Genomic DNA, 219,954 nt, shown 5'->3' with positions numbered 1-219,954 from the left:
GGCCCCATCTCGCTTCTGCCTCCCGCGCGGCCCCGCTCACCCCCGCGGCCCCAGCCCGGTTCGACCCACCCGCGCAGCCCTTCTGGCCCCCGCCGCCCCATCCCGCTTCAGCGCTCCCGCGCGGCCCTTGTTCGCACCATCACCCCCTCTGGGCATGCGCTCAGGCAGGGTTCTCGTATTGGCGGCGGTCTGCTCGTCGCTCCGCCGCGCCCGCGTCGGCCGCGGTTCTCTGACCGCCCTCCACGGCCCCGCCCCGGCTCGCACAGTCCACCCCAGCCGCTTTCCCTCAAGCGCCCGCCGTCGGCCATCGCCCACTGAGCCCGCCGGCCGCGCCCTTCTTGCAACGAGCCGGCTCGCCCATGGGGACACCCCGCCCGGCCAGTCCCTCCAACGCTGAACGAGCCAGCTCGCCCGCGGAGACACCCCGCCCGGCCAGCCCCTTCCACACTGAACGAGCCAGCTCGCCCGCGCAGGCACCCGGCCCGGCCAGTCCCTCCCCACACTGAACGAGCCAGCTCGCCCGCCCGCCCGCCCGGCCTCCCACGCTGCCCGCCCTCCCGGCCCCGCCTTCCGACAGCACCCCGACCCGGCCGCCCACCCGCCCAGCCAGCTCGATCTCCCCTGCAATCCCTCCCGGCCATCGCAGCCACCCCGCCGCACCCGCCCGGAAGCGCGTAGGTGAGCCCTCAGCCCGCGTGCCCCACCGAGTCGTGCCCCCAGCCGGCGCCCCCAGCGCCCCATCCCGTCGTCCGAGAATTTGTCGCGCGCCGTTCTTGATCGATTCGCTCGGTTATTACGGCATTGCCCTCCGTTAAAAACTCACCCCAACGCATTGCGCTGATTGGGCGATGGTTGCTCTGTTTGGGGAAATTCAAGGGCGTGTCGTGGCTCACAGTGGTTTGCGGGGCGAGACCTAACCGTTATCGTGACTGGCGTGCCTCTTCCCTCCCTTGGCCGCTTGAGCAGCCGCACGAACCTCAAAGCCGCGTCCTCCGGGCGCCATCGTGGTGCCGCGAAGCCTGCGGACGACGGTGTCGTCGAGGACAAGGAACTCACCTCCTACCTCGCCGCGCTGGCGCCCGATGCCGACAACGAGAGCACCGGGACCGGCAAGCGCTTCGGCGAGGCGCAGGTCATCCAGCTCCGGATGAGCCTCATCGCCAACCAGCAGCTGAAGGACATCGCCGCCGAGCGGGACATCTCGCCCCAGGCGCTCGCTCAGGAGTGGATCCTCGAGCGGCTCAACTGGGAAGGCCAGGCGGCCTCGCTGCAGGACCAGCGCCAGCAGACCGGTGACCTCACCGACCTCACCGACGAGTTCCACTTCCCCGCCGACGCCTTCGAAGCGCCGGCCCTCGGACGGCGCTGAACCGGCCAGAACCCATGAGAAAGGGCCCCCGGCGATCGGAATCGCCGGGGGCCCTTCGCTCAGGCCTTGAGAAACGCAGAGGGCCTGGTTGTCAGATCGCGCGGACCTTCTGGGCCTGCGGACCCTTCTGACCCTGGCCGACCTCGAACTCCACTCGCTGGTTCTCCTCGAGAGTGCGGAAGCCGCGGCCCTCGATCTCCGAGTAGTGAACGAAAACGTCGCCTTCGCCGCCGTCCTGCGCGATGAAGCCGAAGCCCTTCTCCGCGTTGAACCACTTCACAGTGCCTTGCGCCACCGCTGTACTCCTCGTTACACAGATCCGCTTCGAATGCCACCGAAGCGGCACCCCGACCGTCCCGGGCGGTTCCAACGAGACGAGTCAAGAGCGGGTCGGCTCCATGGCTCGCGTCAGAAGTTCCGCGAGTGTGAAGCCACGAACACGCAAAACGACGGCCTGAGAGCAGACTACCGGGATCTGGCCAAAGTTGAACCCCGTGATCGAGGCGAAAACCGGCTCTGCGCACCAAGGTCACCGGAACGTCGTAGGGCTCCCACCCGGTTCTGTCGGACCCACCGGCTAGTCTGGCGCAGCACAGCGACACCGTGATCACCGGATACGGCTCGGAGTCGCCCGTGCCCCCTCAGTGAAAGCCCGCAGCGATCATTGTGACCTTCGTCACGCGACTCTTGCTCAACGTCGATGGTCCGCGAGGCGTCTCGAAGAGGGGAGGCACCAAATGGGGCAAAGGGGAATGGGTGTGACGGTGAGGACTTCCACGCGGCGCCGGGGCGCGGCAGTGGTACTGGGCTTGGTCGCGGTGCTCGCGCTGGGGGCGTGCAGCAGCGAACCGACGGTCTCGGCGAGCGGCACTTCGGGCGGGGGCCCGACGGCTTCTCCCGCGCCGAGCGCACAGCCCGCGAAGCTGACGGTGACGCCGGCGGGCGGCGCGCAGGACGTGGCGCCGGGCGAACCGGTGGGTGTCCAGGTCGCCGACGGCACCATCGTGTCGGTCACGCTGACCAACCCGGAGGGCAAGCAGGTCCAGGGCCAGGCGTCGGCGGACAAGAAGAGCTGGAGCACCACCGAGCAGCTCGGCTACGGCAAGACCTACACCTGGGCCGGGCAGGCGCAGGGCGCGGACGGCAAGAACGTCGCCATCGGGGGCGCGTTCACCACCGTCAAGCCGCGGCGCCAGCTGTCGGCGAGCCTGAACGTCGGTGACGGCCAGACGTACGGCATCGCGATGCCGATCGCGCTGACCTTCCCGAGCCGCGTCACCGACAAGGCCTCCGTCGAGAAGGCGCTTTCGGTCGAGACGACGCCGAAGGCCGAGGGCTCGTGGGCCTGGCTGAACGGCGACACCACGGTGCACTGGCGACCGAAGGAGTACTTCAAGCCCGGCACGCAGGTGAAGGTCAACGCCAAGATCTACGGCGTCAAGATCGGCGACGGCGTGTACGGCAAGCAGGACGTGTCGGCCAGCTTCGCGATCGGCCGCTCGCAGATCGTCAAGGGCAACACCACGCAGCACACGATGCAGGTGATCCGCGACGGCCAGCAGATCGCCGACTACCCGGTGAGCTACGGCCTCGACTCCGACCCGGGCCGCGTGACGCACAGCGGCGTGCACGTCGTGATGGGCAAGCAGGCCACGTACGCGATGAGCAACCCGAAGTACCACTACGAGAACGTCGTGGTGCCGTGGGCGGTCCGGATCTCCAACAACGGCGAGTTCATCCACGGGCTGGCGGCGTCGGTCTGGGCGCAGGGCAAGAAGAACGTCTCGCACGGCTGCCTGAACCTCTCGCCGGCGCGGGCGAAGGAGTACTACGACGGCGTGCTCACCGGTGACCCGGTGGAGATCACCGGCAGCACGCAGACGCTGACCGCCAAGGACGGCGACTACAGCGACTGGACCTACGACTGGGCGAGCTGGCAGAAGCTGTCGGCCCTCGCCGGCTGAAGCCACTGAGGAGGACCGGGCGGCCGGGAAGTCCATCACGGACTTCCCGGCCGTTCGTGTTTTCCGCGTGGCTCGGTTTCCCGAAAAGCCGATGCAACCCCGATGACCACCCGCCGCATGACTACGGGCAGAGGCGCGACGATCCCGGTCGCGTCCGCGAGAAGAGGAGCTGTCTTGCGTATCCGCATCGCCCTGACCCTCGGCGCGCTCGTGCTCGCCGGTGGTGCCCTGTCCGGTGGCATCGCGCTGGCTTCGGACGCGCAGCCGCCGGCCCCGTCGGCGACGACCCGCCCGAACGAGCCGACCCTGGCCCCGGCGCCGACGGCCAGCCAGCGGCCGCAGCAGGCGCCGTCCGCCGCCCCCGCGCCGCGCGAGACTCGCGCGCCGCGCACCGGTCCGGCGCCACGCGTTCCGCGTGCCGTGTCGGCCGGCCCGACCGGTGACCTGCACCTGCCGGCCATCGGGGTGGCCCGGTAGCCAGGTGATCTCCCGCTCCCGTCCGTCGACCGGGCCGGGCTCGCCGTGGGACGGCGAGTTCGCCCGGTACTTCGGCGAGCGCGCGCACAGCCTGCGCTCGACCGCCTTCCTGCTCTGCGGGGACTGGCACCAGGCCGAGGACATCACACAGGCCGCGTTGCTCAAGCTGTACCTCGCCTGGCCGAGGCTGTCGCGCCACGACGCCTTGGACGCCTACGCCCGGAAGGTCGTGCTGCGCACGTTCCTCGCCGAGCACCGGCGCAGCAGGTGGAAGCGGGAGCGGCTCACCGACACCCCGCCGGAGCTCCCGGCGGAACCGGCCGCGAGCGACCAGGACGCCCTCGTCCGGCAAGCTCTGGCCGTACTGGCTCCGAAGCAGCGCGCCGTGCTGGTGCTGCGGTACTTCGAGGACCTGAGCGTCGAGGAGACGGCGAAGGCACTCGGCTGCAGCACCGGCACGGTGAAGAGCCAGGCCTCACGGGGCCTGGCGACGCTGCGCAACCGGCTCGGCCCGCACTACGCGCTGACCTTCAGCGCGAACACGGAGGGGAGGTGACGAACATGGACCCCGAAGACGACGTCCGCGCGTACCTGACCGGCGCGGCCGGTGGCGCGCAGCCGCCGATGCGCCTCGAAGCCGCCGACGTGATCGAGCGCGGTGGCCGGGTCCGGCGACGGCGCAAGCGCCTCGCCGTGGCGAGCACCTCGGCCGCGACGGCGGTCGTCCTGGCGGTGGCCGGTTTCCTGGCCGGTCACCGCGCCGGACCGCTGGAGCCGGTGCAGCCCGCCGGGCCGGGACTGTCCACGATCGGCACCAGCTCCCCCGCACCGTCGCCGCCCATGGAGGTCCCGGCGACGTCGATCGCGCCGCCGTCGGCCGAGCCGGACCGCATGCCCTCCCGGGCCACGAGGGCTCCGCAGGCGCCGTCGGCGGGCCGTCCGACGCAGCGGTCGGCACCGACCACCAGCCGGTCCTCCCCGCAACTCACGGAGACGGTCCCGGAACCGCCGGTCGCCACCTCCCGCTGACATTTCCGCAGGTCAGTACACGTGGTGCAGATCACCGTTTCGACGTGGGTTTCCGACGAAATACGCGCGCCCCTCGTGGCGATATGCCCTGTGGTGTTCCGATCGGACGCCGGACAACTGCTCAGCCGGACGCTTCGCCGCCGGCCCGAGAAACCGAGGAGGAAGCACATGGTGCTCGCCGCGCTCATCGTCGAAACCGGAATCGCTGTCGTGGTCGCGGGCTCGCTCGCCGCTTGGTCCCGCAAGCGCTTCACTCCTCGGAGCGAAGCGAACTGACCCCTGACGCACGTGTGCCCCGCCCGGTGATCCGGGCGGGGCACACGTCTGTCCGACGGCTGCTCAGCGCCGAGCAGCCGCTCAGCGCTGGGCGGACGCGGAGGCCAGTTTTCCGCTGTTGTCCTCGGTGTCGATCTGTTCCATCGGCACCTGCGACGTCTCCGGGATCTTGATGATCGGGATGATTGCGATCAGCGCCGCCGCCATCAGGTAGTACGCCGGCCAGTCTTCGTTTCCGGTGCTCTTGATCAGCGCCGTCACGATGACCCCGCACGTACCACCGAACAGCGACGTCGAGATGTTGTAGCCGATCGCGAAGGAGCCGTAGCGCACCCGCGTCGGGAACATCGCCGGGAACGTCGAGCCGATCACCGCCAGCATGAGCACCAGCAGCAGCGCCACGATGAGGAAGCCGACGAAGAGCCAGAAGATGCTGCCGGACTGCATCAGCTTCAGGCTCGGCCAGCTCAGCACCAGGAACCCGATGGCCGCGGTGAGCAGCAGGGGTTTTCGCCCGATCCGGTCGGACAGCGCGCCGAGCGGGATGATGATCGCCATCTGGATGACTTCGACGGCGATGATGATCAGCGTCGACGTGTTGTCGTTGATCTTCAGCGTGTCCGTGAAGTACGTCGGCATCGTGGTCAGCAGCAGGTAGTCCGCGACGTTCAGCAGCAGCACGATGCCGATCAGGTTGAGGATCATCCGCCAGTTGCGGACGAAGATCTCCTTGAGCGGCGCCTTCTTCGGGGCCTCGCCCGCGGCCTCCATCCGGCGGAACTCGGGGGTGTCCTCGAGCTTGTTCCGCAGGTAGAGCCCGATCAGGCCGAGCGGCAGCGCGACGAAGAACGGGATCCGCCAGCCCCAGGCGTCGACCTGCTCGGCCGACAGGGACAGCGTCACCGAGAGCACGACGAGGTTGCCGAGCACGTACCCGGCCAGCGTGCCGAGTTCGAGGAAGCTGCCGAAGAAGCCACGGCGTTTGGTGGGCGAGTACTCGGCGATGAACGTCGCCGCTCCGCCGTACTCACCGCCGGTCGAGAAGCCCTGGATGATCCGGAGCAGCAGGATCGCGATCGGCGCCGCGATACCCATGCTGTAGCCGCCGGAGTACGTCGGCAGCACGCCGACCAGGAACGTGCAGCCGGACATCAGCAGGATCGTGATGGCGAGGACCCGCTTGCGGCCGAGCTTGTCGCCGAGCGGGCCGAAGAACGCCCCGCCGAACGGCCGCACGATGAACCCGACCGCGAGCAGTGCCAGCGACTTGAGGACCGCGTTGCCTTCCCCGGGGAAGAACAGCGTGCCGATGCTGGTGGCGATCGCGCCCGAGGTGAAGACGCCGTAGTCGTACCACTCGGTCGCGTTGCCCATGGCCGAAGCCCAGACAGCGCGTTTGACGGTTCTCTCGTCCGCTGCGGGTTTACCCGTAGTTGCTGCTGGTTCGCTCATGCCGGCGACGACCTCCTCCGCGCAGTGCCCATTGGGCCGTTCGAGCTCATCCGCCCAGTCTTGACCGGTCGTCGCAGGTCGGCAGTCTGAGCCGTCAATCTTCTACGGTGGGGAACTTTCCGGCTACTGAGAGATGTAGGCCCCCGGTACCCGGCCCGGGTCGGGTACGGCGCCGGCCTACCCGCCGGTTAACGTCAGCGCATGAGTCGTGTTTCTCAATCGTGGCCGCCGGTGGCCGTGGAGCCCGCGGTCCCGCACCCGAAGGCGCCGGCGCCGGGCACAGAGCTCGGCGTGCACTTCGCGGAGTGCTTCGGGTGCGGCGACGAGGCCGACGCCGGGCTGCACCTGCGCTCGACGGTCGGCGAGGGCCAGGTCGTGCGCTCGCGGTTCACCGTCACCGCGGCCCACCAGGGCGCGCCCGGGCTCGCCCACGGCGGCCTGCTGGCCTGCGCGTTCGACGAGGCGCTCGGCTCGGCGGTCGGCAACCTGATGCGCCGCCCGGCGGTGACCGGCAAGCTCGAGACGGACTTCCGCCGCCCGGTGCCGGTCGGGACGACGCTGTTCATCGAGACCCGGCTGGACGGTGTCGCCGGCCGCAAGATCTACGTCAGCGCGGACGGCCGCCTCGACGCCGAAGACGGCCAGATCGCGGTCAGCGCCCGCGCGCTGTTCGTCGTCGTCGGCTTCGAGCACTTCAGCACCCACGGCGACCCGCAGGCGCTGGAGAAGCTGGCCGAGCAGCACGCGAAGAACCAGCGCGCCCGCGAAGAGGGCGACTGGGAGATCAACCCCTGACGTCACTTTCCCTATGAAAGTTCCGGCCAGGTCCGGGGCCGGCGCAGCTTTCCCTACGAAAGCTGCGGTCAGGTGAGGGTCCGGGGCCGGATCGCGTTGGCGCGGTCGACCAGCTCGACGCGCTGCTCGACCGTGCTCGCCAGCCGCGCCAGCGCCCGGTAGCAGCGCTCGAGGCCGAACCGCAGCTCGCGCTCCTCCATCGCGCACCCGAGCACCCGCGCCCCCGGCGTCGGCCGCCCGTTCTTGAGCCATTCGTACGCGGCTTCGAGCACGTCCGCGCTGAGCCGGGTGCGGCGCTCGACGTCCAGGCGGAGCCGTTCGAGCCTGCTCGACGCGTCGAGCAGGTCGTGCTCGGTGACCGGGGTCTCGCGACCCTTGGCCTTGGTCACCGACGTCTTGATCTTGATCGCCGCGACCTGCGCGTCGACGTAGTGGGTGGACGACGGCGGCACGGTCTCGAGCACCTCGACCGCGCTCGAGCGCGCCCCCTGCGCCAGGTACACGCGGGCGAGGCCGAAGGCGGCGCTGACGTAGGTGCGGTCGGTGCGCCAGACCAGTTCGTAGAACCGCGCGGCGGCGAAGTAGTCGCCGACGCCCTCGGCGCTGACGCCCAGCGCGAGCTTCGGCGCGGCCTCGCCGGGCAGGTCGTCGTACACCGCTTCGAACGCGACGTGCGCGACCCGCGAGCGGCCGCCGGCCAGCTCGATCAGGCCGCGGTACCAGTCGATGCGCCAGTCGTGCGGCAAGCCGTTCTTGATCGCCAGGTACTGCGCGGCCTGCAGCTGCCGCTGCGCCTCGGCGAGCTCGCCCAGCTCGATCCGGGCCCGCACGATCCGCAGCCGGACCTCGATCGACTCGCGCGGCGCGCCGGAGAGGGCCTCGATGGCCCCGCGCGGCTCGAGCGTGGTGGTCGTGGCGAGCACGCCGGCGGCCGGGTCGTCCGTGTCGACCTGCGGGATCGGCAGGCCGGCGACGACCTCGTCGGCCCCGGGCAGCGGCACGCTGGCGCCGGCCTCCGGGACGACCAGCTGGACGCCGAACGTGCGGATCTCCGGGCCGAACACGGTGGACGCGCCGGGCCGCGGCTTGCCGGTGCCGAGCGCCATGATCTCGCGCAGCACGCCGGTGAGCTGGTCGGCCATCTCCTCGGCGGAGAGGAACCGCCGGTCCGGGTCGGCGTGCGTCGCGCGGCGCAGGAACCGGTGGTAGGAACCGAAGAGCGCGAACAGCGGGACCGCGTCCGGGCCGGGCAGCGTCGTCTTGAACTTGGTGGTGTAGCCGGTGAACTCGAAGCTCAGCACGGCGAGCGTGCGCCCGACGGTGAACAGGTCCGACGCGATCGACGCGCCCTGCGTAGGCAGTTCCGGCGCGCTGTAGCCGGTGGTGAAGAACAGCGGGCTCTCGTAGTCGTCGGTGCGGCGGACCGCGCCCAGGTCGATCAGCTTGAGCTGCTCGTTGGTCTGGATGACGTTGTCCGGCTTGAGGTCGCAGTAGAGCAGGCCCTGGCTGTGCAAGTACCCCATGGCAGGCAGGATCTCGAGCCCATACGCGAGGACCTGGCCGATCGGCAGCGGCTCCGGGCGCCGGCTTTCGCGGTGGTGCGCCAGCGCGAGCTGGCGCAGCGACTGGCCGCCGATGTACTCCATCACGATGTAGCCGACGGTCGTGCCGCTGTGCGCGTCCGGGTGCTGCACGAAGTTGTGGATCTTGACGATGTTCGGGTGCTCGACCTCGGCGAGGAACCGCTGCTCGTTGGCCGCGGCCGCCATCGCCGTCGCGTCACCGGTGTCGATCAGTCCTTTGAGGACGACCCAGCGGTCGCTGACGTTGTGGTCCTGCGCCAGGTAGATCCAGCCGAGCCCGCCGTAGGCGATCGCGCCGAGCACTTCGTACTGGCCGCCGACGAGTTCGTGCGGCTGCAGCTTCGGCAGGAAGGAGAACGGCGTCGCGCAGTTCTCGCACTTCCCTTCCGGGGCACCGGGTTGGCCGTCCTTGCCGCGGCCGACCTTCGCGCTGCAGTTGCCGCAGAAGCGCTTTTCCTCCGACACCACCGGGTTCGTCAGCACCGCCGACGCGGGGTCGCGCGCGGGCACCGGCGGGACTTCGACCAGCCCGGCGCCGAGCCGGCCGCGGCGCGACCGCGACGTCCGCGAAGACGTCCGCCGCGAAGTGCCGGGGAACGAGCCGGACCGGGAGTCCGAGCCGCTGCCCGTACCGGTTCCGGTGCCGGTGTGCCGTCCTTCGCTGCTGCGTTCGGGCAGCACGCTTTCGGTGCCCGGGTCCGGCAGCGGCGTGCCGGGACCGGTGTCCGGCCGCGGCACCGGCGGCATGATGCTCTGGGTTTCCGGCGCCGGGGCCGCGAGCACGCTCGTCAGCTGCGGCTCGTCGGGCTGCGGCGGGCGGACGGCCTGCGTCGCGACCGGCTGGACCGGTGGCAGGACGGGGTTCATGCTGCCGGGCGGCTTGGTCGGGTCGTCCGCGCCCGGGATCGGCGCGCCGCGCGGCGGCGTCGGCGGACGGCGCACGGGGGCGTGGAAGACGGTCTCTTCCCCCCGCGACGGCGCACCGCGTGACGGCACGCCCCGGGGTGGCTCGCCGTCGTCGAGGCGGCCGGAGATGGACGGCTCCGGTGTCTCCCACCGCACGGGTGGCGGCGGTTGCCAGCTGCTGCCCGGCGTGGCCGGCTGCGGCTCGTCGTCCGGTGCGGCGTGCCGAGGACGGCGCGGCTCCTCCGACACTGCTACCTCCCAGATCCCCGGCGACGTGCGGGAACCGATCCTAGTCGCGGTCCGCTCACTGGTACTGCGCCTGCGGCGGCGAAGCCGGCCCCAGCGACGACTCGACCCAGTGGCGGTAGCTGTTCTGCCAGGCGCCGCTGTTGCGGATGTTCTCGAGCACGGCGTTGACGAACTTGACCATGTCCTCGTTGTCCTTCGGCACGCCGATGCCGTAGTTCTCCTGCGTGAACTGGTCGCCGACGACCTGCAGCGTCGGGTCCTGCGCGGCCATCCCGGCGAGGATGGTGTCGTCGGTCGACACCGCGTCGACCTGCCCCTGCTGGAGCATCACCAGGCAGTCCGACCAGTTGTCGACCGAGACCGCCTGCGGCTTGGCCGGGTCCGTCGCGATCTTCGCCAGCGACGTCGACTTCTTCGCCGCGCAGACCTTCTTGCCGCTCAGGTCGGCCAGCTTGGTCGCCTTCGACTCCTTCGTCACCAGCAGCCGCTGCCCGGCGACGTAGTAGACGGACGAGAACTGGACGTCCTTCTTGCGCGCGCAGGTGATGCTGTAGGTGCGGACGACGATGTCGACCTGGTGCTTCGTCAGGACGTCCTGGCGCTGCGACGACGTGATCGCGCGGAACTGGACGCGGCCTTCGGGCGCGCCGAAGATCGAGCGGGCGATCTCGTTGACGAGGTCGATGTCGAAGCCCTCGAGGTTGCCCGAGGTGGGGTTGCGGAAACCGAACAGGTAGGTGGTCTGGTCGACGCCGGCGATGAGCTTGCCGCGTTCCTTGATCTTCGCCATGGTCGAGCCGTCGAAGACCGACGTGCCCTTGTCCGGCTGCAGGCTGGCCAGCGGGTTGCAGCTGGTGTCGCTGCCCCCGCCGGCGGCCGCGTCCGGCCCGCCCACGTGCGCGGGCTGCGGCCAGGCCGCGTTGCCGACCGGGGCCGGGTCGACCGGTTTCCCGGGGCTGCCGCAGGACGCCGCCAGCAACGCGACGACCGCCAGCACACCCGCTCGGATCGTGTTCCCCCGCCTGCTCACCGGTACTCCCTCAGTCGCTCCCGGATTCCCATGGTGACACCCGCCGCGGCGACGACCGCGAGCACGGCCAGGCCGGGGGCCAGCAGCGTCAGCGCGCGGTCGCCGTTGTGGGTGTCGTCGAGGAATTCCTGCCTGCCGACGTCGATGGCGGCCTGGAGGCTGTCGTCGAGCCGCCGGAACGCCGGGGCCGAGCCGTCGGTCTTGTCCTCCAGTACGGCGAAGTCGACGGCTTCCTGGTACTGGCCGGCGTCGTCCTGGGCGCGGACTTCCTTGTGCGCCTTCAGCCAGTCGTTCGCGGCCTTCGTCGCGTCGGCGACCTTCGTCGCTCCTTCGCCGTCCTGGATGAGGCCGCGGGCTTCGCCGAGCAGGCCGCCCTGGCCGTCCGGGCCGACCAGCTGGGCCGCGTTGGTGCCGAAGTCGTTCTCGTACGCGGCGCCGTCGCCGCGCGCGACCAGGGTGAGCGTTTCGTCGGCGCGGGCCTGCAGCGCGGCGATGCGCGCGCGGACCAGCACGTCGACGCGGTGCGAGCCGTCGGCCTGACCGCTGCCGACCAGGCTGCCCTGCACGACCAGCGCGACCGCGCCCCACAACAGCGAGACCACGACGGCGGCCGTCGCGACGACGAGCCCGACGTTGAGCAGCCGGTTGGTGCGCTTGGTCAGGTAGACCTGCGCGGCGATGAGCGCGGCCAGCAACGCGATCACCAGGATCGTGGCGAGCCACGGGAACCCGGTCGCGCTGTCCTGCTCGTCGATCAGGCGCTCGGTGTCGACGCGGTAGAGGTCCTGGGCGGCGGGCAGGATCTTCGCCCGCATCAGCTCGGAGGCTTCACGCAGGTAGGACGCGCCGACCGGGTAGCCGAGGCGGTTGTTCGTGCGGGCCGTCTCGACGAGCCCGGTGTAGGCGGGCAGCGACTGGTTGAGGACGTCGACCGGGGCGGCCGCGTCGGCGACGTCGGCGGCGTCGGAGGCGGCCTTCGCGAGCGCGGCGCCGGCTTCGGCGATGTCGCGCTCGTAGCGCTGGCGGAGCTCCGGCGGTTCGGTGCCGATGGAGAGGAACGCGCTGGCGGCGGTCGCGTCGGCGTCCGAAAGCGAGCGGTAGACCTGCTGCGCCGCGGCGGCGAGGGGCTCGCGGTGCTCGATGACGCCGGTGATGGTGTCGTCGCGGTCCTGCACCGACAGCGTCGCGACCAGCCCGGCGAGCAGCGACAGCAGCACCAGCCCGACGGCGATGACGGTGAGGCGGCCGGGGGTCGTCGCGGCGGACCGGATGATCGCGCGGACGCCCTGTCCCGGCAGGTCCAGGAGTCCCAGCAGGCCGCTGCGGCTGCCTGCGCGGTCACCGCCGTCCGGTGGCGGCGGCGGGGGTCCCGGCGCGGGCGCCGTCGGACCCGGGGCCGTCGCAGTGCTGGTCATCCCCGATTCCTCCCCTGTGATCCGGGTGCTTCGCCCCCAGCCGGGGGCTTCGCCACCCGGAACCCCCCGAAAAGCGCTGTGACCGTTACTCGCAGAAGGTAGCCGGTCCGCCGGGCGCGCGGGTATCGGCACCGCCCGCTGTCATCAGCACGTGATCTCGGCGGTCACCCGCCAGTCACCGCCTTCCGGACCCGACGTCACCGTGCCACCGGCGAGGGCGACGCGCTCCCGCATGCCCGCCAACCCGAAACCTTCACCTGTTCGAGTGATGCCGAGAGTGTTGCGGACGTCCAGCCGGACGGCGTCGGGCGCGTAGCTCAGCCGCACCCGGACGTCCTCGCCCGGCGCGTGCTTGCCCGCGTTCGTCAGCGCTTCCCGCGCGGTGCCGGCGAGCGCGACGACCACCGCGGACGGCAGCGGCCGCGGGTCACCGTCGGCATCGAAAGCGACGCTGACGCCGTGGTCGCGGGCGTGCGCGGCGGCGGCCGCGGCGAGCACGTCGGCGAGCGGTGGGACGTCTCTTCTGAGCGCGGCGACGGCGTCCCGCGCTTCGGCGAGCCCGTCGGCGGCGAGCCGTCGCGACCGCTTGACCGACCGCAGTGCACCGTCCACATCGGACTTTTCTTCGAGCAGCGCCTCGGCGAGTTCGAGCTGGACTCCCAGTGCCCCCAGCGAATGCGCGAGGACGTCGTGGAGTTCGCGGGCGATCCGGGTGCGTTCGTCGAGCGCGGCGGCGCGCGCGTGTTCGGCCTGCGCGAGCCGGGTCTGCTCGAGCAGCGCCTCGGCCTGCGTCGCCTGGATCTCGTACTGGCGGCGGTTGAGCCCGACGAGGACGAGCAGCACCAGCACGGCCGCGTCGGCGACGCTCTGCCCGCCGAGGAGGTGCGACGTCACGGCGAGAGCGAGGTCCAGCAGGCCGATCCCGACGATCACGCCGACGCCGACCGCGGTCAGCGTCGCGAGCCTGCCGAGCGCGATGGCGGACAGCAGGATCGCCGAAGAGTCCGCGGCCCGGCCGACGAGCGCCGCCGGCAGCGCGCTCGCGACGGCGAGCAGTGCGGCGGCCGTCCTCGGCAGCCGCGACGCGAGGACGACGAAGCCGAGCCAGCAGGCGCTCGCGACGCCGTAAGCGGCCCAGATCAGCGGGTCCGGCTCCCGGGCGGTGAGCAGCGTCGCGGCGAAGAAGAGCGTGCCGAGCAGCTGCACCACGAGCCAGCTCGGCGCGATGGTGTCGGGCAGCAGGGGACGTTTCGGCACGCCCCCATCTTTCCCGGGTCAGCCGCGGATCGCCGGGGCCAGGGAGTGCGGGAGCACGGCTTCGGGGCTGGGCGGGCGCTGGACCAGCACCTCGACGTCGTCGGCGAAGCGGTAGGGCTTCGCGCCGAGGATGCCGCCGAAGTGGCGTCGCAGCCGGGACATCTCGGCGCGGACGGTGACCGTGCGGCCGGCGTCGCCGAAGAGGTCGGCCGACAGCTCGGAGGCCGACCGGCCGTCGCGGTGGCTGGCCAGCACGTACAGCATCTCGGCGTGGCGCGGGCTGAGCCGGTGCGTCCAGGTGCCGGCCGCGCCGGCCACGGTCAGCTCGGGCTCGCGCGGCGACCGGACGTCGAGCACGACCCGCGTGGGCGGTGCGGCCTCGTCGTCGGCCGGGCGGATCAGCCAGCCGCCGGGCACCGGCTCGACGACGCAGTTGCCGTACGCGGGCAGCCAGACGCGGCCGGGCTTGAGGCCGGCGGGCAACGCGATCCGGTCGACCGGCGCGAGGCCGGCGGCCGCGGCGACCCAGCCGTGCTCGTCGGCCACCACGGCCGGCCCGCCGACCTTGCCGAGCACCGGGACGGCGAAGCCGCGAAGCCGTTCCAGCTCGGTGAGGTGGGTGGTGCGCAGCTGCGCCTGCGCGAGCCGCGTCACGGCGTCCACCAGCGCCAACGTCGTGGCGTGGACGGTCGAGGCCGGGCCGGAGAGGTCGACGATGCCGAGCAGCTTGCCGTCGCGCGGGTCGTGCAGCGGCGCGGCGGCGCACGTCCAGGAGTGCTGGGCGCGGACGTAGTGCTCGGCGGAGTAGACCTGCACCGGGCGGCGCGCGACCAGCGCGGTGCCGATCGCGTTGGTGCCGACGGACTCTTCCTGCCAGTCGACGCCTTCGACGAACCCGAGCGCGTCGGCGTGGCGGCGGACCGCGGCGCTGCCGTCGCGCCAGAGCACCGTGCCGACCGCGTCGACGATCACCATGATGTGCGCGGCCTGTTCGGCGAGGGTGAGCAGGCCGCCGCGCAGGGTCGGCAGCGCTTCGGCCAGCCCGCTCGCGCGGCGCCGGGTTTCGAGCTGTCCGGCGGTCAGGACGGGCGCGGGGGCGCGGCCGTCCGGGTCGACGCCGAGCCGGCGCATCCGCTGCCAGGACGCGCCGATGACCGCGCGCGGGCGGCTGGGCAGGGCTTTTCCGGCCAGGGCCGCCTCGTGCACCTGCGAGAGGACACGCGCGTGCCGCCGGGGGTCCGCCCCGGCCGGCAACGCTGCCTCGAGGTCTCGCTGACCCAACCGCCACTCCTTGCGCTCTGCCTCCTCAGTCTGCCTTTTCGATCCGGTGATCGGAAGGTGGCGACAATCTCGCCTTTTCGGGCACGGAGCTCCCAGCGCGCCCGGCTCAGCGCCGGTACCCGACGACCGCCTTCGCCGCGTTGAGGACCTTCTGCGCGTCCGGGATGTAGAGGTCCTCGAGCGCGTCGGAGAACGGCACGGGCGTGTGCGGCGGCGTCACCATCTCGATCGGCGCCCGCAGCGAGCCGAACGCCTCCTTCGCGACGAGCGCGGAGATGTCCGTGGCGAGGTTGCACCGCGGCGACGCCTCGTCGACGACGACCAGCCGTCCGGTCTTCTCGACGCTCGTCAGGATCGTCCGGGTGTCGAGCGGGCTGGTCGTGCGCGGGTCGATGACCTCGGCTTCGATCCCGGAGGCTGCGAGCTCCTTCGCCGCCCCTTCGGCCATGGCGACCATGCGGCCGATCGCGACGATGGTGACGTCGCCGCCGCCGCGGACGACGTTCGCCTCGCCGAACGGGATCGTGTAGCTCGCCTCCGGGACGTCGCCGCTGGTGTCGTGGAGCGCCTTGTGCTCGCAGAAGACCACCGGGTCGTCGTCCCGGATCGACTGGACCAGCAGGCCCTTCGCCTCGTACGGGCTCGACGGCACGACGACCTTCAGCCCGGGGATGTGCGTGAAGATCGGGTACAGGCACTGCGAATGCTGCGCGCCGGCCCGCAGTCCGGCGCCGTACACCGTGCGGATGACGACCGGCGTGCGGGCGGCGCCGCCGAACATGTAGCGGAACTTGGCGGCCTGGTTGGAGATCTGGTCGAAGCAGACGCCGGTGAAGTCGATGAACACGAGTTCCGCGACCGGCCGCTGCCCGCGCGTCGCGGCGCCGATCGCCGCGCCCACGAACGCCGACTCGGAGCTCGGCGTGTCGAGCACCCGGCCGGGGAACCTGCGGGCCAGGTCGGCCGTGCCGCCGCGGGCCCCGCCCCAGGCGTCGTCCGCGCCGCCTTGGCCCAGCACGATCACCGACTCGTCCCGGGCCATCTCCTGCGCGAGCGCCTCGTCGATCGCCTCGCGGTAGCTGATCGTGCGCACGAGGGCTCCTTCAGTACGAGACGTAGACGTCGGTTTCGAGGTCTTCCCGGGTGGGTTTCGGTGCGGACCTGGCCGCGGCGACGGCGTCCTCGATGAGCTTCGCGACCGCGGCGTCGATGGCGTCGAGGACCGGTTCGCCCAGCTCACCGCGGTCGGTGACGGCGGCGCGGAACCGCTCGAGGCAGTCGAGGCCCGCGCCGGGGTTCGGCCCGGTGAACCTGACCTCGATCAGCGTCGGGCCGCCGCCCTCACGGGCGCGCTCGACGGCCTCACCCGCGGCTTCGTGGACGGCGAAGAAGTCGAGCCCGTCGACGATCACCCCCGGCACGCCGAACCCGGCGGCCCGGTCGGCGATGTTGTCCGACGCGACGGACCAGGCGCTCGACGTCGCTTCGGCGTAACCGTCGTGCTCCGCGACGAAGATCGCGGGGAGGTTCCAGGCGGACGCGAGGTTCAGCGCCTCCAGCGTCGTCCCCCGGTTGCCGGCGCCGTCGCCGAAGAACGCGACGCCGACGCCGCCGGTGTTCTGCTGTTTCGCCGCGAGCGCGGTGCCGCAGATGAGCTGCGGGCCACCGCCGACGACGCCGTTCGCGCCGAGCAGGCCCTTGGCCAGGTCGGCGATGTGCCTCGAGCCGCCCTTGCCGTGGCAGGACCCGGTCGTGCGGCCGTAGATCTCGGCCATCATGGCGTGGACGTCGACGCCCTTGGCGATGCAGTGGCCGTACCCGCGGTGGGTGCCGGTGACCGCGTCCCGGTCGTCGAGGTGGAGGCAGACCCCGGCGGCCGAGGCCTCGTCACCGGCGCAACCGGGCACGAACCCGGGGATTTCGCCGGTCGCGAACTCCTCGTGCACCCGCTCCTCGAAGGTCCGGATGGTGCGCATCACGCGGTAGGCCTCCCGCAGGGTGTCCGTCATCTTCGACGCTCCTTCCCCGGCTCGGTCTCCGCGCGCAACAACCCTTTCCGCGCCGCTTCCGCCATCGCCGCCCGGACGTCGACGCACCACGGCCCGTCCGGCTTGAGCTCGACGAACGCGCTCTCGCCGTTCTTCAGTTCGAGTTCACGCTCGCCGTCGAGCGCGATGACACCGCCGGCCGCGGCCAGCTCCACGCGCACGCCGGGCCGCAAGACGCCCCACCCGCGCACCCCGACGGGCCGCACGAGCCCGGGCGCGATCGGCGCCTGCACGACGTATGGCGTCTCCCCGACCGGCCCGAGCTGGAGCGCGACGCCGTCCGGGCTGGACCGCGGACTCGGACAGAGCTGCCCGGCAACGCTCGAGAGGCCGATGCCGTCCGGCTCGGCGAAGGTGCAGTACAGCTCGGTGAGCGTCGACGGGTCCCACAGCGCCCGCGCTCCGATGTGCTTGCTCAGCGACACGCAGACGTCGACGAGCGCGATCTCGCGCCGTGCCTTCGTGACGACCTCCAGCACGCTGACCCGGTGCGTGACGAGGTCGGGATCGATCTGCCCGGTCGCGATCAGCCCGGCGGCCAGGCCGGCGACGGTCGCTTCCCGCATCTGCGGGAACGCGTTGTTGGTCCCGGTCGAGAGCGCGAGGATCGGCACGTCTTCGCAGGCCGCGGCGGCTACCCGGGCGGTCCCGTCCCCGCCGAGGACGACGATGACCCCGGCCCCGGCTTCGACCATCCGCCGCACGGCGTTGGTCGTGTCGGCCGCGGTGCCGGTGAGCGGGTCGTCTTCGCAAAAGTCGACCTCGGGCCAGGCCCCGTTCCGGGTCCCGCCCCTGTTCCCGCCCCGGCCGAGCGCCCGCAGGACCGCGGCGGAGATCCCGCCGAGATCGGTCGAGACGAGGGCGCGGTCGAGCCCGGTCGCGGCGAACGCCGCCAGCAGCCGCTGGACCATGTTCGCCTTCTCCGCGGTGGGGAACACCGAAGCTTGCGCGACCAGCCGGCGGATGTCCCGCCCCGAAGCCGGATTCGCGACGATCCCCGCCACCGTTTCGCCCACCTGACCTCCAGACACTTCACCGGAGAACAGCAGACTCCGCGGATGGCGCGGAAGGAAGGGTTGCAGGGCGTTGCAGTGCCGAGCGGTGGCCTGGAGGCGTCGAACGACACCCGGGCGCCTCGATGATCTCCAGTGGACAGTCCACCCTGGAGAAATCCCACCGTGCGCGGGGCGCTACCCGACGAGGCTGACGACGCCCTGGTAGGTGTAGCCGGCCTCTTCGACCGCACCCCGGACGTCGGCTTCGGCCAGCGCGGCTTCAGCGCGCACGATGACGCGGCCGCTGGAGACGTCTACGTCCACTTCGGTCACTCCGGGCAGGCCGGTGAGTTCTTCGGTGACCGACTGCGCGCAGTGGCCGCAGCTCATGCCGGAGACGGTGTAGCCGTGCTCGATCATGGTGCGCAGCTTACGAAAAGGGCCGCCACCCCGAACGGGTGACGGCCCTTCCCCAAGATCAAAGTCAGATCACGGTGACCGACGTGGCCTGCGGGCCCTTCTGGCCCTGGCCGATCTCGAACTCGACGCGAGCGTTCTCTTCCAGGCTCTTGAAGCCGTTACCCTGGATCTCGCTGTAGTGAACGAAGACGTCGCCGCCACCGTTGTCGGGGGTGATGAAGCCGAACCCCTTCTCGGAGTTGAACCACTTCACAGTGCCCTGAGTCATCAAAAATCTCCATGTGTAACACCAAAAAACAGGAAGCCACTTCGGCGCCCCGGGTCATCACCCGGACGGTTTGCTTCCTCGGCGAGGAGACACTACGCCCGCTGAGTTCTGCGAGCGTGACTCAACACGAACACAAAAATCGAGACCTTCAGCAGTAAAGCACACCTCGACGTGGGCGGACAAGCTGTCTTCACCCGGGAGAGGTGAGCTATTCGCCACTCGCCGGGCGCAGCCCCTCCGTGGTGAACGGCGAACGCCAGGCCGTGTCGTGCTCACCCGCGACCACGGCGTCGTCGTGGGCCTCGGCGGAGGCGCTGAACAGCACCGGTACGACGCCGGAGGACTTCCGCGCTGCTTCGGATGCGTGCTGGTGATCGGTCACGTCGAAACTCCCCTCGTTCCCTGCCCGCTTCGGCGCGGGTCATGACCGTGATGGTGCCGTGCGGCACCGACAGAAACCGGTTGTCTCCCGCCGGGACCCGGCCGGGAAGGTTCAGCGGCGAACCACCACCGGAACACCGTCAGGCTACCTGAGCCTTCGTCGTGCTACCACACAACTTTCCCGGCGTTTCCCGTAATGAAACCGAGTGAAACCGTTACTGGGCGGGAGGTTGCGGACGAGCCTGCCCCAGCAACGACGAAAGCCGCACGTCCGGAGTCACCACATCGGGGTCCGTCCGCACGTCGATGACGCACGGCCGCTGCCGCACCAGCGCACTGGCGATGATCGGTTCGAGCTCTTCCCGATCGTCCACGGTGTACCCCGCCGCGCCCAGTCCACGCGCCCAAGAGGCGAAGTCGGTCAGCGGGATCGACACCCCGGACAGCCGCCCGTGCATCCGCGCCTGGTGCATGGCGAGCGCGCCGTGAACGCCGTTCTGGAAGACGACGACCATCACCGGCGCCCGGTACCGCACGGCGGTTTCGATCTCCTGCCCGGTCATCAGCGTCCCGGCGTCCCCCACCATGGCCACGACGGTCCGCCGCGGCTCGGTGAGCTTCGCCGCCACGGCGGCCGGCACGGCGTAGCCCATCGCGGCGTTGCTCGGCCCGAGCTGGCTGCGCGGCGCGGTGAAGCACCAGTAGCGGTGCATGAACTGCGCGAAGTTGCCGGCATCGCTGGTCACGATGGTGTCCTCGGGCGCCAGCTTCCGCAACGCCCGGACGACGTCCACCGGGTGCACCCGTGTGTTCCCGCTGGTGTCGGGCGGGGTCATGAACGTGTGCACGGCCGCGTTCGCCGCCGAAGCCCGCCGCGTCCGCGGCGACGCCACCGCCCGCAGCTCCCGCAGGAACGGCTCGACCTCCGAGTCGACGCGGAACGTGAGCCCCCGCCGCTTCGGGCTGACATCGATGCCGGTCCCGACCATGACCAGCGTCTGCTGCGGCGTCGGGTAGCGGTACGCCTGCGTGGTCACCTCGTCGAGCTGGGTGCCGAGCGCGACCACGAGGTCGGCCCGCTCGAGCGCGTCCAGCTGCCGGGCCGGGATGCCGAGCCCGAGGTGCCCGGCGTAGCGGGCGTGGTTTTCGGGGAAGGCGTCCTGCCGCCGGAAGGCGTTGTAGACGGGCAGCGCGAGCTCGTCGGCCACGGCGATCAGCTCGTCCCGCGCCGACCGCGCCCGCCCGCCGACGATGACGACGGGGTACTTGGCCTCGTCCACCAGTTGCGCGACGGCATCCGCCGAACGGCCCAGCGTCCCGGACGCCGGCGGCCGCACCCGCGCCATCGGCTTCGCCGCGTCGTAGGGCATCCCCCAGACGTCACAGGGCACACCGAGCACGACCGGCCCCGGCCGTCCCTCCTGCGACGTCGTCAGCGCGTGCGCGAGCAGGCTGGGCAGGCTGTCCGGGTCGGTCACCCGCAACGTCGACTTGGCGATCGATTCGAACATCGCCGTCAGGTCGGAAGTCGGGAGTTCCCCGGACGACGACGGCACCGGTTCGGTCGACGGCGTCTCCAGCAGCACGACCATCGGGGTCTCGTCCTGGTACGCCGTTTGGACGCCGATCGCCAGGCTCGCCGCACTCGGCCCCCGGCTGGCGAGCAGCACGGCGGGACGCTCGGTGAGCTTGCCTTCGGCCTCCGCCATGAACGCCGCACCCGCGTCGTGGCGGGCCGAGACCAGCGTGATCTCCCGCTCGCGTTGCAGCGCGTCGAGCAGTTCCAGAAAGGACTCACCGACCACCGCGTAAACGCGGCGGACACGCGCCTCGGTCAGGATCCGCACGGCCGTCTGGGCGACGGTCGCTCCCAGTTGGTATCTAATGAGGAGAGCTTAGGCGGGCACCGTTCAGTGCAGTCAAGTGATCTTCGCCGAAACCCGGCAAGGATAGGCCGAATGTCCGCTTTGACCGACTGTCAGCCGATCAAGGGAGCGAGGACCGCAGTCTTGGCCGCAACCGAACATGAAACCGTTTTTACCTATGGCGCACCGGCGTTGAAGTACGGAACCGGCGCCAGCGACGAGATCGGCTACGACCTGACGCAGTACGGCGCCCACCGCGTGCTCGTCCTGACCGACCCGCAAGTCGCCGCGACCGGCTGGCCCCGCCGCATCGCCGACGGCATCGCCGGCTACGGCATCGAGACCGAGATCTTCGACGGCGTACACGTCGAGCCCACCGATGTCAGCATGCAGAAGGCGGTTGACTTCGCCCGCGGAACCGGCCCGTACGACGCCTTCGTCGCCGTAGGTGGCGGATCCGCGATCGACACCGCCAAAGCGGCGAACCTGCTCACCAGCAACGACGGCGACCTGATGGACTACGTCAACGCCCCCGTCGGCGGCGGCCGCGCACCGGAACGCCCGCTGAAGCCCCTGGTCGCGGTACCGACCACGACCGGCACAGGCTCCGAGAGCACCACGGTCTGCGTCCTCGACGTGCTGTCCCTGCGCGTCAAGAGCGGGATCAGCCACCTGCGGCTGCGCCCCACCCTCGCCGTCGTCGACCCGCGCCTGACGGTCAGCCAGCCCGCGGGAGTGACCGCCGCCAGCGGCATGGACATCCTCTGCCACGCCGCGGAGAGCTACACCGCGAAGCCGTACACCGAGTTCGAGCGCAAGCGCCCGGAACAGCGGGTGCCGTACTGCGGGGCGAACCCGCTGGCCGACATGTTCGCCGAGCAGTCCCTCCGGCTGCTGTCCTGGGCCCTCCCGGCTGCGGTCCGCGACGGTTCCGACCTCAAGGCCCGCGAAGCCATGGCCCTGGCCGCAACATTCGCCGGACTCGGCTTCGGCAACGCCGGCGTGCACATCCCCCACGCCAACGCGTACCCGATCGCCGGCCAGGTCAGGAACTTCCACCCGGACGGCTATCCAGGCGAAGAACCCATGGTGCCCCACGGCATGGCCGTGTCCCTGACAGCGCCCGCGGCGTTCCGCTTCACCTTCGACGCGGCCCCGGACCGCCACCTGCGCGTCGCGCGTCTGCTGGCACCCGACTTCGAGTGGCCCGGCGACTTCGCCGACCACCTGCCCGCGGTGCTGATCGACCTGATGCGCCAGATCGGCATCCCGGACGGCATCGGCGCGGTCGGCTACGAGGAGTCCGATGTGGACTCGCTGGTAGAGGGAACGCTGAAGCAGCAACGGCTGCTGGCCACCGCACCCCGCGAGGCCTCCGCGGAAGACCTGTCGAACATCCTGCGAGAGTCGGTGTCCCTGTGGTGAACGGGTACCCCCACTGGCAGACGGTTCCGCTGCGCTGGAAGGACAACGACGTCTACGGACACGTCAACAACGTCGTCCACTACTCCCTGATGGACACCGTGATCAACACCTGGCTGATCGAGCAGGGCGGCCTCGACATCGAGACCGGGGAGGTGATCGGCCTGTGCGTCGAGTCGCACTGCGGCTATCACTCATCGGTTTCCTTTCCTGGTTCGCTACGGGTGGGTTTGCGGGTGGCGCACCTCGGGAAGTCCAGCGTCCGCTACGAGATCGGCATGTACGCCGCCGACGAGACCCTGGTCGCGGAAGGCCATTTCGTGCACGTCTTCGTGGACCGCGAGTCGCGCCGGCCGACACCGCTCGCGGGCAAGCTGCGTGAGGCGCTGGAAGCACTGCAACCCGGCTGACACGCACCGCACGCTGGCCACTCCTCTCTCTGCCGGTTCTCTGTCGGTGCCGCTCCGGGCTGTGTTCTCTTGGCATTTCCGATCATGCCCGACGGCACCGACAGAACCGGCGAATCAGCCCGAGTTGTCCACAGGCAGCTCGAGCATCGGCGAGTTGTCCACAGATTTCCCACAGGGGCTTGCCCAGCCTCCCGACGGCGATAATCTGAGAAAGCACATGAGATCAGTCCACAGTGGACAAGCCCTCAGTTGACACGTGCGGCTCGCGACACGGATGGCGACCTAGGCGTCGATCCGGTGGCACCGGGAATCGTGTCCGGCTGACGGCCCACGGTGGCCGCGGAACCGCCGCCGGCAGGCGCCCCGCCGGCGGGAGCGGATCCACCGTCCACGATGGGACTCAGTGTGGTGTGACCGTTGCCGGTAGGCGCCCCGCCAACGGTCACACCACCGCCCCCAGGCGAACCGGTCGAGGCATCCACCGGTTCACCACCTGCACCAGCAGGCGGGCGGGCACCGGTGGCCGCATGGTCGGGCACCGGTGTCGTCCAGGCCTGCATGAGCTCCGCATACCTGGCCGACCTGGCCACCAGCTCGGCGTGGCTGCCCACCGCGGTTTCGCGCCCGTCCACGACGAGCACACGATCCGCGCGCAGAGCCGAAGAAAGCCGGTGCGCGATCACCACCAGAACACCACCCCGCGCGGCGAAGGCCCGCTCCGCGCGCGCTTCCGCCACCGGGTCGAGATGGGAGGTCGCTTCATCGAGGATCACCAACTGCGCCGCACTGGCGTACACCCTGGCCAACGCGAGCAGCTGCGCTTCGCCCGCGGAGACGCCTTCGCCGCCGTGACCGATCTCGGCGTCGAGGCCGCCCAAGCGCCGCAGTAGCGCGCCCGCGCCCACCGCGTCCGCGGCGGACGACAGCTCGTCGTCCGAAGCCGACGGGGCGAACAGGCTCACGTTGTCCCGCACCGTTCCCGCGAAGACGTACGCCTCCTGCGGGATCAGCGCCACGAGTTCGTGCCGCACAGCCGCGAGCACGTCCCGGATCGGCACGCCGCCCAGCAGCACCCGGCCTTCCTGCGGCGCGAGCATCCCGGTGAGCAAGCCGGCCAATGTCGACTTGCCGATGCCGCTCGGCCCGACGACGGCGAGGTGCTCCCCCGGCCGCAGCCCCAGGTCCAGGTCACGGACCACGGGTTCGGCCGACGCACCCCAGCTGAACGTCAGGACGCGCACCTGGACGTCGGTTCCGCGCGGGGTCGCCGTGCCGTCGACGACGTCGGGCAATTCGGCAGTCTCCGCCAACCGGCGAAGGGCCACGAGCAGGCGCAGGACTACGGTGCCGGCCGTGGCTGCCAGGCCGCGCAGGGCCGGTTGCATCGTCGTGGCCAGGTAGACGAGCGCGCCCAAAGCCGCGCCCGCGGTCAGCTCGCCGCTGACGACCAGGCCCGGGGCCAGGGCGAGCGCGAGGAGCAGCGGAACAAAGCCGCCGAGCGAGATCACCAGAGCTCGGAGGGCGCTCGAGCGCGCCACGCGGATTGCGGCTCGGGCTTGGGCGTCGACCGCGTCGTACATCGCCAGCGCGGCGATCGGCTGCGCGCCGCAAGCCACGATGTCGCGCATGCCGGACAGCGAGGCGCCGGCCGTTGCTGCCGTGTGCTCGTCGGCCAGTGCCAACGCGCGCTGGCGGCGAGCCAGCGATGGCAGGAGGCAGGCGAAGACGACCAGCGCGCACACCGCCGGGACCGCGACCGGCAGCACGAGCGCCCCGGCGACGGTCGCGAGGCCGGCGAGGGCGGACGCCGTCGTCACCAGCATGCCGCGGGCCTGGACGAGCAGGCCGGCAGTTGCGTCGCGGACGACCTCGACGTGTTGGGTGATCCGCGCGACGCCGCTGGAGTCAGGTCGGTTGCGCGGTGGGGAATCGTCGTGCAGAACGCCGCGGACGACCGCCGTCACGAGAGCGTCGCGGAGGGGTTCGATGACCGTGCCGAGCTGGTGCCAGACCATCCGGGCGCCGAACGCGCCGAGCACGGCGGCCACGCCGAACAACGCCAGCCAGCCGAGGCCGGCCGCTGGGGACCCGGCTGCGAAACCGCGGTCCACGGACAGCTCGACCAGCCGGCCCGAAAAGAACGCCGGGATGCCTTCCAGCAGCGAACACACCAGCAGCACCACACCGCCGCGCCATTGCGCGGCGAGGGCGGACCAGTACAACCGGCGCAGGCTCACTCGTCGTCCTCCGTGAAGACGCCGCGATAACCCGGCTCTCGCCACAGGGCGGCGTGCGGGGCGACCGCGCGGATGCGGCCCTCCTCCAGCCAGACCACCAGGTCGGCGCGGGCAGCTGTGCCGGCTCGATGGGTCACGACGACGCGCGTGCGTCCCGGCAGCGCGTCGGCCAAGGCGCGCTCGACCGCTGCCTCCGTGACCGTGTCGAGGCTGGCGGTGGCGTCGTCGAAGATCAGGACGCGCGGGTGGTGGACGATCGCCCGCGCGAGCCCGAGCCGCTGGGCCTCGCCGCCGGACAGGGGTGTCTCGGTCAGGGGTGTCCGGTAGCCCTCGGGGAGCCGGACGACCACCTCTTCGACCTGCGCTGTCCGGCAGGCGCTGCGGATCGCGGACTCGCCGGCCCACGAGCCGTAGCCGACCGCGTCCGCGACCGTCGTGCCGAGCAGGGTGGGGCGTTCGAAGGCGTAGCCGATGACGGCGCGCAGCTCCTCCGGGCGGATGCGCTCGAGCGGGCGGCCGTCGAGGACGACTTGGCCCTCGTCCGGCGTGATCAGGCCGCCGAGCACCTCGGCCAGCACCGACTTGCCCGAGCCCGAGCGGCCGACGACCGCGAGGTACGTGCCGCCGTCGATGTGCAGGTCGATCTCCGCCAGGGCGCCCGTGACCCCGACGTGGCGGAGCTGCACCGTGCCGTCGCCGGGGAGGAGGGGGAGCTTGCCGGGTGCGGGTTCGGGCTCCTCGAGGACCTCGACGAGCCGTTCGGCGCAGCCGCGCGCCCGGGACAGCATCGTGAGCAGGGGGATCTGGGTGACCAGGCCGAGGGCTAGGGCGACGTAGCCGAGCGTGGCCACGACGTCGCCGACGCTCAACCGGCCTTCCAGCACCCCGAAGCCGGCGGCGGCCAGCACCGAAAGCTCGACCGCCGGGGTCAGCAGGCCGGCGCGCCAGACCATCCGGGCCTGGGTGCGCCACAGGCCCTGGCCGGCGAGCGTCAGCTTCGGCAGCGGGCGCAGGACTCGCGAGGCCTCACGATCGGCCGTGCCGGACGCGGCGATCGTTCTGAGGCCGGCGACCGCGTCGACCATCCGGGCCGCGAGCTCGCCGGAAACCTGCTGGTACGTCAAGACGTCGTCGGCCGTGCGGCGGAGGTGGCTGCGGGCGAGCACCAGCGCGAACGGGATGCTGCCGAGGAAGACCAGCGCCAGCCGCCAGTCCAGCAGGGCGAGCAGAACGACGGCGCCCGACGAGATGACCAGCATCGAGCCGCACTGGACGACGATCGTGACGATGCCGCCCGCTCCCGTGCAATCTCCCGTGAGGCGGCTGATCGCGTCGCCCTCCGCGAAGCGGGTTCGGGCGCCCAGTGCGAACAGCTTGTCGGAGAGGGTGCGGCGCAGCCAGGCGGAGGCCGTCGCGGTCAGGCGGGTCGTCAGGATTCCGCCTACGACGTCGGCGGCGATCTCCGCTCCGCCGACCACCAACAGCCAGAAGACCTCGGGGCCGGAAGGGCGGCCGGCGAGCACGGCGTCCACCGCCGCCGCGAGTGCGCCGGGCAAAAGCAGGCCCGCCGCGGTCGCGACCAGCGCGGTGACCACGACGGCCGCCAGGCGGAGGCGGTCGAGGCCGGCCACCTTGAGCAGCAGCCGATCGGCGGGGCCGCGCATCTCACTCCTTCGGACAGGTACCGCCGTGGCGGAACCGGAGCCACAATGAACGTGCGGGAGCGGCGCACTTGGCCTGTGCCGCTCCCGCACCGTTCACCTCGGCACTACTCGCCGGCGAACCGCCCGATCAGCAGGAGATCAGCCGAGATCAGTAGCAGGTCAGCAGGCTGAGCGTGCTGTGGGCGCACGCCGCGAGCAGGCTCAGGTTCGACGTGCCGCCGCCGTGACCGCCGTGGCCGCCGTCGAGCACCTCGGGGGTCTCCATGGCCTGCAGCTCCAGAACGAGTTCCATCGATGTTCCTTCCTTCGGGTTTCCTTCGGGGTCCGCCGGTCAGCGACCGGAGGTCTGGGGGGACGGCGTGCCGCCCAGGAGGGGCAGCACCTCCTTGCCGTCCAGGAGGGCGGCGAGCGCGAGGAGGATTCCCGCGCCGCCGGTCTTGACGTCCATCGACAGGCGCAGCAGCTGGTTGCCGGGGAACGCGAGGCCGCCCTTGAACGGGACCGCGTACCAGGCCAGGCGCGCCAGGTGCAGGTCGATCGCCGCGCGGATCGACGGCGACGGGTCCGGGTCCATGCCCAGCGCGACCGCCAGCCCGCACCGGCCGTAGAGCAGGCCCGGGTGGATGACGAACTCGCCGCGGCACGATTCGCGCAGGGCGGGGAGGCTCTCGCAGGCTTCGGCGTCCGGGCGGTGCCGGGCCAGCTGCTCGGCGACCAGGAGGATGCCGGCGCTGCCGATGCCCGCGTACGGCAGTGTGCGGGCCGCGCCGTCGCGGACCTGCAGTGAGCCGTCGTCGGTCTCGACGCACTCCTCGAGGTCGCGCGTCAGCGCCTGGTCGGCGAAGGACAGCCAGGCCGGCTCGCCGGTGCGCTCGAAGAGGCGGATGAACAGCAGCGCGGGCCCGGACCAGCCGGACAGCAGGCCCGCGCGGGCGAAGTTCCCCGGCGCCGCCGCCGTCTCCAGCGCCTCGGCCAGCCGGACGGCCGTGGTCAGCGCCTGGCGGCCGAACTCGTTGTCCTGGCGGACCGCCGCGAAGTGCAGCATCGCGAGCCCGATGCCGGCGAGGCCGCTTTCGAGGGCGTGGTCGGTCGTCTGCTCGACCAGCCGCGCGGACGACGCCAGCAGCCTCGTGGCCTCCTCGCGGTGGCCGAAGTTCTCCAGCACGTACGCGATGCCGTAGCTGCCGTCGTAGAAGCCGGGCCGGGTCGGCGGGTCGCGGCGGACCGCATCGATCAGCCAGCGCTCGTGCTCCGGGAACCGGCCGGCGCCGATGACGTCGAGGGCGTGCAGGACGCCCGCGGCGCCGACGCCGAAGCAGGCGCCGCCGACGCGGAACTGCTCGATGTCGCCGGGGAAGAGCCGGTCCTTGCGGGCCGGGGTCGCGCTGGCCAGGATCGCCTCGGCGATCTGCTTGCGGACCAGCGGCCAGTCCGGTTTCCGCTGGTCGAGCTCGGTGTGGACCGGCGACGGCGCCGCGGGGGCGGTGCGCGGGGCCAGCACCGCGACCGCGGCGTCGGCGTACCCCTCGGCGAGGCCGAACCGGCGTTCGACGAACTCCGCGATCCCGGGCAGCTTCGGCGGGGCGAGTTCCGTCAGCTGGGAGAGCGGCAGGAACAGCCACAGCCGCAACGCGGCGATCGCGTGCTCGTCGATCTCGAAGCCGGTGCGGTCGGCCGGGGCGCGGAAGCCGGGTGCGCCCAGTGCCGGGCGGTCGCCGGACTCGACGTCGAAGGCCAGTTCGAAGTCGATCAGGGAGATCCGGCCGTCGTCGTCGACCAGGATGTTCAGCGGGTGCAGGTCGCCGAAGACGACGCCGCGGGCGTGGATGGCCTCGATCGCCCTCTCGACGCCGTCAACGATGTCGAGCGCGCGCCGGGCGTAGTCGGCGAGGTCGGCGTCGGTGATGTCTCGCCTGGTCAGCGGGTAGTTGCGAGCGAGCCAGTTGCCCAGCGAGGTGCCCGGCATGTACTCCATGGCCAGGTAGTGGTGCTCCCAGACGGTGAACCGCTCGACGGCCCGCGGCACCCCGGGCACGCCGGCCAGCCGGTCGAGGACGTCGTGCTCGCGGCGGAGGCGTTCGACGGCGTCGGTCCCCGCCTTGTCGAGGCCGGCGTGCGGGCGGGCTTCCTTGAGGACGACCTGCTCGCCGCCCGCCTTGGGCTCGGCGAGGTAGACGCCGCCGCCGTTCGAGAAGTGCAGGGACCTCGACACCCGGTAGTGGAATTGAGCCGGGTCGCCGGCCTTGCGCGCGGCGACACTGCTCCGCAAACACGCCGGAATTTTCACCCAATCGGGGACGGAGAACGTCGGCTCCCGCTTGTCGGGAACGAGGCGGCCGTCCGGCTTGCGGATCGCCAGGACGCGGTTGCCGTCGTGTTCGACCCACTGTTCGGCGAATCCGCCGTAACGCACGTAGAGCGGCCCGTCGCCGTATCGCAGGTCGCTCAGGACATAGGCACCGTGCTCGCCCTCGAGCCGGGCCGAGAGGTCTTCGAGAACCCGTTCGAGCTGCCTGTCGTCCGCCGGGTAAATCGTCACCAGCTTGGCGCTGCCGTCCCGCGGCGCGTATTTCGAATTTCGGGCGAGCAGGGTCAGCATCGAGCGGAGGTGCTTGTACGAGACGCGGTGCTCGAGGCAGTACTCGTGCACCTGCTCGAGGACCCGGCGAGCGTTGTCCAGACCCGCGGAGACGTGGATTTTCCAGCCCTGAGCGGGAAGAACCTGCCCCCGGGGGTGCAGCGCGCGCCAGACGCCGCGCTCGGCGCTCACCCAGCCGGCCGGCGCCGGCAGCGCCGAAGCGAAATCGTCGACCGGCGCGCCGATTTCCGGTTGTTCGTCGTAGAACAACGGGTCGGCGAAGCAATAAGCTTCGTAACGCAGGTCCATCCGGGATACCCCTCCGTGCGATCCCCCGGGGCGCCGCGGCCCCGGGACGAGGAATATTCCCCCATGCCGAACAGCCCTGGGCCAATCCGCCAACACGGGGGTTCAACTGGGCTATCCGAGGTAGGCAAAAAGGTCGCCTACCAGCCGGTATCGGAACTGAGGGTGATTTTTACGAGGCAACCCACCACTCCGTAGTGGTGTAACACGAAGCTTTTTACGACATTCACCCAGGTCCACCTCAGTACCGGGCGGGAATGCGCCGCCGAATTGGCAGAATGCCATCAAGGCGCCGCGGTGATCAAATAACCCGATGGCCGCGATTCGCGTGACCACCGGATCGTCCACAGTGGAGCACGACGTGGCCCGCGCCACGCCGCGGCACCTCGGCGGGCGGGCCGGCCGGTACCACGGAGTAAGTTGGCGCCCGGCGGAGCGGAAGGAGGAACGGGTGATCTTCGGATTCGCCGTGACGGTCGCCGTGGCGGCCGCGCTCGTCGCGCTCTGGAGCTTCCTCCAGTCCGCGCGCAACCGGCTGCCGGACAACCCGCTCCTGATCGCGCTCGCGGTCCTCGAGCTGCTGCTGGTCGCCCAGCTGGTGATCGGCATCGTGCTGCTCGCGGGCGGTGACCGCCCCGGCAGCCTGGCGACCTACCTGGCCTACCTGATCGGCAGCCTGGTCGTGCTGCCGGTCGGCGCCGCCTGGGCGCTGGCCGAGCGGAGCCGCTCGAGCACGGCGGTGCTGGGCATCGCCTGCCTGGCCATCCCGGTGATGGTGCTGCGACTGAACGAGGTGTGGAGTGGAGCAACGGCGTAGGACGGCCACCGGCCCCGGACGCGTGCTCGTCGCCGTGTACGCGATCTTCGCGCTGGCCGCGACGTCGCGAGCCGGCGTCCAGATCGGCACCAAGTTCCACGAAGCCCCGCTCGCGTACCTGCTCTCGGCGTTCGCCGCGGTCGTCTACATCGTCGCGACGATCGCGCTGGCCCGCCGCGGCGACGGCTGGTGGCGCGTGGCCCTCGTGGCCTGCTCGATCGAGCTGCTGGGCGTGCTGACCATCGGCACGCTGAGCCTGGTCGACGCGGCCGCCTTCCGGCACCCGACCGTCTGGTCGGTCTACGGCGAGGGCTACCTGTTCATCCCGCTCGTCCTGCCGGTCATCGGCCTCTACTGGCTGCGCAAGTCCGCGCCCGCCAAGGTCGCGGCGTAACAGTACGGGTAACTGCACGTAGCCCCCGCGGGGAAATAAATACGGATTCCACCGGCGACTTTCGTCGGTTCCGGACATTCCCCTTCAACTCGGACACTCTTGTCGTTCGGTCCCCACCGGCTTTCCCCCACGCGGCTCTCCCCCGCGTGAAAAGGAGTCAGCGTGAAATTCGGCAAGTTCGTCCTGCTGGCCGCGAGCACCGCACTGACCGTCGTCGGCCTCGGCGGTCCCGCATCCGCCCAGACCACCCCGCAGGCCCAGCCGTCGATCATCGGCGGCAGCACCGCCACGAGCGGCCCCTGGGCGGCCCGGCTGTTCGTGAACGGCCAGCAGAACTGCACCGCGACGATCATCGCGCCGCAGTACATCCTCACCGCCAAGCACTGCGTCAGCAGCTCCGGCACCTACACGTTCCGGATCGGCAGCCTCGACCAGTCCAGCGGCGGCACGATGGCCACCGGTTCGACGATCACCCGCTACAACGGCAGCGCCGACCTGGCGATCGTCAAGCTCACGACCTCGGTCAGCGCGACGTACTCGCCGCTCGGCAACGTCGGTGACGTCGCGGTCGGGCAGAACGTCTCGGTCTACGGCTGGGGCGCGACCAGCCAGTGCGGCTCCGAGATCAACTGCCAGTCGCGGTACCTGAAGGTCGCGACGGTCCGGGTCAACTCGATCGGCTGCAGCGACTACACCGGCGGCGTCGCGGTCTGCGCGAACCGCGTCAACGGCATCACCGCCGGCGGCGACTCGGGCGGCCCGATGTTCGCTTCCGGCCGCCAGGTCGGGGTCGCCTCGACCAGCGACCGGTCGAACAACACCGCGTACACGAACATCACGCGTTATCGCAGCTGGATTTCCCAGGTGGCCGGGGTCTGATTCCCGGGGAAAGGGGCCCGGTCACGCGACCGGGCCCCTTTCGCCGTCAGGAAGTGGAAATGTCGTCGAGCTGTTCGGCGGCGGGCCGGACCGGGTAGAGGTCGCCGCCCGGTTGGACCGGCACCTTCGGCACCGCCGTGCGCGCCGCGCGATCACCCGCGTCGGCCGCCGCGTGCAGGACGTCGAGCGCCGCGTACGGCCGGAAGTCCAGCTCGGGGTACGGCCACGTGGACGGCCCTTGCGTGGCGCCCGGGATCAGGAAGTCGACCGCCTTGAACAGCGTCGCACCGCTGGGTGCGGTGTAGTGCCACAGGTCGACGCCGACGTGCTCGCCGATCTGGGCGAGCCGCGTCAGCGCGACGAGGTTGAAGTTCGAGTAGTGCCAGCTCCGGGTCCGGCTCGCCTCCTGCGGCTGGTAGCCGTCCGCCTGGATCTGCGGCGCGATCCGCCCCGGGCCGGCGTTCTGCGCGATGGTCTTGGCCAGGTCGCGCTGCCCGGTGCCGAGGGCGAGCGCGGCGGCGAGCATGTCGTAGAAGCTGCCGTGGTTGTTCTGGGCCTTGGCTTCGTCGGCGCCGTTCTTGCTGGTGCGCAGCCAGTCGAGGAACTGCGAGTACCAGCCGGTCATGCCGGACTGGTCGGTCTTCGTCCAGCCCGGGGCGCCGGTGGCCAGGATCGCGGTGGCGTCGACGACCTGCGTCAGCGTGTAGGAGAACTCGATGATGCCGATGCCGCGCCCGTCGACCTTGCACGGGATGCCCTGCGCGTAGTTCATGTTCGGGTTCATCTTCGTGGCCGCGTCGAGGAACCACGTGCGCAGGTCGAGCGCCGCGCGCCGGGCGTACCGCGCGTCCCCGGTGTAGTACCAGGCCAGCGCGAGCCGGTAGATCGCGGCGAACGCGTCGCCGCGGTAGGCGTGGTCGGTGATCTCGTCGACGATGGGGTTGCGCTGGCCGTCCTTCTGCACGAACGGGCAGCCCCACGGGTTTTCCGCGGTCGGCTCGGTGGTCGGCCACCAGTAGGGCGCGAGGCTCAGGTAGTCGTGCTTGTCCCCGCTGGGTGGGACCTGCTTCTTCGAGGTGACGCTCCACGGCCCGGCCGTGAGGTCGGTCTTCGCCGCGGCGAGGAGGTTGCTCAACGCCGTGCGGGACGTCTTCTCGCCGGCGAGCGCCGCGAACTTCGTCCGGAGCAGCCGGCCGCCGTCGAGGACGGCGGTGTCGGGAGCGCAGACCGGCCCGATCACCGGGATGCTGCAGCTCCGTGGCGTGGCCTCGGCCGCCGGGGCGGCGAAGGACGTGGCGACGAGGCCGAGCGCGGCGAGCGCGGCCACGACGGTGTGGCGGAAAACCATGTCCGCTCCATTCACAAATATGAACACTAAACCTGTGAGTGAATGGAGGGTACGCATGTGAAAGCGGCGTGGGCAATGCCCCGAAGTCAGTCGCGGGGCCGGAAGAAGGCGACGAGCTTCGCGGTGGCGAGTGCGTCCCAGGGGTCGGACGTCGTGAGCACGGCGGCGGCGCCGGTCGGGAACTTGACCTGGACGGCGCGGGTGTCTTCGCCGCGCCCGGCGAGGTGCAGCGTCAGATCGCTGACGCCGGGCTCGTGCGCGACCAGCGCGATCGTGGTGACGTCGGCCGGCGCCCGGCTCGCCGCGCGCAGCAGTTCGGGGACGTCGGCGCCGTAGAGGTCTTCGTCGTACGTCACCGGCGGCGCGGCGGGCAACTCCCCGGCGAGGTGCTGCCAGGTCTCCCGGGTGCGGCGGGCGGTGGAGCAGAAGACGAGTTCGGGGACGTACCCCTGCTCGGTGAGCCAGCGGCCGAGCCTGGGCGCGGCTTCGAGCCCGCGCGGCGCCAGCGGGCGTTCGTGGTCGGGGAGCTCGCCCGACCAATCAGACTTGGCGTGGCGGACGACGATGAGCCGCCGGGTCGCGTCCATCGGCCGAGCCTAGCGAGCCCGTGGTCGCGAGGACCACGGGCTCGCGGGGTCAGGACCCGGTCTGCTGCCGGATCCAGGTGAGGTGCTGGGCGATTCCGGTGTAGAGGGTGCTCGTCGCGCACTCGCCGTTGTCGTCGCCGGGGCCGTGCGTTTCGCCGACCAGCGTCCAGTTGCCGGTCGTGCCGACGACCGCCGGGCCGCCGGAGTCGCCGTGGCACGCGGAATGCGTGCGGTCGCCGGAAACGCAGACGTCACCCGAGCCGCCACCGCCGGCGTAGCAGGAACTGCTGGGCAGTACCCGCAGGTCGATCTGCCGCAGCGTGGTCGGGGTGCTGCAGCCCGGCCAGCTCGTGCAGCCCCAGCCCAGCAGCCGGGCGGTGGTGTTCGCGGCCGGATTGCTCGTCGCCATCGGCACCGGGGTGGCGCGCGCCGCCGCGGACAGGTGCATCAGCGTGAGATCGGTGCCGGGCCTGGTGATCCGGCGGTCGATGCGGCCCACCTCGCCACCGGAGTTCTTGCTGGTCGTGCCGATGCGGCCCTGCGACGCGCTGCCGCAGTGGTCCGCGGTCACGATCCACTGGGGCGCGACGAGACTGCCGCCGCACCCGTTGCTCAGCGAGACCATGAAACTGTAAGTCTCCGTCGCCGTGGTGCCGCCGATGATTTCCGGGCTCTGCTGTGCCTGCGCGATTCCGGGTACGGCCATCGCGAGAACCGCGAATGCGGCCGAAAGCATTTTTCGCATGGGTCAGACCCCGCTGACCTGGCGGATCCAGCTGCGACCCGCCGCGACGCTGCCGTAGGTGGTGGTGCTGGACCGGTCGCTGGTCGAGCACACGCCGACCTGGACACCGCCGTCGAGCATCGGGCCGCCCGAGTCGCCGCCGGCGACCGCGCCGTTCGGGGTGGCCGCTTCGATCGCCGGCCCGCCGAAGTAGTCGCTGGCACCGGTGTCGGAGATCTCCACCGACGCCTGCTTCAGCACGCTCGACTGGTGGCTGCCCTCGTCGGTGGACTGGGTCGCGCCCCAGCCGTAGACGCGGGCGGCGTCACCCTCGCTCGCGTCCGAAGAGCTCGACGCGAGCTTCGCGAAAGTGCTGCCCCCGTTGGTGTTCAGCTTGATCAGGGCCAGGTCGCCGCCCGAGTACAGGTAGGTCGACGACGCTTTCGCGTGCACGCCACCGGAAGCGCTGTTCGATCCGACGTAAAGGTCGATGTCGGACAGGCGCTGCCCGTTGTTGTCGTACATGCAGTGCTTGGCGGTCAGGACCCAGCGCGCGCCGATCAGCGTGCTGGTGCAGAAGAACGTGTAACCGTTGGCGTGGCCGTTGAACCGGGTGATGTAGCCGGGGTTCTGCGCGGTGCTGCCGCCGATGATCGACGGCTGCGCGTCGGGCGAGAGCGGCGCGACCGGGGCGGCCGACGCGGGGGCGGCGGCGAGCGTCGCGAACACGGTGCAGGAACCGGCGAGCACAGCGGCGGCGCGGACGAAGCGGCCGGGGTTTTCACGCATTTCGGGACTCCTTGGGGAACCGGTGGGGACTCACCGAACGTAAGCGGGCGGTGCGTTTCCGGTAATCCGCTGGAAGTCCCGAGCCGATCAACGGAAAAGGACGGTTCCTTCGGCGGGTTGCGCTTTCCCGCGGAATCCGCTTGATCGACAAGGCCGACGTTCGTCGGGTGACAGGGACGGCCGCGGCTGTTAAACCCGGGGGACGCCCGTCGCCGGCTCGGCGCGATCCGCCGTGACCCGCCGGGTGGACTCTCCGGCTCGACCGACGCTTGAGGAACCTGGATGCCGTTGTTCGCGGTACCCGCACCCGAGCCCGCCGGGCGGGAGCTGGCGCACGCGCTCGCCACCGGTCCGTTCAGCCGGGCGCTGACGCTGGCCATCGACCACAGCGGGCTCGGCCTGGCCCGCCTCAAGGGCCGCCTCGCCGCCGCCGGCGTCCCCGTCAGCACGACGACGCTGAGCTACTGGCGCACCGGCCGCACCCGCCCCGAACGCCCGGAGTCGCTACGCGCGGTCGCGGTGCTCGAAGGCGTCCTCGGCCTGCCCACTCGCGCGTTGACCGACCTGCTCGCGCTGCCCGGCGAGGGCCCCGCGACGCCGGGCCCGGTGTGCTGGGAGCGGCTGTGGGAACCCCGCGCCCGCGTGGTGGCGGTCCTGCACTCCTTCGAAGCGGCGGACGAGACGTCGCTGGTCGTGCTCAGCCTCCACGAAGTGCTGCACGTCGACGCGACCCGCGCGTTGACCCGCCTGCACGTGCGCGAAATCGTCCGCGCGGTCACCGAACCGGTCCAGTCCAAGGTCGTGGTCCTGCGCGGCTGCACCCCGGGCCACCCACCCCGGCTGGTGTCGACGCGGTATTGCCGGCCGGTGCGCACGGAAGTGCTGACCGAGCCGGGGTTCGTGGTCAGCGAGCTGGTCCCGCACCGGTCGTTGGCCGTCGGCGAGACGGCGATCCTGGAGTACGAATTCGAGTACTGCGACGGCGTGCCGGACACCAGCTACGACCGCCGCTTCCGCCACCGGGGGACCGAGCACCTGCTCGAGGTCCACTTCGCCCCCGGTGCGCTACCGGCGTCCTGCCATTCTTACCGGCTGGATTCGCCGGGTGGTCCGGAGCGGGACGTGACCGCGGTTTCGCCGGGTTCACCCGCGCACGTGTTCAGCTCCGGCGGACCGCCGGGGATCCGGGGGATGCGGTGGAGCTGGCCGTGACGGGGTGGTGTCTGGTGGGCCGCCTGGGGCTCGAACCCAGAACCTACGGATTAAAAGTCCGCAGCTCTACCAATTGAGCTAACGGCCCGCGCCCCCAGTTTAGCCAGGCCCTGCTCCGGTACCTCCACACCGGGGTGGGGCTGAGGCCGGGTGGAAGGTCAAGACTGGTTCTCGGCCGGTCGGCCGCCCATGATGCGGGGATGCTTGGTTCGCTGCTGATCCTCACCGGGCCGCCCGGTGCCGGGAAGTCGACCGTTGCCCGGCTCGTCACCGTGGACGCGCCGCGGGCCACCGTGCACCTGCACACCGACAGCTTCTACGTCTGGATCCGGACCGGGTTCGTGGCGCCCTACCTGCCCGAGGCCGCGAGGCAGAACGAGGTCGTGCTCGGGGTGATCGCCGAGGCCGCCTGCGGGTACGCGCGCGGGGGCTACGACGTCGTTCTGGACGGCATCGTCGGGCCGTGGGCGCTGGAGCCGTTCCTCGACGCCGCGAAGCGGGGCGGTCTGGACCTCTTCTACGTCGTTCTGCGGCCGGACCTCGAGGCCACCCTCGCGCGCGGGACCGCTCGGAGTGCGCCGGAACTCACCGACGTCGAGCCGCTCACCGGCATGCACGGGGCGTTCGCCGCGCTGGGTGAGCTCGAACGGAACGTCATGGACACGACCGACCAGACCATCGAGGAAACCGCCGAGGCGGTGCGGCAACGCGCCCGCTCGGCGGCCTTCCGGTTGTGATGCTCCTCAGTGGACTGACGCGCGGGGCCCGGCCGGACCCCGCGCGTCACGCCGTCAGCACTGCACGAACAGGCCGGTGTAGGCCGTGCACTTCTTCGACGCCTTGTCGTTGGCCGCTTCCGGGTCGGCCGGGGCGCTCGCCGCGCGCTGGGCCGTGGCCGTGAACGCGCCCCAGGCGAAGAAGCCGCCCTCGGAGCTGAACTTCGCCGTCGCCGAGGCGCCCGGCGCGAGGTTACCGACCGCGCAGGTCAGGGCCGTGCCCGAGCGGGTGCAGCCGGTCAGGGAGGTGACCGTGCGGCCCGATCCCGCGTTGGCCGTCACGCGGACGCCGGTCGCGGTGGCGGGGCCGGTGTTCGAGACCGTGATCACGTAGTCGACGCGGGCGGCCAGGCCGGCGCGTGCGGTCCCGGCCAGCGCGACCTTGACGTCGGCCTCGTTCGGTGCGGCGATCGTGACGGCCGGGCCGTCCTCGACGCCGAACGCGTAGTTGTCGCCGGCGAACTGGTGCTGCAGCGTGAACTGCCCGGGCTGGGCGTCCTCCTTCACGCGGAAGGTGAACGTCACCGTCTTGCTCTCGCCGGCACCGAGGTCGCCGACGCCGCCGCGGAAGCTGCTGAGGTACGGCGAGCACGCGATCGCGCCGGTGCAGGAGACCAGGTCCACCAGGTCGACGACCGGCTTCTCCTTGGCGTAGAGCGCCGCCTTCGCGCCGGTGACCGTGAAGTCCGCCGGGTTGTACAGCTGCTCCGTGACCGTGAACGTGTCGCCCGCGTGCACGGTGGTTTCGCTGACGTCGATCGAGCTGGGGGCGGGGGCCGCGGACGCGACGGCGGGGGCCGCGATCAGGGCGGCGGTCGTGAGCGCGGCCAGAACTGCGGTTCTTCGTCCGGTTCGCTGCATCGTCTTGATCTCCTGGTTCCGAACCGAGGGGTGCCGCTTCGACCGTGGGGACCGGCGTGCGCAGCAGGGGTGACGAAGATCAGATCGGCGGTCCCCGAAATTCGTTACCTCGTTCTCGAAACCGTGTCTGAACTGGGGTTTTCAGCCCGTTGCCCGGTCACCGGACAGCCCGGCGCCCCGAAAATTGTCGGACCCCCGTGGCACGCTCCGCACATGACCGAACACAGCACTCCGGTCGCGGCCCCGGCCCGCTTGACCGGGCCCCGCGAAGATCCGACACCGATCGCCGACGAGCGGCAGGCGCTCACCGAGAGCCTCGACTACTACCGGCGCACATTCGAACTCAAGTGCGCCGGTCTGGACCCCGGCCGCCTGGCCGAGCGCTCGGTGTCGCCGTCGACGCTGACCCTGCACGGGCTGTTGCGGCACCTCACGGGTGTCGAACGCTGGTGGTTCCGGATCCAGTTCGCCGGGGAGGACCTGCCGAACCTGTACTACTCCGACGACGACCCGGAGCAGGACTTCACCTCGCTCGACGGGGACGTGGACGAGGCCTTTTCGTTGTGGCACGCGGAATGCGCGCGCTCCCGGGAGATCGTCGCGGCGAGCTCGCTGGAGCAGACCGGCGTCCGGCGCAGCACGGGCGAGCCGTTCGCCCTGCGCTGGTTGATGCTGCGGATGATCGGCGAGTACGCGCGGCACTGCGGCCAGGCCGACCTGGTCCGCGAGCGGATCGACGGGGTGACGGGCGAATAGCGGCTCAACCGGCGCGGTGGCGCAGGCGGAAGAGGAGGTTGACCACGAACGGGACGACGATCCAGCAGGCGTAGGCCCAGTGCGTGAAGAAGGCGACCGGGATCGAGACGACGAAGGCGGCGGCCATCGTGCCGATCCCGCGGTAGACCTTGCCGAAGAGCTCAGGCGGGGTGTCCGCGCGGTAGTGGTGGCTGCCCTGGATGCGCCGGGCCATGAGGAGGAACAGCGTCAGCGCGACGACCTGCACGAGCGCGTAGAAGACGAAGCGGAATTCGAACCCGCCGTCTTCGGCGATCACCTTCGTGGCGAACGGCATGATCACCTGCGTCAGCAGCCAGCCGAAGCTGAGCCGGATGAGGCCGCCGTCGAGGGTGGTGACGTGGTCGAACAGCCGGTGGTGGGCGCGCCAGTGGCCGCCGATCACGACGAAACTGATCAGGAAGGAGACGTATTCGGACTGGTGATGGCCGAGTGAACGCAGCAGTTCGGCGCTGGTGGCGCCCTCCGGCAGCGGCAGCTCGAGCGCGAGCAGCGTGATCGCGATGGCTACGACGGCGTCCGAGAAGAAGGTCAGCCGCTCGGCGGCGAAACCCCGGGGTTCGACGTCGGCGGTGTCCTCCGTGGACGGAACGCTGCTCATGGCCGATGAGCGTGCCAGACGCGGCAGCGTGGCCTTCGGCGAGGCCGGGCGCGTGCGATGCTGAGGCCATGAGCGTCGACCCCGATTCCGGACTGCTGTCCCCGGTACGGGCCGGTACGCCGGCCGAAGCGTCGACCGGTGACGAGGCTTGGCTGCGCGCGATGCTCGACGCGGAGGCAGCGCTGGCGAGAGCGCAGGCGCGGCTCGGGACGGTACCGCCCGAAGCCGCGGACGCGATCACGGCGGCCGCCGGCAGCGCGCGGATCGACGTCGTCGAGCTGGCACGGGAGTCGCGGGCGACCGCGAACCCGGTCGTCGGCCTGGTGAAGGCGCTGACGTCGGCGGTCGGCGGGAGCGCGGCCGAGTACGTGCACCGCGGCTCGACGAGCCAGGACATCTTCGACACCGCGATGATGCTGGTCGCCGACCGGACGCTGCGGCCGCTCGCGGCCGATCTCGACGCCACCGCCGAGGCACTGGCCGAGCTGGCGCGCACGCACCGGGACACGACCATGGCCGGGCGCACGCTGACGGCGCACGCGGTGCCGACGACGTTCGGCCTCAAGGCCGCGGGCTGGCGGCAGCTGGTGCTGGACGCGGCCACCCGGATCCGCCGCCTGCTCGACGGCGGACTGCCGGTCTCACTCGGCGGGGCAGCGGGGACGCTGGCGGCGTACGTGGAGTACGCCCGCTTGGCCGAGGGCACGGGGAAGAGGCAAGCGGGACGGGGTGGGGCGGGGGGCGGGGGCGGGGGCCCGGAAGCCGACACCGACACCGCCGACGGCGGCGCGGCCGGCGCGGGCGCGGGCGCGGGCGCGGGCGCGGGCGCGGGCGCGGGCGCGGGCGCGGGCGCGGGTAACGACGGTACGGCCAGCGAAGGCGCGGGCAGCGAAGGCGCGGCCGACACCAGAACCCACGACGGTGACAGCGCGGCCGTCGACAGCGCGGCCGCCGACGGCACGACGCACCCCAGCGCGGCTAGCGACGACGCGGCCAACACCAGCGCGGCCGGCGACAACCCGCGCGACCCGGCGCGGGTCGACGAGGGTTACGCCGAGCGGCTCGTCGCCGCCTTCGCCGAGGAGACCGGGCTGGCCGCGCCCGTGCTGCCGTGGCACTCGCTGCGGACGCCCGTTGCCGACCTTGCCGCCGCGCTCGCGTTCACCGCGGGTGCGCTGGGGAAGCTGGCCGTCGACGTCGCGACGCTGACGCGGACCGAGCTGGGTGAAGTCGTCGAACCGGCCGCCGGTGGGCGGGGTGGGTCGTCGGCGATGCCGCACAAGCGGAACCCCGTGCTCGCGACGCTGATCCGCTCGGCCGCGCTGCAGGTGCCGGTGCTGGCTGCCGGGGTCACGCAGTCGATGCTGGCCGAAGACGAACGGTCGGCTGGGGTGTGGCACGCCGAGTGGCAGCTCGTCCGGGAGTGCCTGCGGCTGACCGGTGGGGCCGCGCACACCGCCGTCGAGCTGGCGCGGGGGCTCGCGGCTCAGCCCGAGCGGATGCGGGCGAACCTGGCGTCGACGCACGGGCTGATCGTCTCCGAACGGCTGTCCGCTGTGCTCGCGCCGCTGCTCGGGAAGGCAAAGGCCAAGGAACTGCTGGGTGCGGCGTCGCGACAAGCAGTGGAGCAGGACCGGCCGCTGCGGGATGTGCTGGACGAGCTGCCCGCCGTCACCGGGGTGCTGACCCCGGCCGCGCTGGACGAGCTGCTCGATCCCGCCGGGTACACCGGGGCTGCGGCTGTGCTGGTCGACCGCGCGCTCGAGGCGGGCGTGGACGCGTAGGAGCAGCTCGGCGGCGGCGGGAAAAAAACTTTGAACCGCCTTCGCCGAGGGTCCGTGTAGTGGGTATCAGGCAGCCGCACCGAGCGGCGGGAAACCCCACGGACACAAGGAGAACTTCCATGCTTCGCACGCGCATCGCCGTCTCCGTCGCCGCTGCGGCAGCCGGGCTGGCAGTGCTCACCGCTTGCTCGGGTGCCGAAACTGCTCAGCCGGTCATCGCCCCCGCGGCGGCGGGCGGCACCGGCGGCGGCCAGATCGCCAACGGCCAGGTGGGCAACGCAGCTCCGGCGTCGAACGAATCGAAACTCGTCGTCGCGGACGTCGCGAGCGTCGGGCAGGTGCTCACCGACCAGAACGGCATGACGCTCTACCGGTTCGACAAGGACACGGCGAAGCCGCCGAAGTCCAATTGCGACGGTGACTGCGCCAAGGCTTGGCCGCCGATGCTGGCGACCGGGGACGTTCAGGTGCAGGGAGTCGACAAGAACCTCGTCGGGAAGGTGACGCGGTCCGACGGGACCGAGCAGATCACCGTCGGCGGGTGGGCGCTCTACCGCTACGCCAAGGACACCAAGGCCGGTGACGCGACCGGGCAGGGCGTCGGTGGCGCCTGGTACGCCTCGAACGCCAAGGGCGGGAAGGCCGGGCAGGCCGCGGCCGAAGCCGGCGTCGTCAAGCTCAGCGCGAGCAAGATCGACGGGCTCGGGGACGCGATCGTCGACCAGAACGGGATGACGCTCTACCTGTTCACCAAGGACACCAAGAAGGCCAAGACGTCCGCCTGCAACGGCGACTGCGCCAAGACGTGGCCCGCGGTCCTCTCGAACAACGGCAAGGTCGAACTGCAGGGCATCGACTCGAAGCTGCTCGGCAGCATCAAGCGCGCGGACGGCACCGAGCAGGTCACCATCGGCGGCTGGCCCGTCTACACCTTCTCGAAGGACCTGAAGCCGGGCGACGCGAACGGCATGGGCGTCAACGGCACCTGGTTCGTCATCGAGCCCAACGGCTGCAAGGTCGGCACCACCCCCAGCTCCACCGCCAACCAGGCTCCGGCTGACAGTGGCGCTGGGAGCAGCAACTCCGGCGCTGGTGGCACCACCTACTGAGCCACCTAGAACTTCCTTTAGTGGGCGAGGCCCGGCGGACGCTCTTCGCGAGCGACCTCCGGGCCTCGCTCGTCGTGGTGGCGGCGCAGGAACGAGCGGCGACGCGGCTGGGCGGCGACGTCGTCGGTGCGGTCCGTGCGGTCGTGGTCGATGCGGTCGCGGTCGATCACTTCGGTGTGCTGCTCGGCGATCGCCGGCTCGTCGGCCGTCTCGTCCTCGGGCAGGAGGATGGTGCGGCGGGCCGGGAGGACGGCGATCAGCAGACCGAGCGCCGCGACGCCGAGGTGCAGCCACGTGTCGGCGGGACCCATGTCCATCGGGTTGCCGGCGGTGGCGAAGGGGTTGTTCGAGATGAGGCCGTCGATCATCAGGCCCCAGACGAACAGCAGGCCGTAACCGATGAACAGCAGCCAGCCGAACGTGCGGGCGCGGCCCGAACCGAACGCCAGCAGCAGGCCGACCACGCCGGTCCCGATGCGGACCAGGCTCATGAGCGGGTTGGCGGAGAACCGCCAGAACCCCGCGTCGTGGTGGCCGGCGAAGTTGCCGAAGCCCGTCCTGGTCAATCCGATGATGCCGACGACGAGGAACGCGATCCCGGCCAGTCCGGCCAGCACCTGCGCCGGCTGCAGGCCGCGAACCCGGATGCGTGCGCCTTTCGCGTGAGTCATGACTCCAGTCCTTCCCAGCGGGTGGTGACGACCGTCACCGCCCTCAGGTACCCCGCGAACACGGTGAGCGAAACGACTGTGCTTGCCCGCGGGCCACCTGCGCGTTCGCGGTTTCGGTGCGTCGCGAGAGCTATCCCACAAAACCACCCGTTTCAGCGAACAGCGCGCGGCGTTCCCGGCAATCCAGGGCATGCGCAAGCTGAGCGGGATCTTCCTGGTGGGGCTGTGCCTGGGGGCGATCGGCGCGGTGGTGCTCACCGCGAGTCACAGCGGCCCCCCGGCCGCCGAAGCGGTCGCGGTCGCGGAACCGCTGACAACGATGTCGGATTCACCACCGAGCACGCCGACGCCGACACCCACGCCGAGTGCGAGCAAGAGCGCCACCCCGACGCCGAAGAGCGCGCCGAAGGTGGACGCCGCCGAGGTGGACCGGCTGATGGCGAGCGGGACCGTCAGCGCCGTCGTGTTCGACCGGGAGCGCGCGGCGGCGACCGTCTCCGTGCGGGCGGACCGCGGGTACACGTCGGCGTCGCTGGTGAAGCTGCTGATCGCGCTCACCGTGCTGGAGCGGGGTGGTCCGACGGCGTCGGTGCAGCGGATGCTGTCCCGCAGCGACGACGACCTCGCGAGCCGGTTCTGGGCGGCGTACGGCGGGCCGGCGATCGTCACGCGCTGGGCCGGGAAGCTCGGTCTCACCGGGACGCGGGCGCCCGAAGATCCCGGGCGCTGGGGCGACACGCGGATCACCGCGCGGGACGTCGTGCGGATCTACCAGTACGTGCTGGAGCACGCGCCGGGCGCGATCATGGCCGCGCTGCGGGCCGCGAACGAGCGGGGGTCCGACGGGTTCCGGCAGTACTTCGGGATCCCGGACGCCGCCGCGGGACGGCCGTGGGCGGTCAAGCAGGGCTGGTCGTGCTGCCGGCCGACGCGGATGCTGCACACCTCGGGCGTGGTCGGCGACGGGGACCGGTACATCGTGGTGGTGCTGAGCGAGCACCCTGCTTCGGTCGACTACGCGACCGGGTCGAAGCGGGTGACGGCGATCGTCTCCGCGCTGCTCGGCTGAGGCCTACTGGTCGGTGTCCGCCAGCGCCCCGTGCGCGCCGGACTTCGGCAGCGGCCACGGGAGGACTCCCCCCGTCGTGTCCGCCACGCGGCCGGCCGGGGCCGGACTCGTCGTGTGGGCACCGATCCAGGCCAGGACGTCCGGGATCTGGGACTTGAAGGTGTTCATGTTGTGGCCCGCGTCCGGGATGCGCCACGACGTGAACTGCAGCGGCGGCCGGGCCGCGGCGCGGATCTGGTCGATCGCGTAGCTCTCGTAGCTCTCCTTCTCACCCGAGATCGCCAGGATCTGGACCGGCGACGGGTGGAGGCGGACGTTGACCCGGACGTTGTTGGCGTCGTTGATGTCCTGGCGGCCGTGGAACAGGTCTTCGGTCTCGGCGTCGATCTGGGCCTTGTCGTAGCCGCTGACGCTGACCGCCTGGCCGTACCACTGCGGGTGGCGGGTCACCAGGTTCATCGCGCAGTAGCCGCCCGACGACCAGCCCGCGATCGTCCAGCCCTGGCGGTTCGGGGAGACGCCCAGCTTCTGCAGGGCCCAGTCGCGCAGGTCGGCCGTCAGGTACGTGTCGTTGGCCGTTCCGTTGACCTCGTCGACGCATTCGGTGTCGTGGCCGACCTTCGGGACGCCCGTCGGGTCGGGGACGATCACCACGGTCGGCGGCAGGGCCTTGCGCGCGATCGCCGCGTCGAGTTGCTGGGGCATGCCGTAGACGGCGAAGACCTCGGGACCGGACGGGTAGTTCGGGATCCACTCGATCGCCGGGAAGCGGAGTTCCTTGTACGCCGCGTCGAAGTACTGCGGGGGCAGGTACACGGTGACGTCGCGGGTCAACTTGGTGCGGCGGCCGGTCACCTTCATGTGGACGACCGTGCCCTTGCCCTCGCGCGCGTGCGCCACCCCCGTGTCGCGCAGCTTCTCGAGGTCCTCGCCGTTCTGCGCCGCCTCGGCGTCGGTGCCCTGGCCCGAGTACACGCCGGTGCCGATCAGGGAGCCGACCGTCGGGAAGAAGCCGCCGATCATGTTGCCCGCCATGCCGGTGGTCACCACCAGCAGGACGACGGCGAGCAGGATCGTGGCGCTGCGCCAAAGGCGCTTGCGCTTCCAGCGGTCCCAGAACCACGGGACCGCGATGATCGCGAGCAGCGTCAGCACGACCACCACGATCATGTTGACCGGCGAATCCAGCCGGATGCTGCTGAAGCTCATGGGTCGGTCCTTCCGGGGCGGGCAGTGAACGCGCACCCGGAACCCCCCCGGGACTCGCGTATATATCACGTTTCAGCCCCCGGACAAGTTGCGGCCCTGTGGCTTCTGTCACAGGGCCGCAACGCACGCCGAACTCAGCGTTTTCTCAGTTATTTCCCCAAAGCCCGGGTCAGGACGGTGATGGCCTGGGTGATCGCCGCCTCGGCGGCGTGGGTCTCACGCAGCGCGTTGACCATCACGAAGTCGTGGATGATCCCCTGGTACCGGACGGCCGTGACGGGCACGCCCGCCTGACGCAGCTTCGCCGCGTACGCCTCGCCTTCGTCGCGCAGGACGTCGGCCTCGCCGGTGATCACGAGGGCCGGGGGCAGGCCGGCGAGCTCGTCGAGCGACGCGCGCAGCGGGGACGCGGTGATCTCCGCGCGCTGGGCGGGGTCGGTCGTGTACTGGTCCCAGAACCACTTCATGCCTTCACGGCCGAGGAAGTAGCCCTCGGCGAACTCCAGGTACGACCCGGTGTCGAAGTTCGCGTCGGTGACCGGGTAGAAGAGCACCTGCTGCTTGAAGGTCACGTCGCCGCGCTGCTTGGCCAGGATCGTCAGCGCCGCCGTCATGTTGCCGCCGACGGAGTCGCCCGCGATCGCGATGCGCGAGGTGTCCAGACCCTGCGAAGCACCGTGCTCGGCGACCCACTTCGCCACGGCGTAGCTCTGCTCGATGGCGACCGGGTAGCGCGCCTCCGGCGAGCGGTCGTACTCGGGGAAGACGACGGCGGCACCGACGCCGGCCGCGAGCTCGCGCACCAGGCGCTCGTGGGTGTGGAAGTCGCCGAACACCCAGCCGGCGCCGTGGATGTAGACGATCACCGGCAGCGGGCCCTCGACGCCCTCGGGGCGGACGATCCGGGTCTCGACCTCGCCGGTCGGTCCACCGGGCACCCGGACGTCCTCGATCGACGCGGGGGCCATGGCGACGTCGCCGTCCTGGACGCCGTCGACGGCCTTGCGTCCCTCCACCGGCGGCAGCTGGAACAGGTACGGCGGCTGGTCGGTGGCCTCGGCGAACGCCTGCGCGGCCGGTTCGAGCGCCAGGTTGTGCGGGTTGGCGGTCATGTCGTCCTCCTCGGGGTGAAGCAAGCTGATGCCATCAAGGTAGCTCTCAACTGAGTTGCGCACAACTTAATGACGTCCAATGAGATGCAGGGCACTTAAGTTGCCGCGCAGTTCGATCTCGGGGAGCATGGAGAGTTACGAGAGAGGAGGACGCCATGGCATCGCTGCGGCTGGACGACCAGCTCTGCTTCGGGCTGTACTCGGCGTCGCGCGCGGTGACGTCGCTGTACCGGGTCGTCCTGGACGACCTCGACCTGACCTACCCCCAGTACCTGGTCATGCTGGCGCTCTGGGAGACCGACCACCGCCTGGTGAAGGAACTCGGCGCCGAGCTGAACCTCGACTCGGGCACGCTCTCGCCGCTGCTCAAGCGGCTGCAGACCGCGGGGCTGGTGAGCCGGAACCGGCAGGCCGACGACGAGCGGTCGGTCCGCGTCAGCCTGAGCGAAACCGGGAAGGCGCTGCGCGAGAAGGCGCAGGGCATCCCCGACGTGATCGGCACGGCGATGAGCCTGGACGACGCCGGGGTGGCCCGGCTGCGCGCCGAGCTCGACCGCCTGACAGAGTCGGTGAACGCCTATCGGGAGGCTCGGGCACCGGCATGATCAACCACGATGACGCGCTGAAGGCCGTCGAAAGCAGCCTGGACCGCCCCTCGGCGGCCCGGATCTACGACTACTTCATCGGCGGCGACACGCACTACGCGATCGACCGCGACTTCGCCGAGAAGGTCCGCGCCCGGCTGCCGCTCATGGGCGACTACTGCCTGACGAGCCGGCAGTTCCTCGGCCGCGCGGTCCGCCAGTGCGTCCACGAGGGCATCCGGCAGTTCGTCGACATCGGCTCCGGCCTGCCGACCGCGGGCAACGTCCACGAGGTCGCCGACGATGAGCGCGAAGAACTCGACACGCGCGTGCTCTACATCGACAACGAGCCGATCGCGCTCGCGCACTCGACGCTGCTGCTCGCCGACACCGCCGACCCCGAGCGCCACCACGCCATCGCCGCGGACTTCCTGCAGCCGGAAGACCTCTGGGACCGCGTGACCGCGTCCGACGTCATCGACGTGCGGGAGCCGATGGCGCTGGTGATCAACGCCGTCATGCACTTCGTCAAGGACGAGCAGAACCCGGACTACCTGCTGGACTTCTACCGCGACCGGCTGCCGTCCGGTTCGCTGCTGGTGCTGTCGCAGATGACCAACGAGAACCCGGTCAACGACGACGAGCGGCAGGCGCTGATCGACCTGCTCGAGTACTACGAGACCACGACGAACCCCGGTTTCCTGCGGCCGATGGCCGAGTTCGAACGCTTCTTCGGCGGCTGGCCGATGCTCGAACCGGGGCTCGTCTACGCGCCGGCGTGGCACCCCGACGAGCGGACCGTGTTCGCCGCCTCGCCGTCGGAATCCCGCGTGATCGGTGGCGTCGCCCGCAAGCCTTAAGAAGCTTCGCGCAGGCTTTCCAGCACTTCGAGGACCGCGCTCTTGCCCAGCTCGACGGCCTTGCGCAGCACCGCGGGGTCCCGCTCCAGCGTGGCCACGTCCGGGGCCCCCACCGGCGGCCGGATGCTCAGGATGCGCGGATCGGACGCCAGGACTTCTTCGTCCTCGACGTCCCGGCGGTAGGTGTCGCGCCACGCCGGGATCGCGCCCGGCGCCTGGCGGCGCAGGAACCGCGGCACCACGACGTCGTACGCGCGGGGCGGCGGCAGCGGCAGTTCGTCGGCACGGCGGGTGCGCAGCACGAGGACGTCGGTCGCGTCCTGGGCCAGCGCCGTCCGGTACGGGATCGGTTCGGCGACACCCGCGTCGACGAACCGGCGGCCGGCCATCGGGATCGGCGGCCCGGCCAGCACCGGCATGCAGGACGACGCCGCGAGCGAGACCTTGATCGCGTCGACGTCGTCGAGGAAGGGGTGCAGGTCGGTCGACTCCCCCGTGTCGGCGTCGGTGGCGAGCGGGTGGAACGTCACCGGGTTGGCCAGGATCGCCGGGAAGTCCATCGGCTCCAGCACCGAATAGACCTGGTGGACGAGGTATTCGAGGTCGATCACCGCGCGGCCGCGCAGGGTGTGCAGCGGGTTGATGATCCGGCGCATGACGACCGGGTTCCACCAGGTCCGCACGCCCGTCGACGAGCAGCCGCTGAGCAGCCAGGCGCCGTTCAGCGCGCCGGCCGACGAGCCGTAGACGGCGTCGAACACCGGGACGGCGCCGAGTTCGTCGAGCGCCAGAGCCATGCCGCTGGAGTACGTCCCGCGGCTGCTGCCGCCTTCGACGGCGAGCGCGAGGCGCCTGCCGTCGGTGCGTGCGCCCGGGACGCTGCCCGTCGCCAGCCGTTCGGAGATCAGTTCGAGTACCGGGTGCACTCCTCCCATCCTGGTCGTTTCGCGCGGAGAGTCGACCCGATTTATCCCACCCAGGGGGGTGAAGTGATGCGCGCCTCGTTGCACTGCAACTCGTTGCATAGGACCCTCGGGCCATGGCACTGGAGCACGCGATCCTCGTCTCGCTGTCCGAGCGCGCCGGCTCGGGCTACGAGCTCACGCGCCGCTTCGAGAAGTCGATCGGGCTCTTCTGGAGCGCCACCCACCAGCAGATCTACCGCGTGCTGAAGCGGATGGAAGAGGCCGGCTGGGTGGCCGTCGACGTCGTCGCGCAGTCGGGGCGGCCGGACAAGAAGGTCTACACGGTCGGCGACGGCGGGCGCGCCGAACTCGTCCGCTGGCTGGCCGAGCCCGACCCGACGGCCGGGCCCGTGGAACTCGCCGTGAAGATCCGCGGCGCCACCTTCGGCGATCCGGCGAAGGTCGCCGAAGAGATCGTCCGGCACCGGTCGGCCCACGCCGAACGCCTCGACGTCTACCGCCAGATCGAAAAGCGCGACTTCCCCTCGCCCGCGGGCCTCCAGGGCCAGCACCTGCACCAGTACCTGGTCCTGCGCGGCGGCATCCGCGTCGAAGAGGGCCAGGTCGAGTGGTTCGACGAAGTCCTCGCCGCCCTCCACCACCCCAAGGACGCCTGATGACCCCGTACCCGAACTTGCTGTCGCCGCTCGACCTCGGCTTCACGACGCTGCGCAACCGCGTCCTGATGGGGTCGATGCACACCGGTCTCGAGGACAAGGCCGCGCACTTCCCCGAGCTGGCCGAGTACTACGCCGAACGCGCCCGCGGCGGCGTCGGGCTGATCGTCACCGGCGGGTTCGCGCCGAACAGGACCGGCTGGCTGCTGCCGCTCGCGTCCAAGCTGACGACGTCCGCCGAAGCGAAGCAGCACCGGCAGCTCACGGCTCCCGTGCACGAAGCCGGCGGCAAGATCGCGCTGCAGGTCCTGCACGCGGGCCGGTACGCCTACCACCCGCTGAGCGTGTCCGCGTCGAGCATCAAGGCGCCGATCAACCCGTTCCGGCCGCGCGCGCTGACCGGCCACGGCGTCCGCAAGCAGATCGACGCCTTCGCCGAATGCGCCGCTCTCGCCCGCGAAGCGGGTTACGACGGCGTCGAGATCATGGGCTCCGAGGGCTACCTGATCAACCAGTTCCTGGCCGAGCGCACCAACAAGCGCGCCGACGCCTGGGGCGGCACGCCGGAGAAGCGCCGCCGGTTCGCCGTCGAGATCGTCAAGCGCACCAGGGAAAAGGCCGGCGCCGACTTCATCATCGTCTACCGGCTGTCGATGCTCGACCTCGTCGCGGGCGGCCAGCGCTGGGAAGACGTCGTCGCGCTCGCGAAGGAGGTCGAAGCCGCCGGGGCGACGATCATCAACACCGGCATCGGCTGGCACGAGGCCCGGGTGCCGACGATCGTCACGTCGGTGCCGCGCGCCGCGTTCACCTGGGTGACCGGGAAGCTCAAGCCGCACGTGGGCATCCCGGTCGTGACGTCGAACCGGATCAACATGCCGCAGGTCGCCGAGGAGGCGCTGAGCAGCGGCGACGCCGATCTCGTGTCGATGGCGCGGCCGTTCCTCGCCGACCCGGAGTGGATCCGGAAGGCCGAGACCGGCCGCGAGGACGAGATCAACACCTGCATCGCCTGCAACCAGGCCTGCCTCGACCACGCCTTCAAGCGCAAGCTCGTGTCCTGCATGGTCAACCCGCGGGCCGGCCACGAAACCACGCTGACCTTGTCGCCGACGCGGCGGCAGAAGCACGTCGCCGTCGTCGGCGCCGGGCCCGCCGGGCTCTCGGCCGCGACCGCGCTGGCCGACCGCGGGCACCGCGTCGAGCTGTTCGAAGCCGACGACGAGATCGGCGGCCAGTTCGGCATCGCGCGGAAGATCCCCGGCAAGGAGGAGTTCGCCGAGACCATCCGCTACTACCAGCGGCGCCTCGAAGTCACCGGCGTGAAGCTGCACCTCGGAACGCGCGCGAAAGCCGCCGACCTCGCCGGCTTCGACGAGGTCGTGCTGGCCACCGGCGTCGCCCCGCGTGTGCCGTCGCTGCCCGGGATCGACCACCCGAAGGTGCTGTCCTACGTCGACGTCGTGAAGCACGGCAAGCCGGTCGGCGCGCGGGTCGCGGTGATCGGGGCCGGCGGCATCGGCGTCGACGTCAGCGAATTCCTCACGCACACGGACTCGCCCGCGCTCGACCTCGACGCGTGGATGGCCGAGTGGGGTGTAACAGATCCGGAGACCGCGCCGGGCGGGCTCACCGAACGGAAGCCCGAGCCGTCGCCGCGGCAGGTTTACCTGCTGCAGCGCAAGAAGTCCGGGATCGGTTCCGGGCTCGGCAAGACCTCGGGCTGGGTGCACCGGGCCGCGCTCAAGGCGAAGAAGGTCGAACAGCTCCCCGGCGTCAGCTACGACCGGGTCGACGACGAGGGCCTGCACATCACCGTCGACGGCACCCCGCGGCTCCTGGAGGTCGACACGGTCGTCGTCTGCGCCGGTCAGGAGCCCGTGCGGGACCTCGCGGACGAGCTGCGCGCGGCCGGGCTCCCGGTGCACCTGATCGGTGGGGCCGACGTCGCCGCGGAACTCGACGCGAAACGCGCGATCGACCAGGGAACGAGGCTCGCCGCCGCGCTGTAGCCCTGAATGCGTCCGGCACTGGCAGGATGGGCCCCGTGCGAGACGTATGCGTGATCGGGCTCGGGCTGATCGGCGGTTCGCTGCTGCGCGCGGCCGCCGCCAGCGGCCGCACGGCGTTCGGCGCCGCGGTTTCCGAAGGGGACGCCGACGCGGCCAGCAGAGCGGGTTACGACGTCACGACCGACGTCGAAGCCGCGCTGCACCGGGCCGCCGCCGACGACGCGCTGGTCGTGCTCGCGGTGCCGCTCCCGGCCGTCGAAGACCTGCTGCGGCTGGTCAACCAGCACGCGTCGCACTGCCTGCTCACCGACGTGACCAGCGTGAAAGCGCCGGTCCTGGACGCGGTCCGCCGCCGGGTGCCCTACACGCGGTACGTCGGCGGGCACCCGATGGCGGGGACGTCGAACTCGGGCTGGCTGGCCGGGGACGCGACGCTGTTCCAGGGCGCGGCCTGGGTCGTCGCCGTCGAAGAGGACACCGACCTCGACGCCTGGGCCGAAGTGACGGCGCTCGTGCTCGACATCGGCGCGCACGTCGTCCCGCTGCCGGCGGAGTCGCACGACGAGGCCGTCGCCCGGATTTCGCACCTGCCGCACCTGTTCGCGGCCATCCTCGCCACGATCGGCGGCGAGGGCGGCCCGCTCGCGATGTCGCTGGCCGCCGGGTCCTACCGGGACGGGACGCGGGTCGCGGGCTCGAACCCGCACCTCGTGCGCGCGATGACCGAAGGCAACCGGGACGCGCTGCTGCCGATCGTCGACGAAGCCCTCGGCCGGCTCGGCGCCGCGCGCGGCTCTCTGGCGTCGACCGGCGGCCTGGCGGCGACGATCAACGCGGGTTACGAAGGCGCGCAGGCACTGGCCGCCAACCTGGACGCCGAACGCGCGGGCGTCCGGATCAGCCTGGCGGCGCCGGACGCCCGGCAGGGCCTGATCGCACTCGGCGAGCGCGGCGGCCGGATCACCGGGCTGTCCGACGGCATCGCCACCGGCGAGGTGCAGTAGCCGGCCGCTACCGCGCGGGCGGGGTGTCCGGCGTGTCGTCGAACTTGTTGAGGAAGTCCTTGGCCTTCTCGACGCCGCCGTCGATCTGCGAGTCGTGGCCGGAGAACTTGGACTTCGCGAAGTCCGCCGCCTTGTCCAGGCCCTCCTCGATCTTGTCGTTGTGCTCGCGCAGGGCCTCTTCGGCCTTGCCCTTCAACGCGTCGAAGTCGATTCCCATGGGGCAATTGAACAGCACGGACCTCACGTGCGCCGGTGGTAGGGCAGGAACCGCCGGACGAGCCGCGGCGGGGTGCGTTCCACCAGGTCGGGACCGCGGACGGCGTCGAACGCCGACTCGAGCTGGTCGACCACGCCGGAGAGCTGCTCGCGGTCCGGCAGCGGCACCGACCGCGGCTCGCGCTGCTCGCGGATCGAGGACGCCAGCTCGTCCAGCGCGGCCGTGAGCAGCTCGACGTCGGCCGCGTCCGGCGGCGCGACCCCGCGCCCGATCGTCACGCCGACCTCGGTGACCGCGTCCGCGACGCGTTCCTGCGCCGCGATCACCGGCCACCACGCCACCGCCTGGCGGCCGTTCGCCGACGGCTCGACGACGACCTGCTGGAACGCCGTCCGCAGGTCCGCCAGCGCCCGGTAGGCACCCCGCCGGGCCCGCGACCGCGCCAGCCGCGCCTCCCCCGAAGACGCCTCGACCAGCGCGCACGAGACGTACTTCGCGACCGCGTCCAGCCCGTCGGCCAGCCGGCCGCCGACCTGGGGACGGCGGCTGCCCGGCCACAGCAGGTAGCCGAAGACCAGCACGATCACGCAGCCGAGCGCGGTGTCGATCAGCCGCGCCACGACGACGTTCCAGCTGCCGGTGTTGGCCAGGTCCATCTGCAGGATGATCAACGGCGTCACGAACGCGCTGAGGATGCCGTAGTTGCGCACCTTCCCGACCGCGACGCCGCCGGCGAAGATCGCGATCAGCGCGACGAGCACCCAGCCGCGGCCGCCGGCGGCGAGCACCAGCGCCCCGATCCCGACGCCCGCGAGCGTGCCGATCCCGCGCAGCACCGCGCGGCCGAACACCGAGCCGAAGTCCGGCTTGAGCACGATCCCGACGGTCAGCGTGATCCAGTAGGACCGCTCGAACGGCACCAGCAGGCCGACGACCTCGGCGATCGCGACGCAGAGGGTCAGCCGCAGCGCGGCGATCCAGGTCAGCGGGCCGGAGGCGAGCGAGCCCGCCCACGTCCGCAAGCGCCGGTACCAGGGCGTCGGCTCGCGGCGCTTGCGGTCGTCGCCCTTGCCGATCCGGACCAGGCCCGCGTACAGCGCGGCGAGCCGCGGATCGCTTTCGTCCACGGGCACCGGCGGCGGTTCCGGCAGCGGCTGGCTGGCCAGCACCGACGCCGAGAGCGCGACGAAGTGGTCGACGACGTCCTTCGGCGGGCGGCGGCCGGCGTGGACCAGCGCCACCGACGCCTCGACCGCGGGGGTCGTGGCCGAGAGCAGGTTGAGCAGCTGGCGGTAGGCGGCGTCGCGGCCCGACAGCCACGAGCGCGCGGTGAGCAGCTGGTCGTAGGCGGTGTTCATGGCCGTGGTCAGCCGGTGCCGGGCCACGCGCGAGACGGCTTCGTCGGTCGCGGAGAGCATCGCGGCCAGCTCGACGTAGACGTGCGCGACGGCGGTGCGTTCCGGGCTGGTCGCCCGGAAGGTCCAGCTGACCAGCGCGACCAGGAAGCTCCAGGCGGCGCCGATGCAGAAGAAGCCGAAGAGGACTTCGACGCGCACGCCGGTCGCGTGCTGGCCGGTGCCGAGCACGCAGAACACGAACAGCTGCAGCCCGGCGACGGAGGCGTTGCTGCCGGCCGCGCTGATCAGCGCGGACACCGCGGCGACCAGGATCACCGCGGGCACGGACAGCGCCGGGACACCGCCGGTGAGCAGCCCGACGAGGTAGCCGGCGGTCGCCGCGAGCGTCGCCCCGCCCAGACGTCGAGCCCGGTAGCGGTAGGGCCCGGCCGACTCGGACAGCACGGCGGGCAGCGCGCCGGTCGAGATCAGCGCGCCGACGGCGATGTCGCCCGCCGCGTACCCCACCGCGAGCGGGACGGCCAGCGCGATGACCGCCCGGGCCACCATGTTCCACGGCACCGGGACCGGCTTGCTGCGCAGGAGCTGGGTCAGCCAGTGCGGCGCGGCGAGGTCGGGACGCGGCGTGCTCACGCCCCCATCTTGACCTACGCTGCCCGAGACGATTAATTATCAACCTGTCAACAACGTGGGAGGTTCCGGTGGGCCGCAAGTACTCCTTCGAGGTCAACCGCACGAGCAGCGCGCCGCCGGAGGCGCTGTTCGCGCGTGAAGCCGAGGGCCCGCGCTGGGCGGAGTGGGGGAAGCCACTCATCGTGCAGGCCCGCTGGAAGCGGCCCGGCCCCGGCGTCGGCGCCGTCCGCGAGGTCGGGCTGTGGCCGGTGCTGATCCGCGAAGAGACCGTCGAATACGAGCCCGGCCGCAAGCACGTCTACACGTTCTTCGGCGCCAACCCGATCAAGGACTACCGGGCCGAGGTGCTCCTCACCCCCACCGCCGACGGTGGCACGCACCTGCGGTGGACGGGGTCGTTCACCGAGCCGGTCAAGGGCAGCGGCCCGGCGCTGGCCGCCGGACTGCGCGCGGTGATCCGGCTGTTCTCGGGCAAGCTCGTCAAGGCGGCCGAAACCGGGCGCTGACCTGGGTGCGCCGGGCCACACCAAGATCGCCCGGCGCAACTTTTCCGCTCCGTCCCACGTCACTCTTTCGGGTGGTCTTTTATGGCCACCTCGGAAGGGGGACGCGAGATGAAACGACTGACGGCGATCGTCGTCGTGGCGGCACTGGCGCTGACGGCCTGCTCGGCGGCGGAGCCGGACCGGCGGGAGTTCGGCACCAGCCAGCCCAACCCGGCACCGGGCGGGGGCCCGGGCGCGACGACACCGGGTCCGTACCCGTTCGGCACGGTCCAGCAGAAGGCACCCGCGGTCGAGAACGGCCAGGTCCCGGTCGTCCGGCGGATCACCACCGACAAGCCGTACGTCTTCCTCACCATGGACGACGGCGCGGTGAAGGACCCGGACGCGGTCAAGCTGATGCAGCAGAACGGTACCCACCCGGTGCTGTTCCTGAACCAGAAGTACGTGAAGGGCCACGAGGCCTACTTCAAGCAGATCCTCGACGCCACCGGCGCGACGCTCGGCGACCACACGGTCGACCACCCGAACCTCAAGGGCAAGCCGTACGAGTTCCAGCGCAAGGAGATCTGCGACGACGCCGACGACTTCCAGGCGTCGCTCGGCGTCCGGCCGTCGCTGTTCCGGCCGCCGTTCGGCAACTACGACCAGAACACGCTGCGCGCGGCGGCCGCGTGCGGGATGCGCGCCGCGGTGCTGTGGACGGCCGCGGTCAACGACGGGCACGTCCAGTTCCAGGCCGGCGACAAGCTCAAGCCCGGTGACGTCGTGCTGATGCACTTCCGCAAGACGTTCAAAGAGGACTACACGGCGTTCGTCGAGCAGGCGAAGAAGGACGGGCTCACCCCCGTCCCCTTGGCCGACTTCCTCGGTTAGAGCACCACGGTCGGCGTCACGACCGTCCGGCGGCACGTGACGTCCCCGAGGTGCACGAGGATCTGCGTCGTCCCGCGCGGCACGTTGTCGAGCACGAACCGGCCGCCTTCGTCGGCGGTCGTCGACGACGTGCCGTGCTCGGCGACGCGCACCTCGACCCCGTACTGCCCGGCCGGCACCAGCCACCCGTCGATCCGGTGCAGCTTGCCCATCTTCGTCAGGTTGATCATCACCGTCAGGTCGCTGACGGTGAACGTGATCGTGCCCGTGCCACCGCCGCGCACACCGGCGAGGTCGTCGAGCCGCTCCCAGCGGGCGACCTCGACGTCGAGGTCGCCGAGTGCGAGCGCGAACTGGACCCGCTGCACCAGATCACCCGGTGGCGGGTCGAACTCGTCGAGGAAGCTGCTGATCCCGGCCAGGATCAGCTCATCGGAAAAGGCCTCACCCGGCGCCCCGAGGTCATTCATCGGCTTCCCCCTTCACTGGCGAGGAGATCGCGCATCTGGTCGAGGCAGCGCCCCCTGGTCGGTCCGACACTGCCGCGTGGCATGCGCAGCGCCTCGGCGACGAGCTGGTACTCCGCCCGACCCGCGAGCACGGTCAGCCGGAGCAGTTCCTGACAGCGTTGGGGCAGCCGGACGAAGGCGCGCCAGACCCGGCGGTCGCGGTCGGCGCGGACGGCTTCGTCTTCGGGGGCCGGTTGGGTGCTCGGCATCGCGTCGGCGACTTCGTCGCTCAACGGCACGGGCTGGATGCGGCGGCCGAACGGGTGGGTGGCCTCGCGGCGGGTGGTGGTGATCAACCAGGCGGCGAGGGCCTTGGGATCACGGAGCTTGCCGAGCTGGCTGAAGAGGGCGAGCCACACGGTCTGGACGACGTCTTCGGCGACCGAGCGGTCGAGGCCGTTGGCGCGGGCGACGTGCCACACGAGCGGGGTGAGCTCGGCGACGAGGCGGTCCATCGCCCGGCGGTCACCGTCACGGGCGGCCTGCATGCACGCAGCGTGCAGCTCGGCGCCGGTGAGGCCCTCCCAAGGCGGGTCCACCTCTGTGGTTTGCACGTCGGTCACGGTATCTGCCCCTCTTCGGAAGAGTCTTCGAGTCGGCTTTGGCAGTATCGCGGGTTCTTCGGGGGGAAGGAGCGTGCAGGTGGATCTCGGATACATCAAGTCACTTACTTCGTGCGCTGGCGGTCAATGGTCGCTGCGGGAGGCACCGGCCGGCGCGGATGCGCCCGCACCGGCCGGTGCTCCCCTCCCTCTGGGACCCGCTCCCCAACGGGTCCCGCCAGGTGTCCCCTCCCCCGAAGGGCACCCGGCCGACGGTGTCCGGCAGCCCCCTCGGCTCCCGGCCACCGCGTTTCCGTCGAACTCGACACCCCCTGTCGCGTTCTTCGTCCTCGGCTGCTCCACAGGACGCAGTGGCGGGAGGGCCAGATACACGAACCGGCGAAGTTTTTTGAAGATCGACGGAATGCCGTCAGGCGCTCACCGAATGTGCGCGGCAAGCGTTTGCGCCCACCGCGCGTAGCCCGCCGGCCCGGGGTGGAAGCGGTCCGAGGCGAAGGCCGCGGGGTCGAGCAGCGCGGGGTCCATCGGGAGGTGGGTGACGCCGGGGACGCGGGCGAGGGCCGCCGCGGCGGCGTCGAGCGCCGTCGACCGCGCCGAGAGGACGTCACGCAGGGGCCGCGGCAGCGCCGGGAAGCGGGCCATCGGCGGCACCCCGGCCAGGACGACTTCGACCGGGCCGAGCCGCCGCCGGAGCTCGACGACGAGGGCCAGGAGGTCGCGCCGGTAGGCCGGGGCGGACCGGAGCTCGATGGTGTCGTTGACGCCGAGGGCGACCACGACCAGGTCGGCCGGGGCCACGAGCGGGACCAGCTCGGCGCGGACGGTCCGGGCGTTGGCGCCGGTCCGGCCGACCGCCTGCCAGCGCACGGCCCGGCCGTCGCGGGCGAGCTCGCGGGCGAGGCAGCCGGTGAGCGCTTCCCCGTGGTGCGCCGCGCCGACGCCGTCCACTGTGGACTCGCCCAGGACGGCCAGGCGGAACGGCTCGCCGTCGCCGGGGACGAGCCCTTCGGTGGGGCCCGCGGCGCCGGGGAGCCGCGGCGTAGTCCGCTTGACGTAGACGGCTTGAGCGAGGATCACCATGGCCGAATTAGACCAGCGGCGCGAAGCGCCTCCGTTGAGGGCGGCGGCGGGGAGGAAAGCGGAGGCTAGCCGTGGGCGATGGAAACCTTCGCCCTGATCAGCGTGGGGTCCGCCACGGCGTCGAGCAGGTACGCGGCGACGTCGGCGCGCCGGATGGTGAAGGTGCGGACGTTCCCGTCGAGCCTGCTCGCGACCTTCCCCGTGCGCGGGCCGTTCAGCAGCATCGGCGGGCGGACCACGGTCCAGTCCACGTCGGACGCCGTGACCACGGCCTCCATCGCGAGCATGTCCGCCCAGCCGTGCTTGAGGAAGGTGTTCAGCAGCGGCTTCACGAGCGTGCGGGTGAAGAAGCCGTCCCCCTCGGTGTGCATGCCGCTGGCGCTGACCACCAGCAGCCGCTTCGCCCCGGCCGCGAGCTCCGCGCGAGCCCCGTCCACGCAGACCGTCGTCGGCCCGCGGTCACGCGAACCCACCGCGGAGAGCACCGCGTCACGGCCTTCGACGGCGGCCGCCAGCTTCTCGTGCTCGTGCAGCCCGGCGACGACGACCTCGGCCGGCAGCGTCAGCTTGGCGGCGTCGCGCACGACGGCCGTGACGTGCCAGCCGCGTTCCAGCGCCTGCTTGACGACCTCGCCGCCGACGCCGCCGGTCGCGCCCAGAACGGTGATCCGCATGGTGTCTCCTCCTCGGTTAGTGAACACTCACCAGGTAGGGTGAGTGTTCACTAACCCCGCTGAGAACGCACTCAGGAGCCGCCATGGGAAGCCGCGAAGAGATCGTCGCCGCGGCCGCGAAGGTGATGCGCGAGCAGGGCTACGCCCGTGCGACGACCAAGGTCATCGCGCAGACCGCGGGCTACTCGGAGGCGATGCTCTACAAGCACTTCCGCGACAAGACCGACCTCTTCCTCAGCGTGCTGGGCGAGCAGCTGCCGGCACTGGGCGCGACGCTGGGCGAGCTGACCGCGAACCCGGGACGGGCACCGCTGCGGGACAACCTGACCCGGATCGCCCGGCTCGGGCTGGCGTTCTACGTCGAGGGCTTCCCGATCGCGGTGTCGGTGTTTTCCTCGCGCGAGCTGCTGCGGTCACACCGCGAACGCCTGGGCGCGCACGGCCCGCACGTGCTGCTCCGCGGCGTGGCGGACTACCTGCGGGCCGAGGTGGCGCTGGGCCGGGTCCAGGAGGGCACCGACGTCGAGGCAGCCGCGTCCCTGCTGCTCGGCGCGTGTTTCCAGCAGGCGTTCCTGGCGACGTTCGAGGAGCGCGAGCCGGCCGACCTCGCCGGGCGGCTCGCGGACACACTGCTCGCCGCGCTTTAGGAGCCGGGCCGGGCACCCGCATGCGCCCGAGGGTCGCGCGGTCTCGAGGAAGGCCGAAACCCTAGGCGTTCTTCTCCTCGCGCAGCTTGTGCCAGCGCTCGTACATGGCGTTGAGCTCGACCAGCATGAAGGACAGGAAGTCCCGCATCTCCGCGAGCCGCTTCCCCGCCGGGGAGTCCTCGCCGAGGGCGCCGATGCCGTTCTCGGCCGCGTCGCGCCACATGATGATCATGCGGTCGCGCTTGAGGAAGGTGGCGTACCAGAGGTCGTCGTAGAGGCGGTAGTGGTCGCGGCGCTCGCCGGGCTCGCGTTCTTTGGCGACCAGGCCGATCTGCTCGAGGTAGCGGACCGCGCCCGAGACCGCGGCCGGGCTGACCGAGAGCTGCGACGCCAGGTCGGCGGCGGTCAGGCGGGCGTCGTCGGTGGTCATCAGTGCGGCGAACACCCGGGCGGGCATGCGTTGCATGCCGATCTGCGAAAGCACCAGCCCGAGGCTCTCGACGTACCGGCGGACGGCGTCCTCATCTCGCTTGGTGTCAGGCGTCGTCATCGGCCCATCCTCCCGTACAGCCCCAGCAAGATCACTCCATCTAGACATTTTCTTAACTTCACAACTTTGTGAAACCAGTGTAGCTTCCGAAGCATGGAAAACGCCATCGCGATCTCCGGCCTCCACAAGTCGTTCGGCCGGACGAAGGCCCTCGACGGCCTCGATCTGCAGGTACCTACTGGGGAAGTACACGGTTTCCTCGGCCCGAACGGCGCCGGGAAGTCGACCACCGTCCGGGTGCTGCTCGGCCTGCTCCACGCGGACTCGGGGGACGTCCGGCTGCTCGGCGGCGACCCGTGGAAGGACGCCGCGAGCCTGCACCGTCGCCTGGCCTACGTGCCCGGCGACGTCAACCTCTGGCCCAACCTCTCCGGCGGCGAGGTGATCGACCTGCTCGGCCGCCTGCGCGGCGGGCTCGACGAGAAGCGGCGCGCCGACCTCGTCGAGCGGTTCGACCTCGACCCGAAGAAGAAGGGGCGGACGTACTCGAAGGGCAACCGGCAGAAGGTCGCCATCGTCGCCGCCCTCGCCTCGCGGGTCGACCTGCTGATCCTCGACGAACCGACGTCCGGGCTCGATCCGCTGATGGAGGCGACGTTCCAGTACGCCATCCAGGAGGAGCGCGAGCAGGGCCGGACCGTGCTGCTCTCCAGCCACATCCTCGCCGAGGTCGAGGCGCTGTGCGACAAGGTCAGCATCATCCGCAACGGCCGGACGGTCGAGTCCGGCACGCTCGCCGAACTGCGCCACCTGACCCGGACGTCGATCACCGCCGAGCTGGCCGGCCCGCCGAACGGGCTCACGAAGCTGGCGAACATCCACGACCTCAAGGTCGAGGGCAACCGCGTCCGGTTCGACGTCGAGACGCGCTCGCTCGACGAAGCCCTGCGCCGGCTCACCGAGGTCGGCGTGCGCAGCCTGGTCAGCCAGCCACCGACGCTCGAAGAGCTGTTCCTTCGGCACTACACCACCGAAGCGAGCGCGAAATGACCGCGACCCTTTCGCGCGCCGAAGCCGGCGTCGCCCCGGCCCACGAGCTCGCCGGCACCTGGCACCTCACCCGGCTCGCGCTGCGCCGCGACCGCGTGGTCCTGCCGATCTGGATCGTGCTGCTCAGCGTTGTCCCGGCCAGCACGGTCAACACGTTCACGCAGTTCTACCCGACGGTGGCCGACCGGCTCGCCCTCCAGGCCGGCGCCAACGCCAACCCGTCGTACGCGCTGCTCTACGGGCCGCCGTTCGACCTGACCACGGCCGGCGGGTTCATCGCCTGGCGCATGTGCGGGTTCCTGGCGCTGCTCACCGGGCTGATGGCGGTCTTCACCGTGACCCGGCACACCCGCGCCGAGGAGGACACCGGGCGCGCGGAGCTGCTCGCGTCCGCGGTCGTCGGCCGGTACGCGGCGCTGACGTCGGCGCTGCTGGTGGCCGGCGGGGCGAGCGTGCTGATCGGACTGGTCCAGGCGGTCAGCCTGATCGGCGCCGGGCTGCCCGCGGCCGGCTCGGTCGCCTTCGGCGCGTCGGAAGCGTTGGCGGGACTGGGGTTCACGGCCGTCGCCGCGGTCGCCGTCCAGCTCGCCGAGTACTCGCGCACGGCCAACGGGATCGGCACCGCCGTGGTCGGCGCCGCCTTCCTGCTGCGCGGCGCCGGGGACTCCACTGTGGACGCCCGCTGGCTGTCGTGGCTGTCGCCGATCGGCTGGGTGCAGCAGGTCCGGGCGTTCGCCGTCGAACGCTGGTGGGTGCTCCTGCTGCCGGCGGCCTTCGCGCTCGTCGTCGGCGGGATCGGGTACTGGCTGCTCCCCCGCCGTGACGTCGGCGTCGGCATCCTGCCGCCGCGACCCGGTCCCGCGCGGGCTGCAGCGGGCCTGCGCTCGCCGCTCGCGCTCGCCTGGCGGCTGCACCGCGGCCCGCTGCTCGGCTGGCTGATCGGGGTGGCCGTCGTCGGCGCGGTCTTCGGGTCGATCGCCAGCGGCATCGGCGACCTCGTCGGGTCGAGCCCGCAGGCGCAGCAGATCTTCGAGCGGCTCGGCGGCAGCCACGCGCTGACGCAGGCGTTCCTCGCCGCGATGGCCGGGATGTTCGCCATGGTCGCGTCGCTCTACGGCGTCCAGGCGGCGCTGCGGATGCGCGGCGAGGAGACCGCGATCCGGCTCGAACCGGTGCTGGCCACCAGCGTCGGCAAGCTGCGCTGGGCGGGCGGCCACCTGGTGTTCGCCTTCTTCGGCACGGCGGCGCTGCTGCTGGTCGGCGGCCTCTTCATGGGCCTGGCCAACGGCTTGCGCACCGGCGACGTCGGCGGCTCGATCGGCGACACCCTCGCCGGGATGCTCGTCCAGCTGCCCGCGGCCTGGGTGGTGGTCGCGGTCGCGGTGGCGATCTTCGGCCTGCTGCCGGCGTACTCGGCCGCGGCGTGGGCGGTGGGCGCGCTGGCGTTGCTGCTCAGCCTGTTCGGCCCGGTGGTGAACCTGCCGCAGGCGGCGCTGGACGTCTCGCCGTTCCAGCACCCGCCGAAGCTCCCGGGCCAGGAGTTCGCCGCGACGCCGATCGTCTGGCTGCTGGTGGTCGCGGCCGTCGCGCTGGCCGCCGGCCTGGTCGGCTGGCGGCGCCGGGACGTCGGTTAACGCGCCCGCAGTTCGCCGCCCGCGCCCACCAGGAGCTGGGCTTGCGGCCCCGCCTTCCCGCAGGCGGGGCCGTTCGGCTCGCTGAACGACGGCGTCACCTCGACGCCGTGCGGCTTGCCGTCGTCGAACCGGACGGTGACCCGCACCGGCCCGGCGGGCAGGCCCGGGACGTCGGCGAAGCCGCGGAGGCCGCCGGTCGGGACCGCCGACGCGCCGCACACGCCGCCCGAGCACGTCGTCGCCCCCGCCGCGGACTCGGGGAAGAGGCCGACCTGGCGCGTGACGCACCGGCCGCCCCAGCAGGCGTCGAGCGTCGCGCGGGTGATGCCCGCCGGCTGCGGGATCGACAGGCCGATGCCGACCGGGGTGCCGATCATCGTGCAGGGGACCGCCGAATCCGCCCCGCACCCGGCCGCGGCGAGCAGGACCACGGCGATCCACGGAATCCTTCGCATGACGGCCAGACGGGATCGGCGGCCGGTCGGTTGCACCGTCAGTCGCGCCGGCCGCTGGTCAGCGGCAGCACCGGCGACGTCGAGCTCGGCGTGACCGAGGTCGGCGTCGAAGTCACGGTGACCTCGACGCGGCTCGTCGTGGTCGTCGGCGGCGGTGTGTCGACCGAGGTGACGATGGACGGGGGCACCGACGCGGTCACCGTGACGGGCACGGCGGGCACGGTGCTGGTCGGCGGCGGTGTCGTGACTTCGACCGGCCGGGGAGTCGCGCGTCCGGCGATGAGCAGCGCGGCGACGAGCAGTCCGGAGGCGAATCCCGCCAGTCCGGTGACCGCGGCGGAGCTCCAGGTAGGTCGGCCACTCATCCGGGCACCCCCTCGCCACGCGCAGCGCAGGTACGAGGACTAACTCGCGTCGATCTTACTTCGTGTTACCGGATGTGCCAGGTTGGAATGGTGGGGGCACTGGGGAACCGCGACTTCCGACGGCTGTGGATCGCCGATCTCGCCAGCCAGTTCGGCAGCCGGATCGACGTGCTGGCGGTGCCGCTGCTGGCCGTCTCCGCCCTCGGCGCGTCGGTCTTCGAGGTCTCGCTGCTGCGCACCGCGGAGACGCTCCCCTACCTGGTGCTCGGCCTCCAGGTCGGCGCCTGGTGCGACCGGATCCGCCAGCGACCGCTGCTGATCGCCGCCGACGTGGGGCGCGCGGCGCTGATCGCGACGATCCCGGTCGCTGCCCTGTTCGGCGTGCTCGGCCTGCCCCAGCTGCTGCTCGTGGTCCTCGGGGCCGGGCTGCTCGGCGTGTTCTTCGACATCGCGCACCAGACGTACGTCCCCCGGCTGGTGCCGCGCGAGCAGCTGCCGGAGGCGAACGCGCGGCTCCAGACGAACCTGTCGATGGCGGCGGTCGCGGGCCCCGGCCTGGCCGGGCTGATCGTCCAGGCGCTCGGCGCCGCGGCCGCGCTCGCCGCCGACGCCGTGAGCTACCTGTGGTCGGCGCTGTGGTTGCGCCGCATCGAAACGCCGGACGTGCGCCCGGCCCCTCGGCCGCGGCGGCTGCTGCGCGAGATCGGCGAAGGACTGCGCGTGGTGCGCGGCAACCGCGTCCTGCTGGCGATCAGCGCGCACGGCGCGGTGTCGAGCCTCTTCCAGTCGGCGCACCTCGCGATCGTGATCGTTTTCCTGTCCCGCGACGTCGGGCTCTCCGCGTGGGCGATCGGGCTGCTCGGCACGGCGTCGCTGACCGGCGCGCTGACCGCCGGGCTCACCGCGCGGCGGCTCGGCGCGCGGATCGGCCAGGCGCGGGCCCTCTGGGGTGCCGGGGTGCTGTTCGGCCTGGCCTACCAGCTCTACCCGCTCACCGGGCCCGGCTGGGGACTCACCTGCTACGTCGCCGCCGGGTTCTTCGCGAGCTACGGCGTCATCGTGCTGAACGTGTTCGGGATGAGCTTCCAGCAGGCGGTCGCGCCGCCGGAGCTGCTGGGCCGGGTCAACTCGATCACCCACACGCTGGTCCTCGGGATGGTCCCGCTGGGCAGCCTGCTGGGCGGCGCCCTCGCGACCGCGTTCGGCACGCGGGCGACGATGCGGATCGCGGCCGCCGGCGTGCTCGCGGCGGTGGCGATCCTGGTGTGCTCGCCGCTGCGGAAACTGCGTGACCTGAACGACGCCCCGGCGGGCCGCCCCTAGGCCCGCAGCCCGTCGACGACGACGCGGACGAGGTGCGCGCTGCCCGGCGCGTACCGCTCGACGGCGAGGCAGCCGACGATGAGCGCGCGCAGGTCGTCCCCGTCGATGTCCCGCCGGACGGCGCCGGCCTGCTGCGCCCGTTCGAGCAGCCGAGCGAAGCCCGCGCGGAAGTCTTCGCCCGCACCGGCTTTGAAGGCGTGCCCGCCGGACTCGGCGAGCGCGTCGCAGATGGCCCGGTTGAGGGACGCCTGGCCGATGACGCGGACGAAGTAGTCGAAGAAGACCGCACCGGGCTCGTCCGCGTCGGCGAGCGCGCGGGCTTCTTCGGCGAACTGCTGGATGCGCTCGAGCACGACGGCCTGGAAGAGCGCTTCCTTGCTGGGGAAGTGCCGGTAGACGGTGCCGGCCCCGACCCCGGCCAGCCGCGCGATGTCGTCGAGCGGCACGGCCAGCCCATCGACGGCGAACGCCTCCTCGGCGGCGGCCAGGACCTTGGCCCGGTTGCGCCGCGCGTCCGCGCGCATCTTCTCCATCAAGCTCTCCTCGTTGACAACCGGAGCGGTGGCTCCGTATCGTCGTAAGCGGGTGCACCGTTCCGATTCAACGCCCAGTCTTCCAGGAGAATTCCGATGACTCGTACCGTGCCGGGCGCGCGCGAGGTCTTCGACCGCTTCCTCGCCGCCTCGGTCGAGAACCGGTGGGACGACCTCGCCGATCTCTACGCCGAAGACGTCATCCTCGAAATGCCCTTCACCCTCCCCGGCGTGCCCCGCGTGACCCAGGGCCGCGAGGAACTCCGGCGCCGCTTCCACGCGGCCGCCGGTGCCCGGCGGGTCACCAAGGCGGACAACGTGGTCGTCCACGAAACGGCGAACCCGGCCGTGCTCGTCGCCGAATTCGATCTGCACCAGGAGATGCGCGGCGAAGTCTTCGCCGTCTCCTACGTCATGGTCGTCACCGTCGAGGACGGGCTGATCAAGCACACCCGCGACTACACCGACACCGCCGCGGCGGCGGAACGGATCAAGGCGTGGTCGCCTGCTGGGACGTCGGCGGGATGAACAGGCGCTCGAACGTGCTGACCGACCAGTCCCACACCCCCGGCACCAGCAGCACGCCGAGCACCACGAACACCGGGAAGATCAGCCGCTTCTCGACCTTCTTGCCGGTCTTGAACCGGAGCGCCTTCGGGGGACCCAGCTCGTACCAGGTCTCGCCGGCGATCGGGATCGGGAAGAGGAACGGGCACCCGGACTCGGTGAGCGCGTCGCCCAGGCAATGGGTCAGGCACCCGGCCGCGACCGCGATGCCGAGCCAGCCCGAGATCGACGCCAGTTCGCCCGCGCGATCCGGTGGGGCGGTGAAGAACCACCACGCCACCGCGGATCCGCTCACCGGGAGCAGCCAGTCGCCCAGTGCGCCTTCGGCCAGCATCAGCCCGAAGATCACCACACCGACGACCGCCCAGGGGCCGCCGGTGGTGGTGCCCCACGAAGTCAGCGCGCCGAGGCCGGCGGCGAAGAGGACCGTGTGCGAAAGGTGGCGGTGCTGGCCGGTGACCTTCTCGTCGCGCGGGCCCTTCGTCAGCGCGTAGAACGCCGCCGAAACACGCCTCAGCAGCCACGAAAGGGCGCCGGTCAACCAGCCGAGGAGGCGCGAAGCGCTCGCTCCGGGGTGGTCGAGGTCGGGCAGCAGGGCGAAACCCGCCGTGGTGGCCGCGAAGACCACCGCCTGGTGCACCGACCCCGCCCCGACCGCGGGCGCCAGGGCCAAGCCCGCGCACCAGCCGGTCAGGGCATGCGTCCGCCCCATCATCGTGCCGCCCCCAAGGTCCACGCACAGAAATCAGTCCGCGGAACCGTAGCGGGCGGTCAGGCTTGGGGGTCCTCCGACACGCTCAGGTGTTCGGCCACGCCGGTGAGCTCGATCACGCGGCTCACCGCGGGGCTCGGGACGACCTCGAGCTCGACATCCTGCTCGCCGGCCTGGCGTTGTGCGCGGAGCACCACGTTCAGCGCGGAGGAATCGAAGAAGGTCACCCCGGTCAGATCGGCCACGACCCGCTGCGCGCGCTTGTCCGCGATCAGCCCCGCCAGGGCCTCCTGCAGCTGCGGGCTGGTGAGCAGATCGAGCTCGCCGGTGACCACCACCCGGGGCTCCGTCGCGTCGGTGTCCAGCGTGATGCCGAACCCGGGCGGGGTGGCGTTCTGGTCGGCTGCGGGCATGCAGTTTCTCCTCGTCAGGCGCTGCTCCTGCGCCGGGTACGCGCCTGCTGTCTCAAGCGGCAACCGTGTCACCGTGCCTTCCACAGCCCGGGGCATAACCCCGCGCCGGGCACGGTCAAGGCAACTCCGGGGCCAACCCTAACCCAGGGAGCGACCGAGCCCGCCACGGCCGCCGCCCTTTCGCGTGAGCTGTTCACGTGCGTTCGAATCCTGCCTGGTCAGTGGGCGCCGACGGCCTTCCGGGCCGCTCGCCGCTGGCGGAGGAACAGCTGCCGCCGTTCGATCTCGCCGAGGCCGCCCCAGATGCCGTACGGCTCCTGCACGGTCATCGCGTGCTGGCGGCACTGCGCCAGGACCGGGCAGGTCTGGCAGATGGCCTTGGCGCGCGACTCGCGCCGCTCGCGCGCGGAACCGCGCTCGTTGTCGGTGTGGAAGAACAGACTGCTGTCGGCACCGCGGCACGAGCCGTTCAGCTGCCATTCCCACTCTTCAGCAACCACGTTGGGCAGCCGGCTCACGTCAGCCACGTCGTCCCCGCCTTTCCCAGGATCAGCATGTCGACGGCTACATGCCCGCCGGTGGAGCGGATCAAACGCGGGTTTGGTTTGCTCACCCCACGGGCATCTCGCTGACCGGGCGTGAGAGGACACCGCCGACCCCCCGCAGCGCGAGCCGGAGAAAGGAACAAACGTGGAGGACAACGCCCCGCTCGTGCCGGAAGGCGCGCAGGTCATCGAGGTGCGGACGGCCGCGATCCCGCACGTCGTGCCCACGCTGCGAACCATCGTGGCCGACATCGCGATGCGCCAGGACTTCGACCTCGACGCCGTCGAGGACCTCCGGATGGCGGTGGACGAAGCCTGCTCGCTGCTGCTCCCCGCCAGCTCGGACGGCAAGCTCACGTGCGTCTTCTCGTGGAACGGGCCGCGCATCGAGGTTTCCGTCTCGGTCTTTTCGGACAGCCCGGACCACGAGGACGACACCGGGCTTTCCTGGCAGCTTCTGACCGCGCTCGCGACGACGGCCGAGCGCACCATCACGCCGAAGGACGGCCGCTACCTGTCCCGGGTCGACCTGGTCCGGGAAAGCCAGGTGGCGGACTCGTGAGCGGTCCCGCCCAGGGCAGCGGGGACGGACCGGACGTCGGCGCGCTGTTCGCGCAGCTCGCCGCGCTGCCGCCCGACTCGCCGGAACGCGACCGCGTCCGCGACACCCTCGTGCGCGCGCACCTGGAACTGGCGCGCAACCTGGCCCGGAAGTTCCGCAACCGCGACGAGGCGATGGAGGACCTGGTCCAGATCGCCACGGTCGGGCTCATCCACGCCGTCGACCGGTTCGACCCCGACCAGGGGACGGACTTCCTGGCGTTCGCGGTGCCGACCATCTCCGGCGAGCTGCGGCACCACTTCCGGGACAACAGCTGGTCGGTGCGGGTGCCGCGGCGGCTCAAGGAGCTGAACGCGAACATCTCGGCCGCCCGCGAAGAGCTCACCGTGCAGCTCTCCCGCGCGCCCAAGCCGAGTGAGATCGCCGGCCGCCTGGGCGTGCCCATCGAAGACGTCTACGAAGGCCTTCGGGCCGGTCAGGGCCGCTACGGCGCTTCGCTGGACCACCTGCTGGAGAACGCGGCGCACACCCGGTTCGGGGCGCCGGACGCCGAGCTGGGCCAGGCCGAGCTGCGGGAGGCGCTGCGCCCGATGCTGGAGAGCCTGCCGGAGCGGGAGCGCAAGATCGTCGCGCTGCGGTTCGGCTCCGGGATGAGCCAGTCGGACATCGCCCGCCGTGTCGGGGTGTCCCAGATGCAGGTGTCGCGGTTGCTGGCTGCGACGCTCAAGAAACTGCGTTCGGGCCTGGACGAATCCGAGCTGGCCGAAGGCACCTGATTAGCCGCTCACCCGCTTGGGTACTTCGCGGGCGGTACCGAACTCACTGGGAGGGGGACCGGATGACGACGTCGAAGATGCCGCAGCACACCTTTGCTGCCGCGGCCCCCCTGAGGGTCTTCCTCCCGGCCGATGTCACCGCTCCGGCGCTGGCCCGGCACGAAATCCGGACGGCGCTGCTCGCGCGGGGCGTGTGCGAGCGCCGGCTGGACGACGTCCTGCTGGCCGCGTCGGAGCTGGTCACGAACGCCTTCGAGCACGGCGAGCGGCCGCAGCGGATGGAGCTGGAGTACTCCGGCGGGCACCTGACGCTGCGCGTCTACGACACCGGCCCGCTGCTGCCCGAGCTGCGGGCGCCGTCCCCGGCCGAGGCGCGCAGCCGCGGGCTGGTGCTGGTCCAGGCGCTGTCGGTGGACTGGGGCTTCGAGCGCTGCCCCGGCGGCAAGTACGTCTGGGCGGTCTTCCGGGTCGCGGACGCCTGATCAGCGCAGCTCGCGCGCGGCTTCGGTCTCCCCGATCCGCTCCCGGAACGGCTTCCGGTCGAGGGCTTCGACGATCGCGTCCAGCAGCGCGCGCAGGGAGTACGGCAGTTCGGCCTCCAGCGCTTCCGACGCCTCCGTCGTCGCCGCCCACTCCGCTTCGATCAGCGGGAGCAGGTCGCGCGCCTTCGCGGTGAGCGACACGATCCGCTGCCGGGCGTCGGCGCCCGGTTCGAGCGCGACGAGGCCGTCCCGGTTCATCTGCGCGACGGTCTGGCTGGCCGCCGAGTGCGTCACGCGCATCTCCGCGGCGAGGTCGCGGATGGCCAGCGGGCCGCGCGCCAGCAGCGCCCGCACCACCGGGGAGTAGCGCGGCCGGTAGCCGTCGAGGCCGATGTCGGCGAGGAACCGCGCGACGTCGCCGTCGAGCACCTCGAGGACGTGCCGCAGCCGGGTCCCCAGCCCGTCCGGACCCGATGTCATGGCCATGACCGGCGATCATAGGCGGCGGCCGTGTGCTTGGATCGCGGCATGGAGAACCGGAAGATCGCCCGGCTGGGCCGTGAGGTGTCCGTCGTGGGGCTCGGCTGCTGGCAGCTCGGCGCCGACTGGGGCGAGGTCGACGAGAACGACGCGCTGGCCGTGCTGCACGCCGCCGCGGACGCCGGGGTCACGTTCTTCGACACCGCCGACGTCTACGGCGACGGCCGCAGCGAGCGGCTGGTCGGCCGGTTCCTCGCCGAGCGCGGCGACGTCTTCGTGGCGACCAAGATGGGCCGGCGGGTCGAGCAGGAGCCGGAGAACTACGTCGCCGCGAACTTCCGCGAGTGGAACGACCGGTCGCGCCGCAACCTCGGCGTCGACACGCTCGACCTGGTGCAGCTGCACTGCCCGCCGACGCCGGTGTACTCCTCCGGCGCGGTGTACGACGCCCTCGACGAGATGGTCGCCGAAGGCCGGATCAAGGCGTACGGCGTGAGCGTCGAGACGTGCGAAGAGGCGCTGACGGCGTTGGCGCGCCCGAACGTGGCGTCGGTGCAGATCATCCTGAACTGCCTGCGGCTCAAGCCGCTGGAGCGCGTGCTGCCGGCGGCGGCCGAGGCGGGCGCGGGGATCATCGCGCGGGTGCCGCTGGCGTCGGGCCTGCTGTCGGGGCGGTACACGGCGTCGACGACATTCGCCGAGAACGACCACCGCAACTTCAACCGCCACGGCGAGGCGTTCGACGTCGGCGAGACGTTCTCCGGCGTGCCGTACGAGGCCGGGCTGGCGGCCGTCGAGCGGCTGCGCGGGCTCGTGCCCGAGGGTCAGGCGCTGGCGCAGTTCGCGCTGCGCTGGATCATCGACCAGCCGGGCGTGAGCACGGTGATCCCGGGCGCGCGCAACGCGGCGCAGGCCACGGCGAACACCGCGGCGGCGGCCCTGCCCGCGTTGTCCGCCGAGGCGCTGGCGGGCGTCCGCGAAACGTACGACGAGCTGATCCGGCCGCTGGTGCACGATCGCTGGTGAGCCCGGCATGATGGGCCGATGATGACGCCCGAAGAGCTCCTGACGACCACCAGGACCGTGCGCAAGCGGCTGGACCTGGATCGCCCCGTGCCGCTCGACCTGGTGAAGCACTGCGTGCAGGTGGCGCTGCAGGCGCCGAGCGGCTCGAACACGCAGCGGTGGCAGTGGCTGGTGGTCACCGACGAGGACCAGCGGGCGGCGCTCGGCCGGATCTACCGCAAGGCGTGCCTGGAGTACCTCGACTCCGACCGGGCGGCGGGCAAGCTGTTCGCGGACGACCCCGCGCGTGCCGCGGTGCAGCAGCGCGTCGGCGACAGCGTGGCGTACCTGGCCGACCGGATGGGCGACGTCCCGGTGCTGGTGATCCCGTGCCTGGAGACACCGTCGGCCGAGCTGCCGCCCGGCAACCAGGCGGGCCTGTGGGCGTCGCTGCTGCCTGCGGTGTGGAGCTTCATGCTCGCGGCCCGTTCGGTGACGCTGGGCACGGCGTGGACGACGCTGCACCTGAAGTACGAGCAGGAGGCGGCGAAGGTGCTGGAGCTGCCGGACAACGTCCACCAGGCGGCGTTGATCCCGACCGCGTTCTACACGGGCGAGACGTTCAAGCCGGCGGCGCGGCAGCCGTTGGAAGAGGTGCTGCACCTCGACCGCTGGTGAGCTTGACCTCCACCCCGGGGACGGCCGCACGGTGAGTGGTGACCCGGGCGGCTGCCCGGGGCGAGCCGCCCCGGATCCGGACGCTCCTCGAGCTGCCTGCCGACGCGGCGGCGGAGCACCTCACCGCCGGCCGTTCCTGCGCTACCACGGCGAACCCGACTTCAACGACGACGGGTTCGTCGAGTTCTGCTGCCCCGTCGACGGCGATCCGGCTGCGGTGAGCACTCGTGAAGGCCTCCTTGCCGGGGCGGAGGGGGGACGTCGGCAAGGAGGCCTTCACGGCCTTTCGGCGGGCGGGAGGCTCAGCCGGTGTAGGCCTTGAAGATGTTCGTGAACTCGTACAGCGACTGGGAAATCCCCGAGCAGGTCGCCACCGCGCCGCCGCCGGGGCAGCCGCCGTTGTCGCGGCCCGCCGACCAGAAGCCGATGCTCGCCACGTGGTTGGCCTGCGCGTAGGACAGCAGCCGGCGGGCCGCCGCCTGGTCGGTGATCGAGCCCGTGTCGTTGCGGCCGATCATCGGGGTCAGGCCGAGCAGGCCCTTGAGCTCCGCGTCGGACTTGGCCGGCCAGATCGTCTTCAGCTGCCCCAAGGTCGCGTTGGCCGCCGAGATCAGCGCGTCGCCCCACGAGCCGCTGTAGCCGAAGTCCATCAGCATCGGGTTGACCACGACGTTCAGCCCGCGCGACGCCGCGTCCTGCAGGATCTGCACCGAGAACGGGTCCATCCCGTAGTCCTGGCCCTGGATCCGCATGGTGTAGCTGATGTGCGTGCCACGCTGCTGCTGCAGCCGCAGCAACGCCTGGTTCACCGTCGCCGTCGGGATGGACGCCTCCACGTCGACGTCGAGGCTGTTGCTGCCCACCGCGTCCAGCGTCTTCACGTACGCGTTGTAGAGCGCGTCCACCGAACCGCAGACGTTCTCCAGGTACGGCCCGAGCGCGCCGCCCGAAGCCACCGTGACGCCGCCGCCCAGGCCGCGCAACGCGTTGACGTCGTTGATGATCCGCGCATCCAGCAGCGGGACCGTGCCGCCCCACTGCGGGTCGCAGCCGAGGCTGCTGCCGAGCGCGAAGGCGAGCGTGAAGTTCTTCTGGCCGGTCGCGTTCGCCACCGAGACCAGCGACGGCGTCGCCATCGTGATGTCGATGTACGGCGAGACGCGCGCGCTGCCCCCGGTCGGCGGGGGCGTGGTGGTGGTCGGCGGGGGCGTCGTCGGCGGAGTGGTGGGAATCGTCGTCCCGGCGCACGGCTGACCGTTCAGCTTGCAGTTGGCGGGCAGACCGCCCCCGCTGACCAGGAAGCCGAAGCTCGTCGACGCCCCCGCCGCGACGCTGCCGTTGTACTCGCGGTTGGCGAACGAGTGGTGCGCACCGGAAGGGGTGTCGAGCGCGTCCCAATAGGAGCCGAGCGTCGAACCCGCCGGCAAGTCGAACTCCAGCTTCCAGCTCGTCACCGCCGACGTGCCCGCGCTGATCGTGTACTTGGCCTGGTAGCCGGAGCCCCAGTTCGAGTCGGTCGAGAACACCGCCGACGGTGCGGTGGCGGCCGTCGCCGGCGAGACGACGAGCACCGTCGCCGCCGAGAGGATCGTCGCGGCGAGCGCGAGCTTGGCTTTCATCGTCCCTCCTCAGTGGACGGTCAGGGTGAGCCGTTGGATGCCCCACGCGTCGGCCTGGGAGCCGGGCAGCCAGACGTCGACGATGTCGTCCTTGATCCAGCTGCCGATGTCGGCCGCGTAGCACTCGCCGTAGCCGGGGACCGAGAACCGGGTGCCCCACGGGATGATCCGGGCGTCGACCGCGCAGAAGCCCGGGCCCGCGCTGTAGCCCAGCGCCGTCTGGGCGACGTCGTTGTAGGACGTGACGCGGTAGTTGAGCGTGGTGCCGGCCGGGATCCGGTAGGTCGCGAGCCGGTTCGCCGTGTCGAGGCGGTAGGCGGTGGAGATCTGGCCGAGCGAGCCGGGCGAGTTGTCCTCCGCCGTCATCGCGTAGAGCTGGTAGTTCGCGTCCTGGCACGGGCTCGTGTCGGTGACGGTGAGCGTCGGCTGGCCCCAGTCGCTGATCCACTGCAGGGCCTGGCCGTTGCGGAACGCGCGGTACGCCTTCGCGCCGGGGACGCGGGCGAAGGTGAAGGTGACCTTGCCGTCGGCGCCGAGCCCGCCGCTGACGGAACCGGGCGCGGGCAGGCGGTTCGCGACGTCGACGGCGCCGACGAGCGTGCCGGGCCCGTGCCCGCCGGTGACCGGGCGGTCGGGGATGGTGCCCGGGTAGAAGTGCCGGCAGGCGGGCAGAACCGCGGCCGACGCGGGTGCGGCGGGAGCGACGAGCAGACCGCCGGCGGCGACCGCCGCCAGCGCGAGGACCCTGGCTGAGCGCATGACGGGAAACCTCCATGGTGGGGACCGGGGTGGAGGTGACGCAAGCGGGTTCACCGCTGGAAAACGACGTTAAGTGGCCTGGACCACACAGTCAATAGGTCTAGACCTTTAAGTTTCCCGGTACCCGATCGGCGCAGCGGCTACAGGTAGGACACCAGGCGGTCGGCCAGCTGGGCCGGGTGGCTGAGGGTCACGCAGTGCGGGCCGTCGATCTCGTCCGGTGTCACGCCCAGGCGTTCCCGGGCGACCCGGCGCTGGAAGTCCGGCACGAAGAACCGGTCGTCGCGGCAGAGCAGCACCCGCGTCGGGACGTCCGGGTGGGCCGGCAGCGGCCACGGCTCGTCCCACTCCTTGCTCGCCTGCTCGCGCCCGTGCGCCTGGCACTCCTTCGCCAGCTCGGCCGGGACGCCGTTGAAGAACTGCTCCTCCTCGGAGAGCCCGGTCGGCGAGGCGAAACCGGTGTTGCCCCACCACTGCCCCGGCGGCTCGGCCGGCGCCGGGATCATCCCGGCCAGGTAGACGAGCAGCCGCGCGCGCACCTTCGAAGCGACCAGCGGCGCCGTGAACCCGCCGTAGGAGTGGCCGACCACCGCGACGTCCGCGCGGTCGCCCAGCGCGTCCAGCACCGCGCCGGTGAACTCCGCCAGCCCGGCCGCGGGATCGGTGATCGGCAGGTCCGGCGCGACGAAGTCGTGGCCGCGGGCGACCAGCTCCGGCCCGAGCAGGTGGAAGTCCCAGCCGCTGCCGCCGCCCCCGTGGACCAGCGCGAAAGTCGTCATGCCGGCCAGCTCAGCAGCGGCGCAGCATGTCCGTCAAGGCGGTCTTCTCCCCCTGCGTGATCGTCAGGCCGTAGTGGTGCTTCACCACGATCCAGTCGGTCGCGTAGGTGCACCAGAAGGACACGAGCGGCGGCTTCCACTGGTCGGGCGCCTTGTCGCTCTTCTGCTGGTTGACGTTGTCGGTGACGGCGAACAGCTGCGGCCGGGTCAGGTCGTTGGCGAACTGCTCGCGCTTCTCGGCCGTCCACGCCTTCGCGCCGCTGGCCCACGCCTGGCCGAGCGGGACCATGTGGTCGATGTCGACGTCGGTCGGCTTCGTCCACGTCTCGCCGTCGTAGATGCTGGTCCACGTCCCGGCGGTGGCCCGGCAGTCCTTGTCCGTCTGCACGTCCTTGCCGTCGCGCTTGAGGACGACCTCGCGGGTGTCGCAGCCGGCGCCCTGGCTGTCCCAGTGCTTGAACTTCTCGCGCGAGTAGCCGTCCATGGACGTCCGCGCGGCGATGCTGAGCTCGTCGAGCTGCTTCTGCGCGTCCGCGGCGCTGACCGGCACGGGGCCGGCCGAAGGCGGCGGGGTCGCGCCCGCGCCCCTGCTCGTGGCCCAGTAGCCGAAGAGCGCGACCGCGAGGATCGCGACTACCAGCAGGATCCGTTGCGTCACGCTGAGCCGAAAGCTGCGGGCCGCCAAGATTTTCTCCTCTCACCTGCGGGTGCGCGCGGCGTAGTCTCACCCGTGCCGACGTGGGACAACCGCGTCGACACGACGACCTGGCGCGAATGTGATCTCGCCCACCCATGGCGGGGTATGTCACACCGGGCCCCTGAACTGCGACTACCGGAGCAGGACCCATCCGGAGGGAGCAGCCGATGCCCGGTCGGCTCAAGAAGTTCGACGAGTTCTTCCAGCGCAAAGCCGCTGAAGGCGGCAACGTCGTCGCCATGGCCAGGATGGGCTCGGCCCTGCGCGAACGCGGGGAGCTCGCCGAGGCCGAGACCTGGTTCCGCAAGGCGGCCATGGGCGGCGACCGCGTCTCCATGACGTCGCTGGCCCACCTGCTGGCCGAGCGCGGCGCCCAGGAAGAGGCCGAACGCTGGTACCACGAAGCGGCGCTGGCCGGCGATCCCCACGGGATGCTGAACCTCGCCCGCTCCTACGAGCGGGCGGGCAAGCGCGCCGAGGCCCAGCACTGGTACGGCGAGGCCGCCCGCACCGGCGACCTGCCCTCGATCACCGCGCTCGGCCACCTGCTCCGTGAGCAGGGCCGGGGCGAGGAGGCCGAGTCGTGGCTGCGGCAGGCCGCCGACGCCGGCGCCACCAGCGCGATGATCGACCTGGGCATCGTGCTGCGCGACCGCGGCCAGGCCGCGGAGGCCGCCCGCTGGTGGCGCTCGGCCGTGCTGGCCGGCGACCTCGCGGCCACCTGCCAGCTCGGCAGGCAGGCCGAACGGCTCGGCCGGCCCGGCGACGCCGAAGCGTGGTACCGCCAGGGCGCGACCGGCGGCAACGGCGAAGCGATCGTCCGGCTCGGCCTGCTCCTGCACCGCCGCGGCGACCTCGAGGAGGCGGAGAGCTGGTACCTCGACGCCGCCGAGCGCGGCGACCCGGCGGCGATGACGAACCTCGGCGTGCTGGCCCGCAACCGCGGCGACGAGGGCGAAGCCGCGGCCTGGTACCGCAAGGCGGCCGAGCACGGCAGCGTCCCGGCGCTCACCAACCTCGGCCACCTCGCCGAGCACCGCGAAGACTTCGCCGACGCCGAGCAGTGGTTCCGCCGCGCGGCCCAGACCGGCGACGTCCAGGGCATGCTGAGCCTGGCCCGGATGCTGCGCTCGCGCGGCGCCGCCAACGAGGCCGAGCAGTGGCTCGCCCGCGCGGAGAACGTCCAGGACGACCGGGAGCACCGCGTCTGACTATTGTGTGAGCCAATTCACAGTTCTAGCCTGGAGCGATGAGGCCACGAGTCCTGGTCGCGAGCATCGGCAACATCTTCCTGAGTGATGACGGCTTCGGCGTCGAAGTGCTGAAGGAGCTCGACCGGGCGGGCCTGCCACCGTGGGTGCAGATCGCGGACTACGACATCGCGACCGTCCACCTGGCCTACGACCTGACCGGCGGCTACGACACGACGATCCTCCTGGACGCCACCCCGCACGGCCGGCCACCGGGCACGCTGTCCCTCACCGAGGACATCGACGCCCACGCCCTCCGTGGCGACGCGATCGTCCAGCTGCTCCGCCTCCTGGGCGGCGACGCGGGCCGCGTCCTGGTGCTGGGCTGCGAACCGGCGTGCGTCGACGGCGGCCTCGGCCTGTCCCCGGCGGTCGAAGCCGCGGTCCCGGCCGCGGTGCGCGCGGTGACCGAGCTGGCGTGGGGCGCGAGCCCGGAGCTGCCGGTGCGGACCGAGGTCTGATCACTTCCCGGCCCATTCCGCCAGGTCCGGCAGGTCCGGCGGCTGCCGGAGCGCGTCGAGGACGACGTTCACCCCCGCGCGCAACGGTGTTCCGCGCCGGACCACCGCCGCGATCGTGCGGGTGACCGGGGTCGAGAGCTCGCGGGTCGCCACCCGGTAGCGGCGGTCCACCGCCAGGCCCGGCAGGAGCGCGATCGACAGCCCGGCCTCGACGTGCTGCAGCGTCATCAGGTAGTTGCTGAAGCGGCACACCACCCGCGGCTCGAAACCCGATTCGCGGCACAGGCGCAGGGTCAGGTTCGCCATGTACGACTGCGGCACGTCCAGCGCCCACGCCGCGTCCGCGTAGGCCGACAGCACCGCCGGGCCGCGGGGTGCTTCCGGCGGCGTGACCAGCACGATCGGGTCCGTCGCCAGCGGCACGATGTCGAGGTCCGGGCCCAGCGGCTGCTCGACGAAGTCGGTCGTGGTGATGATGACGTCGGCGTCGCCGCCGCGCAGGGCCGGGATGCTCTCGTGCGGCTCCAGCTCCAGCAGCTGGACCTCGAGGTGCGGGTGCGCCAGCCGGGTCACCGCCGGCACGGCGAGGGTGTGGATCGCGCTCTGGAACGCGCCGAGCCGGACCAGGCCCGCGGGTTCGCCGCCGAGGCTGCGCAGCTCCGCTTCGACCGTGTCCATGTGGTCGAGGATCGCCCGCGCGCGGCGGGCCAGCACCAGCCCGGCGGGCGTGAGCCGGACCCGGCGGCCGGTGCGTTCCAGCAGCTGGGTGCGGGTTTCCGCTTCGAGCACGGCGAGCTGCTGCGACACGCTCGACGCGCTCAGGTTGGCGTCCTGCGCCACCGCGCGGACCGTGCCCAGGGTGTCGAGCCTGCTCAGCAGCTTCAGGCGCCACGGGTTCAGCATGCCGCCATTGTTGTGCGGGAAAACCGAACACCCAAGCCGGAATCGTGAGATGGACGTGACGCTCGGCGCGGACCTACCGTCGAAGCCATGGCCGCACCCTTCTGGGACGACGCCGACCGGCACCTCGTGCGGTACGGCGGCACGTTCACCCGCGAAATCATCGACCACGCCGAGGGCAGCTTCGTCTTCACCGAAGACGGCCGCCGCCTCCTCGACTTCACGTCCGGCCAGATGAGCGCGATCCTCGGGCACTCGCACCCGGAGATCGTCGAGACCGTCCGGCGGCAGGTCGCGAAGCTGGACCACCTGTTCAGCGGCATGCTGAGCCGCCCGGTCGTCGACCTCGCGCGGCGCCTCGCCGAGACGTTGCCGGCGCCGCTGGAGAAGGCGTTGCTGCTGACCACCGGCGCCGAGTCGAACGAGGCCGCCGTCCGGATGGCGAAGCTCGTCACCGGCAAGCACGAGATCGTCTCGTTCGCGCGTTCGTGGCACGGCATGACCCAGGCCGCGGCGAGCGCGACGTACAGCGCCGGCCGTCGCGGGTACGGCCCCGCCGCCCCCGGCAACTTCGCCATCCCCGCGCCCGACTCCTACCGCCCGGACTTCACCGACGCCGACGGCAACCTGGACTGGCGGCGGCAGCTGGACTTCGGCTTCGAGCTGATCGACGCGCAGTCGGTCGGCAGCCTGGCCGCGTTCCTGGCCGAGCCGATCCTGAGCTCCGGCGGCATCATCGAGCCGCCGCCCGGCTACTTCGCCGCGCTGGCCGGGAAGTGCCGTGAACGCGGCATGCTGCTGATCCTCGACGAAGCCCAGACGGGCCTCTGCCGCACCGGCGACTGGTACGCGTTCGAGCGCGACGGCGTCGTCCCCGACATCCTGACGCTGTCCAAGACCCTCGGCGCGGGCCTGCCGCTGGCCGCGGTGCTGACGAGCGCGGAGATCGAGCGGGAGGCGCACGACCGCGGCTTCCTCTTCTTCACCACGCACGTCTCGGACCCGCTCCCGGCGGCGGTCGGCAACACGGTCTTGGACGTGCTGGCCCGCGACCGCCTCGACGCACGGGCGCTCGAGCTGGGCGGGGTGCTGCGCCGGGGACTCGAGGAGCTCGCGTCCCGCCACGAGGTGATCGGCGACATCCGCGGCCGCGGCCTGCTGGCCGGGCTGGAACTGGTGGTGGACCGGGAAACCAAGCGGAGTTCGGACGAGCTGGGCGCCCGCGTCACGAGCCGGTGCCTCGAACTCGGGCTGCACATGAACATCGTGCAGCTGCCGGGGATGGGCGGGGTGTTCCGGATCGCCCCGCCGCTGACGGCGTCCGAAGAGGAGATTTCCCTGGGGGTGTCGATCCTCGACCAGGCGATCGGGGACGCCGTCAAGACCCTCTGAACGGCGAAGGCCTCCTTGCCGGCCCGGGGAGCCGGCAAGGAGGCCTCGTTCACGACGGCGTCAGAAGCCCGCCGTCACCTTCGTGAAGTCCCAGTCGTTCTGGGCGATGCCGCTGCACGCCGCCTGGACGCCGCCGCCCGGGCAGCCGCGGTCGCGGTTGACCGACCAGAACGCCAGGCGCCCGATCTTGTTCGTCTTGGCCCAGTTCGTGATCTGGGTCCAGGTCGGGAGATCGGTGAGCTCCTGCTGGTCCGACAGGCCGTTCATGCCCGAGATGCCGAGGTGGCCGTACGCCGTGGCGTCGCTCCACCCGAACGTCGACTTCAGCTTGTCGCGCAAGCCGTTCGCCGCGTTCACCGTGCTCTGGTACATGTTCGAGCCGCCGCCGAAGTCGAACGGCATGATCGTGTAGACGTCCACGTTCGCGCCGAGGGCCTTCGACTGGTCGATGAGCCGGTTCCCGTAGAAGTTGGGGCCGGTCGTCGACGTGCCGAACGTCAGGATGGTCTGCACGCCCGGGTTGTTCTGCTTGACGATCTTCAGCGCGCCCAGGATCCGGTCCTGCACGGCCTCGTTCTCGAACTCGTCGGAGTTCTCGATGTCGATGTCGATCGCCTTCAGCCCGTACGCGTTGATCACCTGCTGGTACGCACCCGCCAGCGCGGCCGGCGTCGAGCAGTTCGGGCCCAGCTTGTTGCCGCTCCAGCCGCCGAACGACGGGACGACCTGGCCGCCCGCTGCCTTGATCTGCGCGATCGCGTTCGCGTCCGCGCTGCCCGAAAGCGGACGGCTGCTGTCCCACGCCGGGTTGCAGCCACCGGAGGCGTTGATGAACGCCATGGTGAACCACTTGACCCCGGTCGCGTTCATCACCGTCTGCGGGTTCGGCGGGTTGCCCCAGCCCATGTACAGGTAGGGCGCGCCCTTGCCACCGGTGCCCGGCGGCGGCGTGGTCGTGGGCGGGGTCGTCGTCACAGGCGGCGTTGTCGGCGGGGTCGTGGTCGGGGGTGTGCCCCCGGCGGAGCACGAACCGCCGTTCAGCTTGCAGTTCGACGGCGCCGTGTACGAACCCGCGTACGTCACGTTGAAGCCGAAGCTCGCGCTACCGCCGTTGCCGACGTTGCCGTTCCACGAGTTCTTCACCGTGACGTGCTGGCCGGACGCGGTGTAGCTGCCGTCCCACAGCGACGCGATCTTCGCGCCGCTCGGGAGGTCGAACTCGACGGTCCAGCCCGGCAACGCCGAGCCCGAGCCGTTGGCGATCGTGTACTTGCCTTCGTACCCGGTACCCCAGTCGGAGCCCTTGGTGAAGGTCGCGGACACCCCGCCCGCCGCGTTCGCCGGGGCGATCACGAACATCGCGCCGATCGTGGCGGCCGCGGCCGCCAGCCCGAGCGCGGGCAACCACCGGCGGGTCACGACAGGCCGTTCTTCATCGCGGTGATGAGCTCGCCGCCCGTGGTGTCCCCGGTCAGCTCCCAGAAGAAGGCGCCGCCGAGACCCTGCTGCTTGGCGTAGGACATCTTCCCGCCGATGGTCGCGGGGGTGTCGTAGCTCCACCAGTTGCTGCCGCACTTCGCGTACGCGGTGCCGGCGAAGGTGCCGGTCGACGGGCAAGTGTTCTTGAGGACCTTGTAGTCCTCGATGCCGGCCTCGTACGTCCCGGGCGCGGCGCCGGTCGCGGTGCCACCCGGGGCGTCCTGCGTGACGCCGGTCCAGCCGCGGCCGTAGAAGCCGATGCCCAGCAGCAGCTTGCTCGACGGGACGCCCTTGCTCTTCAGCTTCTGGATCGCCGCGTCGGAGTAGAAGCCCTGCGTGGGGATGCCGTTGAAGTTGGTCAGCGGCGAGTGCGGGGCCGTCGGGCCCTGCGCCGCCCACGCGCCGAAGTAGTCGTAGGTCATCACGTTGTACCAGTCGACGTACTGCGCGGCGCCGCCGTAGTCGGCGACGTCGAGCTTGCCGCCGTTGCTGCCGTCGGCGGTGATCGCCGAGGTGATGAGGAACGACGAGCCGAACTTCGTCCGCAGCGCGCCCATCAGGTTCTTGTAGGCCGCGGCACCGCTGGTGTCACAGGAGAGGCCGCACGCGTTGGGGTACTCCCAGTCGATGTCGATGCCGTCCCAGATGTCCGCCCAGCGCGGGTCCTTGAGCAGGTTGTAGCAGGACTGCGCGAACGCGGCCGCGTTCTGCGAGGCCTGGCCGAAGCCGCCGGAGTAGGTCCAGCCGCCGAACGACCAGATGATCTTGAGGCCCGGGTGCAGCTTCTTCAGCTTGCGCAGCTGGTTGAAGTTGCCCGCGACCGGCTGGTCCCAGGTGTCGGCGACGCCGTCCACGCTGCCCGCGGCGTCGTAGGTCTTCTGGTAGTCGGCGTACGGGTCGTCGTTGGCGGTGCACTGCCCGTTCTTGACGTTGCCGAACGCGTAGTTGATGTGGGTCAGCTTGTTCGCCGAACCCGAAGTCTCGATGTTCTTGACGTGGTAGTTGCGCCCGTAGACGCCCCACTGCACGAAGTAGCCGACGTTCTTCAGCCCGCCCGGCTGCGGCGGCGTGGTCGTCGTCGGCGGGGTGGTGGGCGTGGTCGGGGTGGTGGGGTTGGTGGTCGGCTGCGTCGGGGTCGTCGGCGTGGTGGTCGGGTTGCCACCGCCGGCGTCGCAGGAACCGCCGTTGAGCTTGCAGCCGGTGGGCGCCGAGTAGGTGCCGGAGTAGCTGACGTTGAAGCCGAAGCTGGCGGTCGAGCCGTTGCCGACGTTGCCGTTCCAGCCGTTCTTGACGGTGACGTGCTGGCCGGACGCGGTGTAGCTGCCGTCCCAGAGGGAGGCGATCTTCGCACCGGACGGGAGGTCGAACTCGACCGTCCAGCTGGGCAGCGTCGCGCCGGAGCCGTTGCTGATCGTGTACTTGCCTTCGTACCCGGAGCCCCAGTCGGACCCCTTGGTGAAGCTCGCGCCCACGCCACCGGCGGCGCTCGCCGGCACGGTGACGAGACCGACCGCGATCGCGCCGACCGCGGTGAACAGACCGAGGAGGTGCCATCTCTTTCTGGACATTGCTCTCCCTTGAGCCAGGTGCTTCGGCGGCGGACACCAACACCGACGGCGGGGACCAGGCCGGTGTTTTGCGCCGTTTGCGAAGACGGTACGTGGTCCAGACCAATTATGGAAGAACAACTACGTACCGTGCTCGACGGAGGGTGACCAGTCGAGTCATCGGCGTGTTCAGTGGTCCAGTCCAGTTACGGATAGTCGACGTGCACGCGACACGAACGCGGTCCGTCAACACGGAGGGCACGAAGAGTGAGAGGGGCCTTCCAGGCCGTAGGCGGTACGCGCCGCCGCTGCAACAGCCACGCGCACCGCCTGGATCCGGTCGCTCGCCTAGGCCAGACGCCGTCCCGGGGTGACCCGCGGCGCGGCCGTCCTCGCGGGACGATCTTCGCCGCCTACCGGGTCAAGCACCACTATCAGTCAAAACCCCAGCTCAGGGCAAGTTTGTGCACGCGTTGTGCATCTCACTCGCACAACGGTGCACCAGCTCCCGGCGGCAGAACCGCAGGCCGGGGGATCCGGGGATCGTCGCCGCGGCTCCTTGTGCACCCGCGGCCGCCGGGGGTGGACGGCGCCCTGTGCACCCCGTTCCCGGCGGTGGAAACTGCACATTCGTGCACGCCGGCGGCCGCGGCCCGCGCGGCCGGAAACGGCGTGGATCAAGCCGGTGCACAATGTGGCACGCTGAGTAGCTCCCATCGGAGCGCACGGCGTCATAGAGTGACCGCAATCCCGCTTCGGCCGGCTTTTCCCCAGTGGCTGCAACCACGCGTTGGGCACTTCGGCCGAAGCGGTTGTCATTGCTCGCCTAGGCCACGCCGAAAGGAAGCTGATGCACTTCACCCACCCCTCCACGTTCGACTTGCTGTCACGCAAAGGCGGGCCGGCCCCGGGGAGAATCTGGCCGGGTGCCCTGTTCCTGGTGCTGCTGATGGTGTTCAGCGTCGTGATGACGATGCTGGGCAATCCCGGTGGCGCGAGCGTGGGTTACGCGGTCGCGCTCGGCACGACCGCCGCCCGCCTCGCCAAGTGAGGCGGACCGATGGACGAACTCACCTCCACGACCGATTTCCCCGACGAAGAGGAATTCAGCACTGCGAGAACCGAAGCCGACTACATGCGGGTCCTGCGGAAACTGCAGATCCACGCCGCCCTCAACCACAACCAGACGGCGCAGAACTGGGCCAAGCGCTACCCCCGGACCGCCGTTTCCCGCACCCGCGCCTACCAGTTGCTGCGCGGGGAGAAACTGCCGAAGGTCAACCAGCTCAAGGAGCTGCTGACCGTCATCGTCAGCGCCTACGAAACGCGGCCCAGCGCGGTGCAGCGCACGGTGACGCTGTACCACGAGCCGGGGGTCCGGCTCCTGCAGCAACGGGAACAGCAGCGCGCCGAGGAGCGGAAACGGAAGCAGCGGGCCGTCGAACCGCCCGTCTCCGCCGATGAGGACGACCAGCCGCTCACCGGTCCCCCGGCACGCGTGCGCGGCGACGCGGTGCCGGAGCTCCTGAAGGGGTTCGGCCCGGTCCGGTCCCCGGGCGACGACACGCCGACCGTCATCGACGCCGACGGCGTCTTCCGGACCGCGTCCTGGATCGACGAGTTCGAAGCCGCGCCCGGATTCCCGGACCAGCGGAGCGACTACACGGAGGAGCTCGCAGCCGGCACCCGCGCCGAGCCGGAGCGGGCCGGACCCGCCCGCCGGCGTCCCCGGTGGCTCTTCGTCCCCGTCGGACTCGTCGTGGCCGCTTGCGTTGCGGTCGCCGCGATCCTGCTCCTTAACTCGGGCACCGGGTGGACCGGACAGTCGCTGAAGCCGGTGACCGGCACCCCGGTGACCGAAAACTGCACGATCACGCCGGTGTGCGGCGCGGGCCAGCACTCCGGGTGGACGTGGAGCAAGCTGGGCCGCACCGCCGACGTCACCACGACGTTCACCGGCGACGCGCTGGGCGGCCGCGTGCTCGGCAAGAAGCTGACCCGCGGCCCGGGCTGCCTCGGCGCGATCGTGTCCTGGTCCGTCGTGGCCGCCGGCACCGTCGTCACCCGCGGCTACCTGGGCTCGACGGCCGACAGCACGACGTTCGGCATCCAGCTCGACCCCGCGGTCACCATGGTCGCCGTCAAGCTCACCCGCGTCGACGCCGGGAACGACTGCGCGGTCGACGTCACGTGGGAGGACAGCATCGGCGATCAGTGAACGGGTTCAAAGGCCGCGCGCGGTGATGTCGCCGACCGCGGTGGTCGCGTGGATCGTCAGCCGGGGTGCCCCATCGCCGTTCTTCAGGGAGTTGTGGATGCGGCCCTGGGACGTGCCCGCGTCCAACGCGGCCGGCACCCCCGCCGCGGCGCCGATCTCGACGTCGCCCGCCTCGGTGCGCAGGACCACCGTGCCGCTGGTGGCTTCGATGACGCGGATGTCGCCCTTGCTCGTGCGGAGCCGCGCGTCGCCGGTCAGGCGGCCGAGCGAGATGTCGCCGTCGCGGGTGGTGAGGTGCGCCGTGGTGGCTTCGTCGAGGTCGATCGAGCCCTGCTCGGTCTTGACGACGACGTCGCCGAGGCGGCCGACCGCCAGGAACTCGGTGCCGGCGGCCGTCAGCTCGACGCGGGAACCCGCGGGCAGGCCGACCGTCACGTCGATCGCGCCGGACGGGCCGAAGTATTGGTTCTTCGCCGGGACCGCGATCCGCAGGACGCCGTCGCCGTAGTCGACGGTGGTCTGCTCCGCGGCCTTCGCGTCGCGGCTCTTGGCCGCGTCCGCGGGGCGGATCTCGACCGTGGTGTCGGCCCGGTCGGCGGCGACGAACCGGATGCGTCCGGCGGGGACGGTCAGGACGGCGGAAATCGGGGCGGGGGTGGGGAACGTGGTCATGGCGGTGGTCTCCTGAGCGATCGGGTTCTCTTCGGTGTGAGAACCACGATCGCCGGTGGCGCTGACACCGCGTGGCCACCGCGCTGACGCGGCTCAGTCAGCGGGCCGCGCATCGAGGAGGGCCGAGGCGACGAGGGCGACCGTCGGGTCCTCGTCGCCGGCCAGCCGCCCGAGGAGGTCCCGCGCGCCGGCGCCCGGCAGCTCGGCGAGGGCCTGCGCCAGGCGGATCCGGACGGCGGGCGCCGCGGCGAGCTCGACGGCCAGCGCGGCCAGGATCCGTTCGCCGCAGGCGGGGTCCAGCGACAGCGTTCCGAGCACCTCGGACGCCTCGACGTCGTTCGTGCCCTCGGCCACCATGCCGACGAGCACCGGCACGGCGGCCGTCACGCCGCGCCGCCCGGCGGCCAGGGCCGCGCGCCGGCGCACGTCCGGGTCCGGGTCGTCGAGCGCGCCGGTGAGCACCGCGGTCGCTTCGTCGCCGGGCAGCGAAGCGACCGCCAGCACCGCGCGGCGCCGGACGTCGGCGTCGGGCGAACGGGCCCCGGCCGCCACGCCCGCCAAGCCGTCACCGCCCGCCCGCGCCAGCGCCCACCGCAGGGCGCCGGCGACGTTCGGGTCGCGTTCGGCGAGGACGGCCTTGACCAGCAGCTCGGCGGGCAGCGGCTCGTCGTCGGCCGGCGCCAGGACAGCCTGCTGCCGGCTCGCGGGACTGGGCGAATCCAGGCCGTGCAGGAGTTCGACGACGCGCAGGACGCCCTCCCAGCCGAAGGGCGCCGACGCGTCGATCGCCCGGAGCCGGTCGAGGAGTTCCTGGTCCCGCTTCAGCCGTTCTTCGGTCCGCCGGACCAGGTCACCGACCAAAGTGGACGGTGTGAAGGCGGGGTCCGCGAGCGCGCGGCCGACCTGCCGCAGCGACAACCCCAGCGAGCGCAGGCCTTCCACGTGGAAGATCCGGCGGATGTCCGCTTCGGAGTATTCGCGGTAACCGCCGACCGTGCGCCCGGTCGGCCGCACCAGCCCGAGGGAGTCGTAGTGCCGCAGCATCCGCGAACTCACCCCGGACCGGCGGGCCACCTCACCGATCAGCACGCCGTTTCCCCGGCGCGTTCCGGCCCGAGCGCGACGATCCGCTTCGCCTCGTCGACACCGAGGTCGAACCCGGCGTCCGGGTCGCGCAGCAGCCGCCGCGTGGCCCGGGCGTGCGCCCGCACCGCCGGGTCCAGGCTGGCCAGTCCGGGCCCGAGCGCCGCCTCGTCCCCGAGCTCGGCGAGCGCCCGGCTGAGGCTCAGCCGCATGGCCCGGTCCCCGCGGCCGAGCTGCGCGGCCAGGTCCACCGCGAGTTCCTCCCGCTCATCGGCGGGCACGAGCACGACGGCGGCCCGCCACGCACTCCGCGCGACCTCTTCGTCGGCGTCGTGCAACAACGCCCGCGTGATCGACGGCCACGCCGAGCGGTCGCCGATCTTGGAAAGCGTGTGCAGCGCCTGGCTCCGGGCCTGCGGCACACCGGACCGCAGCTCCCCGAGCAGCTTCGGCACGGTGACGCCGACCGGGAGGCGGGTGAGCGCCCAGGTGAGCATGTCCCGCACGAAGAAGTCCGGCTCGACGGCGCACCGGGCGACGAGCGCGCCGGCCAGTGCCGGGTCCGCCTGCGTGCCGGCGACGAGCGCGGCCTGCAGCCGCGCCGACGAGTTCGCGGCGCTCAGCTGTTTCGGGTCCATGGTGACCACCTCCTCCCCGCAGTGAAGAGGTTGTCACAGTGTGAAGGTCAAGCAAGTTCGCGGAAATAGAAAAAAGACCCCCTCTTGCGAGGGGGCCTTTTCGCTGTCTCAACCAGACGTGCGCCCGAAGGGATTCGAACCCCTGACCTTCTGATCCGTAGTCAGATGCTCTATCCAGCTGAGCTACGGGCGCGTGTTCAGTTGTTCTCTAACCTAGCACCCGGCGAACCGGGTGCCAGCGGAGGCTCCGGGATTTGAACCCGGGAGGGGGGGTTACCCCCAACCGCATTAGCAGTGCGGCGCCATAGACCAGACTAGGCGAAGCCTCCTGGGCCCAACGACCACTGCTCAGATAGGTTACACACCCCCCGATCACCCCGGAAAGGCACCCCCCTCAGGCGCGACGCAGCAGCCTGAGCAGGCGCGGAGAGCGTCCGCCGAGGCCTTCCGCCTCGAACGTCGCGATGCCGACGCGCGGCAGTTCGCGGACGCCTGGGTAGACCAGGTACCGCGGGACCCAGCGCGGCTGGAACTTCGCGTTGAAGCGGTACAGCGTTTCGATCTGGATCCAGCGCGAGAAGAAGTGCAGGACCTTCGCCGCCGTCTTCGCGGCCGGGCCCGCGCCGATGCGCTGGCCCTGTTCCATCAGGGCGCGGAACGCCGCGAAGTTCAGGGACACCTGCGTGACGCCGTGGCGGCCGGCGGCCAGGAGGAGTTCCGAGATCATCAGCTCGTTGACGCCGTTGTCGGCCGTGCGGTCGCGGCGCATCACGTCGAGCGACAAGCCCGTCGCGCCCCACGGGACGAACTGGAGGACGCCGCGGACCCGGCCGCCCTGTTCAGCCGTCACCAGGACCGACGTCGGGTCGCCCATGCGGCCCAAGGCCATCGAGAAGCCGCGCTCGGTGTCCGTGCCGCGCCAGTTCGCGGCCAGCGTCGCCAGCTCGTCCAGTTCGCCGAAGCGCAGGTCTTCGGCTCGCCGCACCAGCACCTTGTAGCCCGCGCGCTTCGTGCGGGCCGCCGCCTGGCGGACGCCGCGCATGGTGCGGCCGTCCAGGGTGAAGCCGTCGACGTCGACGACGGCTTCGTCGCCGATCTCCAGCACCTCCAGGCCAAAGCGGGCCCAGACGGTCGCGCCCAGCTCCGAAACGCCCATCGCCGCCGGGACCCAGCCGCCCGTGCGGCACACCTCGAGGTACTCCTCGATCGCGCCCGGCCAGGCCTCGTGGTCGCCCAGCGGGTCCGCCGAACACAGCGCGACCCCGGCGATCACGCGGTAGGTGACCGCCGCCTTGCCCGTGCGCGAGAACACCGCGAACTTGTCCCGCCGCAACGCGAAGTAGCCCAGGGAGTCCCGTTCGCCGTGCTCGTCCAGCAGCTTGCGCAGGCGGGCGACCTCCTCGTCGCTCAGCCTCGGCGCGGGCTCGGCCGAGCGCAGCAGGAAGTACGCCGAGACCAGGACCGCGGCCAGGCCGAACAGCAGGCCGACGGCGGCGGTCAGGTCCTCCAGCCACATCTGGTGGAACACCGCGGGCCCGCTGGCGCCGACGAGCGCGAGCGCGGCCTCCGCCAGCCGGTCCGGGAAGCTCATCGGCTCCAGCACCGCGTGCGAGGCCACCGACAGCAGGATGACGTTGATCACGAACCCGGCCAGCACCAGCTGCAGGAACACGCGCACCGCGCGCCAGCGCCCGACCACCGGGTCCGGCTTCGCCACGAAGTAGCGCCGGCTCGCGATCAGGCCCACCAGCAGCACGACCGACACCAGCCCGGCGCCGAAGACGTGCCGCAGCCCGAGGTGCGACACCGTGAGCAGCACCGTCGCGCCGACCGCGAGCTGCCAGGCCCGGCGCTTGCGCCGCCGCAGTCCGGCGGCCAGCAGCACCAGCAGCACGCCCGTGACCAACGCCACGGTCGCCGCCGCGACCGTCGCCTCCTGCGGCAGCTCCAGCCATTCCGACAGCCGCCCGCGCAGGTTCCGGCGCCCGGCCGGGACCAGGACCGACACGAGCGTCATCAGTCCGGCCAGCCGGGTCACCCAGGTGATCACCCCCACGGTGGTGGCCCCCGCCACCCGCCAGGTGGTCTGCGCGCGTGTCCCCGTCACCACCTGTGCAACCCGTTGCGGCCGATCATGCTTCCCCCATCTACCCCCCGGCGAGCTCCACGAACGGCGTCAGCGCCGCCGGGTTGGCCAGCGCATCGCGGCTGACGGCCCGGTCGGGAGCCACACCGGCGAGGATCTTCTTCACCGGTACCTCGCACTTCTTACCGTTCAAGGTACGAGGTATCTCGGAAACCACCACGAACCGATCGGGTACATGGCGTGGTGACAGTGCGCTGCGGAGCTCCTTCTTGAGCCGTGGCTCGATCGCTTCGAGTTCGACACCGTCGGCGAGGACGACGAAGCAGATCAGCTGCCCGTCCTCGTTGCCGGCCGCCGAGGTGTCCACGACCAGGGAATCCGCGATCTCGTCGTAGCCCTCGACGACCCGGTAGAACTCCGCCGTGCCCATCCGGACGCCGCCGCGGTTGAGCGTCGAGTCGCTGCGGCCGTAGATGACCGCCGAGCCGCGGTTCGTCATCCGGATCCAGTCGCCGTGGCGCCACAACCCCGGGTACATCTCGAAGTACGCCTCATGCAGGCGCGAGCCGTCCGGGTCGTTCCAGAAGAACACCGGCATCGACGGCATCGGCTTCGTGATGACCAGCTCGCCGACCTCCTCGACGACGGCGTTGCCGGCCTCGTCGAACGCGTTGACCGCGGCACCCAGCGCCGGGCAGGACAGCTCGCCCAGCCAGACCGGGACGTCGGGAGCGGACGCGACGAACGCCGCGCACAGGTCGGTGCCGCCGGAGACCGAGCAGATCTGGACCTTGTTCCCGACCTCGTCCACGATCCACCGGAAGCCCTCGACGCTCAGCGGCGCGCCGGTGGAGCCCAGCGCGCGCAACGCCGTCAGGTCGTAGCGCCCGGCCGGTTTGACGCCCGCCTTCAGGCAGCTCTGGATGAACGGCGCCGACGTCCCGAAGTACGTGACGCGGTGCTGCTCGGCCAGGTGCCAGAGCGCGTTCAGGTCCGGGTAGCCCGGGCTGCCGTCGTAGAGCACGATCGTCGTGCCGACCAGCAGGCCGGAGACGAGGAAGTTCCACATCATCCAGCCGGTGGTGCTGAACCAGAAGAACCGGTCGCCCGGCCCGAGGTCCGTCTGCAGCGCGAGGGCCTTGAGGTGCTCGAGGGTGATGCCGCCGTGGCCGTGCACGATCCCCTTCGGCAGGCCCGTGGTGCCCGAGGAGTAGAGCACCCACAGCGGGTGCGCGAACTCGACCGGCTCGAACAGCAGCGGCGCGCCCTCGTGCTTCGCGAGCAGCTCCGCCCAGTCGTGGGTGCCGTCCAGCCGGCCTTCGCCGACGTACTCGACGAGCACGGTCGCGGCCAGCGACGGCAGCTTCGCCCTCAGGTCGGCGACCGTCGTGCGGATGTCGAACTGGCGGCCGTTGTACGCGTAGGCGTTGACGGCGAAGAACAGCTTCGGCTCGATCTGCACGAACCGGTCCGCGACCGCGCGGACGCCGAAGTCCGGCGAGCACGACGACCAGATCGCGCCGATGCTCGCCGCGGCGAGGAACGCGACCAGCGTCTGCGGGCAGTTCGGCGCCAGCGCGACGACCCGGTCGCCCTTGCCGACGCCGAGCTCGAGGAACGCCGCACGGGCCGCCGCGACCTGCGCGCGCAGCTCGCCGTAGGTCAGCTGGCTCGCGAAGCCGTCCTCGCGGTGGAAGATCACCGCCGTCTCGGCGTCGCCCTTGGCCGCGCCCGCGACCCCCGGGGTCAGCGCGTGTTCGGCGTAGTTCAGCGTGCCGCCCTCGAACCAGACGGCGTCCGGCATCCCGCCCGAGAGCACGTCACCCGGCTGGTCGTGCCAGCGCACGCCGAGGAAGTCCGCGACCGCCGCCCAGAAGTCCGGGCCGCGCTCCACGGAGTACTCGTGCAGCGAGCGGTAGTCGTCCACCTCGACCGCGCGCTCGGCGCGCAGCCACTGGCGGAAGGCTTCGATCTTGGTGTCGGCAACGTGGCCCGGCTCGGGGCGCCAGAGGACCTCGGGGGCGTCGGCGGTGTGCGTCACGACCCGAGCCTAATCCCTCGGATCGGGAAGTCACTGTGGTCGAAACCGACACTCGGCGTGCTGCGAGGGTGTCGGCCGCCCACACCTACCGCAGGTGCGCGTCGAACCAGTTGAGCGTGCGCTGCCAGGCTTCCGCGGCCGCACCCGGATCGGCGTCGAAGCGGTGGTTCGCGCCCGGGTAGTGCACGACGTTCGTGGCGACCTTCGCCGACGCGGCGGCGTCGCGCAGCCGCTCGACCTCGGCGCCGCCCGCCTCGTCGCCGGCGTCGCCGTACATGCCGAGCCACGGGCTGGTGAGCTTCCCGGCGATCTCGACCAGCGCGGGCAGTTCGGCGGACTGCTGCCCGCCGACGCTGACGGCCGCGCCCAGCTTGCGGTGCGAGGCCACGACCAGTGCCGCGGTGCCGCCGAGGTCGAAGCCCATCACGCCGAGGAGGTCGCCCTGGACGCCGCGCTCGACGAGCCAGGCGAGGGTCAGGTCGGTCGCGTCGAGCAGGTCCTGCTGGGTGAGGCGGTCGTTCTCCAGGTGCGGGGTGACGGTCAGCCACCCCTCCGTGGCCAGGCTCGCGAGCAGCAGCTTCACGCCGTCGGTGACGCCGTCCGCTTCGTGCAGCACCACCAAGCCACCGCGTAGCGCCCCCTCGGGTTCCGAGAAGGTCAGGCGCAGGGTGGGGCCGTCGGTGCGCTGGTAGTCCACGGTGCTGGTCGACGTCATTGCGTCACTCAATCACTTCGAGGTGAACGGGAGGAACCCAGTGTGGCAGGAGAGCACGGCACCGACCGTCTGAAGGGACTCGCGGGGCGGCGGGCGGAAAAGATACGGTGGCCGGGTCGTCCCGTCGAATTCCAGGAGCGCCGAAGATGCCGTCCGTGTCCCCGCGTGCCGATCTCGAATCGTTGCCGAAATACGTCCCCGGCCGGACGATCGAAGGCGCGATCAAGCTGGCGAGCAACGAGGTGCCCGGCGGCGCGCTGCCGAGCGTCGCCCAGGCGATCGCCGAGGCCGCGGCCGGGATCAACCGCTACCCCGACACCGGCTCGCAGGCGCTGCGCGAGCGGCTGGCCCGCGAGCTGGACGTCCCGGTGGCGCAGGTGGCGATCGGCTGCGGCTCGGTGTCGCTGTGCCAGCAGACGATCCAGGCCGTGTGCGCGCCCGGTGAAGAGGTCATCTTCGCTTGGCGCTCCTTCGAGGCATACCCGATCGTCACGCAGGTCGCGAACGCCGTCTCGGTGAAGGTGCCGATCACCGAGAGCCAGGAGCTCGACCTCCACGCGATGCTCGCGGCGATCACCGACAAGACGCGGATCGTCTTCGTCTGCAACCCGAACAACCCGACCGGCACGGCGATCCGCCGCGCGGAGCTCGAGCGGTTCCTGGACGCCGTCCCGGAGCGCGTGCTGGTCGTGCTCGACGAGGCGTACAAGGAGTTCGTGACCGACCCGGAGGTGCCCGACGGCGTCGAGTACACGCGGACGCGCTCGAACGTCATGGTGCTGCGCACGTTCTCGAAGGCATACGGCCTCGCGGGCCTGCGCGTGGGCTACGCGGTCGCGCCGGAACCGATCGCGGACGCGCTTCGCCAGGTGTACGTCGCCTTCTCGGTGAACATGCTCGCCCAGGTCGCGGCGCTGGCATCGCTGGACGCGGCCGACGAACTGCTGGCGCGCTGCCAGGAGATCGTCGTCGAACGCGGGCGGGTCCGGGACGCGCTGCTCGAAGCCGGCTACCAGGTGCCCGAGACGCAGGCGAACTTCGTCTGGCTGCCGCTCGGTGACCAGGCGGTGCCGTTCGCGGAGCACGCGCTGGACCGCAAGCTGGTGGTGCGCCCGTTCGCCGGCGACGGCGTGCGCGTGACCATCGGGACCCGCGACGAGAACGACCTGTTCCTGGCTGCCGCTCGGGAATTCAGCTCGCGAACTGCTTGACCACCAGCTGGATGACGGCGGCGACGCCGATCACCACGATCACGCCGCGCAGCACCGCCGGCGGCAGCTTCCGGCCGATCTTCGCGCCGAGGAAGCCGCCGGCGGTCGAGCCGACCGCCAGCCACAGCACGACGGGCCAGCTGATCGGCGCGACGAACGCGTAGATCACCCCGGCGACGACGTTGACGACGGCGGCGAGCACGTTCTTGACGCCGTTGAGCTTCTGCAGCGGCTCGGACAGCAGCATCCCCATGACGGCCATCAGCATCACGCCCTGCGCGGCGGTGAAGTACCCGCCGTAGATGCCGATGAGGAAGATGAAGAACATCAGCAGCGGCCCGGCTTTGTGCTCTTCGCCGTTGCCTTCGCGGCGCTTCGCGACCCACTTCGAGACCTTCGGCTGCACGATCACGAGGATCACGGCGAGGCCGACCAGCACGGGCACGACGGCTTCGAAGGCGTCCTTCGGCAGCGAAAGCAGCAGGATCGTGCCGCCGATGGCCCCGAGGAACGACGCGACGGCGAACTTCGCAGTCTGCCGCCAGTAGCCCTCGAGCTCGTGGCGGTAACCCCAGGCCCCGCTGAGCGTCCCGGGCGCGAGCCCGATGGCGTTCGACGTCGTCGCCGTCACCGGCGGGTACCCGAGCGCGACGAGCACGGGGAACGTCACGAGCGTCCCCGACCCGACGACGGCGTTGATGGTGCCCGCCCAGATCCCGGCGACCACGATGATCGCCGCGTGCCACCACGTCATGAAGCATTCACGTGCGGAGCCTAAGCATGGTGGGCCGGTGCCGCGACGCGCACGGGGTCAGATGTGTCTGGTCAGACACTCGGGGCGAACACGCAGAACTCGTTGCCCTCCGGGTCGGCCAGCTGGTCCCAGTCGACATCACCTCCTCGCTCGCGGATCAGGGTCGCGCCCAGTGCCAGCAGCCTTCCCCGGCCGGGTCGACGATCGGCACCACCAGTCCGCCAGGGCCTGGTGGTCGTTCGCGTCCAACGCGAGGTCCTTGAACTTCGCCGTCATACCGCTCCTTCGGGTACGTGCGCCGGCACCACTTCGGCCGCGACCCGCCAGCCGAGCGAGGCGTACAGCCCGCGGCCGGCCTCCGTGGCCAGCAACGCGCTCGTCTCGGCCCCGGCCACCGCACTCAGCTGGTGCATCACCACCCGGCCCAGGCCGCGGCGGCGGTGGTCCGGCTCCGTTTCGATCTTGTCGAACACCGCCACTCCGGAGGCCACCGCGACCCGGCCGCGCGCCGCCGGAGCACCGTCGAAAGACACCGCCACGTCCCAGGCCGGAGCTGAACCCGTCACCGCCACCGCGTAGCCCGGTGGGGCGACCGCGGCAGGCACCGCTCCCTCGAACGTCATCAAGTACTCCGTCTCCCCCGCCTTCCACTCCGCCGTCAGCCCCGCCAAAACCGCAGGCCGCGATCCGCACGTCTTCAGCCACGTACCCGGCGAAGCCACCGTCCGGGCCCGCGCCGCCACCGTCGACGGCGAGCGCAGCAAGTACCGCACCCGGTGGCCGGGCAAGCCGACGTCCAAGCGGTGCCCGTCCGGCTCCTCGACCGGCTCCGGCACCGCCCGAGACACCGCCCAGCCCGCGGCCCACGCCCCCAAGATCTCCACGTCGCCGATCATGACAGGCACCCCCGACAATTCCCGGAGCTGACAGGATGGGCGGCGTGGACACCGAGCAGGTCTGGAGCGCGACCGTCGACCGGCTGCGGTCGCGGATCGACGCCGGCGACCTGCCGCCGGGGTCGCGGCTGCCCGCCGAGCGCGTGCTGTGCGAGGAGCTCGGCATCAGCCGCGGGTCGCTGCGGCAGGCACTGCGCGTGCTCGCCTCCATCGGGTACGTGCAGATCCGCGCCGGCTCCGGTACCTACGTGGCCGAGCAGCGGGAGCAGCCCCTGCGGACCTGGTTCACCGAGCACGACCAGCTCGTCGAAAAGCTCTTCGACCTGCGCGCGACCGTCGAGCCGACGCTCGCCGAGCGCCTCGCTCGGCACGCCACCGCGAAGACCCTGAGCCGCCTCGAGGACAACGTCGCCGAGATGGCGAAAGCCGCCGAGGACGGGGACATGCTGCGCGTCATCGCCACCGACGCCGAGTTCCACCGGGTGATCGCGCAGAACGCGGGCAACGACGACGTCGCCGGGCTGCTGCGCTCGGTCCTCGCGCTGGTCGGCGAGGAGCGGCGGGCGGCGTTGCGGCTGCCCGGCCAGATCCGCAAGGCCGTCGACGACCACCGCGCCATCCTCGACGCCGTCCGCCGCTCCGACCCGGCCGCGGCCCGCGAGCTGACCCTCAAGCACCTGCTCGACGCCAAGACCTACGCCCACGACTTCGCCGCGGAGGAGCCCTGATGGAAAAGGTGCACTTCACCGAGGAAAAGGCCACCATGCTGGCCACCCTCTACGGCCGCGCGCTCGACAGCCGCGAGGCGGACCCGGTGCTCGGCGACCACGCCGCCGACGAGGCCGTCCGGCAGATCGACTACGACTTCGCCCAGCTCGGCATCACCCGCGACAGCGCCGTGAGCATCGTCCTGCGCGCGAAGCCGATCGACGGCTGGGCCGCCGAGTACCTCGCGCAGCACCCGGACGCCGTCGTGCTGCACCTCGGCTGCGGCATGGACACCCGGTTCCAGCGCCTCGCCCCGCCGGAAACCGTCCACTGGTACGACGTCGACTACCCCGAGGTCGTCGAGCTGCGCGAGAAGCTCTACGCGCCGGCGCCGAACCAGACGAACATCGGCACGTCGGTGACCGACTTCGGCTGGCTCGACCAGGTGCCGTCCGACCGGCCCGCGCTGATCGTCGCCGAGGGCCTGACCATGTACCTGACCCCCGAGGACGGCACCGAGCTGATCCGGCGGCTGGTCGCGAAGTTCCCGTCCGGCGAGCTCGTCTGCGACGTCTTCAGCAAGCTCGGCATCAAGGCGCAGAAGCTCAACACCCCGGTCCGGCGCGCGAAAGCGACGCTGCGCTGGGGCGTCGACGACCCGCACGAGCTGGAGCGCTACGGCCTGACGCTGGTGTCCTCTTTGGACGCCGCGCACTGGTCCACCCCGGACGTCCTGGCCCGGCTGCGGCCGTTCACGCGGTTCCAGCTGCGGACCCTCAAGTACTTCCCGCCGCTCGCGCGGATGGCGCACCTCGTGCGGTACCGCTTCTAACGGGACTCCAGCACCCGCGCCACGAACTTGTGCAGCTTCTCCTCGAGCCGCGCGGTGCGGTCCGCCTCCGTGAGCGTCTCGAACGGCTGGGGCACGTCGGACTTCAGCTCACCGCGGACGTACTGGCAGCAGGCGAGGTTGCCGCAGGCGTAGATGCCCAGCGTGTTGCCGTCGCGCCCGGCCTTCCCGGCGCGCTTGCCGGAGAACAGCGTGATGTCCGCGAGCCCGTGGGTCGTGGTGCAGAAGCCGCAGATGTTGCTCCGCAGGCGGGTTTTCGGCGCGGGCGCCGCTCGCAGGGCGAGCCCGACCACCTCACCGCCGTAGGGCAGCACGAGGTAGGCGCGCCCCGGTGCCTTGGGGTCGCGCCAGCCGAGGAATTCCCGCTTGTCCCACGGGATGTCTTCGGGCCGGGCGGGCAGCGTCACGCCCTTGGCTTCGCCGCGGGTGCAGTTGACGAACGAGGCCCGGATCTCGTCCTGGCCGAGTGGGTCCATGCTCGGCACGGTAACCAGCGGGCACCGCGGGTGGCCACGCATTTTCGGCCGTACGATCAACGCCGTGCGCAAGATCGCCGTCAAGAACTTCCGCGTGGTGTTGCGCACCAGCCTGGGCTTCGCCGGGCTGGGCATCGGCTCCAGCGTCGCCGGGTCCGGGGTGGTCGCCCTGCTGCTGGTGCTGCAGGGCCTGCCCAGCGACGTCGGCGACCACGGGTGGGTGCTCGGCCTGACCGCCGCCCTCATCGTCGCGGCGTCGCTGCTCGCCGGCACGGCGTGGACGGCGTGGCTGCAGCGGCGCACCGCGATCTGGTTCGTGCTCGGCCGGCCGCCGTCGGAGAGCGAGGCCAGGCGGGCGTTACGGCTGCCCGTCGACATGGCCGTGGTCAGCGGAACGCTCTGGCTGATCGGCACCGCCGTGCTCACCGCGCTCGCGGGCGCGCTCGGCTCGTCCGACGACGCCGTCGGCATGGCGACGGTGATCGGCCTCGGCGGGCTGACCACCGTCGGGCTCACCTACCTCGCGGCCGAGTGGGTGGCGCGGCCGGTGATGACGATCGCGCTCGGCGTCCTGCCGCCGCGCGGCTCGCTGCCCGTCACCGTGCTCACCCGGCTGGTCGTCACCTGGGCGCTGGCCAGCGGCGTCCCGTTCGTGGGCGTGCTCCTCGTTGCCACGCCGCCGGACCTCGGCTCGGGCAACCCCACCGCCAGCCTGGTCATGCTGTCGGTGATCGGGTTGAGCGTCGGCGCGATCGGCACCGCGCTGCTGGCCAGGGCGGTCGCGGCGCCGCTGCACCGGCTGCGCGTGGCGCTCGACGAGATCGCGCGCGGCGACACCGACGTGGTGGTCGACGTCGACGACTCCAGCGAGATCGGCCTGCTCCAGACGTCGGTGAACCAGCTCGCCGCCGGCCTGCGCGAGCAGGCGCGGATGCGGGACCTCTTCGGCAGGCACGTCGGCGCCGACGTCGCCCGGCACGCGCTGGAGTACGGCGCATCGCTGTCCGGGGACGTCCGCGAGGTGACGGCGTTGTTCGTCGACGTCGTCGACTCGACCGCGCTCGCCTACCGGACGCCGCCGGAGGAGCTGGTCGGGAAGCTGAACCGGCTGTTCGCCGCCGTCGTCTCCGCGGTCGGCGCCCGCGGCGGGCTGGTCAACAAGTTCCAGGGCGACGCCGCGCTGTGCATCTTCGGCGCCCCGACGCGGCTCGCGGACGCGCCCACCGCCGCGCTGGCCGCGGCCCGCGCGATCCGGGACGCGGTCCGCGAGACGGGTGAGCTCGACCTCGGCATCGGCGTCTCGAGCGGCCCGGTGTTCGCCGGGCAGCTCGGCAGCAGCAGCCGGCTCGAGTACACCGTGATCGGCGACGCGGTCAACGAGGCCGCGCGGCTGACCGAGCTGGCGAAGGCGACGCCGTCACGCATCCTGGCCAGCGACGCCGTCGTCTCCGCGGCGTTGCCGAGCGAAGCCGCGTACTGGGCGAAGCACGGCGAGCTGGAGCTGCGCGGCCGCCAGGAAGCGACGCCGACTTGGACAGCCGTCCCGGACCCTCAGGACAACTGACCCAGATCCGGCCAGCGCAGCACGGTCGAGCCCCAGGTCAGGCCCGCGCCGAACGCGCTGAGCAGGACGCGGTGGCCGGGCGCGAGGGTGCCGTCGGCGCGGGCGTCGGCCAGCGCGAGCGGGATCGACGCGGCGCTGGTGTTGCCGACGCGGTCGATGTTGGCGACGACGGCGTCCGCCGGCATGCCCAGCTGCTTCGCCGTCGCCTGGAGGATCCGGATGTTGGCCTGGTGCCCGACGAAGCGGTCGACGTCGCCGACCATCCAGCCGGCGGCGTTCAGCACCGTCCGGGACGACTCCGCCATCCGCGCGCAGGCGTGGCGGAAGACCGCGGTGCCCTGCATGGCGAGGAACCGGTCGGCCGGGGTGTCGGACAGCCGCTTCCGGGCGCCGCCCGCTTCGACCCAGAGCAGGTCGGCGAGCTCGCCCTCGCTGTGCAGGTCGAACGGCCCGAACGCGCCGGGCTCGCCGGCGTCGCCCGCCCGGAGCAGGACCGCGCCGGCACCGTCGCCGAAGATCGGCACGGTCGTGCGGTCGGCCGGGTCGATGAGCGTGGTGAAGGTGTCTGCGCCGATCACGAGCACGCGCTCGGCGATCCCGCCGGCGATGAACCCGGCCGCGGTGGCCAGCGCGTAGACGAAGCCGCTGCAGACGGCGTTGACGTCGAACGCCGCGGCCGTACCGAGCCCGAGCCGGGCGGCGACCTGCGGCGCGCTCGCCGGGCACGGCTGGTCGGGCGTCGAGGTGGCGAGCACGACGACGTCGGCGCTCCCGCCGCCCAGCGCTTCGCGGCCCGCCCCGACCGCGAGGTCCACAGTGGACTCGTCCGGTCCGGCGACGCGGCGCTCGCGGATCCCGGTGCGGGTCCGGATCCACTCGTCCGAGGTGTCCAGCCGGGTGGCGATCTCGTGGTTGTCCAGGACTTTCGTCGGCAACCACGAGCCGAGGCCGGTCAGCACGGCGGCAGGTGCGGGCACGGGAGAGCCTCCCCACGCCGGTGGGTAGGCGAACGACCGGCTGGTTCTCTCCACTTGTATGGGCTACCCCCTGGTAGACCGGTGAGTTGTGTTCCAGGTCACTCAAAAAGTTGTTTCATCTTCGCCTCGTCCGGAGTAGTGAGCGACGTCACGGAGGAGTGAGCCCCGAAGTAACTCCAGGCGGATTGTCGGGGGTGCCGGTTAGCCTGCTGGAGTGCAGACACCCGACCTCGACCAGCTGGACACCGCCATCCTCGCCTGCCTCCAGGCGGACGCCCGCACCATCGCCGAGACGATCGGCGCGAAGGTCGGCCTGTCGGCCGCGGCGGTCCAGCGGCGGATCAAGCGGCTGCGCGAGGCGGGCGTCATCGAGCGCGAGGTGGCGGTGCTTTCGCCGGAGGCGCTCGGGCTGGCCATGACGTTCGTGGTGATGGTCGAGATGGAGCGCGAGAACCTCGCGGTCCTCGACGCGTTCCGCCGCCAGGTGCTCACCGACGACTGCGTCCAGCAGTGTTATTACGTGACCGGCAACGCGGACTTCGTGCTGATCGTGACGTGCCCGGACATGGCGGGCTTCGAGGCCTTCACCCGGCGGATGTTCTTCGAGAACCCGAACGTCCGCCACTTCACGACGAGCGTGGCGATGGACCGGGTGAAGGTGGGCCTCGACCTCCCGCTCGGCCCCTAGGCGGCGCGAGCCTTGGCGGCGCCGTCGGCCAGGACCGGGTTGAGCGCGGCTTCGCAGACGGGCTGCTTCCCGCAGAGCGCGAAGGCCGTGACGACGTAGGTGCCGACCTGGGCGACGTAGGTCAGCTTGACCAGGTCACCGCCGGTCGTCGTCTTGATCGCGAGCACCTGGGCGGGGTCCGCCTTCGGGTTCGGCGGGAGAGCGAACCGGACGTCGAGGGCGTCGCCGTCGCCGACCCGGCCACACCGGTCGGCCTGCGCCCGGACGGCCCCGACGTCGACGCTCCCGCGCGCGACGGTCGCCCCGACCGCGATCGCCTGGTCCGGCCCGATCACGTGGGCCTGGTCCTCGAAGGTGTAGGCGTCGAGCGCAAAGCGCGTGCCGGCAGGAACCCGGCCGGGACGAGCGGGACCAACACGTTCCAGACCGTGCTCCCGGCGATCCCCGCCGGGGTGAACACCATGCGCGAGGACGTCGCTGCGGGTGAGGTGCGGCAGGAACCCGGCCGGGTCGGGGGCGCGAGAGGAGATCCGGCTCGGCCTTCACGGTAGCCGAAGCGGCTGGCCCGTCGGTCTGCCCCGCGCAGGCCGTGACGCACATCGTCAGCAGCACCGGCACCAGCCGGCTCCCCGGCTCCATGACATCCCCTCGCCGCGGCCGGCGGTCGGGTGGTGCGCCGTCGCGGGCAAATAGGTGGGACCGCGGGCCGCCCGCCGATATCCTGGCCCGCTGTCCACCTGGGGGAAGGACTCCGCGCCATGGTTCGGGACCGACGGCTCTTCCTGGCCGCCACGGTGATCGACGCGCTCGGGAGCGGGCTCTGGGTGCCGTTCGCCCTGCTCTTCCTCGTGCACGGCCAGGGCCTGGGCCTGGTCGACGCCGGGACGTCGCTGAGCACCGGTGCGGTGCTCGCGCTCGTCAGCGGGCCGGCCACCGGGGCCGCGATGGATCGGTTCGGGCCGCGGGCGTTGCTCGTCGGCGGGAACCTCGTGCGGGTCGGGGCCTTCTGCGCCTACCCGTTCGTGCACAGCAGCTGGCAGGTGGTCGTCGTCTCGGCCGTGGCCGGGTTCGGGGATCGGCTGTTCTGGACCTGCAACGCGCCGATGGCCGCTCGGCTCGCCGGTGGGCGGGACACCGATCGCGTGCTCGCGACGCAGACGGTGGGGCGGTTCGCCGGGGCGGGGGTCGGCGCCGCCGCGATGGCGGTGCTGCCGACCCTCACCAGTCCGTGGGCCTTCCACCTGCTCGCCTACGTCAACGCGGCGAGCTTCGCCGTGGCGGCGGTGCTGATCCGCCTGCTCCCCCGTGCCGAAGCCCGCACGGACCGGCCGGCCGGGAGCTGGCGGGCCGTGCTCGGGGATCGGCCGTTCACCGGGTTTTGCCTCACCCACCTGGCTTTCACGCTCGCCAGCGCGAGCAAGTTCGCCGTGCTGCCGATCGTCGTGCGGGATCTGCTGCACGGTCCACAGTGGATCGCCGGGACCGCGATCGCGGTGGGGACCGTGGTCGTCGTCACCACCCAGCGGCCGATCATCGCCGTGCTGGCCCGCCGGAGCCGGACGGCCGGGCTGCTCGGGTCCGCGGTGCTGTTCGCGGTTTGCTTCGCGCTGCTGGTCCCGCTGGAAGCCGTTCCGCTGGACGTCGCCGCCGGGCTGATCTTCGTGGCCAGCGTGGGCTTCTCGGTCGCGGAAGCGATGTTCGGCCCGACCGCCACCGCGGCGGCCGCCGAAGCCGCGCCGCCCGGGGCCGAAGGGCGGGCCAGCTCGATCTTCCAGCTCTCCTGGGGGCTCCCGGTGGCGCTCGCGCCCGGGCTGCTGGCCCTGCTGCTCACCGCGGGCAACGCCCTGACCTGGTCGGTGCTGGCGCTGACCTGCGCTTCCGCCGTCCCGGCCCTGCTCGCGCTGCGGAAACGGCTGCCCGGCGCCTTGCGGGAGCCGTCACCACCCGTGGCCGCCTGAGCGCAAGGGGTATGTGCCCGGCGTTACACCACAATGGACCGATGCAACCGATCAAGTGAACGTGAAGCTTTCTCCGTCATGACCGCAGGCCCTGGTCATCTCCTTGCCGAACAGTTCGCGCCGCGCGAACCGACCGCGAGACTCCAGGAGGGGCCGTGCACACCGACGCCGTACACCAGAGCCAGTTCGTGCTGCTGAACGAGAGCACCACACCCGTCCTGTCGCGCCTGTCCTACCACTCCACCGAGCCGTTCGCGGTGACCGTGGCCTTCCGGACCGAGCGCGGCCGGTGGATCGAGTGGACCTTCGCGCGTGACCTCCTCGTGTCCGGGCTCGACGAGCCCACCGGTCTCGGCGACGTCCGGATCCGACCGGATCTGTCGGAAGACGAAGACTTCCTGACCCTGGAAATCGAGTCACCGGACGGCTATGCGTCGTTCGAGCTGGAGCGCGAAGACATCCGGACGTTCCTCGAGGCGTCCTTCGAACTGGTGCCGCACGGCGAAGAGAGCGCGCACTTCGACGTCGACGGGCTGATCGAGGAGATCAGCAACGTCTGACCCCTGAACCTCCCAATCCCGCGGCGAGGAACGAAGGGCGGGGTTTCGAGTGCTCCACCGATGCCCCCACCGCCTCCCTCAACGGAGGCGCTGGGCGCCCGGTGCCCCCTCCAGGCACTCGAAACCCCGCCCTTTCGCGTATCCGCCGATCAGCTGGTCTTGAGGGTGGTGCCGGTGCCGGACAGCGCGCCGGCGATCGGGTAGAAGTACGTCACGGTGGTGTTGCCGCCGGACAGCACGCCCTGCGCGGAGTTGCCGCTGATGAAGCCGCCGCCCGAGTCACCCGCGGCCGAGCGGACGTTGGTCGCCGTCATGCCGTTGACCGTGCCCTCGGAGTAGCGGACGCTCTGGTTCTTGGCGCCGATCGTGCCGCAGGTCCAGCCGGTGGTCGAGCCGGCCTTGCAGACCGACGTGCCGGTCGCGGCGTTCGACTGCCCGCGCACCGCGGTGCCGTTGTTCATCTGCGCGACCGGGGTCCAGCTGCTGTTGGTCCGGACCGCCGCGTAGTCGACACCCGGGAACCGGTAGGTGATCCAGCTGCCGAGCGCCGCGCCGTTCGACCCGGTCAGCGAGCCGCCGCCGGTGAGCGCCCCGCAGTGGCCGGCGGTGACGAAGCCGGTCGTGGTCGCGAAACCGACCGAGCAGCGCGACGAACCGCCGATGTAGTAGGCGTCACCGCCGCGGATGTTGGCGTGCAGCGTCGGTTTCGCCGCGGCGTCGAGGATCGTGACCGACGACTTGTCCACACCGGACTGGGTGAGGAAGGCGTCGGCCGCGGCCCGCTGGCCTTGCAGCACGGAGAGCGTGACGCGGTTGGTGGTGGAGTCGACGCCCCAGCCGGTGATCGCGTACGGCGCCGACTTGTCGAGTGCGGTGAACTTGTCCACAGTGGAGTCGAGCTGGCGGGCGCTGAACTTCACGACCTCCGCCTCGGCCCCGGCTTCGCGGATCTTGGCGACCGAAGCGGCGTTCGTCGTCTGGATGTGCGCCTTGCCGGTGGCGGCGTTGTAGGTCGCGCCGCCGAACGCGTCGCCGAGCGTCGCGCTGACCGCTTCGGTGACCTTGTTCGCGACGTCCTCGCTCTTCAGCCGCGACAGCACCTGGTCGTGGCTCAGGCCGAGGTCGCGCTGCATGGCGGGCACGATGTCCGGGTTCAGCAGGTCCTGGCCCGACGCGGGGACGGCGATCGCGGCGAGCGCGCCCGTCGTCATCACCACGGCGGCAGCGGCACCGAAGAGTCTGGCGATCTTCATGCTTCTCCCTAGTTGGTTACGCGCGGCTCCGCACCGGCCACGCAGCGGTACTCCCCCGGCTGAGCGTCCCCGCAGTGGGCGTTACGGTGCAATCCGGGCGCCCGGCGAATGGGTATACGCATTCACCCCGGACGAATCCCCTGCTCCAAGCGGTCCTGCACCCGCGATGTCACCCGGTCGGACAGGTCCTTAAGTAGGGTTTCCGTGAACTACTTTCGGTAGCCGGGACACTTCCCGGAACGCGTTAAGCACCCCCGGAGCGGGGGAAACGCAGACGTTTCGCACGCGCAGTGACCCGGAACCGGGGGATCCCACGGCAAACCGGTGACAGCGGGTAGGCGGACGAGTGGCGCCGGTACCGACCACCTATTCGGTTAATGGTTTACGGGACGATCAGCTCTGCTTAGGCTCCCGCGCACAGTGCCGGAGCGCCGAGGAGGTCATATGTGGTTGACCGCTCCCCGCCCCACCTCGGTTTCCGTCCGGTCCGGACCCGCCCGGCTGACCGGCCGCGACCCCGAACTGGACGCCATCGTCGACGTGCTCCGGCACCGTCCCGCGGCGGTGCTGATCGAGGGTGAACCCGGCATGGGCCGGACCCGGCTGCTCGCGGAGATCGGGCGGCGCAAGGAGTTCGACGGCGGCCGCGTGCTCACCGGCGCCTGCCAGCCGCTGCGGGAACCCTTTCCCTACGGGCCCGTCCTGGAAGCGCTTCGCGCGGTCGGCGACACGCCGCTCGGCCCGCTGAGCCCGGTCGCCGGCGTGCTGCGGCCGTTGCTGCCGGAGCTCGCGGAAGCGCTTCCCCCGCGCCCCGAGCCGCTCGACGACCCCGTCGCCGAGCGGCACCGCGTCTTCCGGGCGGTGCGGGAACTCCTGGCCGCCTGCGGGCCGGCACTCGTGCTGATCGACGACCTCCAGTGGGCCGACGAGGACACCCGCGACCTCATGCGGTTCCTCGCCGGCGCGATGCCGCCGGAGCTGGCGGTCGTCGCCACCTACCGGTCCGCCACCGACGTCCGGCCCGGCCCGCTGGGTGCGCCGTTCCGGACCGACCCCGCCGTGTACTCCGCCCGGGTGGCGCTGGGCGCGCTCGACGTCGCCGCCGTGCGCTCGCTGGCCGTCGAAATCCTCGAACTGCCGCGCGTCACCGACGAGTTCGCCGCGAAGCTGCACGAGTGCACCGCCGGAATCCCGTTCGTGGTCGAAGAAACCTTGCGGGCGCTCAAGGAAGCGGCCGAACGGCTGCCCGTCGGCGAAGTGCTTTCCGACCGGTTGCTGGAGAACCTCGAGGTGCCGGTGCTGCTGCGGGAGGCCGTCACCGAACGGCTCGCCGCGCTGCCCGACCCGGCCGTCCGGCTGGCCGGCGCGGCCGCGGTGCTCGGCGTCGGCGCCGAAGCCGCTGTGCTGGGCGAGCTGGCCGGGCTCGCCGACGACCTGCTCCGGACCGCGCTGCTCGCCGCGTTGTCGGGCGGCGTGCTCGGCGAAGTCGGCGACGGCAAGTACGGCTTCCGGCACCCGCTGGCGCGCAAGGCCGTCTACGACACGGTCAGCGGACCCGAACGCGCTTTGCTGCACGCGCAGGCGATCCGCGTGCTCGCCGCGCAGCCGTCCCCGCCGCTCACGCTGCTGGCCCGGCACTCCCGCGCGGCCGGCCGCGTCGACCAGTGGCGGCACTACGCGGAAGCGGCCGCGGACGAGGCCATCGCCCGCGGTGAGACGTCCCGGGCGATCGACCTGCTGCAGTCGGTGCTCGCCGAACCCGGCCCGGCGCAGGCGGACGCCGGGCGCGTGGCCGGCAAGCTGAGCCAGGTCGCACTGCGAGGTTTCCGCCCCGACGTGATCGGCACGCTCGAGCGCGTCCTGGAAGAGGTGGCGCTGCCGCCGTCGGTCCGCGGCTCGATCCGGCTGAGCCTGGGCATGCTGCTGGTCCGGACCATCGGCGGGCTCGGCCGCGGCCGCCTCGAAGTCGAGCGCGCGATCGGCGAGCTGACCGACCGGCCCGACCTCGCCGCGCGCGGGATCACGCTGCTGGCCCAGCCGATCGACGGGCTGACGCCGTTGTCGTGGCACGAATCCTGGCGCGCCCGCGCGGGCGAGGTGTACGAGCGGCTCGACGACCCCGAGCTGCGGCTCGCCCTGACCGCCGACCGCATCGCGGCCGCGTCGCACGTCGGCGACGGCTCGGCGTGGGCGGAGTTCGAAGCGCTGTCGGACACCGTCGGCACGGTCGCCGAGCGCGTCCAGCTGGCCCGGCTGTGGTGCAACCTCGCCGACGGCCAGTCGTGGGCCGGGCACCTCGAGCGCGCGGACCGGCTGGTCACCGAGGGCGTCCGGCGCGCGACCGACGCCGGCGCGCTGTACGCGATCGGCCTGATCCAGGGCACCCGCGTCCGGCTCGACTGGGTGCGCGGGCGCTGGAACGGGCTCGCCGAAGCGGCCGAGCAGCTGCGGGACAGCTACCCGGAACTCGGCCCGATCGTCATGGAGTCGTCCCTGGTGCTCGGCGGGCTCGCGGCCGTGCGCGGGGAGTTCGCCGCGGCGCAACGGCACCTGGCCGCGGCGAGCGTGCACGCGCCCGACCGCGGGCCGATCCCGGTGGTGCTCTCCGCCGCCGGCGTGCTGATCTCGGTCCTGCTGGCGACCGACGACGTCGACGGCGCCTGCGCGGCGGCCGACACGGCGGTGGCCGCGGCCGGGCGCAAGGGCGTCTGGATCTGGGCGGCGGCGCTGGTCCCGGCGGCGGCGCAGGCGTACGCGCGGGCCGGGCGCTGGCCCGAGGCGGACAGCGTGGTCGAGGCGTTCGCGCGCGGCATCGAGGACCGTGACGCCCCGGTGGCCGCGGCCGCCCTGGTGGCCGGACGCGCGGTGCTGCTGGAGGCGCGGGGCAAGCACCTGGCCGCGGCGGCGCTGTTCGACGAAGCCGCGGCGGGCTACACGGCCCTGCCGATGCCCTACCCGGCGACGGGGATGCGGGAGCGGGCCGCGCTGTGCCGCCTGGCGGCGGGCAACCGGGACGCCGTCGAGGAGCTGACGGCGGCCGCGGAGGCGTACGAGCAGCTGGGCGCGACCCGCGACGCCGGCCGCTGCCGTCACCAGCTGCGCGAGCACGGCGCTTGGGCGCCATCGCAACGCGGGCGGCGGGGGTACGGGAGCGAGCTGTCGCCGCGTGAACGCGAAGTCGCGCGGATGCTCGCGGAGGGGCGGACGAACCGCGAGATCGCGGACGGGCTGTTCCTTTCGCCGCGCACGGTGGAACAGCACGTGGCGAAGGTGCTGCGCAAACTCGGCGCGCGCTCTCGCACGGACGTGGCCCGCAAACTGCCCGGAGACTTCGCCACCGCCCCCGCCGGCTGACCCGAGGCCGCACTTTCACGTGAAAGTGCCGACCTGGGAGCGTCACTTTCACGTGAAAGTGCGGGGGAAGGCCTAGCGTGAGCCGGTGACAGAAGAGGCACTTCCCGCGTGGCGCCGGCGGACGTCCGGCGAGACCCGCTGGCCCGCGATGGGCGTCGTCGTGGCCACGCTCGTGCTGCAGGTCGCCCTGCCCGACGACATGGCCCTGCACCCGCAGTGGCTGCTGCCCGCCGTGTCCGCGCTGCTCGTGGTGGCGCTGCTGCTGGTCAACCCGGGCCGGATGTCGCAGTTCAGCGCGGTCGAGCGGGTCATCTCGCTGCTGCTGGTCGCCGCCGTGACGGCGGTGAACGCCGGCTCCGCGGTGACCCTCGTCTACCGCATCGCGGCCGGCACGATCGGCGACCACGCCGGCGCCGTGCTGGTCACCGGCGGCATCGTCTACTGGACGAACATCGTCGCTTTCTCCCTCTGGTACTGGGAGTTCGACCGCGGCGGCCCCGGCCGGCGGGCCGCAGGCCGGGCGGAGTTCCCCGACCTGCAGTTCCCGCAGATGGCCGACCCGGACCTGGCGCACCAGGACTGGGAACCGTCCTATTTGGACTACCTGTACTTTTCGTTCACCAACGCGGCCGCCTTCAGCCCGACGGACGTCATGCCGCTGCGCATCTGGGCGAAGCTGACGATGATGCTGCAGGCGGTCATCTCGCTGATCCTCGCGGTGATGGTGGTCGCGTGGGCGATCAACAACCTGAAGTAGGGGCTCAGTGGCGCGAGATCGTGAAGCTCTGCCCGTCCGAGCCGATCGCGCCCGGGATCCACGTGTTCGTGCCGCGGTCGTCGGCGTTCAGCGCGGACGGGCTGGTCGAGGCCAGGTTCGTGCCGTTGAACTTGACGCCGGTGAACTTGATGCCGCCGGAGATCGTCGGGTAGGAGTCGGTCGGGGACTCGATGATCGCCTCCGCCGAGGCGTGCTTCGACGTCAGGGACTTCGTCGTCGTCTTGGTCCAGCCCTTGGTCGTGTCGGACAGGTCCAGGCGGTAGGTGTTGGTCGCCGTGCGGGTCACCGTCGCGGTGATGTGGTCGCCCGCGCCGACCGACACGTTGTAGTACACCGGGGCCGCCGGGTACATCTCGTACCAGGCCGAATACACCGGGTGCCCGCTGGAGCAGTCCGTCTCGACGCCGGTCTGTTCCACTGTGGACGATCCGTCGCCGTCGATGCCGACCCAGGGCGCGAAGAGGTCGTTGCTCGACCGGCACGTCACGGTCGGCTCGGTCCAGCTCGCCGTCGCCGTGGTGAAGCTGCCGAAGCTGACGTAGCCGCCCCAGTTGCCGCCGGAGAACTGGTGCCCGTGGAAGTGCGAACCGTACTCGACCGCGGCGTGCGCGGTGCCGGAGACGGCGAGGCCGGCAGCGGCGGCCGCGACCGCCGTGAGGACTCGGGCAGCGCGCGACGAAAGGATTCTGGACATGCGGGGACTCCGTTCACCGATGGGGACCGGGAAAACCGTTCCCCAAGTGTTGGAGCCGCACGAAAAAGAGGGTAGCTACTTTCGCATGGTCTTCCCATTGCCCGAAAAAGACCCGTAAAGGCCTCCGCGGGGGAAAGAGGCCTTTACGGGTCGATATCGCTCACCAACCGCCCGGTCAGGTGAGCGGGGCTCCTACTGCTGTGCCGCCGCGTGCGCGGCGTCCACGAACTTCGTCGTGTACGTCTGCGAAAGGTCGATCTTGTCCTTCTTCGGCTTGACGTTGCTCGACGACTCGCCCAGCACCTTCAGCACGTTCTGCGCGCCCGCGGGGTCCATCCGGCCGTCCTTCGTGAACATCGGCAAGCTGTCTTTGAGCGACTTCACGTACAGCGCCTTGTCCCCGCCGGCGAACGACGGCGGCATGGTGTCGGCGACTTGTTCCGGTGTGTGCGTCGAAATCCACTTCAGGGTCTCGACGTACGCGTTGGCCAGTTTCTGCACGATGTCCGGATAGCGCTTCACGATTTCGCAGCCCATGTACAGCGAACTCGCCGGGTACAAACCACCCAAAGCGGCCTTCGTGCCTTCGACCGTGCGCATCTCGTAGAGCACCTTGGCCTGCCCGGTGTTCGTCAGCTGCGCGATCGTCGGGTCGGTGGTCATCCCGGCGTCGATCGAACCCTGGTTCATCGCCGAGATGAACGTCTGCCCGGCGCCGACCTTGACCGGCGTGTAGTCCTTCGAGCTGACGCCGCCACGCGCGGCCAGCGCCTTCGTCAGGAAGTCCGTCGACGAGCCCAGCGACGTGACGCCGAGGTTGCGGCCCTTGAAGTCCTTGCCGGACTTGATGTCGCCGGCCTTGCCGGTCGCGACCATCTCGGCCTCGCCCGGCACGTTCGCGAACTGCACGACGCTCTGGATGCACTGCTCCTTGGCCTGCAGGTCGATCGTGTGGTCGTAGAACCCGACCACCCCCTGCACCTCGCCGGCCAGCAGCGACGTCTCGGCGTTCGCGCCCGAGGGCTGGTCGAACAGCTCGACGTCGAGCCCCTGCCGCTGGTACGCGCCGATCTGCTGGGCGAGCTGACCCGGCAGGTAGATGACCTTCGAGATGCCGCCGATCATGATCTTGATGTGCGGCTGGCCGGTGGTACCGAGAGAGATCTCCCGCGAGTCGCGACACGCCGTGACCCCGGCCAGGGTGACCGTGAGCGCGGCCGCCACGGCAACTGCCCGCTTCAGGCGCATGTCAGACCACCCCGTGCGCGGCGTCGGCGGCGGACGGCGGGCGCCAGCGCAGCAGCCTGCCCTCCAGCGAGCTGATACCCCACTCCGCGAGCAGCGCCACCACGGTGATGATCAGCATCCCGGCGTACACGCCGGCCGTGTCGAACGTGCCCTGCGCGTTGGCGATCAGGAAGCCCATGCCGGCCTTCGCGCCGGTGTACTCACCGACGACCGCGCCGATCAGCGCGAACCCGAAGGCGACGTGCAGCGACGACAGGATCCACGACGTCGCGCTCGGCAGCACGATCGACTTGAGCACCTGACCGCGCGTCGCGCCGAGGATGCGGGCGTTGTCGATCAGGTTGCGGTCCACCTCACGGGCGCCGGTGAAGGCGTTGAAGAACACCGCGAAGAACACGAGCACGACGACAGTCGCGACCTTCGACGACAGCCCGAGCCCGAACCAGATCACGAACAACGCGGCGAGCACGATGCGCGGCAACGCGTTGGCGGCCTTGATGAACGGCGCCAGCACCTGCGCGAGATAGGAGCTGCGGCCGAGGATCACGCCGAACACGACACCGAAGATGGCGCCGATGACGAAGCCGATCGCGGCCTCTTCGACGGTCACCAGCACCTGGTACCAGATCGAGCCGAAGTCGGTGCCCGCCGAGAACCACTCGACCAGCCGCTCCCAGATCTTCGACGGCTTCGAGTAGAAGAACGGGTCGATCCAGTACGTGGCGGTCAGCTCCCAGCTGCCCAGCCAGACGACGACGATCGCCAGGCGCAGCAGCCAGATGTTGCGCTTGCGCTTCGCCGACGCCTGCTTGGCGCGGGCGAGGATGTCCTGCTCGGTCTCGAGGACCGGGAGGGGCGCGGACGGGGCCGCGGGGGTCTCAAGCGACATTGCTCGCTCCCTTCTCACGGGCCTTGTCGACCTCGCTGCGCAGTGATTCCCAGATGTCGGCGTAGAGCTTGCGGAACTCTTCGGTGAGCCGCAGCTCCTCGACCTTCCGCGGCCGCTCCAGCGGGATTTCGAAGACGTCCTTAACGGTGGCCGGCGACGTCGTCAGCACGACCACCTTGTCCGCCAGCGCGATGGCCTCGTCGAGGTCGTGCGTCACGAAGATCACCGCGGCCCCCGAACCCGACCACAGCCGCAGCAGCTCGTCCTGCATCAGCGCCCGCGTCTGCACGTCCAGCGCCGAGAACGGCTCGTCCATCAGCAGGATCTTCGGCTTGGTGACCAGCGTCTGAGCCAGCGCGACGCGCTTGCGCATGCCGCCGGAAAGCTGGTGCGGGTAGTACTTCTCGAAGCCCGCGAGCCCGACGCGGGCGATCCAGTCGACGGCCTGCGCCCGGGCCTCCGCCTTCGGCGCACCGCGGAAGCGCGGGCCGGAAGCGACGTTCTCCAGCACCGACCGCCACGGCATCACGGCGTCGGTCTGGAACATGTAGCCGACCCCGTCCGGGATCGACTTCACGTCCTCGCCGTTCACCCGCACCCGGCCGGCGGACGGCGGCTGCAGCCCGGAGACCAGCGAGAGCGTCGTCGACTTGCCGCAGCCCGTCGGGCCGACCACGGCGACGAACTCGCCGGGCTGCACGGTCATGGTCAGATCGCGGACGGCCGTGTGCACGGACCCGGACCCGCTCGGGAACCGTTTCGTGGCTCCGGTGAGTTCGATCAGTGGGGGAACCATGGGGAGGTGACTCCTTCGTCACGTGGTGGGGCTCACGTTGGGAAGGGACGTTAAGCAGCCGTTGCTTCGAGGTGAAGCTTGTCGACGTTCTCCGCGCGTGCTGCGCGTTCTGAATGTTTTGCTCGTTTAGCGCACTGCCGTGACCTGGGGGTATGTTCCCAGCCATGCCAAAGTGGGCGCTCTTCCCGCGGATGCGGTTCAGCAGGCAGGTGCTGCTGCTGCAGATCGGCGTGGTGCTCCTCGTCGTCGGGATCGGCGTCGCGCTGGTCAGCGTGCTCCTCTCGCGCACGCTGACCGAGCAGTACAGCGAGCGAGCGCTGGCCATCGCGAAGTCGGTGGCGGTGGATCCGGTCGTCGTGGCCGACACCGCGGCGAAGATCCCCGGTGGTGCACTCCAGGAACGCGCGCTGGCCGTGCGGGAGCGGACCGACGCGTTGTTCGTCGTGATCACCGACGACAACAGCATCCGGCTGGCGCACCCGACGCCGAGCGAGATCGGGAGGCGGGTGAGCACCCCCGCCGACCGGGCGCTCGCGGGGTTCGACGACGTCAACACCGTGGCGAGCGGAACCCTCGGACTGTCCGTCCGCAGCAAAACTCCCATCCGGCAAGGGCAACGCGTGGTCGGCGAGGTCAGCGTCGGCTTCGACGTGGCCGATCCGACCGGCGACTTCAATAAGCTCTTGGCGATCACGCTCGTGTTCGCCGGCGGCGCGCTGCTGCTCGGCGCGGGCGCGTCCGCGCTGCTCAACCGGCGCCTGCGGCGCGTCACGCACGGGCTCGAACCGCACGAACTCACCGAGCTGCTCTACGAACGCGAAGCCGTGCTGCACGGGATCGGCGAAGGCGTGCTCGCCGTCGACGAGGCGAACCGCGTCTCGGTGCGCAACGACGAGGCCGAACGCCTGCTCGGCACCGAGCTCCCGATCGGCGCGGCGCTGGCGGAACTCGAGCTCAGCCCGCGCGTGCACAAGGCCGTCGCCGAAGGGCTGCCGGTCGACAACCTCCTGGCGGTGGCCGGGAACCGGGTGCTCGTCATCAACAGCCGGGCGGTGCGGCTCGACGAGCGGGACATCGGCACGGTGCTGACCTTCCGCGACCGCACCGACCTCGACGCGCTCACCCGCGAGCTCGACGGCATCCGCGCGCTGTCCGACGGCCTGCGCGCCCAGCGGCACGAGTTCGCGAACCGGCTGCACACGCTCTACGGGCTGCTCCAGCTCGGCCACCACACCGAGGCCGTCGAATACCTGCAGACGCTGACGAACTCGCCGTCGGCCCGGCCGAGCGAGCTGGGTGACGCCGTCGCCGACCCGTACCTGCAGGCGCTGCTGGTCGCGAAAACCGAGCAGGCGCAGGAAAAGGGCCTCACGCTCAAGCTCGCCGACGACACCTGGGTGCCCACGGCGGTGACCGACCCGATCGCCGCGAACACCGTGATCGGCAACCTCGTCGACAACGCGCTGCACGCCGCCCGGATGGGCCCGCGCCGGCCGGCGACGGTGGAGATCAGCCTGCTGGCCGAAGGCGGCACGCTGCACGTGTCCGTTGTGGACAGTGGCCCCGGCGTGCCTGCCGACCTGCGGCGCACGTTGTTCGACGAAGGCGTCTCGACGAAGATCGCGCCCGGCCACGGACTCGGCCTCGCGCTGGCCCGGCAGGCCGCGCGCGCCCACGGCGGCGACGTCTGGCTGGCCGACCCCGGCGCGGGCGAGTCGGGTGCCCTGTTCGTCGCCAAGCTGCCCGGAACGCTGACGGAGGACAGATGATCCGCACGCTCATCGTCGACGACGACTTCCGGGTCGCCGGCGTGCACGCCGGGTTCGTCGAGGAGGTCGACGGCTTCGCGGTCGTCGGCACCGCGCACACCGCCGCCGAAGCGCGCGCCCGCGTCCGCGAGCTCTCGCCGGACCTCGTCCTGCTCGACGTCTACCTGCCCGACGAGTCCGGCCTCGCCGTGCTCCCGGAGCTGCAGACGGACACGATCGTGCTGTCCGCGGCGACCGACAGCGCGTCGGTGGCCGCGGCGATCCGGGCCGGGGCGCTGAACTACCTGATCAAGCCGTTCACCACCCGCCAGCTCGCGGAACGGCTGACGTCCTACGCGCGCTTCCGCGGCCTGCTCGCCGAGGACCGGTCCTTCGCGCAGGACGACGTCGACCGAGCGTACCGGGTGCTGCACGACCAGGACCGGACGTCCGCGCCGAAGGGCCAGTCGACGGCGACGTCCCGGCTGGTTTCGGAGCAGCTGCGGCGGGCGGGCCGTCCGCTGTCGGCCGCGGAAGTCGCCGGTGAGCTGGGGATGGCGCGGGCGACGGCGCAGCGGTACCTGACCGCGCTGGCGGAGTCGGGAACGGTCCAGATGCGGCTGCGCTACGGCGCCACCGGGCGCCCGGAGCACGAGTACCGCTGGAGCGGCGCCTGAGTCAGCGACGGGTCGTCGTGTCGAAGCGGTATTGCTGAGCCATGCTCTCCGCCACGCCGACCCAGGACTGGACCAGGTTGGCCGTCGGCGTCGGCGAAGGCAGGTCGACGCGGGCTTCGTCCTCTTCCGGCGCGGACTTCTTCGGCTGCGGTTTCGCCTGCGCCTGAACGCGCTTCCGGTCGGGCTTGGCCGGCGCCGGCACGAAGACCGTCTTCGGGGCCGGGGTGGCCACCGGCGCCTGCGGGGCCTGCGGCTGCGGCGCGGGCGCTTCGGCGACGGCCGGGCGCGGGTCGAGCTGGGCCACGTCGGCCGGGTTCGGACCGAACAGGCCACCGGAAAGCATCCCGCCGCCCAGCCAGCCGACGGCGACGAGCAGCACCGCGGCGCCGCTGCCCAGCCACGTGCGGGCGCGGCGCCGGATCACCACGGACTTCGGCCGCAGGTCCTGGTCGCACACCGGCGGCCGGGTGTAGATCGGCTCGCTCGCGGTGACGTCGTCGTCGGTGCGGCGGCGCCGGGGCAGGCTCGCCGCGACGATTCCGGTGCGGTCCAGCAGTTCGACGGCGGCGCGGTCGCTGGACGGACGGGTCGCACTGCGCGGTGCGGTGCGAAGCATCGGGACCTCCGGTGCGGGGGGCTCGCGGACCCCACGCATTCTGGACCATTTCGGACGACGCTGTCAGAAACGCAACCCCAATGAGTGAACCTAATTCTGGTTAGGCTGGCGCTACGGGTCGGGACCGTGCGGCCTCCGGCGACCTCGCGCCGGCCGACGGCTGAATAAGGTTCATCGAACGTCATTCCATCTGCTTCAAGCCCAGCCGCGCCAGCACCGCCAGCGGACGCTGGTAAGCCGAGCCGAGGACGCGCGGGATGGCGTCGATGACGTAGGCGTCCGGTCCGATGAGGATCCGCGCGGACTTCCGTTCCACGCCGCGGAGGATGGTCTCCGCCGCCTTCTCCGGGGTGGTGTGGGCGATCCGCTCGAAGCCCCGCGCGGCCTTCTCCTGGTCGCCGGCGTCGCTGCGCGCGTTGCGCACGATGTTGGTCTTGATCCCGCCGGGGTGCACGCAGCTGACCGCGACCGGGTGCCGCGCGATCAGCATTTCTTCGCGCAGGGCTTCGGTGAACCCGCGGACCGCGAACTTCGCCGCGTTGTACGCGCTCTGCGTCGGCACGCCGACGAACCCGAACACGCTGGAAACGTTGACTACGTGCCCCTCGCCGGAAGCGATCAGGTGCGGCAGGAACGCCTTCGTGCCGTTCACGACACCGCCGAGGTTGACGCCCATCAGCCAGTCGTAGTCCTCGAAGGACATTTCCTCGACGGTCGCGCCAAGCGCCACACCCGCGTTGTTCACGATGACGTTCGCCCCGCCGAAGTCGCTGACGACCTCTTCGGCGTGGGCGAGCACGGCGGCCCGGTCGGCGACGTCGAGGGTGTACGCGCGGGCGTTGTCGCCGGCCAGCTTCGCCGTCTCGGCCACATTGCCGGCGTTGACGTCGGAAAGCGCGAGGTGCGCACCTCGGCGGGAGAACTCCAGCGCCAGCGCGCGACCGATCCCCGAGCCCGCTCCGGTGATCACCACGACCTTGTCCCCGAACCGCTTCATGGTCCCTCCCTGGGTGTTACTCGTGAGTTACGGATACTAGCGGCTGTGAGGTTGCTGTGGGTGCGCTGATTGTGTCGGTGCGACGCCTTATGGTGATCTGGTCGGAGCGCCGGGACGAGACGGGAGGCGATGCGGGTGCGGCGGACGGCCGTCTTGCTCAGCGTGGCCGCGATCCTGCTGCTCGGCGCGGCGTTCGTGATCTTCGTGGACCATCAGCCGAGGTCCGCGGACGCCACGACGTCCGGCACCGTCGAGGCCGCGCCGGCGTCGACGCCCGACCTGCCCGCGGTGTCGAGCCCCGCGGTCGGCGCGCTGTTCGTCGAGGGCATGCACTACTGCACCGCGAGCGTCGTGCACAGCGACCAGGGCGACGTGCTGCTGACCGCGGCCCACTGCATCCACGACGGCGAGGGCGGCGGCTACCTCACCGGCGTCACGTTCGCGCCCGGCTACCACGACGGCGTCGCGCCGTTCGGCTTCTGGACGGTGGCCGACGAGCTCGTCGCGAGGGGGTGGAGCGAGTCGTCGGACCCGGACCTCGACGTCGGCTTCGCGACCGCGCACCAGGCGGGCGCGACGCGGACGCTGGAAAGCCTGGTCGGCGCCAACACCCTCGCCACCGGCACCGGGTTCGAGCACGCCATCACGCTCACCGGCTACCCGGACGACACCGAGGTGCCCGCCGTCTGCCAGAACACCACCAGCCAGCAGGACACCTACCAGCTGAAGGTGGCCTGCGCGGGCTTCCCCACCGGCACCAGCGGCGGCCCGTGGGTCACCGCCCAGGACCCGAAGACCCGGCTCGGCACGGTCATCGGCGTCATCGGCGGGTTCGAGTACGGCGGCGACGACCCCGACACGTCGTATTCGAGCTACTTCGACACGGACGTCCAGGCCCTCTACCGGCAGACGACCGCCCGGGCATGATGCGGGTATGAGCGATCCCGTCGACGTACCCATCACCGGAGAACCGATCCGGCTCGGCCAGTTCCTCAAGCTGGCCGGCCTCGCCGAGGACGGCTCGCACGCCAAGGACCTGATCGACGCCGAAGAGGTCACGGTCAACGGCGAGGTGGAGACCCGCCGCGGCCGCCAGCTGACCGATGGCGACGTCGTGGCGGTGGGCCCGGCCCGCGGCAAGGTCATCCTGGTCCACTGAGCCCCCCGGGCGCCCCGAGGCGGCTGACGCATCGGGGCGCCCGGGGTCAGCCGACGCTGGTGAGGGGCGGGAGGCCGAGCGAAGCGGCGAGGGCGTCCAGCTCGCGGCGGACCGGACCGGCGAGCGGGACGCCGAGCGCGCGGCACTGCTCCAGGTGCTGGGCCTCGCGCCAGCCCGGGTAGCGGATCGGCGCGCCGCCGTCCCAGCCGAGCATGCTGCCGAACAACGCGCTCGCCGCGCGGTAGAAGCCGTCCGCGCTGCGCAGGGTCGTCGGCGCGATGGCCATGACCAGCAGGCCGGTGTCGTGCTCGTGGTCGGCGACGCCGGAGAGCACCCCGGCGAGCACCTCGACCAGCAGCGTCAGCCCGGCTGCTTCGGAACCCGGCTTGTCCATGTCGAAGACGAACTCGGGGTACGCCCCGCCCGGCGCGGCCATGCCGAGCGGGTTCATCGGCTGGTCCGGCTCGCCGCCCGCGGCGAGCACCAGCCCGATCATCGCGTGCGGCAGCGCCCGCGCGGCGTGGTGCCCGGCCCGGCCGAACGGCCCGATCCCGCGCAGTGAAACCAGTCCGACGCCGAAGCGCCCGGCCCGGGTGACCGCGCGGTCCATCGCGTCGCCGACGGCCCAGAGCCCGGACGCGCGGCGGTAGTCGATCAGCGCGGCGGCCCCGCGGTCGGCGATCATCAGCGGCTGGGCGTGCGGCACGACCAGCCCGTTTTCCAGCAGCGGCAGGTGGACGCGGGTCAGGTCGGCGACCCCGGTGTCCGGCGAGCCGGTCAGGTCGCCGTGGCAGAGGGCCTCGGCCGCGATGCGCGCTCGCGCTTCGGGGAAACCGTGGGCGGCGAAGACGTGCGCCACGAGGGTGACCAGCTCGTCGGCCCGCACGCGGGGCCACGCCTGTTCCGGGATCGGGGTTTCCGGCCGCTCGGCTTCGAGGACCGGGGGTTCGGGGCGGGCGGAGCGGAAGGGTCTGAGGGGCACTGCTCCGACCTTGCCCAAACGGCGGTTCGGGCGTCAACGACGTGGGCCCAGGCCTAACCGACCGTGTGATCGAAGCGCCCGCAGAGTCGTACCCTGAGCGGCATGTGCCGAAACATCACCACCCTCCGGGGGCTCCAGCCGGCCGCGACCGGCGAGGAGATCGAGGCCGCGGCCCGCCAGTACGTCCGCAAGGTGACCGGCGTGCAGTCGCTTTCGGACGCCACGCGCGAGCCGTTCGAAGCCGCGGTCGCCGAGATCACCGCGATCACCACGCGCCTGCTGGAACAGCTGCCCGAACGCCGTCAGCCGCCGGCGACCGTGCCGCCGCTGCGCCGTCCCGAAGTCCAGGCGCGGATCGCCGCGAAAGCCTTGCGACAGCCCTGATCCGGCGCCGATAGGGTGTCGGCATGGGTGGACAGGCTTTGGTGCTGGGTGGCGGCGGGGTCGCCGGGATCGCGTGGACGACGGGGGTGCTGGCGGGGCTCGCCGAGCACGGGCAGGACCTCACGGGGGCCGACCTGATCGTCGGGACGTCGGCGGGTTCGGCGGTCGCCGCGCAGGTGACCAGCGGGCTGCCGCTGGCCGAGCTGTTCGCCCGCCAGGCCGATCCGGCGCGCCAGACCCCGGAGATCCCGGCCGACATCGACTTCGAGAAGTTCGCCGCCGACTTCGGCGGCGCCGTCACCGGCTCGACGGACCCGGCCGAAGTCCGGCGCGCGGTCGGGCGGCTGGCCCTGTCGGCCGAAACGGTGCCGGAGGCGGACCGCCGCGCGGTGATCGAGGCGCGGCTGCCGTCGCACGAGTGGCCGGAGCAGCGCCTCGTGATCGTGGCGGTGGACGCGGAAACCGGCGAACCCCGCCGCTTCGACCGCGCGTCCGGCGTCTCCCTGGTCGACGCGGTGGCGGCGAGCTGCGCGGTCCCGGGCGTCTGGCCCGCGGTGACGATCGACGGCCGCCGCTACGTCGACGGCGGCGTCCGGTCCGCCGAGAACGCCGACTACGCGACGGGCCACACGCGCGTCACGGTCGTTTCGCCGCTGGGCGTGGACGCCCCGCTGCCGATGGAGAAACCGCTGCTCACGGTGCTCGACGACCTGCGCGCGGCGGGCGCGGCGGTCACGCTGATCACCCCGGACGAGGCCTCGATCGCGGCGATCGGCGAGAACCCGCTGGACCCGGCGACGCGGACCCCGGCCGCCGAAGCGGGCCGTGCCCAGGGCGCGTCGCTCACGCTGAACTGGACCTAGTCGAGGAAGCCCAGCACCACGAGCCCCGTCACCAGGACCCACAACGCAAGCGCCGGCGCGGTTGCCCCGGCGGGCCGGGTGACTCCGTCGGCTACCCTCGTGGGCAGGGGTAGCGTGTCCGAGCGGCCGAAGGAACATGTCTTGAAAACATGCGAGGGGGCAACCTCTCCGTGGGTTCGAATCCCACCGCTACCGCACTGAGCGAACCCGGGCGCCGGCCGCGCCCGGGTTCAGCTTTCGGTTTCCGAGAGGTGCTCCAGCACGCGCTCGAACGCCCCCGCGATCGTCGCTTGCTCGTGCGGGCTCAGCAGGTCGATCAAGTGCTCGCGGACGCCTTCCACGTGCGTCGGCGCGGCCGTCTTCAGCAGGGCCATGCCGTCCTCGGTCAGCTCCGTGATGACACCGCGCTTGTCCTCGGGGTCGCGGGCCCGGCGGACCAGGCCGATGTCCTCGAGCCGGCCGACCTGGTGGGAGAGCCTGCTCTTCGTCGACCCCATCACCGACGCCAGTTCGGACATGCGCATCCGGTGCCCGGCCTGGGTTTCGAGGCAGACGAGCACCTCGTAGTCGGTCAACGACACCTCGTGGCGCTCGGTCAGTTCGCGGTGCAGGCGCTGCCGCAACCGCAGTGTCGCGACGATGTAGGAGCGCCACGCCGCCATCTCGGCATCGTCCAACCACCGCACAGGTCGCTCCTCGGTCATAAGGCAGCGTAGAACGCTGATCAAGCGACCGCGCGGTCCGAGTCCGATCCGTCGGCCGGTGAACACACCACTGAAACATCGCCCGAAGGTGGGGTTACGAAAAGGTTGAGACTCGGCCCGGAAAGGCGCATTCTGCTTGTCGGCGGACGGTTGGCCAGGTATGCGGCACGGCGACGGCGACGTGCCGGCCCGGTGCCCCGCCAGGAGAGGTCAGGTGGTTGCGTGACGGGTGATCCTCGCGGTTGACCGCTTGTTGCGTCCCCGCGATCGGAACGGAGTTCCACCGGGCCGGTCGCGATTGCGAGCAGCACGAGCGCGGGCTTCTACGGTGCGTTCAGCATTCGGCGTCGATCGGGCCTGTTTCCGGTCACGGCCTCGGAAGTCGTGACGGCAGCGCCTGAACGCCGGCCCGGATGCGGCCAACCGCTCGACGAACAGAAATCTCGGTACAACGCCCGGGTGCGGCCGTCAGCGCGACGACCGCGCCCGGGCTCGTTAATATCTGCGGGTGAGGTTCGACGACGACGCCGGCTTGGACGCTTCCGAAGTCCAGGACCTGCGCGGTAGCGGCGGTGGTGGCGGCGGCGGGATCGGCGGCCGGGTGGCACTGGGCGGTGGCGGGCTCGGCGTGGTGGGCCTGATCATCTACTTCGTGCTCTCCCAGCTCGGCGGGGTCAGCCTCGGCGGCGGCAGCGGGAGCGGCTTGAGCGGCGGGCTCGGCAGCGTCGGGTCCGGCCAGCAGGTCGACAACACGAAGCTGTCCAGCGAGTGCAAGACGGGCGCGGACGCGAACAAGAACCACGATTGCGCCATCGTCGCGATCGTCAACTCCGTCCAGGACTACTGGACGCAGCAGTTCGCGCGTTCCGGCTCGACCTACCAGAAGGCGCCCACCAAGTTCTTCAACGGCGGCGTGCGCACCGGCTGCGGCAGCGCCACCTCCGACACCGGCCCGTTCTACTGCCCGGCCGACTCCGACGTCTACATCGACCTGTCGTTCTTCGACGAGCTCAAGACGCGCTTCGGCGCGCAGGGCGGCCTCTTCACCGAGGCGTACGTGCTGGCCCACGAGTACGGCCACCACGTGCAGAACCTGCTCGGGACGTCGAAGAAGGGCACCGGCACCGGCCCGACGTCCGGTTCGGTGCGGCTCGAGCTGCAGGCCGACTGCTACGCCGGCGTCTGGGCCAACCACGCCTCGACGACGCCGACCGAGAGCGGCAAGCCGCTGATCACCGACGTCACCCAGGACGACGTCGCCTCCGCGCTGGACACCGCGTCCCGCATCGGCGACGACTACATCCAGGAGAAGCTCGGCGGCGGCCAGGTCGACCGCTCGAAGTTCACCCACGGCACGTCGGCGCAGCGCAAGAAGTGGTTCACCACCGGCTTCCAGACCGGCGAGCCCGCCCGCTGCGACACGTTCGGCACCAACAACCTGGGCTAAGACACGACGAAGGGGCCGTCCCGCGCTGGGACGGCCCCTTCGTCGTGTCTTACGCGGTCAGCGCGTGCGGGTCGCCGGCGACGGCGCGGGCGGAGAAGTTCCGCTGCGCACCGCGGTCGGCGGCCTTCTGCTTGGCCGTCTTGCTCTTGCCCGGCTGCACGCCGTTGATGCTCTCGGTGCTCGTCGCGTAGACGCCGAGGGCCCAGGCGAGGCCGTCCGCGTTGCGGTCCAGCGCGACCCGGTCGATGTTGCCCAGGTTGTCGCACGCCTGGTGGTAGCACGGGTCGAACGCGATGCCGGCCGTGCCGCCCCACTTCGCCGCCTGCGCCGGGGTCTTCAGCACCTCGGCGCCGGTGTCCAGGCCGCCGGCCGGGATGCCGACGGCGATGAACTCGCCGTAGTCCGAGCGGCCGGTGAAGTCGGTGCCCTCGAGGGACACGCCCCGCGCGGCCTGCATGAAGTCGACGAAGGTCTTCTCGATCTGCGCCGAGCCGTACGGGCCGGCACCCGCGCCGACGCCGTCGGAGTTGTCACCGTCGTAGGCGAAGTAGCCGGCGTTCGGCGAGCCGATCATGTCGAAGTTCAGGTACAGCGCGATGTCCAGCTGCTGCTCGAACGTCAGCTGGTCGACGTAGTAGGTCGAGCCGATCAGGCCGAACTCCTCCGCGCTCCAGAAGCCGAAGCGCACGCCGTTGCTGACCTTCGGGCTGCTCCCCAGCTGCAGCGCGGTCTCGAGCAGGGCCGCCGAGCCGCTGCCGTTGTCGTTGATGCCCGGGCCGGCCGGGACGCTGTCGAGGTGCGACCCCAGCATCACGACGTTGTCCTTGCGGCCGGTCTTGGTCTCGGCGATGACGTTGTAGCTGGTCCGCGCCTCCTGGAAGGTGCGCAGCTCCAGGGTCACCGGCTGCCCGGCGAGCGTCGTCAGCTGCGCGCCCGCGGCGGCCGTGACGCCCCCGGTCGGGATCTTCGCGTTCTCCGGGCCACCGAGCGTCCCGTTCAGGGCGCCGTCGGTGTTGTTGTAGACGATGGCGCCGATCGCGCCCGCCGCGGCGGCGGTCTGCTGCTTCTGCGCGAACGAGCAGCCGCCGCGCTTGATCAGCGCGATCTTGCCCGCGACGTCGGCGGGGTAGTCGGTGGCCTCGCAGCCGCTGGTGTCGTCGACCGAGATCACGGCGAGCGGCGCGGTGATGCCGCCGACGGGCGTCGAGACGGTGTACTCCATCGCGATGACCGAGACGTCCTGGCCACCCGCGGTCAGCTTCTCGGCCAGGGTTTCCGAGTAGGTGAACGGGAACTCCTGGCGGGTCACCTGGAAGCCGGCCGCCTCGAGCTTGGTGGCGATGTACTCGGCGGACTTCTTGTGGCCGTCGGTGCTCGCCGCCCGCGTGCCGCCGTTGGTGTCGGCGATCCGCTGAAGGGCGATCAGGTGCCGGTTGACACCGTTGACGTCGACCTTCTTGACGAGCTGCTTGGCGAGAGCGGGACCTTCGGGGACCGTGTTCGCGGCGGCGGCCGGGGTGAGGCCGAGCACCAGTGTCGCGCCGGCGGCCAGGGCCATCGGCGGGACGAATCTCTTTCGGAAGAGTGACATGGTTGCTCACCTTTGTTCCGAATGAGTAGTACGTCAATGCGTCATTCGGCGGGAAGTTCGGCGGCCGGTATACAGTCGACACATGTACGCGATCACCATCCGTGAACCAGGTGACCCGGACGTTCTCGAGTGGGCGGAGGTCGCGGACCCGCGTCCCGGCCCCGGCGAGGTGCTGCTGGACGTGGCCGCGAGCGCGGTGAACCGCGCCGACCTGCTGCAGCGCCAGGGCCACTACCCGCCGCCGCCCGGCGCGAGCGAAACCCTCGGCCTCGAGTGCTCGGGCACGATCGCGGAACTCGGCGAAGGCGTGACCGGCTGGAACGTCGGCGACGAGGTCTGCGCTCTGCTCTCCGGAGGCGGTTACGCGGAGAAGGCCGTCGTCCCGGCGGGGCAGCTGCTGCCGGTGCCGGGCGAGATCGACCTGCTCACCGCGGCCGCGTTGCCCGAGGTGGCCTGCACGGTGTGGGCGAACGTCGTCATGCACGCGAAGCTCCGCGAGGGCGAGACGTTCCTGGTCCACGGCGGCGCCGGCGGCATCGGCACGCACGCCATCCAGGTCGGCAAGGCGCTGGGCGCGACCGTCGCCGTCACCGCGGGTTCGGCCGAGCGGCTCGAGCGCTGCCGCCAGCTCGGCGCCGACATCACGATCAACTACAAGGAAGACGACTTCGTCGAGGTGCTCCACAAGGAGACCGGCGGCGCGGACGTCATCCTCGACAACATGGGCGCGTCCTACCTCAAGCGCAACGTCGACGCGCTGGCCGCCGACGGCCGCCTGGTGGTCATCGGCATGCAGGGCGGGGTCAAGGGCGAGCTGAACGTCGGCACGCTGCTCGGCAAGCGGGCTTCGGTGTTCGCGGCCGGCCTGCGGTTCCGCCCGCTGGACCAGAAGGCGGCGATCGTCGCCGACGTCCGTGAACGGCTGTGGCCGCTGGTTTCCGAGGGTGCGGTGAAGCCGATCGTCGGCCAGGTCGTGCCGATGGCCGAAGCCGCGTCCGCGCACCGCGCACTGGAAGAGGGCAGCGTGTTCGGGAAGATCCTGCTGGCGGCAAAATGACCAGCGGCGCGAAGCGCCTCCGTTGAGGGTGGTGGCGGGGAGGAAGGCGGAGCTAGCGGAGTTCTTCCAGCACGCGCACGAGCTGGTTGATCTCGAAGACGTTGGAGTAGTGGGCGAGCCCGATCCGCACGGCGCCGCCCACTTCCCCGACGCCGAGTGACGCGAAGACACCGGCCGCGCCGTCGTCGGCGAAGGCGCACAACCCCTGCGAGGCCAGGTACTCGGCGACCTCGGGCGCCTTCTTGCCGGCGACGGCGAAGGCGAGCGCGGGGATGCGGCGCATGGCGTTGCCGATGACCATGATGTGCCGCAGCGAAAGCAGTTCCGTGGACAGCTGGGCGAGCAGCCCGGCGTGGTACGACTTCGCGGAGCCGAGCGAGGTGACCAGCCGTTCGCGGCGCGAGCCGGACGCGGCGTCGTCGAGGCCGGCGAGGTAGTCGATCGACGCGATCAGCCCGGCCAGCAGCGGGTACGCATGCGGGCCGAGCTCGAGCCGGGCGGCGCCGCGCGCCGTCGGGTCGAGCGAGACGGACGCGATCCGCTCGATCAGTTCGGGGTCGCGGAAGACGAGCGCGCCCACCGACGGGCCGCCCCACGCCTGCGCGGAGACGACCATGACGTCGGCGCCGAGCGCGTTGATGTCCAGCGGCAGGAACGGTGCGGCGTAGGTGGCGTCGACGACGACGAGCGCGCCGACCCGCTTGGCGAACTCGATGATCGTCGGCACGTCCGGCCGCGTCCCGACGGACCCGGACGCGAGCGTGACCGCGACGGCCTTGGTGCGCGCCGACACGAGCTGCTCGTACTGCCACGCGGGGAGTTCGCACGTCTCGATGTCGATCTCGCCCCAGCGCACCACGGCGCCGACGCGCTTCGCGGCGCGCTGCCACGGCGCGAGGTTGGCTTGTTCGTCGAGCCTCGACACGACGACTTCGTCGCCGATCGTCCAGCGCTCGGCGAGCGAGTCGCAGAGCCGGCGCAGCATCACCGGTGCGCTGGGTCCGAGCACGACGGCGGCCGGGTCGGCCCCGACCAGGTCGGCCACGGCCCGGCGGGCCGCGGTCACGATGCTTTCCGCGCGTTGTGAGGCCGGAAACGCTCCGCCCGGCCCCGACACCGGGGCGCGCATCGCCGTGGAAACCGCCGAAGCGACCTGTTCCGGTACCAGCATTCCGGCGGCGCCGTCGAAGTGAATCCAGCCGTCACCCAGCGCGGGAAAGAGCCCACGGATACGAGCGACGTCGAACGCCATGGGGACACCGTACGGACGTGCGGTTTCGCCGTGCGCCCGGGGTTGGGTGGAGAGCCACCGCGAACCCCCGGAGCGGCTACGCTCGGAGACGGACACCCCGCGGGTGTCGCGGAGCGTGTCGAACGCAAGCCAGGATGGAGCACATGACCGAGCCGAACTTCACAGCCGGTGACGCTGACCAGGAATCTTCACCCCACGTGGTGGTCGTGGGCTCGGACGGCTCACCGCTGGAAGGCGCGGAGCACGCCGAGGCCGTGGGCGAGCTCATCGAAGAGCCGGCGAAGGTGATGCGGATCGGCACGATGATCAAGCAGCTCCTCGAAGAGGTCCGCGTGGCCCCGCTGGACGACGCGTCCCGCAACCGGGTGCGCGAGATCCACGAGACGTCGGTGAAGGAACTGGCGGCGTCGCTGGCGCCGGAGCTCCAGGACGAGCTGGAGCGGTTGGTGCGGCCGTTCACGGACGACCAGACGCCTTCGGACGCCGAGCTGCGGATCGCGCAGGCGCAGCTGGTGGGGTGGCTCGAGGGGCTGTTCAGCGGGATACAGACCGCGCTGTTCGCCCAGCAGATGGCGGCCCGGGTACAACTGGAGCAGATGCGGCGCGGGTTGCCGGCCGGCCCTTCGGCTGCGGGCGGGCCGGGGCACGAGGGTCATGGGCCGGGGATCTCGGGGACCGGTCAGTACCTCTGAGGTTTGTCGCGGGGTTGTCCACAGACCGGAGGGCCTGTGGACAACCCCTGTGGACAACTCGCTCAGGGCCGGTTTTGTCCGGGGCGCCGATAGACTGGACATGGGCACGCCCCCCTGGGGAGGGCGGGGGCTCGGTCGTGGGTTCCTGGGGCGGCCAGCAGCCGCGGGGCTGATCGAGGACCGCAGTCGTGGCCGCTGCACCCGAATGCGGGCAGACCCGTGCGGGAGCTCGGGCGGGGCCGAGGGCGGACAGCGCAGACGACGTCGCCAATGGGTCATTCGGGAACGTCCGGGGCCGCGAATGAGTCATTCGCGGTGGTCGTCACCGGCAGCTGCGGGGTTCGGATCGCGTGAACGACTCGTTCAGGTCGTCGGACGAGCTGAACGAGTCGTTCACTTCATCAAGCCGGCCATGAAGAGGTCGCGCCCGAATGCGGCGATCCCCGCGGGCGACCCGCGCGGGGCCGAGGCCGGGCGGCAGGCGCGAAGCCGCGAATGGGTCATTCGCGACCCGCACAGCCGGCGGCAGCGGGGCCCGGAGTCAGCGCAGTGAGCGCAAGAACGTCCGCAAGTCGCCGATCAGCGCGTCCGGTTCCTCCAACGCCGCGAAGTGCCCCCCACTCGGGAACTCCGTCCAGCGGACGATCTTGTCCGTTCGCTCCGCCAGTTCCCGGATCGGCAGCCCGATGTCGTCCGGGAACACCGCCACCGCCGTCGGGACCGTGTTCGCCGGCGGCGGGGCTCCCCAGCCGCCCGTCAAAGCCGCGTACAGCCGGGCCGACGAGTTCGCCGTCTCCGTGAACCAATAAATCGACACATCAGCCAGCAGGTCGTCGCGGTCGATCAAGTCCGCCGTCGTGTTCGAAAAGGAGCGGAACTTCTCCGCGATCCACGCCAGCTGGCCCGCCGGGGAGTCGTGCAGGCCGTACGCCAGGGTCTGCGGCTTCGTCGCCTGGATCATCGCGTAGCCCGTGCCCGACATCGAGAACGCCTGGCCCTTCTCCAGCGAACGCCGCCCCAGCGCCTGATCCGCCAGGCCCTCCAGATCGGCCGGAGTCCGGACCACCGCCGACGCCAGCATCGTCACGTGGATGCCCAGCAGGCGCGAAGGGAACTGGACCGCCAGCTCGCGCGAGATGATCGCGCCCCAGTCGCCGCCGTGGGCGGCGAAGCGCTCGTAACCCAGGGACGTCATCAGCGAAGCGAACGCCCTCGCCACGCGGTCCGGGCCCCAGTCCGGGGTCGGGGTCGGGCCCGAGAAGCCGTAGCCCGGGATCGACGGGACCACCACCGTCAGCGCGTCCACCGGGTCGCCGCCGTACGCGCGCGGGTCCGTCAGCGGCCCGATCACGTCCAGGAACTCCACGATCGAGCCCGGCCAGCCGTGCGTCAGCAGCACCGGCGTCGCCGACGGCTCCGGGGACACCACGTGCAGGAAGTGCACGTTCGTCCCGTCGATCGTCGTCGTGAACTGCGGGAACGCGTTCAGTCGCGCCTCCTGCGCCCGCCAGTCGAAGCCCGTCCGCCAGTACTCCGCCAGCTCGCGCACGTAGTCCACCGGCGCCCCGAGCCGCCAGCCGGTGTCGGCGGGCTGGTCGGGCCAGCGGGTGTTCGCCAGGCGGTTGCGGAGGTCGTCGAGGGCGGCCTGGGGGACGTCGATGCGGAACGGGGTGATCGTCATGCCTCAACGGTAGGAAGCACCGCGGACAGAACCGGTCCGCGATTCCACCGAATCCAGCACCCGATCCACGCCGAGGCCGTCCACTGTGGACGACGCCGTGGCCGACAGCGAGCGGCGGAGCGAGTCGTCCGAAAGCAGCGAGCGCACCACCTCCGTCACCGCGGGCAGGCGCGAAGCGAGGGACTCCGCCGGGCCGAGCCCGGCCGCCAGGCCCAGTTCGAGCGCCGCCCGGTAGCCCGGCTCCTGGTTGTCCACCAGCCGGACCGCCGCCGTCGGGACGCCGAGGCAGCACAGCTCCACGAACGTCACCCCGGACGCGCTCACCGCGACGTCGGTCGTCGCCAGGATGTCCAGCAGCGCCGGGCTCGGCGGGGACACCCGGATCGACTGCCCGGGGAGCAGCGAAGGCAGCGAAGGCTCTCCGCGCACCAAGGCGTCCGCCACGAACGGCAGCTCGGTATCGCGAAGCGCGCGAAGCAGCAACCCGACCGTCGCGGACCACTCCGCGCCGCCGCCCAGGACCACCGTGACGTGCAGCGGCGGCCCGGAAGGCGCCCGGCGCGTCTCCCGCACGACGTCCCGGAGCGGCGCGTACTCGATGCCGCGCAGCAGGACGTCCGAGCCGTCGTCGGGCCGGGGCGAAGGCGCGAAGCTCGAGTCCACGACGATGTCGGCGGGACGGCGGCCGAAGACGTCGTCCTCGATCGACACCAGCAGGGCGCCGGCCGCGTTGACCTCGGGCCGCACGTCGCCGAGGCCGTAGTGGTCGACGACGACCGCGTCGAACCCGGTCGCGTCGAACGCCACCCGCGGGACGCCCAGCTCGTCGAAGCGCGAGGCGAGCCATTCGGCGTTGTCGGCCCGGCCCGCGAAGGCGACCGAAAAGCCCCGCGCCACCGCCCGCTCGGCGTAGGCGACCATCCGTGCGATGTGGCCGGCGCCGATCGACGCCGACGCGTCCGCGCGCAGCAGCAGCCTCACGAACCGACCTTCTTCTGCTCGACGTGCGCGTTCAGCGCCACCAGGTCCGGCCGCGAACGCAGCAGCGCGACCACCGCCCGCCAGTCCCCGACGCCGTCACCCAGCGACGCCACCAAAGCGGACAGCAGCTCCCAGTCCTCGGCGGTGTCGAGCGTCACGCGCAGGTCGTCGGCGGCCGGGCTCACCACGACCCCGGCGCACGAATACCGCGTCGGCCGCGAGTAGATGCCCGAAGTCACGTGTTCGCGGTCCGCGCCGGAAGCGGTAGCGACCTGCTCCAGGAGCACGGACGCCCGCACCAGCTCGGCGTCGAAACCGCGAGGCAGCGTCCGGACCAGCGTCGTGCTGACGTAGTCGAGCGACGGCTGGGCGCGCCACAGGGTCGCGAGCTGGCCGATCAGCGCCGGGTCCAGCAGCGGGCAGTCCGCGGTGAGCCTGATCACGGCGTCCGCAGAGTGCTCGCGCAGCGCGACGGCGAACCGCTCGAGGACGTCGTCGAGCGGGCCACGCACGACAAGAGCTCCGCAGCGGGCGGCCTCGGCGGCGACGTCGTCGTCGGAGGCGTCCGAGGAGGTCGCGACCACCACCTGGTCGACGCCGGGAGCGGCCGCCGCGGCCCGGACGACCCAGCCCAGCACGCTGCGGCCGGCCAGCGGGCGCAGCACCTTGCCGGGCAGCCGGGTCGAGCTCGACCGGGCCTGGATGACGGCGTTGACCACGGGCGCTTCACGCATGGGTGACATGATGGCCGACGGCCACAGTCACCGAAACGCGGAGGTCAACGATGTCCGAGCTGGATGGCTCCAGCATCCTGCTCACCGGCGGGACCGGTTCCTTCGGCAAGGCGTTCATCGCGCACGCCCTCGCCGAACTGAACCCGAGCCGGCTGGTCGTGCTCTCCCGCGACGAGCTGAAGCAGTACGAGGCCCGGCAGTTGTTCGACGACGACCCGCGGCTGCGCTGGTTCATCGGCGACATCCGCGACCGCCGCCGGCTCGAGCGCGCCATGCACGGCGTCGACTACGTCGTGCACGCCGCCGCGCTCAAGCAGGTCGACACCGGTGAGTACAACCCGTTCGAATTCGTCCAGACCAACGTCGTGGGCTCGCAGAACGTGATCGAGGCCGCGATCGACACCGGCGTCAAGAAGGTCGTCGCGCTCTCGACCGACAAGGCGTCCAGCCCGATCAACCTCTACGGCGCCACGAAGCTGTGCGCCGACCGGATGTTCATCAGCGGCAACCACTACGCGGCCGCGCACGTGACGCGCTTCTCCGTGGTCCGCTACGGCAACGTGATGGGCTCGCGCGGCAGCGTCATCCCGTTCTTCCGGAAGCTGGCCGAAAAGGGCGAGTCGCTGCCGATCACGCACAAGGAGATGACCCGCTTCTGGATCACGCTCCCCCAGGCCGTGCGGTTCGTCGTCGACTCCTTCGACCAGATGCACGGCGGCGAGCTGTACGTGCCGCGGATCCCGAGCATGCGGCTGGTCGACCTGGCCCAGGCGATCGCGCCGGGCAGCGAGATGCACGAGGTCGGCATCCGCCCGGGCGAGAAGCTGCACGAGGAGATGATCGCCCCCGACGACGCGCGCCGGACGGTCAAGCTCGAGGACCGCTACGTCGTGCAGCCGCACCTCGCGGGCTGGGGCTACCAGGAGCCGGAAGGCGGGACGCCGATGCCGGAGGGCTTCGCCTACCGCTCGGACACCAACGACCTCTGGCTGAACCCCGAAGAGCTGCGCGACCTGGTCGAACAGCATGGCTGATTTCCTACCCTACGGCCGCCAGTCCATCAGCGACGAGGACATCCAAGCCGTCGTCGACGTCCTGCGCGGCGACTGGCTGACCACCGGGCCCGCGGTCCAGCAGTTCGAGAACGACCTCGCGGCGCACACCGGCGGGGCGCCCGCGGTCGCCGTGACGTCGGGGACCGCGGCCCTGCACGTGGCCTACGCGGCCGCCGCGATCAAGCCGGGCGACGAGGTCGTCACGAGCCCGATGACGTTCGTCGCGACCGCCGCGACGGCCGCGCTGCACGGCGCGAAGGTGGTCTTCGCCGACGTCGAACCGGACACCGGGAACCTCGACGTCGAGGCAGCGCGAGCCGCGGTGACCGAGCGCACGAAGGTCGTCGCCGCCGTCGACTACGCCGGCCACCCGGCCGAGCTGGACGCGCTCGGCGCACTCGCCCACGACGCGGGCGCGCTGCTCCTGGAAGACGCGGCGCACTCGGTCGGCGGGGCCTGGCAGGGCCGTCCGGTGGGCTCGATCGCCGACCTGACGACGTTCTCGTTCTTCCCGACCAAGAACCTCACCACGGCCGAAGGCGGCGCCGTCGTCACGACCGACGCGGCGCTGCTGGACCGGGCGCGGAAGTTCCGCAACCACGGCCTGGTCCGCGACCGCGCCGAGCAGCGCTACCCGGACGAGGGCGGCTGGCACCAGGAAGTCCACGAGTTCGGGCTGAACTACCGCCTGCCGGACGTCCTCTGCGCGCTCGGGTCCAGCCAGCTCACCCGGCTCGCGGAGTTCAAGAAGCGCCGCGCCGAGATCCACGCCCGGTACTCCGCGGCCCTGGCCGACGTCGACGGCGTGGCGACGCCGCCGAGCCGCCCCGGCGCCGACCCGGTGTGGCACCTGTACCCGCTGCGGGTCCTCGAAGGCCGCCGGAAGGCGCTGTTCGAGCACCTGCGCGGCGCCGGCATCGGCGTCCAGGTGAACTACATCCCGGCGTACTGGCACCCCGTGTTCGAGGACCTCGGCTACCGGCGGGGCCTCTGCCCGAACGCCGAGGCGTACTACGAGCAGGAGCTCTCGCTGCCGCTGTTCCCGGCGCTGACGGACGCCGACGTCGACCGCGTCGTCGACGCCGTGCGCGCGTTCTTCTAGAGCAGGTCCCAGGTCAGGGGCGTGCCCTTCGCGGCGTCGACGCGGAAGGTGCGCCCCACGACCTTGGTGATCTCGGCCGGGGCCAGGCCGCCCGCGGGCCGGATCGACCGGACGTTCGCCGCGGTGACCTCGTCCCCGGCGCGGACGTCCTCGACGACGTAGAGGGACCGGCGCAGCCGCAGCCCCTCTTTCTCGCTCTCCCGCGGGCCCAGGACGGGCTCGCCGAGGGCTTCCCACGCCCGGTGCGTCTCGGTCACCAGCGCGGCCAGCTCCGCCGGCTCCAGCGAGAACTCCGAGTCGACGCCGCCGTCGGCCCGCGCCAGCGTGACGTGCTTCTCGATGGCGACCGCGCCGAGCGCGACGGCAGCGACCGGCGCCCCGATGCCCGGCGTGTGGTCCGACAGCCCCACCAGCGTCTGCGTGAGGCCCGCCAGCAGCGGCAGCCCGCGCAGGTTGCTCTCCCGCGGGGACGCCGGGTAGCTCGCCGTGCAGCCGAGCACGATCAGCTGGTCGTTGCCGGCCTCTCGCGCGGTGCGCACGGCGGCGTCGATTTCGGCGACGTTCGCCATCCCGGTCGAGATGACCAGCGGCTTCCCGGTGCGCGCGCACAGCTCGATCAGCGGCAGGTCCACGATCTCCGACGACGCGATCTTGTACGCCGGCGCGTCCAGGGACTCCAGCAGCTCGACCGCCGTCGGGTCGAAGGGGCTGGAGAAGATTTCCAGGCCACGGGCGCGGGCGCGTTCGAACAGCGGCGCGTGCCACTCCCACGGCGTGTGGGCCTTTTCGTACAGTTTGTACAGGTTTTCCCCGCCCCACAGGGAGTGCGAGTCCCCGATCCGGAACGCCGGGGTGTCGACGTCGATGGTGATCGTGTCGGGGCGGTAGGTCTGCAGCTTGACCGCCTGCGCGCCGGTCTCGGCGATGGCGTCGATGATCGACAGCGCGCGGTCCAGGTCGCCGTTGTGGTTGCCGGACATCTCGGCGATGACGAACGGCGCGTGGCCGGGGCCGATCGTGTGCGCGCCGAACCGGATGTCGTGCATGGTGCCTCCCCGGGGTGGACTGCGGGTCAGCTCAGAGTCTTGCGCAGCTGCCGGAAGCCGCTGACGGCAGGCGCGGCTTCGGCGTACCCGGCGCGTTCGAAGAGCTTCCCCGAAGCCGCGTTGTCCTGGTGGACGGCGGCGAACACGGTCCGGACGCCGAGGCGGTCGCGGGCGGCCCGCTCGCCCTCGGCGAGCACGACCCCGGACAAGCCCCGGCCGCGGCTCTCGGGGGCGAGCGTGATGCTGACCTCCCAGCCGTCGCCGTCGCGCCGGTCGAACCGGACGGTGCCGACCGGCGCCTCTTCGTGCTCGACGACGAGCAGCAGCCGCGCCGGGTCGGCGAGCACCCCGCGCAGCCACGCGAGGTGCTCGGCCAGGGCCACCACGGCCGTCGAGCGCGACGACCGCCGTGTGCGCGGGTCGTTGCGCCAGCCCAGCAGCAGCTCGGCGTCCGCTTCGGTGGCTTCCCGGGCGTGCAAGCTACTGGGCGACGGGCTCTTCGACCCGGTCCTCGAGGCGGCGCAGCCGGTCCTCGTAGCGCGAGATGCCGGCCAGCCGGACGCGGATCTGGGCGTGCTGGCGCTGGATCTCCTCGATCAGCGTGCGGGCCTCGGCGACCTGGGGCGCGTCGCCGGTGGGCACGAGCGAAATCGACTCGCGGAGCGTCTCCAGGCGGCCCTCCTGCGCGGCCACGTGCGGGATCAGGCGGTCGAGCTCGGCACGGGCCCAGCGCAGGTCACCACGGGCCTGCTCCAGGTTGTGCTCGGCGCTGTCGAGCCGGCGCCGGTGGTCGGCGGTCGCGTGCTCGAGGTTGTTGACGCGGTCGGCGAGCGCGCGGGTGCGTTCGTCGACGCGGAAGTCGATCAGCCGGGCGATCCGGTCGACGAAGCCTCTGCCCAGTTTCTGCACAGCCATGGGTGGGTCCTTACGTGGAGGTGGGGACGCGCGTTCAGCGCAGGAGGGTGGTGTCGCCGGTCTTGGTCCAGGAGTCCAGCAGCCGCCCTTCGGCGGCGATCTGGTGCTCCGGCCCGACGATGCAGGAGTCGCCGGCGGCGTGCTCCCACGAGGTCTGGTCCGGGTTGTCGATGAACGAGAACCCGGTGAGCACGAGCTGCGCGGTCGGGAACGACGTCCGCGCGATCCACGCCGCGAGCGTGCCGGTGGTCGACCACGTCGGCTCGTCGCGCGTCGGCAGGCCCAGCGCGTCCGACAGCGGCAGCACGACCTCGCGGTTCGACACCGGGACCGCGCCGAGGTCGGCGGGCCACCAGCCCGGCAGGTCCTCCGGCTCCCAGTGCATGCGCCCGGGCTCCACCAGCAGGTAGAGGCGCCTGCGGTAGTCCTGGAAGACGTACGGGGTGGCCCGGATCGCCCGGTTGAACACCACGACGTGCGTCCGGGAGCCGACGACCTCCTCACCGGGCTTGTCGACGACGAAGCCGTTGACCCGGATGACCAGGTCGCACGCGTCGATCGCCTTCGCACGCTGGGGGTCGGGCGGGAGCGGCTGGTTGCCGACGACGGCCACCGAACGCGGGTCGGGCCGGTCGGCGTACGCCGCGAGCAGGTTGACCATCAGGCTCGCCGCGCCGAGAGCAGCAGTCATAAGCCGAGAAAGTACCAGCACAAAGGTCACCGGCCCCCGCGTATCGGCCACTCGGCTCTACCACAGCGGCGGGGTGGGCCGGACGCCGCTCATCCCATCGGTACCCTCGTCCACGTGCATGCCACCAGCACGGTTCAGGCCGCGAACTCATCCGTAGCGACGCCGGTGCCCCCGACGTCGGACAGCAAGACGTTCGCGCGCGCCTTCGCCGACATCAAGGCCGGTTTCTCCGCCCGCGAGCTGTGGGGTCACCTCGGCTGGCAGGACATCAAGCAGCGGTACCGCCGGTCGGTGATCGGGCCCTTCTGGATCACGATCAGCCAGGCGGTCCTCGCGCTCGGGCTCGGGCTGCTCTACTCGCAGCTGTTCAAGCTGCCCGTCGAGGTGTTCCTGCCCTACATCTCCACCGGCTTCATCATCTGGGGCTTCATCAGCGGCTGCCTGTCCGAGGGCATGGAAACGTTCATCACGAACGAGGGGCTGATCAAGCAGCTCCCGGCACCGCTGAGCGTCTACATGCTGCGCACGGTGTGGCGGCAGACGCTGATGCTGGCCCACAACATGATCGTCTACGTGGTCGTACTGGTGATCTTCTTCGGCGCCCTCAGCAAGCAGTACTCGCTGCTGGGCAACGGCCTGTGCATCCCCGACCACATCTGTCACCCCGGCCTCAGCTGGAACATCCTGCTGGCCATCCCCGGTTTCCTGCTCCTGGCGGTCAACGCCGCCTGGGTGACCCTGCTGTTCGGCATCATCTCGACCCGCTTCCGCGACATCCCGCAGGTGATCAACTCGCTGATCCAGCTGCTGTTCTACGGCACGCCGATCGTCTGGCCGGTGGACCAGCTGATGAGCGGCGGATCCCGGGAAGGCGTTTCGTGGATCCTGCCGATCGTGAAGGCGAACCCGCTCTACCACTTCATGCAGGTGGTCCGCGCGCCGTTGCTGGGCCAGGAGTTCTCCGTGGAGAACTGGATCGTGGTCGGTGCCATCACCGTCGTCGGGTGGGCGCTCGCGCTCGTCGCGATGCGCAATTACCGTGCCCGCGTCTCCTATTGGGTGTGACACATGGTTTCCATTGACGTTCACAACGCGTACGTCGACTTCCCGATCTTCGATGCGAAGACGCGGTCGATGAAGAAGCAGGTCCTCGGCAAGGTCGGCGGCAAGATCGGCACCGACACCAAGGTCCCGATCATCGAAGCCCTGCACGACGTGACACTCAACCTGCGGGAAGGCGACCGCGTCGGGCTGGTCGGGCACAACGGCGCCGGCAAGTCCACGCTGCTGCGGCTGCTCGCCGGGATCTACGAGCCGACCCGCGGCTCGTCGCGGATCAAGGGCAAGATCGCACCGGTCTTCGACCTCGGCATCGGCATGGACCCGGAGATCTCCGGCGTCGAGAACATCATCATCCGCGGCCTCTTCCTCGGCATGACCGCCAAGGAGATGGAGAAGCGGGTCGACGACATCGCGGAGTTCACCGAACTCGGCGACTACCTCCAGATGCCGCTGCGGACGTACTCCACGGGCATGCGCGTGCGGCTCGCACTGGGCGTCGTCACGTCGATCGACCCGGAGATCCTGATCCTCGACGAGGGCATCGGCGCGGTCGACGCGGCGTTCCTCAACAAGGCGCGCGACCGCCTCAAGGACCTCGTGAAGCGCTCGGGCATCCTGGTGTTCGCCAGCCACTCCGACGAGTTCCTGTTCGAGCTGTGCGACTCGGCGATCTGGATGGACGAAGGTCACCTCAAGCAGCAGGGCTCGCTGCGCGACGTCCTCACCGGGTACAAGGGCCGCGACCCGTTCGCGGACATGAGCAAGGAAACGCTGCAGCGCCTCGGCATCGAGCCGGTGGCGACGACGAACGGCGGCGAATGATGGTCAGCGAGACCCGGCAGCTGCCCGACGGCGCGGTCGTCGGCGTGGTCGTCACGCGGCACCGGCGCGAGCTGCTCGCGGACTCGCTGAAGGTCATCGCGGCCCAGACGCGGCCGGTCGACCACCTCGTGGTGGTCGACAACGGGCCGGACGACTCGGCCCGCGAAGTCGTCGAGAACTACCCGCTGCCGAGCACGTACCTGCCGTCGCACCGCAACCTCGGCGGCGCCGGCGGGTTCGCGCTGGGCATGCTGCACGCGCTTTCGCTGGGCGCGGAGTGGGTCTGGCTGGCCGACGACGACGGGCGCCCGGCCGACGAGAACGTGCTCGCGATCCTGCTGGAGGAAGCGGAAAAGCGCGGGCTGGCCGAGATTTCGCCGGTGGTGTCCAACATCGACGCCCCGGACAAGCTCGCGTTCCCGCTGCGCCGCGGCCTGACGTGGAAGCGGTCGCAGTCCGAGCTGGGCGTGGACTTCCTGCCCGGCATTGCTTCCCTGATGAACGGCGCGCTCTTCCGGGCGTCCACTTTGGACGTCGTCGGCGTGCCGGACCTGCGCCTGTTCTTCCGCGGCGACGAGGTCGAGCTGCACCGGCGGCTGGCCCGCTCGGGGCTGCCGTTCGGCACGTCGCTGAAGACGAAGTACCTGCACCCGGACGGCTCGGACGAGTTCAAGCCGATGCTGGGCGGCAAGTTCCACGCGCAGGACCCGGAGAACGAGGTCAAGCGGTACTACACCTACCGCAACCGCGGGTACCTGTTGTCCCAGCCGGGGATGCGCAAGATCGGCGCGCTGGAGATCGTCCGGTTCGGACTGTACTTCGTGGGCGTGAAGCGGGACCCGAAGGCGTTCCTGCAGTGGCTGAAGCTGGTCCGCCAGGGCCGCGCGGAGAAGTTCTTCCGCTACTGAGTTCTATCCGACGAAAAAGGGCCCCCTCGCGGGGGCCCTTTTTCGTGCGTCTCTATTCGCCGATGACGGGCGGCGCGGTACGCAGGTCGGTGCCGAAGACCTCGTCGGGGTCACCCTCGACCAGGTACGTCGGGCGCGAGTGCTCGGTGTCCTCGTCACCCTCGCCCTTCTGGCCACGGCCCATGGCACCGCCGGCGCCCATCCCGCCACGACCGGCCGCGCCACCCGAGCCGAGCCCGCCCATGCCGCGTCCGGCAGCGGCTTCGGCCGCCCCGATCCCACCGGGCCGCGCGGCCCCCGAGGCGGCACCCGCGCCGGTCGCGCTGCCGGCCCCCGAGCCACCGGGCCCGAACCCACCGGCCCCGCGGCCGCCACCGCCGCCGACCTTGGAGTTGTAGGCCTCGTCCCCGCCGAAGTTCATCCCGCCGCCCATCGGCATCGGGCTCATCGGCGGCATGCCCCCGAACTGCTGGTTCGGGTTCCCCGTCGACCCGCCGGGGACCGAACCGGGCGTGAAGCCCGACGGCGTGGTCGTACCGGCCGGCAGCAGCCCGGCGCCGGTGGTCGAGCCGGGCCCGGAGAACTGCGGCGTCCCGGTGGTGCCGGGGATGTTGCCGGTGGTGCCGGGGATGTTGCCGGTGGTGAAGTTGTTGGTGCCGCCACCCGGCATGTTCACCGAGTGCCCACCCGGCGTGTTCACGCCCGACGGGGTGTTGATGCCGTTCTTGTCCCCGGTCCCGTTGGGGTCGTCGCTGCCCCCACCGGTGCTGAAGCTGGGCGGAGGCGCGAAGGCGGGCTGCTTCGACGCGGCCTCGTAGAGGTTCTTGTCGTAGGTCGCCATGACCCCGGCGGCCTGGTCGTGCGCCGCCTGGCTGTCCTTCTGCTTCTGGATCGACTTGTCGACGTTGTCGGCCAGGTTGAAGGGGTTCGAGGTCGCCCAGGAGCCGAACTCGTCCTTCCAGCTGAACGGAATGGGCGCCGGCATGGAGTTCTTCGCCGTCGACGCGGCCTGCCCCTGGTCGTAGATGGTCTCCGAGGCGAGCTTCGCGTTCTGCGAGTTGGCATCGGACCACTTGGCAAGGCTGGTGAAGTACTGCTGCGCGTTCTCGGCCGCGGCGCCTTCCCAGGTGCCCTTGGAGGCGTTGACGGCGGTGTTCATCGACTGGGCGAACTTGTCGAAGACCTGGTGGACCTCGTGGTAGGCGGTCGAAACGCCGGAGACCTGCTCGACGTCGAGGTTGCTCTCCAGGTACTCCTTGAGCAGCTCGTGCTTGCTGCCCTTGTAGTCCGCGTTCGGCGCGTGCAGCCCCTGGACGTATTCGACCTTGCGGCCGTCGGTGGCGGCCTTGATGTTCTTTTGGCTGATCTGCTTTTCCTGGTTCTCCGCGTCGATCTGCGCGAAGAATCTCTGGATGTAGCCGAACAACCCACTGCCGGGGCCGTAGCCCTCCTCATTCACCTTGTGCATGAGGTACTCGTGGCGCTCCTGCGGTGGCATGGCCTCGATTTTTGCCACCGGCAGATCGGGAGTCCGCGGGAACTTTCCTGTTGTCGTCATCTGAACTCCCCTTACGCCTTGGGCAGTTTCGGCTCGACGGTCTTTTCGGCCAGGTCTTTGGCGATCTGGCAGGCCTTTTCGACGGTGTTGAGGGCGGTCGCGTTCACGTCGACCCGCGCGTTGTCGCCCACCCCGAGGGCGACGGTGCAGCCCAGCGGCGCGTCGCTCGACGCCTCCTTCGCCGCGCGGCCGTTCACCTGGAGGTCCTGCACCCCGTTGCCCGTGTCGTTGACCGAGGCGAGCGGAGCGGTGTCGCGGATGGCGACGCTGAGAATCATGCCCTCTTCGCTCGGATCGGTGATCTTGTGCTGGTAGCTGCAGACCCGGGCACCCCCGAGCTTCTTTTCGGTGGCGGGCTCGAAAGACGAGGCGTAGCCGCTGACATCAGCCGCGGTGAGCAAGGTGCACGGTTGCAGGGAATCGGTGGAAGCACCACCCGGGGCGGCCGAGCTCGAGTTCTCGCTCGACGGCGCGGCAGACTCCGAACCGGCCGGCGAAGCGGTTCCCGGCTGGACAGTCGTGCAACCGGCCAGCAGCAAGGCACCGGCGGCGAGGGGCAGGGTGACCCGGGCGAGGAGTTTCATCATTCCCTAGTGCTTGGGCTTCAGTGCGTCGAAAGCGGAGTTCTCGGACTCGTTGTACTTGGCGACGGCGAGGTCGAGCGCTTCGCTCGCCTGCTGGGCCACCTTCTTGAGCTCTTCGATTGCCGTGCTCGCGGATTCCTCGGCCTGCGCCGCACCCTTGTGGTCGTGCGCCGCGACGGTGTGCCCGTACGGGTGATTCCCCAGCTGGGGCGACTGGTTGAGCAGGTAGATGGATTCGCTCTTGGCGTTGAGGTCGTTGATCAGGTCTTTCAGCGCGTCTTTGATCGGCTTGACGCCCTCGGGCGAGATCTTGAAACCGCCGCTGCCGGCCGCGGCCAGCAGCTTCTGCGTCTCGGCCGTAGCCGCCTGCACCGCGGCGCTCATGGCGCCCGAGGAGAAGGGGTTGAGGAGGTCCGAAAGGAAGGCACTGCCTCCGCCGTCAGCTATCTGCATCGCAGTCCACCCCGAATTCGCTTCGCCCGTGCGTGTGCACCCGGAAGTCTACTAGCCGGGCACCCAGCGCAACCGTGCTTCACCGATCTTCCTCTCGGACGCGCCGGCCGACCCAGTGGTTCCCGAAGCTCAGAACTGCCCTTCGAGCTGGGCGTACAGCTGCTGGGCCAGGCGGGCGTTGTCGGCCGGGGCGTACGTGAGCCAGCGCTGGCCGTCCGCTGCTGTCCTCGACGACATCAGCCAGCGGCCCGCCGGGGTGTCGAACCAGGCCAGGGGTGGGTACGTGCCGCCGCGGGTCTGGGCCGTGAACTGGCCGACCCGCTTCTTCGGTTCCTGGAAGACGCGCTCGATCATGCGGACCTGGGGGCCGCTGCCGCCGCTGTGGGCGCGGGGGGCGCTGACGCCCGCGAACGGGTCGTACGCCTCGTCGCGACGCTGGGTGCGGGGCTGCTGGGCCGGCCTCGAAATGGTCACCGACTGGCCGGGGGCGGCCGGGGTGAGCGGGAGGAGGTCGACGATCGCCGGGACGATGCCGGTCGGGCGGACCTCCTCGAAGACGATGAGGTTCTCCTCCTGCTTCGCGAGCACCGCGAACTGGCCGTCGGAGGCGACCTTCGCGAACAGCTGGCGGTCGCCCAGCTCGGCGGCCGCGGTGATGGTCACGGTGCCGCGGACGAACGTCGTCAGGGCCAGCTCGGCGTCCGGGTCGAGGCGGCCGCGGCTCCACAGCCCGCGGCCGGTCAGGTCGCGGACGACGGCGTCGCGGATCATCGCGCGCTGCTCGACGGTCGTGCCGACGTACGGCACCTCGAACGGCGTCGGCGCGCGGCCCAGCCCGAGCTGTTCGAGCAGGATGTCCACCGCTGCCAGCGACAGCGAGAACGAGTGCGGCATCGCTTCCATCCCCCCGAGGGTTCTTCCGATCTCGGGGAACGGTACCGCCACCGGGTGCTCCGCCCTCAGCGAACCCGCTTGCCGCGTGAAGATCGCCGCTGGTCCGATGGACGCATGGCCGACCCGAAACCCGCACTCGTGCTGCACCTCGCCACCGGCGGGCAACCGCTGCTGTTCGCGCTGACGACCGAAGAATCCGGGAAGCTGGCGGGCAAGCTCGCCCAGCTCGTGAAGACCGGCGCCGTCGAGACGGTGACCACCAAGGACCACTCCGAAGTCGCGATCAACTTCGCCCACGTGGCCGCCGCGTACGTCGACGACCTCACCCGCAAGAACACCGTCTTCGGCATCCACGGCTGAAACGGCGAAGGCCGCCTCACGAGTGTGAGACGGCCTTCGCCGAAGTAAGCGGACTCAGAGCTTGTACAGGCGCTTCCAGTTCTCGCGCGAGGTCAGCTCGGGCATGGCGCGCTTGTACTGCTCCTGCACCGCCGCGCCTTCCTTGCGGAGCCGCTGGACGACCTTCGCGCCGCGCTTGGCCAGGTCGAACATCTTGACCTTGTCGTAGGACCGGACGCGGACGCCTTCCTGGTTCGCGTCCGTCACGACCGCCGTGTCGAACAGGGCGATGTGCCACCAGTTCGCCTCGTCGATCGGCACCGCGCCGAGGCCGAAGCGGCTGCGGCCGAGCACCCGGTCGAGCACGCGCTTGATCAGCACCAGGCGCTGCATGCTGGGCCGCGGCGCGCTGTTGATGATGCCGATGTCGTTGGACGCGATGCCCGGGACGTCGGTCGCCTTGTGGCGCTTGGTCTCCGGGTACTGGTCGCGGATCCGGCGGATCTCCTTCATCGCCTCGACGCCGCCGTCACGCAGGACCTCCGGGCCCTCGAGGAAGTCCTCGACGGCCTTGATCAGCGTGGCCGACAGGCCGTACTGCATGCCGAGCAGGTAGCGCACCAGCTGCGCGAGCAGCACCCGCGAGAGCAGGTTCAGGTTGAACGGCGAGTGCAGCGCGGCGGTGATGATCGAGTTGCGCAGGTTGAAGTACCGGTGCCACTCGTCCCAGTCCTTCATGTGGAAGTCCGCGTGCCACACGCCCGCACCCGGCAGGGTGACGGTCGGGAAGCCGTGCGCGCGGGCCCGGTAGGAGTACTCGGCGTCGTCCCACTGGAAGAAGAACGGCAGCGGGTAGCCGGTCGCCTGGACGACCTCGTAGGGGATCAGGCACGACCACCAGCCGTTGTAGCCGGCGTCGAGGCGGCGCTCCTGGCGGTTCGGCTTCAGCGTCTCCTCGTCCACGCCGAGCAGGTCCGCCGTCGACAGCGAGTGCTCGACCGGCTGGCCGGGCTCGAGGGTGTTGAGCCGGGCGTACTCGGCGCCGACGTGCAGCTGGTTCGGGTGGAACAGGTTGAGCATCTGGCCGCCGACGATGATCGGGTTGGCGGCGCGGTTCGAGAACGCCGTCATCCGGATCACCAGGTCCGGCTCGAGCAGGACGTCGTCGTCCATGAACAGGACGTTCGCGTGCTCGGTCGCGGTGTGCCCGGCGACCTCGAAGAGGCCGCGGGTGAAGCCGCCGGCGCCGCCGAGGTTCGGCTGCTTGATGTAGTGCAGCTTGTCGGCGAGGTCCTTCGCGACCTGCTCGAAGCCTTCGCGGGACTCGACGAGGTCGGTGCCCTGGTCGGCGACGTAGATGGCGTCCAGGGTCTCCAGCGAGGAGACGTCCGCGGCGAGCGCCTGGAGGTTCTTCAGGCAGTCGTCGGCGCGGTTCATCGTGCAGATGGTCACCGCGGTCGGGCGGATCTTCTCCGGGGCCTCGACCGTCCAGCGGACCTGCTCGACGCGCAGCGTCTGGCCGCCCTCGGTTTCGAGGTCGAGCCAGAGCGCGCCGCCGTCGTAGAACTTGTCGAGCTTGCCGGTCAGCGTCACCTTCGCCTGCTTGGCGTCGGCGACCTGCTCGGCCTCGATCACGCGGGGTTCGCCCTCGACGTCGGACGCGCCCATGGACAGCAGGCCGGTGCCGGTCACGACGGCCTCGACGGAGACCTCGGACACGTCCGTCCAGCGCTGCCAGTAGCTGGCCGGGAACCGGCCGAAGTACGTGTTGCCCGACACCTTGGAGGCGGGCTCGAGCGAGATGGCCGCACGTTCCCGCACGGCCGAGCCCCACTCGAGCTCGGCGTACAGGTCCTTGCTGACGATCGGCGCGGGGCCGGCGTAGAGCCCGCGCTGCGCCGTCAGGCGACCCTGCGGAGTGTGCTCGGTGAACCGCGTCTCGGCGGCCGCGCCGGCTTGGGTGGTCGGCGCCGGGGTGGCTGTTTTACCGGGCATTGAGTTCCTCAGTTCTCCTCGGTCGACGGCTCGCGGAAGACGACCCACTTGAGCATCACGAAATTGATCACCGTGGCGGTTGCCTGCGACACGGCCCAGCACAGTGTGTGCTGCCACGCGGACTCCGGCAGAACCTGCAGCATCAGCTGGTTCACCCCGACCGCGACGAAGAACGTCACGGTGTAGAGCAGGACGAACGAGCCGACCTGCGCCTTCCCGTCACGGCGCCCGCCGGAGAAGGTGAACTTCCGGTTCAGGAAGAACGCCGTGGTCGTGCCCACGATGAAAGAGATAGCGCGGGCGACGTCGACCCACGGTGAAGTGGCCATGCCTGCCACCTGGGTCAGCAGCGTGTACGTGCCCAGGTCGACCAGGGCGCAGAAGCCACCGATCAGGGCGAAGCGAATGAGCTGCCCGAGCAGTCCGATACTGGACGGCTGAGCAGCTGCGATGTCGGCTTGCGGATCGGTCGCCACCACTGCTTTACCTCGTTGCCTGAGTCATGGTCACCCGCGCGGGCGCTTGTGCCTTGATGCGCAAAGTGTAGAAGCGAGCACTTCAGGGTCACGTTCCGGGCGTCCTTCGGCGTGGCTACTCCATCCATGCCCCCGCCACCACCCTCATCGGAGGCGCTTCGCGCCGCTGGTTTACTGAACGGGTGACCCACGTACCCGAGACACAGCGACGCACGCTCACGGGCTGGGCGCGGACGGCCCCGACCACCGCCGACGTCCTGAGCACCGCGGACGTCGAAGCCATCGCCCGCGCCGTGACGCGGGCCGGCGAGCGCGGTGTCATCGCGCGCGGCCTCGGCCGCTCCTACGGCGACCCGGCGCAGAACGCGGGCGGCCTGGTCGTCGACATGACCGCGCTGAACCGCATCCACTCGATCGACCCGGACACCGCGCTGGTCGACCTCGACGCCGGTGTCAGCCTCGACCAGCTGATGCGCGAGGCGCTGCCGCACGGTCTGTGGGTCCCGGTGCTCCCGGGCACCCGCCAGGTGACGATCGGCGGCGCGATCGCCAACGACATCCACGGCAAGAACCACCACAGCGCGGGCAGCTTCGGCAACCACGTCGTGTCGATGGACCTGATCACCGCCGACGGCCGGATCCGCACGCTGACGCCGGAGGGCCCGGAAGCCGAGCTGTTCTGGGCGACCGTCGCCGGCATCGGCCTGACCGGGATCATCGTCCGGGCGAAGATCCGGATGACCAAGACGGAGACCGCGTACTTCCTCGCGGACAACGAGCGCACGAACAACCTCGACGAGACGCTCGAGCTGGTCAGCAACGGCTCCGACGACAAGTACACGTACTCGTCGGCGTGGTTCGACACGATCTCGACCGGCTCGAAGCTGGGCCGCGCCGCCTTCGGCCGCGGGTCGCTGGCCAAACTGGACGAACTGCCCCCCAAGCTGCGCGCGAACCCGCTCAAGTTCGACGCCCCGCAGCTGGCGACCCTGCCGGACATCTTCCCGAACGGCCTGGCCAACAAGCTGACCTTCGGCGGGATCGGCGAGCTGTACTACCGGAAGACGCCGAAGGAAGCCCGCGGCGTCATCCAGAACCTCACGGCCTTCTACCACCCGCTGGACATGTTCGGCGAGTGGAACCGCGCCTACGGCTCCAAGGGTTTCCTGCAGTACCAGTTCTCGACGCCGCTGAACGCGCACGAGCCGCTGCGCAAGATCGTCCGGAAGATCGCCGAGTCGGGGCACGTGTCCTTCCTCAACGTCTTCAAGCGGATGGGCGAGGGCAACGCGGCGCCGCTGTCGTTCCCGCACCCGGGCTGGATGGTCTGCGTCGACTTCCCGATCAAGCAGGGCCTCGGCCGCTTCTGCCAGGAGCTCGACGAAGACGTCCTGGAGCTGGGCGGGCGGCTGTACACCGCGAAGGACTCGCGCACCACGCCCGAGACGTTCGCGAAGATGTACCCGCGGCTCGAAGAATGGCGCAAGATCCGCGCTTCCGTTGACCCCGAAGGCGTTTTCGCCTCTGACATGAGCCGGAGGCTCGAACTGTGATCGACGCGGTGGGCAACCCCCAATCCCTGCTCCTGCTCGGCGGCACCTCCGACATCGCGCTGGCGATCGCCGAGAAGTACCTGGCCGAGAAGCCCCTGCGGGTCGTGCTGGCCGCGCGCCCGTCGCCCCGGCTGGACGCGGCCGCGCAGCGCCTGAAGGACCGCGGCGCCGAGGTGTCCACTGTGGACTTCGACGCCAAGGACACGGCGTCGCACCCGGGCGTGCTGGCCAAGGCGTTCGAGGGCGGCGACATCGACGTGGCCGTCGTGGCGTTCGGCCTGCTCGGCGACCCGGAAGAGGTCTGGCAGGACCACGCGAAGGCCGTCGAGCTGGCGACCGTGAACTACACAGCCGCGGTGTCGGTCGGCGTCGCGCTGTCGGAGAAGCTCAAGGCGCAGGGCCACGGCACGGTGATCGCGCTGTCGTCGGTGGCCGGCGAGCGCGTCCGGCGGTCCAACTTCGTCTACGGCTCCACGAAGGCCGGTTTCGACGGCTTCTACCTGGGTCTGGGCGAGGCGCTGGCGCCGTCCGGCGTGCAGGTGACGGTCGTCCGGCCGGGCCACGTCAAGACGAAGATGACCGAGGGCCTGAAGGACGCTCCCCTGGCGCAGACCGCCGAGCAGGTGGCGGAGACCGCCGTCTCGGCCGCGCGGGCGGGCAAGGACCTCGTGTGGGCGCCGGCGCAGTTCCGCCTGGTGATGTCGGCGCTGCGGCACGTGCCGCGGCCGATCTTCCGCAAGCTCCCGATCTAGCGCGTCCACCCGGGGGTTGACCCGGAACTCCATCCGGGCCCGGTCCGGACGCCGATGTGCCGTCGTGGTCGTCGAAACAGACTGTCACCATGACGACCACGAACAGCAAACGCGCCGGGCTCACGATGCTCCTCCGCGACGTCGCGCTCCCGATGGCCCTGTACTACGTCCTGCGTTTCTTCGGCGTCGACGCGTTGTGGGCGCTGCTGGTCGGTGCGGTGCCACCGGTGCTGCGCACCGGGTACGTCCTGGCCCGGCACCGGCGGATCGACCCGGTCAGCGCGTTCGTGCTGACCGTGCTGCTGATCAACTGCGCGGTGGCGGTGTTCTCCGGTGACGCCCGGCTGCTGCTCGTCCGCAGCGCGTGGATCACGCTGCCACTCGGCGTGGCGCTGCTGGGGAGCCTGCTCGTCGGGCGGCGCCCGCTGCTGTTCCGGGTCGCCTGCACCTTCCGGCCCGAGCGCGCCGGCGAGCTCGAACAGCTGTGGGGCCGCTCCTCCGCGTTCCGGCAGCGGTGGCGTTCGGCGACGCTGTGGTGGGGCGCCGGGTGCGTCCTGCTGGCCTGCGCCGTCGTCGTGATGGCGTTCACGCTGCCGGTGGACGTCGTGCCGTTCCTCGAGACCGCGCTGACCGTCGTGGCCGTGGTGCTCGGGGTGAAGTTCACGAGGCAGCGGATGGGCGTCAACCGGACGGTGAACGCGTAAGCGCCACCGCGTGGGCGGGCACCAGGTACAGGTTCTGGCTGCCCACCCACGGCGAGTCGATCCGCCAGCTCGCCAACGCGGCCGGCGGGGGCGCGCGGCGGGTCGTGGCCAGGACCAGGTCCGGGCTGATCGGCGCGACGCTGTGGTCGAAGTTGTGGAAGTTGGCTTCCAGCAGCGCCCGCCCGACCTCGCCGCTGCGGCGCTTCGTCTCGGTGATCGCCGGGTCGACCGCGCCGCGGTCGGAGAACTCGTCGACGAGCTCACAGTCGCACGCGTAGGCCAGCGCGCCCACCTCGCCCGCGGTCTCCACCTTGCGGCCGTGCGCGATCGCCGCGAGCTCCTGGCCGATCTCGCGGTACTCCGTCGTCGACGCGTGGTTGCTGGCGATGGGCGCGAACTGGCGCGGCAGGCCCGGCACCGCGTACACCGCGACGCCGGCCGCGACCACCGCGGCGGCGGCCGTCCACGTCCCGCGGCGCACGTGCTCCGGCACCGCCGAGGCGACGGCGGCCAGGAAGACAGTCGCGCCGATGATGCTGGGCGCGTAGTACCAGTGGTACGGCGGAACGCCCAGCCGGCTGTACGCGACGTAGTGCAGCGCTCCCGCGACGGCGAGCGCGGCGAACGGCGTCAGCCGGCGGGCGGTCCGGGAGCCGCGGCGGTACAGGACGATCCAGCCGGCCCCGGCCGCCGCGGCGAGCAGCAGTGGCAGGAACGACAGCGCGGCCGCCGCCGGGAAGTTGCGCAAGTAGAGCAGCGGGCCGTTCGTGAAGCTGAACGGTCCCCACGACTGCTGGCTGATCTTGATGACGAGCGTGTCCGGCACGGCCGAGCCGAGCACGAGCCAGCTGAAGCCGAACCACGGGAGCATCACGGCGAGCGCCGAGAACGTCGTGCGCCAGATGCCCACCCAGAAGTCGCGGCGGGCGGCGAACAGCACCGCCGCGATCAGCAGCAGGTCGATCCGGACGAGCGCGAGCAGTCCGATCACGACGCCCAGCCGTCCCGCGTGGCGCTCGCCCGCGTGGACGAGAGCCCAGACGACGCCGGTGGCGCCGAGCGCGACCTCCAGCCCGATCGACGACAGCAGCAGCGGGTTGACCAGCAGCAACGCGAAGGTCAGCGGCGCGAAGGCGGGCGGCAGCCCGGTGCGCTCGCCGAGCCGGCGCAGGCCCAGCACGAGCAGGACCTGCGCGACGACGAAGACGATCCCGGCGGCGAGGATGGCGTCGCGGACGACGAACGTGACCGCGCCGAGGGCCAGGACGTTCAGCGGGGACGTCGCGGTGTTCGCCGTCCCCTGCTCGATCAGGCCCCAGTGCGCGTGGAAGGCGAGGTTCTTCGCGTAGGACAGCGTGATGTAGGTGTCATCGATCAGGTGGTGGCTGACCAGGGCGAACACGAGGGCCGAAGCCGCGGCGGCGCCCACCGGGAGAGCCCACGAACGGGCGACGGGCACGGCCGACGGCAGCGCACCGGCGGCTTTGGCGAGTTCTGCGGAGGCGCTTCGCATCCGGGATACCGTACCCCGCCCGTGATACTTCCGTGATCTGAGTGGGAGGCCGGTGGTGCAGGCCACATTCCCAGGTGATCAGATGCCGTCGCCGCTGCCCTGGCCTTGGTTGCCGCCCTGGTTGCCGCCTTGGTTGCCGCCTTGGTTGCCGCCTTGGCCTTGGCCGCCGCGGAAGCCCGGGCGGCCGTCGTGGTTGCCGCCGCCGGGGCCGTTGTACTGGCGGTGGATGCCGGGACGGCCGTCGCGGGGGCCGTGGTGGCTCGCGGCGGCGATCCCGCCGACGATGCCGCCGCCGACCAGCAGCCCGAGCACGCCGACCGCGACGAGCTGCGTGGCGCGGTGCCCGACGAACCGCCGGAAGCCACCGGACTGGCGGGGAGCGGCCTGGGGCGGGCCCCAGGCGCCGTAGGACTGGCCGGGGCCGGGCTGGGAGAGCTGAGGGGTGGGCGGCGCCTGCTGGGTGGATCCGGCGGGCGGAGCCTGCTGGCCGGCGGCCGGAGCCTACTGGCCGAGGACCGCGGTCTGCTCGGCAGCGGGGGCTTGCGGGCCGGGCGCCGGGGCTGCGGCGGCGGGCTGAGCCGGCGCTGTGCCGCCATCGGCCGCCGGGGTCGCGGGCTGGCCGGACGCCGGAGCGGCGGGCGGGGCCGGCGCCATGCCGCTTTCGGCCGCTGGAGCGGCGGGCGGGACCTGCGCCGTGCCACCTTCGGCCGCTGGGGGCTCGCTGGGTGCGGCCGGGGTCGTCGTCGTGGGCTGGTCGGCCGCCGCCGGGGTCGTCGGCTGCTCGACGGTGGGCTGGTCGGCTCCCTGCGGGGCCTTCTCCTCGCGCGGCTGGTCGTTCATCGTCGCTCCTGTGGTCACGGGGACGGGCGCAGTGCCCGCCCCCACCACCTCAGGGTGCGCCGGTCAGCTGTGCGTCAGCTGAAACGAACCTGTCGATCCGCCATGAGAAGTCACAGGTAGAACGCCAGGAACAGCGTGATCACCCAGGTCGCGCCGAGGACCTGCAGGATGCGGTCCTTGAGCGCGATCTCCTCGGGCTCGCCCGCGATGCCGCCGTCGACGTCCACCGCGTACCGCAGCACCGCCACCACGAACGGGACCATCGAGATCAGCGCCCACACCGAGTTGTGCTCGGTCTGGCGGATCTCGAACGCCCACAGGCAGTACGACATGATCAGGATCGCCGCCGACGTCGCCCAGACGAACCGCAGGTAGCTGGCCGAATACTTCTTCAGCGACGAGCGGATCTTCGCGCCCGTGCGCTCGAACAGCATGATCTCCGCGTAGCGCTTGCCCGCGACCATGAACAGCGAGCCGAACGCCGTGACCAGCAGGAACCACTGGGACAACGCGATGCCGCCCGCCACACCACCGGCGATCGAGCGCATCAGGAAGCCCGAGCCGACGATGGCCAGGTCGACCACCGGCTGGTGCTTGAGGCCGAAGCAGTAGCCGAGCTGGACGGCTTCGTAGACCGCCAGCACGACCGCCAGCTGCCAGCTCGCGAAGAACGACACGCCGAGGCCGGCCAGGAAGAACACGACCGCGGCCCCGTACGCGACGGGGACCGGCACGAGGCCGGCCGCGATCGGCCGGTTGCGCTTGGTCGGGTGGGCCCGGTCGGCCTCGACGTCGATGGCGTCGTTGATCAGGTAGACCGAGCTCGCCGTCAGGGAGAAGGCCACGAAGGCGATGAGCGCGTCGATCAGGAGACCGGTGCGGTCGGTCGACTTCGAGAACGCGAAGAACGGGGCCGCGAAGACCAGGACGTTCTTCACCCACTGGCGCGGCCGCGCCGTCTTGATGACGCCGCCGACCAGGCCGAACCGGCCGCGGGACGCGGTGGTCTCCGGAGCCTCCGGAGTCACGGCCGTTTCTTCACTGGAGCGCTGCTCGGTCGTTTCGCTCATGGATTCTTCTTCAGCTTCCGTCGTATCAGACCACCGACGAGCCCCCCGAGAGCTGCACCGGCCAAAACGTCTGTCGGATAGTGAACGCCGAGCACGAGCCGCGAGGCGAGCATCGGCGGTACCAGGGCGGGCACCAGGTTACGCCCGGTCAATCCGGAGTAGAGCACCGCCGCCGCCGTAGTGGACGTCGCGTGCGACGACGGGAAGCTCAGCTTGCTGGGCGTGCCGACCAGTACCTCGACGCTCGGGTGGTCCGGTCGCGGGCGCCTGACCACGCGTTTCACCGCGATGGACGCGGCGTGCGCGCCGACGACACCCGCCGCCGCGACCAGCCAGTCCTTGCGGCGCTCCTTGTCGACCGCGGCACCGATCAGGCCGATGCTGAACCAGCCGATGGCGTGCTCACCGAAGTGGGACATGCCGCGCGCGGCTTTCACCGAAACGTCACTCTTCAGAAAGCCCTGCGCCTTCGAAAGGACAGCGACCTCGCCCGTCGGGGCGCCCTTCTCAAGCATCGAGGGACCCGTCGAGCGGCGCGCCGTCGGTCAGGTGCGGGGCGATCTTGTTGTCGAACGCCGACAGCGCCGAGCCGATGGCCATGTGCATGTCGAGGTACTTGTAGGTGCCCAGCCGGCCGCCGAACAGGACGTTGCGCTCGCGCGCCTCGGTCTTGGCCAGCTCGCGGTAGGCCTCGAGCTTCTCGCGGTTCTCCGGCGTGTTGATCGGGTAGTACGGCTCGTCTTCCTCGGTCGCGAAGCGCGAGTACTCGCGGAAGATGACCGTCTTGTCCTTCGGGTAGTCCCGCTCCGGGTGGAAGTGGCGGAACTCGATGATGCGGGTGTAGGGCACTTCCTGGTCGTTGTAGTTGACGACCGAGGTGCCCTGGAAGTCGCCGGTCTCCGCGACCTCGGACTCGAAGTCGACGGTGCGCCAGGTGAACCGGCCCGCCGAGTAGCCGAAGTAGCGGTCCAGCGGACCGGTGTAGACGGTCGGCGTGCCGGCCGGGATGTGCTCGCGGACGTCGAAGTAGTCGACGTTCAGCCGGATCTCGATGTTCTCGTGCTCGGCCATCTTCTCGAGCCACGCGGTGTACCCGTTGACGGGCAGGCCCTCGTAGGTGTCGTTGAAGTACCGGTTGTCGAAGTTGTAGCGGACCGGCAGGCGCGTGATGATGTTCTCGCCCAGGTTCTTGGGGTCGTTCTCCCACTGCTTCGCGGTGTACCCGCGGATGAAGGCCTCGTAGAGGGGGCGGCCGACCAGCGAGATCGCCTTCTCCTCGAGGTTCTGCGCGGAGGCGGTCTCGAACTCGGACGACTGCTTGGCGATCAGCTCGCGCGCCTCGTCCGGCGTGTGGGACTTGCCGAAGAACTGGTTGATCAGGGCCAGGTTCATCGGGAACGAGTAGACCTGGTCCTTGACCCGCGCGAACACGCGGTGCTGGTAGTTGGTGAACTCGGTGAACCGGTTCACGTACTCCCAGACGCGCTTGTTCGAGGTGTGGAACAGGTGCGCGCCGTACTTGTGCACCTCGATCCCGGTCTCGGGCTCGGCCTCGGAGTAGGCGTTGCCGCCGAGGTGGCTCCGGCGCTCCAGGATGAGGACCTTCTTGCCCAGCTCGGCCGCGGCCCGTTCGGCGACGGTCAGGCCGAAGAAACCGGACCCGACGACGACGAGGTCGTAGCCTGCGAAATCGGCTTCAGTAATCTGTGCGGGGTTCGTGTGCGCGCTCACGGGCGTCGAGGGTACGCAGGTCGCTGACCCGGCCCGCACCCGACTATCACATTTCGGCCTACGACACACCTGGAAAGCAGTGCCTGCACCCGAGGACTTCTGGAGTTACTTCGCCGCGGTGGTCACCTACCTGGCCGTGCTGGCGGTCCCCGGCGGGGTCGTCGGGTGGGCCGCCGGCCTGCGCGGCTGGGCCTTGGCCGGGCTCGCGCCGCTGCTCAGCTACGCCATCACCGGCCTCGCCGGTCCGTGGCTCGCCATCGCGCACGTCCCCTACGGCCCGCCGAGCGTCGCCGCCGTCACCCTGCTGCTCGCCGCCGTGCTCTTCGGCCTGCGCCGGCTGTTCGCCGCGCGCGGCTGGTCGACGCCGGGCGCGGAGGAGCCGCCGGTGCCGTGGACGCGCCGCGCGCACCTGGCCGTCGGCGCCTGCGTCGCGATCGCGACCGCCGTCTCGATCGCCGTCGTGGTCTCCGGCCGCGGCGGGACGACCGCGGTGTTCCAGCGCTGGGACACCGTGTTCCACGCGAACGGCATCCGCTACATCGCCGAGACCGGCGACGGCTCGCTGACCGGCATGGGAACCGTCAACTGGTACCCCGACGGCTCCTTCTACCCGAACGCGTACCACCTGGTCGGGGCGCTGGTCTACCAGCTGTCCGGGACGTCGATCCCGGTCACGCTCAACGCCGTGACGATGCCGATCGCCGGGCTGTTCGCGCTGGCCATGGTCGCGCTGGTGCGCCAGCTCGGCGGCCGCGCGGTGTTCGCCGGCAGCGCGGCGCTGGTCGCGGGCGGCGCGACGACCGGGGCGTACGAGTCGGTGTCGAGCGGGCTGCTGCCGTTCGCGCTCGGCATCGTGCTGACGCCGCTGGCGGTGGTCGCGCTGCAGCGGTTCGTCGTGCGGCCGGGCGTCGACACCGGCGCCGTGCTGGCGCTGAGCGCGACCGGCCTGCTCGCCGCGCACTCGAGCGCGTTGTTCGGCGCGATCCTGTTCGCGTTCCCGCTGGTGGTGCAGCGCTGGTACCGGTCGCTGCGCGGCCGGCGCGTCGACGGCGTCGCCGAGGGACGGCGGGCCTGGCGGGTGGTCGGCGGCGACGTCCTGCGGATGCTGCCGGTGATGGTCGCGGCCGGGCTGCTGGCCGCGCCGATGATCCTCGGCGCGATCGGCTTCACGTCGGGGTCGTACCCGTACCACGCCTGGGGCTCGCACATGCCGGTGTGGAAGGCGCTGGCCATGCTGGCGACGTTCAAGCAGGTGCTGCCGGTCCCCCAGATCTGGCTGACGGTGTTCCTCGCGATCGGCGTCCTGACGCTGGGTGCGCTGCGGCGGATGCGCTGGCTGCTGCTTTCGACGTTGGGGCTGTCCGCGCTGTTCGTGGTCGTCGCCTGCTTCGGCGGCGAGGACTGGGTGATCAGCCTGTCGCGGCCCTGGTGGAACGACCGATTCCGGCTGATGGCGCTGGCCGCGATCCCGCTGTGCCTGCTCGCGGCGCACGGCATGAGCGAGGCGCAGCGGTGGCTGGCGAAGGCCGCCGGGAGCCGCGCGTGGGTGCGGGCGCGGCCGTGGCTGACCGGCCGGGTCGGGCTGGCGTCGGCGGTGCTGCTGGTCGTCGCGATGGGCGTGCTGACCGGCGGGTTCTACCGGGCGGCCAACGCCAAGACGGTGTCGCTGCTCTACTACAACGGCCTGCCCGGCGAGGTGGTCCCGCCGGTGAGCGCGGACGAGATCGAGGCGATGGAGAAGCTGGGCACGCTCGGCATCCCCGCCGACCAGAAGGTGCTCAACGACCGGCTCGACGGCACGGCCTGGATGTACGCGCTGACCGGCGTGCACCCGGTGGCCGGCCACTACGACGCCGGTGTTGCGCCCAAGGACGCGGTGTACCTGGCCGAGCACTTCGCGGACTACGACACCGACCCCGAAGCGCGCGCGGCGATCCGGCGGCTGAACATCCACTACGTACTGGTGGGCAGCGGCACGATCCGCCGCGACACCCCGATCGCCCGGGGCCTGCAGCACCTGGACGGGCACGACTTCGTGCAGCCGGTGTACCGGAACGCGGGCGCCGTGATCTACCGGATCGTGAAGTAGAACGCCCTCGTGGCCGCGGCCCCCCAGCCGCGGCCACGAGGGCCCCCGAACCCCCGGGGTGATCTCGGACGTCTGCAAACAAGGACGCCTGAGGGGCGGCAATCGGTTTCCCGATCACCCGGAAGTCACCCGGACGGCCTAGTGCAGCTCCGGCAGGACGTCGCTCGCCACCTGTTCCAGCACGGCCTCGCGGCCCTCGTACGGGGTCGACGAGCGCGGCCAGTGCGAGATCACGTCGGTGAAGCCCAGCTCGCCCGCGCGGCCCACCGCGTCGCGGAACGCCTCCACGCTGCTCAGCGAGAACACCGGGGACGAGTCCAGGCTCAGGTGCCGCTGGATGCTCGCCCGGTCGCGGCCCACCGCGTCCAAGCGCCGGTCGAAGAGCTCGGTGAGTTCCTTGATGCCCGCCCACCACTCGTCGACCGTCGCGCCGCCCTTGCCCGTCGTCACCCAGCCGGCGCCGAAGCGCGCCGCCAGCGTCATCGTGCGCGGGCCGTTCGCCGCCACCACGAACGGGAGGCGGGGGCGCTGGACCGGGCCCGGCAGGTTGCGGGCCTCGCGGGCGCGGTAGTACTCGCCGTCGAAGTCGAACTTGTCGGTCATGAGCAGCCCGTCGAGCGCTTCGACGAACTCGGTGAAGCGGTCCGCACGCTGCTTCGTGGTCAGCTCGGGGGCGCCGAGGACCGCGCCGTCGTAGTGCAGGTGGTCGACGCCCGCGCCGACGCCGAGGACGAACCGGCCGTCGGAAACGTCGTCGAGGGTGATCAGTTCGCGGGTGAACGGCACGGGGTGCCGGGCGACCGGCGACGCCACGAACGTGCCGAGCCGGATGCGGGACGTCACCATCGCCGCCGCGGTCAGGGTCGGGACCGCGGCGAACCACGGGCCGTCGACCAGGTTGCGCCAGCCCAGGTGGTCGTACGTCCACGCGTGGTCGAAGCCGTACTCCTCGGCCGCGCGCCACTTCGGCTCGGCGGCCCACCAACGATCTTCCGGAAGAATGACGATGCCTACTCGCACAGTTCCGAAAAGTAACAGTGAAGCGAAGCTTCCCCATTGAGGGTGGCGGTGGGGAGGAAGGCGGAGGCTAGCGGTAACCACCGACAGTCGCACGGACGGGCGGGGCCCCACCCGAACGTGTCAGGGACAATGGCGGGGTGGAGAGACCCCAGTTGATCGCGTCCGACGTCGACGGCACCCTGCTCGGCCCCTCCGAAACGCTCAGCGCCCGCACCATCGCGACCGTCCGGCGGGCGATCGAGGCGGGCGTGCCGTTCGTGCTGGCCAGCGGCCGGCCGCCGCGGTGGATCGCCCCGGTCGCGAAACCGCTCGAGCTGACCGGCTACGCCGTGTGCGCGAACGGCGCCGTGCTCTACGACTGCGGCCGCGAGGAGATCCTCGAGGTGCACGGCCTGCTCGCGCCCACGCTGCTGCACGACATCGCGCACGCCCTCGACAAGGCGCTGCCCGGCTGCCGGCTGGCCAGCGAGCGCGTCGCCACCGGCGCCGTCGACCACGACATGCGCAACTTCGTGATCGAGCCGGACTACCACAACCCGTGGGGCGACGGTGAGGGCCGGACCGCGCCGCGGGCCGAGGTGCTCGGGCACCCGGCGATCAAGCTGCTGGTCAGCCACCGCGGGATGGCGTCCGAGGAGATGGCCGACGCGGTGAACGCGCTGTTCGACCGCGAGGTCGACGTCACGTACTCGTCGTCCGGCGGCCTGGTCGAGCTGTCGGCGCACGGCATCACGAAGGCGACCGGGCTGGCCGACCTCGCGCGCCGCCTGGACGTCGACCCGGAGCGGGTGATCGCGTTCGGCGACATGCCGAACGACGTCGAGATGCTGCGCTGGGCCGGCCACGGCGTCGCGATGGAGAACGGGCACCCGCAGGTGCTCGCGGTGGCCGACGAGGTCACCGGCCCGGCCGGCGAAGACGGCGTCGCGCAGGTGCTCGAGCGCTGGTTCTGACCCGTCTGGCGGGGGTCCGGTGTCAGCGGCGGTCGAGCTCGGCCGCTTCGGCCGGGGTCGGTGCCGTGCCGCCCAGGTGGGCGGGCAGCCACCAGCGTTCCTCGTCGGACGCGGGCTGGTCCGGGTAGTCGGCCTGGGCCCGTTCGAGCAGCGCGCTCATCCGGGTGCGCAGCTCCTTCGTGACGACGTCCCAGTCGTCGCCCTTGGCCGGGTGCATCGGCTCGCCGATGAGGATCGAGACCGGCACGTGCCGCCGGGTCAGGTCCTTGGGGCGGCCCTTCGTCCAGAGCCGCTGGGTGCCCCACAGCGCCATCGGGATGACCGGGACGTTCGCCGCCGCGGCCATCCGGACGGCGCCCGACTTGATCTCCTTGACGGTGAACGACCGGCTGATCGTCGCTTCCGGGAAGACGCCGACGACCTCGCCGGCCTGCAGCTTTTCGAGCGCCTCGCGGTAGGAGGCGAGACCGGCGGAGCGGTCCACCGAGATGTGGTGCATCCCGCGCATCAGCGGCCCGGCGATCTTGTTGTCGAAGATCTCCTTCTTCGCCATGAACCGCGTCAGCCGCTTGGCCGGGCGCGCGCCGAGGCCGCAGAAGATGAAGTCCAGGTAGCTGACGTGGTTGCACGCGATGACCGCGCCGCCGCGGCGCGGGATGTGCTCCGCGCCCTCGACCCGGATGCGGTTGTCGAGCACGCGGAACATCGTCCGGGCCGCGGCGATCACGGGCGGGTACACGAAGTCGGCCATCGCGCCAGGTTACGCGACCGTAGGTTACGCGCGGCTGTTCAGCGGTGAAGGACACACGGCCAGTACCACGGCCAGCAGGAGCGTGAACAGCGCGACCGACTGGTGCTTGACGCCTTCGATGCCGTCGCCCAGCGCCGCGGTCCCGAACTGCGTCAGCGACACGGCGAGCAGGAAAGCCAGCACCACACCGAGCGGACTTCGTCGGTGGAACCAGGCCCGGAGCAGCACGAACAGCCAGATCGGCGCCAGCGCGAACAGCCCGAGCGGGGCGAGCAGGCCGGTCAGCCACGACACGACCGGCACCCGGTGCTCCTGCGCGTGCGGCGCGAAGCCGGCGTCCTGGTCGAAGCTGCCGAGGTAGTCCGGCCGGGCGGTCAGCTGGTCGGTCGCGGCCCGGTTCAGGACTTCGAGGGTCCGGCCCGGGTGGCTCGCGAAGTAGCCGAGGACGTTCGGCCGGCTCATCAGCTCGCGGTAGCGCGGGTAGAGCGGGTCGATCCGGGCCGGGTGCGGGTGCCACCAGCCGTTGCCCGCGTACTGCGCGAACGACGGCGGCAGGCCGAGCGCGGCCAGGTCGGCCTGGGTGTCGTGTTCGCCGTCGACGATGTTGAGGAAGATCGAGTTGAACATGTTGATCTCGCGCGAATCGTCCCCGGGGAACTCGGTGTACGTGCCGTCGGGGGCGAGCGCGGGTTCGACGCTCCGCTGCGCCGAGAGCGTCACGACGCCGACGGCGCCGATGACGAGCACGGCGGCCGCCCACCGCTTGGCCCCGCGCAGCGTCCCCGGCCGGACCAGCAGCACCGCGAGCGCGAGGATCGGCAGGATGATCAGCGTCTGCACCTTGGCGTTGACCGCCAGGACGCCGCCGGCGAACGTGACCGCCATGCCCGCGTAGCTCCACCAGCCTTCGCGCGCGGTCAGCAGGAGACCGCCGACGGCGAGCAGCAGGCCGAGGAAGGCCGCGCCCTCACCGAGGATCGCGGCGAAGTACCCGAAGAACGCCGAGTCGGCGACGACCAGCAGGAGCCCGGCCGCGACCGTCAGCCGGACGCGCCGGGCGTAGGGCAGGCCGAGCACGATCGCGGTCACGGCGGCCGCGGCGATGACGCTGCTCAGCAGGCCCAGCACGACCAGGCTCAGCGTCCCGTGCAGGCCGGTCAGCCGGCCGATCCGGACGGCCAGCTCCGCGAGCCAGCTCTGCGTCAGCAGGTACGTCGGCCGGCACGGCGGCGTCCCCGGCGCGGGCGTGTAGGCGAGGTGGACGAACGGCTCGGGCAGGCCCTTCCAGGTGATCCCGGCGCCGCAGAGCACGCGGCCACCGTCGCCGTTGTTGGACATCGCGATCGGCCTCGGCACCAGGAACCGCAGCACGAACAGGGCGAGCGACGCGCCGAACACCCCGGCCCCGAGCCTCGCTTCGGCGGGCAGCCGCCGCTCCGGGGCCTCGAGCTTCACGTAGGACAGGGTACGTAGCGGAAGTCCGGGCCCTTGTCGAGGTCGGCGACCACGGACTTCGCCTGTTCGGCGCGCGGGTACACGGCGACCCAGTACGGCGTGCCGACGCGGCGGAACGTCGCAACCTGGTACTGGCCCGCGTAGACCGGGTCGATGGCGCAGTGCTGGCGGTCGGCGTAGCCGCCGTCGCCCGGCACGGCGACGGTCGGGCGGCGGCCGTTGACGACGTAGTCGTAGTCGGTCGAGACGCCGTCTTCGTGGCGCCCTTCGCGGGCGATGTGGTCGTCGGTGCGGCCGAGGACGTCGATGATGAGCAGCTGGCTGCCGTGTTCGGCGAGCGCGCCGGGCGCGGCGCCGCTGACCACGGACCCGGGCGGCAGGTACTCGCCGAGCCAGCCGCCGATCTCGGCGAGCTGGGTGCCGTTCGCGCGCCAGTCGCGCACGCGGTCGAGCATTTCGGGGCTGAACACCGACACAAGTACCGCGATCCCGGCCAGCCCGCACGCGGTCACCGGGACCAGCCGGGTCGCGACGGGCCACGACTTCGGCGACGGCGCCGGCCTGGCCTCGACGTCCGCGGTGAGCACGCCGTAGGTGGCGACGGACGCGACAGCGAGCAGCGGTGGCACCGGGGCGAGCAGCCGCCACGACGGGCCGGGGTCCCCGCCGATCAGCACCGCCGCGGCCGCGAGCGCGAGCGCCGTCGCGAACAGGAGCCAGATCAGGGCCCGCGCCTCGCCGGCCGAGCCGCGCCGCAGCAGGAGCGCGACCGCGGCGACCAGCCCGAGCAGCAGGAAGCCCTGGTGGGCCAGCGCGAACCCGGACAGGTACGGCCAGCCGGTGCCGACCGTCGCGTCGAACCCGGCACCGAGCTTCGCGGCCAGCGGCGCGGGCAGGTAGTGCTGGTAGAACGTCATCCGCCAGGCCAGCCGCGGGATCAGGAACACCAGCGCGCCGAGCAGGTAGCCGGCCGGCGCCCACCAGCTGTGCTGCTTCTTCGCGGCGGCACCGGCCAGCCAGAGCCCGGCCAGCACGGCCACGACGAGCCCTTCCGGGCTGGTCATCACAGCGAACGCGACCAGCACCCCGGCCACGACCGGGCGGCGCGCGGCGAGCGAGTAGCCGACGGCGAGGACGATCAGCACGAAGAGCGGGACCTCGGAGCCGGACGGCCCGTAGACGGCCAGGCCGCCCGCGCTCGCCGTGAGCACCGCGGCGGCGACGCCGAGCGCGGCGCGCGGCTCGGTGCCCGCCGGCGTGGCCGCGGCGACGATCCGGTTGACCAGGAAGTACGCGAGCAGCACGCAGCCGAGCGCCGAGACGACCCCGAACACGACGGCGGCGGTGTGGACGTCCGCGCCGAACGCCGCGCGCGGCAGGGCGATCAGCACCAGCCAGAAGAAGTTCGTGTAGCCCTCGACGCGTTCGCCGGGGTTGAAGACGGGGCCGTTGCCGTCGGCGATGTTCTGCGCGTACCGGAAGGACACCAGCGCGTCCTCGGTGACGGTCGCGAACAGCAGCTGGTGCAGCAGCGAGAGCCCGAGGGTGAGCGCGAGGACCGTGCCGCGCCAGCCGCGCTCGGCGTCGAGGCGGGCCCAGGAGAGGACCACGATCGCGGCGAGGACGAGCCACGCCACCACGACCGCGTAGACCACCCGTCCCCCTCACGTCGTCTCCGCGTTTTCCCCGAGTTGTCCCGTGCACCCGAAAAAACCGAAGATCGCTTACTGCGCGTTAGTCAATCAGGAAATTACCTCCGCCAATATAACCCGATCGAGTGGCGATCACGACAGTCCAAGTAACGTCGTGAAATTGGCTGATCAGCGGCCTCACCCCGCGCCCGCCGCCCGATCTTCGGCGGCTTACTCTCACGCGTGCTTTCCGTCAGTACCGCCATTGTCGTCATCGCCGTCCCGGGACTGGTGATCGGTCTCGCCGTCGGTTTGCGCGGCTGGGCCCTGGCCGGGCTGGCGCCCTTGCTGAGCTACGCGATCGGCGGGCTGACCGGACCCTGGACCGCGGCGCTGGGATTGCCCTTCAACCCGTTGACCTACGCGCTTTCCACCGTCGTTTTCGCCGCGGTCGCGTTCGGGATCAGGAAGCTGGCGGTGCAGCGCCGGCCGCCGGAGCCCGAGCCCGGCCTGTGGGCGCGCAGCGGGCACTTCGCGGTCGTGGCGTGCCTGCTCGTCGCGGCCGCCACCGGCCTGTCCGCCGCATTGCTCGGGATGGGCGCGCTGGGCGCGCTGCCGCAGGGGTTCGACGCGGTTTACCACGGCAACGCGGTCCGCTACATCGCCGACACCGGCGACGGCGGCCTGTTCGGCACCGGCCACGTGAACTGGTACGGCGACGCGGCGCCGGTGTTCTACCCGAACGCCTACCACCTGCTGGCGTCGGTGACCCACCGGCTGAGCGAGGCGTCGATCCCGGAGACGCTGGACGCGAACACCGTGCTGCTGCCGGGCCTGCTCGCACTGTCGCTGGTGACGCTGGTGCGGCAGTTCCGCGGCCGCGCGGTGCTGGCCGGCGCGGTGGCGCTGACGGCGGTGGCGCCGGTGATGGGCGTCTACGAGTCGATGGACCGCGGCCCGCTGCTGCCGTTCGCGCTGGGGGTGGCGCTGACGCCGCTGGGCGCGGTGGCGCTGCACCGGTACCTGGAGCGGGCCGCGCTCGACACGGGGTTCGTGCTGGTGCTGGCCGCGGTGGGCCTGCTGTGCGTCCACTCGTCGACGCTGTTCGGCGGGATCCTGTTCGCCGGGCCGCTGCTGGTGCAGCGCTGGCTCACGGGGTGGCGCCGGATCGGCCGCGACCTGCTCGCGCTGCTGCCGATCGCGCTGGTGTCGCTGGTGGTGGCGTGGCTGCAGCTGTCCGGCGCGCTGGGCCTGGCGAGGGGCGCGGTGCCGTACTACGGCTGGCCGAGCGAGTACCGCGCGTCGACGGCGCTGGGGGCGCTGCTGGGGTTCCAGCACTTCGAGCCGCACCCGCAGGTGTGGCTGTCGGTGGCGCTGTTCCTGGGGATCGTGTTCTTCGCGCGGGCGGGCGCGCTGCGCTGGATCGGCCTGACGGCGGCGGTGACGGGCCTGGCGTACATCGCGGTCGCGTCGTCGAACGCCCCGATCGTGATGGCCCTGTCCCGGCCCTGGTGGGACGACCCGTACCGCTTCTTCTCGATGGCGGCGATCCCCTTGTCCGTGCTGGCCGCGCACGGTCTGGCGTCGACGCAGGCGTGGCTGCGCGACCGGCTGCCCGCCCGGATCCCGGCGGCCGCCGTGGCGGTGGTGGTGCTGCTCGGGTTCGCGGGGCTGTCGAACGGGCTGTACGTCCGCTCCAACGGCGCCCGCGTGTACACCGGTTACCAGGCGGCGGACCCGGCGAAGCTGCGCACGACGCCCGGCGAGGTGGCCGCGATGGAGAAGCTCGGCGAACTGGCCGCGCCCGGTGAATGGGCGATGAACGACCGCTTCGACGGAACAGCGTGGACTTATGCGTTGTCGGGTATTCGCACGGTCGCCGGGCATTTCGACGAAACTTTGCCACCGGCGGACGCGCGGTTGCTCGCGGACCGCTTTCGCGATTACGAGAGCGACCCCGGCGTGCGGGCCGCGGTCCGGCGGTTGAACATCCATTGGGTGATTCTCGGCAAACCCTCGACCGAGCCCGGAAAGCCTTATCAGGCCGGGCTGATCGGATTGGCGGGCGAGCCGTTCCTGAAGGAGGCTTTCCACAACCCGGACGCGGTGATCTACCGGCTCGTGGGGTGATGCGGGCCGAGTTGTCCACATGTGCGTAAGCCCTGTGGACAACCTGTGGGCAACCCCGGCCAGGCCGGCAGCGGCGGCGCCGCGGGGAGGTCAGGCGGGGTGGTGCGGGCCGCGGCCGGGCGGGTCCGGGGGTGGGGGCCCTGGTCAGGCGGTGGCCGTCGCCGGGCGGGTCGAGCGGGCCGCTACCGCGGCGATGCCCGCCGTCAGGAGGTCGGCCACCGTGAACATCACCCGGGAGGCCACCGCGAACGCCGTGGCCTGGCCGACCGTCAGGCCGCTTGCCGTCAGGACCGCTACCTGGGCCACCTCGCGGACGCCCACTCCGCTGGGGAGGATGAACGCGAACGTGCCCACCGTCATCGCCACGGCCATCGCGCCCACGCAGAGGACGAAGCCGCTGAAGCCCGGGGTGCCCACCGAGTTGGCCAGGAGCCACAGGTGGATGCCCTGGAGGCACCAGGCGGCCGTCGAGGCGCCGAAGACCTTGCCGACCACCTTCCAGCCCAGGGGGTGGGCCAACGGGGGACGGCGGAGGATGCGGAGCACCAGCGACGTGCCCCACGTGAGGATCTTCGGGTGCAGCATCGCCAGGCCGACCGGGATCAGCACGAACAGCCACAGCGCGCGCGGGCTGTTGCTGAACACCGCCGGCGCCGCCAGGAGCGACACCACCAGCGCCGACACCACGCCCACGCCCAGCTGGATCAGCGAGCCCGTGAAGATCCGGGCGCGCGCCAGGCCGGCCTTGCGGCCCAGCTCCATCTGCAGCAGGTACGCCCAGACCGAGCCCGGGACGTACTTGCCCAGCGAGCCGACCAGGCAGATCTGCGCTCCCCTGGCGTAGCCGATCGGCTTGCCCAGGTCGTCGACCATCGCCTGCCAGCCCCAGGTCGACACCATGATCGCCGCGACCAGGGCGAGCAGGCTCAGCAGCGACGACTGCCAGGCGACGTCGTGCAGGGTGTGCCAGAACTCGCCCCAGTTCGAGGCGAGCTGCTTGGCCGCGAAGCCGATGACCAGCAGGATCGCGACCCATCTGACGACGTCGAGGACCTTCGCCTTGGCGGACTTCGGCGGCTTGCCGGCGGCCGGCAGGTCCTCAACGGTCGTCATCGACGCAACTCCTCAGGCCTGGACCGTGACCAGGCGGCTGAACTCGGAGAGCAGATCGTAACCGTCCCAGACCGCCGAGAACGTCAGGGCGCTGCCGAACGGCACGATCCGGTCGACTCCGCGGCCGGCCAGCTCGTGCGCGAACGCCGTGAGCTCCTCGGCGCTGAAGCCGAATTGGCTGACCGTCTGGTCCTTGCGGAGGACGATCGGCACCAGGTCGGACAAAGTGGACACCCGCGCGTTCGCGAAGGTGCCCGCGCCGAGCCACTCGCGCGGCAGCACCGCCGGGTCGGCCAGCTCGAGGGTCGCCAGGCCGTTGCCCTGGAACGCGATCTCCTTGACCACGCCGTCGACCGCCGCGCCGTACGCCGAGACGCGCTTCTGGACAGCCATCGCCGGCTCGGTGACGTGCTGCTTCGTCTCCAGCACCGCGGCCAGCAGCGTCCGGAACTCGCTCCCCGCGGCCCGGGCACCGGCCTCGTCGCCGACCCAGAACACCGCGCGCGGTGACGAGCAGGCGGCCTGGTCGAACCAGTACGAGTCGTTGTAGAAGCCCTCGGCGGCCGCGCGGCGCTCCGCTTCGGACGCCCGCTGCCAGCCGGCCACCGACGCGACGGCGAACGACGAGCGGTCCGGGAACGTCAGGTCACGCGCGTGCGGCGCGAGCGGGTACTTGCGCAGGGCCGCGACCGAGCCGTCGCCGCCCCAGATGACGCGCAGGTCGGCGGCCAGCGACAGGGCGCCGCTCACCTCGTCGCTGCGGTCGTAGGTCACCATCCGCTGGGTCGCCCGGACCACGTCCGCCACCGATGGGTCCACTTCGGACAACGCCGCGTTCAGCGCGTCCAGCACCGCCTCCGCGGCACCCGCCGAGCGGGACGAGACCCGCACGACGTTGTGGTTGCCCGCCAGCGCCGAGAGCGCCCACGAGTAGACGAAGATCGTGTCGACGTTGGCCGGCGGCACGTGGAACACCAGGCCGCGCGGGAACCGCAGCGCGTGGCCCGAAGTGTCCAGTGTGGACAGCGCCTTCGCGATTTCACCCTTGCGCAGGAAGAAGCCGAGCGACGCCAGCTCCGGGAACCGGCGCGCGGTGGCCGGGGCCAGCAGCTTGCGGGCGAACTTCGTGACGAACTCGACGATCCGCGGGTCACCGACGCGCAGCCGGCCGCCGGGCGGCGACGCGCGCAGCTCGTCGACCAGGTCGGTCGCGGAAACGGAAGGAGCAGCGGGAAAACGCTGGGTCAGGGTGGTCACGCCGCCGCTCCCGAGAAGGTGTCCGAACAGCCGCGAGCCTCGGCCTTGGGCAGCCGGCCCAAAACGGAGAAGTGCTTGCCGGGCCAGTCGCCGTCGTCGATCCCGTTGTAGACGCCGAGGTCCTCGGTCAGCAGCACGTGCCCCGGGTACGACCGCGGCAGCGTCGAGACGACCTCGATCACGCCCGGCTCCCCGACCGGCTGCTCTTCCCACGTCTCCGGGTTCCGGATCACGACGTCGGCGAAGTCCGGGCAGTACAGCGAGTTGCCGGACGGGCCTTCGAGGAACACGGTGCCGATCTGCTCGATCATCCCGTAGTAGTTGTGGATCCGCGTCAATCCGGTGTCTTCCTTGAACCGGCGCCGGAACTCGGTGTTGTCGACCGCGCGGTCGATCAGCTTCTTCCAGCCACCGGAGTGGACGAGGATGCCGTTCGACAGGTCCAGGCCGTGGTCGCGGGCGACCTCGTAGAGGAACTGCCACACCATGAACGTGAAGCCGAAGATCAGGAAGGGCTTGTCGCCGTACTCGGCCAGGAACTCCTTGACCGCCTCGACGTCCGGCTGGTCGTTCTCGTCGAGCACGTACGTGTGCTTGCGGCCGAAGTTCGCCATGCCCAGCACGCCCGCGCCGCGCGCGGAGAACGAGCGGCGGTTCTTGATGATGCCGATGGTGTCGACCATCAGCATCGGCAGCCGCTCGCCGCCGAGGACCTCCTGCAGGGTCGCGCCGAGCTGCTTGGTCTGCGCGCCCGCCGCCTCCTTGTCCAGGTAGATCCGCGACGCGCCGGCGCCGGTGGTGCCCGACGACGTCAGCGTCTTGAAGACCTCGCTGTCCGGCACGGACTTGAGGTCGTGCGTCTTGAACATCCGCACCGGCAGCCACGGCAGGTCCGCGATCGACGCAAAAGCAGCGTCCGGCGCGATTCCCAGCGACGACAGGATCCGTTCGTAGCCTTCGGAGTTCGCCCGGTGGTGTGCGGTGAGCGCAGTGAGCTCGGGCAGCAGCAAGGCTTCCCGGTCGGCCTGCGACCGAGTGAACACACTCATACCCGCCCCTCCAAGGTCCGGTAGTCGATCTTGCCGCTGGCCAGTAGCGGCACGGTTTCGATCGGGCGCACGTCGAACCCGCTCGTGTGCAGGTGCAGCCGCTCGGACAGCGCCCGTGACGCGTCCTTGCAGATGTCGGAGTCGACGCCCTCGGCGAACAGCACCACCTTGTCGCCGGCGGGCACCGCCGCCACCACGTCGATCCCGACCGCCGCCGTGCGCACGGCTTGCTCGAGGTCGTCGAGGCTGACGCGGTTGCCGAACACCTTGCCGATGCGCTTGAGCCGGCCGGTGATGAACAGGTACCCCTCTTCGTCGAGGTACCCGAGGTCACCGGTGGCGAGCACACCGCCGAATTCGTCGCCCTTGGCCAGGCCGGACTCGTCGTCCGCGTAACCCAGCATCACATTGGGCCCACGGTAGACGACCTCACCGACAATTTTCGGGTGCGTGGTCTCCGACCCGTCGTCCCGGCGGACCGCGAACTTCCCGCCCGGCAGCGCCGGCCCGGCGGAACCGAGCTTTTCGGCCAGCCGTTCCGCGGGCACGGTCGTCATCCGCGGCGAGGCCTCGGTCTGGCCGTACATGACGTACATCCGGCCGCCGACGGCGAGCATCTTCTCGTTGAACTCGGTGATCAGCTCGTCGCGCAGCTTCCCGCCGGCCTGCGTCAGCGTGCGCAGCGTCGGGTACTTCGCGGGGTCGAACTTGAGCCGCCGCAGCATTTCGTAGTGGTACGGGACACCCGAAAGCGACGTGACGCCGTAGGTGTTCACCGCGTCCCAGAACCCGCGGCCGAGCACGCCGGAGGGCTCGATGACGATCGTCGCGTCGCGCACCAGGTGCGAGTTCAGCACCGAGAGGCCGTAGCTGTAGTGCAGCGGCAGGCAGGTGGGCGCGACCTCGTCGGAGTCGATGTGCAGCACCTGCGCGATGGCGTCGGCGTTGGCCAGGATCGCCTGCCGCGAGAGCCGCACGAGCTTCGGGTTGCCGGTGGACCCGCTGGTCGGCAGCAGGACGGCGAGATCGGGGTGCGGCCGGACACCGTCGGCGGAGTCGCGGACCCAGTCGTCGCCGCGCACCGAATACCCGTCGGGCGCGTCGCCCGAGGCCGACAGCACCGCCGCCGGCCGGAAGCGCGAGACCAGCCCGGCCAGCACGTCGACGTCCAGCGCCGGGTCGATCAGCGCGATCGCCCGGCCGGATTCGAACGCGCCGAGGTAGGTCAGCACGCTGGGCAGGTCGATCGACATCCGCGCGAAGACGACGCCGACCGGCAGCGCGGCCAGCTCGTCCATCCGCCGGCCGACCTCGGCCGACAGTTCCGCGCCCGCCAGCGTGCGGCCCCCGGCCACATCGACCAGCCGGGCTCCCGCACCCAACAGCGTCACAACACCAAGCCTCCGTCGACGCCCAGCACCTGACCGGTGATGAAGGACGCTTCATCACTCACCAGGAACCGGATCGCGTTCGCCACTTCTTCCGCGCGGCCGAGGCGCCCGAGCGGCGTCTTGCCGGCGTTTTCCGCCTTCGCGTCCTCGCTGAGGCCCGCGGTCAGGTCGGTTTCGATCACGCCCGGCGCGACCGCGTTGACGCGGATGCCGGACCGGCCGAGCTCCTTCGCCGCCGACTTCGCGATGTTCGCCACCGCCGCCTTCGACGCCGCGTACACCGTCTGGCCGGCGCTCCCCTGCTCGCCGACGATCGACGCGAGCACCACGATCGACCCGGTCTTCTTCCGCATCATCGCCCGGGCCGCGGCCTGGACGGTGTGCAGCGTGCCGGCGACGTTCGTGCTCAGCGTCGCGTCGACCAGCTCCTCGCGGATCATGCCGAGGAGCGCGTCTTCCATGATCCCGGCGTTCGCGACGACGACGTCGAGCTTGCCGTGCTCCTTCGCGACGCCCCTGACCAGCGACGACACCGCTTTGGCGTCGGTGACGTCGAGGGCGAGCCCGGAGGCCGCGCCCACCGAAGCGGCCGCCTCCTTGGCGCGGGCCTCGTCGCGGCCGGTCAGGACCACCGTCGCGCCCGCCTCGGCGAGCGCGCGGGCGGTGGCCAGGCCGATCCCCCGTGTGCCGCCGGTGACGAGCGCGACGCGACCGGAAAGATCAGTCATTCTTCGACTGGAGCTCGGTGACCATGTCCACGGCGACCTTGAAGCTCGACATGTCGATGACCTGGTCGGTGTCGAACTCGACGTCGAACTCGTCCTCGATGGCCGCGACCAGCGCCATGTGGCCGACCGAGTCCCACGCCTCGAGGTCGCGGTACTTCAGGTTCTCGACGTCCACGGTGTCTTCGAGGTCGAGCGCCTCGACGAAGACCTCGCGCAGCTTGGGGGCGACATCCGCCATGTTCGTGACTCCTAGTGCTCTTCGCGCGGGCGGGCGTCCCACGCCTTTACCAAGGTAGAGAGGTCTTCGGGCAGCGTGACGTCCGGGAGACCTTCCTTGCCCTTCAGCCACGGCCCGAGCGCCTCGACGGTCGCCTCGTCGAGCCCGCGGCGCGACAGGCCCACCACGTTGACGCCGGTGACGCGGGCCGGGTTGCCGACGGCGATGGTGAACGCGCCGATCTCGCGGCGCACCGCGGAGCCCATGCCGATCATCGCGCCCGGGCCGATCACGACCTTCTGGTGCAGGACCGCGCCCATGCCGAGGTTCGCGCCGTCCCAGATGTGGCAGTGGCCACCCGTGACGGCGTTGGAGGCGATCGTCACGGCGTCGCCGACCAGGCAGTCGTGCGCGATGTGGGAGTTGCGGAGGTAGTAGCCGTCGCTGCCGAGCGTCGTCGTCCGCCAGGTCCCTTGGTGGACACTCACGTACTCGCGGATCCGGTTGCGGCTGCCGATGACGACACCGTGTCCGTCGTGATCCGGATCACCGGTCGGGGCTTCTTCCCAGCCCGCGGGGTGGGGACGGCTGCGGTCCTCGCCGGGCGTGCCGATCGTCACGTGCGGGCCGATCCAGTTGCCGTCGCCGACGCGGAGGGGACCCACCAGCACCGCGAACGGCCCGATGACGTTGTCCTCGCCGAGTTCGACGCCTTCGCCGATGACGGCGGTCGGGTGGATGCGGTTGGCCACGGGTGGTCGTCCGTTCGTCGGCGGCTGGGTACTGGGCGTGCTACCGCGCCCGGTAACGTGTGGCCCGCGTTGCTGCAGGGCGGCCGGGCGCAGAACCGGCGGCCCACTGTACCGGACGCGCCGAAATCGCCTGCCGAGAGAGACTGCCCATGATCCCCATCACCGTGGTCGACGTTCGCGACGCGGAGGACCTCGTCGTCGAGGTGCTGCGCTCCGGCGCCATCGCACAGGGACCGATGGTCAAGCGCTTCGAAGACGCCTTCGCGGCCGTCTCCGGGACCAAGCACGCGATCGCGGTCAACAACGGGACCACCGCGCTGGTCGCCGCCATCCAGGTCCTCGACCTGAAGCCGGGCGACGAGGTCATCACCTCGCCGTTCACCTTCGTCGCGACGCTGAACGCGATCCTGGAAGCCGGCGCGACCGTGCGGTTCGCCGACATCCGGCGCGACGACTTCGCGATCGACCCCGACGCCGTCGCGGCCGCCGTCACCGACCGCACCAAGGTGCTCATGCCGGTGCACCTCTACGGCCAGACCGCGGACATGGGCAAGCTCGCCCCGCTGGCCGCCGAGCACGGCCTCCAGGTGATCGAGGACTCGGCGCAGGCCGTCGGGGCGTCGTTCGAGGGCAAGCAGGCCGGCTCGTTCGGCATCGGCTGCTTCTCGCTGTACGCGACGAAGAACATCACCACCGCCGAGGGCGGCGTCATCACGACGGACGACGACGCGCTGGCCGACAAGCTGCGCGTGCTGCGCAACCAGGGCATGCGCGCCCGCTACCAGTACGAGGTCGCCGGGCACAACTACCGGATGACCGACCTGCACGCCGCCGTCGGCATCCCGCAGCTGGCGAAGCTCGACCAGCTGACCGCCGCCCGCCAGGCCAACGCGAAGCGGCTCTCGGAGGGCCTCGCGGGCACGCCGGGCCTCGACGTCCCGAAGGTGCTGCCGGGCCGCGAGCACGTGTGGCACCAGTACACCGTGCTGGTCGGGCCGCACGCGTTCCTCTCGCGCGACGAGCTGGCCGCGGCGCTCACCGAGCGCGGTATCGGCAACGGCATCTACTACCCCAAGATCGTCTTCGACTACGACTGCTACGCGGGTCACGACCTGATCCCGGGCGCGCGCGTCGAAGACTTCCCGGTCGCGAAGGCCGTTTCGGAGCAGGCCCTTTCGCTGCCGGTGCACCCGCACCTGACCGAGTCCGACCTGGACACCATCATCGAAACCGTTCGCGAGGTACTGGGCGCATGACGCATCGGATCGCTCTTGTCGGTACCGGGAACATGGGTTCCCTCCACGCTCGCGTGCTCGCCGGGAACGAGCGCGTCGACCTGGTCCGCGTGATCGATCCGCGCGAGGAAGCGGGCAAGGCCGTCGCCGACCGCTACGAAACCCGGTGGACGCCGGAGATCGGCTCGCTGTCCGATGTGGACGCCGTCGTGCTGGCTTCGGCCACCGAGGCGCACCACGACCTGGCGCAGGAGATCCTCGGCCAGGGCAAGCCACTGCTGGTGGAAAAGCCGGTCTGCAACAGCTTCGAGAAGTCCCAGGAGATCGTCGGGCTGTCGGCGAAGAAGGACGTCCCGCTGATGTGCGGGCTCCTGGAGCGCTACAACCCGGCGGTGATGACCGCGCGGGCGCTGGTGCAGGAGCCGGTGCACCTGATGGCCCGCCGCCACGGCCCGTACGCGCCGCGCATCAAGACCGGCGTCGCCTGGGACCTCCTGGTGCACGACGTCGACCTGGCGATCCAGTTCTTCGGCGGCGCGACGCCTTCGCGCGTGACGTCCGGCGCGGGGTACTTCCACCCGTCGTCGGTCGACGGCGCCGAGGACACCATCGAGACGGTGCTGTCGTTCCCGACCGGCCTGGCCACGGTGTCGGCTTCGCGGCTGGGCCAGAAGAAGGTCCGCTCGCTGGTGGTCTCGGAGCTGGACCGGCTGATCGAGATCGACCTGCTGCGCCGCGACGTCACGATCTACCGGCACATCTCGCACGACTCGGTCACCCCGGACGGCCTCGGCTACCGGCAGCAGACGGTGATCGAGATCCCGGAGCTGGTCACCGCCCGCGAGCCGCTGGCGACGCAGCTGGACCGGTTCTGCGATCTGCTGGAGGGCAAGGTCGACGCGGATACCGAGCGCGACTTGATCCTGCCTTCGCACCACGTGGTGGAGCAGGTGCTCACGCAGGCCGCCGCCTAGCTCACCGGGGACGGGAACGCGGCCGGGCTTCGGCTGCCGTCGGGGCCCACCGCGCGGACGCCGAAGAAGACGTTGTCCTTGGACAGGTCGATCTTCGCCGTGCGGGCCGGGCCGACGTCGAGTGCGTGGGTCCAGTCCGGGGCCGTCGTCTCGCGCCAGAGGACCTCGTAGCCCGCCGCGCCCGGAGTCGCGTCCCAGAGCAGTTCCGAGTCGTTCGTCAGCGCCGCCGTGCGGATCTTCACGCCCTTCGGGGTGCCCGGGGCCGTCGCGAGGGACCACAACGCCGCGCCGTTGACCCGCGCGACCCGGGCGGTGAACGGGAAGTCGCAGAACTCCGGCAGGTCGCCGTACTGGACGCCGTTCTCCACGCGGACGTCCTGGTGCTGGTGCGCGAAGTCCTCGTTCGGCTCGGTGAAGCGCGCGGCCGGGTAGCCCTGCTCCAGGAAGCCGATGTGGTCGCCGCCGCGCAGGTAGCGGTCGCGGCGGTAGATCACCCGGACCGTCATGCCGGTCGCGTCGTTCTCCGCCACCGACTTCACGAACCGGGCCAGCTGCCGCGGCGGGGAGTCGTTCTCGCCGCCGATGCTGCGGCGCAGGTTCGCCTCGGCCGGCGTCTCCGCGGTCGGGACGCCCTCGGCGAACAGGCGGATCGTCGTCGGGTCGCGCGTGCCGTCGTCGGCGCGGCTCGACCCGACGATGTCGTCGGTGAACATCGCCTGGACGTCGGTGCCCGCCGCCTTGAACTGCTGCGCCATGAACCGCGAGCCGTACAGGCCCTGTTCCTCGCCCGCGACGGCGGCGAAGACGATCGTCGCCGCCGGTTGCCGCGTCGAGAGCACCCGCGCCAGCTCCAGCGCGACCGCCACGCCCGACGCGTCGTCGTCCGCGCCCGGCGCGTCCCCGGTGAAGTCCATGACGTCGGTGCGGCGCGAGTCGTAGTGCCCCGAAACGACGTACACGCGGCCCGGATCGCTCGAGCCGTGCAGCGTCGCGACGACGTTGGTGATCGTCGTCGGCACCGGGATCCGGTCGGCGGGCGGCTGGACGTAGGACTGCAGCTCGACGGTCAGCCGGCCGCCGGACGCGGCCGCGATCTGCTGGAACTGCGCGAACAGCCAGTCGCGCGCGGCGCCGATGCCGCGGACCGGGTCGTCCTGCGCCGACAGCGTGTGCCGGGTGCCGAACGCGGCCAGCCGCCGGACGGTCGCTTCGATCCGCCGTTCGTCGACCTGGCGGAGCAGGGCCCGCAGCTGGGGACCGGGACGCTGCGGGCGGACCGGGACGCCGGGCCCGCGGTCTCCAGGTTCGGCGGCACCGGCCGGGGCCGCGGACGCCGCCAGGCCGAGTGCGGCCGTCGCGGTGAGGAACGCTCGTCGAGAGGTCACGGTCGGGTTCTTACGCCCGCTCCGCCCCCGCGGGTACCGCCTACTTGGTGAGCCGCTTCCCGTCGGCGTCGTAGGCGATCAGCGGCGTCAGGACGGCGGAGTCCGGGACGGCGGCGGGGTCGAACCAGAAGACGACCACGGCCGGGTCCCCGCTCCACCTCGCCAGGCTCGCTTCGACGGTCTTGCCGTGCACCGTGGTCGTGATCCGCGCCGCCTGGCCGGCGAAGTAGCCGAAGACGGGGATGACCTCGTCGCCGGAAAGCTCGCCGCCGTCGGTCGCGTGGAAGCCGAACGACCGGTCGGAGCCGCGGAACTCGTTCGTCATGAGCACCGGCTGCAACGTCTCGCCGGAGCGGAACCCGGCCACCAGGCCGAAGTGGATGTCCGGCAGCTGCGGCAGGTCGACCGCGCGCGCGAAGAAGACGATCTCGCCGCGGGCGGTCTTGATCCCGGTCCCGATGACGTCCCCGATCGGCGGCGCCTCGGCCGGTGCCGCGGTCGTCGGCGCGGTCGTCGGCGCGGTCGTCAGCGTGGACGACACGGGGGCCGGCGGCTGCGCGACCGGCGCGGGCGCGGGCTGCCGCACCTGGATGGCGAAGACGAACACGAGCACGACGGCGGCCGCGGCGGCGATCCCGGCGGTGCCCGTGAGCACCCGGCGGCGACGGCGCAGGCGCGCACCGCCGGCCATGATCGCGGCGAGGTCGGGCTCGGAGAACGGCTCTTCGGGCGGCTGCCGGAGCGCGGCGCGGAAGTCGTCGAGGTCGTTCATCGCCCGCTCCCCCCGATCAGCGTGTCTTCGGTGCCCGCTTCGATCCGCAGCTTGGCCAGCGCCCGCGAATTCGTGCTCTTCACGGTACCCACCGAAACCCCGAGCTCACGGGCTACGTCGGCTTCCGGCAGGTCGAAGAAGTGCCGCAGCACGACGACGGCGCGTTCGCGGTCGGTGAGCGTCTTGAGCACGGCGGTGAGCCACGCGCGCTGGGTGACGGCCTTGTCGACGTCGAGGCGGTCCTGCCGCTCGGGCATCGCCTCGGTGGCGTACTCGCGGATCGGGCGCCGCCAGCCGTCGATGACGTGGTTCACCAGGACGGTGCGCGCGTAGCCGTAGGCGTCCTTGTGCCGCACGCGCGACCAGGCGGCGTAGGTGCGGGTGAACGCGGTCTGGGCGGCGTCCTCGGCCTGGTGGCGGTCGCCGGTGAGCAGGAACGCGGCGTGGGTGAGCCGGGCCGAGGACGCGCGGACGAACTCCGCGAACTCGTCGTCGCCGCGAGCCATGCGCCACCCCCTGTTCCTCACCCAGCGACGGGCGGGCCGCGGAAAGGTTGCTCGTCGATCTTCCGAGCGTACGCGCGGGCTAGATTGACCCCATGCGTTCATTGAGGGGGATCCTCGCCGCCGCATGCCTGCTGACCTGCGTCGCAGCGTGTTCGGGCGGCTCCACCACGACAGCGGCGGCGCCGTCCGCACCGCCGTCGTCCACCACGGCGAGCAAGCCGAAGCCGACGCCCACACCGGTACCGCCGACGTTCACGCCGGTGGTATCGCCGGCCAAGCTGACCGGGGCCTGCCCGCTCCTGGGCAACGTCGAGCTGGCGCAGGTCCTCGGCGTCGCCTGGAACACCCGGGAGCCGAGCGAGATGCCGCCCGAGCAGATCGGCCCGGGCAAGGCGTTCCGGTGCTCCTACCCGGTCGGCGAGCTCTACGTGCTCGCGGTTTCGGGTGGCAAGTCGCCGGCCGCGATGGTCAAGCAGCTGGAGTCGGAGTGCTCGGACCCCCCGAAGCCGGTCGCGGGCGCGGGTGAAGTGGCGAGCTACTGCTACGGGACGGGCTACAGCTCGCTGGTCGTGGTCGCCAAGCACGCGCACGGACAGCTGCGGGTCGCCGAGGTCGAGATGGACCGCAGCCGGGCCGACGTCTGCGAATCGCTCGCGAAACTGCTCGGCGAACGCCTTTAAACGTTGTGTAACCGATATCTCGCGCTCGGTCACGGAGGACTAGATTGTCGGACGTGCGCCTACGTGCGCGAGCTTCGCCGCCGGGGGACGCTGACCTGCTGCAGCGTCCACCCGGGCGGTTTCACGACGGCGGCGCCGGCGGTCGGCGCCGGCGCTGCCGTCATCCAGCTAGGGCCGCTGGGCGCGCCTGGTGGTGAGGGCGTTCAGGTCGAGGGTGAGCGGAGTACCGGCGAAGTCGAGTTCGGCGACGCCGGAGAACTCGCCGAAGTTTTCGTAGTCCCCTTCGATCAGCCGATAGGTGATGAGGGTGACCGGGGAGTCGAGGTCGACGATCCAGTAGTGCTCGATGCCGGCTTCGGCGTACTCGGAGAACTTGGTGACCTGGTCGGTCCGCCGGGTGCCCTCGGACAGCACCTCGACCACCAGCCGGACGTCACCGGTGTGGAATCGCGGCGGATTGGTTTCCACGAGGGAGCTGGGTACCACGACCACGTCGGGCGAACGAACCGTCAACGGCGCTTCGGAGAGGACGATCTCGACTTCGCTCAAAGCCCAGTATTCGTCCGCGAGCTTCTCGTTGATCAGGTAGCCGAGCCGCGTCACAGCGGACTGGTGGAATGGCATCGGACGCGGTGCCACGACGAGAACCCCTTCGACCACTTCGACCTGGTGCTCCGGCGTCTCCGGCAGGTTGATCCAGTCGTCGAGGGACAGAAGATCGTGAGGCCATTCCATGACGCTCATCCGCCTTCTCCCCACCACCGGTTACTGGACGTCATCTTCTCACGCCATCCTGCCGCAGTGCTACTCCTCCGTGTAGTCGCCCGATGGGGCTCCCCAGCCCGAAGTGTTCTGCCCGTGTGACTCCGCGATCTCGCGGCGGCGCGCGTTCTCCGCCCGCACCCGGTCCACTTCGGACTGGATGTACTCCTCGTCGTACCGCTGGAACACCCGCGCCGGGTTGCCCGCCACCAGCGTTCGCGGCGGCACGTCCTTGGCCACCACCGAATTGGGCTGCACCGTGGCGAAGTCGCCGATCGTCACGCCCGCCATGATGACCACCAGGCCGCCGATGAAGCAGCCCTTGCCGATCTTCACCGGTTTGCGTTCGATCAGGTCGCTGCCCGAGTGGTTCTGCAGCGTCATGTTCGCCAGCCAGCTCGAGTGCGTGAAGATCAGCGTGTTCAGGCCGATGCTGGTGTGCTCGCCGATCTCCAGGCCGCCGCTCGCGTCGAGGGCCGCGCCCTCGCCCACCCAGCAGTGGTCACCCATCTTGAGGTTCTCGGGACTGATGATCTTCACGCGCTCGCGCACGCGGCACGTCGAAGGCAGCCCGTAGAACTGAGCCCGCTCGGCGTCGTTCATGTACTGCGAGACGAGCTCGGTCAGGATCTGCGGGCGCAGCCGGTGGCTGCGCTCGTCATCGAAGAACATCGGCTTCCGACACCAGCTTCTCGAAGGTGCGCAGGTGCTCCTCCGCTACGACGTCGAGGCCGAAGTTCGAGCGCACCATCTCGCTCTCGCGCTGCGCGATCCGGGCCCGGCGCTCCGGGTCGTCGAGCAGCTCGACCACCGTGCGGGCCACGGCTTCCGCGTCGTCCGGGCGGACCAGCAGGACGTTCTCGCCGTTGCGCAGTTCGATGCCCGGGTAGTTGTCCTCGGTGACCGACGCGATCGTCGCCGTGCCCGAGAGCATCGCCTCCAGGGACGCCGTGCCGCAGCCACCGTTGAGGTCGTGCGTCACGATGTCCGCCGCCGCGAAGTACGCCGGGACGTCTTCCTTCGGGACCGCGCCCGTGACGACCAGTGCGTCCGAGACGCCCAGTTCCGCCGCCCGCTTCAGGAAGGCGTCGTGGTAGACGCGGCCGACCACGACCACCCGGACGCCGGGGTGCTTGTCCAAAATGGACGGCAGGGCCTCGATCAGCGGCAGCCGGTTGCGCAGCGGGATGACGTGGCCCAGCGAGACGATCAGCGGGGCGTCGCCGATTTCGTGCTCCGCGCGGACGTCCTTCGTCACCGGTTTCGCGAAGTGCCCGGTGTCGACCGCGATCGGGAAGTACTCCGAGTTCGCGTCGCTCGTGCCGTAGCGGTCGACGCAGTAGTCGACGCCCAGCTTGTCGAGGATCACGTACCGCGGCTTGATGTAGGCCAGCATCGGCCGGACCAGCACCGCGTCCAGCAGCCGGAACACACTGCCGTACAGCTTGTTGTCGCTGATCAGGAGCGTGTGGATGGTCAGCAGCGTCGGGACGCCGTGCCGCCGCGCGTAGATGCCGGCCAGCCACGACAGGTCGAAGAACTGGCCGTGCAGGTGGATCGCGTCCGGCTTGAACTCGTCGAGCAGCTTCCACAGCCGCCGCCAGTTGCCCGGCCGCGGCGACGCGAAGCTCATGTCGAAGTCGATCGACAGGCCGATCTGCGGCATCTTCACCGCCGGGAGGCGCACGACGCGGTAGCCGTCGCGCTCCTCCTCGGCCGGGGCCTCGCCGTAGGCGGCCGTGATCGCCAGTACCTCGTGCCCTTCCTCGACGAACTGCGCCGCCAGCGACGCCGACATGTGCGCGCTGCCGCCGACGCGGGGCGGGAAGAAGTTGTTCACCACCGCGATGCGCATCGCACGTCCCTGGGCCGGCCCCGCGGTGGCAGTCACTCGGATTCCTCGACCAGTTGCCGCATGCCCTCTTCGACGGTGATCCGCGGCTCCCAGCCGAGCACGTCGCGGGCGCGGGTGATGTCGGCGGCGCGCCGCGAGACCAGCACGTCACGCTCGTTGAACAGCGGCTCGACGTCGACCCCGACGGCCTCGATGAGGATCTTCGCCAGCGCGGCGATCGAGGTGTCGATGCCGGTGCCGATGTTGATCGGCAGGTTCGCCCGCTCCGACTCGAGCGCCGCGACGACGGCCCGTGCCAGGTCGGTGACGTGCACGAAGTCCATCGACTGGTCGCCGCGGCCGTCGATGATCGGCGGCTGGCCGGCGCGCAGGCGCTGGATGAAGTGGTTGATCACCGAGGTGTAGTACGCCTCGATCTTCTGGCCGGGGCCGTACACGTTGAAGAACCGCAGCGCGTTCCAGGACAGGCCCTTCTGGCGCTCGTAGAAGCCGAGCATGTCCTCGCCCGCGCGCTTCGAGATGCAGTACGGCGTGAGCGGCTTGAGCTCGTCGTCCTCGTGCATCGGCAGCCGCTTCGGCTCGCCGTAGACCGACGCGGTCGACGCGAACACCAGGCGCTCGACACCTTCGTCGGCGGCCGCGGCGAACACGTTGTGGTTGCCGGTCATGTTGATGTCGAACGACTCGTGCGGGTCGGCGATCGACTTGTTGATCGAGACCGTGGCGAAGTGGATGACGTGCGTGCAGCCGCGCATGGCCTCGCGCACCGCACCGCCGTAGCGGACGTCCTTCTCGACGAGCTCGACCTTGCCGGTGGCGACGAACTCGTTGACCCGCGCGCGGTCGCCGCGGGTCATGTTGTCGAAGATCCGCACGGTGTAGCCGCCCTCGATGAGCAGCGGGATGACGTGCGCGGCGATGAACCCACCCGCCCCGGTGAAGAGCACCTTCTTGTCGGACACCAATTTCTCCTCGGTCGGCGGGTTCAAGACAGGGACTGCACGGCTTCGCGCACGACCTCGCCGACGCGCGCCACTTCGGCGTCCGTCAGGTTGGCGTGCATGGGGACCGCGAGCTGGCGCGCGAACGCGTCGGCGGAGACGGGCAGCGGGGTCTGGGGCCCGTAGATCGGCTGGAGGTGCGAGGCGTAGGTGCCGAAGTTGCACTGGACACCCTGCTCGCGGATGCGCAGGGCGAGGGTGTCGCGGCTGACCTCCGGCGCGACCGTGAGCAGGTAGGCCTGCCACGGGTGTTCGCGATCGGACAGTTCGACCGGGACGGTCAGCGCGGCGACGTCTTCGAAGGCCTCGTGGTAGCGCTTCGCGACGGATCGGCGGGCGGCGAGGAGGTCCGGCAGCCGGTCGAGCTGGACGTTCATGATCGCGGCCTGCACGTCCGACATGCGGAAGTTGTAGCCGAGCTCGTGGAACTCCGGGATCGGGAGCGTGTTCGAGCCTTCGCGGCTGATCGCCGGCTCGATGCCGTAGGTGTGCAGCTTGCGCGCGTGCGCGATGAGGTCTTCGCGGTCGGAGACGAGCGCGCCGCCCTCCCCGGCGGTGATGCCCTTGCGGCCGTGGAAGGAGAACGCGGCGAGGTCGGCGAGGCTGCCCGCGGGCCGCGTCTTGTACGTCGCACCGGCGGCGCACGCGGCGTCCTCGAACAGCCAGAGGCCGTGCTTGTCGGCGATCGCCCGGTACTCGTCGAAGTCACCGGGCTGGCCGGCGACGTCGACGGCGAGGATGCCGACGGTGTTCGGGGTGATCAGCGACTCGACGTGGGCCGGGTCCGCGCTGAAGACGTCCGGGCGGATGTCGGCGAAGACCGGCTTCGCGCCCGCCTGGACGACGGCGTGGCCGGTGGCCGGGAACGTGTAGTCGCCGACGATCACCTCGTCACCCGGCCGCACGCCGAGGACCTTGAGCCCCAGGAAGAGCGCCGAACCGCAGTTCGCGGTCGCCAACGCGTGCGCGGTGCCGGTGACCTGCGCGAACCGCTCCTCGAACCGGCGGCACGCCGGACCGGCACCGGCCAGCCAGCCGGATCGGAAGACCTCGGCGACGGCGGCGAGTTCCTCTTCGCCGACGGTCGGCTGACCAAGGGCAATGCTCTCGGACGACATACCTCTCCCATTGCGTGGGGACCCGGCGAAGTGTATAGACGTACGCTCAGCTGATTCACAGGCCCACGCCGTACTCCACTTTCGAGTGACGCCCGCCGCGGCCCGATGGACGTCCTACGCTGGGCACATGCGATTCGGGGTACTGGGGGCCGTCGCCGCGTGGACCCCGGACGGCACGCAGGTGGCGGTGGGCGGACCGCGCTCGCGGACGCTGCTGGCGTTGCTCGCGCTGGCGGCCGGGCGGTTCGTCCCGGCCGAACGGCTGATCGACGGCATGTACGGCGAACACCCGCCGGACGGCGCCGCGAACGCCCTGCAGTCCCAGGTGTCCCGGCTGCGGACGGCGTTGAAGGAACTGGCCCCGGTCGAGTTCACCGCGGCCGGGTACCGGCTGGCCGTCGGACCGGACGAAGTGGACGCTCACGCCTTCGAACGCCTGGCGCGCGAAGGGCGTGCGCTGCTGAAGAACGGCGAAGCCGGCCGCGCCGCGCAGCTGCTGGGCGACGCGCTCGCGCTGTGGCGGGGGCCGGCGTTCAGCGATCTGCCGGAGGCGCCCTTCGCCGCCGCCCAGGCCGCGCGGCTCGAGGAGCTGCGGGCGGACGCGGTGGACGACCACGTCGAGGCCCGGCTTGCGCTGGGGCGGGCCGAGGACGTCCTCATCGGACTCCGGGAGACCGTCGCCGCGCAGCCGCTGCGGGAACGGCCGCGGGCGCAGCTCGTGCGGGCGCTGGCCGCCGCGGGCCGGTCCGCCGACGCGCTGGGCGCGTTCGAGGACGCCCGCCGGACGCTGGCCGGCGAGCTGGGCGCCGACCCGGGCCCGGAGCTGGCCGCAGCCCACCTCGCGGTGCTGCGCGGCGAGCCCGGGAAGCCGGTGCTCCCGGCGCTGCCCGCCCAGCTGACCAGCTTCGTCGGCCGGGCCGCCGAGCTGCGGCAGGTGGTGGAGCTGCTCGGACGCAGCAGGCTCGTCACGCTGACCGGCCCGGGCGGCACCGGCAAGACCCGGCTGGCCATCGAGGTCACGGCCGCCGGCGCCGGGCCGGTCGCGTTCGTCGAGCTGGCCCCGCACGAGGGCGGCGTCGTCCACGCGGTGCTGGGCGCGCTCGGCCTGCGGGAGAGCTCGCGCGGCGGCCCCCAGGACCCCGTCGAGCGGCTGATCGGCGCGCTGCGCGACCGCTCGACGCTGCTGGTGCTCGACAACTGCGAACACGTCGTCGACGAAGCGGCCCGGCTGACCGCGCGGCTGCTCGCCGCGTGCCCGGGGCTGCGCGTGCTGGCGACCAGCCGGGAACCGCTCGGCATCACCGGCGAGCAGCTGGCGCCGGTGCCGCGGCTGGCCGTCCCGCCGCCCGGGACTTCCGCCGGGCAGGCCGGCGAGTTCGCGGCGATCCGGCTGTTCGCCGACCGCGCCGCCGCGAGCGACCCGGCGTTCGTGCTCGACGAGACGACGATCGGCGACGTCCAGCACATCTGCGCGGCCCTCGACGGCCTGCCGCTGGCGCTGGAGCTGGCCGCGGCCCGCGTCCGCGCGCTGCCCGCCGGCGAGATCGCGGCCCGGCTCGACGACCGGTTCCGGCTGCTGGCCCGCGGCAGCCGGACGGCCGAAGCGCGGCACCGCTCGCTGCGCGGCGTCGTCGAGTGGAGCTGGGACCTGCTCGACGACGAAGAGCGCGAGCTGGCGCGGCGGCTCACGGTGTTCGCCGGCGGCGCGACCGCCGCGGCCGCCGCCGAGGTGTGCGGCGCCGACGTCGACCTGCTGCCGGAGCTGGCCGGCAAGTCCCTCGTCGAGGCGGCAGGCGGCCGGTTCCGGATGTTGGAGACGATCCGCGCGTTCGGCGCCGAGAAGCTCGCCGAAGCGGGCGAAACCGAGCGGGTGCACCGCGCGCACGCCGAGTACTTCCTGCGGTTCGCCGAGGAAGCGGATCCGATGCTGCGGACCCCGGCGCAGCTCGAGTGGCTCGACCGGGTCGACGCCGAGTACGAAAACGTCCTGGCCGCCCTGCGCTGGGCCACCGAGCACGATGTCGTGCTCGCCCTGCGGCTGGTGCCGCTGCTGGCGATGTACTGGTGGATGCGCGGACGGCGGTTCGAGGGCGCCGGGCTGTCGATGGAGGTGGTTTCACGCTGCTCCCCGGAGGTCCAGGAGCGCTACCCCGAGGAGTTCCTGGTGTGCGTGCTCGGGGCGCTGTCCGGGCACCCCCGCGAGGCGCTGGAGCAGTACCTGCCGCTGGTCCGCCGGTACGCCGTGGACGGCGACTGGACGCCGCGGAACCCGATGCTGGTGATGCTGATGGGCGTCGTCGCGGGGCCGCCCGGCGACGACGCGCAGGTGCTCGGCCGCGGCGAGGGGCTGCTCGCCGGCGGCGACGCGTGGGGCTGGGCGCTGCTGCCGATGGGCCTCGGCCTGCGGGCGATGATGGCGGGTGAGCTGGCCGAGGCCGAGGAAGGGCTGCGCGAAGGCGTGACGCAGTTCCGCGCGCTGGGCGAGCGGTGGGGCCTGTCGATGGCGCTGGACCACCTGTCGCAGCTGCTGACCTGGCGGGGCGAGCACGAGGCCGCCCTGCCGCTGATGGACGAAGCACTGGGCCTGATGCACGAGATCGGCGCGACCGACGACGTGGCCGACCTGATCTGCCGCCGCGCGTGGACGCGCCTGCTCTCGGGCGACCGCGCGGGCGCCCGGGCCGACTACGAACTCGCGGCCGCCACCGCGCGGCGGACGGGCATGCCGGAGTCCCGCGCGGCCGCGTACGTCGGCCTGGCGAACCTCGCGCGGCACGAGGGCGACCTGACCGCGGCCCGGGCGCTGAACGAGCGCGCGCTGGCCGAGTGCCCCGGCGGCTCGTTCTCGGCGGAGACCGCCCGCGCGGGCGTGCTGATCTCGCTGGGCTGGCTGGCGCTGGCGGAGGGCCACCCGGCCGACGCGGGCCGGCTGCACCGGGAGGCGCTGCTGACGGGGCACCGGTGGCACGCGGGGGACGTCGTGGCGTTCGCCCTGGAGGGACTGGCCGGAGCCGCCCGGCCGGAGCACGCGGCGGTCCTGCTGGGCGCCGCGGCCGGCGTGCGCGGGACGGCGATCGCGGGCGATCCGGACGCCGGTTCGGTGCGGGCCCGGGTGCGGGAGTCGCTGGGGCCGGACGGCTTCGAGCGGGCGTACGCGGCCGGCGCGGGGATGAGCGCGCAGAAGGCGCTGACCACGGCGGGCATGGCGGGCTGACCGCGCCGCGGTCCTCGCGTAGCCTGGTCGATCGTGCGCAACGTGGTGGTCGTCGGGGGCGGGATCGTCGGTCTGGCCGTGGCCTGGGAACTCACCAGGCGAGGGCTGGACGTCACCGTGCTGGAGAAGGAATCCCGGTGGGCGGCCCACCAGACCGGGCACAACTCGAACGTCGTGCACGCCGGGCTCTACTACAAGCCCGGGTCCTTCAAGGCGCGGATGTCCGTCGCCGGGAACCGGTCCATCGTGGACTTCGCGCGCCAGTACGGCGTGCCGGTCGAGGTGTGCGGGAAGCTCGTCGTCGCCACCGACGAACGCGAGATCCCGGCGCTGAACACGCTCGCCGAGCGGGCCGAGGCCAACGGCGTCCCGGCCAAGAAGATCTCGCCCGCGGAAGCCCGCGAGTACGAGCCCGAGGTCGCCTGCGTCGCCGCGCTGCGGGTCGAGTCCACCGGGATCATCGACTTCCCCGCCGTCTGCCACGCGCTCGTCCGGCTGCTCGACGAAGCCGGCGTCGACCTGCGGCTGGACTCGCCCGCGCTGGCCATCCGCGCCCACCGCGAGGGCGGGGTCGAGGTCGCGACCGGCAACGACGTCGTCGTCGCGGACGCCCTCGTCAACTGCGCCGGCCTGCACTCCGACCGCGTCGCGCGCCTGGCCGGGCTGACGCCGTCGGCGAAGATCGTGCCGTTCCGCGGCGAGTACTACGAGCTCAAGCCGGAGCGCCGCGGCCTGGTCAAGGGCCTGATCTACCCGGTGCCGGACCCGACGCTGCCGTTCCTGGGCGTGCACCTCACGCGGATGCTCGACGGCAGCGTGCACGCCGGCCCCAACGCCGTGCTGGCGCTGCGGCGCGAGGGCTACCGCTGGGGCGACTTCTCCGCGAAGGACGTCGCCGAGGTCGCGGCCTTCCCCGGTGTCTGGCGGCTGGCGAAGACGTACGCGTTCCCGACCGGGCTCGACGAGGTCCGCCGCTCGTTCTCGAAGAAGCGCTTCGCCGCCAGCCTCGCCCGGCTCGTCCCGGCCGTCACCGAGGACGACATCGTCCGCCACGGCTCCGGCGTCCGCGCCCAGGCCATGCGCCGCGACGGCTCGCTCGTCGACGACTTCCTCATCGAGACCGCGCGCGACCAGGTGCACGTCCTGAACGCGCCGTCACCGGCCGCGACGAGCGCGCTCGAAATCGCGCGCCACATCGCCGACCAGGTTTCCGAGGGTTAGCCCGGCAGGTTCGCGGTCACCAGCGGCAGGCCCTGCTTGACGACGTCGCAGGTCTTGGTGTCGTCGCCGATGAACCCGCTGACCACCTGCACCGAAGACGTGTCGGTGATCGGCAGGAACGCGCCGCAGGTGACCCGCAGGCCGCCCAGGTTCGGGTAGACGCCCCACTTCTTGCCGCCGACGTCGACGGTCTCGGCCGGGGCGACGCCGTTGACGCCCGGCCACTGGGCCACCGGCGTGCTCGGGCCGTACCAGACTTCGAACGCCTTCTGGCCCTCGCTGCCGTCGGTGTCGTCCCACAGGCAGTAGGACGCGTTCGGCACGACGTTCGAGACGGTCTTCTCCCCGTTCGGCGAGATGTTCTTCAGCTGCGCCACCTGGTCGGGCTTGAGCGCCGCGCAGGGGTCGGCCGAGAGCAGCGGCCCGCCCGGCTCCGGCTTCGCCGAGGTCTGCGGCGTGACCGGCGGCGCGTCCTGCCCGCCGGGCAGGTGGGCCGCGGCCTGCGGGATCACCTGCTTCACCAGTTCGCACGACTTCTCGAGCTTGCTGGTCGAGACGCCGACGAAGGCGAACGACTTGTCGCCGAGCGAGGCGTAGAACGTGCAGTCGTCGGGGAGGATCGAGCCGTACTGCGTCCAGCTGAGCCCGCCGATCTCCTGCGGCGAGGACTTCGGGACGGCACCGGCGATGTACTCGTTGAAGTCCATGTCCGTCGCCAGGCCGACGGTGAGCACGGCCGACGGGTCGATGTCGTCCTTCGAGTTCCACAGGCACATCGGCGGCTGGAGCCGGTCCTTGTTCTCGGCCACCGAATTGCCGGGCGACCGGTAGCCGAGCGCGTCGACCTGGGCTTCGTCGAGCAGGTCACAGGCGTTGACGGCCTTGGCGACCGGGCCCTGCCCCGGCACCGGCGACGCCGCACCGCCGACCGTCACCGTGCACCCGGTCACCACGGCCGCGGCGGCCACCGCCGCCGCGACCTGCCACTTGTTGCGCATGAATCCTCCCGTTCGGCCCGGACTGTACTGGGACGAACGGAGGAGCACCGCGGATCCGCCCGATTCAGCGAGGGGTGAGGACTTCCTTGCCGCCGACGAACGGGCGCAGCGCCTCCGGCACGCGGACGGAGCCGTCTTCCTGCTGGTGGTTCTCGACGATCGCGACGATCCAGCGGGTGGTCGCCAGCGTGCCGTTGAGCGTCGCGGCGATCTGCGGCTTGCCGTTCTCACCGCGGTAGCGGACCGAGAGGCGGCGGGCCTGGAACGTCGTGCAGTTCGACGTCGAGGTCAGCTCGCGGTAGGTGTCCTGGGTCGGGATCCACGCCTCGCAGTCGAACTTGCGGTGCGCGGACGTGCCGAGGTCGCCGGTCGCGGTGTCGATCACCCGGTAGGGCACCTCGATCTTCGCGAGCATCTGCTCTTCCCAGCCGAGCAGCCGCTCGTGCTCGGCTTCGGCGTCCTCCGGCTTGGTGTAGACGAACATCTCCACCTTGTCGAACTGGTGGACGCGGATGATGCCGCGGGTGTCCTTGCCGTACGAGCCGGCCTCGCGCCGGTAGCAGGACGACCAGCCCGCGTAGCGGTTCGGACCGTCGTTCAGGTCGAGGATCTCGTCGGCGTGGAAGCCCGCGAGCGGCACCTCCGACGTCCCGACGAGGTACAGGTCGTCGTCCTCGAGGTGGTAGATCTCGCTCGAGTGCTGGCCGAGGAAGCCGGTGCCGGCCATGATCTCCGGGCGGACCAGCGACGGCGTGATCATCGGCGTGAAGCCGTTTTCGAGCGCCTGCGCGATGGCCATGTTGAGCAGGCCGAGCTGCAGCTGCGCGCCGACGCCGGTGAGGAAGTAGAACCGCGAGCCCGACACCTTCGCGCCGCGCTCCATGTCGACGCCGCCGAGCGCTTCGAGCAGCTCGAGGTGGTCCTTCGGGGTGAAGCCGAGCTTGGTCGGCTCGCCGACGTGCTTGAGCACGGTGAAGTCGTCTTCGCCGCCGACCGGGGCGTCCGGGTGGACGAGGTTCGGCACGGTGCGGAAGAGCTGGTCGAACTCCTCCGACGACGTGTTCTGCTCCGCCTCGGCCGCTTTGACCTGCGCGGCGAGCTCCTTGGCCGTGGCCAGCAGCCGCTGCTTCTCCTCGGGCGGCGCCTTCGGGATCTGCTTGCCCAGGAGCTTCTGCTCGTTGCGCAGCTTGTCCGCGGCCGCGATCGAAGAGCGGCGCCGGGTGTCGAGGGAGAGCAGCTTGTCGACCACTCCCTCGTCTTCACCACGAGCGCGCTGCGACGCGCGCACGGCTTCCGGGTCATCGCGCAGAGTCCTGGGGTCAATCACGAAGACAGAGGGTAGTCCGTACAGACTGTGCGGCCCTACTGGGTTATCCCGACAGTCTGATCGTTGAAGCGCTGTTCACGGCGTCCCCATACTCCAGGGAAACCCCGGAGGAGGCGCCCCGATGACCGACGAGCTGCTCGCCCGGCACCGCGCAGTGATGCCGTCCTGGATGTCGCTGCTCTACGAAGAGCCGATCGAGATCGTGCACGCCCACGACCGGCGCATGACGGATTCCCAGGGCCGCACCTACCTCGACTTCTTCGCCGGGGTGCTGACCAACTCGATGGGCTACGACGTCGCGGAGATCGGCGACGCGGTCCGCAAGCAGCTCGACACCGGCATCCTGCACACCTCGACGCTGTACCTGATCCGCTCCCAGGTCGAGCTGGCCGAACGGATCGCGAAGCTGTCGAACATCCCGGACGCGAAGGTGTTCTTCACCAACTCCGGCAGCGAGGCCAACGACACGGCGCTGATGCTGGCGACGCAGTTCCGGCGCAGCAACCAGGTGCTGGCGATGCGCAACTCCTACCACGGCCGGTCCTTCGGGACGGTCGCGATCACGGGCAACCGCGGCTGGTCGGCGTCGGCCCTGAGCCCGGTGAAGGTCAACTACGTCCACGGCGGCTACCGCTACCGCAGCCCGTTCCGGGACATGCCGGACGCGGACTACATCAAGGCGTGCGTCGCGGACCTGGTGGACGTGCTGGACACGGCGACCGCGGGCGACGTCGCGTGCCTGATCGCCGAGCCGATCCAGGGCGTCGGCGGCTTCAGCCTGCCCCCGGACGGGCTGTTCCGGGCGATGAAGGAAGTCCTGGACGAGTACGGGGTGCTGTTCATTTCGGACGAGGTCCAGACCGGCTGGGGCCGCACGGGCGAGCACTTCTGGGGCATCGACGCACACGGCGTGACGCCGGACATGATGACCTTCGCGAAGGGCCTGGGCAACGGCCTGGCGGTCGGCGGCGTGGTGGCCCGCGGCGACGTCCTGGACTGCTTCCAGGCCCAGTCGTTCTCGACGTTCGGCGGCAACCCGGTGTCGATGGCCGGCGCGACGGCGGTCCTGGACTACATCAAGGACCACGACCTCCAGGCCAACTGCGCGGCCCGCGGCTCACAGCTCATCTCCGGCCTGCGCGCCGCCGAGTCACCGATCGTCGCCGAGGTACGAGGCAAGGGCCTGATGATCGGCGTGGAGCTGATCAAGCCGGGCACGACCGAGCCCAACGTCCCGGCAGCAGCAAGGATGCTGGAGGAGACGAAGAAGCGCGGCCTCCTGATCGGCAAGGGCGGCCTGCACGGCAACGTCCTGCGCCTGGGCCCCCCGATGACCCTGACCGCCGAGGAGGCCCAGGAGGGCCTGAACATCCTGGTGGACGCCCTGTCAGCAACCCACGCAGCGCTTTGACCCGAAGAGCTGGGTGGTCCTCCCGTCGCCTGAGGCCGTCAAAATCACTTTGAGCCGGGCCCGCAACCCAGAGTCCAACGCGAGTAGACGACGCAAGCTTGCGGGCCCGGCTCAAAGTGATAGGCCTCGCTCAGGCGACGGGATGACCACCCAGCGACCCCCTCGAGAAGGTGAGGGGACAGCGGGGCTGGTGGTCATCCCGGAGCCTGCCCGTCCGGCGAGGACAGCTTTTGCTTGTTCTCCCGGCCAGAGACTCCCGCGAGAGAGGAGGTCTGGTGACCTCGTGGTCGGCTTGCGTTGCCGGCCGCCGGTTAGCAGGTGAGCTGGAACCTGGCGACTGGGCCGGGAACTGCTAGCCCCGTACGAAGCGCACCACGTGCTCGGCCAGCTCCTCGCCCGCGTCCTCCTGCAGGAAATGTCCCGCGCCGGCGATCACCGGGTGGTCGATCCCCTGGGCGCCCTTCATCGAGCGCTGCAGGATCGGGGACATCCCGCCGGTGATCGGGTCGCTGTCGGAGAACGCCACCAGGAACGGCAGGTCCAGTTCCGTCAGCGTTCGCCAGGCCGTGCGGTTCGCCGCCGAAGCCGGGTCGTCGGGGCGGTACGGGACCAGGGACGGCATCGCCCGCGGGCCTGCCTTGTACATCTCGTTCGGGAACGGTGCGTCGTACGCCGCCCGCTCCTGCTCCGTCAGGGGAGACCGGCAGCCCGACTGGACGAACCGGGCGACGTCCAGCACCTGGGCCTTGTCCACGGCCTCGCGGAACGCGTGCCACTGCGGTGGCATGTCGACGTCGCCGGTGGGCAGGCCGGTGTTGGCCGCGACGACCCGGGCGAAGCGCGAAGGGTGCTCAGCGACCAGGCGCAGGCCGATCAGGCCGCCCCAGTCCTGGCCGACGAGCGTCACGTCGTGCAGGTCCAGCGCGTCGAACGCGAAGCCGCGCATCCACTCGACGTGCCGGGCGTAGGTGTGGTCGACCAGGTCGCCCGGCTTGTCCGAGCGGCCGAAGCCGACCAGGTCCGGGGCGATCGCGCGCAGGCCCGCGGACGCGAGCACCGGGAGCATCTTGCGGTACAGGTACGACCAGCTGGGTTCGCCGTGGAGCAGGAGCACGACCGGGCCGTCGGCCGGGCCCGCCTCCACGTAACCCACTCTGATCACGCCGCCGTGCGGGTCGTCGAGCTCCGCGTACTTCGGCTCGAAGGGGAAGTCGGGCAGGTCCGTGAACCGGTCTTCCGGTGTCCTCAGCAGGCGCACCAGACCCACGCTAGTGCGAATGGCAGAGCCGGGCCACGCACTGCGTGACCCGGCTCACGTCGTTCGGAGGGTCCGGCGTCAGGAGATGCCGACCGCCACCACGAGGCCCAGGCCGATGTGCGCGGCCGCGACCACGATGCTGACCGGGGCGAACTTCTCGCTCTCGATGGTCGAGGCCACGTCGATGCGGGTCGCCCACTCCAGGAGCCGGACCGCGATCACCTGCACGATGATCCCGAGCAGGCCGTAGACCAGCGACGTGATCAGGCCCTCGGTCAGGTCGCTGGCCGAGTTGAAGATCGCCACGACGACGATGAACGCCATCGAGAGCATCCCGGACGCGGTCACGATCACCGCGTTCGGCAGGCCCTGCGTGACCAGCTTCGACAGCTTGCCCGGCGTGGTCCAGTCGATCGCGTAGAAGCCGGCGAACATCAGAATCAGGCCGATGACGCCGTACAGCAGGATCGCGCCGATCCCCCGCACGAGGTCGGAGCCGAACGTGTCGGACAGCGCAAGGGTCGTGTTCACGGTGTGTCTCCCAGGGGAAAAGAGCTGATCAGCGACGGTGTTCTATCACGACTCGACGATGCGATGTGGGACAAATGCCGCACCGTCGTCGGTGACCAGGCCGCCGGTCTCCCGGATGCCGAGGCCGGCGGAGCTGTCGCCGACGATCCACGCGCCCAGCGCCGGCCGGTAGCCGTCGAACTCGGGCAGCGGGTCGAACGCCTGGTAGACGAAGCCTTCGGCGCCGTAGACGCCGTCGGTCTGGGTCTCGTAGCCGGTCGCGACGATCTGCACGTTCGCGCCCTCGCGGCCCAGCTTCGGCTTGCGGACGTACTCGGTGAGCAGACCGGGGTCGTCGGCGAACGCGGGCAGCAGGTTCGGGTGGCCCGGGTAGTTCTCCCACAGGATCGCCAGCAGCGTCTTGTTGGAGAGGATCATCTTCCAGAGCGGCTCGATCCACAGCGTCCGCGGCAGCGACTCGACGGCGTTGCGGCCGAACTCCTCGTCGACCACCCACTCCCACGGGTACAGCTTCAGCACGGTCGCCATCTGCGACTCTTCGAGGTCGACGAACCGCTTGAGCACCGGGTCCCAGCCGATCTCCTCGATCGCCAGCCCCACCGTGTCCAGCCCCGCCTCGGCCGCCGTCTCCTGGAGGTACGCCGTGGTGACGTTGTCCTCGCCGCTCGGATCGGCCGCCGACCAGGTGAAGTGCAGTTCGTTCGACGGCAGCTTGTCCTGCAGGAACGCCCAGCGCTCGACGAGCTTCTCGTGGATCGAGTTCCACTGGTCGTCGTCCGGGAAGACGTCGGTCTTCCAGTGCCACTGCAGCAGCGACGCCTCCAGCAGCGTGGTCGGCGTGTCCGCGTTGTACTCCAGCAGCTTCGCCGGCGACTTGCCGTCGTAGCGCAGGTCGAACCGGCCGTAGACGTGCGGGTCCTGCCGCTTCCACGACTCGGCGATGTGCGGCCAGACCCACTCGGGGATGCCGAACCGCTGGTAGCCCTCGGTCGTCACGACGTTGTCGACGGCCTCGAGGCACATCGAGTGCAGCAGTTCGACGTCGGCTTCGAGCGAGAGCACCTCGTCCATGTCGAAGACGTAGTGCACGGACTCGTCCCAGTACGGCCGCATCCGGCCGCTGCTGTCGCGGGCCGGCGTGCCGTAGACGAGTCCCTGCTCCTCGACGATCCGCTGCCAGTCGCGCCGCGGCTCACGCCGGTCCCGGTACACCTACGATCCCCCGCTCTTGCCGCTGCCGCCGGTGCCCCCGGTGCTGCCGCTCTTCCCGCTGATGCCGAAGCCGCCGCGCTGGACGGACTTGCCGGACTTCGTGTTGACGCTGGTCCGCGACGACGGCGCGTCGTACGAGCCACCGCTCACGCGCTGGCCGATGGTGCCGGTGCCGCCGTAGTTGTAGCGGTAGCTCTGGTAGCCGCCACCGCCGATCGGCAGGAACAGGAAGCCACCGCTGTGGTAGCCGCCGTGGCTGGTGACGTAGTTGTCGTCGCAGTAGTCGTCGTTCTGGACGACGCCGTCCTTGTCGGTGCAGACGGCCGTGACCTCGCCGGCCGGCTTCGCGACCGAGTAGAACGTCGCGACCAGGCCGACGAGCCCGACCGTGACCCCGCTGCCGATGAGGATCTTGCGCCGGGTCGCCGCCTTGGCGTCGGCCTGGCGGGCCAGCTCCTCGTCGCGTTCTTCCTGCGCGAGCGCCTGCTGCCGCGCCCGCTGTTCGGCGACCGACGGCTGCTTGGGCTGCGTGTTCGAGTCCTGGAACCTCATCGAACCGCGCTTCGGCGGCTCGGGGGGCGGCTGGTCCCCAGTGTTGCTGTCCTGCGTCATGTGCGCTCCGTAATCCCGGCCACCACGAAACCGTGACCCACCCTAACCACCCGGATCGCGCACGTCGCGCGCGGCGCGGGCATCATGGACTGCGATGTCTCCCAGCGCCGATCGGTTCCCCACCGCCACGCAGACGCTGCGCACCCGCGTCGTGATGGGCGGGATCTTCGCGGGCGCGCTCATCGCGCTCGCCCTCAGTGTCGTCTTTTCCTGGAGCGACGGCATCACCGGCGGCTCCGGCGGTGGCGCCGGCAAGCTGTCCGCGGCCGCCCAGGAGGCGTTCCACTCGCCCCCGGGCAGCTGCCTGACCTGGGACAACCCGGACGCGAGCGACGCGCGGAAGGTGGCCTGCACCGAACCGCACCTGTTCGAGGTGACCGCGCTGGCGGACATCGGCGCCCAGTTCCCGGAGGGTGCGCCGGTGCCGTCGCTGGAGCAGTGGCAGCAGATCGCGCAGCAGAAGTGCACCGCCGACGTGAAGCCCTACCTCGGCCACAACCTCGATCCTTACGGAAAGCTGACGACGAACCTGCTGCGCCCGACGCCGTCGCAGTGGGACGACGGCGACCGCCAGCTGCGGTGCGGCCTGCAGTGGGCGGGCCCCGGCGGCAAGCTGCTGCCGACGACCGGGCCGGCCAAGACGCAGGACCAGTCGCTGGTCTTCGAGCCCGGCACCTGCCTCGCGCTGCAGGGCAAGGGCGTCGGCGACCCGCTCGACTGCGCCAAGCCGCACTCCTACGAGATCATCGCGACCCTCGACCTCAAGACGAAGTTCAAGGACGGCTACCCGAAGCAGGACGACCAGAAGGCCTGGCTCGACACCGAGTGCACCAAGGCCGCGGCGGACTACACCGGCGGCGCCGACCTCGACCAGAAGAAGCTGATCCTGACCTGGGACCTGCGCGAGCAGGAGAGCTGGGACGCGGGGTCGGCCAAGGTCAACTGCAAGGTGGCGGCGCTCCTGCCGGACAAGAGCGGCCTGCAGGCGGTCACCGGCAGCGTCAAGGCCGCGCCGGCCGGTCCCGACGGCGGCCAGCCCCAGGACGGCGGCCCGCCGTCGGACGGGGGCGGCGGCCCGGCCACGTCGAACTCGGCCCCGCCGTCGACGAAGACGAACGGCTGATGCCGGTCGAGATGAGCCGGGAGCGGTTCGAAGAACTGGTCTCGGCGGCGCTGGACGAGGTACCACCCGAGTTCGCGCGCGCGATGGACAACGTCGTCGTGCTGGTCGAGGAGTTCAACGACGAGGCGCCGGACATCCTCGGGCTCTACCACGGCGTCGCGCTGACCGAGCGGACGTCGTCGTACGGCGGGGTGCTGCCCGACCGGATCTCGATCTACCGGCAGCCGATCCTCTCGATGTGCGAAGACGAGGAAGAGGTCGTCGAAGAGGTGCTGATCACCGTGGTGCACGAGCTGGGTCACCACTTCGGCATCGACGACGCCCGGTTGCACGAGCTGGGCTGGGGCTGAGCCCGCACTGTAACCCCGATCGGGTGACCGCGCGCTTATCCTGTTACCCGAAGTCATTGGGTGACTGCGATACGTGCTGGGGGCCCCGATGGACAACGCGCGAAGACTCCCGTGGCTGCTGACGTCGAGCGCGGCCTCCCACCTGGGGGACGGCATCGGCAAGGTGGCCCTGCCCCTGCTGGCCACGACCCTCACCCACGACCCGGTGCTCATCGCCGGGTTGTCCGCCACCCAGTTCCTGCCGTGGCTGCTGTTCGCCGCCGTCGCCGGCGCGCTGGTCGACCGGATCGACCGGCGGCGCGCGATGGTCGTCGCGAACACCGCCCGCGCGGCCGCGGTGGGCGTGCTGGCCGTGCTGGTCGCCACCGGCGGGATGACGATCTGGCTGGTCTACCTGACCGCGCTGGTCATCGGGACGGCCGAGACGATCGCCGACAGCGCGGCGAACGCGCTGGTCCCGGCGGTCGTCGGCGACGGCTCGCTCGACGCCGCCAACAGCAAGCTGCAGGCCTGCGAGATCGTCGGCCAGACGTTCCTCGGCGGGCCGATCGGGAGCCTGGCCTTCGCGCTCTTCGCCGCGTTCCCGTTCGTCCTCAACTCCGCGGGGTTCGCGATCGCGGCCGCGGTGCTGCTCGGGCTGACCGGCACCTACCGCGGACGCGGCGAGGCGCGGCCGGCTCGGTTGCGCACCGAGCTGGCCGACGGCCTGCGCTGGCTGCGCGGGCACCCGCTGCTGCTCCGGCTGGTCGTCGTCGCCGGGCTGCTCAGCCTGGTCAGCGAGCTCGCGCAGGCGCAGCTGGTGCTCTACGCGCTCGACGACCTCCACCTGTCCGACGCGGCCTTCGGGCTCTTCGCGTTCGTCGGCGGCATCGGCGGGCTCGCCGGCGCGGGCGTCGCGCCGCGGCTGGTGCGCGCGGCGGGCCGGCGCGCGGTCGTCGTCGGCGGGATCCTCGGCTGCGGCCTCGGCTTCGGCGGGATGGGCCTGGTGCGCTCGCCGGTCACGGGTGCGGTGCTGTTCGGCCTGTTCGCGGCCTCCGTGGTCGCGGTGAACGTCGTGCTCGCGACCGCCCGGCACATGCTCGTGCCGGGCGAGCTGCTCGGCCGGGTGCTCGGCGTCTGGCGCACGGTGGTCTGGGGCGCGATCCCGATCGGCGCCCTGCTCGGCGGGGTGCTGACCGGCGCGCTCGGCTCGGCCGCGCGGACGTTCGCCGCGTCCGGGGTGGCCATGCTGGTGATCGCCGCGTTCGCCTTCGGGGCGCTGCGGCGGTTCCCGCTCGGTGACGAATCGGACTCAGCCGCGGCGCTGATGCACCAGGATCCGTGATTGTGAGCTGAAATAGCTCCTCACCCAGGTGGTGAGGAGGCGACCATGCGCACCGTGGACCCGGGCACCGGCACCGACGCCGTTCCCGACTTCGAGGAGTCCCCGGCCGAGACCGGCGAGCCCGCCGCACCGCAGCCGTCACGCCGGCTGCTGGTGCTCTGCGCGGTCGCCGGGTTCGTGCTCGGCGGCAGCGTGCTCGGGCTGCTCTGGGGGCTGTCGGGGGTGCACGCCGGCGCGCTCGACGACGCCGTCGCGGCGTGCCAGGCGCTCGACCGGGTGGGCGAGCTACCCGACACGAGCCGGGACGCGCAGCCGTCGCTGACGCCCGGCCTCAGCGCGGAACGGCTGCAGCGGATGACGGCGGCCCGCGCCCTGTCCGCGGCCGCCGCCCAGGTCAACGCCAACTACCAGCCGCTCGCCGACCACATCGACGGCGTCAGCCGGATGGTGCTGAGCCTGCACTTCAACGACATCTCCGGGCAGCGGCACCTGACCGAGGCCAAGGAGATCTGCGGCCGCATTTAGGCCGGGTGAACCGTCTTCACCGCGAGCTGGTTGCCGGGGATCTTCGTGCTGGCGCAGCCCGTGCCCTCGGACGGCAGGAAGTTCGACGCGGTCTCCTGCGGCAGGTAGATCCGCAGGCCCTTCACCGCGGTCGGCTGGCACGTGTTCGAGTCGAAGTTCTGCACGTTCACGAACTGGAGGTCGGCGGCCGCGGTCTGGCCCGGGTTCAGCTTGACGGCGTTGCCCTTGCTGCCTTCGCGGAAGGCGTCCTTGCCGACCTGGTGCCCGTCCGCGCCCGCGACGTAGGACACGCCGGGGAAGCCCTGGATGAGGCACGGCTTCGAACTCGAGTTGGTGATCAGCAGCGGCCGGTACGTCGAGCCGGCGCCGGCGTCGCCCTGGCCGAGCGCGAGCTTGACGTCGCCGGCCTTGCAGAGCCCGTTGTCCGCGGGCTGGGCGGGCGGCGACGAGGCCGGCGTCGAGCTGCTGGGGCTGGACGTGGCCGTGGTGACGGTGGTGGAGCTCGGCGACGCCGAGGTCGACGGCGTCGAGCTGCTGGCCGCGGGCGTGGCCCCGCCGCCCCCGCAGGCGGAAAGCGCGAAAACGCCTGCCGAAGCCGCGACCACCGGGAACAACCGTGAAAGCTTCGTCCGAACCATGTCAATCGCCTCCCTGATGTCTTGCTACTGGGTAGACGTACGGATCTCCGGCAGGTTGGTTCGCACCGTTAATTCCCCACCAAACGTTTCTCAAACGTGACGAGATCACACTTTCGTGACGTTCAGAGCGGGGTGTCGACCCAGGTCAGGCAGTGCCACACCCCGTCCGGCCGGGCCGTCAGCTCGACGAGACCGGTGTTCGGGATCAGCGCCGCGTTGGCGACGTCGGCGTGGACGTTCGGCGCCAGCCACTCGCCGGCCAGCCGGATCGCGCCGCCGTGGCTGACCAGCGCGACCACGCCGTCCGGGTCGGCCTGCTCGTGCTTGGCCCGCAGCGCGCCGACCGCGTCGAGCATCCGGCTGCGCACGCTGGTGCCGCTCTCACCGCCGGGCAGCGACGGCTCCAGCTCGCCGAGCGTCCAGCGCCGGACCGTGTCCATGTAGACCCGGATCGACTCGTGGTCGGTCGCGCCCTCCAGATCGCCCGCGACGACCTCGTGCACGCCGTCGACGACCTGCACGTCCATGGCGAACCGCGCGGCCAGCGGCGCCGCGGTCTGCTGGGCGCGGGTCGCCTGCGAGGCGTAGACCGCGACCAGCGGTTCGCCCGCGAGCCGCACGGCGAGCTGCTCGGCCTGCCGCCGGCCGAGGTCGGTCAGCGGCGGCCCGGGCAGGGCGGTGTCGAGCGCGCCGCGGACGTTCCCGTCGGTCTGCCCGTGGCGGATGAGCAGCAGCCTCACGCGAGCTCCCCCTTGCGGACCGCTTCGGCCCACACCGCTGCTTCGACGAAGTCGTCGTTGCCGGCGCCGGGTTCGATCGTGGTGCGGGTGCCGTCGGCGCGCGGGTGCGAGCCGAGGAACCGCAGGTTGCGGCAGTGCCGGCGCAGCGCGGTCAGCGCGTCGAGGATGCGCGGCTCGGCCACGTGCCCCTCGAAGTCGATGAAGAAGCGGTACTCGCCGAAGTTGTTGCGCGTCGGCCGCGCGTCGAGCCGGGTCAGGTTGATCCCCCGGTCGGCCAGCGCGGTGAGCAGCTCGGCGAGCGTGCCGGTGCGGTTGACGGCCGCGGCGACCACCGACGTCCGGTCCGCGCCCGTCGGCTCCGGCAGCTCGCCCGGCGGGCGGACCAGCAGGAACCGCGTCGCCGCGTCGGTCACGTCGGCGACCTCGGTGGCCAGCACGTCGAGATCGTAGTGCTCGACCGCGACCGGCGCGCAGACCGCCGCGTCGAACTCGCCGTCCAGCACGCCGACGGCGGCGGCGGACGTCGACGACGACGCCACCGGGTGCGCGCCCGGGAGGTTCGCTTCGAGCCACTCGCGGACCTGGGCCAGCGCGTGCGGGTGGCTGGCGACGGTCCGGATCTCGCCGCCCCCGCGCCGGGTCAGCACGCTGAAGTGGATCGGCAGGATGGCCTCGGCGACGGCGACCAGCGGCGTCGCCTCGCTGAACGCGTCGAGCGTCGTCGGCACCACGCCTTCGACCGAGTTCTCGATCGGCACGCAGGCGGCGTCGGCCCCGCCCTCGCGGACGGTCGTCATCGCCTGCCGCACGGTCTCGACCGGAATCAGTTCGTCGCCGGGGGCGAGCGCCCGCGCGGCCTGTTCGGTGAAGGTCCCCCGGGGGCCGAAGTATGCGATCCGTGACACAGCGCCCAGGTTACGGGGGTGCCGCGTGGCGACTTTCACTCGGACAGCCGGTACGTGAACCGGTTACGCCGGGTGGCGTTTTTTGCGATGCTGGGGACTGTGACCGCCGACTCGGGCACGCACACCGGCCGCGGGGACGCACATCCCCCGGTCTCCCCTCGGACCCCCGAGCTGGTGCTGTGCGCCGTCGATGAACCACTCGCCACCGCCTGGACCGCCGCCGTGGGAAAACTGGCCGGCCGGGTCCGGGTGCACCGCGGGTCGGTCCTCGACGTCGTCGCGCAGGCCGTGGTCAGCCCGGCCAACTCCTACGGCTGGATGCGCGGCGGGATCGACGCGGTCTACGCGCGGGCGTTCCCCGACGTCGAGCAGAGCGTTCGCAGCGCTGTGCTGGCGTTCCACGGCGGCGAGCTGCCGATCGGCGAGGCCGTGATCGTCCCGACCGGCGAGCCCGAGCCGGCCTGGCTGATCAGCGCGCCGACCATGCGCGAGCCCGGCGAGCTGCTGCCCGCCGACACCGTCCACCCCTACCTCGCCGCCCGCGCGGTGTTCCTCCAGTGGCGTGACGGGCAGCTCGACCACGGGCCGGTGCGCGAGCACGTCGACACCATCGCGATGCCGGGACTGGGCACCGGCGTCGGCGGCGTCGACCCGGCGACGTGCGCCCGTCAGGTCGCGGCCGCGTGGGACGAGGTCTTCGGGAACCGTTACCCGCGGTAACCCCTGAAAATCAGGGGGTGGACTACATCACAGCGCGTTCCCCCGTCGCAAGCCCTACCGTTAATCACGCAGGTAGAACGTGCGCCAGTGCAGGCGACGGCCGGAGGAGTGTGCGATGACCCGGGTCCGCGAACTCAGCCCGTATGTCGAGCTGCACCGGGAACAGTGGAAAGAACTGCGGAGCTCGACGCCGCTGCCGCTGACCGCGGCCGAGCTGCTGCGGCTGCGCGGGCTCGGCGAGCAGGTCGACCTGGCCGAGGTCGCCGACGTCTACCTGCCGCTCTCCCGCCTGATCAACCTGCAGGTCGCCGCGCGCCAGCGGCTCTACGAAGCGACGACGACGTTCCTCGGTGACGACTCCCGCGGCACGAAGGTCCCGTTCGTGATCGGCATCGCGGGCAGCGTGGCGGTCGGCAAGTCGACCACCGCCCGCATCCTGCGCACGCTGCTCGCCCGCTGGCCGGACCACCCCCGCGTCGACCTGGTCACCACCGACGGCTTCCTGTACCCGCGCGCCGAGCTGATGCGGCGCGGGATCATGCACCGCAAGGGCTTCCCGGAGAGCTACGACCGGCGCGCGCTGCTGCGGTTCGTCACCGACGTCAAGTCGGGCGCCGAGCGCGTCGCCGCGCCGGTGTACTCGCACCTGGCCTACGACATCCTGCCCGGCCAGGAGCAGGTCGTGCAGCAGCCGGACATCCTCATCCTCGAGGGCCTGAACGTGCTGCAGCCGGGCCCGCGGCTGATGGTGTCGGACCTCTTCGACTTCTCGATCTACGTCGACGCGCACACCGACGACATCCAGCGCTGGTACATCGAGCGGTTCCTGGAGCTGCGGCACACGGCGTTCGCGGACCCGGCGTCGCACTTCCACCACTTCGCCGGCCTGCCGGACGACGAGGCCCGCGCCGAGGCGAAGCACCTGTGGCGCTCAATCAACGAGCCGAACCTGATGGAGAACATCAAGCCGACCCGGCCCCGGGCGACGCTCGTGCTGCGCAAGGACTGCGATCACGCGATCAACCGCGTCCGGCTCCGCAAGCTCTGATCCGTCACCCACACGCGCACCATTCCCACGCTGAGCCCCCGAACACCGGCCGATCGGCCGAGGGGAGGCAGCGAGGCCTAACCGGTTGGCCGATACCGGACGCCCGTTCGGAAAGCGACCCTGAAGGAGTCAGGAAAACGGCTCTGAGCTGGGGAGGAGGCCCACGATGTTCTCGATGGTCCTCACGTGGGTCGGCGCGTTGCTCGGTCTGGTCTTGCTGATCGCGATGGCCGCCGGAACGTTCGTCGTCGACTTCGACGACCGGCTGCAGGAGCGCCGCAGCAAGAAGCCCGCCGAACCGGCGGGCCCCCTGCCGTAGCCGTCAGAGTTCGCCGAGCGCCTCGAGGTAGGCGTCCGGGTCGTACTCCAGCGTTTCGCCGTCCACCAAGCTGCCTTCCAGCGCGTCGATCAGCTGCTCGAAGACCTCGTCGCGGTCGAGTTCGCCCTCGTTCAGGCGCTCCACGGTCTGCCAGACGTCGGCGGGCTCGTTGTCCCACAGCTGGTCGACGATGGTCGCGCGCAGGATCAGCCGCTGCTCTTCCTCGTCCTCGTCGGCCTCGGCGATGACGAGCGCCCGGCGCTGCTCGGCGTCGGTCGGGTCGAGGTCGACCTCTTCGTCGTCGATCTCCGTGGTCAGCGACGGCACGGCGAACATCCGGCGCTCCAGCGCGTCGGCCAGTTCGCTCGGCGACAGGTCGCCGACGCCGTCGAAGTAGCGCTCCAGCGGGGAGTCGTCCTCGTCGGCGTACTCGCTGAGGTAGTCGGCGACGGCTTCGTCAAGGGCGGCGATGGCGGTCTCGGTCAGCCCGGCCCGCTCCCCCGTCCACTGCACCCAGGCCAGCACGACCGGCTCGACGGCTTCCTCGTGGTCGGCGTCGAGCTCGTACTCCTCGCCCAGCAGGCCCTCGAGGAACCGCGCCACCTTCTCCGGGCCGACGCGCAGCGGGTTCGCCGGGTCGGTGCGCAGCCCGTGCTCCAGCAGCAGGCGGCCGATCGCGCGGGCGGCGTCGGCGTCCTCACCGCTCGCCGCGACGAACTGCTCGACGACCGCGGCCCGCTCGGCTTCGGACCACTCGGCCACCTCGGGCACGAGCGCGGGCTCCGGCAGCGCGCGGCACCAGGTGAGCGTGACCGCGTGGAAGCGCGCGTAGTCCTCGCTGACGTCGGCGTCCTCGAGGTGGTCGGTCGCGGCGAGACCGTCCGCGATCAGGCGGTGCGCCTCGGCGGGCTCGACGGCTTCGAAGACGACCAGCTCCGGATCGGCTTCGGCCTGCTCCCGCATTTCGCCGAGGACGTCGGCGGGCTGGTCGATGACGACGAGGTCCCGCACCCGGCCGCCCTCGGTGAAGTCGAGGAGCGCGAGCAGGCCGTACGCCTGGTCGCCGTGGGAGAAGACGCAGAGCAGGGACGACTCGTCGCCGTAGACGTCACCGGTGCGCCAGCACTCGCCGGCGCGCACCCGGCCCAGGTCACCGGCCCACGTCGGCGCGGGGATGCCGCGGCCGAGCACGACCTGCAGCCCGGCGTCGGCGGCCTTGCGCTCGACGTCGGTTTCGGCGACGACCTTCAGCGCGGCCAGCAGCGCGGCCGCACCGGGGGTGATCTTGCGCTGCGCGAAGGCGATCAGCTCCAGGCCGAGCGGCTCTTCGCCGTCCTCGACGGGCACGTCGTGGAACTGGCCGAGCACCTCGGAGGCGAGCAGCTCGACGTCGACCGGCGCGGGCTCGGCACCCAGCGCCGAGAAGTCGTTCAGGACGTCCTTGAACAGGCCGGTCACGCTGTGGGTGACGGGCTGCGGCTGCCTCTTGCGGGCACGACTAACCGGGCTCATAGGCCCATGTTTTCACCTACCGGCGAGCCGGTCGCGGTGGCCCTGGCGCGGGTCCCGGTCGCGTGCCCGGCGGGGAGGCGCCGGGCGGGGCGACGGGACAGGGCCACCGCGACGGCGCTGGCCAGGACGTCTCCGCCATGGCGGGCTCGCGGTGCCCCGGTGCACGTGCACACCGGTTCACTGCGGTCAACGAGGTGCGCGCGGGGAGGTTACGGCTTTGGGCAACGCGATTCGCGCGGTGCGGATTTCCGTGATCAGCCGGGACTTCCGGCGGTGGGTTTCCACCAGCGCGGCCAGGTAGGACGTGAATTCTTCCGGCGTTTCGGCGCGTTTGTGCAAGCCGCGCAACAGCTTCAGCCGGCGGGCGGCTTCCTGGTACGCCTGCGGGTCCTTGCGCTCGATGAGCTCGTCGACGTGCTCGCGGAAGACCGGGATCGTCTCGGCCGGGTGCCCGGCCGCGCGCAGCTCGGCCAGTTCGAGCTTCAGCTCCGGCGACGCCCCGAACCGGACGCAGGCGCGCCAGGCTTCGTCGGGACGGCCGTCGTCGAGCAGGACGCGGACGAGTTCGTCGGCCCCGCCTTCGGCGGCGCGTTCGCGCAGGGTCGCCAGCGCGTCCCGGCGCTGCGCCGTCCACTTGCCCGCGGCCTGCGCGGCTTCGCGCAGCGCGGCGAACGTCTCGCGGTCCGGCCGGGCGTCGAAGTCCTTGCGGCGGCGGGAAGTCTCGTCCTCCGGTTCCGGTGGCGCCGGCGGCTGCTTGTCGTGGGTGAGCGCGCGGGCGGCGTGCGCGATGGCCTCGCTGTGCCGTCCCGCGGCCCGCAGCACCCGGACGATCTTGAGGCTGACGTCGACGCGCGGTGGCTTGGCCGACAGGATCGCGACCAGTTCGTCGACGTCGCCGCGCACCTCGGCCAGCTGTTCCCGCAGCCGTTCGGCCACGTCCCGGCGGTGGCCCGGGACGTCCGCCGCGAGCACGTCGTCCACCACGGACTTGATCAGCTTGAGCCCGCGTTCGCCCAGCGCGGTCGCGAAATCGGCGAGGTCGATGACCGGCCACCCCGGGCCGTCGAACTCCACCTCGACGATCCAGCCGGCCAGCTTCTCCGGGTCCGGCGGGCGGGCGGCGCACGCGCGGGCGTACAGCTCGACGGCCCGGTCCAGCCGCTCGCCGAGGTCGCCGGGGTGGTCGCCGGCCTGCTCCAGCACCTCGCTGATGTCGTCGACCGTGCGCCGGGCCAGCGGCGCCAGGTCGGCGCGGCTGCCGGCGTCGAGCATCCGCTGCAGCGTGTCCAGCACCGCGCCGACCTTCGCGGTGTACTCGACGTTCCCGTCGGTCACGGCGGTGTCGAGCAAGCGGTGCGCCTCGCTGACGTCACCGGATTGGGTTGCCGCGCGCAGTTCGAGCGAGTGCCGCAACTCAGGGTCACGCTCGGCTTGGGCGTGCAGCAGGTCCGCCAGCGTCTCCGCGTCCAAAGTGCGCAGGTAGGGGCGAAGATCCGAGGGGGGACTCACGCGCACCAGTCTGCCCGAGCCCGGCAAGGCGGCGTGTGGGCCAACCGCGTGCTCTTTTCGGAGTAACGAGTGACTCTCGGTGAGGCGCTCACTGGCGGCGCAAGTCGTCGAGCACGGCTTTCAGCGGCCACGGCTCGGGCACGCGCGGCCGTCGTGACCGTGCATGGCGGGGACGCGGGATGGGTGAGCAGACGGTCGGGACCATGATCGGGACGACCGGCACCGGCACCCGCGCCACGAGCCGCCGCACCACGACCAGCAGGAGCACCGCGCCCAGCAGCAGCGCGGTCCCCGCGGCGAGCGCGCCGGCGAGCGTGCGGCGGCCGTCGTCGAGGGTGAGCTGCACGGCGTACTGGCTCTGCTGGGTGTAGAGCCGGCCGAGCTGCTCGGAGACGGTGAAGGCGGCGCTGCGCCACGTGGATTCCGCCACGGGCAGCGGTTCGGCGGCGGTGAACGCGTCTTCGGCGGCGGCGAGCCGGCTCCACTCGGCGCTGCGCGTGAGCGACTCGTACGCGGTCCGGCCGCTGTCCGTCAGCTGCGGCACGACCCGCGTCAGCCCGGCCCGGTAGGCGGCGACGGCGGAGGCGTACGGCCGTCGCGTGACGCCGTCGAGTCCCGCCAGCGCGAGGGAATCCGAGCGGTCCATGCCTTCGGCGACGGAGAGCAGCTCGACGGCGGTCGTCTGCTGGTAGGCCGATTCGGCGTCCGACGCACGGCGGACGTAGTCGCGCAGCCCGGCGATGGCGGTTTCGATCCGCTGCGTGTAGCTCGCGTACGCGGCGGTCCGCAGCTCCGGCGCGGCCATCGCCGCGCTCCGCTGCGCCTGCAGCGCGACGACGGACCGGGCCGTCCGGTCCGCGGCGTTCGCCGTCTCGACCGCGAGGTCGCGCGTGCGAACCGCTTGGTGGAGCAGGAAAGCGGTGATGACGATCGCCACGGCGACGAGGGCACCACCGGGGAGGAGAGCGATGCCCAGCATGCGGCCGCGGACGGATCGCAGGTACTTCAAGACGTTCCTTTCCCAGCCTTGGGCCCCGCAAGCATCCCGACGAAGTGCAACCTATTGAGTGAGAGATTCACCGGTCAACGCCAATCCGCCATACGGCCGTTAGCGCACCGTGACGGCCGGGCACAATCGCCACGTGACCTTCGACGACGTGACCCAGCGGCTGCGCGGCTTCGCGGCGGCCCGCGCCTGGGAACCCTTCCACACGCCCAAAAACCTCGTGATGGCGCTCTCCGGCGAGGTCGGCGAACTGACCTCGCTGTTCCAGTGGCTGACACCGGAGGAGTCCGACGCGTGGCGTGAAGACGCCGAGCTGGAGGCGAAGGTGCTCGACGAGATCGCCGACGTCACGCTGTACCTGCTGCAGCTGGCGGACCGCCTCGGCGTCGACCTGCCGGCCGCGGCGCACGCGAAGATCGACCGCAACGAGGTCCGCTTCCCGCCGCCCGCCTAGTCCCGCTCGCAGCGCCGTTCGATCTCGGCCAGCAACGGCGGCGGCGTGCTCGCGACGGGCGCGTCCGGGTGCGCCAGCCACCGCCCGTTCTCCTCGGCCCAGAACACCGACCAGATCCCGAAGTCGTCGACGCGCAGCTGCGCGATCTTCTGCTCGCTCCCGGCCCGCAGCTCGACGATGGTGACGGCCCGCCCCCGCGTGCGGCACTCGACCCGCACCTGGTCCCGCAGGTGCTCGGGCACGCGTCGGGCACACCAGCGCTCGATCTGCCGCAGCGCGAATTCCGGGATGCCCGCCATGCCGACAGTGAACCGGACCGCGTCACCGCCCGCTCAGCTGGGCGACGACGGCGTCGTAGGTTTCCTCGGGCGCCCGCCCGCCGGTCTCGACGACGACGCACCCGGGCCGCTGCGGGAGGTAGGCGGTGAGCTGGTCGTGGATCCGCTCGACCATGGCGGTGCCGCCGCGCGCGTTCAGGACGCCGTCGACCCCTTCGGTTTCGGCGTCCCCCTTCGCGGCCCGCTCGGCGAACCGCCGGGCGGCGACGGGCTTGCCGGCGGTGAGCAGGATTTCCCGGTACTCGGCCCCGCAGTCCGCGGCGACCCGCTCGAAGGCCTCGATGTCGGCGACCCGGGTGGCGAGCTGCGGCATGACGACGTCGTGCCCGCTCTTCAGGTGCGTCTCGGCCATGGCCCGGGTGAGCAGCTGCGCGGCCCGGAAGGTCTCGAAGAAGGTCTCCCGCCAGCCCCCGATCAGGCAGACGACCCGATCGGTGTCGAGGTTCAGCACCCCGGGGTGCCGCTCGGCGTAGGCCCGCGCGATCGTGGACTTCCCGATCCCGGACGGCCCGTTCAAGTGGATCAGCTTCGGCACTTCCCCGACGTTAGCGCGGCGCGGGCTCGGCCAGCCACCAGCCGCCGAGCAGGGCTCCGACCGCGAAGAAGGCGAAGAAGATCCCGGCGACCAGCGGTGTCCCCGCGAACATGCCGACGACGGTGAAGAACATCAGCAGCAGCCCGGCACCCATCAGGACCCGCCCGCCGACGACCTTCGGCAGCCGGGCCCTCGCCGGAACCGGCGCCGGCGTGGGCGCGGGCGCCGGTGGCGCGGGCGGTGGTTCGAAGCCGAGCGCGACCGGTGCCGAGTGGAGGTCGAGCACGTCCGCACCGAGCTCGGCGGCGCGCGCCAGGCGCGGCTCGTTCGCGGGCACGCTCGGGTCGGCCACCAGGTGCGTCACGCTCGCGGTCAGCTTCTTGGCCAGCTGCACGCCCTCCGCCAGCACGCGGGCACGCAGCCGGTCGGCCGCCGCGGTAGTGCCGAGGACGAGCACCCGGGCCGGTCTGCCGTCCGCCGTCGGCCGCAGGTCACCGGCGTCCGCGACGCCGAGAGCGGTCGCCACCTGCCGCAGCTCACGGGCTTCCGCGGCGGTCACCACGCCGTCCCGTTCCGCCACTTCGCGCAGGGCGACCACGAACCGCTCGTGCGTCGAGCGCACGCGCTCGGCCGGCCAGCCGGCTTCGGCCGCCAGCCCGGCCAGCGCCGCCACCTCGTCCGGCGCCAGGTGCCGGTCGGCGACGACGCCGGCGAGCAGGTCCAGGTACGCGTCGCCGTCCGCGCCGATCGCCACCCGCTCGACGGCCTCGGCCATCCACCCCGGTTCGCCGGCCGGGACGTCGGCGCGCGGGCGCAGCGGGCCGGCCGCGAACTGCGGCAGCGCGGGGAGGACGGGCGGCGAGGCGAACGTGAAGCCGTGGCGGCCGAAGAGGCTGACGGCGAGCTGCGCGACGGTGCGCGCGCCGGACAACGCCGTCCGGCCGGGCCGGGCCGCGATCCCGAAGGCGGGCGCCACGGTGGCGAGCCGGTGGTTGGGCAGCCGGACGGCGGTCCGCGCGGCGGCCAGCGTGTCCACACCGGGCAGCACCGGCACGCGGGCGCCGATCCGGGCGGCCTCCGAGTCCAGGAAGGACGCGACGAACGGCAGGTCGTGCGCGACGACGACGCTGCCGCGGCACAGGTTCAGCAGCGAGCCCAGCGCCGCGCCGAACGCGGGTGCGCCGTCGAGGTCGGCGCGCGTGATGCCGTGCAGGGCGACCGGGCCGGGCGGCACGCCGGGTCCGGGGTCGACCAGGGTCGACAGTTCGCCCGCGACCGTGCCGTCGGGGCGGACCCGCACGGCGGCCAGCTCGACGACGTGCCCCGGCCGCAGCCCGGTCGTGCGGATGTCCAGCGCGGTGAAGTCGGTGCCCCGCGCGGGATGGCCGCCGGCACCGAGCAGCGAGAGGGATTCGATCACGCCCCGCTGGTCGTTTTCCCGGCGGGCGTTGTGACAGCTTTTCGGCGTGGATCGGTGGTTCGTGACGGGATCGTGACGGCAACATTCCGTCCGATAACGACTGGTGGTCGATCACGGGAACGCGCGTAACAACGGCGGGAGATTTCGCGAGTACACCGTCGGCACACCGCGTCGGAGAACAGGGAATCCCGGATGAAGCGCATTCCGAACTGGCTGAAGATCGTCTTGGCCGCCTTCGGCGTCCTGTTCGTGCTCGGCGCCGTCTTCGGCGAGGCGCCCGCACCGAAGCCGGTCGCCGCGGCGGCGCCGGCGTCGGCGCCGGCGTCGGCCACACCCCCGCCGACCAGCACGACTCCGTCGCCGACGCCGACCCCGGTCGCGGTGACCCACACCGTCGGCACGGTGACCGACGGCGCCACCGTCGTCGTGAACGGCAGCGACGGCACCACGAAAACGGTGCACGTGCTCGGCGTCGTCGCCCCGCTCGCCGGCACCGGGTGCTACGCGACGGAATCGCTGGGCTGGGCCGCCACGACGCTTTCCGGCAAAGCCGTGACGCTCGGCGCGGAAACGGCGCAAGGCATCGCGGTCACGCTGGCCGACGGCCGCGATTACGCGGCGCTCGCGATCCAGCTGGGTTATCTGAAGTACGCGGCGAACGCGACCCTGCCGGCGCTCGCGGCCGCCGAAACCGCGGCGAAGCAGGCCACCACCGGGTTGTGGGGCCCGCCGTGCAACGGCACCATCGACGCCCCCGCGCCCGCGCCGGCCCCGGTGCCCACCACCGCGGCCCCGCCGGTCGCCCCGCCCGCGCCCGCGACCAAGGCGGCCCCGAAGCCGCCGCCCGTCGTCCGGACGACCGAGGAAGCTCCGCCGGCCCCGGAACCCGACCACAGCGCCTACTACGCGAACTGCTCCGCCGCGAAGGCCGCCGGCGCCGCCCCGCTCTACCGCGGGGAACCGGGTTACCGGTCCGCACTCGACCGCGACGGCGACGGCGTGGCCTGCGAACGGTGATCTAACCTGGTCCGATGACCACCGCCGAGGAACTGCTCGGCAGGCTCGCGGGCCTGGACCGGGACGGGCTGGCGAAGGTGCTGGCCCACCGGCCGGACGTGCTGGCGGAGCCGTGGCCGCGGCGGCTCGACGTCGTCGCGGCGAGGCTCGCGTCACCCGAATCCGTCGACGAAGTCCTGCTCGGCTTGTCCCTGCCGCTGACCCAGGTGCTGCGCGCGGTCCAGCTGTGCGACGCGCTCAGCCAAGGGCCCGTGCCGCTCGACGACGTCCGCGCGCTGCTCGGCGGTGCCGCCGTCGAGTCCTCTGTGGACGAACTCGCCGAGCGCGCGCTGCTGTGGCGCGACGGCGACCGGATCGTGCTGCTGGAAGTGCTGCAGCGGAACAGCTTCCGCGCCGAGGGCCTCGGGCAGCCCGTCGCCGACCTGCTCGCGGACCTCACCACGATCCAGCGGGCGCGCCTGGCCCGCAACCTCGGGGTGCCGCCGGCGGACCTCGTCCGGTACTTCCGCGACGGCGACCGCGTCCGCGCGCTGTTCGCCACGGCACCCGAGCAGACGCGGAAAGTGTTGCGGGACATGGCCGAGGGCGTCCCGGAGGTCGACGGCATGCCGCCGCTGGGCTGGGCGCTCGACCACGGGTTCCTGTTCGGCACCTACTACGGCGGCACCGCGATGCCGATCGAGATCTCGCTCGCCCTGCGCGGGGCGGACCACCGGCTGCCGTTCACGCCCGAGGAGCCGGAGTACGCCGTCACGCACGTCGGGACCGAGGCGGGCGAGGCCACGTCGTCGGCCGCCGCGCTGCGGCTGCTCGACCGCGTTTCGGCGGTGCTCGACCTGGCCGCCGCGGAACCGTTGCCGCTGCTCAAGGACGGCACGATCGGGGCCCGGCTGATCAAGAAGGTCGCCAAGGACACCGGGGCGACACCGGCGGAGATCGAGCTGGCCATCGACCTCGCGGCGCAGGCGGGCCTGCTGCTCGCCGACGAGCCGCCGGTTCCGCGCCGCGGCCAGAAGGCACCGCCGCCCACGCTCGCGCCGGATCCCGACCTCGCCCGGCCCGCGCCGGCGCTGCTGTACCGCCTGCTGCTGACGACCTGGTGGCACCCGGTGCCGCCCGACCACGGAACGGACGTCGACGCGTTCGTCCGGCGGCTGGTCGTGCGGCTGCTGGCGCGGCTCGAGCCCGGCGCGGCGCTCACCGGCGACCTGACCCACCTGGCCGAGTGGCACGCGCCGCTGCTGCCCACCGACGACCTCGCCGCGTCCGTCGAGGCCGCCGTCGCCGAGGGCGAACTGCTCGGCGTCCTCGCGCACGGCGCGGTCACCGCCACCGGGCGCGCGCTGCTGTCCGGCGACGGGCTCGTCGAGGTCACCGGCGAACTCGTCGCCCGCGCGCGGACGACGGCGCTGTTCGGCACCGACCTGACGGCGATCGTGCCGGGCTCACCCGACGCCCGGCTGGCCGCGCTGCTCGACCGCGTCGGCGACCGCGAAGCCCAGGGCACCGCGACGAGCTGGCGGTTTTCCCCCGCGTCCGTCCGGCGCGCGTTCGACCACGGCGCGACGGCCGCCGAGCTGCTCGCCGACCTCAGCGCGATCGCCGCGGGCGAGCTGCCGCAACCGCTGGTGTACCTGGTCAACGACGTCGCGCGACGGCACGGGGAAGTCCAGGTGCTCGACGTCGCCAGCGTCGTCGTCGGGGAACCCGCGATGCTGGCCGAGCTCGCCGCGCACCGCAGGCTCGCCAAGCTCGGGCTGCGGTCCGTGGCGCCGACGGTGCTGACGTCCACTGTGGACGCCGCCGGCACGCTCGAAGCGTTGCGCGAAGCCGGTTACGCGCCGACCCGCCACGCCCCCGACGGCACCATCCTGCTGCCCGCGCGCGAACAACCCGAACCGAAGGCCGTCCTCCGCGACGCCGATCCCGGGGACCTCCCGCCCGATCCCGCCGACCACGCCGAACGGCTGCTGGCGGCCCCGGCGAGCGGCCCGGTGCTGCTGCGCGGCCAGCTGGCGCGCGCCATGAGTGACCGGTACGCGGGCCGGCTCACGCCGAAGCAGCAGCAACTCTGCTGGCAGCTCGAAGCCGGGATCCCGGTGGACGTCGTGTACCGCGCGGCCGAAGCCGAGCCCGCGCGGCTGGTGATCGCGTACCCCGAGCTCGACGGCGACGTCCTCGACGTCTGGTCGCTCGGGGACCACGCCTACCGGCGGCTCGAGCTCGCGCGGATCGACCTGGCTCAGACCTCGACCGCGCTCAGCCGGGCGTAGACGACGACGTTGTCCAGGTAGTTGCCGCTGGCCCGGTCGAACGCGCCGCCGCAGGTGATCAGCCGCAGCTCGGGATCGGCCGTGTCGCCGTACACCTGACCGGTCGGGAATTCGGCTTTCGCGTAGCGGTCGACGCGGTAGACGGTGAAGACCGCGATCCGGCCGTCGGCGCGGCCGACCCGGGCCTGCTCGCCGGGGCGCAATTCCTTGAGCCGGGAAAACGCGCCGGGCACGTGCTTGTAGTCGACGTGCGCGGCCAGCACCGCCGGGCCGACCTCGCCGGGCGACGGCGCCCCGGTGAACCAGCCGACCGTCGTGGCGTCCGGCGGGACCTCGAGCGCGCCGTCCGCGGTGAGCCCGAGGTCCTCGAGCGCGTCCGCCCGGACGCCGATCGCCGGGATGCTCAGTGACGCCGGTTTCGCCGCCGGCAGGCCGCCGGCGGTCGCGGCCGCGGTCCCCGGGGCGCCCGAGGTGCCCGTGGCGGCCGGGACCGCGGGGCTCGGCGGCGCGATCGGGTCCGGCGTCCGCGGCGACAGGACCAGGACGAGGGCCACGGCCAGGACCACCCCGAGCGCGGCGACGACCGCCGTGACCGCGGGCCACAGGCGCGGGTGCCTCAACTCGGGCGCCGGCGCAGGTAGAGCACCATGCCGCCGGACGCCGCCGCGGCGACGAGGGCGCCGCTGAGCAGCAGGAAGCCGGGGACTTCGGGATCGGGTTCGCCGCCGCCGGTGGCCACACCGCCGACCGGCTTGACCTTGACCTGGGTGCCGGTGTGCTGCTTGGTGGTCGTCTTCGGGGCCGGCTGGGTCCGGGTCTTCGTCGCCGTGGTGGGCCGCTCGGACGTCGGCGCGGGCGCGGTGCTGCCCTGCTGCGGGCGGTGCGGCAGGGATTCGCAGGCGATGCCGTCGTTGTCGGCGTCGAGGTGGTTCGGGTCTCCCGGCGTCGCGTCCAGGACCGCTTGCGCGTCTTCCTGGTACTGGAAATCGGGGCAGTCGACGTCGGCCGCGAGCGGCGTCGCGAGCTGCGCGGAGGCGAAGGAGACGGGGCCGAGGATGGCGAGCCCGGCGACGGCGACGGAGGTCGTCAGGGCACGACGGAACAAGGACAACGGAAGTCCTTTCAGAGGGGAATCGGTGCGATTGCGTGGTTAGTATCGCGACGTCCACGACACCGTTACGGACCATTCCCGAATTTCCGGAATGGCAGCGATCCACCACTGCGCGGGATTTCCGTGATTCTTTCCCGGTTCGGCTTCGACCTGCGGGTGTTCGGACCGGAAATGCGTACCGCGCGGAATGTTACGGCTCACGCGGTCACACGTTTGACGTAATTCACGTGTGACGGCGCCGACCGGCCGCCGCCGGGCCGTGCGCGACCCCGTAACCTCGGGGTATGCCGATCCAGGTGCTGCTCGTCGACGACCACGAACTGGTCCGCCGCGGGCTCCGCGACCTCCTCGGCGACGAGCCCGACATCGAGGTCGTCGCCGAGGCGAGCAGCGTCGAAGAAGCGCTGGCGGTGGCGATGCACGTCGAACCGGAGGTCGCGGTGGTCGACGTCCGCCTCGGCGACGGCGACGGCATCACGCTCTGCCGCGAACTGCGCTCGAAGCCGAACCCGCCGGCCTGCCTGATGTTGACGGCGTTCGACGACGAAGAGGCGATGGTCGGCGCCATCATGGCCGGCGCGGCCGGGTACCTGCTGAAGCAGGTGCGCGGGCAGGACGTCGTGCACGCGGTGCGCGAGGTCGCGGCCGGGCGGTCGCTGCTGGACCCGCTGAGCACCGCGCGGGTGCTGGACAAGATGCGGCACCCGCCGACGGACGAGCTGGCGACGCTGACCGAGCGCGAGCGCGACGTGCTCGAGCTGATCGGCCAGGGACTGTCCAACCGCGAGATCGCCGAGCGGCTGTTCCTCGCGGAGAAGACGGTCAAGAACTACGTCACTTCGGTGCTCGCGAAGCTCGGCATGCAGCGCCGGACCCAGGCCGCCGCCTGGATCGCGCGGCGCGAGAAGTAACCCCTCGCGACCGGCGCGTCCGCAATCCGCCGTTCGCTGCGTGCTTTTTACGGACCGGTCACGGTCCGCCATGCCGTCCTGGCCATTTGCCGCACAAGATTCACTCGAACGTGAGTCGAATGTGTGTTCGATCAAGCGGTACGATCATTTCGAGGGCGTGGAAGGGAGGCTGGATGACCCGAGAAGGTTGAGTCCGCAGGAGAACCGGTCAGTCGAGTGGGAGGTCGAACGCGACGAGTGTGCCGAGACTGGGTGAGGAGTTCAGGAAGAACTTCCCGCCCGCGGCGTCCGCGCGTTCGGCGAGATGACGCAGACCACGGGTGGCGACGCCCTGGGGGACACCGGAACCGTTGTCCCGGACGCGGAGTTTGACACCGTCGGAGTCCCTGGCCAGCGTCACGCGGGTTTCGCTCGCGCCGGAGTGTCTGACCACATTGGACAGTGCTTCGCGCAGAGCGGCCCGGATGTGGTCGGCGTGTTCCGCGGGGATGTCGGCGAATTCGCCGGACAGCTCCAGTGTCGGCGGGTAGCCGAGCAGTTCGCCGGCGATGCGGACCTCGCCGCGCGCCGACTCGGCGAGGTCGGTGGGCGTGCCGGTGTCGTGGCGAGGCTCCGGCGACCGCAGTGCGCGCACGGTGCCGCGGATCTCCTCGATGGTCTGGTCGAGCTGGTCGATCGCGTCGGAGAGCCGAGCCCCGTCGGCTTGAGCGAACCGCTTGCGCATGTTGCGCCGGACCCGGTCCAGCTGCATGCCGGCGCCGTAGAGCCGTTGGACGATGACGTCGTGGAGCTCGCGAGCGATGCGCTCCCGCTCCTCGTACAGCGCGACCCGATGCCGCGCGTTGGCCCCCTCGGCGAGCGCGAGCACAACCCCGGCCTGCGCGGCGAAAGCGACGAGCATCTCGACGGTCCCCGCGGAGAAGGGCTCCCTGCCCCGCTTCCGGTAGACGGTCAGCGCCCCGAGCACCCGCCCCCCGGACCCGAACGGCGCCGCCGCGAACGGCCCATAGCCGTGCAGTTCGGCGGGAACGTAGGGCGCGGTCCGCGGATCGACGGTGAAGTCATCGCTCGCCACGGGTTCTCCCCCGCGTGCGACGTGCCCGGCAGCGGAATCGGCGGGCAGGGCGAGGCCCCGCAGCGACTCCCCGTTCGACACGCCGGCACCTGAGCCAGCGGAATCGCCCATGGCCGGGCCGGTGGTGCGATCGGCGCCTTGGCTGGCGGGGTCGCCCGCGGCTAAGCCTGCAGCGCGATCGGCGCCTGGGCTGGCGGGGTCGCTTGCGCCCTGGCCGGCGGTGCCGTCGACGCTCGAGTCGGCGGGGTCGCCCGCGCTCGATCCGACGGGCGCGCTGGCAGGGCCGCTTGCGGCCGGACCAGCGGTGCGATCGACCCCTGGGCTGGCGGTGTAGCCCGCGCCCGAGCCGACGGCCGCGCTGGTAAGGCCGCTTGCGGCCGAGCCGGCGGTGCGATCGCCCCCCTGGCCCGCGGTGCCGCCCCCGCTCGGACCGGCAGGCGCGCTGGCAGGGCCGCTTGCGGCCAGACCGGCGGTGCGATCAACCCCTTGGCCCGCGGTCTGCTCGCCGGGCGCGGCACCGGGCTCGGCCGTGCGCGCACCGAACCCCAGGCCGGCTGCGGACCCGACATGACCGCCCGCGGTCGGGTGGGGGCTGGCGTAGTGGGCGGCCTCGACCACCACGCGGCCGTCGTCGGCGCTCACCATCGCCAAGCCCAAGTCGGCGTCGGCTAGCTCGGCTGCTCGGGCTACGACCGTGTCGAGCACCGCGCCCGGGTCGTCGCCGGAAAGGGCGGTGCTCGTGATCTCGGTGGCGGCGGACAGTGCCCGCGCGGCAAGCGTCGGATCCATGAGTGCCGTCATTATCGCGCGGCGCAGTGGCGGTGCGATCACGGCACCGGTACCCGGGTCACCACGCGGCCGTCGCGGACCTCGAGGACCACGTCCGCGCCGGCGGCCTCGTCGGCTCGGTGGGTCACGTGCAGCACCGTGTGGCCGGCCAGGGCTTCGCGCAGGTGGGCGCGCACCGCCTGGGCCGTCGGTTCGTCCAGGTGCGCGGTCGGTTCGTCCAGCAGGACGAGCCCCGCCGCCGGCGCGCCGAGGATCGCTCGGGCCAGTGCGACTCGCTGGGCTTGGCCGCCGGACAGGCCGGTGCCGCCGCTGCCGAGGAGTGTGGCCGGGTCGACGTCGTCGAGGGCGGCCTCGTGGAGCGCTTGCCGGAGCTCCTCCTCGGTTGCCGTGGGGCGGGCGAGGCGGAGGTTCTCGGCGACCGTCGTGGCCGCGAGCATCGGCTCCTGCGGTGCCCACGCGACGACGTCCGGGACGCTGACCACGCCGGCTCGCGGGGTGAGGAACCCCAGCAGGGCGGCGACGAGCGTCGACTTGCCCGCGCCGCTCGGGCCGACCACCGCGGCGTACGTGCCCGGCGCGAGGGTGACGTCGACGTCGTGGAGCACGAGCGGGCCGTCCGGCCAGCCGAGGTCCGCTCCCTTCAGCTCGACGCCCGTCCCGGGGTGCGTGGGCCGGGTAGCCGCGGGCGGCGCGTCGGCCAGACGGTGGCGGGCGCGCTGCAGCGTGTCCCAGTGCTGCGCCACCGGCGGCAGCAGTGCGAGGACTTCCGCCAGCGCGAGCGGCACCAGTGCCAGCAGGGGCGCTAGGACCGGGTCGAGCTGCCCGGCCGAGACCGCCGAAGCGGCGAAGGCCGTGCTGAGGACCGCGGCCGTTCCGCACGCCAGCGTCACCAGCGCTTCCGCCGCGCCCGCGCCGAACGCTTGACGGCGGGCTTGCGCGGCCAGGCGGGTGTCGGCGTCCGCCAGCGCGCCGCGGTGGGCGCGGGCCGTGCCGAAAGCGAGGAGTTCGGCCGCCGCTTCGAACAGGACCAGGACTCGTGAAGCCACGTCGCGGCGGCCGGTCGCCAGCGCCGACGTCGCCCGCCGTTCGGTGCGCAGCGCGACCCACGGCGCGCACAGGCCGAGGGCCGCCGCCGCCGCGAGGGTCAGGCCGGCCGCGGGGAGGACCCACGTCTGGACGGCGATCGCGCCGGCCGCGACCAGTGCCACCACCAGCGGCGGCGAGACCACCCGGGGCAGCAGGTCGCGCACGGTGTCGACGTCGGCGACCAGGCGGCGTTGCCCCTCGCCCGCCCGCAGGCCGCGCGCGGGGCCGAGGCGGACCAGGGAATTCCACAACCGCACGCGCAGCCGGCCCGCGATGCGGAACGCGGCGTCGTGGGTGACCAGACGCTCGACGTACCGCAGCCCGGCGCGGCCCAGCCCGAACGCGCGGACGCCGACGACCGCGACCGTCAGGGTCAGGATCGGCGGCTGCTGCGACGCCTTCGCGATGAGCCAGCCCGACGTCGCGGTCAGCGCCACCCCGGCCAGCAGCGCCACCGCGCCCAACGCCGCTCCCCCGAAAAGCCGGCCGTCGAGGAGCGCGCGCCAGCCCAGGGACTCGTTCGAAGTGTCCTTTGTGGACGGTTCAGGAACAGCAAAACCCTCGGGCGCGAGGGAAACCGCCGCCGTGCGCTCGTGGGCCGCGATGACGGCCGCGGCGCCGTTGTCGACCGCGCGCTGGACGGCGTCGAGGACCAGGCGCGCGGTGGTCTCGTCGAGGTGGGCCGTCGGCTCGTCGAGCAGGAGCAGCCAGGCACCGCGCTGGACCCGGACCAGCGCGCGGGCAACGGCGACGCGCTGGCGCTGGCCGAGCGACAGCTTCGCGACCGGGCGGTCCGCGAGCCCGGTCAGGCCGAGTTCGTCGAGCAGGGCGGCCGAGCCGACCTCCTCGCGGACCGTGCCGCCGGTGAAGACCGGCGACTGCGGCACCCACGCGACCTGCTCGCGCCACCGCTCGAGGTCGGCGTCGGCGAGGTCGACCGGGCCGACCGCGATGGCGCCGTCGTGCGCCGGGACGAAACCGAGGAGGGCCGAGAGCGTCGTCGACTTGCCGCCACCGCTCGGGGCGCGGAGCCAGACCGTCTCGCCGGGGCGGACCGAGAACGTCTCGCCGTCGGGGGCGAACCCGTCGCGCCGGGCCACGCGCAGCGATGACACCCGCAGCTCGCCACGGGCGGGGATCGCGGTGCCGGCCGCGGGGGCCGGCGTGGCCAGCAGGTCGGCAACGCGCCGGACCGCTTCGACGCCGTCCTCGCTGGCGTGGAACGCGGCGCCGACCGCGCGCAGCGGCTGGTAGCACTCCGGCGCGAGGATCAGCACGCCGAGCCCGATGGCCAGCGGCAGGTGACCGCCGGCCAGCCGGACGCCGATGACCACCGCGACCAGCGCCACCGACAGCGTCGCGGCGAGCTCGAGGACGAACGCCGAGGAGAAGGCGACCTTCAACGTCTTGAGCGTCGCGCGGCGGTGGCGTTCGGACAGCCGCCGGACCGTCTCGGCCTGCGCGGCCGCGCGGCGGAACGCGGTCAGCACCGGCAGCACGCGCACGAGCTCGAGCAGCAGTCCGGACATCCGGTGCGTTGCGTCGGTCGCGCCGGCGACGCGCCCGGCCGTGTACTTGCCGACGAGGATCGCGAACATCGGGAGCAGCGGGACGGTCAGCGCGATGATCACGCCGGACGGCCAGTCGGCGAACAGGATCGCCGCGCCGGCGCCGAGCGGGACGACGGCCGCCGTCACGAGGGCGGGCAGGTATTCGCGGAAGTACGCGTCGAGCGCGTCGAGGCCGCGGGTGGTCAGCGCGGTCAGCTCGCCGTGGCCGCGCCGGGCGATCCACTCGGGGCCGAGGCGCAGCGCGTGGTCGACGGCCCGGGCGCGCAGCTCGCGTTGGGACGTCGCGGCCGCGCGGGCCGAAACCGTGCGCACCGCCCAGCCGGTCAGCGCGCGCGTCGCGACGAGCGCGAGCAGCGCGGCCAGCTGGGCGGTGCGTCCCCCGGAGCCTGCTCCGACGATCGCCGCGAGGACGTCGGCGAGCAGGAACGCCTGCGCCACCAGCGCGGCGGCGTTGAGGAACGAAAGGAACCCCACCAGAGCCAGCGCTCGACGCACGGCCGGCACCAGGGCCGGCAATGCGCCGAGCGGGCCCTTTCCCGGCCGCGCCGAGTCCACTGTGGACTCCGAGGCGGAAAGGGGAGCGCGCCCGGGAAGCGGGAACGGCCGGGGCCTCACGGTGCGTGGACCGCCGGGATGTGCTGGGTCCCGATGCGCTTGCGGAACACCCAGTACGTCCAGCCCTGGTAGATCAGCACGGCCGGGGCGCCGAAGACGGCGACCCAGGTCATCACCGTCAGCGTGTACGGGCTCGACGCGGCGCCCTCGATGGTGAGCGTGTTGGCGGCGTCGAGGGTCGAGGGCAGGACGTTCGGGAAGAGCGAACCGAACAGGACCACCGCGGCCCCGGCGATGACGACGCCGAGCGCGGCGAACGCCTGCCCGTCGCGGTCGGCGCGCAGCCGCAGCCAGGCGACGACCGCCGCCACGGCGGCAACGCCGAACGCGAGCAGCGTCCACAGCGTGCCTTCGCGCCACTGGACGACCGCCAGGAAGGCGACGATCGGCACCATCGCGAGCGGCAGCGCGCGAATCGCCAGCCTGCGGGCGCGTTCCCGCAGGTCACCGCTGGTCTTGAGGGCCAGGAACGCGGCGCCGTGCGTGATCGAGAAGGCGGCGATGGCGACCGCGCCGAGCAGGGTGTCCCAGCGGAGGGCGGCGAACGCGGACCCGGCGCGGTTGCCCTCGGCGTCCAGCGGCAGGCCGAGCACGGTGGTCGCGAGGATGAGCCCGACGCCCAGCGGCGGGACCCACGAGCCGAGCACGATGACGCGGTCCCAGTTCCGCCGCCAGCGGTCGGAGTCGACCTTGCCGCGGTACTCGAAGGCGACGCCGCGGCCGATGAGGGCGAGCAGCAGGAGCAGGAGCGGCAGGTAGGCGGCCGAGAACAGGCTGGCGTACCAGCCGGGGAAGGCCGCGAACATGGCTCCGCCGGCGACGATCAGCCAGACCTCGTTGCCGTCCCAGACCGGCCCGATGGTGTTGACCATGACCCGGCGCTCGGTGTTGTCGCGCGCCAGGATCGGCAGCAGCATGCCGACGCCGAAGTCGAACCCTTCGAGGAACAGGTAGCCGAGCCAGAAGAAAGCGATGACGACGAACCAGACGATTTCGAGGGTCATCGGACCGCTCCTCCCACCTGGTCGCCGTGAGTTGTCCACAACTTGCCGAGTTGTCCACAGGTAGGCTGTGGGTAACCCGCGAGGGTGATCACATCGGCACTCATCGTCAGCACCTCAGTAGGCGAAGGCGAGCGTGCCCTCGCCCGGTTTGTCGGAATCCTGCGTTTCCGGCGGCATCACCGCTTCGACGCCACCGCGGATGTACTTCCGCATCAAGAACAGCTCGACCACGCCGAGAGCTGCGTACACCGTGGTCAGCGCGATGAGTGACGTCCACACCTCACCGGTCGTCAGCCGCGACACCGCCTGGGCCGTGAACATCCACACCCCGTCGACGCCCGACGGGTTCGGGACCACCACGAACGGCTGACGGCCCATCTCCGTGAAGATCCAGCCCGCGCTGTTGCCGAGGAACGGCGTCGCGATGCCGCCCAGCACCAGCAGCGGGAACCAGCGCCCGGTCGGGATCCGGTCGCGGCGGGTCAGCCACAGGGCCAGCAGCCCGATGCCCGCCGACACCGCGCCGAAGCCGATCATCATGCGGAAGCCCCAGTAGGTCACCGGGAGGTTGGGCACGTAGTCGATCGGCTTGCCCGCGAGCGAGCCGAGCGCAGGGTCGTCCGGGTAGTTCGTGCCGTACTTCGCCTGGTACTCCGTGATCAGGTCTTCGACGCCCTTGACCTCGGTCTTGAAGTCGTTGTGCGCCAGGAACGAGAGCAGCGCCGGCACGTTGAACGTCTTGACGTCCTCGCAGTTCGACCCCGCGACGTCGCCGATCGCGATGATCGAGAAGCTCGCCGGCTGCTCCGTGTGGCACAGCGCTTCCGCCGAGGCCATCTTCATCGGCTGCTGCTCGAACATCAGCTTGCCCTGCGCGTCACCGGTGACGGCGAGGACCGCGAAGGCCGCGATGCCGACCCAGCCGCCGAGCCGCAGCGACGAGCGCCAGACGTCCTGGTTCGAGCGCCGCCGCCAGAGGTGCCAGCCCGCGACGCCCACCAGGAACGCCGCCGCCACCGAGAACGCGCCCGCCAGGGTGTGCGGGATCGCGGCCAGCGCCGTGTTGTTCGTCAGCACCGCCCAGATCGAGTTCATCGTCGGCTTGCCGTTCTCGAACGTCACGCCGACCGGGTGCTGCATCCACGAGTTCGCCGCGAGGATGAAGTACGCCGAAGCCATCGTGGCCAGCGAGAACGCCCAGGCGCACGCCAGGTGCACCTTCTTCGGCAGCCGGTCCCAGCCGAAGATCCACAGGCCGAGGAACGTCGACTCGACGAAGAACGCGACGAGCCCTTCCATGGCCAGCGGCGCGCCGAAGACGTCGCCGACGAAGCGGGAGTACGCGCTCCAGTTCATCCCGAACTGGAACTCCTGCACGATGCCGGTCACGACGCCCATCGCGAAGTTGACCAGCAGCAGCTTGCCCCAGAACTTCGTCATTTTCAGGTGCCGCAGCTCGCCGGTGCGGACCCAGCGGGTCTGCATCGCCGCGACCAGGATCGACAGCCCGATGGTCAGCGGGACCATCAGGAAGTGGTAGACGGTGGTGATGCCGAACTGCCACCGCGCTAGCTCAAGGACCTCCACGTGGTCCAGCGTGCTCCGGCGCGGGTGGGCCAGCTAGATCAAACGGTCCCGTCCACCCCGGGACCAACGTCCTTCACCTGGTCGAGCGTCCGCCGGGCCTCGTCCGCCACCGCGCGGCGCGGGCCCTCGTCGCCCAGCTCGAGAACGTGGCGCAACGCCAGCTCGTACGCCGTGTCGAACGCCTTGCCGGCCGCCACCGGCAGGTCGGGGCGGACGCCGGTGCCTTCCCAGTTCTCCCCCGTCTCCGGGTGGAGCGAGCGCGCGATCGAGATCGTCACGTCGAGGTAGGTGTCCACCTTGTACTGCTCACGCGGGTGGGCACCGCCGCGGGTGGCCTCGCCGACCGTCTTGGCGCGGCCCTGCTGCTGGAGCGAAAACGCCAGGTCCTCGCCGCCGGAGAACGTCCGCGGGCCGGTCAGCACCCAGATCGGCTTCGAGCCGCCGAAGCGCGGGCCCGGCACGTACGGCAGCGTCCACATCTGGGTCGTCTTGTCGCCCTCGCGCTCGTAGATGTCGAGGTAGTGCACCTGCTCGTCGACCAGGTAGGTCTGGAGCAGCGCGCTGGTGCCCGGGCTGCCGCCGCGGTTGCGGCGCACGTCCAGCAGCAGCGCGTCGGCCGGCGCGAGCAACGTCATCGCGGCCGCGATCGCCGGGCCGGCCAGCTCCGCCGGGTACAGCATCGTCGTGTCGAGGTAGCCGACGTTGCCGGCGAGCCGCCGGACCTCGGCGATGCCGTAGCTCTCCAGCTCGGCCTCGATCCGGAAGCCGTCGGAGTTCACCGCCGCGTCGCCGTCGTCGGCCACCGGGTCGGCGTGGTGGCGCAGGCGCAGGTGCGGGTCTCCGTTGACCGACTGCAGGTCCGCTGTGACGAGCGTCGCGAACTCGGCGTCGTCGACGTCCGCGTACGCACCGTCATCGAGCCGGTGGCGGAGCGCGTCCGCCAGTTTCGCCGCGACGTCGGGGAAGACGTAGTGCGCTTCCAGCCGGCGGATGACTTCGTTGACCTGCGCAGCACGCGCCTGTGACCCCATGCCGCTCAACCTACCGCAACCCGCAATCGAAAATTCGGCGTGCCGAAGAAGATTGTGCGTCCGGACTGGATGACAAATTCATGGCCGCCGACCCGTCGATTTCGCGAACGCCATCAGCTTGCGACACTCTGAATCACCCCTTTATCGTTGCAGTGAAAGGGGCGAAAAACGCACATGACTTCCGCGATGGTGGCGCTGATCAGCGCGTTCGGCCTGGTCCTCGCCGTGGAACTGCCGGACAAGACGCTGGTCGCGACACTGGTGCTGACCACCCGTTTCCGCGGCGGTCCGGTATTCGCCGGGGTGTGCGCCGCGTTCGCCGTGCAATGCGTCATCGCCGTCGCGTTCGGCAGTGTCCTGACGCTGTTGCCGGACCTCGTCCTTTCCCTCGTCGTCGCCGCGATGTTCGGCCTCGGTTCTTTCATGCTCCTTCGCGAGGGATTCAGCGAAGCGGACGAAGCCGGTGAAGACGCTTCGCGCACCGGACCGACGCCGCAGACGTTCCTGCGCTCCGCTATGACGTCGTTCGGCGTGCTCTTCGCCGCCGAGTGGGGCGACGCCTCCCAGCTCGCCACGGCCAGCCTCGCCGCCCGGATCGGCAACCCGATCGCCGTCGGCATCGGCGCGTTCGCCGCCCTCGTCATCGTCGCCGGCCTGGCCGTGTTCATCGGCGGGAAAATCCGCAACCGGATCAAGCCGAAGCTGATCCAGCGCGGCGCCGGGTTCGTCTTCGCCGGCTTCGCGGCCTTCGCGCTGATCCAGCTGGCCTTCTGAGCCGACAGCTCCTTCACAGGGTCGCCGGGTAACCTTTCGGAAACGAAAGGGTGGAAGCCAGGTGAACGAGCCACTGCCTGCCGTCTCGCCCGTGCACGGCCGGATCGCGCTCGGCGGCATCGGTCTCGCGGTGGTCATCTCGATCGACCTGCACCTGCGCCTGTCCGGGCAGGTGAGCCCGATCTGGCAGACCCTGTCGGAGTACGTCTACGGCCGCCTCGGCAACGGCTCGGCCGCGCCGCTGTTCAGCGTGATGTGCCTGGCCCTGTCGCTCGGCTCGGTCGCCCTGCTCGCCGGCATCGCGAAGGCGCACCGGCCGGGCACCACCGCCGTCTGCGTGCTGCTCGGCGTGTGGTCGGCCGGGCTGCTCGTGTGCGGGCTCGTCCCCGTCGACCCCGACGGCCAAGCGCGTTCACTGGCCGGACAGGTCCACAACCTCGCCGCGCTCACGGCGTTCGTCGCCCTGCCCGCGGCCGCGTTCGTGCTGACCAAGAAGGGCCGCGAGCGCTGCCCGTGGGAGCCGCGGCGGACGACGATCCGGCGCCTGGCCACGGCGAGCTTCGCCAGCGTCGGCGTGGTGCTCGGCGGCTTCGTCCTCACGCTCCTGCTCGGCCCGGCGAACCAGGAGGTCACGCTCGGCCTGTTCGAGCGGCTGCTGTTCACGGTCGACGTCACGCTGCTGCTGACGATGGTCCGGCCGCTGCGCTAGCTGTATTGGCCATGGAGGTTGGGTACGGGGCGACACGTGATCGGATGATCTTGGTGTGAGGGAGGGCCTCCGGGTTCGGTGTGGATTGCGACGTCTACACCGATCAACGGAGGCCCTCGTGAC

At 71.4% G+C, this 219,954-nt stretch carries 220 protein-coding genes, 4 tRNA genes and 2 pseudogenes; 90 read left to right on the top strand and 136 right to left on the bottom strand.

Annotation, left to right across the window (positions count from 1 at the left end; genetic code table 11):
* Window positions 1-934 precede the first annotated feature (934 nt).
* Window positions 935-1,369, top strand: coding sequence for a hypothetical protein (locus ACLJQM_RS01130; protein WP_247015575.1), 435 nt, complete (start codon window positions 935-937; stop codon window positions 1,367-1,369).
* A gap of 91 nt (window positions 1,370-1,460) precedes the next feature.
* Here ACLJQM_RS01130 and ACLJQM_RS01125 read toward each other — a convergent pair whose 3' ends face one another.
* Window positions 1,461-1,664, bottom strand: coding sequence for a cold-shock protein (locus ACLJQM_RS01125; RefSeq protein ID WP_003097368.1), 204 nt, complete (start codon window positions 1,662-1,664; stop codon window positions 1,461-1,463).
* 457 nt (window positions 1,665-2,121) lie between these two features.
* Here ACLJQM_RS01125 and ACLJQM_RS01120 point away from each other — a divergent pair, with 457 nt between their 5' ends.
* The 5 genes from ACLJQM_RS01120 to ACLJQM_RS01100 all read left to right on the top strand — a co-directional run bounded on the left by ACLJQM_RS01120 (window position 2,122) and on the right by ACLJQM_RS01100 (window position 5,115).
* Window positions 2,122-3,333 carry an Ig-like domain-containing protein gene (locus tag ACLJQM_RS01120; protein ID WP_247015577.1) on the top strand — a complete coding sequence of 404 codons (1,212 nt, stop codon included), beginning with the start codon at window positions 2,122-2,124 and terminating at the stop codon, window positions 3,331-3,333.
* A 174-nt stretch (window positions 3,334-3,507) separates the two neighbouring features.
* Window positions 3,508-3,810 carry a hypothetical protein gene (locus ACLJQM_RS01115; RefSeq protein WP_410629740.1) on the top strand — a complete coding sequence of 101 codons (303 nt, stop codon included), beginning with the start codon at window positions 3,508-3,510 and terminating at the stop codon, window positions 3,808-3,810.
* Between the two features lie 4 nt (window positions 3,811-3,814).
* Window positions 3,815-4,366 carry a SigE family RNA polymerase sigma factor gene (locus tag ACLJQM_RS01110; protein ID WP_360767723.1) on the top strand — a complete coding sequence of 184 codons (552 nt, stop codon included), beginning with the start codon at window positions 3,815-3,817 and terminating at the stop codon, window positions 4,364-4,366.
* A gap of 5 nt (window positions 4,367-4,371) precedes the next feature.
* Entirely contained in the window at window positions 4,372-4,839 is a 468-nt protein-coding gene (locus ACLJQM_RS01105) for a hypothetical protein (RefSeq protein WP_410629738.1), read from the top strand.
* A gap of 21 nt (window positions 4,840-4,860) precedes the next feature.
* Window positions 4,861-5,115, top strand: coding sequence for a hypothetical protein (locus ACLJQM_RS01100; protein ID WP_360767718.1), 255 nt, complete (start codon window positions 4,861-4,863; stop codon window positions 5,113-5,115).
* 81 nt (window positions 5,116-5,196) lie between these two features.
* On the opposite strand, the gene ACLJQM_RS01095 is transcribed toward ACLJQM_RS01100, so the two are convergent.
* A complete protein-coding gene (locus ACLJQM_RS01095) occupies window positions 5,197-6,489 on the bottom strand; it encodes an MFS transporter (protein ID WP_410629736.1) in 1,293 nt (430 codons plus the stop codon).
* Between the two features lie 279 nt (window positions 6,490-6,768).
* Between ACLJQM_RS01095 and ACLJQM_RS01090 the strand changes: the two genes are divergently transcribed.
* Window positions 6,769-7,362: a PaaI family thioesterase gene (locus ACLJQM_RS01090; RefSeq protein ID WP_410629734.1), complete on the top strand. Its 594-nt coding sequence runs from the start codon at window positions 6,769-6,771 to the stop codon at window positions 7,360-7,362.
* A 68-nt stretch (window positions 7,363-7,430) separates the two neighbouring features.
* Here ACLJQM_RS01090 and ACLJQM_RS01085 read toward each other — a convergent pair whose 3' ends face one another.
* From ACLJQM_RS01085 to ACLJQM_RS01030, 12 genes are all read right to left on the bottom strand, one after another.
* Complete coding sequence (locus ACLJQM_RS01085; protein WP_410629732.1) at window positions 7,431-10,100, bottom strand: tetratricopeptide repeat protein; 2,670 nt, start codon at window positions 10,098-10,100, stop codon at window positions 7,431-7,433.
* Between the two features lie 55 nt (window positions 10,101-10,155).
* Complete coding sequence (locus ACLJQM_RS01080; protein ID WP_247015593.1) at window positions 10,156-11,130, bottom strand: glutamate ABC transporter substrate-binding protein; 975 nt, start codon at window positions 11,128-11,130, stop codon at window positions 10,156-10,158.
* Window positions 11,127-12,545 (bottom strand): hypothetical protein, encoded by a 1,419-nt coding sequence (locus ACLJQM_RS01075; protein WP_410629730.1) that lies wholly within the window; start codon window positions 12,543-12,545, stop codon window positions 11,127-11,129. The genes ACLJQM_RS01080 and ACLJQM_RS01075 overlap by 4 nt, the downstream gene beginning before the upstream one ends.
* Window positions 12,546-12,689: 144 nt before the next feature.
* Window positions 12,690-13,802, bottom strand: coding sequence for a sensor histidine kinase (locus ACLJQM_RS01070; RefSeq protein WP_410629728.1), 1,113 nt, complete (start codon window positions 13,800-13,802; stop codon window positions 12,690-12,692).
* An 18-nt stretch (window positions 13,803-13,820) separates the two neighbouring features.
* On the bottom strand, window positions 13,821-15,083 hold the full coding sequence (locus ACLJQM_RS01065; RefSeq protein WP_410629726.1) for a GAF domain-containing protein: 1,263 nt from the start codon (window positions 15,081-15,083) through the stop codon (window positions 13,821-13,823).
* A 106-nt stretch (window positions 15,084-15,189) separates the two neighbouring features.
* The gene (locus tag ACLJQM_RS01060; protein WP_410629724.1) at window positions 15,190-16,176 is read right to left on the bottom strand and encodes an alpha-ketoacid dehydrogenase subunit beta; all 987 of its coding nucleotides are present in this window, start codon (window positions 16,174-16,176) and stop codon (window positions 15,190-15,192) included.
* 10 nt (window positions 16,177-16,186) lie between these two features.
* Window positions 16,187-17,092 (bottom strand): thiamine pyrophosphate-dependent dehydrogenase E1 component subunit alpha, encoded by a 906-nt coding sequence (locus tag ACLJQM_RS01055; RefSeq protein WP_410629722.1) that lies wholly within the window; start codon window positions 17,090-17,092, stop codon window positions 16,187-16,189.
* Window positions 17,089-18,147, bottom strand: coding sequence for an ATP-NAD kinase family protein (locus tag ACLJQM_RS01050; RefSeq protein ID WP_410629720.1), 1,059 nt, complete (start codon window positions 18,145-18,147; stop codon window positions 17,089-17,091). Before ACLJQM_RS01050 ends, ACLJQM_RS01055 begins: the two co-directional genes overlap by 4 nt.
* Before the next feature lie 174 nt (window positions 18,148-18,321).
* Window positions 18,322-18,546 carry a heavy-metal-associated domain-containing protein gene (locus ACLJQM_RS01045; protein WP_410629718.1) on the bottom strand — a complete coding sequence of 75 codons (225 nt, stop codon included), beginning with the start codon at window positions 18,544-18,546 and terminating at the stop codon, window positions 18,322-18,324.
* Window positions 18,547-18,610: 64 nt separating this feature from the next.
* On the bottom strand, window positions 18,611-18,814 hold the full coding sequence (locus tag ACLJQM_RS01040; RefSeq protein ID WP_013222289.1) for a cold-shock protein: 204 nt from the start codon (window positions 18,812-18,814) through the stop codon (window positions 18,611-18,613).
* 208 nt (window positions 18,815-19,022) lie between these two features.
* Entirely contained in the window at window positions 19,023-19,196 is a 174-nt protein-coding gene (locus ACLJQM_RS01035; RefSeq protein ID WP_285987810.1) for a hypothetical protein, read from the bottom strand.
* Window positions 19,197-19,410: 214 nt separating this feature from the next.
* The gene (locus ACLJQM_RS01030) at window positions 19,411-21,069 is read right to left on the bottom strand and encodes a thiamine pyrophosphate-binding protein (RefSeq protein WP_281506342.1); all 1,659 of its coding nucleotides are present in this window, start codon (window positions 21,067-21,069) and stop codon (window positions 19,411-19,413) included.
* 135 nt (window positions 21,070-21,204) lie between these two features.
* Here ACLJQM_RS01030 and ACLJQM_RS01025 point away from each other — a divergent pair, with 135 nt between their 5' ends.
* Together ACLJQM_RS01025 and ACLJQM_RS01020 are read left to right on the top strand one after the other, a co-directional pair.
* Window positions 21,205-22,485, top strand: coding sequence for a hydroxyacid-oxoacid transhydrogenase (locus tag ACLJQM_RS01025; RefSeq protein ID WP_410629715.1), 1,281 nt, complete (start codon window positions 21,205-21,207; stop codon window positions 22,483-22,485).
* Entirely contained in the window at window positions 22,479-22,892 is a 414-nt protein-coding gene (locus tag ACLJQM_RS01020) for an acyl-CoA thioesterase (protein WP_410629713.1), read from the top strand. Before ACLJQM_RS01025 ends, ACLJQM_RS01020 begins: the two co-directional genes overlap by 7 nt.
* A 245-nt stretch (window positions 22,893-23,137) precedes the next feature.
* Here ACLJQM_RS01020 and ACLJQM_RS01015 read toward each other — a convergent pair whose 3' ends face one another.
* From ACLJQM_RS01015 to lanKC, 4 genes are all read right to left on the bottom strand, one after another.
* Complete coding sequence (locus ACLJQM_RS01015; protein WP_410629711.1) at window positions 23,138-25,129, bottom strand: ABC transporter ATP-binding protein; 1,992 nt, start codon at window positions 25,127-25,129, stop codon at window positions 23,138-23,140.
* The gene (locus ACLJQM_RS01010; protein WP_410629709.1) at window positions 25,126-26,793 is read right to left on the bottom strand and encodes an ABC transporter ATP-binding protein; all 1,668 of its coding nucleotides are present in this window, start codon (window positions 26,791-26,793) and stop codon (window positions 25,126-25,128) included. Before ACLJQM_RS01010 ends, ACLJQM_RS01015 begins: the two co-directional genes overlap by 4 nt.
* 148 nt (window positions 26,794-26,941) lie before the next feature.
* The gene (locus ACLJQM_RS01005) at window positions 26,942-27,085 is read right to left on the bottom strand and encodes a SapB/AmfS family lanthipeptide (RefSeq protein ID WP_360767672.1); all 144 of its coding nucleotides are present in this window, start codon (window positions 27,083-27,085) and stop codon (window positions 26,942-26,944) included.
* Window positions 27,086-27,124: 39 nt separating this feature from the next.
* Complete coding sequence (gene lanKC, locus ACLJQM_RS01000; protein ID WP_410629707.1) at window positions 27,125-29,680, bottom strand: class III lanthionine synthetase LanKC; 2,556 nt, start codon at window positions 29,678-29,680, stop codon at window positions 27,125-27,127.
* A 448-nt stretch (window positions 29,681-30,128) separates the two neighbouring features.
* Here lanKC and ACLJQM_RS00995 point away from each other — a divergent pair, with 448 nt between their 5' ends.
* From ACLJQM_RS00995 to ACLJQM_RS00985, 3 genes are all read left to right on the top strand, one after another.
* Window positions 30,129-30,494 carry a hypothetical protein gene (locus tag ACLJQM_RS00995; RefSeq protein WP_247025388.1) on the top strand — a complete coding sequence of 122 codons (366 nt, stop codon included), beginning with the start codon at window positions 30,129-30,131 and terminating at the stop codon, window positions 30,492-30,494.
* 22 nt (window positions 30,495-30,516) lie between these two features.
* Entirely contained in the window at window positions 30,517-30,888 is a 372-nt protein-coding gene (locus ACLJQM_RS00990; RefSeq protein ID WP_247025390.1) for a hypothetical protein, read from the top strand.
* 204 nt (window positions 30,889-31,092) lie between these two features.
* Window positions 31,093-31,767 carry a S1 family peptidase gene (locus ACLJQM_RS00985; protein ID WP_410630270.1) on the top strand — a complete coding sequence of 225 codons (675 nt, stop codon included), beginning with the start codon at window positions 31,093-31,095 and terminating at the stop codon, window positions 31,765-31,767.
* Between the two features lie 46 nt (window positions 31,768-31,813).
* Here ACLJQM_RS00985 and ACLJQM_RS00980 read toward each other — a convergent pair whose 3' ends face one another.
* The 4 genes from ACLJQM_RS00980 to ACLJQM_RS00965 all read right to left on the bottom strand — a co-directional run bounded on the left by ACLJQM_RS00980 (window position 31,814) and on the right by ACLJQM_RS00965 (window position 35,215).
* On the bottom strand, window positions 31,814-33,115 hold the full coding sequence (locus ACLJQM_RS00980) for an alginate lyase family protein (protein ID WP_410629705.1): 1,302 nt from the start codon (window positions 33,113-33,115) through the stop codon (window positions 31,814-31,816).
* A gap of 86 nt (window positions 33,116-33,201) precedes the next feature.
* Window positions 33,202-33,702, bottom strand: coding sequence for a SixA phosphatase family protein (locus tag ACLJQM_RS00975; RefSeq protein ID WP_360767660.1), 501 nt, complete (start codon window positions 33,700-33,702; stop codon window positions 33,202-33,204).
* Window positions 33,703-33,751: 49 nt separating this feature from the next.
* Window positions 33,752-34,408: a S1 family peptidase gene (locus ACLJQM_RS00970; RefSeq protein ID WP_410629702.1), complete on the bottom strand. Its 657-nt coding sequence runs from the start codon at window positions 34,406-34,408 to the stop codon at window positions 33,752-33,754.
* A gap of 42 nt (window positions 34,409-34,450) precedes the next feature.
* Window positions 34,451-35,215, bottom strand: a complete 765-nt coding sequence (locus tag ACLJQM_RS00965) for a S1 family peptidase (RefSeq protein WP_410629700.1) — start codon at window positions 35,213-35,215, stop codon at window positions 34,451-34,453.
* 282 nt (window positions 35,216-35,497) lie between these two features.
* On the opposite strand from ACLJQM_RS00965, the gene ACLJQM_RS00960 reads away from it, so the two are divergent.
* On the top strand, window positions 35,498-36,427 hold the full coding sequence (locus tag ACLJQM_RS00960) for a hypothetical protein (protein ID WP_410629698.1): 930 nt from the start codon (window positions 35,498-35,500) through the stop codon (window positions 36,425-36,427).
* Between the two features lie 12 nt (window positions 36,428-36,439).
* Here ACLJQM_RS00960 and ACLJQM_RS00955 read toward each other — a convergent pair.
* Window positions 36,440-36,515, bottom strand: a tRNA-Lys gene (locus tag ACLJQM_RS00955).
* A 112-nt stretch (window positions 36,516-36,627) separates the two neighbouring features.
* Here ACLJQM_RS00955 and ACLJQM_RS00950 point away from each other — a divergent pair.
* Window positions 36,628-37,164, top strand: a complete 537-nt coding sequence (locus tag ACLJQM_RS00950; protein WP_410629696.1) for an AAA family ATPase — start codon at window positions 36,628-36,630, stop codon at window positions 37,162-37,164.
* A gap of 54 nt (window positions 37,165-37,218) precedes the next feature.
* On the opposite strand, the gene ACLJQM_RS00945 is transcribed toward ACLJQM_RS00950, so the two are convergent.
* A complete protein-coding gene (locus ACLJQM_RS00945; protein ID WP_410629694.1) occupies window positions 37,219-38,064 on the bottom strand; it encodes a hypothetical protein in 846 nt (281 codons plus the stop codon).
* Between the two features lie 213 nt (window positions 38,065-38,277).
* Between ACLJQM_RS00945 and ACLJQM_RS00940 the strand changes: the two genes are divergently transcribed.
* Window positions 38,278-38,820 (top strand): DinB family protein, encoded by a 543-nt coding sequence (locus tag ACLJQM_RS00940; RefSeq protein ID WP_410629692.1) that lies wholly within the window; start codon window positions 38,278-38,280, stop codon window positions 38,818-38,820.
* Between the two features lie 4 nt (window positions 38,821-38,824).
* On the opposite strand, the gene ACLJQM_RS00935 is transcribed toward ACLJQM_RS00940, so the two are convergent.
* Entirely contained in the window at window positions 38,825-39,460 is a 636-nt protein-coding gene (locus tag ACLJQM_RS00935) for a TMEM175 family protein (RefSeq protein WP_410629690.1), read from the bottom strand.
* Window positions 39,461-39,528: 68 nt separating this feature from the next.
* Here ACLJQM_RS00935 and ACLJQM_RS00930 point away from each other — a divergent pair, with 68 nt between their 5' ends.
* Both ACLJQM_RS00930 and ACLJQM_RS00925 read left to right on the top strand, forming a co-directional pair.
* A complete protein-coding gene (locus tag ACLJQM_RS00930) occupies window positions 39,529-41,244 on the top strand; it encodes a lyase family protein (protein ID WP_410629688.1) in 1,716 nt (571 codons plus the stop codon).
* Between the two features lie 119 nt (window positions 41,245-41,363).
* Entirely contained in the window at window positions 41,364-42,353 is a 990-nt protein-coding gene (locus ACLJQM_RS00925) for an SCO0930 family lipoprotein (protein ID WP_410629686.1), read from the top strand.
* 17 nt (window positions 42,354-42,370) lie between these two features.
* Here the strand turns inward: ACLJQM_RS00925 and ACLJQM_RS00920 are convergent, their stop codons facing one another.
* On the bottom strand, window positions 42,371-43,024 hold the full coding sequence (locus ACLJQM_RS00920) for a DUF4383 domain-containing protein (RefSeq protein ID WP_360767631.1): 654 nt from the start codon (window positions 43,022-43,024) through the stop codon (window positions 42,371-42,373).
* Window positions 43,025-43,214: 190 nt separating this feature from the next.
* Here ACLJQM_RS00920 and ACLJQM_RS00915 point away from each other — a divergent pair, with 190 nt between their 5' ends.
* Window positions 43,215-44,093, top strand: a complete 879-nt coding sequence (locus tag ACLJQM_RS00915) for a hypothetical protein (RefSeq protein WP_410629684.1) — start codon at window positions 43,215-43,217, stop codon at window positions 44,091-44,093.
* 3 nt (window positions 44,094-44,096) lie between these two features.
* On the opposite strand, the gene ACLJQM_RS00910 is transcribed toward ACLJQM_RS00915, so the two are convergent.
* Entirely contained in the window at window positions 44,097-45,302 is a 1,206-nt protein-coding gene (locus tag ACLJQM_RS00910; RefSeq protein WP_410629682.1) for an alpha/beta hydrolase, read from the bottom strand.
* Window positions 45,303-45,451: 149 nt separating this feature from the next.
* Window positions 45,452-46,414 carry an alpha/beta hydrolase gene (locus ACLJQM_RS00905; protein WP_410629680.1) on the bottom strand — a complete coding sequence of 321 codons (963 nt, stop codon included), beginning with the start codon at window positions 46,412-46,414 and terminating at the stop codon, window positions 45,452-45,454.
* 155 nt (window positions 46,415-46,569) lie between these two features.
* On the opposite strand from ACLJQM_RS00905, the gene ACLJQM_RS00900 reads away from it, so the two are divergent.
* Both ACLJQM_RS00900 and ACLJQM_RS00895 read left to right on the top strand, forming a co-directional pair.
* Window positions 46,570-47,019 carry a MarR family winged helix-turn-helix transcriptional regulator gene (locus ACLJQM_RS00900; protein ID WP_360767619.1) on the top strand — a complete coding sequence of 150 codons (450 nt, stop codon included), beginning with the start codon at window positions 46,570-46,572 and terminating at the stop codon, window positions 47,017-47,019.
* A complete protein-coding gene (locus ACLJQM_RS00895; RefSeq protein WP_247015657.1) occupies window positions 47,016-47,858 on the top strand; it encodes an SAM-dependent methyltransferase in 843 nt (280 codons plus the stop codon). The genes ACLJQM_RS00900 and ACLJQM_RS00895 overlap by 4 nt, the downstream gene beginning before the upstream one ends.
* Here ACLJQM_RS00895 and ACLJQM_RS00890 read toward each other — a convergent pair.
* Window positions 47,855-48,793, bottom strand: a complete 939-nt coding sequence (locus tag ACLJQM_RS00890) for a patatin family protein (protein WP_410629677.1) — start codon at window positions 48,791-48,793, stop codon at window positions 47,855-47,857. The two genes, ACLJQM_RS00895 and ACLJQM_RS00890, sit on opposite strands and share 4 nt — an antisense overlap.
* Before the next feature lie 104 nt (window positions 48,794-48,897).
* Here ACLJQM_RS00890 and ACLJQM_RS00885 point away from each other — a divergent pair, with 104 nt between their 5' ends.
* Genes ACLJQM_RS00885 through ACLJQM_RS00875 form a run of 3 tightly spaced genes read left to right on the top strand, consistent with a single transcriptional unit; the run spans window position 48,898 to window position 52,456 of the window.
* A complete protein-coding gene (locus ACLJQM_RS00885; protein WP_360767610.1) occupies window positions 48,898-49,440 on the top strand; it encodes a PadR family transcriptional regulator in 543 nt (180 codons plus the stop codon).
* Window positions 49,440-51,452 carry an FAD-dependent oxidoreductase gene (locus ACLJQM_RS00880; RefSeq protein ID WP_410629674.1) on the top strand — a complete coding sequence of 671 codons (2,013 nt, stop codon included), beginning with the start codon at window positions 49,440-49,442 and terminating at the stop codon, window positions 51,450-51,452. Before ACLJQM_RS00885 ends, ACLJQM_RS00880 begins: the two co-directional genes overlap by 1 nt.
* Window positions 51,453-51,502: 50 nt before the next feature.
* Window positions 51,503-52,456: a prephenate dehydrogenase gene (locus tag ACLJQM_RS00875; RefSeq protein ID WP_247025392.1), complete on the top strand. Its 954-nt coding sequence runs from the start codon at window positions 51,503-51,505 to the stop codon at window positions 52,454-52,456.
* A gap of 7 nt (window positions 52,457-52,463) precedes the next feature.
* Here the strand turns inward: ACLJQM_RS00875 and ACLJQM_RS00870 are convergent, their stop codons facing one another.
* Together ACLJQM_RS00870 and ACLJQM_RS00865 are read right to left on the bottom strand one after the other, a co-directional pair.
* Window positions 52,464-52,673 carry an antitoxin gene (locus ACLJQM_RS00870; protein WP_360767604.1) on the bottom strand — a complete coding sequence of 70 codons (210 nt, stop codon included), beginning with the start codon at window positions 52,671-52,673 and terminating at the stop codon, window positions 52,464-52,466.
* 23 nt (window positions 52,674-52,696) lie between these two features.
* Window positions 52,697-54,664, bottom strand: a complete 1,968-nt coding sequence (locus ACLJQM_RS00865; RefSeq protein WP_410629672.1) for an FUSC family protein — start codon at window positions 54,662-54,664, stop codon at window positions 52,697-52,699.
* 68 nt (window positions 54,665-54,732) lie between these two features.
* Here ACLJQM_RS00865 and ACLJQM_RS00860 point away from each other — a divergent pair, with 68 nt between their 5' ends.
* Together ACLJQM_RS00860 and ACLJQM_RS00855 are read left to right on the top strand one after the other, a co-directional pair.
* Window positions 54,733-55,170: an SRPBCC family protein gene (locus tag ACLJQM_RS00860; protein WP_247015667.1), complete on the top strand. Its 438-nt coding sequence runs from the start codon at window positions 54,733-54,735 to the stop codon at window positions 55,168-55,170.
* Window positions 55,171-55,278: 108 nt separating this feature from the next.
* Window positions 55,279-56,043, top strand: coding sequence for a polysaccharide deacetylase family protein (locus tag ACLJQM_RS00855; RefSeq protein WP_410629670.1), 765 nt, complete (start codon window positions 55,279-55,281; stop codon window positions 56,041-56,043).
* Here ACLJQM_RS00855 and ACLJQM_RS00850 read toward each other — a convergent pair.
* From ACLJQM_RS00850 to ACLJQM_RS00835, 4 genes are all read right to left on the bottom strand, one after another.
* Window positions 56,040-56,513, bottom strand: coding sequence for a carboxypeptidase regulatory-like domain-containing protein (locus tag ACLJQM_RS00850; RefSeq protein ID WP_247015669.1), 474 nt, complete (start codon window positions 56,511-56,513; stop codon window positions 56,040-56,042). The two genes, ACLJQM_RS00855 and ACLJQM_RS00850, sit on opposite strands and share 4 nt — an antisense overlap.
* Window positions 56,510-57,115, bottom strand: coding sequence for an RNA polymerase sigma factor (locus tag ACLJQM_RS00845; RefSeq protein WP_247015671.1), 606 nt, complete (start codon window positions 57,113-57,115; stop codon window positions 56,510-56,512). Before ACLJQM_RS00845 ends, ACLJQM_RS00850 begins: the two co-directional genes overlap by 4 nt.
* Window positions 57,116-57,532: 417 nt before the next feature.
* Entirely contained in the window at window positions 57,533-58,195 is a 663-nt protein-coding gene (locus tag ACLJQM_RS00840; RefSeq protein WP_410629668.1) for an SGNH/GDSL hydrolase family protein, read from the bottom strand.
* 65 nt (window positions 58,196-58,260) lie between these two features.
* Window positions 58,261-58,869 (bottom strand): NAD(P)-dependent oxidoreductase, encoded by a 609-nt coding sequence (locus ACLJQM_RS00835; RefSeq protein ID WP_410629666.1) that lies wholly within the window; start codon window positions 58,867-58,869, stop codon window positions 58,261-58,263.
* Window positions 58,870-58,952: 83 nt separating this feature from the next.
* On the opposite strand from ACLJQM_RS00835, the gene ACLJQM_RS00830 reads away from it, so the two are divergent.
* Window positions 58,953-59,516 carry a TetR/AcrR family transcriptional regulator gene (locus ACLJQM_RS00830; protein WP_360767593.1) on the top strand — a complete coding sequence of 188 codons (564 nt, stop codon included), beginning with the start codon at window positions 58,953-58,955 and terminating at the stop codon, window positions 59,514-59,516.
* Window positions 59,517-59,577: 61 nt separating this feature from the next.
* On the opposite strand, the gene ACLJQM_RS00825 is transcribed toward ACLJQM_RS00830, so the two are convergent.
* Window positions 59,578-60,066: a GbsR/MarR family transcriptional regulator gene (locus tag ACLJQM_RS00825; RefSeq protein ID WP_247015678.1), complete on the bottom strand. Its 489-nt coding sequence runs from the start codon at window positions 60,064-60,066 to the stop codon at window positions 59,578-59,580.
* Between the two features lie 93 nt (window positions 60,067-60,159).
* On the opposite strand from ACLJQM_RS00825, the gene ACLJQM_RS00820 reads away from it, so the two are divergent.
* Together ACLJQM_RS00820 and ACLJQM_RS00815 are read left to right on the top strand one after the other, a co-directional pair.
* Entirely contained in the window at window positions 60,160-61,056 is an 897-nt protein-coding gene (locus ACLJQM_RS00820; RefSeq protein ID WP_247015680.1) for an ATP-binding cassette domain-containing protein, read from the top strand.
* Window positions 61,053-62,690 carry an ABC transporter permease gene (locus tag ACLJQM_RS00815; RefSeq protein WP_410629663.1) on the top strand — a complete coding sequence of 546 codons (1,638 nt, stop codon included), beginning with the start codon at window positions 61,053-61,055 and terminating at the stop codon, window positions 62,688-62,690. Before ACLJQM_RS00820 ends, ACLJQM_RS00815 begins: the two co-directional genes overlap by 4 nt.
* Here ACLJQM_RS00815 and ACLJQM_RS00810 read toward each other — a convergent pair.
* Together ACLJQM_RS00810 and ACLJQM_RS00805 are read right to left on the bottom strand one after the other, a co-directional pair.
* On the bottom strand, window positions 62,687-63,145 hold the full coding sequence (locus ACLJQM_RS00810; RefSeq protein ID WP_360767585.1) for a hypothetical protein: 459 nt from the start codon (window positions 63,143-63,145) through the stop codon (window positions 62,687-62,689). The two genes, ACLJQM_RS00815 and ACLJQM_RS00810, sit on opposite strands and share 4 nt — an antisense overlap.
* A gap of 38 nt (window positions 63,146-63,183) precedes the next feature.
* On the bottom strand, window positions 63,184-63,510 hold the full coding sequence (locus ACLJQM_RS00805; RefSeq protein WP_247015686.1) for a hypothetical protein: 327 nt from the start codon (window positions 63,508-63,510) through the stop codon (window positions 63,184-63,186).
* An 87-nt stretch (window positions 63,511-63,597) separates the two neighbouring features.
* Here ACLJQM_RS00805 and ACLJQM_RS00800 point away from each other — a divergent pair, with 87 nt between their 5' ends.
* A complete protein-coding gene (locus tag ACLJQM_RS00800; RefSeq protein WP_410629661.1) occupies window positions 63,598-64,833 on the top strand; it encodes an MFS transporter in 1,236 nt (411 codons plus the stop codon).
* Here the strand turns inward: ACLJQM_RS00800 and ACLJQM_RS00795 are convergent.
* The gene (locus ACLJQM_RS00795; RefSeq protein WP_360767579.1) at window positions 64,830-65,366 is read right to left on the bottom strand and encodes a TetR/AcrR family transcriptional regulator; all 537 of its coding nucleotides are present in this window, start codon (window positions 65,364-65,366) and stop codon (window positions 64,830-64,832) included. The genes ACLJQM_RS00800 and ACLJQM_RS00795 overlap by 4 nt on opposite strands.
* 96 nt (window positions 65,367-65,462) lie before the next feature.
* On the opposite strand from ACLJQM_RS00795, the gene ACLJQM_RS00790 reads away from it, so the two are divergent.
* The gene (locus ACLJQM_RS00790; protein ID WP_410629658.1) at window positions 65,463-65,894 is read left to right on the top strand and encodes a nuclear transport factor 2 family protein; all 432 of its coding nucleotides are present in this window, start codon (window positions 65,463-65,465) and stop codon (window positions 65,892-65,894) included.
* Here the strand turns inward: ACLJQM_RS00790 and ACLJQM_RS00785 are convergent.
* From ACLJQM_RS00785 to ACLJQM_RS00775, 3 genes are all read right to left on the bottom strand, one after another.
* Window positions 65,857-66,645: a metal-dependent hydrolase gene (locus ACLJQM_RS00785; RefSeq protein WP_247025396.1), complete on the bottom strand. Its 789-nt coding sequence runs from the start codon at window positions 66,643-66,645 to the stop codon at window positions 65,857-65,859. The two genes, ACLJQM_RS00790 and ACLJQM_RS00785, sit on opposite strands and share 38 nt — an antisense overlap.
* A 59-nt stretch (window positions 66,646-66,704) precedes the next feature.
* Window positions 66,705-67,058, bottom strand: coding sequence for an STAS domain-containing protein (locus tag ACLJQM_RS00780; protein WP_086862300.1), 354 nt, complete (start codon window positions 67,056-67,058; stop codon window positions 66,705-66,707).
* Between the two features lie 218 nt (window positions 67,059-67,276).
* Entirely contained in the window at window positions 67,277-67,585 is a 309-nt protein-coding gene (locus tag ACLJQM_RS00775; RefSeq protein WP_247015694.1) for a WhiB family transcriptional regulator, read from the bottom strand.
* A gap of 163 nt (window positions 67,586-67,748) precedes the next feature.
* Between ACLJQM_RS00775 and ACLJQM_RS00770 the strand changes: the two genes are divergently transcribed.
* From ACLJQM_RS00770 to ACLJQM_RS00760, 3 genes are all read left to right on the top strand, one after another.
* Entirely contained in the window at window positions 67,749-68,165 is a 417-nt protein-coding gene (locus ACLJQM_RS00770) for an anti-sigma factor (protein ID WP_247015696.1), read from the top strand.
* Complete coding sequence (locus ACLJQM_RS00765) at window positions 68,162-68,941, top strand: SigB/SigF/SigG family RNA polymerase sigma factor (protein WP_247015698.1); 780 nt, start codon at window positions 68,162-68,164, stop codon at window positions 68,939-68,941. The genes ACLJQM_RS00770 and ACLJQM_RS00765 overlap by 4 nt, the downstream gene beginning before the upstream one ends.
* Before the next feature lie 62 nt (window positions 68,942-69,003).
* Window positions 69,004-69,423, top strand: coding sequence for an ATP-binding protein (locus ACLJQM_RS00760; protein ID WP_360767572.1), 420 nt, complete (start codon window positions 69,004-69,006; stop codon window positions 69,421-69,423).
* Here the strand turns inward: ACLJQM_RS00760 and ACLJQM_RS00755 are convergent, their stop codons facing one another.
* Window positions 69,424-69,903, bottom strand: a complete 480-nt coding sequence (locus tag ACLJQM_RS00755; protein WP_410630269.1) for a MarR family winged helix-turn-helix transcriptional regulator — start codon at window positions 69,901-69,903, stop codon at window positions 69,424-69,426. It abuts the gene before it with no gap.
* 48 nt (window positions 69,904-69,951) lie between these two features.
* On the opposite strand from ACLJQM_RS00755, the gene ACLJQM_RS00750 reads away from it, so the two are divergent.
* Together ACLJQM_RS00750 and ACLJQM_RS00745 are read left to right on the top strand one after the other, a co-directional pair.
* A complete protein-coding gene (locus ACLJQM_RS00750; protein WP_410629654.1) occupies window positions 69,952-70,929 on the top strand; it encodes an aldo/keto reductase in 978 nt (325 codons plus the stop codon).
* An 18-nt stretch (window positions 70,930-70,947) separates the two neighbouring features.
* Entirely contained in the window at window positions 70,948-71,586 is a 639-nt protein-coding gene (locus tag ACLJQM_RS00745) for a nitroreductase family protein (RefSeq protein WP_360767562.1), read from the top strand.
* Window positions 71,587-71,888: 302 nt separating this feature from the next.
* Here ACLJQM_RS00745 and ACLJQM_RS00740 read toward each other — a convergent pair whose 3' ends face one another.
* From ACLJQM_RS00740 to ACLJQM_RS00725, 4 genes are all read right to left on the bottom strand, one after another.
* Entirely contained in the window at window positions 71,889-73,205 is a 1,317-nt protein-coding gene (locus tag ACLJQM_RS00740) for a cellulose binding domain-containing protein (RefSeq protein ID WP_410629652.1), read from the bottom strand.
* 9 nt (window positions 73,206-73,214) lie between these two features.
* Window positions 73,215-73,964, bottom strand: coding sequence for a 3D domain-containing protein (locus tag ACLJQM_RS00735; RefSeq protein WP_360767557.1), 750 nt, complete (start codon window positions 73,962-73,964; stop codon window positions 73,215-73,217).
* Window positions 73,965-74,104: 140 nt separating this feature from the next.
* Entirely contained in the window at window positions 74,105-74,743 is a 639-nt protein-coding gene (locus ACLJQM_RS00730; RefSeq protein ID WP_247015711.1) for an alpha/beta fold hydrolase, read from the bottom strand.
* Between the two features lie 10 nt (window positions 74,744-74,753).
* Complete coding sequence (locus tag ACLJQM_RS00725; RefSeq protein ID WP_410629650.1) at window positions 74,754-75,428, bottom strand: HNH endonuclease family protein; 675 nt, start codon at window positions 75,426-75,428, stop codon at window positions 74,754-74,756.
* Between the two features lie 179 nt (window positions 75,429-75,607).
* Here ACLJQM_RS00725 and ACLJQM_RS00720 point away from each other — a divergent pair, with 179 nt between their 5' ends.
* Together ACLJQM_RS00720 and ACLJQM_RS00715 are read left to right on the top strand one after the other, a co-directional pair.
* Window positions 75,608-76,651, top strand: coding sequence for a tetratricopeptide repeat protein (locus ACLJQM_RS00720; protein ID WP_360767548.1), 1,044 nt, complete (start codon window positions 75,608-75,610; stop codon window positions 76,649-76,651).
* A gap of 38 nt (window positions 76,652-76,689) precedes the next feature.
* On the top strand, window positions 76,690-77,151 hold the full coding sequence (locus ACLJQM_RS00715; protein WP_360767545.1) for a hydrogenase maturation protease: 462 nt from the start codon (window positions 76,690-76,692) through the stop codon (window positions 77,149-77,151).
* On the opposite strand, the gene ACLJQM_RS00710 is transcribed toward ACLJQM_RS00715, so the two are convergent.
* Complete coding sequence (locus ACLJQM_RS00710; RefSeq protein WP_247015719.1) at window positions 77,152-78,054, bottom strand: LysR family transcriptional regulator; 903 nt, start codon at window positions 78,052-78,054, stop codon at window positions 77,152-77,154.
* Window positions 78,055-78,141: 87 nt separating this feature from the next.
* Between ACLJQM_RS00710 and ACLJQM_RS00705 the strand changes: the two genes are divergently transcribed.
* On the top strand, window positions 78,142-79,443 hold the full coding sequence (locus tag ACLJQM_RS00705; protein WP_247015721.1) for an aspartate aminotransferase family protein: 1,302 nt from the start codon (window positions 78,142-78,144) through the stop codon (window positions 79,441-79,443).
* A 60-nt stretch (window positions 79,444-79,503) separates the two neighbouring features.
* Here the strand turns inward: ACLJQM_RS00705 and ACLJQM_RS00700 are convergent, their stop codons facing one another.
* Together ACLJQM_RS00700 and ACLJQM_RS00695 are read right to left on the bottom strand one after the other, a co-directional pair.
* Entirely contained in the window at window positions 79,504-80,862 is a 1,359-nt protein-coding gene (locus tag ACLJQM_RS00700; RefSeq protein ID WP_410629646.1) for a cellulose binding domain-containing protein, read from the bottom strand.
* Window positions 80,859-82,490: a glycosyl hydrolase family 18 protein gene (locus ACLJQM_RS00695; RefSeq protein WP_247015725.1), complete on the bottom strand. Its 1,632-nt coding sequence runs from the start codon at window positions 82,488-82,490 to the stop codon at window positions 80,859-80,861. Before ACLJQM_RS00695 ends, ACLJQM_RS00700 begins: the two co-directional genes overlap by 4 nt.
* Window positions 82,491-83,319: 829 nt before the next feature.
* Here ACLJQM_RS00695 and ACLJQM_RS00690 point away from each other — a divergent pair.
* Window positions 83,320-83,520 (top strand): hypothetical protein, encoded by a 201-nt coding sequence (locus ACLJQM_RS00690; protein WP_360767537.1) that lies wholly within the window; start codon window positions 83,320-83,322, stop codon window positions 83,518-83,520.
* 9 nt (window positions 83,521-83,529) lie between these two features.
* Window positions 83,530-84,687 (top strand): hypothetical protein, encoded by a 1,158-nt coding sequence (locus ACLJQM_RS00685; protein WP_410629643.1) that lies wholly within the window; start codon window positions 83,530-83,532, stop codon window positions 84,685-84,687.
* A 6-nt stretch (window positions 84,688-84,693) separates the two neighbouring features.
* Here the strand turns inward: ACLJQM_RS00685 and ACLJQM_RS00680 are convergent, their stop codons facing one another.
* The 8 genes from ACLJQM_RS00680 to ACLJQM_RS00645 all read right to left on the bottom strand — a co-directional run bounded on the left by ACLJQM_RS00680 (window position 84,694) and on the right by ACLJQM_RS00645 (window position 91,922).
* The gene (locus ACLJQM_RS00680; RefSeq protein WP_410629641.1) at window positions 84,694-85,359 is read right to left on the bottom strand and encodes a DUF4097 family beta strand repeat-containing protein; all 666 of its coding nucleotides are present in this window, start codon (window positions 85,357-85,359) and stop codon (window positions 84,694-84,696) included.
* Between the two features lie 93 nt (window positions 85,360-85,452).
* On the bottom strand, window positions 85,453-86,448 hold the full coding sequence (locus ACLJQM_RS00675) for a HEAT repeat domain-containing protein (RefSeq protein WP_410629639.1): 996 nt from the start codon (window positions 86,446-86,448) through the stop codon (window positions 85,453-85,455).
* Complete coding sequence (locus ACLJQM_RS00670) at window positions 86,442-87,080, bottom strand: HEAT repeat domain-containing protein (protein ID WP_410629637.1); 639 nt, start codon at window positions 87,078-87,080, stop codon at window positions 86,442-86,444. The genes ACLJQM_RS00675 and ACLJQM_RS00670 overlap by 7 nt, the downstream gene beginning before the upstream one ends.
* Before the next feature lie 119 nt (window positions 87,081-87,199).
* A tRNA-Arg gene (locus tag ACLJQM_RS00665) sits at window positions 87,200-87,273 on the bottom strand.
* Window positions 87,274-87,319: 46 nt separating this feature from the next.
* A tRNA-Ser gene (locus ACLJQM_RS00660) sits at window positions 87,320-87,409 on the bottom strand.
* 65 nt (window positions 87,410-87,474) lie between these two features.
* Window positions 87,475-89,190: a phosphatidylglycerol lysyltransferase domain-containing protein gene (locus ACLJQM_RS00655; RefSeq protein ID WP_410629635.1), complete on the bottom strand. Its 1,716-nt coding sequence runs from the start codon at window positions 89,188-89,190 to the stop codon at window positions 87,475-87,477.
* Between the two features lie 37 nt (window positions 89,191-89,227).
* Window positions 89,228-91,207 (bottom strand): acetoacetate--CoA ligase, encoded by a 1,980-nt coding sequence (locus ACLJQM_RS00650; protein WP_410629633.1) that lies wholly within the window; start codon window positions 91,205-91,207, stop codon window positions 89,228-89,230.
* Window positions 91,208-91,292: 85 nt separating this feature from the next.
* The gene (locus tag ACLJQM_RS00645; protein ID WP_247015741.1) at window positions 91,293-91,922 is read right to left on the bottom strand and encodes a dienelactone hydrolase family protein; all 630 of its coding nucleotides are present in this window, start codon (window positions 91,920-91,922) and stop codon (window positions 91,293-91,295) included.
* Between the two features lie 146 nt (window positions 91,923-92,068).
* On the opposite strand from ACLJQM_RS00645, the gene hisC reads away from it, so the two are divergent.
* Window positions 92,069-93,133, top strand: a complete 1,065-nt coding sequence (gene hisC, locus ACLJQM_RS00640) for a histidinol-phosphate transaminase (RefSeq protein ID WP_410629631.1) — start codon at window positions 92,069-92,071, stop codon at window positions 93,131-93,133.
* On the opposite strand, the gene ACLJQM_RS00635 is transcribed toward hisC, so the two are convergent.
* From ACLJQM_RS00635 to ACLJQM_RS00625, 3 genes are all read right to left on the bottom strand, one after another.
* Window positions 93,114-93,887: a sulfite exporter TauE/SafE family protein gene (locus tag ACLJQM_RS00635; protein WP_410629629.1), complete on the bottom strand. Its 774-nt coding sequence runs from the start codon at window positions 93,885-93,887 to the stop codon at window positions 93,114-93,116. The genes hisC and ACLJQM_RS00635 overlap by 20 nt on opposite strands.
* Before the next feature lie 71 nt (window positions 93,888-93,958).
* On the bottom strand, window positions 93,959-94,045 hold the full coding sequence (locus ACLJQM_RS00630; protein WP_410630268.1) for a hypothetical protein: 87 nt from the start codon (window positions 94,043-94,045) through the stop codon (window positions 93,959-93,961).
* 114 nt (window positions 94,046-94,159) lie between these two features.
* A complete protein-coding gene (locus tag ACLJQM_RS00625) occupies window positions 94,160-94,783 on the bottom strand; it encodes a GNAT family N-acetyltransferase (RefSeq protein ID WP_410629627.1) in 624 nt (207 codons plus the stop codon).
* A 44-nt stretch (window positions 94,784-94,827) separates the two neighbouring features.
* On the opposite strand from ACLJQM_RS00625, the gene ACLJQM_RS00620 reads away from it, so the two are divergent.
* Both ACLJQM_RS00620 and ACLJQM_RS00615 read left to right on the top strand, forming a co-directional pair.
* Complete coding sequence (locus ACLJQM_RS00620) at window positions 94,828-95,511, top strand: FadR/GntR family transcriptional regulator (protein WP_396126609.1); 684 nt, start codon at window positions 94,828-94,830, stop codon at window positions 95,509-95,511.
* Entirely contained in the window at window positions 95,511-96,323 is an 813-nt protein-coding gene (locus ACLJQM_RS00615; protein WP_410629624.1) for a class I SAM-dependent methyltransferase, read from the top strand. Before ACLJQM_RS00620 ends, ACLJQM_RS00615 begins: the two co-directional genes overlap by 1 nt.
* Here ACLJQM_RS00615 and ACLJQM_RS00610 read toward each other — a convergent pair.
* Window positions 96,320-96,817 carry an FBP domain-containing protein gene (locus ACLJQM_RS00610; protein WP_410629622.1) on the bottom strand — a complete coding sequence of 166 codons (498 nt, stop codon included), beginning with the start codon at window positions 96,815-96,817 and terminating at the stop codon, window positions 96,320-96,322. The two genes, ACLJQM_RS00615 and ACLJQM_RS00610, sit on opposite strands and share 4 nt — an antisense overlap.
* Before the next feature lie 64 nt (window positions 96,818-96,881).
* Between ACLJQM_RS00610 and ACLJQM_RS00605 the strand changes: the two genes are divergently transcribed.
* Entirely contained in the window at window positions 96,882-98,381 is a 1,500-nt protein-coding gene (locus tag ACLJQM_RS00605) for an adenylate/guanylate cyclase domain-containing protein (RefSeq protein ID WP_410629620.1), read from the top strand.
* On the opposite strand, the gene ACLJQM_RS00600 is transcribed toward ACLJQM_RS00605, so the two are convergent.
* On the bottom strand, window positions 98,369-99,358 hold the full coding sequence (locus ACLJQM_RS00600) for a beta-ketoacyl-ACP synthase III (protein WP_247015759.1): 990 nt from the start codon (window positions 99,356-99,358) through the stop codon (window positions 98,369-98,371). The two genes, ACLJQM_RS00605 and ACLJQM_RS00600, sit on opposite strands and share 13 nt — an antisense overlap.
* A gap of 214 nt (window positions 99,359-99,572) precedes the next feature.
* Between ACLJQM_RS00600 and ACLJQM_RS00595 the strand changes: the two genes are divergently transcribed.
* Window positions 99,573-100,046, top strand: a complete 474-nt coding sequence (locus ACLJQM_RS00595; RefSeq protein ID WP_247015761.1) for an Lrp/AsnC family transcriptional regulator — start codon at window positions 99,573-99,575, stop codon at window positions 100,044-100,046.
* Here the strand turns inward: ACLJQM_RS00595 and ACLJQM_RS00590 are convergent.
* Entirely contained in the window at window positions 100,043-100,381 is a 339-nt protein-coding gene (locus ACLJQM_RS00590; protein WP_247015763.1) for a hypothetical protein, read from the bottom strand. The two genes, ACLJQM_RS00595 and ACLJQM_RS00590, sit on opposite strands and share 4 nt — an antisense overlap.
* A gap of 423 nt (window positions 100,382-100,804) precedes the next feature.
* Between ACLJQM_RS00590 and ACLJQM_RS00585 the strand changes: the two genes are divergently transcribed.
* Both ACLJQM_RS00585 and ACLJQM_RS00580 read left to right on the top strand, forming a co-directional pair.
* The gene (locus ACLJQM_RS00585) at window positions 100,805-102,004 is read left to right on the top strand and encodes an MFS transporter (RefSeq protein WP_410629617.1); all 1,200 of its coding nucleotides are present in this window, start codon (window positions 100,805-100,807) and stop codon (window positions 102,002-102,004) included.
* A gap of 155 nt (window positions 102,005-102,159) precedes the next feature.
* A complete protein-coding gene (locus tag ACLJQM_RS00580) occupies window positions 102,160-102,564 on the top strand; it encodes an SsgA family sporulation/cell division regulator (RefSeq protein ID WP_360767489.1) in 405 nt (134 codons plus the stop codon).
* Between the two features lie 149 nt (window positions 102,565-102,713).
* Here the strand turns inward: ACLJQM_RS00580 and ACLJQM_RS00575 are convergent, their stop codons facing one another.
* Window positions 102,714-103,817 carry a S1 family peptidase gene (locus ACLJQM_RS00575; protein WP_360767486.1) on the bottom strand — a complete coding sequence of 368 codons (1,104 nt, stop codon included), beginning with the start codon at window positions 103,815-103,817 and terminating at the stop codon, window positions 102,714-102,716.
* A gap of 444 nt (window positions 103,818-104,261) precedes the next feature.
* Between ACLJQM_RS00575 and ACLJQM_RS00570 the strand changes: the two genes are divergently transcribed.
* Together ACLJQM_RS00570 and ACLJQM_RS00565 are read left to right on the top strand one after the other, a co-directional pair.
* A complete protein-coding gene (locus ACLJQM_RS00570; RefSeq protein ID WP_410629615.1) occupies window positions 104,262-107,171 on the top strand; it encodes an ATP-binding protein in 2,910 nt (969 codons plus the stop codon).
* Window positions 107,172-107,319: 148 nt separating this feature from the next.
* Complete coding sequence (locus ACLJQM_RS00565) at window positions 107,320-107,928, top strand: DUF1345 domain-containing protein (RefSeq protein ID WP_247025398.1); 609 nt, start codon at window positions 107,320-107,322, stop codon at window positions 107,926-107,928.
* A 4-nt stretch (window positions 107,929-107,932) separates the two neighbouring features.
* Here the strand turns inward: ACLJQM_RS00565 and ACLJQM_RS00560 are convergent, their stop codons facing one another.
* The 4 genes from ACLJQM_RS00560 to ACLJQM_RS00545 form a co-directional block, all read right to left on the bottom strand.
* Window positions 107,933-108,643 carry a G1 family glutamic endopeptidase gene (locus ACLJQM_RS00560; RefSeq protein ID WP_410629613.1) on the bottom strand — a complete coding sequence of 237 codons (711 nt, stop codon included), beginning with the start codon at window positions 108,641-108,643 and terminating at the stop codon, window positions 107,933-107,935.
* Between the two features lie 192 nt (window positions 108,644-108,835).
* Window positions 108,836-109,891 carry an ABC transporter substrate-binding protein gene (locus ACLJQM_RS00555; RefSeq protein WP_410629611.1) on the bottom strand — a complete coding sequence of 352 codons (1,056 nt, stop codon included), beginning with the start codon at window positions 109,889-109,891 and terminating at the stop codon, window positions 108,836-108,838.
* 1 nt (window position 109,892) lies between these two features.
* The gene (locus ACLJQM_RS00550; RefSeq protein WP_247015782.1) at window positions 109,893-110,780 is read right to left on the bottom strand and encodes an ABC transporter permease; all 888 of its coding nucleotides are present in this window, start codon (window positions 110,778-110,780) and stop codon (window positions 109,893-109,895) included.
* Window positions 110,770-111,576 carry an ABC transporter ATP-binding protein gene (locus ACLJQM_RS00545; RefSeq protein WP_247015784.1) on the bottom strand — a complete coding sequence of 269 codons (807 nt, stop codon included), beginning with the start codon at window positions 111,574-111,576 and terminating at the stop codon, window positions 110,770-110,772. The genes ACLJQM_RS00550 and ACLJQM_RS00545 overlap by 11 nt, the downstream gene beginning before the upstream one ends.
* 191 nt (window positions 111,577-111,767) lie before the next feature.
* On the opposite strand from ACLJQM_RS00545, the gene ACLJQM_RS00540 reads away from it, so the two are divergent.
* Both ACLJQM_RS00540 and ACLJQM_RS00535 read left to right on the top strand, forming a co-directional pair.
* Complete coding sequence (locus tag ACLJQM_RS00540; RefSeq protein ID WP_247025400.1) at window positions 111,768-113,345, top strand: sensor histidine kinase; 1,578 nt, start codon at window positions 111,768-111,770, stop codon at window positions 113,343-113,345.
* The gene (locus ACLJQM_RS00535; protein WP_247015786.1) at window positions 113,342-114,001 is read left to right on the top strand and encodes a response regulator; all 660 of its coding nucleotides are present in this window, start codon (window positions 113,342-113,344) and stop codon (window positions 113,999-114,001) included. The genes ACLJQM_RS00540 and ACLJQM_RS00535 overlap by 4 nt, the downstream gene beginning before the upstream one ends.
* Before the next feature lies 1 nt (window position 114,002).
* Here the strand turns inward: ACLJQM_RS00535 and ACLJQM_RS00530 are convergent, their stop codons facing one another.
* Complete coding sequence (locus tag ACLJQM_RS00530) at window positions 114,003-114,617, bottom strand: hypothetical protein (RefSeq protein WP_410629608.1); 615 nt, start codon at window positions 114,615-114,617, stop codon at window positions 114,003-114,005.
* Window positions 114,618-114,798: 181 nt separating this feature from the next.
* Window positions 114,799-115,614 (bottom strand): SDR family oxidoreductase, encoded by an 816-nt coding sequence (locus tag ACLJQM_RS00525; RefSeq protein ID WP_410629606.1) that lies wholly within the window; start codon window positions 115,612-115,614, stop codon window positions 114,799-114,801.
* 129 nt (window positions 115,615-115,743) lie between these two features.
* Between ACLJQM_RS00525 and ACLJQM_RS00520 the strand changes: the two genes are divergently transcribed.
* The gene (locus tag ACLJQM_RS00520) at window positions 115,744-116,541 is read left to right on the top strand and encodes a trypsin-like serine peptidase (RefSeq protein ID WP_360774864.1); all 798 of its coding nucleotides are present in this window, start codon (window positions 115,744-115,746) and stop codon (window positions 116,539-116,541) included.
* Window positions 116,542-116,548: 7 nt separating this feature from the next.
* Window positions 116,549-116,773, top strand: coding sequence for an RNA-binding S4 domain-containing protein (locus ACLJQM_RS00515; protein WP_360774867.1), 225 nt, complete (start codon window positions 116,549-116,551; stop codon window positions 116,771-116,773).
* A gap of 46 nt (window positions 116,774-116,819) precedes the next feature.
* On the opposite strand, the gene ACLJQM_RS00510 is transcribed toward ACLJQM_RS00515, so the two are convergent.
* Complete coding sequence (locus ACLJQM_RS00510; protein ID WP_360774870.1) at window positions 116,820-117,755, bottom strand: Ldh family oxidoreductase; 936 nt, start codon at window positions 117,753-117,755, stop codon at window positions 116,820-116,822.
* Window positions 117,756-117,857: 102 nt separating this feature from the next.
* Between ACLJQM_RS00510 and ACLJQM_RS00505 the strand changes: the two genes are divergently transcribed.
* The 3 genes from ACLJQM_RS00505 (at window position 117,858) to ACLJQM_RS00495 (ending at window position 119,197) form a co-directional block, all read left to right on the top strand.
* A complete protein-coding gene (locus ACLJQM_RS00505) occupies window positions 117,858-118,139 on the top strand; it encodes a DUF2277 domain-containing protein (protein ID WP_247015799.1) in 282 nt (93 codons plus the stop codon).
* 23 nt (window positions 118,140-118,162) lie between these two features.
* The gene (locus ACLJQM_RS00500) at window positions 118,163-119,002 is read left to right on the top strand and encodes a patatin-like phospholipase family protein (RefSeq protein WP_410629602.1); all 840 of its coding nucleotides are present in this window, start codon (window positions 118,163-118,165) and stop codon (window positions 119,000-119,002) included.
* A gap of 108 nt (window positions 119,003-119,110) precedes the next feature.
* Window positions 119,111-119,197 (top strand) — tRNA-Ser (locus ACLJQM_RS00495).
* Window positions 119,198-119,232: 35 nt separating this feature from the next.
* Here the strand turns inward: ACLJQM_RS00495 and ACLJQM_RS00490 are convergent.
* The gene (locus tag ACLJQM_RS00490; RefSeq protein ID WP_247015803.1) at window positions 119,233-119,706 is read right to left on the bottom strand and encodes a MarR family winged helix-turn-helix transcriptional regulator; all 474 of its coding nucleotides are present in this window, start codon (window positions 119,704-119,706) and stop codon (window positions 119,233-119,235) included.
* Between the two features lie 508 nt (window positions 119,707-120,214).
* On the opposite strand from ACLJQM_RS00490, the gene ACLJQM_RS00485 reads away from it, so the two are divergent.
* Window positions 120,215-121,153 (top strand): neutral zinc metallopeptidase, encoded by a 939-nt coding sequence (locus ACLJQM_RS00485; RefSeq protein ID WP_247015805.1) that lies wholly within the window; start codon window positions 120,215-120,217, stop codon window positions 121,151-121,153.
* A gap of 49 nt (window positions 121,154-121,202) precedes the next feature.
* Here the strand turns inward: ACLJQM_RS00485 and ACLJQM_RS00480 are convergent, their stop codons facing one another.
* Window positions 121,203-122,744, bottom strand: coding sequence for a M28 family metallopeptidase (locus ACLJQM_RS00480; RefSeq protein ID WP_410629599.1), 1,542 nt, complete (start codon window positions 122,742-122,744; stop codon window positions 121,203-121,205).
* An 82-nt stretch (window positions 122,745-122,826) separates the two neighbouring features.
* Between ACLJQM_RS00480 and ACLJQM_RS00475 the strand changes: the two genes are divergently transcribed.
* Entirely contained in the window at window positions 122,827-123,801 is a 975-nt protein-coding gene (locus tag ACLJQM_RS00475; RefSeq protein WP_410629597.1) for an NAD(P)H-quinone oxidoreductase, read from the top strand.
* 52 nt (window positions 123,802-123,853) lie between these two features.
* On the opposite strand, the gene ACLJQM_RS00470 is transcribed toward ACLJQM_RS00475, so the two are convergent.
* Entirely contained in the window at window positions 123,854-125,053 is a 1,200-nt protein-coding gene (locus ACLJQM_RS00470; RefSeq protein WP_247015811.1) for a cysteine desulfurase-like protein, read from the bottom strand.
* Between the two features lie 134 nt (window positions 125,054-125,187).
* On the opposite strand from ACLJQM_RS00470, the gene ACLJQM_RS00465 reads away from it, so the two are divergent.
* On the top strand, window positions 125,188-125,745 hold the full coding sequence (locus tag ACLJQM_RS00465) for a bacterial proteasome activator family protein (RefSeq protein WP_410629595.1): 558 nt from the start codon (window positions 125,188-125,190) through the stop codon (window positions 125,743-125,745).
* A gap of 541 nt (window positions 125,746-126,286) precedes the next feature.
* Here the strand turns inward: ACLJQM_RS00465 and ACLJQM_RS00460 are convergent.
* Genes ACLJQM_RS00460 through ACLJQM_RS00450 form a run of 3 tightly spaced genes read right to left on the bottom strand, consistent with a single transcriptional unit; the run spans window position 126,287 to window position 129,150 of the window.
* Window positions 126,287-127,426: an epoxide hydrolase family protein gene (locus ACLJQM_RS00460; protein ID WP_410629593.1), complete on the bottom strand. Its 1,140-nt coding sequence runs from the start codon at window positions 127,424-127,426 to the stop codon at window positions 126,287-126,289.
* Between the two features lie 3 nt (window positions 127,427-127,429).
* Complete coding sequence (locus tag ACLJQM_RS00455) at window positions 127,430-128,407, bottom strand: spore coat protein (RefSeq protein ID WP_360774891.1); 978 nt, start codon at window positions 128,405-128,407, stop codon at window positions 127,430-127,432.
* Window positions 128,404-129,150 (bottom strand): cytidylyltransferase domain-containing protein, encoded by a 747-nt coding sequence (locus ACLJQM_RS00450; RefSeq protein ID WP_410629591.1) that lies wholly within the window; start codon window positions 129,148-129,150, stop codon window positions 128,404-128,406. The genes ACLJQM_RS00455 and ACLJQM_RS00450 overlap by 4 nt, the downstream gene beginning before the upstream one ends.
* A 41-nt stretch (window positions 129,151-129,191) precedes the next feature.
* Here ACLJQM_RS00450 and pseB point away from each other — a divergent pair, with 41 nt between their 5' ends.
* Window positions 129,192-130,175: a UDP-N-acetylglucosamine 4,6-dehydratase (inverting) gene (gene pseB / locus ACLJQM_RS00445; RefSeq protein ID WP_247015821.1), complete on the top strand. Its 984-nt coding sequence runs from the start codon at window positions 129,192-129,194 to the stop codon at window positions 130,173-130,175.
* Complete coding sequence (gene pseC / locus ACLJQM_RS00440; RefSeq protein ID WP_410629588.1) at window positions 130,168-131,298, top strand: UDP-4-amino-4,6-dideoxy-N-acetyl-beta-L-altrosamine transaminase; 1,131 nt, start codon at window positions 130,168-130,170, stop codon at window positions 131,296-131,298. Before pseB ends, pseC begins: the two co-directional genes overlap by 8 nt.
* On the opposite strand, the gene pseI is transcribed toward pseC, so the two are convergent.
* The 4 genes from pseI to ACLJQM_RS00420 are packed head-to-tail and all read right to left on the bottom strand — an operon-like array spanning window position 131,295 to window position 133,920.
* The gene (gene pseI, locus ACLJQM_RS00435; RefSeq protein WP_410629586.1) at window positions 131,295-132,344 is read right to left on the bottom strand and encodes a pseudaminic acid synthase; all 1,050 of its coding nucleotides are present in this window, start codon (window positions 132,342-132,344) and stop codon (window positions 131,295-131,297) included. The genes pseC and pseI overlap by 4 nt on opposite strands.
* A gap of 26 nt (window positions 132,345-132,370) precedes the next feature.
* Window positions 132,371-132,823, bottom strand: coding sequence for a GNAT family N-acetyltransferase (locus ACLJQM_RS00430; RefSeq protein ID WP_410629584.1), 453 nt, complete (start codon window positions 132,821-132,823; stop codon window positions 132,371-132,373).
* A gap of 1 nt (window position 132,824) precedes the next feature.
* Entirely contained in the window at window positions 132,825-133,259 is a 435-nt protein-coding gene (locus ACLJQM_RS00425; protein ID WP_247015829.1) for a hypothetical protein, read from the bottom strand.
* A 34-nt stretch (window positions 133,260-133,293) separates the two neighbouring features.
* A complete protein-coding gene (locus tag ACLJQM_RS00420) occupies window positions 133,294-133,920 on the bottom strand; it encodes a glycosyltransferase family 29 protein (protein ID WP_247025402.1) in 627 nt (208 codons plus the stop codon).
* A gap of 144 nt (window positions 133,921-134,064) precedes the next feature.
* Here ACLJQM_RS00420 and ACLJQM_RS00415 point away from each other — a divergent pair, with 144 nt between their 5' ends.
* The 3 genes from ACLJQM_RS00415 to ACLJQM_RS00405 are packed head-to-tail and all read left to right on the top strand — an operon-like array spanning window position 134,065 to window position 136,742.
* Window positions 134,065-135,015 carry an ABC transporter permease gene (locus ACLJQM_RS00415; RefSeq protein ID WP_247015831.1) on the top strand — a complete coding sequence of 317 codons (951 nt, stop codon included), beginning with the start codon at window positions 134,065-134,067 and terminating at the stop codon, window positions 135,013-135,015.
* A gap of 3 nt (window positions 135,016-135,018) precedes the next feature.
* Window positions 135,019-135,834 carry an ABC transporter ATP-binding protein gene (locus ACLJQM_RS00410; RefSeq protein WP_410629582.1) on the top strand — a complete coding sequence of 272 codons (816 nt, stop codon included), beginning with the start codon at window positions 135,019-135,021 and terminating at the stop codon, window positions 135,832-135,834.
* Window positions 135,834-136,742: a glycosyltransferase gene (locus ACLJQM_RS00405; protein WP_247025404.1), complete on the top strand. Its 909-nt coding sequence runs from the start codon at window positions 135,834-135,836 to the stop codon at window positions 136,740-136,742. The genes ACLJQM_RS00410 and ACLJQM_RS00405 overlap by 1 nt, the downstream gene beginning before the upstream one ends.
* 52 nt (window positions 136,743-136,794) lie before the next feature.
* Here the strand turns inward: ACLJQM_RS00405 and ACLJQM_RS00400 are convergent, their stop codons facing one another.
* From ACLJQM_RS00400 to ACLJQM_RS00385, 4 genes are all read right to left on the bottom strand, one after another.
* The gene (locus tag ACLJQM_RS00400) at window positions 136,795-138,240 is read right to left on the bottom strand and encodes a hypothetical protein (RefSeq protein WP_410629580.1); all 1,446 of its coding nucleotides are present in this window, start codon (window positions 138,238-138,240) and stop codon (window positions 136,795-136,797) included.
* A gap of 71 nt (window positions 138,241-138,311) precedes the next feature.
* Window positions 138,312-138,884, bottom strand: coding sequence for a DUF3558 domain-containing protein (locus ACLJQM_RS00395; RefSeq protein ID WP_410629578.1), 573 nt, complete (start codon window positions 138,882-138,884; stop codon window positions 138,312-138,314).
* Window positions 138,885-138,890: 6 nt separating this feature from the next.
* Window positions 138,891-139,337 carry a hypothetical protein gene (locus ACLJQM_RS00390; protein ID WP_410629576.1) on the bottom strand — a complete coding sequence of 149 codons (447 nt, stop codon included), beginning with the start codon at window positions 139,335-139,337 and terminating at the stop codon, window positions 138,891-138,893.
* A gap of 129 nt (window positions 139,338-139,466) precedes the next feature.
* Window positions 139,467-140,231: an ESX secretion-associated protein EspG gene (locus ACLJQM_RS00385; RefSeq protein WP_410630267.1), complete on the bottom strand. Its 765-nt coding sequence runs from the start codon at window positions 140,229-140,231 to the stop codon at window positions 139,467-139,469.
* A gap of 114 nt (window positions 140,232-140,345) precedes the next feature.
* On the opposite strand from ACLJQM_RS00385, the gene ACLJQM_RS00380 reads away from it, so the two are divergent.
* On the top strand, window positions 140,346-140,591 hold the full coding sequence (locus ACLJQM_RS00380) for a hypothetical protein (protein ID WP_247015840.1): 246 nt from the start codon (window positions 140,346-140,348) through the stop codon (window positions 140,589-140,591).
* A gap of 54 nt (window positions 140,592-140,645) precedes the next feature.
* On the opposite strand, the gene ACLJQM_RS00375 is transcribed toward ACLJQM_RS00380, so the two are convergent.
* Together ACLJQM_RS00375 and ACLJQM_RS00370 are read right to left on the bottom strand one after the other, a co-directional pair.
* Complete coding sequence (locus ACLJQM_RS00375) at window positions 140,646-142,565, bottom strand: glycosyltransferase (protein ID WP_247015842.1); 1,920 nt, start codon at window positions 142,563-142,565, stop codon at window positions 140,646-140,648.
* An 8-nt stretch (window positions 142,566-142,573) separates the two neighbouring features.
* Window positions 142,574-143,044 (bottom strand): GtrA family protein, encoded by a 471-nt coding sequence (locus ACLJQM_RS00370; RefSeq protein ID WP_169735160.1) that lies wholly within the window; start codon window positions 143,042-143,044, stop codon window positions 142,574-142,576.
* A 179-nt stretch (window positions 143,045-143,223) separates the two neighbouring features.
* On the opposite strand from ACLJQM_RS00370, the gene ACLJQM_RS00365 reads away from it, so the two are divergent.
* The 3 genes from ACLJQM_RS00365 to ACLJQM_RS00355 all read left to right on the top strand — a co-directional run bounded on the left by ACLJQM_RS00365 (window position 143,224) and on the right by ACLJQM_RS00355 (window position 146,050).
* Window positions 143,224-144,594 carry an FAD-binding oxidoreductase gene (locus ACLJQM_RS00365; protein WP_360774923.1) on the top strand — a complete coding sequence of 457 codons (1,371 nt, stop codon included), beginning with the start codon at window positions 143,224-143,226 and terminating at the stop codon, window positions 144,592-144,594.
* Entirely contained in the window at window positions 144,591-145,346 is a 756-nt protein-coding gene (locus ACLJQM_RS00360; RefSeq protein ID WP_247015848.1) for a decaprenylphospho-beta-D-erythro-pentofuranosid-2-ulose 2-reductase, read from the top strand. The genes ACLJQM_RS00365 and ACLJQM_RS00360 overlap by 4 nt, the downstream gene beginning before the upstream one ends.
* An 89-nt stretch (window positions 145,347-145,435) precedes the next feature.
* A complete protein-coding gene (locus tag ACLJQM_RS00355) occupies window positions 145,436-146,050 on the top strand; it encodes a VC0807 family protein (protein WP_410629573.1) in 615 nt (204 codons plus the stop codon).
* Here the strand turns inward: ACLJQM_RS00355 and ACLJQM_RS00350 are convergent.
* The 6 genes from ACLJQM_RS00350 to glf form a co-directional block, all read right to left on the bottom strand.
* On the bottom strand, window positions 146,028-147,563 hold the full coding sequence (locus ACLJQM_RS00350; RefSeq protein ID WP_410629571.1) for a hypothetical protein: 1,536 nt from the start codon (window positions 147,561-147,563) through the stop codon (window positions 146,028-146,030). The genes ACLJQM_RS00355 and ACLJQM_RS00350 overlap by 23 nt on opposite strands.
* 78 nt (window positions 147,564-147,641) lie before the next feature.
* Window positions 147,642-147,875: a hypothetical protein gene (locus ACLJQM_RS00345; protein WP_410629569.1), complete on the bottom strand. Its 234-nt coding sequence runs from the start codon at window positions 147,873-147,875 to the stop codon at window positions 147,642-147,644.
* Window positions 147,876-148,064: 189 nt separating this feature from the next.
* Window positions 148,065-148,403, bottom strand: a complete 339-nt coding sequence (locus ACLJQM_RS00340; RefSeq protein WP_410629567.1) for a hypothetical protein — start codon at window positions 148,401-148,403, stop codon at window positions 148,065-148,067.
* Window positions 148,404-148,513: 110 nt separating this feature from the next.
* Window positions 148,514-149,473 carry a decaprenyl-phosphate phosphoribosyltransferase gene (locus ACLJQM_RS00335; RefSeq protein WP_410629565.1) on the bottom strand — a complete coding sequence of 320 codons (960 nt, stop codon included), beginning with the start codon at window positions 149,471-149,473 and terminating at the stop codon, window positions 148,514-148,516.
* A complete protein-coding gene (locus ACLJQM_RS00330; protein WP_360774935.1) occupies window positions 149,470-149,988 on the bottom strand; it encodes a phosphatase PAP2 family protein in 519 nt (172 codons plus the stop codon). Before ACLJQM_RS00330 ends, ACLJQM_RS00335 begins: the two co-directional genes overlap by 4 nt.
* Entirely contained in the window at window positions 149,981-151,204 is a 1,224-nt protein-coding gene (glf, locus tag ACLJQM_RS00325) for a UDP-galactopyranose mutase (protein WP_360774938.1), read from the bottom strand. The genes ACLJQM_RS00330 and glf overlap by 8 nt, the downstream gene beginning before the upstream one ends.
* A gap of 79 nt (window positions 151,205-151,283) precedes the next feature.
* Here glf and ACLJQM_RS00320 point away from each other — a divergent pair, with 79 nt between their 5' ends.
* Window positions 151,284-153,293, top strand: coding sequence for a DUF6541 family protein (locus tag ACLJQM_RS00320; protein ID WP_410629562.1), 2,010 nt, complete (start codon window positions 151,284-151,286; stop codon window positions 153,291-153,293).
* A gap of 138 nt (window positions 153,294-153,431) precedes the next feature.
* Here the strand turns inward: ACLJQM_RS00320 and ACLJQM_RS00315 are convergent, their stop codons facing one another.
* Entirely contained in the window at window positions 153,432-154,313 is an 882-nt protein-coding gene (locus tag ACLJQM_RS00315; protein WP_247015865.1) for an LLM class flavin-dependent oxidoreductase, read from the bottom strand.
* A 152-nt stretch (window positions 154,314-154,465) separates the two neighbouring features.
* Between ACLJQM_RS00315 and ACLJQM_RS00310 the strand changes: the two genes are divergently transcribed.
* Window positions 154,466-155,266, top strand: coding sequence for an HAD family hydrolase (locus ACLJQM_RS00310; protein WP_247025408.1), 801 nt, complete (start codon window positions 154,466-154,468; stop codon window positions 155,264-155,266).
* Between the two features lie 22 nt (window positions 155,267-155,288).
* On the opposite strand, the gene ACLJQM_RS00305 is transcribed toward ACLJQM_RS00310, so the two are convergent.
* Genes ACLJQM_RS00305 through ACLJQM_RS00295 form a run of 3 tightly spaced genes read right to left on the bottom strand, consistent with a single transcriptional unit; the run spans window position 155,289 to window position 159,127 of the window.
* Window positions 155,289-156,017, bottom strand: coding sequence for a lysophospholipid acyltransferase family protein (locus ACLJQM_RS00305; RefSeq protein WP_410629559.1), 729 nt, complete (start codon window positions 156,015-156,017; stop codon window positions 155,289-155,291).
* A 24-nt stretch (window positions 156,018-156,041) separates the two neighbouring features.
* Window positions 156,042-157,472, bottom strand: coding sequence for a hypothetical protein (locus ACLJQM_RS00300; protein WP_410629557.1), 1,431 nt, complete (start codon window positions 157,470-157,472; stop codon window positions 156,042-156,044).
* On the bottom strand, window positions 157,469-159,127 hold the full coding sequence (locus ACLJQM_RS00295; RefSeq protein ID WP_410629555.1) for a hypothetical protein: 1,659 nt from the start codon (window positions 159,125-159,127) through the stop codon (window positions 157,469-157,471). Before ACLJQM_RS00295 ends, ACLJQM_RS00300 begins: the two co-directional genes overlap by 4 nt.
* 219 nt (window positions 159,128-159,346) lie before the next feature.
* On the opposite strand from ACLJQM_RS00295, the gene ACLJQM_RS00290 reads away from it, so the two are divergent.
* Window positions 159,347-161,233, top strand: coding sequence for a DUF6541 family protein (locus ACLJQM_RS00290; RefSeq protein ID WP_410629553.1), 1,887 nt, complete (start codon window positions 159,347-159,349; stop codon window positions 161,231-161,233).
* Window positions 161,234-161,377: 144 nt separating this feature from the next.
* On the opposite strand, the gene ACLJQM_RS00285 is transcribed toward ACLJQM_RS00290, so the two are convergent.
* Genes ACLJQM_RS00285 through ACLJQM_RS00255 form a run of 7 tightly spaced genes read right to left on the bottom strand, consistent with a single transcriptional unit; the run spans window position 161,378 to window position 167,740 of the window.
* Window positions 161,378-162,346, bottom strand: coding sequence for a lysylphosphatidylglycerol synthase transmembrane domain-containing protein (locus ACLJQM_RS00285; protein WP_247015874.1), 969 nt, complete (start codon window positions 162,344-162,346; stop codon window positions 161,378-161,380).
* 12 nt (window positions 162,347-162,358) lie between these two features.
* Window positions 162,359-163,603 (bottom strand): acyl-CoA reductase, encoded by a 1,245-nt coding sequence (locus ACLJQM_RS00280; protein ID WP_247015876.1) that lies wholly within the window; start codon window positions 163,601-163,603, stop codon window positions 162,359-162,361.
* A complete protein-coding gene (locus tag ACLJQM_RS00275; RefSeq protein ID WP_410629551.1) occupies window positions 163,600-164,652 on the bottom strand; it encodes an acyl-protein synthetase in 1,053 nt (350 codons plus the stop codon). The genes ACLJQM_RS00280 and ACLJQM_RS00275 overlap by 4 nt, the downstream gene beginning before the upstream one ends.
* Window positions 164,649-166,043, bottom strand: coding sequence for an AMP-binding protein (locus ACLJQM_RS00270; protein ID WP_410629549.1), 1,395 nt, complete (start codon window positions 166,041-166,043; stop codon window positions 164,649-164,651). Before ACLJQM_RS00270 ends, ACLJQM_RS00275 begins: the two co-directional genes overlap by 4 nt.
* A complete protein-coding gene (locus ACLJQM_RS00265; protein ID WP_247015882.1) occupies window positions 166,040-166,771 on the bottom strand; it encodes an SDR family NAD(P)-dependent oxidoreductase in 732 nt (243 codons plus the stop codon). The genes ACLJQM_RS00270 and ACLJQM_RS00265 overlap by 4 nt, the downstream gene beginning before the upstream one ends.
* The gene (locus tag ACLJQM_RS00260) at window positions 166,764-167,009 is read right to left on the bottom strand and encodes an acyl carrier protein (protein ID WP_410629546.1); all 246 of its coding nucleotides are present in this window, start codon (window positions 167,007-167,009) and stop codon (window positions 166,764-166,766) included. Before ACLJQM_RS00260 ends, ACLJQM_RS00265 begins: the two co-directional genes overlap by 8 nt.
* A gap of 11 nt (window positions 167,010-167,020) precedes the next feature.
* Window positions 167,021-167,740 carry a UDP-N-acetylglucosamine acyltransferase gene (locus tag ACLJQM_RS00255; protein ID WP_410629544.1) on the bottom strand — a complete coding sequence of 240 codons (720 nt, stop codon included), beginning with the start codon at window positions 167,738-167,740 and terminating at the stop codon, window positions 167,021-167,023.
* Between the two features lie 149 nt (window positions 167,741-167,889).
* Between ACLJQM_RS00255 and ACLJQM_RS00250 the strand changes: the two genes are divergently transcribed.
* Both ACLJQM_RS00250 and ACLJQM_RS00245 read left to right on the top strand, forming a co-directional pair.
* Entirely contained in the window at window positions 167,890-168,996 is a 1,107-nt protein-coding gene (locus ACLJQM_RS00250; protein ID WP_410629542.1) for a DegT/DnrJ/EryC1/StrS family aminotransferase, read from the top strand.
* Complete coding sequence (locus tag ACLJQM_RS00245; RefSeq protein ID WP_247015890.1) at window positions 168,993-169,949, top strand: Gfo/Idh/MocA family protein; 957 nt, start codon at window positions 168,993-168,995, stop codon at window positions 169,947-169,949. The genes ACLJQM_RS00250 and ACLJQM_RS00245 overlap by 4 nt, the downstream gene beginning before the upstream one ends.
* Here ACLJQM_RS00245 and ACLJQM_RS00240 read toward each other — a convergent pair.
* The 3 genes from ACLJQM_RS00240 to ACLJQM_RS00230 are packed head-to-tail and all read right to left on the bottom strand — an operon-like array spanning window position 169,946 to window position 172,612.
* Entirely contained in the window at window positions 169,946-171,334 is a 1,389-nt protein-coding gene (locus ACLJQM_RS00240) for a M20/M25/M40 family metallo-hydrolase (RefSeq protein ID WP_410629540.1), read from the bottom strand. The two genes, ACLJQM_RS00245 and ACLJQM_RS00240, sit on opposite strands and share 4 nt — an antisense overlap.
* 40 nt (window positions 171,335-171,374) lie before the next feature.
* Window positions 171,375-172,106 carry a hypothetical protein gene (locus ACLJQM_RS00235; protein WP_410629538.1) on the bottom strand — a complete coding sequence of 244 codons (732 nt, stop codon included), beginning with the start codon at window positions 172,104-172,106 and terminating at the stop codon, window positions 171,375-171,377.
* Window positions 172,103-172,612, bottom strand: coding sequence for a SigE family RNA polymerase sigma factor (locus tag ACLJQM_RS00230; RefSeq protein WP_247015895.1), 510 nt, complete (start codon window positions 172,610-172,612; stop codon window positions 172,103-172,105). Before ACLJQM_RS00230 ends, ACLJQM_RS00235 begins: the two co-directional genes overlap by 4 nt.
* A 92-nt stretch (window positions 172,613-172,704) precedes the next feature.
* On the opposite strand from ACLJQM_RS00230, the gene ACLJQM_RS00225 reads away from it, so the two are divergent.
* Entirely contained in the window at window positions 172,705-173,292 is a 588-nt protein-coding gene (locus ACLJQM_RS00225; protein ID WP_410629536.1) for a hypothetical protein, read from the top strand.
* A 168-nt stretch (window positions 173,293-173,460) separates the two neighbouring features.
* Here the strand turns inward: ACLJQM_RS00225 and ACLJQM_RS00220 are convergent, their stop codons facing one another.
* From ACLJQM_RS00220 to ACLJQM_RS00200, 5 genes are read right to left on the bottom strand one after another with little or no spacing between them, the layout of a single operon-like run.
* The gene (locus tag ACLJQM_RS00220) at window positions 173,461-174,036 is read right to left on the bottom strand and encodes a Uma2 family endonuclease (RefSeq protein ID WP_410629535.1); all 576 of its coding nucleotides are present in this window, start codon (window positions 174,034-174,036) and stop codon (window positions 173,461-173,463) included.
* A gap of 60 nt (window positions 174,037-174,096) precedes the next feature.
* Entirely contained in the window at window positions 174,097-174,726 is a 630-nt protein-coding gene (locus tag ACLJQM_RS00215) for an acyltransferase (RefSeq protein ID WP_360774982.1), read from the bottom strand.
* The gene (locus ACLJQM_RS00210; RefSeq protein WP_360774985.1) at window positions 174,713-175,909 is read right to left on the bottom strand and encodes a glycosyltransferase family 4 protein; all 1,197 of its coding nucleotides are present in this window, start codon (window positions 175,907-175,909) and stop codon (window positions 174,713-174,715) included. The genes ACLJQM_RS00215 and ACLJQM_RS00210 overlap by 14 nt, the downstream gene beginning before the upstream one ends.
* 32 nt (window positions 175,910-175,941) lie before the next feature.
* A complete protein-coding gene (locus tag ACLJQM_RS00205) occupies window positions 175,942-176,871 on the bottom strand; it encodes an NAD-dependent epimerase/dehydratase family protein (RefSeq protein ID WP_247015906.1) in 930 nt (309 codons plus the stop codon).
* Window positions 176,872-176,894: 23 nt separating this feature from the next.
* On the bottom strand, window positions 176,895-178,028 hold the full coding sequence (locus ACLJQM_RS00200; protein WP_410629532.1) for a DegT/DnrJ/EryC1/StrS family aminotransferase: 1,134 nt from the start codon (window positions 178,026-178,028) through the stop codon (window positions 176,895-176,897).
* Window positions 178,029-178,155: 127 nt separating this feature from the next.
* Between ACLJQM_RS00200 and ACLJQM_RS00195 the strand changes: the two genes are divergently transcribed.
* Together ACLJQM_RS00195 and lhgO are read left to right on the top strand one after the other, a co-directional pair.
* Complete coding sequence (locus ACLJQM_RS00195; protein WP_410629530.1) at window positions 178,156-181,242, top strand: ATP-binding protein; 3,087 nt, start codon at window positions 178,156-178,158, stop codon at window positions 181,240-181,242.
* A gap of 33 nt (window positions 181,243-181,275) precedes the next feature.
* Complete coding sequence (lhgO, locus tag ACLJQM_RS00190) at window positions 181,276-182,463, top strand: L-2-hydroxyglutarate oxidase (protein ID WP_410629528.1); 1,188 nt, start codon at window positions 181,276-181,278, stop codon at window positions 182,461-182,463.
* On the opposite strand, the gene ACLJQM_RS00185 is transcribed toward lhgO, so the two are convergent.
* Together ACLJQM_RS00185 and serS are read right to left on the bottom strand one after the other, a co-directional pair.
* A complete protein-coding gene (locus ACLJQM_RS00185) occupies window positions 182,460-183,461 on the bottom strand; it encodes a DUF3558 family protein (RefSeq protein WP_410629526.1) in 1,002 nt (333 codons plus the stop codon). The two genes, lhgO and ACLJQM_RS00185, sit on opposite strands and share 4 nt — an antisense overlap.
* A gap of 64 nt (window positions 183,462-183,525) precedes the next feature.
* Entirely contained in the window at window positions 183,526-184,788 is a 1,263-nt protein-coding gene (gene serS, locus ACLJQM_RS00180; protein ID WP_247015916.1) for a serine--tRNA ligase, read from the bottom strand.
* A gap of 121 nt (window positions 184,789-184,909) precedes the next feature.
* On the opposite strand from serS, the gene ACLJQM_RS00175 reads away from it, so the two are divergent.
* Complete coding sequence (locus tag ACLJQM_RS00175) at window positions 184,910-186,199, top strand: aspartate aminotransferase family protein (protein ID WP_410629524.1); 1,290 nt, start codon at window positions 184,910-184,912, stop codon at window positions 186,197-186,199.
* A gap of 352 nt (window positions 186,200-186,551) precedes the next feature.
* On the opposite strand, the gene ACLJQM_RS00170 is transcribed toward ACLJQM_RS00175, so the two are convergent.
* The 4 genes from ACLJQM_RS00170 to ACLJQM_RS00155 all read right to left on the bottom strand — a co-directional run bounded on the left by ACLJQM_RS00170 (window position 186,552) and on the right by ACLJQM_RS00155 (window position 189,812).
* Window positions 186,552-187,466, bottom strand: a complete 915-nt coding sequence (locus ACLJQM_RS00170; protein ID WP_360775000.1) for a haloalkane dehalogenase — start codon at window positions 187,464-187,466, stop codon at window positions 186,552-186,554.
* A 69-nt stretch (window positions 187,467-187,535) separates the two neighbouring features.
* Complete coding sequence (locus tag ACLJQM_RS00165; protein WP_247015922.1) at window positions 187,536-187,988, bottom strand: DUF350 domain-containing protein; 453 nt, start codon at window positions 187,986-187,988, stop codon at window positions 187,536-187,538.
* A gap of 45 nt (window positions 187,989-188,033) precedes the next feature.
* A complete protein-coding gene (locus tag ACLJQM_RS00160) occupies window positions 188,034-189,200 on the bottom strand; it encodes a glutathionylspermidine synthase family protein (protein WP_247015924.1) in 1,167 nt (388 codons plus the stop codon).
* The gene (locus ACLJQM_RS00155; protein ID WP_247015926.1) at window positions 189,201-189,812 is read right to left on the bottom strand and encodes a hypothetical protein; all 612 of its coding nucleotides are present in this window, start codon (window positions 189,810-189,812) and stop codon (window positions 189,201-189,203) included.
* Between the two features lie 94 nt (window positions 189,813-189,906).
* Here ACLJQM_RS00155 and ACLJQM_RS00150 point away from each other — a divergent pair, with 94 nt between their 5' ends.
* The 4 genes from ACLJQM_RS00150 to ACLJQM_RS00135 all read left to right on the top strand — a co-directional run bounded on the left by ACLJQM_RS00150 (window position 189,907) and on the right by ACLJQM_RS00135 (window position 193,134).
* Window positions 189,907-190,935: a septum formation family protein gene (locus ACLJQM_RS00150; RefSeq protein WP_360775007.1), complete on the top strand. Its 1,029-nt coding sequence runs from the start codon at window positions 189,907-189,909 to the stop codon at window positions 190,933-190,935.
* On the top strand, window positions 190,935-191,285 hold the full coding sequence (locus tag ACLJQM_RS00145; RefSeq protein ID WP_410629521.1) for a metallopeptidase family protein: 351 nt from the start codon (window positions 190,935-190,937) through the stop codon (window positions 191,283-191,285). Before ACLJQM_RS00150 ends, ACLJQM_RS00145 begins: the two co-directional genes overlap by 1 nt.
* Before the next feature lie 88 nt (window positions 191,286-191,373).
* Entirely contained in the window at window positions 191,374-192,609 is a 1,236-nt protein-coding gene (locus tag ACLJQM_RS00140; protein WP_410629520.1) for an MFS transporter, read from the top strand.
* Window positions 192,610-192,654: 45 nt separating this feature from the next.
* Window positions 192,655-193,134, top strand: a complete 480-nt coding sequence (locus ACLJQM_RS00135) for a hypothetical protein (protein WP_247015932.1) — start codon at window positions 192,655-192,657, stop codon at window positions 193,132-193,134.
* On the opposite strand, the gene ACLJQM_RS00130 is transcribed toward ACLJQM_RS00135, so the two are convergent.
* The 3 genes from ACLJQM_RS00130 to pheA form a co-directional block, all read right to left on the bottom strand.
* The gene (locus tag ACLJQM_RS00130) at window positions 193,131-193,772 is read right to left on the bottom strand and encodes a DUF4232 domain-containing protein (RefSeq protein WP_410629519.1); all 642 of its coding nucleotides are present in this window, start codon (window positions 193,770-193,772) and stop codon (window positions 193,131-193,133) included. The genes ACLJQM_RS00135 and ACLJQM_RS00130 overlap by 4 nt on opposite strands.
* A 122-nt stretch (window positions 193,773-193,894) precedes the next feature.
* Complete coding sequence (locus ACLJQM_RS00125; RefSeq protein ID WP_410629518.1) at window positions 193,895-194,512, bottom strand: histidine phosphatase family protein; 618 nt, start codon at window positions 194,510-194,512, stop codon at window positions 193,895-193,897.
* Window positions 194,509-195,417, bottom strand: coding sequence for a prephenate dehydratase (gene pheA, locus ACLJQM_RS00120; protein WP_410629517.1), 909 nt, complete (start codon window positions 195,415-195,417; stop codon window positions 194,509-194,511). Before pheA ends, ACLJQM_RS00125 begins: the two co-directional genes overlap by 4 nt.
* Window positions 195,418-195,516: 99 nt before the next feature.
* Here pheA and ACLJQM_RS00115 point away from each other — a divergent pair, with 99 nt between their 5' ends.
* From ACLJQM_RS00115 to ACLJQM_RS00105, 3 genes are all read left to right on the top strand, one after another.
* Window positions 195,517-196,137 (top strand): macro domain-containing protein, encoded by a 621-nt coding sequence (locus ACLJQM_RS00115; RefSeq protein WP_247015938.1) that lies wholly within the window; start codon window positions 195,517-195,519, stop codon window positions 196,135-196,137.
* Window positions 196,138-196,252: 115 nt separating this feature from the next.
* The gene (coaA, locus tag ACLJQM_RS00110) at window positions 196,253-197,185 is read left to right on the top strand and encodes a type I pantothenate kinase (RefSeq protein ID WP_125306249.1); all 933 of its coding nucleotides are present in this window, start codon (window positions 196,253-196,255) and stop codon (window positions 197,183-197,185) included.
* A 166-nt stretch (window positions 197,186-197,351) separates the two neighbouring features.
* A complete protein-coding gene (locus ACLJQM_RS00105; protein ID WP_191983943.1) occupies window positions 197,352-197,504 on the top strand; it encodes a hypothetical protein in 153 nt (50 codons plus the stop codon).
* Between the two features lie 3 nt (window positions 197,505-197,507).
* On the opposite strand, the gene ACLJQM_RS00100 is transcribed toward ACLJQM_RS00105, so the two are convergent.
* The 3 genes from ACLJQM_RS00100 to ACLJQM_RS00090 all read right to left on the bottom strand — a co-directional run bounded on the left by ACLJQM_RS00100 (window position 197,508) and on the right by ACLJQM_RS00090 (window position 201,534).
* Complete coding sequence (locus tag ACLJQM_RS00100) at window positions 197,508-199,016, bottom strand: hypothetical protein (RefSeq protein WP_410629516.1); 1,509 nt, start codon at window positions 199,014-199,016, stop codon at window positions 197,508-197,510.
* A gap of 186 nt (window positions 199,017-199,202) precedes the next feature.
* The gene (locus tag ACLJQM_RS00095; protein ID WP_410629515.1) at window positions 199,203-200,525 is read right to left on the bottom strand and encodes a hypothetical protein; all 1,323 of its coding nucleotides are present in this window, start codon (window positions 200,523-200,525) and stop codon (window positions 199,203-199,205) included.
* 88 nt (window positions 200,526-200,613) lie between these two features.
* Window positions 200,614-201,534, bottom strand: a complete 921-nt coding sequence (locus tag ACLJQM_RS00090; protein WP_410629514.1) for a nitrate- and nitrite sensing domain-containing protein — start codon at window positions 201,532-201,534, stop codon at window positions 200,614-200,616.
* A 133-nt stretch (window positions 201,535-201,667) separates the two neighbouring features.
* Between ACLJQM_RS00090 and ACLJQM_RS00085 the strand changes: the two genes are divergently transcribed.
* The gene (locus tag ACLJQM_RS00085; protein ID WP_086857376.1) at window positions 201,668-201,985 is read left to right on the top strand and encodes a nucleotide pyrophosphohydrolase; all 318 of its coding nucleotides are present in this window, start codon (window positions 201,668-201,670) and stop codon (window positions 201,983-201,985) included.
* Here ACLJQM_RS00085 and ACLJQM_RS00080 read toward each other — a convergent pair.
* Genes ACLJQM_RS00080 through ACLJQM_RS00070 form a run of 3 tightly spaced genes read right to left on the bottom strand, consistent with a single transcriptional unit; the run spans window position 201,982 to window position 204,278 of the window.
* The gene (locus ACLJQM_RS00080) at window positions 201,982-202,284 is read right to left on the bottom strand and encodes a DUF3024 domain-containing protein (RefSeq protein ID WP_247015948.1); all 303 of its coding nucleotides are present in this window, start codon (window positions 202,282-202,284) and stop codon (window positions 201,982-201,984) included. The two genes, ACLJQM_RS00085 and ACLJQM_RS00080, sit on opposite strands and share 4 nt — an antisense overlap.
* A gap of 22 nt (window positions 202,285-202,306) precedes the next feature.
* Window positions 202,307-202,858: an AAA family ATPase gene (locus ACLJQM_RS00075; RefSeq protein ID WP_410629513.1), complete on the bottom strand. Its 552-nt coding sequence runs from the start codon at window positions 202,856-202,858 to the stop codon at window positions 202,307-202,309.
* A 10-nt stretch (window positions 202,859-202,868) separates the two neighbouring features.
* The gene (locus ACLJQM_RS00070; protein ID WP_410629512.1) at window positions 202,869-204,278 is read right to left on the bottom strand and encodes a PolC-type DNA polymerase III; all 1,410 of its coding nucleotides are present in this window, start codon (window positions 204,276-204,278) and stop codon (window positions 202,869-202,871) included.
* A gap of 192 nt (window positions 204,279-204,470) precedes the next feature.
* Between ACLJQM_RS00070 and ACLJQM_RS00065 the strand changes: the two genes are divergently transcribed.
* Both ACLJQM_RS00065 and ACLJQM_RS00060 read left to right on the top strand, forming a co-directional pair.
* Complete coding sequence (locus ACLJQM_RS00065; RefSeq protein WP_410629511.1) at window positions 204,471-205,295, top strand: excalibur calcium-binding domain-containing protein; 825 nt, start codon at window positions 204,471-204,473, stop codon at window positions 205,293-205,295.
* A gap of 14 nt (window positions 205,296-205,309) precedes the next feature.
* Window positions 205,310-207,568 (top strand): helicase-associated domain-containing protein, encoded by a 2,259-nt coding sequence (locus ACLJQM_RS00060; protein ID WP_410629510.1) that lies wholly within the window; start codon window positions 205,310-205,312, stop codon window positions 207,566-207,568.
* Here ACLJQM_RS00060 and ACLJQM_RS00055 read toward each other — a convergent pair.
* On the bottom strand, window positions 207,538-208,188 hold the full coding sequence (locus ACLJQM_RS00055) for a class F sortase (RefSeq protein WP_360775042.1): 651 nt from the start codon (window positions 208,186-208,188) through the stop codon (window positions 207,538-207,540). The two genes, ACLJQM_RS00060 and ACLJQM_RS00055, sit on opposite strands and share 31 nt — an antisense overlap.
* A complete protein-coding gene (locus ACLJQM_RS00050; protein ID WP_410629509.1) occupies window positions 208,185-208,679 on the bottom strand; it encodes an excalibur calcium-binding domain-containing protein in 495 nt (164 codons plus the stop codon). Before ACLJQM_RS00050 ends, ACLJQM_RS00055 begins: the two co-directional genes overlap by 4 nt.
* A 284-nt stretch (window positions 208,680-208,963) precedes the next feature.
* Between ACLJQM_RS00050 and ACLJQM_RS00045 the strand changes: the two genes are divergently transcribed.
* On the top strand, window positions 208,964-209,590 hold the full coding sequence (locus ACLJQM_RS00045) for a response regulator (RefSeq protein WP_072475190.1): 627 nt from the start codon (window positions 208,964-208,966) through the stop codon (window positions 209,588-209,590).
* Between the two features lie 208 nt (window positions 209,591-209,798).
* Here the strand turns inward: ACLJQM_RS00045 and ACLJQM_RS00040 are convergent.
* The 6 genes and pseudogenes from ACLJQM_RS00040 to ACLJQM_RS00015 form a co-directional block, all read right to left on the bottom strand.
* Window positions 209,799-210,764 (bottom strand): annotated as a pseudogene (locus ACLJQM_RS00040) (histidine kinase); the annotation flags it as partial.
* Between the two features lie 494 nt (window positions 210,765-211,258).
* Window positions 211,259-211,454, bottom strand: a pseudogene (locus tag ACLJQM_RS00035) (sensor histidine kinase); the annotation flags it as partial.
* A gap of 38 nt (window positions 211,455-211,492) precedes the next feature.
* The gene (cydC, locus tag ACLJQM_RS00030; RefSeq protein WP_410629508.1) at window positions 211,493-214,666 is read right to left on the bottom strand and encodes a thiol reductant ABC exporter subunit CydC; all 3,174 of its coding nucleotides are present in this window, start codon (window positions 214,664-214,666) and stop codon (window positions 211,493-211,495) included.
* Window positions 214,667-214,722: 56 nt separating this feature from the next.
* Complete coding sequence (gene cydB / locus ACLJQM_RS00025; protein WP_410629507.1) at window positions 214,723-215,730, bottom strand: cytochrome d ubiquinol oxidase subunit II; 1,008 nt, start codon at window positions 215,728-215,730, stop codon at window positions 214,723-214,725.
* 114 nt (window positions 215,731-215,844) lie between these two features.
* Window positions 215,845-217,317: a cytochrome ubiquinol oxidase subunit I gene (locus ACLJQM_RS00020; protein ID WP_410629506.1), complete on the bottom strand. Its 1,473-nt coding sequence runs from the start codon at window positions 217,315-217,317 to the stop codon at window positions 215,845-215,847.
* 38 nt (window positions 217,318-217,355) lie between these two features.
* Complete coding sequence (locus ACLJQM_RS00015) at window positions 217,356-218,348, bottom strand: S41 family peptidase (RefSeq protein WP_360775057.1); 993 nt, start codon at window positions 218,346-218,348, stop codon at window positions 217,356-217,358.
* 186 nt (window positions 218,349-218,534) lie between these two features.
* On the opposite strand from ACLJQM_RS00015, the gene ACLJQM_RS00010 reads away from it, so the two are divergent.
* Together ACLJQM_RS00010 and ACLJQM_RS00005 are read left to right on the top strand one after the other, a co-directional pair.
* Window positions 218,535-219,122, top strand: a complete 588-nt coding sequence (locus ACLJQM_RS00010; protein ID WP_247025417.1) for a TMEM165/GDT1 family protein — start codon at window positions 218,535-218,537, stop codon at window positions 219,120-219,122.
* A 61-nt stretch (window positions 219,123-219,183) separates the two neighbouring features.
* Entirely contained in the window at window positions 219,184-219,831 is a 648-nt protein-coding gene (locus tag ACLJQM_RS00005; protein ID WP_410629505.1) for a DUF998 domain-containing protein, read from the top strand.
* Window positions 219,832-219,954: the final 123 nt, after the last annotated feature.

The sequence above is a fragment of the Amycolatopsis sp. cmx-4-83 genome, from assembly GCF_046548815.1.
Classification (GTDB): Bacteria; Actinomycetota; Actinomycetes; order Mycobacteriales; family Pseudonocardiaceae; genus Amycolatopsis; species Amycolatopsis pretoriensis_A.
This window is presented reverse-complemented; position numbering and strand designations above follow the sequence as displayed.

Excerpts from the sequence above, each read along its gene's own strand:
- ACLJQM_RS01120 (WP_247015577.1), top strand. The coding sequence starts at position 2,122 with ATGGGTGTGACGGTGAGGACTTCCACGCGGCGCCGGGGCGCGGCAGTG.
- ACLJQM_RS01105 (WP_410629738.1), top strand. The coding sequence starts at position 4,372 with ATGGACCCCGAAGACGACGTCCGCGCGTACCTGACCGGCGCGGCCGGT.
- ACLJQM_RS01095 (WP_410629736.1), bottom strand. The coding sequence starts at position 6,489 with ATGGGCAACGCGACCGAGTGGTACGACTACGGCGTCTTCACCTCGGGC.
- ACLJQM_RS01090 (WP_410629734.1), top strand. The coding sequence starts at position 6,769 with ATGAGTCGTGTTTCTCAATCGTGGCCGCCGGTGGCCGTGGAGCCCGCG.
- ACLJQM_RS01075 (WP_410629730.1), bottom strand. The coding sequence starts at position 12,545 with ATGACCAGCACTGCGACGGCCCCGGGTCCGACGGCGCCCGCGCCGGGA.
- ACLJQM_RS01055 (WP_410629722.1), bottom strand. The coding sequence starts at position 17,092 with ATGACGGACACCCTGCGGGAGGCCTACCGCGTGATGCGCACCATCCGG.
- ACLJQM_RS01045 (WP_410629718.1), bottom strand. The coding sequence starts at position 18,546 with ATGATCGAGCACGGCTACACCGTCTCCGGCATGAGCTGCGGCCACTGC.
- ACLJQM_RS01040 (WP_013222289.1), bottom strand. The coding sequence starts at position 18,814 with ATGACTCAGGGCACTGTGAAGTGGTTCAACTCCGAGAAGGGGTTCGGC.
- ACLJQM_RS01010 (WP_410629709.1), bottom strand. The coding sequence starts at position 26,793 with ATGCGCGGCCCCGCCGATCGGCTGCTGCTCAAGGTGGCCGGCCTCGAC.
- ACLJQM_RS01005 (WP_360767672.1), bottom strand. The coding sequence starts at position 27,085 with ATGGAACTCGTTCTGGAGCTGCAGGCCATGGAGACCCCCGAGGTGCTC.
- lanKC (WP_410629707.1), bottom strand. The coding sequence starts at position 29,680 with ATGGACCTGCGTTACGAAGCTTATTGCTTCGCCGACCCGTTGTTCTAC.
- ACLJQM_RS00980 (WP_410629705.1), bottom strand. The coding sequence starts at position 33,115 with ATGGTTTTCCGCCACACCGTCGTGGCCGCGCTCGCCGCGCTCGGCCTC.
- ACLJQM_RS00975 (WP_360767660.1), bottom strand. The coding sequence starts at position 33,702 with ATGGACGCGACCCGGCGGCTCATCGTCGTCCGCCACGCCAAGTCTGAT.
- ACLJQM_RS00970 (WP_410629702.1), bottom strand. The coding sequence starts at position 34,408 with ATGGCCGTACCCGGAATCGCGCAGGCACAGCAGAGCCCGGAAATCATC.
- ACLJQM_RS00965 (WP_410629700.1), bottom strand. The coding sequence starts at position 35,215 with ATGCGTGAAAACCCCGGCCGCTTCGTCCGCGCCGCCGCTGTGCTCGCC.
- ACLJQM_RS00960 (WP_410629698.1), top strand. The coding sequence starts at position 35,498 with ATGCCGTTGTTCGCGGTACCCGCACCCGAGCCCGCCGGGCGGGAGCTG.
- ACLJQM_RS00950 (WP_410629696.1), top strand. The coding sequence starts at position 36,628 with ATGCTTGGTTCGCTGCTGATCCTCACCGGGCCGCCCGGTGCCGGGAAG.
- ACLJQM_RS00945 (WP_410629694.1), bottom strand. The coding sequence starts at position 38,064 with ATGCAGCGAACCGGACGAAGAACCGCAGTTCTGGCCGCGCTCACGACC.
- ACLJQM_RS00940 (WP_410629692.1), top strand. The coding sequence starts at position 38,278 with ATGACCGAACACAGCACTCCGGTCGCGGCCCCGGCCCGCTTGACCGGG.
- ACLJQM_RS00935 (WP_410629690.1), bottom strand. The coding sequence starts at position 39,460 with ATGAGCAGCGTTCCGTCCACGGAGGACACCGCCGACGTCGAACCCCGG.
- ACLJQM_RS00930 (WP_410629688.1), top strand. The coding sequence starts at position 39,529 with ATGAGCGTCGACCCCGATTCCGGACTGCTGTCCCCGGTACGGGCCGGT.
- ACLJQM_RS00925 (WP_410629686.1), top strand. The coding sequence starts at position 41,364 with ATGCTTCGCACGCGCATCGCCGTCTCCGTCGCCGCTGCGGCAGCCGGG.
- ACLJQM_RS00920 (WP_360767631.1), bottom strand. The coding sequence starts at position 43,024 with ATGACTCACGCGAAAGGCGCACGCATCCGGGTTCGCGGCCTGCAGCCG.
- ACLJQM_RS00915 (WP_410629684.1), top strand. The coding sequence starts at position 43,215 with ATGCGCAAGCTGAGCGGGATCTTCCTGGTGGGGCTGTGCCTGGGGGCG.
- ACLJQM_RS00910 (WP_410629682.1), bottom strand. The coding sequence starts at position 45,302 with ATGAGCTTCAGCAGCATCCGGCTGGATTCGCCGGTCAACATGATCGTG.
- ACLJQM_RS00905 (WP_410629680.1), bottom strand. The coding sequence starts at position 46,414 with ATGACCGCCAACCCGCACAACCTGGCGCTCGAACCGGCCGCGCAGGCG.
- ACLJQM_RS00900 (WP_360767619.1), top strand. The coding sequence starts at position 46,570 with ATGGCATCGCTGCGGCTGGACGACCAGCTCTGCTTCGGGCTGTACTCG.
- ACLJQM_RS00895 (WP_247015657.1), top strand. The coding sequence starts at position 47,016 with ATGATCAACCACGATGACGCGCTGAAGGCCGTCGAAAGCAGCCTGGAC.
- ACLJQM_RS00890 (WP_410629677.1), bottom strand. The coding sequence starts at position 48,793 with ATGGGAGGAGTGCACCCGGTACTCGAACTGATCTCCGAACGGCTGGCG.
- ACLJQM_RS00885 (WP_360767610.1), top strand. The coding sequence starts at position 48,898 with ATGGCACTGGAGCACGCGATCCTCGTCTCGCTGTCCGAGCGCGCCGGC.
- ACLJQM_RS00880 (WP_410629674.1), top strand. The coding sequence starts at position 49,440 with ATGACCCCGTACCCGAACTTGCTGTCGCCGCTCGACCTCGGCTTCACG.
- ACLJQM_RS00870 (WP_360767604.1), bottom strand. The coding sequence starts at position 52,673 with ATGGGAATCGACTTCGACGCGTTGAAGGGCAAGGCCGAAGAGGCCCTG.
- ACLJQM_RS00855 (WP_410629670.1), top strand. The coding sequence starts at position 55,279 with ATGAAACGACTGACGGCGATCGTCGTCGTGGCGGCACTGGCGCTGACG.
- ACLJQM_RS00850 (WP_247015669.1), bottom strand. The coding sequence starts at position 56,513 with ATGAATGACCTCGGGGCGCCGGGTGAGGCCTTTTCCGATGAGCTGATC.
- ACLJQM_RS00840 (WP_410629668.1), bottom strand. The coding sequence starts at position 58,195 with ATGGTGATCCTCGCTCAAGCCGTCTACGTCAAGCGGACTACGCCGCGG.
- ACLJQM_RS00835 (WP_410629666.1), bottom strand. The coding sequence starts at position 58,869 with ATGCGGATCACCGTTCTGGGCGCGACCGGCGGCGTCGGCGGCGAGGTC.
- ACLJQM_RS00830 (WP_360767593.1), top strand. The coding sequence starts at position 58,953 with ATGGGAAGCCGCGAAGAGATCGTCGCCGCGGCCGCGAAGGTGATGCGC.
- ACLJQM_RS00825 (WP_247015678.1), bottom strand. The coding sequence starts at position 60,066 with ATGACGACGCCTGACACCAAGCGAGATGAGGACGCCGTCCGCCGGTAC.
- ACLJQM_RS00820 (WP_247015680.1), top strand. The coding sequence starts at position 60,160 with ATGGAAAACGCCATCGCGATCTCCGGCCTCCACAAGTCGTTCGGCCGG.
- ACLJQM_RS00815 (WP_410629663.1), top strand. The coding sequence starts at position 61,053 with ATGACCGCGACCCTTTCGCGCGCCGAAGCCGGCGTCGCCCCGGCCCAC.
- ACLJQM_RS00810 (WP_360767585.1), bottom strand. The coding sequence starts at position 63,145 with ATGCGAAGGATTCCGTGGATCGCCGTGGTCCTGCTCGCCGCGGCCGGG.
- ACLJQM_RS00805 (WP_247015686.1), bottom strand. The coding sequence starts at position 63,510 with ATGAGTGGCCGACCTACCTGGAGCTCCGCCGCGGTCACCGGACTGGCG.
- ACLJQM_RS00800 (WP_410629661.1), top strand. The coding sequence starts at position 63,598 with ATGGTGGGGGCACTGGGGAACCGCGACTTCCGACGGCTGTGGATCGCC.
- ACLJQM_RS00795 (WP_360767579.1), bottom strand. The coding sequence starts at position 65,366 with ATGGAGAAGATGCGCGCGGACGCGCGGCGCAACCGGGCCAAGGTCCTG.
- ACLJQM_RS00790 (WP_410629658.1), top strand. The coding sequence starts at position 65,463 with ATGACTCGTACCGTGCCGGGCGCGCGCGAGGTCTTCGACCGCTTCCTC.
- ACLJQM_RS00785 (WP_247025396.1), bottom strand. The coding sequence starts at position 66,645 with ATGGGGCGGACGCATGCCCTGACCGGCTGGTGCGCGGGCTTGGCCCTG.
- ACLJQM_RS00780 (WP_086862300.1), bottom strand. The coding sequence starts at position 67,058 with ATGCCCGCAGCCGACCAGAACGCCACCCCGCCCGGGTTCGGCATCACG.
- ACLJQM_RS00760 (WP_360767572.1), top strand. The coding sequence starts at position 69,004 with ATGACGACGTCGAAGATGCCGCAGCACACCTTTGCTGCCGCGGCCCCC.
- ACLJQM_RS00755 (WP_410630269.1), bottom strand. The coding sequence starts at position 69,903 with ATGACATCGGGTCCGGACGGGCTGGGGACCCGGCTGCGGCACGTCCTC.
- ACLJQM_RS00750 (WP_410629654.1), top strand. The coding sequence starts at position 69,952 with ATGGAGAACCGGAAGATCGCCCGGCTGGGCCGTGAGGTGTCCGTCGTG.
- ACLJQM_RS00745 (WP_360767562.1), top strand. The coding sequence starts at position 70,948 with ATGATGACGCCCGAAGAGCTCCTGACGACCACCAGGACCGTGCGCAAG.
- ACLJQM_RS00740 (WP_410629652.1), bottom strand. The coding sequence starts at position 73,205 with ATGAAAGCCAAGCTCGCGCTCGCCGCGACGATCCTCTCGGCGGCGACG.
- ACLJQM_RS00735 (WP_360767557.1), bottom strand. The coding sequence starts at position 73,964 with ATGCGCTCAGCCAGGGTCCTCGCGCTGGCGGCGGTCGCCGCCGGCGGT.
- ACLJQM_RS00730 (WP_247015711.1), bottom strand. The coding sequence starts at position 74,743 with ATGACGACTTTCGCGCTGGTCCACGGGGGCGGCGGCAGCGGCTGGGAC.
- ACLJQM_RS00720 (WP_360767548.1), top strand. The coding sequence starts at position 75,608 with ATGCCCGGTCGGCTCAAGAAGTTCGACGAGTTCTTCCAGCGCAAAGCC.
- ACLJQM_RS00715 (WP_360767545.1), top strand. The coding sequence starts at position 76,690 with ATGAGGCCACGAGTCCTGGTCGCGAGCATCGGCAACATCTTCCTGAGT.
- ACLJQM_RS00710 (WP_247015719.1), bottom strand. The coding sequence starts at position 78,054 with ATGCTGAACCCGTGGCGCCTGAAGCTGCTGAGCAGGCTCGACACCCTG.
- ACLJQM_RS00705 (WP_247015721.1), top strand. The coding sequence starts at position 78,142 with ATGGCCGCACCCTTCTGGGACGACGCCGACCGGCACCTCGTGCGGTAC.
- ACLJQM_RS00695 (WP_247015725.1), bottom strand. The coding sequence starts at position 82,490 with ATGTCCAGAAAGAGATGGCACCTCCTCGGTCTGTTCACCGCGGTCGGC.
- ACLJQM_RS00690 (WP_360767537.1), top strand. The coding sequence starts at position 83,320 with ATGCACTTCACCCACCCCTCCACGTTCGACTTGCTGTCACGCAAAGGC.
- ACLJQM_RS00685 (WP_410629643.1), top strand. The coding sequence starts at position 83,530 with ATGGACGAACTCACCTCCACGACCGATTTCCCCGACGAAGAGGAATTC.
- ACLJQM_RS00680 (WP_410629641.1), bottom strand. The coding sequence starts at position 85,359 with ATGACCACGTTCCCCACCCCCGCCCCGATTTCCGCCGTCCTGACCGTC.
- ACLJQM_RS00670 (WP_410629637.1), bottom strand. The coding sequence starts at position 87,080 with ATGGACCCGAAACAGCTGAGCGCCGCGAACTCGTCGGCGCGGCTGCAG.
- ACLJQM_RS00645 (WP_247015741.1), bottom strand. The coding sequence starts at position 91,922 with ATGACGTCGACCAGCACCGTGGACTACCAGCGCACCGACGGCCCCACC.
- hisC (WP_410629631.1), top strand. The coding sequence starts at position 92,069 with ATGCCGTCCGTGTCCCCGCGTGCCGATCTCGAATCGTTGCCGAAATAC.
- ACLJQM_RS00635 (WP_410629629.1), bottom strand. The coding sequence starts at position 93,887 with ATGACGTGGTGGCACGCGGCGATCATCGTGGTCGCCGGGATCTGGGCG.
- ACLJQM_RS00625 (WP_410629627.1), bottom strand. The coding sequence starts at position 94,783 with ATGATCGGCGACGTGGAGATCTTGGGGGCGTGGGCCGCGGGCTGGGCG.
- ACLJQM_RS00615 (WP_410629624.1), top strand. The coding sequence starts at position 95,511 with ATGGAAAAGGTGCACTTCACCGAGGAAAAGGCCACCATGCTGGCCACC.
- ACLJQM_RS00610 (WP_410629622.1), bottom strand. The coding sequence starts at position 96,817 with ATGGACCCACTCGGCCAGGACGAGATCCGGGCCTCGTTCGTCAACTGC.
- ACLJQM_RS00585 (WP_410629617.1), top strand. The coding sequence starts at position 100,805 with ATGGTTCGGGACCGACGGCTCTTCCTGGCCGCCACGGTGATCGACGCG.
- ACLJQM_RS00575 (WP_360767486.1), bottom strand. The coding sequence starts at position 103,817 with ATGAAGATCGCCAGACTCTTCGGTGCCGCTGCCGCCGTGGTGATGACG.
- ACLJQM_RS00570 (WP_410629615.1), top strand. The coding sequence starts at position 104,262 with ATGTGGTTGACCGCTCCCCGCCCCACCTCGGTTTCCGTCCGGTCCGGA.
- ACLJQM_RS00565 (WP_247025398.1), top strand. The coding sequence starts at position 107,320 with ATGGGCGTCGTCGTGGCCACGCTCGTGCTGCAGGTCGCCCTGCCCGAC.
- ACLJQM_RS00560 (WP_410629613.1), bottom strand. The coding sequence starts at position 108,643 with ATGTCCAGAATCCTTTCGTCGCGCGCTGCCCGAGTCCTCACGGCGGTC.
- ACLJQM_RS00555 (WP_410629611.1), bottom strand. The coding sequence starts at position 109,891 with ATGCGCCTGAAGCGGGCAGTTGCCGTGGCGGCCGCGCTCACGGTCACC.
- ACLJQM_RS00550 (WP_247015782.1), bottom strand. The coding sequence starts at position 110,780 with ATGTCGCTTGAGACCCCCGCGGCCCCGTCCGCGCCCCTCCCGGTCCTC.
- ACLJQM_RS00545 (WP_247015784.1), bottom strand. The coding sequence starts at position 111,576 with ATGGTTCCCCCACTGATCGAACTCACCGGAGCCACGAAACGGTTCCCG.
- ACLJQM_RS00540 (WP_247025400.1), top strand. The coding sequence starts at position 111,768 with ATGCGGTTCAGCAGGCAGGTGCTGCTGCTGCAGATCGGCGTGGTGCTC.
- ACLJQM_RS00535 (WP_247015786.1), top strand. The coding sequence starts at position 113,342 with ATGATCCGCACGCTCATCGTCGACGACGACTTCCGGGTCGCCGGCGTG.
- ACLJQM_RS00530 (WP_410629608.1), bottom strand. The coding sequence starts at position 114,617 with ATGCTTCGCACCGCACCGCGCAGTGCGACCCGTCCGTCCAGCGACCGC.
- ACLJQM_RS00525 (WP_410629606.1), bottom strand. The coding sequence starts at position 115,614 with ATGAAGCGGTTCGGGGACAAGGTCGTGGTGATCACCGGAGCGGGCTCG.
- ACLJQM_RS00520 (WP_360774864.1), top strand. The coding sequence starts at position 115,744 with ATGCGGGTGCGGCGGACGGCCGTCTTGCTCAGCGTGGCCGCGATCCTG.
- ACLJQM_RS00515 (WP_360774867.1), top strand. The coding sequence starts at position 116,549 with ATGAGCGATCCCGTCGACGTACCCATCACCGGAGAACCGATCCGGCTC.
- ACLJQM_RS00505 (WP_247015799.1), top strand. The coding sequence starts at position 117,858 with ATGTGCCGAAACATCACCACCCTCCGGGGGCTCCAGCCGGCCGCGACC.
- ACLJQM_RS00500 (WP_410629602.1), top strand. The coding sequence starts at position 118,163 with ATGGGTGGACAGGCTTTGGTGCTGGGTGGCGGCGGGGTCGCCGGGATC.
- ACLJQM_RS00490 (WP_247015803.1), bottom strand. The coding sequence starts at position 119,706 with ATGACCGAGGAGCGACCTGTGCGGTGGTTGGACGATGCCGAGATGGCG.
- ACLJQM_RS00480 (WP_410629599.1), bottom strand. The coding sequence starts at position 122,744 with ATGTCACTCTTCCGAAAGAGATTCGTCCCGCCGATGGCCCTGGCCGCC.
- ACLJQM_RS00475 (WP_410629597.1), top strand. The coding sequence starts at position 122,827 with ATGTACGCGATCACCATCCGTGAACCAGGTGACCCGGACGTTCTCGAG.
- ACLJQM_RS00470 (WP_247015811.1), bottom strand. The coding sequence starts at position 125,053 with ATGGCGTTCGACGTCGCTCGTATCCGTGGGCTCTTTCCCGCGCTGGGT.
- ACLJQM_RS00465 (WP_410629595.1), top strand. The coding sequence starts at position 125,188 with ATGGAGCACATGACCGAGCCGAACTTCACAGCCGGTGACGCTGACCAG.
- ACLJQM_RS00460 (WP_410629593.1), bottom strand. The coding sequence starts at position 127,426 with ATGACGATCACCCCGTTCCGCATCGACGTCCCCCAGGCCGCCCTCGAC.
- ACLJQM_RS00450 (WP_410629591.1), bottom strand. The coding sequence starts at position 129,150 with ATGTCACCCATGCGTGAAGCGCCCGTGGTCAACGCCGTCATCCAGGCC.
- pseB (WP_247015821.1), top strand. The coding sequence starts at position 129,192 with ATGTCCGAGCTGGATGGCTCCAGCATCCTGCTCACCGGCGGGACCGGT.
- pseC (WP_410629588.1), top strand. The coding sequence starts at position 130,168 with ATGGCTGATTTCCTACCCTACGGCCGCCAGTCCATCAGCGACGAGGAC.
- pseI (WP_410629586.1), bottom strand. The coding sequence starts at position 132,344 with ATGCACGACATCCGGTTCGGCGCGCACACGATCGGCCCCGGCCACGCG.
- ACLJQM_RS00425 (WP_247015829.1), bottom strand. The coding sequence starts at position 133,259 with ATGGCTGTGCAGAAACTGGGCAGAGGCTTCGTCGACCGGATCGCCCGG.
- ACLJQM_RS00420 (WP_247025402.1), bottom strand. The coding sequence starts at position 133,920 with ATGGTCAACCTGCTCGCGGCGTACGCCGACCGGCCCGACCCGCGTTCG.
- ACLJQM_RS00410 (WP_410629582.1), top strand. The coding sequence starts at position 135,019 with ATGGTTTCCATTGACGTTCACAACGCGTACGTCGACTTCCCGATCTTC.
- ACLJQM_RS00405 (WP_247025404.1), top strand. The coding sequence starts at position 135,834 with ATGGTCAGCGAGACCCGGCAGCTGCCCGACGGCGCGGTCGTCGGCGTG.
- ACLJQM_RS00400 (WP_410629580.1), bottom strand. The coding sequence starts at position 138,240 with ATGCCACCGCAGGAGCGCCACGAGTACCTCATGCACAAGGTGAATGAG.
- ACLJQM_RS00395 (WP_410629578.1), bottom strand. The coding sequence starts at position 138,884 with ATGAAACTCCTCGCCCGGGTCACCCTGCCCCTCGCCGCCGGTGCCTTG.
- ACLJQM_RS00390 (WP_410629576.1), bottom strand. The coding sequence starts at position 139,337 with ATGCAGATAGCTGACGGCGGAGGCAGTGCCTTCCTTTCGGACCTCCTC.
- ACLJQM_RS00385 (WP_410630267.1), bottom strand. The coding sequence starts at position 140,231 with ATGCCGCACTCGTTCTCGCTGTCGCTGGCAGCGGTGGACATCCTGCTC.
- ACLJQM_RS00380 (WP_247015840.1), top strand. The coding sequence starts at position 140,346 with ATGGCCGACCCGAAACCCGCACTCGTGCTGCACCTCGCCACCGGCGGG.
- ACLJQM_RS00375 (WP_247015842.1), bottom strand. The coding sequence starts at position 142,565 with ATGCCCGGTAAAACAGCCACCCCGGCGCCGACCACCCAAGCCGGCGCG.
- ACLJQM_RS00355 (WP_410629573.1), top strand. The coding sequence starts at position 145,436 with ATGACGACCACGAACAGCAAACGCGCCGGGCTCACGATGCTCCTCCGC.
- ACLJQM_RS00350 (WP_410629571.1), bottom strand. The coding sequence starts at position 147,563 with ATGCGAAGCGCCTCCGCAGAACTCGCCAAAGCCGCCGGTGCGCTGCCG.
- ACLJQM_RS00340 (WP_410629567.1), bottom strand. The coding sequence starts at position 148,403 with ATGAACGACCAGCCGCGCGAGGAGAAGGCCCCGCAGGGAGCCGACCAG.
- ACLJQM_RS00335 (WP_410629565.1), bottom strand. The coding sequence starts at position 149,473 with ATGAGCGAAACGACCGAGCAGCGCTCCAGTGAAGAAACGGCCGTGACT.
- ACLJQM_RS00330 (WP_360774935.1), bottom strand. The coding sequence starts at position 149,988 with ATGCTTGAGAAGGGCGCCCCGACGGGCGAGGTCGCTGTCCTTTCGAAG.
- ACLJQM_RS00305 (WP_410629559.1), bottom strand. The coding sequence starts at position 156,017 with ATGGCCGACTTCGTGTACCCGCCCGTGATCGCCGCGGCCCGGACGATG.
- ACLJQM_RS00285 (WP_247015874.1), bottom strand. The coding sequence starts at position 162,346 with ATGACGACCGTTGAGGACCTGCCGGCCGCCGGCAAGCCGCCGAAGTCC.
- ACLJQM_RS00275 (WP_410629551.1), bottom strand. The coding sequence starts at position 164,652 with ATGAGTGTGTTCACTCGGTCGCAGGCCGACCGGGAAGCCTTGCTGCTG.
- ACLJQM_RS00265 (WP_247015882.1), bottom strand. The coding sequence starts at position 166,771 with ATGACTGATCTTTCCGGTCGCGTCGCGCTCGTCACCGGCGGCACACGG.
- ACLJQM_RS00260 (WP_410629546.1), bottom strand. The coding sequence starts at position 167,009 with ATGGCGGATGTCGCCCCCAAGCTGCGCGAGGTCTTCGTCGAGGCGCTC.
- ACLJQM_RS00250 (WP_410629542.1), top strand. The coding sequence starts at position 167,890 with ATGATCCCCATCACCGTGGTCGACGTTCGCGACGCGGAGGACCTCGTC.
- ACLJQM_RS00245 (WP_247015890.1), top strand. The coding sequence starts at position 168,993 with ATGACGCATCGGATCGCTCTTGTCGGTACCGGGAACATGGGTTCCCTC.
- ACLJQM_RS00235 (WP_410629538.1), bottom strand. The coding sequence starts at position 172,106 with ATGAACGACCTCGACGACTTCCGCGCCGCGCTCCGGCAGCCGCCCGAA.
- ACLJQM_RS00230 (WP_247015895.1), bottom strand. The coding sequence starts at position 172,612 with ATGGCTCGCGGCGACGACGAGTTCGCGGAGTTCGTCCGCGCGTCCTCG.
- ACLJQM_RS00225 (WP_410629536.1), top strand. The coding sequence starts at position 172,705 with ATGCGTTCATTGAGGGGGATCCTCGCCGCCGCATGCCTGCTGACCTGC.
- ACLJQM_RS00220 (WP_410629535.1), bottom strand. The coding sequence starts at position 174,036 with ATGAGCGTCATGGAATGGCCTCACGATCTTCTGTCCCTCGACGACTGG.
- ACLJQM_RS00215 (WP_360774982.1), bottom strand. The coding sequence starts at position 174,726 with ATGTTCTTCGATGACGAGCGCAGCCACCGGCTGCGCCCGCAGATCCTG.
- ACLJQM_RS00210 (WP_360774985.1), bottom strand. The coding sequence starts at position 175,909 with ATGCGCATCGCGGTGGTGAACAACTTCTTCCCGCCCCGCGTCGGCGGC.
- ACLJQM_RS00200 (WP_410629532.1), bottom strand. The coding sequence starts at position 178,028 with ATGTCGTCCGAGAGCATTGCCCTTGGTCAGCCGACCGTCGGCGAAGAG.
- ACLJQM_RS00195 (WP_410629530.1), top strand. The coding sequence starts at position 178,156 with ATGCGATTCGGGGTACTGGGGGCCGTCGCCGCGTGGACCCCGGACGGC.
- ACLJQM_RS00185 (WP_410629526.1), bottom strand. The coding sequence starts at position 183,461 with ATGCGCAACAAGTGGCAGGTCGCGGCGGCGGTGGCCGCCGCGGCCGTG.
- ACLJQM_RS00175 (WP_410629524.1), top strand. The coding sequence starts at position 184,910 with ATGACCGACGAGCTGCTCGCCCGGCACCGCGCAGTGATGCCGTCCTGG.
- ACLJQM_RS00155 (WP_247015926.1), bottom strand. The coding sequence starts at position 189,812 with ATGACGCAGGACAGCAACACTGGGGACCAGCCGCCCCCCGAGCCGCCG.
- ACLJQM_RS00150 (WP_360775007.1), top strand. The coding sequence starts at position 189,907 with ATGTCTCCCAGCGCCGATCGGTTCCCCACCGCCACGCAGACGCTGCGC.
- ACLJQM_RS00145 (WP_410629521.1), top strand. The coding sequence starts at position 190,935 with ATGCCGGTCGAGATGAGCCGGGAGCGGTTCGAAGAACTGGTCTCGGCG.
- ACLJQM_RS00140 (WP_410629520.1), top strand. The coding sequence starts at position 191,374 with ATGGACAACGCGCGAAGACTCCCGTGGCTGCTGACGTCGAGCGCGGCC.
- ACLJQM_RS00135 (WP_247015932.1), top strand. The coding sequence starts at position 192,655 with ATGCGCACCGTGGACCCGGGCACCGGCACCGACGCCGTTCCCGACTTC.
- ACLJQM_RS00130 (WP_410629519.1), bottom strand. The coding sequence starts at position 193,772 with ATGGTTCGGACGAAGCTTTCACGGTTGTTCCCGGTGGTCGCGGCTTCG.
- coaA (WP_125306249.1), top strand. The coding sequence starts at position 196,253 with ATGACCCGGGTCCGCGAACTCAGCCCGTATGTCGAGCTGCACCGGGAA.
- ACLJQM_RS00105 (WP_191983943.1), top strand. The coding sequence starts at position 197,352 with ATGTTCTCGATGGTCCTCACGTGGGTCGGCGCGTTGCTCGGTCTGGTC.
- ACLJQM_RS00100 (WP_410629516.1), bottom strand. The coding sequence starts at position 199,016 with ATGAGCCCGGTTAGTCGTGCCCGCAAGAGGCAGCCGCAGCCCGTCACC.
- ACLJQM_RS00080 (WP_247015948.1), bottom strand. The coding sequence starts at position 202,284 with ATGGCGGGCATCCCGGAATTCGCGCTGCGGCAGATCGAGCGCTGGTGT.
- ACLJQM_RS00065 (WP_410629511.1), top strand. The coding sequence starts at position 204,471 with ATGAAGCGCATTCCGAACTGGCTGAAGATCGTCTTGGCCGCCTTCGGC.
- ACLJQM_RS00060 (WP_410629510.1), top strand. The coding sequence starts at position 205,310 with ATGACCACCGCCGAGGAACTGCTCGGCAGGCTCGCGGGCCTGGACCGG.
- ACLJQM_RS00045 (WP_072475190.1), top strand. The coding sequence starts at position 208,964 with ATGCCGATCCAGGTGCTGCTCGTCGACGACCACGAACTGGTCCGCCGC.
- cydB (WP_410629507.1), bottom strand. The coding sequence starts at position 215,730 with ATGACCCTCGAAATCGTCTGGTTCGTCGTCATCGCTTTCTTCTGGCTC.
- ACLJQM_RS00015 (WP_360775057.1), bottom strand. The coding sequence starts at position 218,348 with ATGGGGTCACAGGCGCGTGCTGCGCAGGTCAACGAAGTCATCCGCCGG.
- ACLJQM_RS00010 (WP_247025417.1), top strand. The coding sequence starts at position 218,535 with ATGGTGGCGCTGATCAGCGCGTTCGGCCTGGTCCTCGCCGTGGAACTG.